At 46.4% G+C, this 180,795-nt stretch carries 138 protein-coding genes, 2 tRNA genes, 1 other RNA gene and 1 riboswitch (1 of these 142 cut by a window edge); of the genes, 85 read left to right on the top strand and 56 right to left on the bottom strand.

The genetic code is table 11. The features are described 5' to 3' along the window. Window positions 1–294: 294 nt before the first annotated feature. Window positions 295–371 (bottom strand) — tRNA-Pro (locus V7Q13_RS15435). Between the two features lie 79 nt (window positions 372–450). On the opposite strand from V7Q13_RS15435, the gene V7Q13_RS15430 reads away from it, so the two are divergent. Together V7Q13_RS15430 and V7Q13_RS15425 are read left to right on the top strand one after the other, a co-directional pair. Then, window positions 451–1,338, top strand: a complete 888-nt coding sequence (locus tag V7Q13_RS15430) for a DUF6089 family protein (protein ID WP_333801567.1) — start codon at window positions 451–453, stop codon at window positions 1,336–1,338. Between the two features lie 187 nt (window positions 1,339–1,525). Beyond that, entirely contained in the window at window positions 1,526–2,443 is a 918-nt protein-coding gene (locus V7Q13_RS15425) for a TraB/GumN family protein (protein ID WP_333801566.1), read from the top strand. Between the two features lie 56 nt (window positions 2,444–2,499). Here the strand turns inward: V7Q13_RS15425 and V7Q13_RS15420 are convergent, their stop codons facing one another. The 6 genes from V7Q13_RS15420 to V7Q13_RS15395 form a co-directional block, all read right to left on the bottom strand. Beyond that, window positions 2,500–2,916, bottom strand: coding sequence for a nucleoside-diphosphate kinase (locus tag V7Q13_RS15420; protein WP_333801565.1), 417 nt, complete (start codon window positions 2,914–2,916; stop codon window positions 2,500–2,502). Between the two features lie 81 nt (window positions 2,917–2,997). Next, entirely contained in the window at window positions 2,998–4,404 is a 1,407-nt protein-coding gene (gene mgtE / locus V7Q13_RS15415) for a magnesium transporter (protein ID WP_333801564.1), read from the bottom strand. Between the two features lie 59 nt (window positions 4,405–4,463). Further along, the gene (ispE, locus tag V7Q13_RS15410; protein WP_333801563.1) at window positions 4,464–5,282 is read right to left on the bottom strand and encodes a 4-(cytidine 5'-diphospho)-2-C-methyl-D-erythritol kinase; all 819 of its coding nucleotides are present in this window, start codon (window positions 5,280–5,282) and stop codon (window positions 4,464–4,466) included. Window positions 5,283–5,311: 29 nt separating this feature from the next. Then, window positions 5,312–5,920, bottom strand: a complete 609-nt coding sequence (locus V7Q13_RS15405) for a bifunctional nuclease family protein (protein WP_333801562.1) — start codon at window positions 5,918–5,920, stop codon at window positions 5,312–5,314. A gap of 125 nt (window positions 5,921–6,045) precedes the next feature. After that, complete coding sequence (locus tag V7Q13_RS15400; protein WP_333801561.1) at window positions 6,046–7,011, bottom strand: electron transfer flavoprotein subunit alpha/FixB family protein; 966 nt, start codon at window positions 7,009–7,011, stop codon at window positions 6,046–6,048. Window positions 7,012–7,232: 221 nt separating this feature from the next. Further along, window positions 7,233–7,976: an electron transfer flavoprotein subunit beta/FixA family protein gene (locus tag V7Q13_RS15395; protein WP_333801560.1), complete on the bottom strand. Its 744-nt coding sequence runs from the start codon at window positions 7,974–7,976 to the stop codon at window positions 7,233–7,235. A gap of 107 nt (window positions 7,977–8,083) precedes the next feature. Here V7Q13_RS15395 and V7Q13_RS15390 point away from each other — a divergent pair, with 107 nt between their 5' ends. Continuing rightward, window positions 8,084–8,398, top strand: coding sequence for a tetratricopeptide repeat protein (locus V7Q13_RS15390; protein ID WP_333801559.1), 315 nt, complete (start codon window positions 8,084–8,086; stop codon window positions 8,396–8,398). A 10-nt stretch (window positions 8,399–8,408) separates the two neighbouring features. Beyond that, window positions 8,409–9,752, top strand: coding sequence for a tRNA lysidine(34) synthetase TilS (gene tilS / locus V7Q13_RS15385; RefSeq protein ID WP_333801558.1), 1,344 nt, complete (start codon window positions 8,409–8,411; stop codon window positions 9,750–9,752). 155 nt (window positions 9,753–9,907) lie between these two features. Here tilS and V7Q13_RS15380 read toward each other — a convergent pair whose 3' ends face one another. Then, the gene (locus V7Q13_RS15380; protein ID WP_333801557.1) at window positions 9,908–10,537 is read right to left on the bottom strand and encodes a rhomboid family intramembrane serine protease; all 630 of its coding nucleotides are present in this window, start codon (window positions 10,535–10,537) and stop codon (window positions 9,908–9,910) included. Next, on the bottom strand, window positions 10,534–11,043 hold the full coding sequence (locus V7Q13_RS15375) for a YkgJ family cysteine cluster protein (protein WP_333801556.1): 510 nt from the start codon (window positions 11,041–11,043) through the stop codon (window positions 10,534–10,536). Before V7Q13_RS15375 ends, V7Q13_RS15380 begins: the two co-directional genes overlap by 4 nt. Window positions 11,044–11,152: 109 nt before the next feature. Between V7Q13_RS15375 and xerD the strand changes: the two genes are divergently transcribed. Both xerD and V7Q13_RS15365 read left to right on the top strand, forming a co-directional pair. After that, a complete protein-coding gene (xerD, locus tag V7Q13_RS15370) occupies window positions 11,153–12,055 on the top strand; it encodes a site-specific tyrosine recombinase XerD (RefSeq protein ID WP_333801555.1) in 903 nt (300 codons plus the stop codon). Window positions 12,056–12,380: 325 nt separating this feature from the next. Beyond that, the gene (locus V7Q13_RS15365) at window positions 12,381–12,860 is read left to right on the top strand and encodes a YcxB family protein (RefSeq protein ID WP_333801554.1); all 480 of its coding nucleotides are present in this window, start codon (window positions 12,381–12,383) and stop codon (window positions 12,858–12,860) included. A 5-nt stretch (window positions 12,861–12,865) separates the two neighbouring features. Here V7Q13_RS15365 and V7Q13_RS15360 read toward each other — a convergent pair whose 3' ends face one another. Next, entirely contained in the window at window positions 12,866–13,297 is a 432-nt protein-coding gene (locus V7Q13_RS15360) for a GNAT family N-acetyltransferase (protein WP_333801553.1), read from the bottom strand. A 177-nt stretch (window positions 13,298–13,474) separates the two neighbouring features. Between V7Q13_RS15360 and glyA the strand changes: the two genes are divergently transcribed. Next, window positions 13,475–14,752 (top strand): serine hydroxymethyltransferase, encoded by a 1,278-nt coding sequence (gene glyA / locus V7Q13_RS15355; RefSeq protein WP_333801552.1) that lies wholly within the window; start codon window positions 13,475–13,477, stop codon window positions 14,750–14,752. 161 nt (window positions 14,753–14,913) lie between these two features. Then, entirely contained in the window at window positions 14,914–15,342 is a 429-nt protein-coding gene (locus V7Q13_RS15350) for a DUF4293 domain-containing protein (RefSeq protein WP_333801551.1), read from the top strand. Window positions 15,343–15,423: 81 nt separating this feature from the next. Here the strand turns inward: V7Q13_RS15350 and V7Q13_RS15345 are convergent, their stop codons facing one another. After that, the gene (locus V7Q13_RS15345) at window positions 15,424–16,620 is read right to left on the bottom strand and encodes an ABC transporter substrate-binding protein (protein ID WP_333801550.1); all 1,197 of its coding nucleotides are present in this window, start codon (window positions 16,618–16,620) and stop codon (window positions 15,424–15,426) included. 331 nt (window positions 16,621–16,951) lie between these two features. Here V7Q13_RS15345 and V7Q13_RS15340 point away from each other — a divergent pair, with 331 nt between their 5' ends. From V7Q13_RS15340 to V7Q13_RS15310, 7 genes are all read left to right on the top strand, one after another. After that, on the top strand, window positions 16,952–17,545 hold the full coding sequence (locus V7Q13_RS15340) for a 50S ribosomal protein L25 (protein ID WP_333801549.1): 594 nt from the start codon (window positions 16,952–16,954) through the stop codon (window positions 17,543–17,545). A 140-nt stretch (window positions 17,546–17,685) separates the two neighbouring features. Further along, complete coding sequence (pth, locus tag V7Q13_RS15335; RefSeq protein WP_333801548.1) at window positions 17,686–18,261, top strand: aminoacyl-tRNA hydrolase; 576 nt, start codon at window positions 17,686–17,688, stop codon at window positions 18,259–18,261. A gap of 130 nt (window positions 18,262–18,391) precedes the next feature. Next, window positions 18,392–19,003, top strand: a complete 612-nt coding sequence (locus V7Q13_RS15330) for a fumarylacetoacetate hydrolase family protein (protein WP_333801547.1) — start codon at window positions 18,392–18,394, stop codon at window positions 19,001–19,003. A 116-nt stretch (window positions 19,004–19,119) separates the two neighbouring features. Further along, the gene (locus V7Q13_RS15325) at window positions 19,120–20,043 is read left to right on the top strand and encodes a hypothetical protein (protein ID WP_333801546.1); all 924 of its coding nucleotides are present in this window, start codon (window positions 19,120–19,122) and stop codon (window positions 20,041–20,043) included. Between the two features lie 119 nt (window positions 20,044–20,162). Continuing rightward, the gene (locus tag V7Q13_RS15320) at window positions 20,163–22,190 is read left to right on the top strand and encodes an alpha-ketoacid dehydrogenase subunit alpha/beta (protein ID WP_333801545.1); all 2,028 of its coding nucleotides are present in this window, start codon (window positions 20,163–20,165) and stop codon (window positions 22,188–22,190) included. 47 nt (window positions 22,191–22,237) lie between these two features. Then, window positions 22,238–23,377: a TlpA disulfide reductase family protein gene (locus V7Q13_RS15315; protein WP_333801544.1), complete on the top strand. Its 1,140-nt coding sequence runs from the start codon at window positions 22,238–22,240 to the stop codon at window positions 23,375–23,377. 186 nt (window positions 23,378–23,563) lie between these two features. Further along, window positions 23,564–24,763, top strand: coding sequence for a pyridoxal phosphate-dependent aminotransferase (locus V7Q13_RS15310; protein WP_333801543.1), 1,200 nt, complete (start codon window positions 23,564–23,566; stop codon window positions 24,761–24,763). Between the two features lie 99 nt (window positions 24,764–24,862). On the opposite strand, the gene V7Q13_RS15305 is transcribed toward V7Q13_RS15310, so the two are convergent. The 3 genes from V7Q13_RS15305 to V7Q13_RS15295 all read right to left on the bottom strand — a co-directional run bounded on the left by V7Q13_RS15305 (window position 24,863) and on the right by V7Q13_RS15295 (window position 25,963). Beyond that, window positions 24,863–24,936: transfer RNA gene (locus V7Q13_RS15305), tRNA-Met, on the bottom strand. 148 nt (window positions 24,937–25,084) lie between these two features. Beyond that, a complete protein-coding gene (locus V7Q13_RS15300; RefSeq protein WP_333801542.1) occupies window positions 25,085–25,471 on the bottom strand; it encodes a DUF1573 domain-containing protein in 387 nt (128 codons plus the stop codon). A 66-nt stretch (window positions 25,472–25,537) separates the two neighbouring features. Continuing rightward, a complete protein-coding gene (locus tag V7Q13_RS15295; protein WP_333801541.1) occupies window positions 25,538–25,963 on the bottom strand; it encodes a DUF1573 domain-containing protein in 426 nt (141 codons plus the stop codon). A gap of 156 nt (window positions 25,964–26,119) precedes the next feature. On the opposite strand from V7Q13_RS15295, the gene V7Q13_RS15290 reads away from it, so the two are divergent. From V7Q13_RS15290 to folE, 4 genes are all read left to right on the top strand, one after another. Next, window positions 26,120–28,507, top strand: a complete 2,388-nt coding sequence (locus V7Q13_RS15290; protein ID WP_333801540.1) for an alpha-ketoacid dehydrogenase subunit alpha/beta — start codon at window positions 26,120–26,122, stop codon at window positions 28,505–28,507. A 76-nt stretch (window positions 28,508–28,583) separates the two neighbouring features. After that, window positions 28,584–29,219 carry a trimeric intracellular cation channel family protein gene (locus V7Q13_RS15285; RefSeq protein ID WP_333801539.1) on the top strand — a complete coding sequence of 212 codons (636 nt, stop codon included), beginning with the start codon at window positions 28,584–28,586 and terminating at the stop codon, window positions 29,217–29,219. Further along, window positions 29,216–30,025: a PhzF family phenazine biosynthesis protein gene (locus V7Q13_RS15280; protein WP_333801538.1), complete on the top strand. Its 810-nt coding sequence runs from the start codon at window positions 29,216–29,218 to the stop codon at window positions 30,023–30,025. Before V7Q13_RS15285 ends, V7Q13_RS15280 begins: the two co-directional genes overlap by 4 nt. Before the next feature lie 9 nt (window positions 30,026–30,034). Continuing rightward, on the top strand, window positions 30,035–30,631 hold the full coding sequence (folE, locus tag V7Q13_RS15275; protein ID WP_333801537.1) for a GTP cyclohydrolase I FolE: 597 nt from the start codon (window positions 30,035–30,037) through the stop codon (window positions 30,629–30,631). Here folE and V7Q13_RS15270 read toward each other — a convergent pair. After that, the gene (locus tag V7Q13_RS15270; protein ID WP_333801536.1) at window positions 30,628–31,218 is read right to left on the bottom strand and encodes a hypothetical protein; all 591 of its coding nucleotides are present in this window, start codon (window positions 31,216–31,218) and stop codon (window positions 30,628–30,630) included. The two genes, folE and V7Q13_RS15270, sit on opposite strands and share 4 nt — an antisense overlap. Window positions 31,219–31,326: 108 nt before the next feature. Here V7Q13_RS15270 and fabD point away from each other — a divergent pair, with 108 nt between their 5' ends. After that, complete coding sequence (gene fabD / locus V7Q13_RS15265) at window positions 31,327–32,208, top strand: ACP S-malonyltransferase (protein WP_333801535.1); 882 nt, start codon at window positions 31,327–31,329, stop codon at window positions 32,206–32,208. A 257-nt stretch (window positions 32,209–32,465) separates the two neighbouring features. Here the strand turns inward: fabD and V7Q13_RS15260 are convergent, their stop codons facing one another. The 4 genes from V7Q13_RS15260 to amaB form a co-directional block, all read right to left on the bottom strand. Then, window positions 32,466–34,847, bottom strand: coding sequence for a sodium-translocating pyrophosphatase (locus V7Q13_RS15260; RefSeq protein ID WP_333801534.1), 2,382 nt, complete (start codon window positions 34,845–34,847; stop codon window positions 32,466–32,468). A 203-nt stretch (window positions 34,848–35,050) separates the two neighbouring features. Next, entirely contained in the window at window positions 35,051–35,566 is a 516-nt protein-coding gene (locus V7Q13_RS15255) for a DinB family protein (protein ID WP_333801533.1), read from the bottom strand. A 2-nt stretch (window positions 35,567–35,568) separates the two neighbouring features. Further along, complete coding sequence (locus V7Q13_RS15250; protein WP_333801532.1) at window positions 35,569–37,239, bottom strand: S8 family serine peptidase; 1,671 nt, start codon at window positions 37,237–37,239, stop codon at window positions 35,569–35,571. Window positions 37,240–37,397: 158 nt separating this feature from the next. After that, the gene (gene amaB, locus V7Q13_RS15245) at window positions 37,398–38,927 is read right to left on the bottom strand and encodes an L-piperidine-6-carboxylate dehydrogenase (protein WP_333801531.1); all 1,530 of its coding nucleotides are present in this window, start codon (window positions 38,925–38,927) and stop codon (window positions 37,398–37,400) included. A gap of 276 nt (window positions 38,928–39,203) precedes the next feature. Here amaB and V7Q13_RS15240 point away from each other — a divergent pair, with 276 nt between their 5' ends. Then, a complete protein-coding gene (locus V7Q13_RS15240; RefSeq protein ID WP_333801530.1) occupies window positions 39,204–39,914 on the top strand; it encodes a hypothetical protein in 711 nt (236 codons plus the stop codon). A gap of 95 nt (window positions 39,915–40,009) precedes the next feature. On the opposite strand, the gene V7Q13_RS15235 is transcribed toward V7Q13_RS15240, so the two are convergent. Further along, window positions 40,010–41,914, bottom strand: a complete 1,905-nt coding sequence (locus V7Q13_RS15235) for a TonB-dependent receptor plug domain-containing protein (protein ID WP_333801529.1) — start codon at window positions 41,912–41,914, stop codon at window positions 40,010–40,012. Window positions 41,915–42,069: 155 nt separating this feature from the next. On the opposite strand from V7Q13_RS15235, the gene V7Q13_RS15230 reads away from it, so the two are divergent. After that, on the top strand, window positions 42,070–42,537 hold the full coding sequence (locus V7Q13_RS15230) for a c-type cytochrome (protein WP_333801528.1): 468 nt from the start codon (window positions 42,070–42,072) through the stop codon (window positions 42,535–42,537). 35 nt (window positions 42,538–42,572) lie between these two features. Here V7Q13_RS15230 and panB read toward each other — a convergent pair whose 3' ends face one another. The 7 genes from panB to panC all read right to left on the bottom strand — a co-directional run bounded on the left by panB (window position 42,573) and on the right by panC (window position 49,571). Next, window positions 42,573–43,388, bottom strand: coding sequence for a 3-methyl-2-oxobutanoate hydroxymethyltransferase (gene panB / locus V7Q13_RS15225; RefSeq protein ID WP_333801527.1), 816 nt, complete (start codon window positions 43,386–43,388; stop codon window positions 42,573–42,575). A 98-nt stretch (window positions 43,389–43,486) separates the two neighbouring features. Beyond that, a complete protein-coding gene (locus V7Q13_RS15220; RefSeq protein WP_333801526.1) occupies window positions 43,487–44,383 on the bottom strand; it encodes a Ppx/GppA phosphatase family protein in 897 nt (298 codons plus the stop codon). Window positions 44,384–44,524: 141 nt separating this feature from the next. Continuing rightward, entirely contained in the window at window positions 44,525–46,660 is a 2,136-nt protein-coding gene (ppk1, locus tag V7Q13_RS15215) for a polyphosphate kinase 1 (RefSeq protein WP_333801525.1), read from the bottom strand. A 78-nt stretch (window positions 46,661–46,738) separates the two neighbouring features. Continuing rightward, on the bottom strand, window positions 46,739–47,233 hold the full coding sequence (gene rfaE2 / locus V7Q13_RS15210) for a D-glycero-beta-D-manno-heptose 1-phosphate adenylyltransferase (RefSeq protein WP_333801524.1): 495 nt from the start codon (window positions 47,231–47,233) through the stop codon (window positions 46,739–46,741). Further along, window positions 47,233–48,237, bottom strand: coding sequence for a lysylphosphatidylglycerol synthase transmembrane domain-containing protein (locus tag V7Q13_RS15205; protein WP_333801523.1), 1,005 nt, complete (start codon window positions 48,235–48,237; stop codon window positions 47,233–47,235). The genes rfaE2 and V7Q13_RS15205 overlap by 1 nt, the downstream gene beginning before the upstream one ends. A gap of 66 nt (window positions 48,238–48,303) precedes the next feature. Then, entirely contained in the window at window positions 48,304–48,660 is a 357-nt protein-coding gene (gene panD / locus V7Q13_RS15200; protein ID WP_333801522.1) for an aspartate 1-decarboxylase, read from the bottom strand. Window positions 48,661–48,719: 59 nt separating this feature from the next. Further along, window positions 48,720–49,571, bottom strand: a complete 852-nt coding sequence (panC, locus tag V7Q13_RS15195; RefSeq protein ID WP_333801521.1) for a pantoate--beta-alanine ligase — start codon at window positions 49,569–49,571, stop codon at window positions 48,720–48,722. 101 nt (window positions 49,572–49,672) lie between these two features. Here panC and V7Q13_RS15190 point away from each other — a divergent pair, with 101 nt between their 5' ends. From V7Q13_RS15190 to V7Q13_RS15160, 7 genes are all read left to right on the top strand, one after another. After that, window positions 49,673–50,497 (top strand): glycogen/starch synthase, encoded by an 825-nt coding sequence (locus V7Q13_RS15190; protein ID WP_333801520.1) that lies wholly within the window; start codon window positions 49,673–49,675, stop codon window positions 50,495–50,497. Between the two features lie 39 nt (window positions 50,498–50,536). Beyond that, window positions 50,537–52,042 (top strand): DUF4270 family protein, encoded by a 1,506-nt coding sequence (locus V7Q13_RS15185; RefSeq protein WP_333801519.1) that lies wholly within the window; start codon window positions 50,537–50,539, stop codon window positions 52,040–52,042. Between the two features lie 47 nt (window positions 52,043–52,089). Then, window positions 52,090–53,343, top strand: coding sequence for a methionine adenosyltransferase (gene metK, locus V7Q13_RS15180; protein WP_333801518.1), 1,254 nt, complete (start codon window positions 52,090–52,092; stop codon window positions 53,341–53,343). Window positions 53,344–53,448: 105 nt separating this feature from the next. Beyond that, the gene (locus tag V7Q13_RS15175) at window positions 53,449–53,973 is read left to right on the top strand and encodes a hypothetical protein (protein WP_333801517.1); all 525 of its coding nucleotides are present in this window, start codon (window positions 53,449–53,451) and stop codon (window positions 53,971–53,973) included. A gap of 2 nt (window positions 53,974–53,975) precedes the next feature. Further along, window positions 53,976–54,722, top strand: a complete 747-nt coding sequence (gene rlmB / locus V7Q13_RS15170; RefSeq protein ID WP_333801516.1) for a 23S rRNA (guanosine(2251)-2'-O)-methyltransferase RlmB — start codon at window positions 53,976–53,978, stop codon at window positions 54,720–54,722. After that, window positions 54,719–55,573 carry a hydroxymethylglutaryl-CoA lyase gene (locus tag V7Q13_RS15165; RefSeq protein WP_333801515.1) on the top strand — a complete coding sequence of 285 codons (855 nt, stop codon included), beginning with the start codon at window positions 54,719–54,721 and terminating at the stop codon, window positions 55,571–55,573. The genes rlmB and V7Q13_RS15165 overlap by 4 nt, the downstream gene beginning before the upstream one ends. An 18-nt stretch (window positions 55,574–55,591) precedes the next feature. Further along, on the top strand, window positions 55,592–56,593 hold the full coding sequence (locus V7Q13_RS15160) for a GSCFA domain-containing protein (protein ID WP_333801514.1): 1,002 nt from the start codon (window positions 55,592–55,594) through the stop codon (window positions 56,591–56,593). Here V7Q13_RS15160 and V7Q13_RS15155 read toward each other — a convergent pair. Next, the gene (locus V7Q13_RS15155; RefSeq protein WP_333801513.1) at window positions 56,590–57,051 is read right to left on the bottom strand and encodes a hypothetical protein; all 462 of its coding nucleotides are present in this window, start codon (window positions 57,049–57,051) and stop codon (window positions 56,590–56,592) included. The genes V7Q13_RS15160 and V7Q13_RS15155 overlap by 4 nt on opposite strands. Window positions 57,052–57,246: 195 nt before the next feature. Between V7Q13_RS15155 and V7Q13_RS15150 the strand changes: the two genes are divergently transcribed. After that, window positions 57,247–57,942: a 2-C-methyl-D-erythritol 4-phosphate cytidylyltransferase gene (locus V7Q13_RS15150; protein ID WP_333801512.1), complete on the top strand. Its 696-nt coding sequence runs from the start codon at window positions 57,247–57,249 to the stop codon at window positions 57,940–57,942. Between the two features lie 2 nt (window positions 57,943–57,944). Here V7Q13_RS15150 and V7Q13_RS15145 read toward each other — a convergent pair whose 3' ends face one another. Beyond that, a complete protein-coding gene (locus V7Q13_RS15145; RefSeq protein ID WP_333801511.1) occupies window positions 57,945–58,880 on the bottom strand; it encodes a hypothetical protein in 936 nt (311 codons plus the stop codon). Then, on the bottom strand, window positions 58,880–61,750 hold the full coding sequence (locus V7Q13_RS15140) for a M1 family metallopeptidase (protein WP_333801510.1): 2,871 nt from the start codon (window positions 61,748–61,750) through the stop codon (window positions 58,880–58,882). The genes V7Q13_RS15145 and V7Q13_RS15140 overlap by 1 nt, the downstream gene beginning before the upstream one ends. Window positions 61,751–61,900: 150 nt before the next feature. On the opposite strand from V7Q13_RS15140, the gene V7Q13_RS15135 reads away from it, so the two are divergent. From V7Q13_RS15135 to V7Q13_RS15125, 3 genes are all read left to right on the top strand, one after another. Continuing rightward, window positions 61,901–62,893, top strand: coding sequence for a 2-hydroxyacid dehydrogenase (locus tag V7Q13_RS15135; protein WP_333801509.1), 993 nt, complete (start codon window positions 61,901–61,903; stop codon window positions 62,891–62,893). Window positions 62,894–63,188: 295 nt separating this feature from the next. Further along, on the top strand, window positions 63,189–63,590 hold the full coding sequence (locus V7Q13_RS15130; protein ID WP_333801508.1) for a hypothetical protein: 402 nt from the start codon (window positions 63,189–63,191) through the stop codon (window positions 63,588–63,590). A 108-nt stretch (window positions 63,591–63,698) separates the two neighbouring features. Then, window positions 63,699–64,565, top strand: a complete 867-nt coding sequence (locus tag V7Q13_RS15125; protein ID WP_333801507.1) for a hypothetical protein — start codon at window positions 63,699–63,701, stop codon at window positions 64,563–64,565. Between the two features lie 42 nt (window positions 64,566–64,607). Here the strand turns inward: V7Q13_RS15125 and V7Q13_RS15120 are convergent, their stop codons facing one another. Continuing rightward, entirely contained in the window at window positions 64,608–65,204 is a 597-nt protein-coding gene (locus V7Q13_RS15120; protein ID WP_333801506.1) for a hypothetical protein, read from the bottom strand. A 102-nt stretch (window positions 65,205–65,306) separates the two neighbouring features. Next, window positions 65,307–68,039 carry a 4-alpha-glucanotransferase gene (locus V7Q13_RS15115; RefSeq protein WP_333801505.1) on the bottom strand — a complete coding sequence of 911 codons (2,733 nt, stop codon included), beginning with the start codon at window positions 68,037–68,039 and terminating at the stop codon, window positions 65,307–65,309. A 176-nt stretch (window positions 68,040–68,215) separates the two neighbouring features. Between V7Q13_RS15115 and lpdA the strand changes: the two genes are divergently transcribed. Next, window positions 68,216–69,601 (top strand): dihydrolipoyl dehydrogenase, encoded by a 1,386-nt coding sequence (gene lpdA, locus V7Q13_RS15110; protein ID WP_333801504.1) that lies wholly within the window; start codon window positions 68,216–68,218, stop codon window positions 69,599–69,601. Window positions 69,602–69,674: 73 nt separating this feature from the next. Here lpdA and V7Q13_RS15105 read toward each other — a convergent pair whose 3' ends face one another. Next, window positions 69,675–70,514 carry a hypothetical protein gene (locus V7Q13_RS15105; RefSeq protein ID WP_333801503.1) on the bottom strand — a complete coding sequence of 280 codons (840 nt, stop codon included), beginning with the start codon at window positions 70,512–70,514 and terminating at the stop codon, window positions 69,675–69,677. A 235-nt stretch (window positions 70,515–70,749) separates the two neighbouring features. On the opposite strand from V7Q13_RS15105, the gene mazG reads away from it, so the two are divergent. Together mazG and V7Q13_RS15095 are read left to right on the top strand one after the other, a co-directional pair. Further along, window positions 70,750–71,511: a nucleoside triphosphate pyrophosphohydrolase gene (gene mazG, locus V7Q13_RS15100; protein ID WP_333801502.1), complete on the top strand. Its 762-nt coding sequence runs from the start codon at window positions 70,750–70,752 to the stop codon at window positions 71,509–71,511. Window positions 71,512–71,520: 9 nt separating this feature from the next. Beyond that, complete coding sequence (locus tag V7Q13_RS15095) at window positions 71,521–75,258, top strand: sensor histidine kinase (RefSeq protein WP_333801501.1); 3,738 nt, start codon at window positions 71,521–71,523, stop codon at window positions 75,256–75,258. Here the strand turns inward: V7Q13_RS15095 and V7Q13_RS15090 are convergent. From V7Q13_RS15090 to rplU, 4 genes are all read right to left on the bottom strand, one after another. Next, entirely contained in the window at window positions 75,247–76,926 is a 1,680-nt protein-coding gene (locus V7Q13_RS15090) for a helix-hairpin-helix domain-containing protein (protein WP_333801500.1), read from the bottom strand. The genes V7Q13_RS15095 and V7Q13_RS15090 overlap by 12 nt on opposite strands. A gap of 90 nt (window positions 76,927–77,016) precedes the next feature. Next, a complete protein-coding gene (locus V7Q13_RS15085; protein WP_333801499.1) occupies window positions 77,017–77,370 on the bottom strand; it encodes a hypothetical protein in 354 nt (117 codons plus the stop codon). A gap of 78 nt (window positions 77,371–77,448) precedes the next feature. After that, the gene (rpmA, locus tag V7Q13_RS15080; protein ID WP_333801498.1) at window positions 77,449–77,703 is read right to left on the bottom strand and encodes a 50S ribosomal protein L27; all 255 of its coding nucleotides are present in this window, start codon (window positions 77,701–77,703) and stop codon (window positions 77,449–77,451) included. 45 nt (window positions 77,704–77,748) lie between these two features. Then, entirely contained in the window at window positions 77,749–78,054 is a 306-nt protein-coding gene (gene rplU, locus V7Q13_RS15075) for a 50S ribosomal protein L21 (protein ID WP_333801497.1), read from the bottom strand. Window positions 78,055–78,241: 187 nt separating this feature from the next. Here rplU and V7Q13_RS15070 point away from each other — a divergent pair, with 187 nt between their 5' ends. The 3 genes from V7Q13_RS15070 to rseP all read left to right on the top strand — a co-directional run bounded on the left by V7Q13_RS15070 (window position 78,242) and on the right by rseP (window position 82,428). Then, window positions 78,242–79,735 carry a GH3 auxin-responsive promoter family protein gene (locus V7Q13_RS15070; protein ID WP_333801496.1) on the top strand — a complete coding sequence of 498 codons (1,494 nt, stop codon included), beginning with the start codon at window positions 78,242–78,244 and terminating at the stop codon, window positions 79,733–79,735. 51 nt (window positions 79,736–79,786) lie between these two features. Continuing rightward, window positions 79,787–80,953 carry a 1-deoxy-D-xylulose-5-phosphate reductoisomerase gene (locus tag V7Q13_RS15065; protein WP_333801495.1) on the top strand — a complete coding sequence of 389 codons (1,167 nt, stop codon included), beginning with the start codon at window positions 79,787–79,789 and terminating at the stop codon, window positions 80,951–80,953. A gap of 104 nt (window positions 80,954–81,057) precedes the next feature. Further along, complete coding sequence (gene rseP, locus V7Q13_RS15060) at window positions 81,058–82,428, top strand: RIP metalloprotease RseP (protein ID WP_333801494.1); 1,371 nt, start codon at window positions 81,058–81,060, stop codon at window positions 82,426–82,428. Between the two features lie 123 nt (window positions 82,429–82,551). Here rseP and ssrA read toward each other — a convergent pair. The 13 genes from ssrA to V7Q13_RS14995 form a co-directional block, all read right to left on the bottom strand. Continuing rightward, window positions 82,552–82,925: a transfer-messenger RNA gene (ssrA, locus tag V7Q13_RS15055) on the bottom strand. A gap of 161 nt (window positions 82,926–83,086) precedes the next feature. Further along, window positions 83,087–83,506 (bottom strand): VOC family protein, encoded by a 420-nt coding sequence (locus V7Q13_RS15050; RefSeq protein ID WP_333801493.1) that lies wholly within the window; start codon window positions 83,504–83,506, stop codon window positions 83,087–83,089. A gap of 122 nt (window positions 83,507–83,628) precedes the next feature. Then, a complete protein-coding gene (gene moaCB, locus V7Q13_RS15045; protein ID WP_333801492.1) occupies window positions 83,629–84,540 on the bottom strand; it encodes a bifunctional molybdenum cofactor biosynthesis protein MoaC/MoaB in 912 nt (303 codons plus the stop codon). Window positions 84,541–84,543: 3 nt separating this feature from the next. Beyond that, on the bottom strand, window positions 84,544–84,984 hold the full coding sequence (locus tag V7Q13_RS15040) for a molybdenum cofactor biosynthesis protein MoaE (protein WP_333801491.1): 441 nt from the start codon (window positions 84,982–84,984) through the stop codon (window positions 84,544–84,546). Further along, window positions 84,981–86,111 carry a HesA/MoeB/ThiF family protein gene (locus tag V7Q13_RS15035; RefSeq protein ID WP_333801490.1) on the bottom strand — a complete coding sequence of 377 codons (1,131 nt, stop codon included), beginning with the start codon at window positions 86,109–86,111 and terminating at the stop codon, window positions 84,981–84,983. Before V7Q13_RS15035 ends, V7Q13_RS15040 begins: the two co-directional genes overlap by 4 nt. Then, window positions 86,111–86,353, bottom strand: coding sequence for a MoaD/ThiS family protein (locus tag V7Q13_RS15030; RefSeq protein WP_333801489.1), 243 nt, complete (start codon window positions 86,351–86,353; stop codon window positions 86,111–86,113). The genes V7Q13_RS15035 and V7Q13_RS15030 overlap by 1 nt, the downstream gene beginning before the upstream one ends. A gap of 14 nt (window positions 86,354–86,367) precedes the next feature. Next, on the bottom strand, window positions 86,368–87,099 hold the full coding sequence (locus V7Q13_RS15025) for a sulfite exporter TauE/SafE family protein (RefSeq protein ID WP_333801488.1): 732 nt from the start codon (window positions 87,097–87,099) through the stop codon (window positions 86,368–86,370). Window positions 87,100–87,103: 4 nt separating this feature from the next. Further along, complete coding sequence (locus tag V7Q13_RS15020) at window positions 87,104–88,282, bottom strand: molybdopterin molybdotransferase MoeA (RefSeq protein ID WP_333801487.1); 1,179 nt, start codon at window positions 88,280–88,282, stop codon at window positions 87,104–87,106. Window positions 88,283–88,332: 50 nt separating this feature from the next. Then, window positions 88,333–89,313, bottom strand: coding sequence for a GTP 3',8-cyclase MoaA (gene moaA, locus V7Q13_RS15015; protein WP_333801486.1), 981 nt, complete (start codon window positions 89,311–89,313; stop codon window positions 88,333–88,335). Between the two features lie 6 nt (window positions 89,314–89,319). Further along, a complete protein-coding gene (locus V7Q13_RS15010) occupies window positions 89,320–89,922 on the bottom strand; it encodes a nucleotidyltransferase family protein (protein WP_333801485.1) in 603 nt (200 codons plus the stop codon). Continuing rightward, window positions 89,919–91,073: an XdhC family protein gene (locus V7Q13_RS15005; protein ID WP_333801484.1), complete on the bottom strand. Its 1,155-nt coding sequence runs from the start codon at window positions 91,071–91,073 to the stop codon at window positions 89,919–89,921. Before V7Q13_RS15005 ends, V7Q13_RS15010 begins: the two co-directional genes overlap by 4 nt. A gap of 282 nt (window positions 91,074–91,355) precedes the next feature. Beyond that, window positions 91,356–93,461, bottom strand: coding sequence for a xanthine dehydrogenase family protein molybdopterin-binding subunit (locus V7Q13_RS15000; RefSeq protein WP_333801483.1), 2,106 nt, complete (start codon window positions 93,459–93,461; stop codon window positions 91,356–91,358). Between the two features lie 2 nt (window positions 93,462–93,463). After that, complete coding sequence (locus tag V7Q13_RS14995; protein WP_333801482.1) at window positions 93,464–93,931, bottom strand: (2Fe-2S)-binding protein; 468 nt, start codon at window positions 93,929–93,931, stop codon at window positions 93,464–93,466. A 298-nt stretch (window positions 93,932–94,229) separates the two neighbouring features. Between V7Q13_RS14995 and V7Q13_RS14990 the strand changes: the two genes are divergently transcribed. Beyond that, window positions 94,230–95,141, top strand: coding sequence for a helix-turn-helix domain-containing protein (locus tag V7Q13_RS14990; protein ID WP_333801481.1), 912 nt, complete (start codon window positions 94,230–94,232; stop codon window positions 95,139–95,141). Between the two features lie 82 nt (window positions 95,142–95,223). Here V7Q13_RS14990 and V7Q13_RS14985 read toward each other — a convergent pair whose 3' ends face one another. The 5 genes from V7Q13_RS14985 to V7Q13_RS14965 all read right to left on the bottom strand — a co-directional run bounded on the left by V7Q13_RS14985 (window position 95,224) and on the right by V7Q13_RS14965 (window position 103,604). Then, window positions 95,224–96,570 (bottom strand): voltage-gated chloride channel family protein, encoded by a 1,347-nt coding sequence (locus tag V7Q13_RS14985; protein WP_333801480.1) that lies wholly within the window; start codon window positions 96,568–96,570, stop codon window positions 95,224–95,226. Window positions 96,571–96,614: 44 nt separating this feature from the next. After that, window positions 96,615–96,692: riboswitch (Fluoride riboswitch) on the bottom strand. 93 nt (window positions 96,693–96,785) lie between these two features. Next, a complete protein-coding gene (locus tag V7Q13_RS14980) occupies window positions 96,786–99,707 on the bottom strand; it encodes a glycosyl hydrolase 115 family protein (protein WP_333801479.1) in 2,922 nt (973 codons plus the stop codon). Between the two features lie 5 nt (window positions 99,708–99,712). Beyond that, window positions 99,713–101,245, bottom strand: coding sequence for a family 43 glycosylhydrolase (locus V7Q13_RS14975; protein ID WP_333801478.1), 1,533 nt, complete (start codon window positions 101,243–101,245; stop codon window positions 99,713–99,715). A 162-nt stretch (window positions 101,246–101,407) separates the two neighbouring features. After that, entirely contained in the window at window positions 101,408–102,118 is a 711-nt protein-coding gene (locus V7Q13_RS14970) for a response regulator transcription factor (protein WP_333801477.1), read from the bottom strand. A gap of 28 nt (window positions 102,119–102,146) precedes the next feature. Then, entirely contained in the window at window positions 102,147–103,604 is a 1,458-nt protein-coding gene (locus V7Q13_RS14965; RefSeq protein ID WP_333801476.1) for a sensor histidine kinase, read from the bottom strand. Between the two features lie 171 nt (window positions 103,605–103,775). Here V7Q13_RS14965 and V7Q13_RS14960 point away from each other — a divergent pair, with 171 nt between their 5' ends. From V7Q13_RS14960 to V7Q13_RS14930, 7 genes are all read left to right on the top strand, one after another. After that, a complete protein-coding gene (locus V7Q13_RS14960; RefSeq protein ID WP_333801475.1) occupies window positions 103,776–106,877 on the top strand; it encodes a SusC/RagA family TonB-linked outer membrane protein in 3,102 nt (1,033 codons plus the stop codon). Window positions 106,878–106,894: 17 nt separating this feature from the next. Further along, window positions 106,895–108,691, top strand: coding sequence for a RagB/SusD family nutrient uptake outer membrane protein (locus tag V7Q13_RS14955; protein ID WP_333801474.1), 1,797 nt, complete (start codon window positions 106,895–106,897; stop codon window positions 108,689–108,691). 32 nt (window positions 108,692–108,723) lie between these two features. Beyond that, window positions 108,724–109,689, top strand: coding sequence for a BT_3987 domain-containing protein (locus V7Q13_RS14950; RefSeq protein ID WP_333801473.1), 966 nt, complete (start codon window positions 108,724–108,726; stop codon window positions 109,687–109,689). A 92-nt stretch (window positions 109,690–109,781) separates the two neighbouring features. Then, the gene (locus tag V7Q13_RS14945; protein WP_333801472.1) at window positions 109,782–110,723 is read left to right on the top strand and encodes a hypothetical protein; all 942 of its coding nucleotides are present in this window, start codon (window positions 109,782–109,784) and stop codon (window positions 110,721–110,723) included. 34 nt (window positions 110,724–110,757) lie between these two features. Beyond that, a complete protein-coding gene (locus tag V7Q13_RS14940; protein ID WP_333801471.1) occupies window positions 110,758–113,727 on the top strand; it encodes a GH92 family glycosyl hydrolase in 2,970 nt (989 codons plus the stop codon). A gap of 11 nt (window positions 113,728–113,738) precedes the next feature. Further along, window positions 113,739–116,045 carry a GH92 family glycosyl hydrolase gene (locus V7Q13_RS14935; protein WP_333801470.1) on the top strand — a complete coding sequence of 769 codons (2,307 nt, stop codon included), beginning with the start codon at window positions 113,739–113,741 and terminating at the stop codon, window positions 116,043–116,045. 254 nt (window positions 116,046–116,299) lie between these two features. Then, a complete protein-coding gene (locus tag V7Q13_RS14930) occupies window positions 116,300–118,750 on the top strand; it encodes a glutaminase family protein (RefSeq protein ID WP_333801469.1) in 2,451 nt (816 codons plus the stop codon). A 78-nt stretch (window positions 118,751–118,828) separates the two neighbouring features. Here V7Q13_RS14930 and uxuA read toward each other — a convergent pair whose 3' ends face one another. Beyond that, on the bottom strand, window positions 118,829–119,980 hold the full coding sequence (gene uxuA, locus V7Q13_RS14925) for a mannonate dehydratase (protein ID WP_333801468.1): 1,152 nt from the start codon (window positions 119,978–119,980) through the stop codon (window positions 118,829–118,831). 439 nt (window positions 119,981–120,419) lie between these two features. Between uxuA and V7Q13_RS14920 the strand changes: the two genes are divergently transcribed. The 38 genes from V7Q13_RS14920 to V7Q13_RS14735 form a co-directional block, all read left to right on the top strand. Beyond that, the gene (locus V7Q13_RS14920) at window positions 120,420–120,686 is read left to right on the top strand and encodes a hypothetical protein (RefSeq protein ID WP_333801467.1); all 267 of its coding nucleotides are present in this window, start codon (window positions 120,420–120,422) and stop codon (window positions 120,684–120,686) included. A 104-nt stretch (window positions 120,687–120,790) separates the two neighbouring features. Then, complete coding sequence (locus V7Q13_RS14915) at window positions 120,791–121,192, top strand: hypothetical protein (RefSeq protein ID WP_333801466.1); 402 nt, start codon at window positions 120,791–120,793, stop codon at window positions 121,190–121,192. A 290-nt stretch (window positions 121,193–121,482) separates the two neighbouring features. Further along, window positions 121,483–122,061 (top strand): RNA polymerase sigma-70 factor, encoded by a 579-nt coding sequence (locus V7Q13_RS14910; RefSeq protein ID WP_333801465.1) that lies wholly within the window; start codon window positions 121,483–121,485, stop codon window positions 122,059–122,061. Between the two features lie 67 nt (window positions 122,062–122,128). Beyond that, window positions 122,129–123,313, top strand: a complete 1,185-nt coding sequence (locus tag V7Q13_RS14905; RefSeq protein ID WP_333801464.1) for a FecR family protein — start codon at window positions 122,129–122,131, stop codon at window positions 123,311–123,313. 9 nt (window positions 123,314–123,322) lie between these two features. Then, window positions 123,323–126,835 (top strand): TonB-dependent receptor, encoded by a 3,513-nt coding sequence (locus tag V7Q13_RS14900; protein WP_442958263.1) that lies wholly within the window; start codon window positions 123,323–123,325, stop codon window positions 126,833–126,835. 19 nt (window positions 126,836–126,854) lie between these two features. Continuing rightward, on the top strand, window positions 126,855–128,402 hold the full coding sequence (locus V7Q13_RS14895) for a RagB/SusD family nutrient uptake outer membrane protein (protein ID WP_157477412.1): 1,548 nt from the start codon (window positions 126,855–126,857) through the stop codon (window positions 128,400–128,402). A gap of 25 nt (window positions 128,403–128,427) precedes the next feature. Then, window positions 128,428–129,318 (top strand): LamG-like jellyroll fold domain-containing protein, encoded by an 891-nt coding sequence (locus tag V7Q13_RS14890; protein ID WP_333801462.1) that lies wholly within the window; start codon window positions 128,428–128,430, stop codon window positions 129,316–129,318. Between the two features lie 94 nt (window positions 129,319–129,412). Beyond that, complete coding sequence (locus V7Q13_RS14885; protein WP_333801461.1) at window positions 129,413–130,774, top strand: glucoamylase family protein; 1,362 nt, start codon at window positions 129,413–129,415, stop codon at window positions 130,772–130,774. 144 nt (window positions 130,775–130,918) lie between these two features. Continuing rightward, window positions 130,919–135,034 (top strand): hybrid sensor histidine kinase/response regulator transcription factor, encoded by a 4,116-nt coding sequence (locus tag V7Q13_RS14880; protein ID WP_333801460.1) that lies wholly within the window; start codon window positions 130,919–130,921, stop codon window positions 135,032–135,034. A 244-nt stretch (window positions 135,035–135,278) separates the two neighbouring features. Beyond that, complete coding sequence (locus V7Q13_RS14875; protein WP_333801459.1) at window positions 135,279–136,592, top strand: BNR repeat-containing protein; 1,314 nt, start codon at window positions 135,279–135,281, stop codon at window positions 136,590–136,592. Window positions 136,593–136,596: 4 nt separating this feature from the next. Next, window positions 136,597–137,757, top strand: a complete 1,161-nt coding sequence (locus V7Q13_RS14870) for a glycoside hydrolase family 88/105 protein (RefSeq protein ID WP_333801458.1) — start codon at window positions 136,597–136,599, stop codon at window positions 137,755–137,757. A 117-nt stretch (window positions 137,758–137,874) separates the two neighbouring features. After that, window positions 137,875–138,915, top strand: coding sequence for a UDP-glucose--hexose-1-phosphate uridylyltransferase (locus V7Q13_RS14865; RefSeq protein ID WP_333801457.1), 1,041 nt, complete (start codon window positions 137,875–137,877; stop codon window positions 138,913–138,915). A gap of 180 nt (window positions 138,916–139,095) precedes the next feature. Then, window positions 139,096–142,200: a glycoside hydrolase family 2 TIM barrel-domain containing protein gene (locus V7Q13_RS14860; RefSeq protein WP_333801456.1), complete on the top strand. Its 3,105-nt coding sequence runs from the start codon at window positions 139,096–139,098 to the stop codon at window positions 142,198–142,200. Between the two features lie 366 nt (window positions 142,201–142,566). Further along, entirely contained in the window at window positions 142,567–145,599 is a 3,033-nt protein-coding gene (locus V7Q13_RS14855; RefSeq protein WP_333801455.1) for a SusC/RagA family TonB-linked outer membrane protein, read from the top strand. Between the two features lie 26 nt (window positions 145,600–145,625). Beyond that, on the top strand, window positions 145,626–147,242 hold the full coding sequence (locus V7Q13_RS14850; protein WP_333801454.1) for a RagB/SusD family nutrient uptake outer membrane protein: 1,617 nt from the start codon (window positions 145,626–145,628) through the stop codon (window positions 147,240–147,242). 100 nt (window positions 147,243–147,342) lie between these two features. Next, a complete protein-coding gene (locus tag V7Q13_RS14845; protein WP_333801453.1) occupies window positions 147,343–150,279 on the top strand; it encodes a family 43 glycosylhydrolase in 2,937 nt (978 codons plus the stop codon). Between the two features lie 86 nt (window positions 150,280–150,365). Continuing rightward, window positions 150,366–152,363 (top strand): DUF2264 domain-containing protein, encoded by a 1,998-nt coding sequence (locus tag V7Q13_RS14840; RefSeq protein WP_333801452.1) that lies wholly within the window; start codon window positions 150,366–150,368, stop codon window positions 152,361–152,363. Window positions 152,364–152,462: 99 nt separating this feature from the next. Beyond that, a complete protein-coding gene (locus V7Q13_RS14835; RefSeq protein ID WP_333801451.1) occupies window positions 152,463–153,656 on the top strand; it encodes a glycoside hydrolase family 88/105 protein in 1,194 nt (397 codons plus the stop codon). A gap of 9 nt (window positions 153,657–153,665) precedes the next feature. Beyond that, complete coding sequence (locus tag V7Q13_RS14830) at window positions 153,666–154,445, top strand: SDR family NAD(P)-dependent oxidoreductase (RefSeq protein WP_333801450.1); 780 nt, start codon at window positions 153,666–153,668, stop codon at window positions 154,443–154,445. 22 nt (window positions 154,446–154,467) lie between these two features. After that, window positions 154,468–155,319, top strand: coding sequence for a fumarylacetoacetate hydrolase family protein (locus tag V7Q13_RS14825; RefSeq protein WP_333801449.1), 852 nt, complete (start codon window positions 154,468–154,470; stop codon window positions 155,317–155,319). A gap of 25 nt (window positions 155,320–155,344) precedes the next feature. Beyond that, complete coding sequence (gene fucP / locus V7Q13_RS14820; RefSeq protein ID WP_333801448.1) at window positions 155,345–156,625, top strand: L-fucose:H+ symporter permease; 1,281 nt, start codon at window positions 155,345–155,347, stop codon at window positions 156,623–156,625. 10 nt (window positions 156,626–156,635) lie between these two features. Beyond that, window positions 156,636–156,977 carry an L-rhamnose mutarotase gene (locus V7Q13_RS14815; protein ID WP_333801447.1) on the top strand — a complete coding sequence of 114 codons (342 nt, stop codon included), beginning with the start codon at window positions 156,636–156,638 and terminating at the stop codon, window positions 156,975–156,977. Beyond that, window positions 156,974–157,810, top strand: a complete 837-nt coding sequence (locus V7Q13_RS14810; protein WP_333801446.1) for an amidohydrolase family protein — start codon at window positions 156,974–156,976, stop codon at window positions 157,808–157,810. The genes V7Q13_RS14815 and V7Q13_RS14810 overlap by 4 nt, the downstream gene beginning before the upstream one ends. 12 nt (window positions 157,811–157,822) lie before the next feature. Continuing rightward, window positions 157,823–158,620: an SDR family oxidoreductase gene (locus V7Q13_RS14805; RefSeq protein WP_333801445.1), complete on the top strand. Its 798-nt coding sequence runs from the start codon at window positions 157,823–157,825 to the stop codon at window positions 158,618–158,620. 278 nt (window positions 158,621–158,898) lie between these two features. Continuing rightward, window positions 158,899–159,342: a MaoC family dehydratase gene (locus tag V7Q13_RS14800; protein WP_333801444.1), complete on the top strand. Its 444-nt coding sequence runs from the start codon at window positions 158,899–158,901 to the stop codon at window positions 159,340–159,342. Between the two features lies 1 nt (window position 159,343). Continuing rightward, complete coding sequence (locus V7Q13_RS14795; protein WP_333801443.1) at window positions 159,344–160,498, top strand: extracellular solute-binding protein; 1,155 nt, start codon at window positions 159,344–159,346, stop codon at window positions 160,496–160,498. Continuing rightward, window positions 160,495–161,643, top strand: a complete 1,149-nt coding sequence (locus V7Q13_RS14790) for a CaiB/BaiF CoA transferase family protein (protein ID WP_333801442.1) — start codon at window positions 160,495–160,497, stop codon at window positions 161,641–161,643. Before V7Q13_RS14795 ends, V7Q13_RS14790 begins: the two co-directional genes overlap by 4 nt. A 7-nt stretch (window positions 161,644–161,650) precedes the next feature. Further along, window positions 161,651–162,817 (top strand): CaiB/BaiF CoA transferase family protein, encoded by a 1,167-nt coding sequence (locus tag V7Q13_RS14785; RefSeq protein ID WP_333801441.1) that lies wholly within the window; start codon window positions 161,651–161,653, stop codon window positions 162,815–162,817. 24 nt (window positions 162,818–162,841) lie between these two features. Next, window positions 162,842–163,687 carry an amidohydrolase family protein gene (locus V7Q13_RS14780; RefSeq protein WP_333801440.1) on the top strand — a complete coding sequence of 282 codons (846 nt, stop codon included), beginning with the start codon at window positions 162,842–162,844 and terminating at the stop codon, window positions 163,685–163,687. Window positions 163,688–163,705: 18 nt separating this feature from the next. Next, window positions 163,706–164,746 carry an L-rhamnose/proton symporter RhaT gene (locus V7Q13_RS14775; RefSeq protein WP_333801439.1) on the top strand — a complete coding sequence of 347 codons (1,041 nt, stop codon included), beginning with the start codon at window positions 163,706–163,708 and terminating at the stop codon, window positions 164,744–164,746. Between the two features lie 9 nt (window positions 164,747–164,755). Beyond that, window positions 164,756–165,826: a Gfo/Idh/MocA family protein gene (locus V7Q13_RS14770; protein ID WP_333801438.1), complete on the top strand. Its 1,071-nt coding sequence runs from the start codon at window positions 164,756–164,758 to the stop codon at window positions 165,824–165,826. 54 nt (window positions 165,827–165,880) lie between these two features. Further along, window positions 165,881–167,239, top strand: a complete 1,359-nt coding sequence (locus tag V7Q13_RS14765; RefSeq protein WP_333801437.1) for a pectate lyase — start codon at window positions 165,881–165,883, stop codon at window positions 167,237–167,239. Then, the gene (locus tag V7Q13_RS14760) at window positions 167,236–169,896 is read left to right on the top strand and encodes an alpha-d-galacturonidase (protein WP_333801436.1); all 2,661 of its coding nucleotides are present in this window, start codon (window positions 167,236–167,238) and stop codon (window positions 169,894–169,896) included. Before V7Q13_RS14765 ends, V7Q13_RS14760 begins: the two co-directional genes overlap by 4 nt. Window positions 169,897–169,929: 33 nt before the next feature. After that, window positions 169,930–171,477, top strand: coding sequence for a glycoside hydrolase family 28 protein (locus tag V7Q13_RS14755; protein WP_333801435.1), 1,548 nt, complete (start codon window positions 169,930–169,932; stop codon window positions 171,475–171,477). A 75-nt stretch (window positions 171,478–171,552) separates the two neighbouring features. Beyond that, window positions 171,553–174,342: a glycoside hydrolase family 95 protein gene (locus tag V7Q13_RS14750; RefSeq protein ID WP_333801434.1), complete on the top strand. Its 2,790-nt coding sequence runs from the start codon at window positions 171,553–171,555 to the stop codon at window positions 174,340–174,342. A gap of 70 nt (window positions 174,343–174,412) precedes the next feature. Next, window positions 174,413–177,874 carry a malectin domain-containing carbohydrate-binding protein gene (locus tag V7Q13_RS14745; RefSeq protein ID WP_333801433.1) on the top strand — a complete coding sequence of 1,154 codons (3,462 nt, stop codon included), beginning with the start codon at window positions 174,413–174,415 and terminating at the stop codon, window positions 177,872–177,874. Window positions 177,875–177,934: 60 nt separating this feature from the next. After that, the gene (locus V7Q13_RS14740; protein ID WP_333801432.1) at window positions 177,935–180,643 is read left to right on the top strand and encodes a family 78 glycoside hydrolase catalytic domain; all 2,709 of its coding nucleotides are present in this window, start codon (window positions 177,935–177,937) and stop codon (window positions 180,641–180,643) included. Window positions 180,644–180,662: 19 nt separating this feature from the next. After that, on the top strand, window positions 180,663–180,795 hold the 5' portion of the coding sequence (locus tag V7Q13_RS14735) for a zinc-binding alcohol dehydrogenase family protein (protein ID WP_333801431.1). The gene runs 884 nt beyond the window's last position; the window shows 133 of its 1,017 coding nt (coding positions 1–133); it begins with the start codon at window positions 180,663–180,665; the stop codon falls past the right edge of the window.

Below are 180,795 nucleotides of genomic sequence, written 5' to 3'. Positions count from 1 at the left end.
CAACACCAAGAATCCTGCAACAATCATGTGAAGGTGATTGTAGAAGATGATTGTAATTGTTTACTTTTCGGTTGTATAACACGGCTATAAGGTGTAAGCCTTTTACGATCTCAGGCATGTTCACTCAACCTAAGTTGCAGTCATCAAGATTGTAAACAGAGTATAGTTCAACATACAACTTGTATCATATTTATTTTGATACCATTTTACTGATGAAAATATTTTAGTGTAATAAAGGTTATTCAACCACGTTTAAAAGAAAAAAGAGACTGTCTATCGACAATCTCTTTTCTTTGGTCGGGACGACTGGATTCGAACCAGCGACCCCTTGCACCCCATGCAAGTGCGCTACCGGGCTGCGCTACGTCCCGAACATTTTCGGGCTGCAAAAATAGCGGTATCAGGTAATGCAGCCAAACTTTAATTGAATAACAATTCGTCTTTATAGTGATGAAAAAAACTTTGATTTTTCTCCATTTTTTGTGGGCATGTTTGTTGCCAATTTCAATAATTGCACAGCGAATTGATATTGACTTTTTTGCAGGCATTTGTAACTATCAGGGAGATTTGCAGCCTGCTGTTGTTACCGGACAGAATGCAAGTTTTGGTGCAGCCGCCATAGTTAAATATGGTGTTACGGACAATATATATCTAAGGGCTGGTTTTTCTTTTGGCAGTGTTGCTGGCGATGATGCGAACAACAAAGAATCGCTACAGTTTCGGAACCTCAACTTCAGAAGTGGCATACAAGAATTTAGTGCTGCTGTTGAATATCGCTTTCTGAGTAGTGAAAAGTCTTCTGTGAGACCATACGTTTTTGCCGGCGTTGGTGTGTTCAAGTTTGATCCCTATACATTTACTGGAGCAACTGGTACAAGAGTGTATTTACAGCCGTTGGGTACAGAAGGGCAAGGTTTAGCAGCCTATCCTGAAAAGGAAATGTATAAGCTCACTCAGTTTTGTATTCCGTATGGCATGGGTATTAAATGGCAACTCAACTGTAATCTGAATGTTGGATTGGAATTCAGGCATACTAAAACTTTCACGGATTATTTAGACGATGTGAGTGGCCGTTATGCAGATCAGAACCTACTACTTAGTGGCAGAGGACCGTTGGCTGTTGATTTGGCCTGGCGTGGTGATGATTACAATGGTGCGCCTTATCCGGCAGCGAACACCTTGAGAGGAAATGCCGGGCAAAAGGATTGGTACTATTTTGCCGGATTAACTTTTGGATTAAAACTAAACGATTGTAATTCAGGAAGATTTAGCCTTGGCGGACTTTTTAACAGAGGTAAATCTGGTGTAAAAGGTATGGATTGCCCGAAGGTGTGGTAGGTAGAAAAAAGAAAAGGAGGCTAGACAGCCCCCATTTTCAAAACCCTAAACCCTTAAACAGTTATGAAAGTACAAAGTCCGTGCCAAAAATTGTATATACTACAAATAATAAATTATTTATTTAAAAGGTCATTTGCCTCATTAATAACTAAATGTATTGATAAGCAATTCAATAGGATCAATCTTCATGAAAAAAAATATTATTTCTCCGCTTGTTTCCTTTTTTAGTTTGCTTTTTTTAGGCTGTACTGCTCAGGCTCCGATAGCAGAAAACAGCACACCGCAAACCCTGCTTTGGCGTATATCCGGCAATCAATTGGCTAAGCCTTCTTATTTATTTGGCACTATGCACATTATGTGTGCCAAGGATGCAATTGTTTCATCTCAATTGCAGCAGGTACTCGATAGCACCAAACAGGTGTATTTTGAAGTTGATCTGGACAATATGGTGGAAATGATTGGTTCTATTAAAGCGATGGCAATGAAAGATGGGAAAGGCATTCGCGATTTTCTAACGCAGGATGAATACGATCGGGTTGCCGCATATTTCCAAGGAAAAAGTCCACTGCCTTTTAAAGTTTTAGAAAGGTACAAGCCACTACTGTTGAGTGCTATGATTGCGGAGCAAGCCATGCAATGTGAAGCCACCAATGGAATGGAAATGATGATTTTAGCAGAAGCGGCTAAACGCAAAAAGGAAATTCTCGGTTTGGAAACCATGTCTTACCAAGCTGGGTTGTTTGATAGCATACCCTATGCTACACAGGCAAAAGAATTACTGAAAGCTATTGATAGTGCAGGCGTTGACAATACAGAAGTACAACAGTTATTAGAGGCATATAAAGCACAAGACCTCGAAAAAATTAATGCACTTACTATTAAAGAAGAAGGATCGCTGGAAGGTAATCTTGATTTACTACTGTATGGCCGAAATAGAAACTGGGTACAAAAAATGCCGGCACTGATGAAAGAATCGAGCAATTTATTTGCCGTAGGCGCCGGGCATTTGCCAGGAGAAAATGGCGTCATTCAACTGCTGCGAAATGCCGGATACACGCTTACTCCTTTGCTCAACGAAATGAAGCCATCGGCTACAGCCAAATAAGAAAAGCCCGGAGGAATTTATCCTGCCGGGCTTTTTATTTTCTATCGTTTTCTATATTAAAAACGTTCGAAAGCAGAGAAGAAGAAGTTGCCTTCGATGGCAGCATTTTCATCGCTGTCGCTACCGTGTACGGCGTTTTCGCCTACGCTGCGGGCAAAACGCTTACGGATGGTACCTTCTTCAGCGTTAGCAGGGTTGGTAGCACCAATGAGTGTACGAAAATCAGCTACTGCATTTTCTTTTTCCAGAATAGCGGCTACAATGGGGCCGCTGCTCATGAACTCAGTCAGTTCGCCAAAGAAAGGACGCTCTTTATGTACGGCATAAAAATCACCAGCCTTTTCGATGCTGAGGCGGGTTTGCTTCATGGCCACGATTTTAAAACCAGCTTTGATAATTTGGTCCAGGATGGCACCTGCATGACCATCGGCCATTGCATCGGGCTTAATCATGGTGAAAGTACGATTACTCATAGTGTTGCATTTTGAGGCGCAAAGGTAAGTGCCGCCAGCACTGCAGCGAAAGGAATCTGGTATTTTCTGCGTTAAAAAAAGCTAGAGCAGAATGCCCTGCAAAAAGAGGTAGGCCACGGAAAAATAAATCACCAATCCTGTTACATCTACCAGTGTGGCTACAAAAGGGGCAGAACTAACCGCTGGGTCAGCGCCTAATTTTTTCAATGCCAATGGCAACATGGAGCCGCTGAGTGTACCCCACAGTACAATACCCAATAGGGTGATGCCAACAGTTAAACCAACCAAATGGTAATGATCGCCGTACACATTGGGGAAAATGGCATGCCACACCAATATGCGGAAATAGCCAACTACACCCAATACCGTACCCAACATCAGCCCACTTAAAATCTCTCTTTTAAATACCCGCCACCAATCTGTTATGGCCACATCACCGGTGGCCAATGCCTGAATAATAAGCGTACTTGCCTGGCTACCGGTATTACCACCACTACTGATGATAAGAGGAATGAATAGTGCTAATACAACAGCCTTCGCTATTTCTTCTTCAAAGTATTGCATCACCGAGGCGGTGAGCATTTCGCCCAAAAACAAAATCACCAGCCAGCCCACCCGCTTTCGAAACAGATTCCATACAGATGTGTCGAGATAGGGTTCATCTAAGGCCTCGGTACCACCAATTTTTTGCATGTCTTCGCTGTACTCTTCGGTAGCTACCCAAAGGATATCATCGATGGTAACAATGCCGAGCAGCTTTTCCGTTTTGCTCACAACCGGCAGGGCTACGCGGTTATTCATTTTAAACACATCCGACGCCACTTCCTGGTCATCATCGGCATGCAATACAATCACACGGCCATCTATGAGCTCATTAATTTTTTTATCGGGAGAAGATAAAATGATGTCCCTGATTTTGATGTCGTCGACGAGGTTGCCGTCTTCATCAATTACATAAATCACATCAATGGTTTCAGAGTCTTTGCCGAAACGACGAATAAGCTCAATAGATTCTGCAACAGTATTGTGTTCGTACACCCACACATAGTCGGGCGTCATCAATCGGCCCACGCTGTTTTCGGGATAGCCGAGCAAACTGAGGGTGGTTTTGCGTTCCTCAGGATTCAGCAATTTGATGAGCTCCCGTACCACGCTGCTGGGTAGTTCTTCCAAAAAGTCGGTACGGTCATCCGCACTGAGTTCGTTCAGCAGCTCGGCTGTTTTAAAAGGAGGAAGTTCTGTGATAATGCGTTTCTGCTCGGCGAGGTCAAGAATTTTGAACACACTGGCCGCCCGGTGAATAGAAAGGCTGGCAATAATTTGTGCTTCATATTCTTCATAGGCATACACCAGGTTGGCCACGTCGCTGATGTTCTGATCATTCAGAAATTCGGCGATGGCCAGCTTGTCCGCTTCGGCTATCAACGCTTCAAATTGTTCGTTGATAGTGAGGGCTTGTTCCAGTTCCTGCTGCAGCTCTTCCGACATGCGATAAAGTTAACTGTTGGGTGGGCAAACTAAGTCAAAAAATGGCAGTGCCAACCGAATCACGACAATTTAATCTTGCGTATCCAGCAGTGGGGAAACGGTGAAAAATCAGGCAAGGTTTGATGCCCTTCAAACAACGCAAAACAAGTGCTGCCGCTGCCACTCATGGAGGCATACACTGCTTGGTTCGTGTAGGCGTAATGCACAATTTCGGCAACGGTAGGATGCGCCATTCCCACAACTTTTTCAAAATCATTTTTCACTACATGCTGCCATTCTTTTACGGGAAGCGTGGCTATTTCTTGCAAAGAAAAAGCCGGAGGTTGTGGCGTAATTTGTTTGAAAGCCCAGCCCGTATTTACATGAATACCCGGATTGATGAGTACCAACTGATAACCACTTAATGGCAACGACAATGGCTCCATCATTTCGCCACGGCTCCAGGCAAAACAGGGTTGATTCAAAATAAAAAAAGGACAATCGCTACCCAATTGGAGCGCCATATCAATAAGCTGTGATTGGCTGAACCCGAGCCCGAATTTTTTATTGAGCAACAGGAGTGTATGAGCTCCATCGCTGCTGCCACCACCCAGCCCGGCACCCATGGGAATGGTTTTGTGTAAATGCATTTTTACAGTGGGCAAATCCGGTTGAATGGACCTCACCAATTGCAAAGCTTTTACACAAAGATTGTTGCTGCTGTTGCCATCAATGCTGAGGCCGGTTTGCACAAATGCATCTTCGTGGTGTGGCACTACTTCCAGTACATCATGCACCGGTACGGGGTAAAACACCGTTTCCAAATCATGATAACCATCTTCCCGCTTTCGCACAATATTGAGGCCAATATTGATTTTGCAATTGGGAAAAATGACCATGCGGTATTGCTATAAAATAAGGTTGAAAATTAGCGACCGGTTTTCCGGTTGTTGATTTCGTTACGAATGGCAGCCGCTTTGATGTAATCTTCAATGGCTACCATTTCATCGAGCAACTCTTGCAACTGTAATAGAGACATGCGGCTGTAATCATCGCCTTCTACCGGCACAGGTTCTTCTTCCTTGGCCGTTTTTTTCTTTTTGCTTCCACTGGCACTGGAGGAAGTGCCTTCCACATGCAAGCTTGCCTCTTCGATAATGTGGTTGTAAGTATAAATAGGACAACCATAACGAACCGCCAAGGCCAATGCATCGCTGGTTCTACTGTCTATTTCAATAGTATCGTTGGCTGCATTGCATACCAGTTTCGAATAAAAAATACCCTCCTGCAAATCAGAAATCACAATTTCTTGTAGCTCGATATTAAAAGCCAGCATGAAATTTTTCATCAGGTCATGCGTCAAAGGCCGGCTGGGTTGAATATGTTCCAGTACCACGGCAATGGCCTGAGCTTCAAAGGCCCCAATCACAATAGGAATGCGACGGGTACCATTCACTTCTCCCAACACCACGGCATAGGAATTCGTATTGGTAATACTGTGGGAAAGTGCTACTATTTCCAGTTCTATCTTGTGCATGATCGGGGCAAAAATACATGAAATGCCTGTTAGAAAGCGCCAATGCCAGCGAGTGCCGGCACACTTTTCCCAACAAAAAAGCCACACCCGCAGGTGTGACTTTTCTAACCAAAATCCGAAAGGCTTTATGCAATACCCTTCAGCTTCTTCACGGCTTCTGTGAGTTTGGGTACCACATCAAAGGCGTCGCCTACAATTCCGTAATCCGCTGCTTTGAAGAAAGGCGCTTCCGGATCTTTATTGATAACTACAATGGTTTTGCTACGGTTTACACCAGCCAGGTGCTGAATGGCACCACTAATGCCAATGGCTACGTACAGGTTAGGTGCGATGGCACCACCGGTTTGGCCCACATGCTCGTGGTGCGGACGCCAATGCGCATCAGCTACAGGGCGGCTACAAGCTGTTGAGGCACCCATGGCTTTGGCCAGGTCTTCTACCAGTCCCCAGTTTTCGGGGCCTTTGAGGCCACGGCCACCACTTACTACCAGCTCGGCTTCGCCCAAGGGCACGGTGCCGGTTACTTTTTCTACAGCCGTTACTTTTATTTTTCCGCCATCAGCTGGCAGGCTTACAGCAGTTACTGCTGCAGCACCACCTGTGGCATGAACGCCAAAAGCATTGGGGCTGAGGGCAATGATTTTTACATCGGTCAGTAGTTGCACATTGGCGTAAGCCTTGGCGCTGAACACGTTTTTCTTTACCACAAAACCATTGCTGGTATCGGGCAGGGCAATGGCACCGCTTACCAAACCTGCTTTGAGGTTGGCACTGAGGCGGGGTGCTACGGCTTTACCGCTGGTGTTGCTGCTGAATACAATCACTTTGGCGCCGGCCTGCGTCGCCAATGCTGCAATAGCCTTGGTGTACACCTGTGCATCAAACTGGTTGAATGCGGCGTTAGCATCGTGGTGTACTTTGCTGACACCATAGTTGCCCAATGCTTCGAGGGAAGCATTGTCTACAGCGCCTAGTACAACTGCTTCGGCAGTGGTACCAAGTTGGGCAGCCAGTTTGCTGCCATAGCTCAGCGCTTCGAAAGTGGATTTTTTTATTTGACCATCGGCCTGATCGGCGAATATGAGTACCATAGGATAATTTGAAAATTTGAGAATTTGGAAATTTGAAAATGCAGTGTGATGAAATTGAATATTGTGTTGAGTACGGTTGAAATAGTTGAAGGGAGTGACACAACTTGGTTCAATAGAGCTTCAGAAGCTGGCTAACCCTTGTATTTATATTTCATTTTTGTGTGATGAAAAGAGTTTCTCAAAAGCCCCTTTAGGTCCCGATAGCAATCGGGATGGGGTTTTTATATCACTTTCGCTTCTTCGTGCAGCAAGCGGATGAGCTCTTCGGGGGTATCGGCAGATACAAGCTTCACACCACTTTTAGCCGGAGGCATTTCGAAAGACACTACGGTGGTGAGGGCTTCTACTGCTACCGGTTCTTTTACCGCCAAAGGCTTGGTGCGGGCACCCATAATGCCTTTCATGTTGGGAATGCGCTGTTCGGCCATTCCTTTCTGGCAGCTTACCACCAGCGGCAATGAGGTTTCCAATTTTTCTTCGCCACCTTCAATTTCGCGGCTCAGGCTTGCGGTACCACCAGCAATGTCGAGTTTGGTGGCCAGGCTTACAAAAGGCTGGTTGAGCAGTTCGGCTACCATGCCGCCAATGCTGCTGCCGTTGTAATCAATGGTTTCTTTACCGGTGAGTACGAGGTCGTAACTACCTTCGGTTGCTACCGCAGCTATTTGGCTGGCAATATAAAAGCTGTCGCTGCTTTCGGCGTTCACCCGAATGGCATCGTCGCCGCCAATGGCCAGGGCCTTGCGCATGATGGGCTCGGCATCGGCCGCACCAACTGTGAGCAGGGTAACATGGCTGGCTACACCAGCTTCTTTCAATTCGAGGGCACGCACCAAGGCATACCATTCGTCGTAAGGATTCACAATAAACTGCACGCCGGCATCAGCAAACTTCGTGTTGTTGTCTGTGAAGGCTATTTTTGCCGTGGTGTCAGGTGTTTTACTGATACAAACCAGAATTTTCATATGGCTAATGATTGATTAGAAAAAATGGTTGTTTATGCAACTATTTACAAATATAGCGGAGCAAGGTTGACATGTTCTGCAATTTTGGAGAAATTTTTACCAGCAACATGCAAAGAATTGACAAATTAAAAGAATACCTGCAGGCGCAACCCAACGATAGTTTTTTGCAGCATGCGCTGGCACTGGAATACATCAAACTGGGCGATGATGCCGCCGCACAACCACTATTTGAAAATGTGCTGGCTCACGACCCGACTTACATTGGCACTTATTATCATTTGGCCAAACTGCTGGAGCGTACCGGAGAAAAAGACAAGGCCATTGCTACCTACGAAAAAGGCATGCAACATGCCAAAGCGGCCCGTGACATGCATGCATACAACGAGCTGCAGGCCGCCTGGGAAGACCTGACTGATTATTAAAACTCACCGATTGGTACATCCATTGTTTGCTACATTTCAACAAGAGCTGCAAGCCCTGCTGCCAGCTGGCCATAGCGTATTGCTGGCCATTAGCGGCGGGGTAGATAGTGTGGTGTTGGCGCATTTGCTCAAAACAGCCAATGTGCCTGTTACGCTGGCGCATGTCAACTTTCAACTGCGGGGGAAAGAAAGCATTCGGGATGAACAATTTGTTTGCCAACTGGCGCAGGATTGGAACATGCCTGTAGAAGTGATTCGGGTAGATACCCATGCCTATGCAGTGGCACACAAATGCTCGGTACAAGTTGCAGCAAGGCAAATACGTTACCATTGGTTTGATGAACTGCTGGCAGCTAAACAACAAGCGGGTGAACGTTGCTTTTTGGCTACTGCACACCATGCCGATGATTCGGTGGAAACCTTTTTCATCAACCTGCTGAGAGGCACAGGTTTGGACGGATTGCAAGGCATTGCTGCGAAAAGAAATCACATCATCCGGCCGTTGCTTTTTGCAACCCGCCAAATGATAGAAGCCTATGCCACAGCACAACAACTCAGTTGGGTAGAAGACAGCAGCAACAGCCGCAATGATTATGCCCGCAACTTCATTCGCAACGAATGGTTGCCTGCCGCCAATGCATATTTTCCGCAGGTAGCAAAAAACATTGTCCATACCATCGGTCATTTACAAGAAGCCAAACAATTGTACCAGCAAGCATTGCAACTACACAAAAAGAAATTGCTACATCAGCAGGGCAGCGAATGGCATATACCTGTACTGGCTTTATTGAAAGCCACGCCACTGCGCAGCATTGTACACGAACTCATTCAGCCTTTTGGTTTTGGCGAAGCACAAATAGATGAAGTACTGAAACTCTGCAACGCCAATAGCGGCAGCTATCTGCAGGGTAATCAGTGGCGCATTATCAGGCATCGCAAATGGTTGATTATTGCACCGCTGCAAGCCGCAGATCCGATTCATTATTTAATGGATGAGCCAGCCGGAACTTTGGAGACGCCGCAAGGGAAACTAACCTGGCAAACCAAAGCATGGCAGCAGGAAAATGTGCCTCAACTACCAGCCAATGAAGTATTGCTCGATGCAAGCATAGCAACATTTCCAATGGTATTCCGCCCATGGACGGCGGGTGATTATTGCTACCCCTTGAGCATGGCCAAAAAGAAAAAAGTAGCCCGCATGTTGATTGATCAAAAGCTGTCGAAAACGGCGAAAGAAAAACTGTTTGTGCTGGAATCGAAACAACGCATTGCATGGGTGGCGGGCGTTCGAATGGACGACCGATTTAAAATTACGACTAAAACGAAGCAGGTGATTTGGTTACGGTTGGATTGATAGGACGCGGATATATGGGACGCGGATGTTGCGGAAAGAAACGGATTTTCGCGGATTAGTTTTTTGCCGTTGATTCACTGGTTTTTCAGATAAATAAAATGGGAGTCAAGTTTACGTTGACTCCCATTTTGTATGTGCTAAAATGATTCGCTTCGCTAAAAATCGAACCGGGGGTGTTGAATGGCTTCGAGAAAGCGGGGGATGGTATCACGATCGATAACGAGTAATGCTACAATACCAAACATGGCACCCCAGAAATGCGCATCATGATTAATGTTGTCGCCGCCTTTTTTGCTCATGTACTGTGAGTACACCAGGTACAACACACCAAACACAATGGCGGGAACTGGTATCACAAATACATAGATGGTGGCCCAGGGCACCAACAAAATAAAAGCAAACAACACGGCCGATACGCCGCCTGATGCACCCAAGCTGGCATAACTGTTGTTGTTGCGATGTTTGATATATGTAGGCAAATCACTCACCACTATGCCCAGCAGGTAAAAGATGAGAAACATATACTTGCTTATACTTCCAAATTGGGCGAATTGAACGGCAAAATATTGTTCTTCGAGCAGTCTTCCGAAAAACCATAACGTAAGCATATTGAAGCCAAGGTGCATGACATCGGCATGAATGAAACCAGAAGTGAGCAAACGATACCATTGGCCCCGGTTAATAGCCGGCGGATACATGATTAAATCGTTGTACACTTTGCTGCTGTTGAAAGCAGAAAAAGACACTAAGGCTGTAACGATTATAATAATAAGTGTATGTGTCATTTCTTGGTTTTAGTGATTTCTACCCGCTCCATCATTTTTTCTACCCACAAAAAAGTAGCGGGGCAATACTTGATGTTTTGCTTGTGGATGTAGGCATAGCTTTCCATCGGCAGTTTTACCAAGTGCGGAAAGCCGCGACAATCATCGGGGCGTACTTCGTAAATATTGCATTTGTTGGTATTGAGGTCGAGAAAAACGCAGGGCTGTTGCTGCATGCGCCAGTCTTTTTCTTCCTCATCATACATCAGGTACTTGGCTTTAAAATCTTTTACCGACATGCCCAGGTGTTCGGCAATGCGCTGCTTGTCTTTCTTCTCCAGTGTAGGCGTCATTTTTTTGCAGCAGTTGGCACACTGCAGGCAATCTACTTCCTGCCATACTTCTTTTTCGGTGGCATGGGCTATATCAATGATGTCGCTCACATCGCTTTCTTCCAAATGCTTGATGAATTTGCGCATCGGTTTCTTGTTCTTCTCAAACTTCTTTTCCAGCGACGATAGTTTCATAACGGCTCAGGTTAATGACGCTTCCTATTTTTTATTTTGAAGCAAGAGCAGCAAATTGCAGCATCGGTCATGCAATTCCAAATAATCAGTCAAAATATTAGCAGCAACCATGTGGCAGCCTTACAAAAAAGGGTTTAAAGCCTACCTGCAACTGGAGCGGTCGCTGAGTGAAAACTCAGTGGATGCTTACCTGCACGATGTGGAGCTGCTAACGCAATGGATGTTGCTGCAAGGCCTGCAAAAAAATCCGGCTGCCGTAGTGCAAGAAGACCTGCAGCAATTTTTGAAAGCCATTGCAGAAATGGGTATGGGCGCCAATAGCCAGGCCCGCATCATCAGCGGGTTGCGGGCATTTTTCAAGTATGCCATGCTGGAGCAAATAGTGCAGCAAAACCCCACCGAATTGCTGGAAGCACCCAAGCTCAAAAGAGCCTTGCCCGAAGTATTGTCGTTTGGAGAAATTGAAGCCATCATTGGTGGCATTGACCAAAGCACCCCTGAAGGTGTGCGTAACAAGGCCATGCTCGAAACGCTGTACAGCTGCGGTCTTCGGGTGAGTGAGCTGGTAAATTTGCAACTGAGCCAGTTGTACATGGATGTAGGTTTTGTAAGGGTGTTTGGCAAGGGTAGCAAAGAACGGTTGGTGCCCATTGGTCGTGATGCCATCAAATACATTCAACTGTACCGCGACAATGTGCGGGTACATGTGCCGGTACAAAAAGGCGAAGAAGACATGGTGTTTCTCAACAACCGTGGCCGAAGGCTGAGCCGCGTCATGGTGTTCCTCATCATCAAAGCCATGGCCGCCAAAGCAGGCATTACCAAAAACATTTCGCCACACACATTTCGCCACAGTTTTGCCACGCATTTGGTGGAAGGTGGTGCCGACCTTCGTGCCGTGCAGGAAATGCTGGGGCACGAAAGCATTACCACTACAGAAATCTATACACACCTCGACCGTGAATACCTCCGCGAAACCCTGCACCGTTTTCATCCGGCTTTCAAATCTTGATGTTTATTCGACACAATTCACTTAGCAACCGTTTTGAATTTCATAGAAGCTAAGTAGTGATGAAACAAGTTAAACAGGGGGAGGCGTTGGCCCGGCAAAACGGGCGGAGCCTTCGGGTTTGCCTTGAATTTTCTTTGGTTACTTTCTTTTTTTCAAGAAAAAGAAAGTAACAATGCTGCAACAGGAATGGACTTGATAGATGAAACACGCAATACAGTTCAGTAACAACAATCTTCTCAATAGCCATTCTGAACCACTGGTAAAGTAGCATCCGTCTCCTCAATACTGCGACCAGTTCCTTTACTTTGCTGCCACAATCAGTAGCATGAAAATTGCCATCACCTACGAACGGGCCAAAGTACTGCAAGCACTGCGCTATCATTTCATTTCACGGAATGAAGTAAAGCTGTTGCTCATTCTTGTAAATGTGTTTGCGTTTCTGTCGGCGGGCCTTTTTTTCTTCAAACTCATTCGCCCTTTTCCTTTTCTTATCAGCTCCGTTTTGTGGTTTGTACTGATGCTTACCTTTTGGTTTTGGCTACCACGTATTATTTACAGTCGTACCCGTACGTTTCAAGAAGACATAGACCTCACCCTACGCAGCGACGACATTTTGATAGAAACTGAAAAGGGGTACACCACCTGGGGCTATCAGCGGTTTAGTTATTTCATGGAAAGCCCGTATTTCTTTCACTTGTACATCAACGATAAATCGTTTTTTCTGATACCCAAAGATGCCTGCACCGGCGATGCCGATACCGTGTTGGTTCGTCAGAAGTTGAAGGAGAAGATGGCGTTTAAATAAGTTGGTTACCGCAATTGTTTTTCCATTTTATGGTGTGGCACCGTTACTTCTTCAAAAGGTTCGCCCACTATTTTGTAGCCCAGTTTTTGGTAAAAGCCCAAGGCCGTATCCCGTGCATGCATGGTGAGTTTGCGGTAGCCTCTGTCTCGGGCCAGGTTTTCGGCAAATTGCATAATAGAAAAGCCGATGCCTTTGTGTTGCAAGCGGCTGTTCACCGCCATTTGGCGCAGCTTTACGGTGTCGTGGTCGAGTTGTGTCAAAATACAGCAGCCCAATATGCGGCCATCATCGAAGGCGCAAATCAGGATGTCGTCTTTTTCTTCCTCTAATTGTGCTGGTGTAAAACTGAGTCCCAACGGCCGCCGCAGCACTTCCTCCCGCAGTTTCACCATTTGCTCATATTGTGCTGAGCCATGTTCTATTTGCATGAGTGCCATGTGCTCAAAATAAGGTTGTATTGTACAACTACCAAATTTTCATGCCCTTTTGCTGCGGTATCCTGGGGTTCTTTGCACACGATGGCGTAGATTCTTGCACAATCTTTTCACCCCACAGGCTTTCGGCACAGGGCTCCCAAGTGATGCGCCTATATTTGCGGCAAAATCACATCAATCATGTCCGCCGATCCAATATTTCAACTCCTCCAAAAAGAATTACATCGTCAGCGCACCGGCATTGAGCTCATTGCCAGCGAAAACTTTACCAGTCTTGCCGTGATGCAGGCTATGGGTAGTGTAGCTACCAACAAGTATGCCGAAGGTTATCCTGGCAAGCGTTACTACGGTGGTTGCGAAGTGGTAGACGAAATTGAAACACTGGCCATCGAACGCATCAAGCAGGTGTTTAAAGCCAGCTGGGCCAATGTGCAGCCGCACAGTGGTGCCCAGGCCAATGCGGCCGTTTTTCTGGCCTGCCTCAAGCCCGGCGATAAAATTCTCGGCCTCGACCTGAGCATGGGTGGCCACCTTACTCATGGTAGCCCCGCCAACTTTAGTGGCAAAACCTACGAAGCACATTTCTACGGTGTAAAGAAAGATACCGGCCTTATCGATTACGAAATGCTGGAAGAAAAAGCACTGAGTGTAAAGCCCAAAATGATTATTGTGGGTGCCAGTGCGTACAGCCGCGACTGGGATTATGCCCGTGTTCGTAAAGTAGCCGATGAAATCGGTGCCATCATTTTGGCCGACATCAGCCACCCAGCAGGTTTGGTAGCCACAGGCTTTTTGAACGACCCATTTGATTATTGCCATATTGTAACCAGCACTACCCACAAAACGTTGCGGGGGCCTCGTGGTGGTGTTATTATGCTGCGCCACGATTTTGATAACCCGCTCGGTGTAAAAGACCCCAAAGGAAACATCCGCTCTATGAGTGCCATGCTCGATTTAGCGGTGTTCCCCGGTACACAGGGCGGCCCGCTGGAGCATGTCATTGCTGCCAAAGCGGTAGCCTTCGGCGAAATACTGACCGATGAGTTTACGGCCTATCAAAAGCAAGTGCAGTTGAATGCACAGGCATTGGCCAAATGTTTTGTGGCAAAAGATTATCAGCTCATCAGCAATGGTACCGACAACCATCTGATGCTGATAGACCTGCGCAACAAAAACATCACCGGTAAAAAAGCACAGGAAACATTAGATCTGGCACATATCACCCTCAACAAAAACAGTGTGCCCTTCGATGATAAGAGCCCGTTTGTAACCAGCGGTATTCGCATTGGTGTGCCTGCTGTTACTACCCGTGGTATGAAGGAAGCCGACATGCAGTTTATTGCCAACGTGATTGACAATGTGCTGATGAATGCAGACGATGCCAATGTAATTGCTACGGTAAAAGCGGAGGTAGCCGGATTTATGCAACAGTTTCCGCTGTACCCAGAGTTGGGGTAGTGGTTAGTTGATTGGTTAATTAGGTGATTAGTTGAGTAGTAAATTAGTAATTTGTTGATTGCCATCTTCTATTCCCAATCCCAAATTGCATTATTGCCTTTAGCTTTATGCATTAAGCTCAGCCTGTTTTTATTAGTAAGTTTTTAGAACAAACACATCTTATGATACAACGAATTCAATCTGTTTGGTTATTGCTGGCAGCTTTGGCAGTGGCGCTGTTGTTTAAGTTTCCCGTGTATGGCGGAATACTGGCAACCGGCGAAGCCAAAGATTTGCTGGTGGGTCAAAATTACCTGCTGTTTATTGTGGCTGCTGTATTGGTACTGTTTCCGGCCATTGCCATTGCGCTTTTCAAAAACAGAAGCAATCAGAAAAAGCTCATATGGGTGAGTTTATTGCTCAATATTGTTTTCATCGGTCTTATCTGGATGGAAGTAGGTGATTTTAAATTGGCCAATCCCAACTTTACTTCTAGTGTTTACAAAGTAGGAGCTATCCTGCCCATTGTGAGCATTGTTTTGCTTGTACTGGCAAACGCCGGTATTCGCAAAGATGAAAAGCTGATTGCCAGTGCTGACAGGTTGCGTTAATACATTTACGTTATTTTTCTTGCAGTAATAAAAAAGGGTAGCATTTTGGAGTGCTACCCTTTTTCTGTAATGTATTTAACCCTAATAAATGCCTTTCACCACTCCATCCATTTTTCGGACGAAGTATAATTTCCTGTTTTCAAAATAATGAATCCGGCTATTGTCGGCGGCGTCGGTTACGGGCACAAAGTCAAAGTCGTTGAAGATTTTATATGTCCTGTCGTTGGCATGGTCGGCAAAGGTTTCCAACGCCGGATTGGCTAAAAGATTTTGCACAAACCGATATGTAATTTCAAACCCTTTTATAGCCATGTCGCTGGGCTTGCTGTTTTGTTTTCGTGCGTAGGTTTTACTCAGGCTATTGTACACATCTACATTACCCGATGAAGAAATGAATGGTGAGCTGAAAGTAATTTCCACGCCTTTGTATTCAGCCCGTTTAAAATCTACATCGTCCCAGTTGGGCATTCCTACCACATGGCTTTTATACTTGGGTTGCAGGCTGCTCAGTTGTTTCACAAGCCGTTGGCCAAATGCACCATCCATAGTGGCAGTAATGAGGGTGTTGTTTTTATTGCTATCCAGCAGGGCCTTCACCTGTGCCACCTGAAATGAATCGCTGAGTAGTACGGTTTTCCAGCGCAACCTGTTTCCGTTGGCAGAGGTTGCGGCTTCTTCCAACCAGCTTTTCAGGTAGGGTTCCACCGTTCCTTTGCGGGTTACAAACACCAGGTTGTCGCTACTGTGGTTGCGTTGCAGGTATTGGTAAATGCCGGCGCAATGTGTTTTGAGGGTGGTATTGAGCAGGTACAATTCCGGTGTATTTTTTATGCCCGCATCATTGGGGTAAGTGGCCGAAATCAAAGGAATATGCATGCTGTTGGCAAAGGCGGCCATCTGCTTCAGCTCATTGCTGTTTTGTGCAACGGCTATTAGCAGTTTCGATTGCTTTACCGTTGGACTGTACAACGTGGTGCTCAGGCTGGAAAAGCGACGGGTATCCACCACTTCTATGTGTACCTGCGCTCTTTCTTTACTCAGGCTGTCTGCCGCCATGAGTACGCCATTGTAAAACTCCAAATAAGGCAGGGCAAACCGGGGGATGCTGTTGCCAAACTTGTATTTGTCGGCATTGTATATAGAGTCGAGATGGAGCGGTAGTAATACAGAAACCACGGGTTTATCTACGGGTTGCTGCTGCGCAAAAGCTGCAGTAGCTGATAGCAGTAGGGCTACCAGCCAGCTGGCAAAAAGTGGAAGGAGTATGCGATGTTTCAAAAGGGTCATTTTTTTCATAAAGCGACAAATTCCGGGCCGGAAAATAGGCGTTTGTTGCGGAGCAGTTCGTTGCCAAACCGCTAAAAAAGCGAAACACCTGTTTCTGTTTACCCAAAACTCCGGCTTTTGGGCTCATAAAAGGGATAGCCTTTGCCGTAATGGGCTGGGGGCAAAGTTGATAAATAGCCCTGACAATCAGCAGATTCATTTGCCGGAGGCGCTACAAACACCCGAAATTCGGCGCAAAGCCAGTGGCGATAAGCAGGGCGCTTGATTTTTTTGCTGGTGTAGCGGTCATTTTCCCCTACTTTTGCGCCTCAATTTTTTAAACATGAAAACAATTACAATCGAAGGACAACTGAGGACCGACATTGGCAAAAAAGCCACCCGCCAATACCGCTCTCAGGACCTGGTGCCTGGTGTAATTTACGGGGGTGCGCAAGAAGTTAACTTCGTTGCTCCGGCTTCAGCTTTTAAAGCTCTCGTGTACACATCAGAATTCCAGTTGGCAAAAGTTACCGTAGACGGCAAGTCTTACACCTGCATCATGAAAGACCTGCAGTTTGACAAAGTGTACGACAAGCTGACGCACATTGACCTGTTGGAACTGGTAGACGACAAAGCCGTAGTAGCCAACCTGCCTGTAAAGTACGTAGGTAGCGCTGCTGGTGTAAAAGCCGGTGGCCGACTGATTACAAAAATGAAAACGCTGAAGGTGAAAACCCTGCCTAAGTTTTTGAAATCAGCTATCGAAGTAGATGTAACCAACCTCGAACTGAACAGCAACATTCGTGTAGAAGACGTAAAACTGGAAAACATGGAAGTAATCAACTCTCCCCGTATTCCAATGGCTTCTATCGTAATGACCCGTCAGTTAAAGCAGGAAGAAGCAGCTGCTGCAAAAGAAGACAAGAAGAAGAAGTAATCCTTCACCGGATGATTTCCTTATGGCTCCCCGCTGCGCTGGCAGTGGGGAGTTTTTTTATGTAAAAAAAATATCAGTTTCAACTCCAACGGAGGCCCATTGCCCTGCAAGCCACGGCACAACCGTAATTTCGCAGCCGTATGAACAGTTATCTCATTGTTGGCCTGGGCAATATTGGCGCCGAGTATGCGCAAACCCGCCACAACATTGGTTTCGACGTAGCAGACGCTTTTGTAAAACAACACGATGGCGGCTGGCATATCGACCGCCTGGCCGAAGTAAGCCAGTTTAAAATAAAAGGCCGGGCTATAACCGTAATAAAGCCCACAACCTACATGAACCTGAGTGGCAAAGCCATGAAGTTTTGGCTCGATAAAGAGAAAATTGCCCTCGAACATTCGCTGACCATTGTAGATGAACTGGCCCTGCCCTTGGAAAAAATACGCCTCCGCCCCTCGGGTAGTGACGCCGGCCACAACGGGCTCAAAAGTATTCAGGATTATACCGGCACCAATGAGTTTCCGAAGCTGCGGTTTGGTATCGGCAACAATTTTCCCAAAGGCCGGCAGGTGGATTTTGTATTGGGAAAATGGAAGCCTGATGAGCAGCCGCTGGTAGCGCAAAAAATTGACACCTGTGTATCGGTGATTACCAGCTTCATTCTCGAAGGCATTCAGCCCGCTATGAACAGGTATAATAACCTGACTTTTAAATGATTGTGGGTAAACTCAACTATGCGGTGATAATGGCTGTATTATATTTACGTTGGCTGTAAACCTATCCTGGCAACAGGCGATTTTTTAAAACGAACCCCTTACTAACCGGTTTTTTAAAATCCCTCCGCGTATGAAAATCATTTGCATAGGCCGCAACTACGTAGCACATGCCCAAGAATTGGGCAATGCCGTGCCCGATGAGCCGGTCATTTTCATGAAACCCAAAAACGCTTTGCTCACACCGGGCAATCCGTTTTATTATCCGGCTTTTACCAACGAGCTCCACTACGAATGCGAAATAGTGATTCGGATTTGTAAAAACGGCAAGTTTATTCACCCCTCACAGGCGCATCATTACTTTGAAGAAGTAACGCTGGGTATTGATTTTACTGCCCGTGATGTGCAGGACAAACTCAAGAAAAAAGGCCTGCCCTGGGAAAAGGCCAAGGCTTTTGACCAATCGGCTGCGATTGGCGAATTTGTACGCTGGGAAAGCCTGCACGATCCCAACAATATTCATTTCACTTTCCTTCGCAATGGCGAGCAGGTGCAGGAAGGATTCAGCAATTTGATGCTGTATCCCATTCACCAAATCATTGCCCATGTAAGCGAATATTTTACCCTGAACATTGGCGACCTCATTTTTACCGGCACCCCAGCTGGTGTGGGCGAATGCGTGGTGGCCGATCGCTTCGAAGGATTTTTGGAAGACCGCAAGTTGCTGGAAGTAGAAATTAAATAAGCGTTTGGGTATGTAGCATTTGTTGGTAAAAGGCATGTGTGGCAGGCAAAAGGATTTCCCTAAAAGATTGTAAACGCCAATTATTGATGATACATTAGGACATCAATCATTGGCTCATGAAAACAATCAATGTGTTTTTTTTCTGTTGCATTTCCTCTTTTGGTGTGGCACAAAATGTAGGCATTGGTACCAATGCTCCACTAGCCAGACTGGCTGTAGACAGTAGTGTCATGATAGACCAGTCGAATAGCAATCAGGGATTTTTGGATAATGGCTCACTGTTTTTCGGGAGCGACAAAAGGGTGGGTATTGTTCGTAGCTTTTTGGCTGGCTCTTCGGGTAGAAACGGAATCGGATTTTTTACCAACAACGCCCGCCGCATGACCATTGACAGTACGGGACAGGTAGGTATTGGTACTATCAATCCGCTGCAAACACTACATGTAAATGGCTCCGCTTACATTGCTGGTTATTTGGGTATTGGCACATCTGCTCCCGATTATGCTTTTCAAAACCTGTATGGTTATAATCACATGGCCTACGGTTTGGGCCTGGGTACTGTGCCCAACAGCACTTACCTGCTCGATGTGGGGAGTGGACCAGCCCGCTTTCAAAGTGACGTTCGCATCAACGGTATTTTAAATCCCAATAATGCACTGGCCATTGGCAATAATACCAGCATTGAAGGCTCATTAACTGTGAACGCAGGAAAGGGTGTTGCATTCAATGCCAACAGTGGCACCAATCTCCGCATCTATCAGTTTACCACCGCTACTTTTAACGCTGTACTGGCAGGTCACGCCATCTCGGCAGAAGGAAGCATCGCTTTTAATGGAGGCTTCACCGGAGTGCCAAGGGTATTTGTAGGCGATATTGATGTAACTGGTGGCACAGTTGGCCAATTGTACATGGTGCAACTACAGCTATATGGTTGTAGTACCACCAGCGGTGTTACCTCTTGCAAAGCAAGGCTAATCAACAACAGCGAAAATCCAGTGAATTACAGCATCACCTGGAATTGTATAGCCATTGGTTATTGATTTACTACGAACATTTTTCTACTGTTGTTACTAGCAAGTTGGTAGTAGTTTTTTATGTCTTCGACAATTGTGGTCATCCCTACTTTTGCCCTGCTTAACAAAAGCAGCTTGCCTATTTTATGATTGAACAGCAATTGTTGCACAAGGCCTACCGGCTAATGTATGCCAGCGTATGCATGGCAAACAAGTACGAGGAAAACCGCAGTGTTTGTAAATATGTGCACAGCACCAGCCTGGGCCACCAAGCCATTCAACTGGCCGTGGCTTTTCAGCTTCGCCCCGAAGATTGGGTAAGTCCTTACTATCGCGATGAAAGTATTTTATTGGGCATTGGCATGGAACCAGTCGACCTGATGCGGCAATTGCTAGCCAAAGCCAACGATCCGTTTAGCGGTGGCCGCAGTTACTACAGCCATCCCAGCCTGAATGATGCCGATAAGCCCCGCATTATGCACCAGAGTAGTGCCACAGGTATGCAGGTAATTCCAGCTACCGGTGCAGCACATGGTTTGCAAATGCTGAACAAGCCTGGCTTGGTGGTTTGCTCTCTCGGCGATGCCAGCATGACTGAAGGGGAAGTAGCAGAAGCATTGCAGGTGGCCGTGCTGCACAAGCTGCCCATTTTGTATTTGGTGCAAGACAACGGTTGGGGTATTAGTGCCACTGCTACCGAAAGCAGGGTGATGAGTGCCGTGCAATATGCGCAGGGTTTTCCGGGCCTTACGGCAATAGAAATGGATGGCACAGAATTTACTCAGTGTTATAATACTGTAACTGATTTGCTGCAACATTTGCGCAGCGGTGCCGGGCCGGTGTTGCTGCAGGCCAACGTGCCTTTGCTTGGTCATCATACCAGTGGTGTACGAAAAGAGTTTTATCGAAACGAGACCGAATTGCAGCAGGAAGCTGAAAGAGACCCGGTGCACAAGCTGAAGGCATTTTTGCTGGCTAAAGGATGGACAGAGGAACAGTTGCATGCCATAGAAACCGAAGCGCAGCATTGGGTGAATGATGCCTTCGAAGCAGCACAAGCTTCGCCCGACCCCGATGCAGCTACAGTAACGCAACATGTGTTTGCGCCAACAACAGTATTGGAAGAAAAAGGCAACCGACAACCCGCCAACGCTGGTGCTATACCCATGGTAGATGCGGCGTTGTTTGCCATTCGGGAAATCATGCAGCAACATCCCGAAGCGGTGTTGTACGGGCAAGATGTGGGCCGCCGCCTGGGTGGTGTTTTCCGCGAAGCCGCTACACTCGCCGATCAGTTTGGCGACAACCGGGTGTTCAATACCGCTATTCAGGAAGCGTACATTATTGGCAGCACGGCGGGCATGAGTGCTGTAGGCGTAAAGCCAATTGTAGAGATTCAATTTGCCGATTATATCTATCCCGGTTTTAATCAGCTGGTGACGGAGCTCAGCAAAAGCTGCTACCTCAGCATGGGTAAGTTTCCAGTGTCGGCGGTAATACGGGTGCCTACAGGGGCGTATGGTGGTGGTGGCCCGTACCACAGCGGCAGCATCGAAAGCACCTTGCTCAGCATCAAGGGCATCAAAGTAGTTTATCCTTCCAATGCCGCAGATATGAAGGGCTTGATGAAAGCCGCTTTCCTCGACCCGAATCCGGTGGTAATGCTGGAGCACAAAGGATTGTACTGGAGCAAAGTGCCCGGTACAGATGCCGCCAAAACTCCAGAACCAGATGCAGATTATATCATTCCGCTGGGCAAGGGTCGCATAGTGCAGGCCGCCAGTGAAGCCGCTATTGCAGCAGGTGAATCCTGCTGTGTGATTACGTATGGCATGGGTGTGCATTGGGCAATCGGCGCCGCGAAAGCGTTTGCGCAGCAAGTGGAAATCATTGACCTGCGGAGTTTGTATCCTTTGGATGAAGCCATGATGTATGCAGCAGTGCAAAAACATGGCAAATGCCTGGTGCTGACGGAAGAACAACAAGGCCACAGTTATGCAGAAAGTTTGGCAGGGCGTATACAGCAGCATTGTTTTCACTACTTAGATGCGCCGGTGCAGGTAATGGGTTCATTGGATCTGCCAGCTGTACCCATTCATGTACAGCTGGAAGCGGCTATGCTGCCAACCGTAGCCAAAGTACAGGAGCGGTTGCATCACTTGTTGAAATCTTAAATAGCTTGTCAGGGCTTGCTTATATTCGTTACCTCTAAAGCAACCACATGACTAAAGCATTTTATTTTTTGGCAGCCGTATTGCTGGGCAATGCAGTAGCTGCTCAACAACCCTTCACACTCACTGGCAACGTGAGTAAGGTAAAAGATCCGGTAAGCAAAGTGTACTTGTCGTACTATGCCGATGGCGAAAGCCACCGCGATAGTGCCGAAGTAAAAAACGGAACATTTACGTTTAAGGGTACACTCAATGAAGCCATATTGGGCAACTTGATGGTACGCATCAAAGACAGTGCCGGCACCGGTTTGCGACCATACAACATGCGGAGAGATGGGTACGGCATTTTCTTGCAACCCGGCAAACTCAGCATCAGCAGTGTCGATTCTTTTTCGAACGCAACTGTAAAAGGTTCTGCTGCGCATACTGCTTATCTGAAGCTGAAAGCCATAAACAAAGAGCTGGATGACAAAGGTGCGGAGCTCAACAAAAAATATGGTGAATACAGCCGTGCAAAAGATGAAGCTGGCATGAAGCAAATAGAAAAAGAATTTGATGCCTTAGAAGCACAAATGAATGCCAATTACAGAAAGTACATTACGGAGAATACACAGTCGCCTATTGCGTTGTATGCACTCAACCGCTACGCCGGATACGACATCAATGCTGCCGATGTAGAGCCCATTTTTTTATTGTTGCCCGAGGCAATCCGCAATAGCTCGGGTGGTAAAGACATGGCAGAAAAAATAGACAAGGCGAAGAAAACCGGCATCGGTGTTATTGCCATGGATTTTACGCAGAATGATACACTCGGCAATCCTGTGTCATTGTCCTCTTTCCGTGGTAAATATTTACTCATCGATTTTTGGGCCAGCTGGTGTGGTCCTTGCCGTCGTGAAAACCCGAATGTTGTGGCAGCCTATCAAAAGTATCATGCCAAAGGTTTTGATATTTTGGGTGTATCACTCGACCAGCCCAATGCCAAAGAAAAATGGATGAAAGCCATTCATGATGACAACCTTACGTGGACACAGGTTTCTGATTTGAAATACTGGAAAAATGAAGTAGCCGTACAGTACGGCATACAGGCTATTCCGCAAAACTTCCTGCTCGATCCGGAAGGAAAGATCATTGGCAAAAACCTGCGGGGCGAAGAACTGCAGCAAAAGCTGGCCGAAATTTTCAAATAGACAAATGCAGTTTTTTTACAGAACGCTGTGCGGTGAATGGCTTTCACTGCACAGCGTTTTTTATTGATGAATACCTGCTAAACATCATCAACCGTTCAACAATGCTAAAATCTGCGGGCATTATAGTAAAGGCAAAAAGCAAGCGGCTTTACAACTTACTTTTGTGCCCTCAAAAATAGCCTGATCATGAACCTGCGAGTAAGTAACCGTGGCGAAGCAATGCCCGCCAGTCCCATTCGGAAACTGGTGCCCTACGCCGAAGCTGCCAAGAAAAGAGGAACAAAAGTGTATCACCTCAATATTGGTCAGCCCGATATTGAAACCCCTGCTGCCGTGCTGGATGCTGTACGCCACAGCGATTTCAAAGTATTGGAGTACAGCCACAGTGCTGGCAACGAAAGCTATCGCCGCAAATTGGTAGGCTACTACGAAAGCGTAGGCGTACATGTCAATCATCAGCAAATCATCATCACCACCGGTGGTAGCGAAGCTATTCTGTTTGGCTTCATGGCCTGCCTCGATCCGGGCGATGAAGTAATTATACCTGAACCCTTTTACGCCAACTATAATGGCTTTGCAGTAGCTGCTGGTGTAAAAGTGGTGCCCGTTACCTCGCATATCGAAAGCGGATTTGCGCTGCCGCCCATTGCCGATTTTGAGAAAGTAATTACACCCAAAACCAAGGCCATCGTTATTTGCAACCCCAATAATCCTACGGGGTATTTGTACAGCAAAGCCGAACTGGAAAGCCTGAAAGAAATAGTACTCAAGCACAACCTGTATTTGTTTAGCGATGAAGCGTACCGTGAGTTTAGCTATACCGGTGAACTCATGAGTGTGATGCATTTGCAAGGTGCCGACGATCATTTAGTGGTGATGGATACCATCAGCAAACGCTACAGTGCTTGTGGTGCCCGACTGGGTGCATTGGTGACTAAAAACCAGGCTGTGCTGGATGCAGTGATGAAGTTTGCACAGGCCCGCCTGAGCCCGCCATCTTTTGCACAAATTGCCGGCGAAGCAGCCATCGAATTACCTGCCGATTATTTCACCGGTGCCAAAGAAGAATACCAGCGCCGTCGCGATTTGCTGGTGCGCCGCCTCAATGCCATGGAAGGCGTGTATTGCCCCAATCCGGGGGGTGCGTTTTATGCCATGGCCAAATTGCCCATTGATGACAGCGACAAATTTTGTCAGTGGTTGTTGGAATCATTTGAGCATAACGGACAGACAGTGATGCTGGCACCTGCCACCGGCTTTTACGGCACTGCAGGTTTGGGTAAGCAAGAAGTTCGGCTGGCGTATGTGCTCAATCTCGAAGCCATCGACAAAGCCATGGATTGCCTGGAAGCAGCACTGAAAGTGTATCCGGGAAAAACAAACTAATTATTTCAATAATTCTTGGAACAAAGCTCCTTCGGGAGCTTTTTTTATGGAAAAAAGTGGCACAAAAAAAGCGACAAAGAATGTCGCTTTTTAGAAGAGTAGCGAGGAGCAGACTTGAACTGCCGACCTTCGGGTTATGAATCCGATGCTCTAACCAGCTGAGCTACCTCGCCAAATTTTTTGCATTTGGCTTTCGGGTTATGAATCCGATGTGCTAACCATCCCGATTGCTATCGGGAGAGCTACCTCGCCAAATGGGTTGCAAATGTAGGGGGAAAATCAGTTTTCTGCCAAACACAAGTTTGATTTTCTGCCGGGCCTTTATTTTATCACCACGCCGCTGATGGTCAGCACCTTGGTTTCGGCCACATTCACCAGCTTCACCGTAATTTTTTTGGTAAAAGCCCCGGGTTCTTTGGCATCGTAGGTTACGGTAATGGTACCCTTGCCGCCAGCCATCACCGGCCGCTTCGGAAATTCAGGCTTGGTACAGCCGCATTCGGCGGTGGCGTCTTCAATTATCAGGGGCTTGGTGCCGGGGTTGGTAAAGCTGAACTCGTAGGTCACAGGCTTTTCCTTGGGTATTTTACCAAAGTTGTGGCTGCTAGTTTCAAAGCGAATCAAGCTATCTACCTTGGCTTGAGCCCACAGTAAACCGGTGAGACTGAGTAACAGGGCAATAGCCGAAAATCGAAGTGTTTTGTTCATTTTCATGGTAATTGGGTATGAAAAAAGCGCTGTGGTGGCAGCGCTTTTATATATGGTAAAACTCAATTATTGTTTGATTTTGCCCACAGCACCATTGGTTGGGGCTGGTGTGGCAGGGGTAGCTTCTACAGTACCGGTAATCATAATTACTTTTTGCTGGCCACCGTTGTAGGTAATGGTAATGGGCTTGTCGAAACGACCAGCGGCAGCAGCATTAAAGCCAACTTTAATTTTTACAGATTCGCCGGGGGCGTAAGCGCCAGCTTTAAATTCGGGGGTAGTGCAACCGCAACCGGCTTGTACCATTTCCAGCTTCAGCGAGTCGCCCAAACCTTTCAGTTCAAAAAAAGTATACACGGGCTTGCCTTGGGCAATTTTGCCAAAATCGTGTGAGGTTTCATTCAGCCACAGGCTTTCCTTTTTTTCCTGAGCAAAGGTGGTGGTAGCTACCAGCATCAGGCAGGCTACAAAAGCGAGGAGTTGTTTCTTCATAAAATCCGGTTTTTAAGCGTGGTGCTAAATTATTGCAATTGCGTTGAATGGCCGCCGCCCGTTCCTGTTAAAATTCCTGTTGTCATGGTTTGGTAAACTATCCACAGCGGCGGCCGGTGGCTATGCCAATGCAGCCCGATGCGCTACATTTGCGGCATGGAAAATCAGATTGCTGCAGCCCAACATGCTGAAATCCTATCATTTGAGAGTTTTCGGCAGGAGGTATTAAAAGATTTTCGGGTGGCTGTAACCAGCAGGCAGGTAAGCCTGATGGGCCGCCGCGAAGTGCTCACCGGAAAAGCCAAGTTTGGCATTTTTGGTGATGGCAAAGAATTGCCACAGGTGGCACTCGCCAAGTTTTTTAAACCCGGCGACTGGCGCAGCGGCTATTACCGCGACCAAACCTGGATGTTTGCCCTTGGGCAGGCAACCGTGCAGCAGTTTTTTGCGCAGCTCTATGCCGACCCTACCAACGAGCACGACCCTTGGAGTGCCGGCCGCCAAATGAATGCCCACTTTACCAGCAAAAATGTAAGTGCTGATGGTGAGTGGTACAACCTTACCGAGCAATACAATACAGCTACCGATATGGCTCCTACGGCCGGGCAATTGCCCCGCTCTGTAGGCTTGGCTTTGGCTTCCAAAACTTTCCGTCATTTACCTGAATTACAAGAGCTGAAACACCTCAGCCAGCAAGGCAACGAAGTGTGCTTTTGCTCCATCGGCGATGCCAGCACCAGTGAAGGCCATTTTTGGGAAACGGTGAATGCGGCATGTGTACAGCAAATTCCGCTGGCCCTGTTTGTATGGGATGATGGTTATGGTATTTCAGTACCCAAATCCATTCAAACAACCAAGGGCAGTATTTCTGATGCATTGAAAGGTTTTGAAATAACCACCGGCACCAACGGCATGCACATTTACAAGGTAAAAGCATGGGATTATGCCGGCATGTGCGAAGCCTTTGAACATGGCATTACCATTTGCCGGGAGCAACACATTCCTGTGCTTTTTCATGTAGAAGAAGTAACACAGCCACAGGGCCACAGCACCAGCGGCAGCCACGAACGTTACAAATCGGCAGAGCGGCTGGAGTGGGAGCGGGAGTGGGATTGCAACAAGAAATTTAAAGAGTGGATCATTGCCAACGAGCTGGCTACAGAAGAAGAACTCGACGATATAGAAATAGAAGTCAAGCAACATATTGTTGATAGCAAAAACAAGGCCTGGGCCGATTATCTGGCACCAATTAAAGATCAGGCAGCACAAGTGCTGAGCTTAATGCAGCAAGCTATTGATACTGGTGCCGGCGATGCTGAAAAAATAGCTGCAGCACTCAATGAACTGCGGCAAAACAAAGAGCCGATGCGCCGCAATGTGCTGAAGGCTTTGGGCACTGGCATCGACTTTAGTAACGGATATGTATTGCAGCAAATGATGCAATACCGACAAGAGCTGGAGCAACTCAATGAAGGGCTCTACAACTCACATTTGTATGCTACTGGTAGTGCAAGTGCTCTACGGGTAAATGTTGTAGCACCTTATTATCACGAAGAGTCGCCTACCATTAATGGTTATGAAGTACTCAACCGGTATTTCGATGAGCTGTTTACCAACAACAAACGGGTGGTGGCTTTTGGTGAAGACCTCGGCAATATTGGCGACGTAAATCAGGGCTTTGCAGGCTTGCAACAAAAGCATGGCATCGGCCGCATATTTGATACCGGCATTCGTGAAGCCACCATTATGGGTCAGGGCATTGGCATGGCACTGCGTGGCTTGCGCCCCATTGCCGAAATTCAGTACCTCGACTATTTGCTGTACGGCTTGCAACAACTGAGTGACGATGTAGCCACCCTGCAATACCGTACCAATGGCCAGCAGAGTTGCCCCATCATTGTGCGTACCCGTGGCCATCGGCTGGAAGGTATTTGGCACAGCGGCAGCCCCATGGGTATGATTATAAACAGCCTGCGTGGCATGCACATTTGTGTGCCCCGCAACATGGTGCAGGCAGCCGGCATGTACAATACCTTGCTCGATAGTATCGATCCTGCACTGGTGATTGAATGCCTGAATGGCTACCGGCTGAAAGAACAACTGCCTGCCAACCTGATGGACATGCGTGTGCCGCTGGGTGTGCCCGAAGTATTGCGGGAAGGTGCTGATATCAGCATTGTTTCTTACGGCTCTACACTGCGCATTGTTGCAGATGCTGCTGAAAGACTGGCGCAGTTAGGCATTGATGTAGAAATCATAGATGTGCAAACGTTACTGCCTTTCGATATTCACCACAACATAGTGGCTTCATTGAAAAAAACAAACCGCATATTGTTTGTAGATGAAGATGTGCCCGGCGGTGCGGCAGCCTTTATGTACAACCATGTAATGGAAGTACAGGGTGGCTACAAATGGCTGGATGCTACGCCTCGTACACTCACTGCAAAAGCACATCGCCCTGCGTATGGCAGCGATGGCGACTACTTTAGCAAACCCAATGCTGAAGATGTAGTACGTGTGGTGAAAGAGATGATGGCAGAATAAATGTATTGGCAACAGTATTTTGTAACAGCTGTGTGGCCTTTGCTGCACAGCTGTTGTATTAACAAGCAAACACCACATGCCCGAAATCAATTTTCTCTTGCTCATTGATGTACTGGGCACAGCCAGTTTCGCCATCAGCGGTGCCCGTATGGCATTGCAAAAACAACTCGATGTATTTGGTGTCATTATCATTTCGTTTGTTACCTCTATTGGTGGTGGTACCATTCGGGATGTACTGATGGGCAATTTTCCTGTAAACTGGATGCGCAATGAACTCATTATTGCGGTGATACTGGTAGCATGCATTGGTACCATGCTGGTGCGTGGCTTGCATCAAAAATTATCAACCACTTTATTTCTCTTTGATTCACTCGGGCTTGGCTTGTTTACCATTGCCGGTATGAGCATTGCATTGTCTGCGGGTTATTCGCCGGGCATGAGTATTGCCATGGGTACCATCAGTGCCTGCTTTGGCGGTGTCATCAGAGATGTATTGCTCAATCAGGTGCCGCTTATTTTTCACAAAGAAATTTATGCATCTGCCTGCATTGCCGGAGGGCTTTTGTATTATGGCCTTACACAAATGAATGTATCGCAGCATCTTGCTGAAATAGTAAGTATTATTACCATCGTTTTGATTCGGGTAGTAGCCGTGAGGTTCAACCTCTCTTTACCCGCTATTCATCAATCATCAACTTCCACAGAAAAATGAACTTAACCATATACCAGGTCGATGCATTTACCAACGAATTGTTCAAAGGCAATCCTGCTGCCATAGTGCCGCTGAAGCAATGGTTGCCCGATGATGTAATGCAACGCATTGCCATGGAAAACAACCTGGCCGAAACGGCTTTCTTTGTACCACTGTATCCGGCGGCTCATGGCGGTGCCGATTATCATATTCGTTGGTTTACGCCTACGCTTGAAATTGATTTGTGCGGCCATGCCACTGTTGCCACAGCCTTCGTGATTGATAAAATGATGAAGACCGGAGAGAAGCATATCACTTTTAGTACCCAAACTGCCGGGCATTTGGAAGTGAACATTCAAGATGATTGGTATCTACTCGATTTTCCGGCCCGTATGCCCGAGCCGGTGGTGGCTCCATCCTTGTTATACAAGGCCTTGGGCGTGAGTAATGTGGTAGAGATACTGAAGTCGAGAGATTATTTTGTGGTGCTGGAAAATGAAGATGCGGTGCGGGAAGTGAAGCCAGACATGACCTTGCTGAAACAATTGGATACCTCAGGTGTAATAGTAACAGCAAAAGGCTACAAGGCCGATGCTGTAAGCCGCTGCTTTTACCCCAAAGCAGGTGTAGATGAAGATCCGGTAACGGGTAGTGCTCACTGTAATGTAGTACCATACTGGAGCCAGCAACTCAATAAGGCGCAGTTGGTATGCCGGCAAATTTCGGCAAGGGGAGGTGAGTTGGTTTGCGAACATCGCGGCGACAGAGTGATACTCGGTGGCAAAGCGGTGTTGTACATGAAAGGAGAGATTTATTTACAGCAATAAAAGAGCGTTATGGCGTACAAAAAAACAGAACAGTATGACGAACAAGTGACTGCAGACCTCGCAGCGGCCTATCGCCAAACCTTGGCATTGCTGGGCGAAGATGTGCAACGGGAAGGTTTGGAGAAAACACCGGAGCGTGTAGCTAAAGCCATGCAATACCTTACACAAGGGTATCAGCAAAATGCCATCGACATTCTCAACTCTGCCAAGTTTAATGAAGATGTGAGTGAAATGGTGATTGTGAAAGACATTGAACTGTACAGCCTTTGCGAACACCACATGCTGCCCTTTGTGGGCAAGGCGCATGTTGCATACATACCCAATGGTTATATTACCGGCCTTAGCAAAATAGCCCGTGTGGTAGATGTATTTGCCCGCCGCCTGCAAGTGCAGGAAAGACTGACAACTCAAATTTTGGAATCGATAGATGAGGCACTCAACCCAATGGGTGTAGCGGTGGTGATTGAAGCCAGCCATTTTTGCATGATGATGCGGGGCGTCAGCAAGCAGAACTCCGTTACAACTACATCGGCGTTCAGCGGTGCTTTTACCAAAGAGCCAACACGCAGCGAATTTTTGCGGTTGATTGGTGCGAAGCTGAGTTAGTGTTTGACTTCAAAGCCCCACGGTGCTGGCGGCGTCGCCACAGGTTTTGATAAATCAAAACGAATGCTGTATTGTCTGTCGCTGCCTATGCGGCGCAGGTTGTAGCTGAAGTATTGGTTCATCCGCAATTCCATCCACCACACGTTAGCGGCAGCATTGGGCAATAGATTTACAGTAAACTGATCGGCTGGAAAATATTGTACAGTTGGCAAACCGGTACTGGTTGCCAATCCACCATATTGTGTCACTTTATCAGGATGGCCATCTTCATGCCGGTGATCGTGGCGCAATTCAATCAAAGAATCTTTGAGTGTAAGCACCCATGTACGTGACCGGTTGTTACCTACATGAAAAGGAATGCGGATTTCATGGCTACTGCATTGTATCACATGCATCAGCAATGTCTTGTTGGCAAAGTTTGTATCATTGGCAGGTGCCTGAGTAACGGTGCCCGCAAATGCTTTACCACAAAGGCTTTGCAGGTTTTTCCAAAACTGTAATGAAGCAGCGCCTGATGATGAACTGCTTTGTGCATGAACCGAAACCGAGAAACAAACACTCATTAAAAACAGATACATCAATTTCATACGCAACATTTTAATGCAAGAACCTCTTGCTGTATCCGGGCAAGATAGCGGATGGAAATCAGTTGTGAAACTTGAATATTCAGCATCTTTGCGGCTCATCTTTTATTTATGAGTAAACACGCCTTTGTATTTCCCGGTCAGGGTGCCCAGTTCAGCGGAATGGGCAAGCAACTGTATGAAACCAGCGAAGCGGCCAAAGCATTGTTTGAGCAGGCCAACGACATTCTCGGCTTTCGCATTTCCGACATCATGTTTGCCGGTACCGATGAAGAACTGCGCCAAACCAAAGTAACACAGCCGGCTGTTTTTTTGCATGCATATGTAGCTTTTAAGATGCAGGCTACCGAGCAACCAGCCATGGTGGCTGGTCACTCGTTGGGCGAATTCACGGCATTGGTGGCCAATGGCTGCCTGAGTTTTGAAGATGGCCTGCGGTTGGTAAAAGCCCGTGCCTTTGCCATGCAGCATGCCTGCGAAGCAGAGCCCGGAACCATGGCCGCCATTCTTGGTTTGGAGGATAGCAAAGTAGAAGAAATATGCGCTGGCATTGATGAAGTAGTAGTAGCGGCGAATTACAACTGCCCCGGTCAGTTGGTGATTAGTGGTTCTACCAAAGGCATTGAAATTGCTTGTGAGCAAATGAAAGCTGCCGGTGCAAAACGGGCATTGCCCCTGCCTGTCGGTGGTGCTTTCCACAGCCCTTTGATGCGCCACGCCGAAACAGAATTGATAGCAGCTATTGAAGCAGCACAATTCAACGAACCTTCTTGCCCCGTGTACCAAAACGTAGTGGCCAAAGCAGTAACGAATCCTGCTGAAATAAAAGCCAACCTCATTGCACAACTCACCGGCCCCGTAAAATGGACGCAGTGTGTGCAGGCCATGGTGGCCGATGGTGCTACTCAGTTTACAGAGTGCGGCCCCGGCAAAGTATTGCAGGGATTGGTGCAAAAAATAAACAAAGAAGTAGCGGTGAGTGGCCTGAGCTAACTACACAAATACAAACTTGTGAAGGCTACCTGTTTCGGGTAGTCTTTTTTATGTATGATAGCCAAATAAAAAGCCCCGGCGTGGTTACTCAGGAACTTATGGAATGGTTGGATGAAGAGTAGCAAAGCATGGTGTTTTTTGTACATACAAAAAAAACAGGTGAAAGTTTTTTTTATTTGGAAAAAGGGATTTGCGGAAAAATAAAAGGCCGGATGCTGATAAACGCATCCGGCCTTTTCTATATTGTAAGCAGCGGTTTATGGCTTTTGCTTAATCTCAATTTTCAGGTTTTGCTCACCATCTTTCAGCAAACCCTTGTACTTGCTGAAAGTGGCGGAATCCTGTGCAGTACCATTGATAAATAACTGACCGTCTTTTACTTCAATGGTAAAATTGCTACTGTCTACCAAACCATCAGCCTTAAGCGCTGATACGATGGGTGCTTCGGTTGCTTCGCCAGCAGTTTTTTCTACGGTTACTTCAATGGTTTCATGTTTGGCCGCACCATGTGCTTTGGCCGTACCGTGTACCTGTGCCAAAGTTGGGGCAATCACCAATGATACAATCGACATCAGCTTGATGAGGATGTTCATCGAAGGACCAGAAGTATCTTTAAACGGATCACCTACGGTATCACCAGTTACAGAGGCTTTGTGTGGATCGCTTTTCTTGTAATAGATTTCTCCGTTGATTTCTACACCTTTTTCAAAGCTCTTCTTGGCATTGTCCCAGGCGCCACCGGCATTGTTTTGGAACATACCCATGAGCACACCACTTACGGTAGCACCAGCCAGGAAACCACCCAACGCTTCGGGGCCCATAATAAAACCAATGATGATGGGCGACAAAATAGCAATGGCACCGGGCATCATCATTTTCTTGATGGAAGCTTCAGTAGAAATGGCCACACATTTGTCGTATTCTGGTTTGCCTTTACCTTCCATAATACCGGGGATGGTGCGGAACTGACGGCGAACTTCTTCCACCATGGCCATAGCAGCTTCACCTACAGCACGAATGGCGAGAGAAGAGAAGATGAACGGAATCATACCACCCACAAACAAGCAGGCCAGTACATCGGCTTTGTAAATGTCGATGCCTTCAATGCCGGCCACACCTACGAAAGCGGCAAACAATGCGAGGGCAGTCAGCGCTGCAGAAGCAATGGCAAAACCTTTACCAGTGGCAGCGGTGGTGTTACCTACGGCATCGAGGATATCGGTTTTTTCACGAACTTCTTTGGGCAGTTCACTCATTTCTGCAATACCACCAGCGTTGTCGGCAATAGGGCCGAAAGCGTCAATGGCGAGTTGCATGGCAGTGGTAGCCATCATACCGGCGGCAGCAATAGCCACGCCGTACAAACCGGCACATTCGTAAGAACCCCAGATGCCGGCAGCCAGTACCAGAATAGGGAGCATGGTACTTTCCATACCTACTGCCAAACCACCAATTACGTTGGTTGCATGGCCGGTGGCACTCTGGCGGATGATGCTCATCACTGGGCGTTTACCCATAGCGGTAAAGTATTCGGTAATGATGCTCATGAGCGTACCAACGGCCAAACCTACCATGATAGCACCCATTACACCGTGGCGGGTAAATTCCAAACCACGCAGTTCCATGGTTTCGGGCAGCAACCAGTACACCAAACCTGCAGAAGCAGCAGCGGTGAGGATGATAGAACCCCAGTTACCCATGTTGAGGGCTTTCTGAACAGTATCAGTATTGAGGCCTGCATTCTCGCTGATGCGAACGAAGAAGGTACCAATGATAGAGAAGATGATGCCGATACCAGCAATAAGCATGGGCAGCAAAATGGGCGACAAACCGCCAAAAGCATCAACCGAAGTGGTTTCCTGACCAAGTACCATGGTAGCCAACACGGTAGCTACGTAAGAACCGAACAGGTCAGCACCCATACCGGCTACGTCACCTACGTTATCACCTACGTTGTCGGCAATAGTGGCGGGGTTGCGGGGGTCATCTTCAGGAATACCGGCTTCTACCTTACCTACGAGGTCAGCACCTACGTCGGCAGCCTTGGTATAAATACCGCCGCCCACACGGGCAAACAACGCAATCGATTCCGCTCCGAGAGAAAAACCAGTGAGCACCTCGATGGTTCTCAGCATCTCCGGACCGGTAACCGCAGCATCGGCGGGTACAAAAATCATTTTCAAAACAATAAACAGGGCACCCAGACCGAGCACTGCCAAACCGGCAACACCCAAGCCCATAACAGCACCACCTGTAAATGATACATTGAGGGCTTTGCTCAAACTTGTTTGTGCAGCTTGTGCTGTACGAACGTTGGCTTTGGTGGCAATACGCATACCAATGTAACCGGCTGTAGCACTAAACACGGCACCAATCACAAACGCAATGGCGATAGACCAGTGGCTGTTTTCGTTGCTCATGCTCATTACGCCGAGCAAAATGGCTACCAGCACCACGAAATAGCCCAGTATTTTCCATTCAGCCTTCAAAAACGCCATGGCGCCTTCGGCAATGTATTTACTGATTTCTTGCATCCGTGGGTTGCCAGCGTCTTGCTTGCTTACCCATTTAAACTTGAGGAACGTGTACAGCAGGCCGACAATACCCATGGCCGGTACAGCGTAGATCAAATTCTCCATAATAGTAGTTGGTTAATGATTCAATTTTTGAAAAGGTGGGCAAAGATAGGGGTTGCCCCCCAAGGTTACGCCGAAGCCCCGGGTTGGAGCAAGAGTATATTTGGCCAATGTCCGGTCTGGGCAGGCCTTTTACCTGAAAAAGCAACAAATACAACCAGCTTTTGATGAAAACTGGCGGGTAAATGAACGAAGCGGCATAGCGATTAGCAGTAGCGTTCGCTATAAATGCGCTGATGATGCCGCACATGCCCCACCATAATGAAGGCCAGGGCATTCACAGTAATTGGTTGTCCCGATGCCACGCCTTTGTTCAGCAGTTGTGCCGGTGTAATGGATTGAAACAGCGTAATGGTCAGCTGCCGCAATTGCAATAGTTCTTCTACCAAACTTGAAATGCTGCGATGGATAGCCGGTGCTTCATTGGCCCATGCATTTTCATCGAAGCCGGGCAGGGGTTGCTGCTCACCACGGGCAATGGCCAAGGCCCGGTAGGCAAATACCCGTTCTGTATCGGCCATGTGCTGCAACAGTTGGGCTACGGTCCATTTGCCAGGGGCATAGGCAAAGTCTTTTTTCGTTTCCGGAATCTGGCGCAGCCATTGCTCCATTTCTGCCAATGAACCTTTCAATGTGTCGAGAGCATCCGTTTCATGGGCGGCACAGTAGCTTACATAGGTTTGGTAAAAAGGGGCGTAGTCGCCGGTTACAGGTAGTGGCATGGCTATTGTTTTGAAGAGGTAACGGATTTGGAGTTATGCTTGCTCTCTATAAGTTGTGCGGCTAACTGCACGGCATTGTACGCATTCACCACACCGCCGGTTTTGCAGGCCTCCCGAAGGGTCATTTTTTCCTTTTTTTCGCCGCCGGGTTTTGGGTAAGGTCTGTCGCTATATCGGGTATCTACCGATTGCTCAATTACTTGTTTTATTTCTACCGCCGTAAGCTGCGGAAAATAACTCCGCAACATAGCGGCAATGCCACTCACCACCGGCGCCGCCATGCTGGTGCCCTGCAAAAATGCGTACTTGTTGCCTGTGGGTACGGTAGCATAAATTTTTACACCCGGTGCCATTACATCCACGGTTTGCCGGCCATAGTTGGTAAAGTCTGCAATGAGGCCGCCTTTGATGCTGTTGTCGCTGCTGGCACCAACCGTAATGAAGTTGGGAGCGATGGTTCCATTGTTTAAAAACGGTGTAGGGTATTGCGGAACCGTATCAAGAAAAGCTGCATCATTTCCCGCTGCATGCACCAGCAATACATTTTTACTGGCTGCATAGGCAATGGCTTCATCCACCCAATTTTTTTGCGGGCTAAGGCCCTTGCCAAAACTCATGTTGATAATGCTGGCACCTTGGTCTACCGCATAGCGAATGGCAAGGGCTACATCCTTATCGTGTTCATCGCCGTTGGGTACCGCCCGCAGCGGCAATATGCGTACGTTATCTGCTATGCCATCAATACCAAGTCCGTTATTTCTTACAGCAGCTATAATGCCGGCCACATGTGTGCCATGCATGGCCGTGCCTGCCATTACATCTGCATTGCCGTAGTTGCGGCTTTGCCAGTTGTTTTCATCATCGCCGGTTATTTGCAATCGGTAGTTGGTCGTTGGTTTTTCTCGCAGGTAAATGATGTCTTCTTTTTGCTGAATGAATTCCCGCATGCCTTCCATAAACTCCACATTGGTTTGCTCGGGCTCTACTTGCAAAAGGGTATAGATGCGCAGCAAATTCAGTTTGGCTTTTCTGGCTTCCGGGCTTTGTGGTATAAATGTTTCCAGTTCAATGGGCGTAAATTCATTTTTGCCCCACTGTGCTGCAATAATGGAATCGTATTGCAACATGGTGCGACTGGTGGCATTCAATATCTTGAGTATGAAGCGGTCTTCTTCGGTTACGGTTACTGCTTTTTGCACTTGCAACCACAAACGAAAATCTGCTTTTGCTTGTGGTGACAACAAGTTGCTGTCTATTTGCCGGTTGTCGAATTGCGGTGCCAATGCATGAAACAGACGTGCAGCTTCTGCGGCTTCTTTTTCTACATTTTCGCCGTTGCGGTTACCCAAAAAATTCCAGCCCAGTGCATCGTCGGGGTAGCCGTTGTTATCGTCGTCAATACCATTGGCGTTATTGTCTTTGGTATTGCGCCAGAGTATGGGTTTCAGGTCTTCATGCGTGGTGTCGATGCCGCTGTCTATCACCGCTACCACAATGGGCTGGCTCTTGCGGCCTTTGAGAAAATCGTAGGCTTTTTGCAGCGAAATGCCGTAATAACCGTCTTGTTCTTCATCAAGCAGGTGCCAGCCTTTTTGAATAGGTTGTTGGGCCATGGCCACTTGCGCCGTACTAAACACTGCTACGAAAAAGCAAACTATCCACCGTTGAAGCATACTACAAATTTGACAAGCAACGCCGCTTGCATCCTGTTAAAAATAGTGGGCAGCAATATAGGCGATATCTGCGGCCACATGAGAGATGGTCGTTTCCGATTATATAAAAAGTGCTGCCCGGAGACAGCACTTTGATGAGGGGGTATAGAAAAAATAGCTTATCCCAAATTGAATTGGATGCCTTGCGCCAGTGGCAACTTGTTGGTGTAGTTGATGGTGTTGGTTTGGCGTCGCATGTAATTTTTCCAGGCGTCGCTGCCACTTTCGCGGCCGCCACCGGTTTCTTTTTCGCCACCAAAAGCCCCGCCAATTTCTGCACCGCTGGTACCAATGTTCACATTGGCAATACCGCAGTCGCTGCCGGCAGCACTCAAAAACTGCTCGGCTTCCCGCAGGTTCAGCGTCATGATGGCGCTGCTCAAACCCTGCGGCACATTATTTTGCATGGCAATGGCTTCGTCAAGCGTATCATATTTCATGATGTACAAAATCGGCGCAAAAGTTTCTGTTTGTACAATGGGCATATCGGGCGTTACCTCAGCAATACAGGGCTTTACATAACAACCGCTTTCGTAGCCGGCGCCTTGCAGCACACCGCCTTCTACCAAAAACTTGCCACCCTGCTGTTTACAGGCTTCAATAGCATTCAGGTAGTTCTTCACGGCATCAGTATCAATCAACGGACCTACGTGGTTGTTGCTATCCAGCGGATCGCCAATGCTGAGTTGCGCATAGGCATTAGCCAGTTTTTTGCTGAATGTATCGTACACAGATTGATGAATGATAAGGCGACGGGTAGATGTACAACGCTGACCGGCCGTACCTACCGCACCAAACACACAACCAATCAGGCTCATATCCAGGTCGGCATCTTTGCTGATGATGATGGCATTGTTGCCACCCAGCTCCAACAGGCTACGGCCCATACGGCCGGCTACGGCTTTGCCTACTTCCTTGCCCATGCGGGTGCTGCCGGTTGCACTAATCAGCGGCAGGCGATGGTCGTTGCTCATCCATTCGCCCACTTCGCGGCCACCGTTTACAATACAACTTACGCCTTCGGGTACGCCGTTTTTAGCAAATACATCTTGTACAATCAGCTGACAAGCTACTGAGCACAGCGGCGCTTTTTCAGAAGCCTTCCAAATGCAGGTATCGCCGCAAACCCAAGCCAGCATGCTGTTCCAGCTCCATACGGCTACCGGAAAGTTGAAGGCACTGATGATGCCTACTACACCCAGCGGATGCCACTGCTCGTACATGCGGTGGCCGGGGCGTTCGCTATGCATGCTCAGGCCATACAACTGGCGGCTGAGGCCAACGGCAAAATCGCAGATGTCAATCATTTCCTGCACTTCACCCAGGCCTTCCTGCAGGCTTTTGCCCATTTCATAACTCACCAGTTTGCCCAGTGCGTCTTTGTGCTGGCGGAGGGCTTCACCAATTTGGCGTACCACTTCGCCACGGCGGGGTGCGGGCCACTGGCGCCATGCTACAAAGGCTTCTTGTGCCTTTGCCACAACGGCTTCGTAGCCGGCTTTATCTGTGGCCGTTACCTGGCCAATGAGGCTGGCATCAACGGGAGAGTAAGATTGAAGTTGGCTGCCAGTACTGCTGAGCCATTGGGCACCGGTAGAAGTGCCGGCATTGGTGGCCTCCAAACGGAGGGCCTGCAAAAAATCTTTCATGTTGTAAGCTGTCTTGTTAAGCAATCGATAGCCCCGCTCGATTGCGGCGGGAGCGGCGCAAAGGTCGGATTTTATCCGCAGGAAAAAGTCCGGAAGTCGGGAGACCGAAAGTCCGGAGTCCGGAGACCGGAACCGAGAGTTTTCTCCCCTCTTTGGAGGGTTCCCTTTAGGACGGGGTGGGTTTCTTCGCTCAAGTTGGTCACCTGATTAAGAAGGAACAACTAGCAAATGACGCCTTATTATTAACTTGCTAAGTCTAACTGCAATTACCTTCGAATGTCAATGTGGAAACAAAATTTGTCAGCAATTATTTTTCTCATTACTTGTATGAACCTAATATCAGATAGAATTTGTGGACAAAATGATGCCAGAGTAAACAAGCAAAAACTTGTTGAATTAATTGACTCCGGCTTTGTTGCTAAAAAGGAGAAATTGATATATCGTCATGGATATTCTGATCCTAATTTGGACTTATATATTTTAAAGGATAAGTCTAATTTACTTTTTTCTAAGGTACTTAATGAAGGCTTCTTCGTAGATTTTGATACAAATAGTAAATCATTTTTAAGGTTTATTGATATCAACGTTCCTCTAAATGAAGCGATAGCAGATTTTCTTCATTTAAATGAGTGCATCAATAAGTATGAAAATTCATTTAAAGCTTTTTTTAATAGTGAGAAGATTTCCTTTCTTAATGGGGACAGCACACTTCTAAAGCTTCTTTCAGAAAGAGCGGCAGATGTTAGAAAAAACTCTGCACTACGCCTCCCATTATTTGTTTATATCGGCGAAAAAATTCGGTCGTTGAATAACTGGCAATGGGAAGTTGATTTTGGTTTGAATATTGCTCATACAGTCTTTGTAAGGAAAAGTGATGGTGAAATTTTCAATCCAAAGAGGCTGGTAGATGGATATTTTTCAGAAGGGGTTGATGACGTTTGTTTTTTGATAAACTTTTACTTGAATGTCAGTGGAAATGTGAAATAGGCGACATATCTCGCCTTAACAACTGGATTAGTAGTCATTGTCGAAATAGTAACCATTAACTCACAGGCCGGGAGGCCTGCGAGAGCACAGTTGTATTAACGGTTCCATTTCACCCCACCCATCAGCCAGCGGCGGGGCATCACAGCGCCCAGCAGGTCGCTGTAGCTCACATCGCCTACATTATCTGCCTGCACAAATACACTCAGGTGACTGCTGATGCGGCCATCAATTCGAACATTGGTAAGCCAGTAGTTGGGGGTAATGCTGGCATTGATGGCATTGGCTTTTTGTTCGCGGCGTTGCTTGTACAAACCATTCACCGCAATGGTGATGCGGTGGTATTGATACACGATGCCATAGTTGAACAAGAAACGTGCATGAGAGCTGATATAGAAACCAGGGGTAGCGCCATTGCTGTTGCTGTTGAGCCACACCAATCCGGCATTGCCCTGCAGCCAATGCTGCGGCTTCCATTGTTTGCGGTAGGTAATGTCTGTTTCAAAACCATTCGTTTGCACACTGGCAATGTTTTTAGCCAAGGCATAGGTACCCGTCGGTACAAGGTTTACCTGACGGGGCATTTGCGCATATGGTGTAGTTACAAAATCTATCAGGTTGCGTTGTTCGCGGCTAAACCATCCCGCTGCAATTTTGATGGATTCGGCCAGCCATACATCGGCGCCGGCTTCGTAGCTCCAAGATGTTTCTGGTTCCAGATCGGGATTGCCAATGCTGCCGCTGGCAACGAGTGTCCGGTTGTAATTGTTGAAGCGTTCGGTAAAGTCAGCATCACGTATGGTTCGTCCAACACTCCCCCGCAATTGATAAAAACTACGTTTGTAGGAGAGATTCAATTGGGGCAATAATTCTACGCCACTGCGTTGGTGAATGTCCAGTCGCAGTGCTGGTTCTGCCTGAATGTATTGACCTATTTGCTGATGCAAAACAGCGAATACACCTGTTTGCGAAACGCTGTGATTACCGCGGTCGTTACTCTTGATTTGCTTTTGCACAAATTGAAGTCCGGTAGTAATGCTGCTCTTTGCAGATAACTCAATATCGGCCACACTCAACGCTTGCCAAACCGATGAATTGTTTTGATTGGGTGTACTGCGTTTGTTGAAGCTGTATCGGTCGTCGGTGGTTTTGTAACCAGCATCCAGCCGCCATTTCAGGTGCTTTCCGGTATAGCCGGTTTGCACATGATTCCATTGTGTAATCACCCGTTCACGGGCGGTGTCGCTGGCAAACGTGGTGTAAAAATTTTGCGCTGCAAAGTCGCGGTAATCGTACGCTACTCTTGCAGCGGTGTACCATTTTTCATTCCACTGGTGGCGGTACGATGCAGAGATGGTGCTGGCATCTAAAAAGCCTTTGGTGCCCCGCTGTTGCTGACCTGTGGCATGGTTGCTTTGTATGCCTGCACTTACAATACCTTTTTTCGTAGTAAATGTGCCGCCTACACTGGCATTGAATAATCCATATTCACCCATGGCTATTTGTGCAGTGGTTCGTTGCTTACGTTGGTTGGCAAAGCTTTTTGTAATGATGTGAATGACACCACCCACAGCTTCTGTACCATAGAGGGCAGATGAGGCGCCTTTCAATACTTCGATGCGGTCTATTTCCGAAGGGGCAATGGGAATGTAGCTGCTGAAATGCCCGGTCAGCGGGTCGTTCAACCGGATGCCATCGAGAATCACCAGCACTTGCTGAAAGGTGCCGCCCCGAATGACCAAATCGCTTTGGCTGCCCATGGGTCCTCGGGCCTGCATTTCTACACCCGGTATGTAGCGCAGCAATTCATCAATGGAGTGTACGGGTAGTTGGTAAAATTGCTCACCGCGGAGTACCACAATATTGCGACCAGTTTTGGAGGCTTGCAAAGGCGTGATGCTTGCGGTAACCGTCACGGGGTCGAGGCCTGTGCCTGTACTGTCTTGTGCCATTAACGATTGTGTTAGCATAGCGCTAACAATAAGCAGTGCGGAAATACGCATGTATCTGTCTTTGGTTGGGCGGCAAATATAGGTGGCCTGTAAAAAGCCGGTTTGTCGAAGGCGGGAACAATCCAGCTACTTTCCTTGTTTATAGCCCGTAAAACTTTTTTAAGCGATACCAACCATTAGTTTTGCTGCTGTCTAATCCATCCATCATGAAGAAACTTGTTGCTACAGGCATCCTGGTCATTTTGTGTACTGCAGCTTTTTTGCAAACCGGCAAACCTGCCAATTATGAAGCGGGCAAAAAAGTGTACACGCAGGTATGCATGTCGTGCCACATGGCCGATGGCAAAGGCATCAGTGGCATGAATCCGCCACTGATAAAAACCGAATGGGTGTTGGGCGATAAAAAACGCCTCATAAATATTGTGCTCAAAGGCATTGAAGAACCACTGACCGTTGATGGTGAAGAATACGTGATACCCATGCCTGCTCAACCACAATTGACCAATCAGCAAATTGCAGATGTGCTCACGTACATCCGTAATAGTTTTGGCAATAAAGCATCAGTGGTAACTGTGGCGGAGGTGAAGAAGGTGAGGGGGGAAACCCCCAACCCGATAGCAATCGGGACACTAAAGGGGGCTTTGAATTACCTATTTGTTTTTTGTGGGCGATGAAAAATCAGACATCGTACATCAGACATCAGAAATCATCAGTACGATTCTGCTTCACTCGGAAAATCTTTTGCTTTTACATCGGACACGTATTGCTGCACAGCACCTGTGATTTGTTCGTGCAGGTTGAGGTACTGCCGTAAAAAGCGGGGCTTAAATTCCGTATTGATGCCGAGCATATCATGCATTACCAGCACTTGACCATCGCAGTTCACACCAGCGCCAATGCCAATGGTAGGAATGTGTAAACTTTCCGATACTTCTTTAGCAAGGCTGGCAGGAATTTTTTCGAGCACAATGGCAAAGCAACCTGCTTCTTGCAGCGTTAATGCATCTTCCCGTAGTTTTTGTGCTTCAGCTTCTTCTTTGGCCCGTACCGTATAAGTGCCAAATTTGTAAATGCTTTGTGGTGTCAATCCCAAGTGACCCATCACCGGTATGCCGGCATCCACCACTTTTTTTATGCTATCTAATACCTCACGACCTCCTTCCAGTTTCAGGCTGTGACCACCTGTTTCTTTCATAATTCGAATGGCAGAAGCTACGGCAATATCGCTGTTGCTTTGGTAGGTGCCAAAGGGCATATCAATCACCACCAAACAACGTTGCACACCACGCACTACACTTTGTGCATGGTATATCATTTGATCGAGTGTAAGTGGTAATGTGGTTTCATGTCCGGCCATTACATTGCTGGCACTGTCGCCCACCAAAATCACATCAATACCGGCTTGGTCAAACAACCGGGCAAACGAAAAATCGTAGGCCGTTATCATGGCAATTTTGCTGCCATCGGTTTTCATTTTCAGCAAGGTATTGGTCGTTACTTTTTTTACTGCAGAATAGGTGCTCATAAAAATATTTTTGGGGCAAGAAGAACAATTGCCATAGGTGAAAAAACAGTACAAGCAAGTTTTGTATTGTTCATCTAAGCTACTTTAACCATTCGATATCAAAGTTGTTTTTCAGCGTCGGATAGCTGCATGTACAGGTGTTGAATCAAGCCGTCGGCCAATCCAATTTTGGGTACATAAATAAGATCGGCATCTGCCCATCGCATGGCATTGATGTAAATTTGCAGGGCGGGCAAAATTACATCGGCACGGTCTTCCCGCAGGTTGTAATGCAGCATTCTTTCTTCTAAGGAAAAACTGCTGAACTCTTTGTAATAATCCCGCAAGGTTTCCAGCGATAGCGGCTTTCCATCTTTCTTTTTCGACATGGAAAAAACTTTGTTGATATTGCCGCCACTGCCAATGGCAACCATATTGCTCAGCCCTTTTACATTTCGCTTGATGGTATCTTTCATCACATCCCACTGGTATTCGGCTATCATGCCTTTGAGTAAGCGGATGGTGCCAATATTGAAGGATTGTTTGAAGACCAGTTTGCCTTTGGAAAAGCAGGTTGTTTCGGTGCTACCGCCGCCTACATCAATGTACAGGTAGTTGTGGTCGGTGTCCATGTTTTCGGCAATGTGGTTTTCGTAAATCATGGCGGCTTCATCCGAGCCGCTGATTACTTCAATATCAATGCCGGTTTCCATTTTTATTTTGCGCAGAATGTCGGGGGCATTGCTGGCATCACGCATGGCGCTGGTGGCGCAGGCTTTCATGTGTTTTACATCGTAGGCATTCATGAGGTGTTTGTAAGCCTTCATGGTTTGCAAAATCATGCCCGTTCTGTGCGGTGAAATTTTTCCTTCTGCAAATACATCCATACCCAGCCGGAGGGGTACCCGCACCAGATTTATTTTACTGAAAACAGGCTTGCCTTTTTCATCGTGCAGCACATCTGAAATGAGCAGACGGGCTGCGTTGCTACCAATATCTATTGCTGCCAAACGCATGCCCAAATAAAGGCTATTTTATCCATTTGAAGGGGAGCTCACGGAGCTGAGTTTTTCGCACAGATTGCACAGCGTTTTTTATTTTCTGCGAAAATCCGTTTTCATCTGCGTTAATCCGAGTCCAATCTAAACCGCATACCATTATGACAACCTGCTCACTTTATCGCTTTCATCAAAACGGGGATGAGCAGGGGATGCCAGTTTTTTGGCAGCGAGGTATTTGTACACTTCAATCTGCGATTTGATTTTGCGTTGACCTTTGGTGGGCACGTATTCGTTTTTCAGTTTGCCTTCCAGTTTGCGGGCCTTCACGTTATCGCTGAGCTGAATGTCCAATATGTCGAGCAGTTCTTGCTTGATGTCGGGGTCGGTGATGGGTACGGCAGCTTCCACCCGATGGTCGAGGTTGCGGACCATAAAATCGGCAGAAGAAATGTACAGCTGCGGTTTGCCATTGTTGTGAAAAGCCAGTACCCGTGCATGTTCCAGGTATTCATCTACAATGCTGATGCACACCGGTTTGATGGCTGGCTTGGGCTTCAGGTCATCAAATACAGCACAGAAAATACCCCGCACAATTAAGCGGACAGCTACACCTGCTTGCGCTGCTTTGTACAAATGTTCAATGAGCAATTGATCACTCAGCGAATTGATTTTGATGGTAATGGCTGCAGGCTTGCCGGCTTTGGCGTTGGCGATCTCTTTGTTGATGCAGGCCTGTATGTTTTTGCGCATGCCCGTGGGGCAAACCCACAGCGTTTTGCAAGCCCGCAATGGCGCCATGCCAGCTGTTGGTTTTTCTAAATAATTGAACAACCGGTTGGCATCAGCCATGATGAGGCGATTGCTGGTGAGAAGGCAATGATCACCATAAATGCGGGCTGTTTTTTCGTTGAGATTGCCCGTGCTAATGAAGCCATAATGCATGAGGCGGTTGCCCGATTTGCGGGTGATCACACAAGCTTTGGCATGCACTTTCATGTTGGGTACACCCGTTAACACTTTCACGCCTTCCTGCTCCAATACTTCCTTCCAGTAGAGGTTGGCCTCTTCATCAAAACGGGCTTTCAATTCCAGCACCACCGTTACTTTTTTGCCATTGCGTACCGCATTGATGAGGGCATTGATAATTTTGCTATTGCTAGCCAAACGGTATGCTGTGAGCTTTATGCTTTGCACGTCGGCATCCATGGCAGCTTCCCGCAGCAGGTGTATGAGTGAGGTAAATGAATGATATGGAAAAGAGAGCAACACATCTTGCTGCTTCAATACATCAAACATTTTTTTGCCATCATCCAATGCCGGGTGTATGAAAGATGGCTTACGTGGATTGCGGGTGTTGAACACATCCGGAAAATCCATGAAGTGACGAAAGTTGTGGATGCGGCCACCGGGAATCAGGTTGTCTTTGCGGCTCAGATTGAGGCGGCGCATGAGGTATTCGAGCAAGCCGGCATCCATGTCTTTGTCGTACACAAAACGTACGGGCTTGCCTTCGCGGCGCCGCTTGATGCCCTTCTCAATTTTTTGCGCAATATCGGTGCTGATATCGTTGTCGATGTCGAGCTCAGCATCTTTGGTTACTTTAAAAAGATGGGCATTAAAACTGTCGAAATCGAAGTAGGCAAAAATGTGTTTGAGGTTATACCTAATTACATCTTCCAACAGCATAATGTGTTGCTCACCTGCTTTGGAAGGCAACAACACAAAACGGCCGTTTGCTTTGGCCGGTATTTCTATCAGTGCATATTTCTGTTGGTACGACTTGCTTTTTTTGCGCATTACCACCCCGAGGTAAATAGACTTATCCCGCAGGTAAGGCATCTTCGGAATGTCTTCTATCATCAGCGGAATGAGGTTGGGGCTCACTTCATCATCGTAGTATTTTTCTACAAAAAGCTCTTGCTCTTTGCTCAGTTGTTTTTCGTTGATGAAATGAATTTTTTGCTTGCGGAGTTCGCCCAAAATATTCTCCCAAATACGGGCAAATTCATGCTGTTGTTGCAGCACCACTTTGTGTATTTCTTCCAGTATGTGATCTGGCGATTTTTCGAGGTGCATGGCGGCTTTTACGCCTTTCTTCATCACCAGTTGCATACGCTTTAGCGTAGCTACCCGTACCCGGAAAAATTCATCCTGATTATTGGAGTGAATGCCTAAAAAACGAATGCGTTCTTTGAGGGGTACAGTAGGATCGTTGGCCTCCTGCAATACCCGGGCGTTAAAACTCAGCCAGCTAATATCTCTCGGAATAATGGAACGTTTCTTCTCAGCCATACAAATGCATCTTCTACAGTCGTTTCAAATGTAGCGAAGGCCGCAAATGGGCAATGTTAAGTTTCTGAAAGTAAATGACTAGGCAGGTTGCTGCATGCGTTGGATTAGCCCCGTGGTGGATATGCCATCGATGAGTGGATTGATGACCACCCGGCCACCATTGGCCAGTACTTCTTTGGCACCGGCAATTTGCTCCACAGTATAGTCGCCGCCTTTTACCAGCACATCGGGCAGCAGGGTTGTAATCACATGTAATGGGGTGTCTTCTTCAAAAATGACTACGGCATCTACCATTACCAAACTCGCCAATACCAATGCACGGGCCTGCTCATTGTTGAGCGGTCGGGTAGGGCCTTTCAGTCTTTTTACAGAAGCATCGCTGTTCACCGCTACAATTAATCTTTTGCCTTCGGCTGCAGCCTGGCTCAGCGAAAAAATATGGCCTTCGTGCAGCAGGTCAAATACGCCATTGGTGAAGCTGATGGTATCGCCTTTTACCCGCCAGGCAGCTACCATTTTGGCCAGCGTGGGCAGGTCGAAAATTTTGGATGGGATGGCGTCGGCTTTGCGCATTATTCTTTGTTGCGGTTTACAATCGGCATTACAATAAGGGCAAACAAACCACTCACCAACGTGATGGCCGTTTGGGCAGCCCAGTTGAGGCGGCCAAAAGCCAAACCTACCACATTGGGTATGTCAAAACGCACCAGTGTTTTTTCTACCATGAACTCGTAGGCACCGATGCCGCCGGGTGTGGCTATTAAACCAATGCTGCCAAAAATGAGCACACTCAAAGCGGCAGGAAAGCCCAAATGTTCTACCGGCGGGAAGGCCATGAAACCTATCCAGATGCCAAATAAATACAGGCTCCAGATGAATACAGAATGGAAAATGAAGAGGGGCAGATTTTCCACTTTGCGAATGGATTTAAATCCTTCCCACACTCCACGGGCAATGCGTTTGATGTTTTGCACCAGCTTGCTGTCGGCTTTTTTTACAAACAAATAACGCAGGCCAATAATCAGCACCAGCAAAATGCCAAGTATTACAAACAGTTTTGTGTAGGAAGTAGCCCCTTCTTTATTGCGAACCATATCAGCAAAGGCATCAAATGCAAAACCCCCAATGCGATCGAACTGAATGGCCACCATAATGATAGCCACAATGCCCATGCTAATCATGTCGACGGCTCTCTCTACGAGTATAGTGCCTACCAGTTTATCTGGTGCAACTTTTTCATATTTCGCCAGCACGGTACACTTCATTACTTCGCCCAGGCGGGGCATCAGCATATTAAAAAAATAACCGAGCAATACGGCAAAGTAGGTATTGATTTTAGATGGTGTGTAGCCCAATGGTTTCATGAGCATCATCCAGCGCAGGGCACGGCTGTAGTGCGATAAAAGCAGGGCACCCAATACCGGAATAAGGTACTCGTAGCGGGCCAGCGACCAGGCAGACTTGAGATACTCCAGCTGTTGCGGTGGCAGGCGGGTGCTATTGTACCAAATGAGGCCAAGACCGAGGCCCAATACAATTACATATTGAATAACCGCCTTATAGTTAATCTTACGCATGGGCGCTAATTTACAAGAGTGAAACGGGTTGGGTGGGGCGGGTTTATTCGATGCCTGTGTGTAAACTCAGGCAGACAGTTGATTGCCTTCTAACGGAAAAACGACTTTCGGCTGAAACGATTTTGCTGCTTCAAATTCCATTTGTGCATAGCTCATAATAATAATAATGTCGCCGGGCTGCACCAGTCGGGCCGCAGCGCCGTTCATGCTAATGATGCCTGAGCCACGCTTGCCTTTAATGACGTAAGTATCGAGGCGGTTACCATTGTTTACATCTACAATGGTAATTTTTTCATGGGCTATCAGGTTGGCAGCATCCATCAGGTCTTCGTCGATGGTGCAGCTGCCTACATAATGCAGGTTGGCTTCTGTAACCACCGCCCGGTGAATTTTCGATTTCAGCACTTCAGTCATCATCATCATCGTTGCAGCAAATAAGGGGGCAAAATAAGGGAGAAATCAGTACTCACATTGTTAACGCATTATGGCTGTGCCACGGGCAGGTTGTCGATAAGGCGAACGGCCCCCAAAAATGCGGCGGCAATAGCCAGCATGGGTTCTGTAGCCGGCTCGCTTACCGGCAGCAGTGTGTCTGCATGTACCAGGCTGATGTAATCTATTTTATGAAAGCCTGCAGCCAATAGTTGGCTGGCCGCTTTTGCTTCCAGTTCTGCTATGGGTAAATGCCTGGCATTGGTTGCCATTTGTTGTAGCGCCAGGTACATGGCTACTGCAGCCATTCTTTCTGCCGGGCTGAGGCGGCGGTTGCGGCTGCTCATGGCCAGCCCGTCGGACTCTCTTTTGGTAGGTACCCGCAGCATTTGTACCGACAGTTGCAGGTAATCGATCATAGCCTGCACCACCATGCATTGCTGGTAATCTTTTTGGCCCATCACCAACAGGCCGGGCTGCACTTGCTGCAGCAGCCTGCTTACCACCTGGCATACCCCTTGAAAATGCCCTGGCCTGAATTTTCCTTCCAGTACATTTTCCAGTGGCCCCAGCGGGTACTGCTCCAAATTAGCTGTACCTGCTGGATACATTTCGGCTACTGATGGCAGGTATAGAATATCGGTACCCGCAGCTTCCAGCAGTTGTATGTCTTGCTCTATACTTACAGGATAGTGTACAAAATCGGCGGCATCATTAAACTGTGTGGGGTTCACAAAAATGCTGACCACTACCAGCCGGGCTTGCTGCCGTGCGGCATGTACCAGTTGCAAATGGCCATCATGCAAGGCACCCATGGTGGGCACAAAAGCGGTTTGTACATGATAGGGCTGCTGCATGGCCATGGCCTTTTGCAAAGCGCTGTTGGTACGTACTATTAACATGGATGTGGAATGATTTGGCGGAGCTTCGGCTTTGTCAACCTGTCTGAAACACTATTTTCAGTACCTTTGCCCACCTTTTGAAAGGAAAAAACTGTGGTTGAATGAGCACAAAGAAAAGAATTTTATTCATCGCCAACGAGATGTCGCCCTACCTGGAGCTGACGGAATTTGCGGAGACAATGAATCGCCTGGCGATATTGTCGAACAATAATAATCTGGAGGTTAGATGCATCATGCCCCGGTTTGGCACCATCAACGAAAGGCGCCACCGCTTGCACGAAGTGGTAAGGTTGAGTGGCATCAATGTGAGTGTGGACGATGATGATTTTCCTTTACAAATTAAGGTAGCCAGCCTGCCTAATGCCCGCTTGCAGGTATATTTCCTCGACAATGAAGACCTTTTCAAACGCAAGTTTGTGTTTCATGACGAGGAAGAAAAGTGGTTTGAAGACAACAACCTCCGCACCGTATTTTTTTGCAAAGGTGCCCTTGAAACAGTGAAGAAATTTGGCTGGCCTCCGGATGTGATCCATTGCAGCGGCTGGATGACCGGATTGATTCCCCTGTATTTGAAAACGGTATATAAAAAAGAACCAGTATTTGCTCACAGCAAGTGTGTGTACACTGTTGGCCCGGAAACATTTACCGACAACCTGGGCGAAAACTTTGTAAAAGTGGCTCAGATAAGTGATGTACTCAAGGAAAAAGACCTGGCAGCCTTTGCCGATGGCTCTAACCTGGCTATGATACGGGGTGGCGCTACCTGGGCCGATGCCATCACATTTGGCGAACCCGATGAGCAGATGCATCCTTCTATCATCAAAGATTTTGGTAAGGTAAAAGGCAAGAAAGTATTGCGCCACATGGGGCGCGACGCTGATTTAACAGACTATTTGAACCTCTATAACGACCTTGCCGACAACTGATTTTTTGGCATTTCCTCCATTCAATAAAAGACTGACCTGGTGAATAGATTTCTGAAGCCCGGAGCTTCCGCCTTGCTCCTTGTACTGTTAGCAGCAGCCTGTACCAAAATTGAAAACACCACCTTGGGTAGCGATCTTATCCCTTCCGTGGATAATATCAACACCTTTGATACTGTACTGGAAGTGAATGCCTTCAATGTCATTCCGCCAGATTCTACCCGCATGTTCATTAGCGAAGCACATGTGGCTGGCGCCATTGACAATGACCCGCTGTTTGGTAGCTCACGGTCGACGCTTTTTTTTGAATTGAAGCCCAACCTCTTTCCCTACACCATTTCTTTGGATAGCATTACCGCCTTCGACTCAGCTGTGTTGGTGCTGGACTATGCCGGCTATTACGGCGATAGTGTAAGCCCCGTAAGGTTGAGGTTGTACGAGGCCGACAGAAAAATGTATGCTGACAGCAACGTTCGCCCTAATTATACTTTACAACCCGATTTGGCTGCCAATACCAGCCGTTTTTGGGGTGAAAAAACAATGATGCCCCGTCAGTTTCGGGATACGATAGAAATTAAGCGTGGCGATTCGTTGTACAAAAAGGTAAACCGTCAGCTGCGTATACCACTAAACCGTTCATTAGCCGAAGCGCTGTTTCGTCAGGATTCTTCCGGAACGGGAGCTTTTAAAAGCGATAGTTTATTTAAAGAATACTTCAAGGGCTTTGCGCTGCAATGCGAAGGACCGGCCAATGCCTTGTTGTATTTTCAATTGAACGGTGCTAACACAGGTATAGAGTTTTACTACAGAGCCAAGGTATTGTCCACAGGAAGAATAGATACTACTTCCACCCGCATGCCGTTTTCTTCTTTGTGCGGCCACGCTATGAAGTTTGACCGCAACAGAAGCGGAGCCGAAATCATGAGTTTCATGAATCCGGATCCCAACAAAGGCAGTACACAGCTGTACATCCAAAACGCTCCGGGCACCGAGGTGAAAATTAAAATCCCCGGTTTGCAAAGCCTCACGAACCGCATTATTCACCGGGCAGAGCTCAGGGTTACGGAAATGAGTCCCAACGGATCAACCCCATATTCGCAGCTGCTGCCGCCAACATTACTGTATCTTGATGTGGCTGATACTGGTAATATTTACAAGGGCATACCTTATGATATGGCGCCACTCACCAACTATTTCTGCTTCCCAAGCTCGGGCATCGAGTACTTCTATTTTGGCGGCCCAAGCCGACTGGAAATGGTGAATGGTGAACCGCTTGCCCGGTATTACATGAACATGACCCGTTACATTCAGGGTGTAGTTACCCGAAAAGAACCTGTGTATGAGTTCCGGTTGTCATCTCCTTACTACCTGTGGTACCAAAATTGCAACAGCAACAATTTTTCTTATCCTTCCAATGTGTTCCGACTGGTAACATCCGGCAATCAGATAGCCAACCTCCCCGGTAATGGTCGTATCAGACTGGCCGGTAGCAACCATCCCGATCCCAATAAGAAAATGCAATTGCGCATCATTTATTCCAAACTCTAATACATAAAGAGCCTGCGCCTATATTTGCGGGCGAAAAAAACAATTTTATGCCATACCTATTCACTTCTGAAAGCGTAAGCGAAGGCCATCCCGACAAAGTAGCCGACCAAATTTCAGATGCACTCATCGACAATTTTCTGGCCATCGACCCTAATAGCAAAGTGGCTTGCGAAACATTGGTAACTACAGGTCAGGTAGTATTGGCCGGCGAAGTAAAAAGCAAGGCTTATCTCGATGTACAAGACATTGCCCGTGATGTAATTCGCAAAATTGGATATACCAAAAGCGAGTACATGTTCGAAGCCAATAGCTGCGGTATTCTCTCTGCTATTCACGAACAATCTTCTGACATCAACCAGGGTGTTGATCGCAAAAAGAAAGAAGAACAAGGCGCCGGCGACCAGGGCATGATGTTTGGCTACGCCAGCAATGAAACAGATGACTACATGCCTTTGGCTCTCGATCTGGCGCATAAAATTTTGATTGAACTGGCTGCATTGCGTCGCGAAAACAAGCAAATCAAATACCTGCGTCCTGACGCTAAAAGCCAGGTAACACTTGAATACGACGATAACAACAAACCAGTTCGTATCGATGCTATTGTAGTTTCTACCCAGCACGATGATTTTGATACAGAAGCTAAAATGCTGGAAAAAATTAAGAAGGACATTGTAAGCATCCTCATTCCAAGAGTGAAGGCGAAGTACAAAAAATACGCCAGCCTGTTCAACGATAAAATCAAGTATCACATTAACCCCACCGGCAAGTTTGTAATTGGTGGCCCCCATGGCGATACCGGTTTGACTGGCCGTAAAATTATTGTAGATACTTATGGTGGTAAAGGTGCACACGGTGGTGGTGCCTTCAGCGGCAAAGACCCCAGCAAGGTAGACCGTAGCGCTGCTTACGCTACCCGCCATATTGCCAAAAACCTGGTAGCCGCCGGCGTTTGCGACGAAGTACTGGTACAGGTTTCTTACGCTATTGGTGTGGCTCAGCCCACATCTATCAACGTGAATACTTACGGTACTGCTAAGGTGAAACTCAGCGATGGTGAAATTGCTAAGATTGTAGAAGGCCTGTTCGACATGCGTCCTTACTTCATTGAGCAGCGCCTCAAATTGCGCAATCCCATCTATAGCGAAACTGCTGCATACGGACACATGGGCCGCAAAAACGAAATCGTTGAGAAAACTTTCAAAGGAACAGACGGTAAAACGTTCAAAAAGAAAGTAGAACTCTTTACCTGGGAAAAACTCGACTACGTACCCAAGGTGAAGAAAGCATTCAAATTGAAATAAGCATTGAACGCTATAAACCAAAGCCCTGGCCAAAAGCCGGGGCTTTGTTGTCCGCACCATTATCCTTCGTACATTTCTTTATTAAATCAAATGGCTATACCTCACATGAAACGCATGGGGAGTCCAACATTTCGCATCGCCGGCTTTCCGGCACTCATCATGCTTATTGTGATGGCCATACAAGGTGCTGCGCTGAAAACAGCTACCACACCCATGGGTATTCTTGACCTTGAATTTGCCGGCACGGTAGCCAGGGTGGATGAAATATTGCAGGCATGGCAATACCTCAACAATACAGCCCTTTGGAATAACCTGATTGACTACGGTTTTCTTACTGCTTACAGTTTCTTTTTTGCCAAAGGCATACAATTCTTATTGAACCAATGGCCAATCGAACGCTTGCAAAAACTAAGCGGAATTTTGCTCTTGCTGCCCTGGGTGCCGGGCATACTCGATGCTATCGAAAATGCTTTTATGCTGGGCTGGCTGCTCAACTTTGTGCCAGCATACTCTCCGGCATTGGTGTATTGGATGGTATGTGTGAAATTTGCACTGGCTGCATTGTTGTTCATTATTTGTTTTCCGGCATGGCTGTACAATTTTTACCTGCTGATGCGGCCTAAATCATAACTATGTTCATCAAGAAAAAAAACATCATTGCGGGTAGAAATCCGGTGATAGAAGCCCTGCAGCAAGGCAGTGGCGTCGATAAAATTCTGTTGTTTAAAAACGCTTCCGGCGATAATGTGGCGCAGATAAAAGAACTGGCCAAACAGTGCAATGTGCCCATTCAATATGTACCCATTGAAAAGCTCAATCAACTGACCAATGTGCAGCATCAGGGTGTGATTGCTTTTCGTGCTTCTGTGCAATACCTCGACTTGCAACAGGTGATTGATTTTGTAACGGAACAAGGCGAAGCACCTTTGTTTTTCATCCTCGATGGCGTGACCGATGTAAGAAACATTGGTGCCATTGCACGGTCGGCTGTTTGCTGTGGGGTGCATGCACTCATCATACCCGACAAAGGCGTAGCCGCTTTGGGTGAGGATGCCATGAAATCGAGTGCCGGCGCATTGGAGCAACTGCACATTTGCCGGGTCAATAGTTTGATGAAAGCCGTGGACACCTTGCACCTCAACGGCATCAAAGTTTTTTCCAGTGAAATGACTGCAAGCACTATGTTACATGAACTCAACCTCACCGAGCCTTGCGCTGTGGTAATGGGTAGCGAAGACAAAGGCGTGTTTGGCGGTTTGCAAAAGCAAAGCGATGCGGTATTCAAAATTCCGATGGCTGGTACATTCGAATCACTCAATGTATCTGTTGCAGCTGGTATGATAATGTATGAAGCAATGAAACAACGATTGTTTGCATGACCGATAAAGTGTACATCACCGAATGCCCGAGAGATGCCATGCAGGGATGGCCGCATTTTATAGCTACTGAAAGCAAAGTGCGTTACATTCAGCAACTGCTGCAGGTAGGTTTTGATACACTCGATTGTGTGAGTTTCGTGTCACCCAAAGCCATACCACAAATGGCCGACAGTCACGACGTGATGCGGCAGCTTGATAAAGGCAACAGCCATACAAAGCTTCTCGCCATTGTGCTCAATGAACGTGGCGCTGCCGATGCCTTGCAATATGATGCCATTGATGTGTTGGGATTTCCCTTTAGTATTTCTGCTAGCTTTCAGCAGCGCAATGGCAACAGCAGCATTGACGAAAACTGGGAGCGACTGCAACGCATTCAGGAGTTGACAATAGCAAAGCATCAATCGTTATTGGTGTACATCAGCATGGGTTTTGGCAATCCCTATGGAGATGCTTACAATCCGGAAATTGTGCAAGAGTGGATTAGCCGCATAAAAACAATCGGCATTCAACAGATTGCACTGGCGGATACTGTTGGCGTAGCTGATGGCGCATTGGTACAAACGGTCACTGCTGCTACAATCGAAGCTTTTCCTGACATGCAAATAGGCGTACACTTGCACAGCAGTACGCACAACATGCAGCCCAAATTGGAGGCTGCGTGGCAAGCTGGTTGTCGTCGTTTTGATGGAGCACTAAAAGGGTTTGGCGGTTGCCCCATGGCCAACGATGATTTGGTGGGCAACATGCCTACAGAAGCCATCGTGGCATTTGCACAACAGCATTCTCGTTATCCTATCGATGAAGAGGTCCTGCAAGAAGCCCTGGCCATGTCAGCATCCATTTTTGTATAAAGGTCAAACGTCACGTACATGGATTTCAGATTGGAACTGTCCGTAAAGCCGTTGCCGCAGCGCATCAACATCCGGCAGAAAGTGGCGCTGGTGGGCAGTTGCTTTACCGACCACATGGGCAGTCGTTTGCGCAGTATGAAAATGCCAGTGCTCGAAAATCCGAATGGCATTTTGTTCAACCCGGTAAGCATACAGCAAGCAGTACAATCATGGATCGAGCAGCGGACATATACGGCAGATGATTTATTTTTTGCCAATGATTGCTGGACGTCGTGGGATTTTCATGGGCAATTTTCACATCCCAATCAAAAACAATGCCTGCAAGGCATCAACGCATCCATTGAGCAGGCACATCAATTTTTACAACAAGCTGATTGGCTCATTTTGACACTGGGCTCTGCGTTTTTATACGAATTGAATAGTAATGCTTTGGGCGGCTCTGTTGGTCAGGTGGCTGCTAACTGCCACAAAGTACCGGCCAATCATTTTGTACACCGGTTGGCTACACTTCAAGAAATAAACGCTGCATTAGAAAAACTGATTACACAGGTTCGGGCTTTCAGTCCATCCATTCGAATACTGTTTACCATTAGCCCTGTGCGGCATTACCGGGAAGGCTTGGTAGAAAACAATCGTAGCAAGGGAACCTTGCATTTGGCTGTCGCACAAATGCAACATCAGTTTGATGATGTTTTTTATTTTCCTGCTTATGAATTAATCATCGACGATTTACGGGATTATCGCTTTTATGCAGAAGACATGGTGCACCCCAACTACGCTGCCACCCGCTACGTGTGGGAGAAATTTTCTGCCTCCACTTTTGATGAAGAAACACTGTTGCTCATGCAGCCACTGGAGCAGTTACGTACCGCCATGCAGCATCGGCCTTTGCATCCGGATACTGCGGCACACCAGCAATTTTTGAAAAGCATGTTGGCCAAAACGCAACAACTCTCCACCCGTTATCCTTTTCTGGATGTGAGCGAAGAGTTGCAGTACTTCGGTGGAAAAAATGCTTAGCGGATGATGGCTGCAGCGCTATCCAACGAAATGAAAATATTGTCACGCATTACTTTGGCTTTTTCATACTGGTCTTTGAAGTAAGCGCCACGTTCTTCGGTAGTAGGTTGCTTGGGGTCGGGCTCAAATTGTGCCATCCAATCGTCCATGCCTTTTTCGGCAGCTGCCAGTTGCAGCTTTACTTTTTCCAACCGAATCATCAGCATTTCGTTGGCTTTATTTTTAGTGGCTTTCAGCGAATCAATTTGTTGCTGTGCCGTTTTTTGCAAGCCTTTCAGCTGGTTCATTTTGGGCATCGCTTCATCGTGCATGGCAATGACTAACTTGTACATGCTGTCTTCTAACGTAGCAGGAATGGCAGCGGCAGTGCTTGTTTCGGTGCTGCTGTTTTCTTGCGGAGTGGTTTTGCAGGCAGCCAGCGATAGTAGTGCCAGCAAAGCCCAAACGGTTGTCTTCATACAATAGATTTGAGGAGCAAAGTTGCCGATTATTTTGCACTGCTTCGTGACTAAACTCATAAAGATGCTGTTGCTCACAGGTTAAGCCAACATTATTTTTTTGCATGTTTTTTATGAACATTGACAACTGGCAATACATTGGGGCCGCATTTTTGTGTCAGATCTTCCATAGCAGGTATTTGTAAACCATCAGCCATGAAAAAATATGCCATAGTAGTAGCCGGCGGTGCCGGAAAACGTATGAACAGCGATTTGCCCAAACAGTTTTTGCCCCTGTTGGGCAAGCCTGTGTTGTACTATACGCTGAAAGCTTTTTTAGACGCTTATGAAGACCTGACTGTGGTGCTGGTACTGCCAGAAGAACACATTGAGAAGGGCCGTGAAATTGTTGATGCCTACTTTAATCCGGATCGTTTTGTTTTTACAGCAGGCGGCGAAACACGATTTCATTCTGTAAGAAATGGAGCTACTATGGCAGCCAACGACAGCATCATATTTGTGCATGATGGCGTACGCTGTTTGGTAACACCACAACTCATTCGCTACTGCTACGATTCGGCGATGCTCAATGGCTCGGCTATACCCACCATTGGCGCTAAAGACAGCATTCGCCAGCTTACTGCTTCGGGTAGCATGGCTGTAGATAGAACTCAGTTTAGAGTGGTGCAAACGCCGCAAACCTTTCACAGTAAGATTTTGCTGCCTGCCATCAATCAAATTGAGTATAAAGAAAAATTTACCGATGAAGCTACGGTAGTAGAAGCTTTTGGTATAGATGTGCACTTGATGGAAGGAGAAGAAACGAATATAAAAATTACCACACCGGTTGACATGACGATAGCGGAGCAAATTTTGCTGAAGCGCATGAGTGCCGCCGCCATTGGTTTATAATGCTATGATTTCAACTTGTTGATTGGCCACGGTAGCCGGTTGATATGCACACAAGGATATGGCTTGTTTATACTGCCAAACTTGCTGTAAAACGAAGCGACATTCGGAATATCTGAACCTTCAAAATCAAACAGGCTGGCCTTTGTTGCGTATGCTGCAATAACGCTATCCAGCATTAAATACACCGATTGATGGTTGCGGCCATCCGTGGTTGGAGCACCCAATATGTAGTAAATTCTGCTTCGGTACAGGCCAAACAATCCGGCACATAATAAGCTGTTGGTATTGGTGTCTCGTACCGCTTGTACAAAGCCGAGGCCTTGATACTGTAACCATTTTCCGGCAGCTATCAACCTTTGCATTTGTGCAGAGTTGGCTTCAGAATTCAACTGGCCATATTGTGCTGTATATAATGCTGCTACTTCTTCAACAGTTACATTGTTACAAACAAACTGCTGATACCGATTTGCACGGCGAATATTTTTCTGTGCATCCTTGTCGTATTGATTGTACAAGGTTTCGTATGGCCTGGAAAGCGGCAATACAAAATTATTACGCCAAGTGATCTTTGTTTTTGGGGTATTCCTGAGACAATGCGTTTCATTTCCATCGAATGTGCCGTACCTGAAATGCTGTGTGGCTGCATTGTAAAAAGCAGCTTCTATTTCGGCAGTAAGTAAGTGCCGGCTAAATATGCCGCCTTGTGCCAGCCCCCACGGCTGGTAGAGGTATGCAATGCCCCATTTCTTTTTTTGTGGCAAAGGCATAACGGCTTCGTAGTCACCCATCACTAAGGCATCCCATTGTGGGCAAATGCAATGTAGATAGCCGCTAAGTGCATACACCAATCCGTTATTTGCCGAATGGATACAGTAATCCCATTTCGCAAAATCTATATCTGCATACTTCAGGAATTGTATGTGATGAACCATTGCCATCACAACAACTTAATGCCAGACACTTTGGGTGATAACGCTTGTATGTCGATGCTAAACGTGAGTCGTTTTTGCCACCAGCTGGGGCCACCCGCTTTAAAAGGATCGTTTACACTGTTGGGCTCTTTGAATGCCGCACTCTGCAACACAGGATAATACACATGAATAGCATTGAGCAGTGGGAGATGAACACCAATACTGTACAAAAACTTTTGCTGAGTGCTACCAGCCATCCATGGCGAAGCAGAAGTGCCTACATCAGCAAAAATTTTGAATGAAGTAGGGAAGGGCAGCACACTCAATGGATTGAATTTATTGGGTATATCGATGTCGGCATTCAATGCTATCAGCCAGTTGTCGAAATAGTCTACACCATTGGTTTTGAGGCCCGGCACTACGGCGCTAAAATCGCTACGGTATTTAAAGCCACCATCCCGCATAGTTATTTGCCTGCCCGCTACACCCACCGATTGGTTGCGGTCCATAAAAGGTGAACTGTACGTGTAATCTTGTGCACCATTGGGGGCATGCATGGTAAAATGATAGCGGCTGTTGTTATTGCGTACAGTGGTTGTTTTTTCTGTGAGGTAGAAAATTTTTCCTGCAAACAAACGGATGTCAATGCCCTTACCGGTTTTGTCGTAGTGCAGAAAATATTTTGCAGTAATGCTACTGCGTACAATGTCTTTTACCTGCTGCACTTGTAAGGCTACACTCCATGGATAAAGTTTACGTTGTTGAGCCCAGGTAAATGTCAACTGCGGAATGATGGTAGTGATGGAGCCGTTTTTGCGACTGTAAAAAAGGGTATCTCCCGGCGGAGGCGGGCTGCCAATACTCAACTGTTGTTCGCTGATGATGAAGGTTCTGAAATCTATAGTACGTTGTAAAGTACTTAAGCTATTGCGTGGCTTTAGTTGCAGTTGTATGCCCGGTGCAATTTTGCTGAAGCCGCTGTAAATAGAACCACCTACACTATCAATGCCATCGTTTGTATTGAACCTGGCAAGGCCTGTGTACAATTCAAACCGCTTGATGGTGCCCTTGCCAAACCAATGATAACCAATGCGGCCATACCCCGTAATGGTTTTGCTACCCGTGGCAAACATGGGCGTTAGCACAAACTGCAATTTGTTGTTGGGAATATTGTAGTTGTTGATAGTGAGCCCTACCTGAAATTTATCATACATGTTATAGCCCAGCGCCGGTGCCAGATTGATGTATCGAACACTGTCGTTGTAAGCAAAGCTGAAAAAGCCTGTTGGTTTGGTCGTTTTTTTTGCTGGTTGTGTAAGTGGTCCTGTTTTGTGCAGCAATGAAAAAACATCTTGTAATGAAGACTGCGTTACACTTTCTGCCATTTGCTGAAAGGCCTGTGGCGACGGATGTTTGAATTGCCATTGCTGAAAATATTGCTGCATCAATACCTGCATGTTGTTTTTGCCAATGCGTTTTTCTAATAGCTCCATCCAGTCTGCAGCCTTGTTGTACACGGCCGGATAGTGTGTCAATGGAAACACCGTATCCGGTGTATTGATGATGGGTACGTCTTCATGGCGGGATACATACAATTGTTGCAACACTTGCATAAAATCAGCAGGCACTTTTGCGCCTTTATTGGTATGCTGATAGTATGTCTGCATGTACTTCCGTTCAACAAACGTATTCATCCCTTCATCCATCCATGCATGGTTTCTTTCATTGCTGGCCAGTATTCCTTGCAACCAGTTGTGGCCTACTTCGTGGGCAATAATCTGGTCGAGCATGGCTTCGTTTTTCAGTTTTACATTCAGCAATGTAATCATGGGATATTCCATGCCATCGGCTTCGCTACCCGGTGATGCCACTACCGACACCTGCGGGTAGGGGTATGCACCTAATTGCTGGCTGTAAAAACGCAAAGCTCGTTTGGTAAAAGAGATGGTTTGCTGCCAGCGTTCTGCATCTTCCGGCAATACATAATTCCACACATCTATGGTACGGTTGGCAATGTTGCAGGTGTCGTGTTTTACAATAAAACGCTTGTCAGCACTCCAGGCAAAGTCTACCACGTTGTTGGCTGCAAAATGCAACGTCTTCATTTTTCTGCTGGAAGCCGGCACAGGAAATGGCTCAGGCTGCTTACCGGTTTTAAACAATTCTTTTTTGACTGGGGCACTAACTACTGGCGCCGATTTCTTTTTTAGCATCCATGCTTTTTCTGCAGCACTTTGCAAGTCGCCGGTAGCAGCTACTACATAGTTGTCGGGCAGTGTAATGTGCACATCGTAGTTGCCAAAGTTGCTGTAGTATTCGCCTACAGAAAGGTAGGGCATGGGGTGCCAGCCATCGGCATCGTACATCGCAATTTTGGGAAACCATTGGGCTACTGCATAAAACTGCTTGCGTTGTCCGGAGCGGCTAAACAAAGCCGGCAAATGCACATGAAATGGTGTTCGCAATTGCAGCTGCTGTCCGGGCAATAATGGTATCGGTAGTTGCAGTTGTGCAATGTCGATATGCGTAGGATGATCTTTCAGCGCAGCGGGCAAACCATTGGCTGTAAACTGCAACCGGTTGATGTAGCCTTTTTCATCGGCTTTGGAAAAATAAAAGTCGAGATTGCCTTCCAGCAATGTTTGTTCGCCAAATGCGGTGCTTTCATTTTTGTAGGCATTGGGCCACAAATGAATCCACAAAAAATGCAGGGTGTCCGGCGAGTTGTTGATGTACTGAATGGATACAGTACCATCCAAACTATGGGTGGTATCATTCAGCCGAACCTGTATTTGATAATTGGCTTGCTGTTGCCAGTAGGATGCAGCAGGCTGCGCCCAACCAATACCCATACCGGCTACCACAAATAAGGCTATAAAGAGGAGACATTTTTTCACGCTGAAAAAATACAATAAATAGCGGTACGTCCTTCTGTAGCTATAGTAGATGTCAGTAGTTTTTGTAGTCAATTTCTAGGGCCATCAAATTACAAACGGCTGATTTTTTGTGCCGCTATTTGAAGTATTTTGCTGCATTAATTTATATGCATGCAAAAGATTGTTTTTTATAGTGCTCAACCTTATGATATCCGTTTTTTTGAAAAAGAAAATGCCGCTTTTGGTTATGATCTCGAATTCTTTGATGTACAACTGCGCAGCCATACCGTGCAGCTGGCAGAAGGTGCCGACGTAGTATGCATTTTTGTAAACGACCATTGTCATGCAGGCATTATTGAAAAACTGGCTGCCCTTGGTGTAAAGTTAATCGCCTTGCGCTGTGCGGGTTTCAACAATGTAGATGTAGCAGCTGCAGCTGCACATGGCATTGGTGTGGTACGTGTGCCAGCCTATTCGCCACAGGCCGTGGCCGAGCATGCCTTGGCCTTGATGATGACGCTCAACCGCAAAACGCACAAGGCTTACAACCGGGTACGGGAGCAAAACTTTGCATTGAATGGCTTGTTGGGTTTTGATGTGTTTGGCAAAACCGTAGGCGTAGTAGGCACCGGCAATATTGGTCAGGCATTTGCCAAAATTATGCTGGGCTTTGGCTGCAACGTGCTGGCTTTTGATGTGGTAGCCAACAAAGATTTGGAAGCCATGGGCGTTACCTATACCAACCTGCCCGACATGTTTGCATCGGCTGACATAATCTCCTTGCATTGCCCGCTGATGGACAGCACCCGCCACATGATTAATGAATCGAGTTTGGCTACAATGAAAAAAGGCGTGATGCTCATCAACACTAGCCGGGGTGGTTTGGTAGATACAAAAGCCGCCATTCATGCACTCAAGAATGGCCAGCTGGGTAGCCTCGGTATTGATGTGTACGAGCAAGAAGAAAAATTATTTTTCCGCGACCTCAGCGGCGATATTATTCAGGATGATACCATTCAGCGACTGATGAGTTTTCCCAATGTTATCATCACGGCGCATCAGGCATTTTTTACACAAGAAGCATTGACACAAATCTCCAATGTTACGCTGGGCAATGTGCAGGCTTTCTTCAATGGCGAGTTGCGCAATCAAGTAAAAATCTAACACACGATCCAATTAAGCCCGAAGGGCTGACATGATTATAGTAAAGGGAAAATTTATTTGTACAAAACCCCGAAGGGGTGGTATAAACAAAGCATTTTTTGAGGTATTGTTTCACCCCTTCGGGGTTTGGCTGATTAATAATGAATGCTGTTTCTACAATCATATCATCCCTTCGGGATTGTGAAAGTTTAAATAGAGGATAGTATCTGTTTTGATTTTCAAACACTGAAAATCTAAACAGCTATTGCCTGCTTCATAAAGCTGTAGTACAATAGAAAAACAAACGGACATTGTTATGAAAAATTTCTTGCTGCTGATGGCTGTAGGTTGCTTTTGCCAAGTGGCTTTTGCACAAACTGCTCCGATACCAGAAGTGAACCTTGACCGTTACAACAAACTGCGGCACCAACAGCAGCTGGCACCATTGGTGCAGAAAAGAAACCAACATCAACTGCCGCAAGGTTTTCCGGCAAACATCAAGCAGCCAAATTCAGTGCAATTGGCACTTTCGCATACCAATGCTTTGGGCGAAGTGTACGTATTACCACAAGACAAAATGCCGATGCTCAAACCATGTTTTCAAGATAATACGATGTCGGCAAAAACGGATACTACCAATAGTCAAGTAAATTTGATTTGGAAAATATCTAATGCAGCACAAAATCAGTCGTCTGCATTTTGGCAAGTAAAAAAGTAATGAAAATATATGATATAACTGCCACTTTTAAAATCCCAATTTACTGATAGCATAAACTGTCATGGTTCATAAAGAAATAAATATCCATCTATAAATTTTGAAATAATCATGAATGTCTCGAGATTTTGTTTTTTTCCTATTTTATTTTTGCTGGGGGTTACTATTTTTTCATGTTCTAGTATTGAAGAAAGGGCAATTGAAATCAATCAAAAGAATGTACTAGATAGTTTATATGACCTTCCAATTTCAGAAAAAATAACAGGAACAGGTATTGAAAATCTAAACTTGATAAGAGGGTTAAAGGGAATTCAATTAGGGCTTCATTATAATGAATTCGATTATTTAAGACTAAATGTTCCCAGTAAACGATTTAAAATGGTTCAGGCTGATGAAAATGAATCTGGATTAAAAAGAATTTTTAGTACAACTAATGAAGACGGAAGAGAATATGGGCTTGAGCTTGTCTTCGCTAATAATAGATTAGGCCTAATAAAAATAAAGGATTTGGATTCCATTGAAATAACAAGAGAATCATCAATTTTTAATATTCCAGAATATGAAGATTATGTTGAAGTTTTTGGTGAGCCAAGAATGAAGAATAATGATGATGAAAGGCGTTATTCTTATTTAAAAAAGGTAAAGCAAGTTGGATGGAATTCATATTTACAGCCAGGGAAGTATTCAAATTTCTCTGAATATGCTAAATGGGTAACTAACGAAGTCGAATTTTTGTATAAATCACTCTATTTAAGATATTATTTTGATGAAAGTGACACCGGAGGACAGCTAGTCTACAAATCAAAAAGTTTAGAGTTCAAGACAAAAAGTATTGGTCTACGTGCTACATTAGACAGTGCATTAAAGGTTGAAGCTCTCAATTATGAGAAATTTGTTAAAAAAATTGTAGACGGTATTGAAGGAAAGAATCTTAGTACAAAAGAGAAGTTCAATCGGGCAATTGAAAAGTTTAAATAACAGGACAAATGAAAAGTCTTTGATTTTTAAGCTTTAAAACACTCAGGGAATTTTGATCACAAACCGGATATCCGATACCCGTACTAATTTTCCATCTGCAGTTTGCGCCTCGCCAAAGGCGTAACCTTTTGCAATGCCTGTACTATGTGAGTATTCTTCAATCACTATCGTCATTACTTGCCCGGTTTTCCGCTCCAGCACAAATGTGTTTCCGATTCTGTCGTAGTAATAAAATGCGGTACGTTGCGTACTCACATTTTTAAGGTCGCGGTCAAATACCAGCGGCGACCAAAATGAGTTGAGGATAAGCCCCGAATCTATAGAGCAAGCCGATGGGCCAAAAAAAGTAAACGCATCACGGGTTGGGGTAATCACGGTACGGGTAAAATTGCCACAGGCTTTTGACTTAGGCAGTTGAATGCGCCAGGTATCCACTGCTTTTCCGAAACTATCTGCCACACATAAAGCGCAGGGCAAAAATTGAAGGCTGTCTTGACGGGTGGTATCTGGCGCTGGAACAAAGTTGCTGCTGTCGGGTAGTGATCCGCCTTCATAACTGTATTCTTTGGTACAGCCGGCTATGCTCCACCAGCTAAGGCTAAGTATAGCAGCAATAAACAAGAAAGAGGAAAGGCGCATGGCAGCAAGCTTCTGCTTTAAAAGTAATTGTTACAACAACGCCACTATTACAAAAAAATCTCCGAAGCGTTCACTTCGGAGATGGTTCATATTGTTGCCAGCTTATCTGTCGCAGCGGCCACTGCTTTGCAGCAAGCCGTGAATGTCGGTATTGAAGGTATCGGCAGATTGCAGCTCACTGAGTGTAAGATGCATACGGTAGCGCCAGTAATGCTTGGGATTGGCCGGTACATTAATGCGTTCTGCATTGGGGTCGGTGCGTCGCAGTTCGGCACTGCTGCCCAGCAAATCCTGCAGTTGGAAAATGCTCCACATGGCCGGACTGTACACGTGTTGGGTAATGATGGCCCGGTTAATCCATGGTTCACAATAGAATGGTGCTTCGCCCCACTGGCCCAGTTGCTCGTTGTAAAAACGCTGGGTGGTGTCGCGGCTTTCTTCCCACCAGCCACGAATGGTGCTCATGTCGTGGGTGCTTGGGGTTACTACGCTCAAATAAGGGGCATCGCCGGGATGGAAAAATTCTTTCGTGGGATCCTTCGGCATGCGTTGAATTTCCAGGCTTAAAAAGCCAAGGTCTTTCATTACACCGGGTACACAATCGGGCACCATGCCCAGGTCTTCACCACAAATCAGCATGTTGGTGCTGGCTTTGAGAGCCGGCAGTTTTTGCATGGCTTGCTGGCGCCAAAAATCATTTTGCCTGCGGAAAAAATAATTCACGTACAACTCACTCAGCTGGCGGCGTACATGCTCATTCAACCACTGATAGCTGCTGGTGCCTTCCATGCCAATACGGAAATGATACTGGGTACCATTGCTGCCGGGTTCTTCAATCAATATCACGTTGCTGATGCAATCGTACAGCTTCAGCTTTATCCATTCTTCTACTTCAAAATGCTCTGTAAACCAGGCTTCCACTTTTCGTTGCGTTGCAAATGCATCCTTCATGCGCAAGCTGCCCCAGCCCATGTCTTCGAGGAAGGTTGCTTTTACCCAATCGGCTTTTTCACCAAACCATTCGTTTACCAACTGTTCGTTGATGAAGGGCTGGCAGTAGCGGTTGTAATCAAACCAAATGCCTTTTTGTGCAAACTCGTCGATATGCACGGGCAGGCAGGGCACAAAGCGGCCGAGAATGCCTTCCACTGCATCCATAGGAATGCTCCAGATGCGGAAGAAACCTAAAATATGGTCAATGCGGAACGCATCGAAATACAAACTCATTTGCTCAAAGCGCTGCTTCCACCAGGCAAAACCATCGGCTTGCATGCGTTGCCAGTTGTAAGTGGGAAAGCCCCAGTTCTGACCCTTCACCGCAAAGTCGTCGGGTGGTGCACCAGCTTGTGCATCCATATTGTAGAGTTCTGGCTGTGTCCATGCATCGCAGCTGTGGCGGTATATGCCAATGGGAATATCACCTTTTACCACCAAGCCTTGTGTATGTGCATAGTCAACGGCTGCTTTCAGTTGCAGGTGCAAATGCCATTGTACAAACAAATGGATGGCCACGGCATCGTACGACTTGGCTTTGGGGCTCAGCAGCTTGGCTACATTTTTAGCATCGTAGCTGCTGTGGGTTTTCCAGGTATGAAATTCGGTGGTATTGTATTTATCCCTCAGGTAGCAAAAAGCCGCGTAGGGCTCCAGCCAGTGCTTGTTTTGTTCAAAGTATTCCTGATAGGCTGCGTCTTTTTGCCAGCTGTCTTTCTGTGCTTCGTACAGTGCTTTCAGGTATTGCCATTTCAGCTGCATTAACGCTTCGTAGTCTACATCTTCCAGTGCATTCAGGCGGGCTTTGGCTTCGTCCAATCCTTTCAGCAAAGCAGCGTGTTTTTTACCCGCAACTTTTTCCAGATTGATGTATTGCGGATGCAAGGCAAAGGCTGAAATAGCTGCGTATGGGTAGCTATCTGTCCAAGTGCCCGTGGCCGATGTATCGTTGAGGGGCAGCAGCTGAACAAGCTTCATACCCACCTGCTTACACCAGTCGGCCAACTGTGGTATGTCGGTAAATTCGCCCACACCCAAGCCGTTTTCACTCCGCAGGCTAAATACGGGAATGGCTACTCCGGCACCTTTAAATGTATTGTTGGGCAAAGCAGCAAAGCCATCGTGTAAAATCACCAATTGCTTTTTAACCATGCCATACAGCATGCGGTTGCTGCCGTCTTCGTAGCGTACAAGCTGCTTGCTGGCCGTGTTGTACACGCCGTATTTGTAAGCAATGGGAAACTGTGCTTTGCTCAGGTTGAGGCCGGCGGTGTACCAGTTACCTTCTTTGCGCATTACGATGCAATCCGCTTCGTTCCAGCTGCCCAGTGCGGCATCGCTGCCCAGCAAGCAAAGGGTTTCGTTGCTACCCAGCAGCGGTGCTTTTACTTTAAAAATATGGTTCACACCTTTGCTGCTACCTGCTTTTACTTTTTCGCCGGCATACTCAAACAGGGTTTGGGTAAAGGGCTGGGTGTAAAAGGCATTTTCAAATTCACCGGCATAGTTCCATTGGTCTATCACCTGTATTTCGGGCGATTTAAGTTTGGCCACATCAATGCTGCGGTCGGTAGGCCACTCAATGCTTTCGTAACCATCGCTATTGCGCAACATATATTTATAGGTAAATGCCGGTGTATCGTCGGCCACATCTATGCTATGGTGCCACAAATCATCGTTGAGGTAATGAATGGGCATGGCCTGCTGCGGGTCGCCATTACCGAGTTCAGGAATATTTCCCGACACAAAAAAGGTTTGGCCATAAGTGCTACGGAACCGCAGGTAAAAATGAATGGTAGTCATGCTGGCAAGGTTGAAAGAATCGTCAGCAAATGTAAGCACTGGTCTGGTAATGTGTAGTATTTACGCAAAGTATTCTTGTAAATGCTGCGTAAAGGGTGGATAAGGCTAAACAATTCGCCAATACCGGAAGGGGCAGGGGGTGTAATCCGTTGGTTTGCCTTAGCTTCGCAGCGTTTTCAAATAATCCATCATTCTAATCAAAATATCTTCCGATCATGTCGTACGACGTAATTGTATTGGGCAGTGGCCCCGGCGGTTATCCTGCTGCTATCCGTGCTTCGCAGCTGGGTAAAAAAGTAGCCATTATCGAAAAGGAAAGCCTGGGTGGCATTTGCCTCAACTGGGGTTGTATTCCTACCAAGGCGCTGCTGAAGAGTGCTCAGGTGTATGAGTACCTGAAGCATGCTCAAACCTATGGCATCAATGCCAGCGGTACCCACGACTTTGGTGCTGTGGTAAAGCGCAGCCGCGGCGTTGCTGATAAAATGAGCAAGGGTGTTACCTTTTTGATGAAGAAGAACAAGATCGACGTGATCATGGGCTTTGGCAAACTGGTAGCCGCCAATAAAATTGAAGTAACTGCAGCCGATGGCAGCAAGCAGGTGGTAGAAGCTAAGAATATTGTGATTGCTACCGGCGGCCGTGCCCGTCAGCTGCCCAGCATGCCCATCGACGGCAAAAAAATTATTGGTTACCGCGAAGCCATGGTACTGCCTGAGCAACCCAAGAGCATGATTGTAGTAGGTAGCGGCGCTATTGGTGTTGAATTTGCTTATTTCTACAACAGCATGGGCACCAAGGTGACCATCGTAGAATTTTTGCCCCGCATTGTACCGGTAGAAGACGAAGACATTTCGAAAGAACTGGAAAAGCAATACAAGAAGAGTGGCATCGACATTATGACCAACGCCGAAGTAACCAAGGTAGATACCACTGGTGCCGGTGTAAAAGCCACGGTAAAAACCAAGGATGGCGAAATCACCCTCGAAGCCGACATTATGCTGAGTGCTGTTGGTGTGGTAGCCAATATTGAAGGCATTGGCCTCGAAACCATTGGTGTAAAAACTGATAAGGGTAAAATCATTGTGGACCAGTATCAGCAAACTTCTGTGCCCGGTGTATACGCCATTGGCGACTGTACTCCCGGACAAGCACTGGCACACGTGGCCAGCAAAGAAGGCATCAACGCTGCCGAGCACCTGGCCGGTCACAAGCCCGAAGCCATCGATTACAACAACATTCCTGGTTGTACTTATTGCACTCCCGAAATTGCTTCGGTAGGTTACACCGAAGCCAAGGCCAAAGAAGCCGGTTACGAAGTGAAAGTGGGTAAGTTTCCTTTTATGGCCAGCGGTAAAGCCAGCGCAGCCGGTGCTACCGAAGGTTTTGTAAAAGTGATTTACGATGCCAAGTATGGTGAGTTTTTGGGTTGCCACATGATTGGTGCCAACGTAACAGAAATGATTGCAGAGGCAGTAACTGCCCGTAAGTTGGAAACAACGGCGCATGAAATTCTGAATGCTGTGCACCCGCACCCCACCATGAGCGAAGCACTGAAAGAAGCGACTGCTGTGGCTTATGGCGAAGCCATCGATATTTAATTCAAAGGATTAGACAGAATAAAAAAGAGGTTAGTGTTGAGCTAACCTCTTTTTATTTATGCAGTATTTTTTTTTACTGATAGCTATACTCAATCCTTCCTTCCGGCTCTTTGTATTTGTTGAATACGCCTTCTTTCAACTTAAGACCACGGGCATCGTACACATAGCGCCAAATGCGGTACATGTTGCTGCCGGCTTGTACACTGGTTTGCTGGCTGATTCGGCCTGCAGCATCGTATTCAAATATGAGATCAGGCAATATTCTGCCGGCTTTTTTATTGGGTCGTGCAATGTCGGTAAGCTGTTGTTGCTCGTTGTAATAGTAGAACCAGGTTTCAATTTTTCGATTGCCTTTCCACCATTGCTCCTCGCCGGGTTTGCCGGTTGTTTCGTCGGCTATAAAAATCACTTTGGTCGTGTCGCTATTGTTTTTAATCCGGAGCATGGTCGTTGGCATTCCTTTACTATCGTAGCTGTACAGATGTGTTTCGGTTACGCTGAACTGCTGCAATGAATCGTTGGTAAGAATGCTCATGAGCAGCAGTTGCCCTTTCTCGTTGTACTGATATTGCGTTTCACTACGCAGCGTACCCGATTCATCCACCGTTTTTATCAGCCTGTTGGAGGCGTCATAATAACTGGTAAGTACGGAGCTGTTGGTGTAATCCGATTTGGAAGTGGTGGTGAGGGTTTGCTGTGTAGCATTTACTTGCTGATACAATACAAAGTTGGCAGAAGGGCTGCCATCAGCATCAAAGCTGCTGGCCGTAATTTGGCGAACGTTGTGCTGCTTGAGCAGGGCAAACTGTGCCGATGTTTTGGCTACCTGCAATACATCTTGATAATAAAACTGTGCCCCTGCTTGTGTAGCCAGTATGGTACCCAGCAGCAGCAGGCTTTTCCTAATCCACATGTGTTTCATTGTTTCGCCAAAATTAGCGGGCTTCAGCCGCAGTAGCAGTGTTAATTAATCCACCGTGGCTGTGCAGCCTTTTGTAGTATTTTACGGCGTTCAAAACAACCAATGTGCCCCACTCGAAATATGATTCAAGTTTTCCATTCTATTCATCTGCATGTTGCTGTTAATCGCAATGCAAAGCATTTTATTTACAATTAATTCTCTTCTTCAAGCATAACTATTTTTTAGCATGACAACCGGCGAACGATTTGAACGACTCTTGCACATTATGGACGAACTACGGGAGCAATGCCCTTGGGATAAAAAGCAAACCATTGAAACCCTGCGGCCACTCACCATTGAAGAAATGTATGAACTGGCCGATGCTGTGGTGGAGCAAGACTGGAAAGGCATTCGGGAAGAAATTGGCGACCTGTTGCTACACATGGCTTTTTATGCCCGCATTGGCCGGGAGGAGCAGCAGTTTACTATGGATGAAGTGATTGATCAGATTTGCGAAAAGCTCATCAGCCGTCATCCGCATATTTATGGAGATGTACAAGTGGCCGATGAAGAAGAGGTAAAAGCCAATTGGGAAAAATTGAAATTGAAAGAAGGTAAAACTTCTGTGCTGGCGGGTGTGCCCAATGGATTGCCTGCCATGGTTAAGGCATGGCGCATGCAGGAGAAAGCCCGCAAGATTGGGTTTGAGTGGGAGCACAAAGCCGATGTGTGGAAAAAAGTAGAAGAAGAAACTGCTGAGCTGAAAGAGGCAGAAATATTGGGGGTGCAGGAAAAAGTGGAAGAAGAATTTGGCGACCTGCTGTTTAGTCTGGTAAATTATGCAAGGTTTTTGCAGGTAGATCCGGAGCTGGCACTGGAGCGTACCAACCGCAAATTCAAATCACGTTTTATGCAAATGGAAGTACTCGCCAAGGAGCGAAACTTGTCATTGGAAAACATGAGTTTGCAGGAAATGGATACCCTGTGGAATGAAATCAAAAAGCAGTAACCCAACACCTTGAAAAACAGACTTCAAACCGTATTTCCTTATTTACTGGTATTGCTGGCGGCCTGCTGGCTTTACTCGTTGTCTGTTATCATCGACCGGTATTGGTTGAAGTATGCCAGCTACGAATCGCTGACAGAAAACTTTCAGGAAAAGCTAAAAGACAAGGAAAAATCTTTCTTTGATTTTGTAAACGAAGAGCAGCAATTGCTGCAACAAATCAGTAGCGGAAAATATGCACTGTCGCAAACAAGCGTAATTGAAGAGCAGCCATTTTACTTGTTTTTATACAGAAGCAACCAGCTGAATGCAAGGCCGTTTTATTGGAGTACCAATCAGGTAGAGCCACCGCAATGGGTACCGCAGGTGGCAGAAACGGGCAAACTGCTGCGCTATGGCAACGGCTATTACGAAGTACTGCGCAAACGAGTGCAACTCGGCAATGAAGACATTGAAGTTATTGGCCTCATTTTATTGTATAGGGAATACTTTATTGACAATGCCCGCTTGCACAAAGGTTTTCCGGGTTTTAAACCGATGGATGGTCGCTTGTTGTTTAGCACCACACCTACCAATTATGTAATTGAGAATGTAAAGAACGAAGCACTATTTTATTTACAACCAGCCCTCAATGAACCACTGAAATATTTTTCGGTTGCCACTTTGTTGGTGCAGTTACTCACCATGGCTATTTTGATTATGATGGTGAGTCGAATTGCATCTGCCATCATTCAAAAAGGCCATGCACTGTGGGGCTTTTTATTTTTTGTGAGTTGTTTTGTGGGCTTGTGGTTTAGCATCCGGTTTGCAGGGGTGCCTATCAATCTTGATCAGTTTTCGTGGCTCGAAAAAAGTGAAACACTGTCGCTTCCGCCTGCTGGTCTGCTCGATTTGTTGCAGAACTCCTTGTTCGTTTTTTGGCTGGGCGTTTTTCTCACGTTGCAATCACAAAAAGTGGGGCAGTTGCTCACCGGGTTGAATTACAAACTGAAAGCACTCATTGCAGTAATATTGGTAGCAGCAACAATTGCCATTCATTTTGCTGTGGTAGAAAAACTATGCTCATTGTATTTGAGCAGTGCGGTTGCGTTTGATTTCAACAACTTCTTCAGCCTCGATTATACCACAGTGCTGGCGTTTCTGGTGTTGTTTCTGATGTTGTTGGCACACCTCATGCTGGCCCGTTTTTTTGCACGTTCCTTACTCTTTATTACAGCGGGCAATATTCGTTTTGTATTGTTGGCGTTGCTTGCAGGCGGCTTACTCACTTTATCGGTAGGTTGGTTTTTACAGTTTAAAATCCAACTGTTGTTTTCCATGCTGTGGCTCATTGTGTTTGCATGGTTTATTTGCCGCTATCCAAAGCCTGCGTTTCCACTATCAACAGTGCGTATCGTTTCGTGGTTATTTATTTACTCGTTATCAGTAGGAGGCCTGCTGAGCAACTTATCGGCTGAGCGGTTGCGCAACCGGTTGGGAGATATTGGCAAAACATTACTCATGCAAAACGACGAAACGAGTGACTATCTGGTTCGTTTTGCATCGGGTGGTATTCGGCGCCTCGATTGGAATGCAATCATTGAACAGTGTAAAGATTCCGCTAGTAGTGCCAGCATCCGCGATTCGCTGACGAAGAAATATTTCAGCGGGTATCTGCAAAAATTTGATACCCGTTTTTACTTTTTTGATGCGGCGCGGCAGCCGGTCAATAATCCAGGCAAGGAGTCTTATGAGTCGTTGCTTACATTGTTTCAAAACAATAAGAAAGAAGAAGGCTACCCATGGGTGGCTTCCTTTGAAGAAGCTTTCGACAGGTTTGGTTATATCATGACGTTTGAAGTAACCTCGGCCAACAGTACCGAAAATACCGGACATGTATTTGTGGTAACCCGTTCGGAAGTGATGCGCAATGCCATGCTGGCACCTGAGCTTTTTCGGCAGATACAAGATTTTGCGGTGGATTTGCCACCGGGCTTCAGTTATGCATGGTACAAAAACAATCAGCTGATTGATCAGTATCGTAATTATCCTTTTCCATCTGTATTGCCTGCAAAAGGGCCGCAACATCAATCGGTTTGGTTGCAGGAAAAAACAGATGCCTACGAAACATGGATGAATGCAGGCACCAATTCAATACTTGCAGTAGCCGGTCAGCGCAATGTATGGATTGGTTTGGTATCGCTGGTGGCGTACATGTTTGGTGCTTTTCTTGTTCTCTTTATGTTGCTACGGGCTGTAGGAGGTTTTTTGCAAAACAAAGTTTTTTTTGTGCAGGTGTTTCGGCCGGTTGTGCTCACCATACAAGCACAAATCCGCTTAACAATTATTGCTATTCTTGGTTTGTCATTCATCATCGTTGCCTATATCACTATTAGTTTTTTCATTAACCAGTATACCAAAACAAACGAAGAACGATTGGCCAAAAGTGCAGCCTCTGTGTCGGCAGAGTTGGCACAGCAATTGCCCGGCGATATGCTGAATTATGATCCTGCAGGTCAGCAAAACGTAGTAGCCGCACCGTTGCAGCAAATAAGTGAAAACCTTGATGTAGATGTGAGTTTGTACAATGCGGCAGGAGTGCTCATTGCCAGCACACAAAATGTATTGTTTGTAAAAGAGGTAATTAGTGAACGAATGAATCCAAGGGTGTATTATCAGCTTACCCGTGGGCAAGTGCACCGGCATTTGGAAAATGAAACCATTGGTAATCTTGAGTATAGCAGTATTTATCAACCGGTACGTAATTCGTTTGGTGGGTTGATGGGCTATTTGCAAATACCATATTTCGCTACGCAAAATGAATTGAAACAAGAGATATCCAACTTCGTTGTTATCCTCATCAACATCATTGCATTTGTGTTTTTAATATCTGGTGGTTTGGCATTGTTAATTAGTGGTAGCATCACCCGTTCGTTTGCCATTATTGCCGACAGAATGAATCAGATCAGGCTCTCAGAAAAAAACGAACGCATTGAATGGAGTGGTAAAAATGAAATTGGTACACTGGTAGAGCAGTACAATAAAATGGTGGATCAGCTGGAGTCGAGTGCTGCCAGGCTTGCGCAAAATGAAAGGGAACTGGCCTGGCGGGAAATGGCCCGGCAGGTGGCGCATGAAATCAAGAATCCACTAACACCCATGAAGCTGAGCCTGCAGTTTTTGCAAAAAGCCATCAAAGAAAAAAGCGCCGATGTACCACAGATTTCTGAACGGGTGGCTACCAACCTGGTGAGCCAGATTGATCATCTTGCGAAAATTGCCTTCGAGTTTTCGCAGTTTGCCAATATTGGTCAGGTAAAAGCTACCGAGTTTGATTTGCATGCTGTGCTGAAGGATTTGGTGATGCTTTACGAAATTCAGGATAACCTTTCTATTACCTGGGAGCCTATTGAATTGCCTGTGGTAATTAATGCCGATAAAACACAAATGAACCGCTTGTTTACCAACTTGCTGCAAAATGCATCTGAGTCGGCGGGTGGTAATTATGCCGTACATGTGAGCATTACAGAATCACTACGCGGAGATAAAATATTACTGGAGGTAGCTGATAATGGTCCGGGTATTGCAGCTGAAGTACAGGCCCGTATGTTTATGCCCAACTTTACTACCAAAAGTAGCGGCACAGGTTTGGGGCTGGCCATTTGCAAAGCCATTGTAGAAAAAGCCGGTGGCAATATTTGGTTCAAAACCAAATACCAACCTGATGGTACAGGAACGGCATTTTATGTTGAACTTCCTTTAGCCGGCTAATGTTTTCGCTGCTTTATTTTGCTCCAAAAATTCTTCAAATGCCTGCAGAGAGAAGCTGCTCAGGTTTTGCTGTTTGCGCAGCATCCCTTTTTGCGCAGCCAATACGCCATACCGTGTGTCGGCAAAGCCTTCTACGGCATGCGCATCGGGGTTGATGGAAATGAGTATGCCTTTGTTGACAGCCTTTGGAATCCAGCGCCAGTCAATATCCAGCCGGCGGGGGTGGGCGTTCAGTTCGATGCACACATGGTGTTTGGCACAGGCTTCTATGAGGGCGTCGTAGTTTACAGGATAGCCTGCCCGGCTGAGCAACAATCGGCCCGTCATATGTCCGAGAACGGTAACTGCAGGATGTGCAATGGCCGTTAGTAACCGCTGCATGGCCTTTTCTTCAGTCATCTTCAGGTTGCTGTGTACAGATGCAATTACCAAATCGAAACTGTTGAGCACTGCGTCGCTGTAATCAAGAGAGCCATCGTTGAGGATGTCGCATTCAATGCTCTTGAAAATTTTGAACGGTGCCAGTTGCTTATTAAGTAAGTCAATTTCTGCATGCTGTTGAAGAATACGTTCTTCACTCAAACCGTTGGCATAACCGGCCGATTTGCTGTGATCGCTGATCACCAGGTATTCGAGGCCTTGTGCTTTAGCGGATTCAGCCATCTCCCGAATGCTGTTGCTGCCATCGCTCCACACACTATGCGAGTGAATGATGCCTTTAATGTCCTGTGGTTGTATGAGTTCAGCACTTATATTTCCTGCAGCATCTATTACATCTTGAGGTAAATCACGAAAGGCTGGCAATATGTAGGGCTGTTGAGCCGCAGTAAACAAATCTTCTTCTGAGGCAAAGGCTGTTGTTGTGAGTGATGCTATAATGCTGTTGCAAAATGCATCAGGCCCTGTGGTAGTTAATAGTGCATGTCCCCAAGTTTCGGAGCTGGTGGTATGAATAAACAGTTGAGGCCCGTTGTTGATTTGATAGCACAAGCCGTTGGGTAGTTCTTCTGTCAAGGTTAATGCATCTAGTGGTTGTAACAATGGCATTACAGCTGTTGCATCGGCAGTAGTAAGCAGGTCAATGCTATCGACTGTTTCCATTTGTCTGCGAATACTTCCTGTAATTACAGTCTTATGAGTTGGCAGCTGTATCTGTAGCAATTGCAAAAACTGTTGCGCTATTTCTTCTGCTTGTTGAAATAAAAACCATCCTTGTTGATTGAGGTAAAAACGAATGGCGTCTGCAACATTGTTTTGCGTTTTTTCGCCAAATCCTTTATACAGCGTTAATCTGTTTTCGTTGCAGGCATATTCCAATTCACCAATTGTTTCGATGCCCATTTCTTTCCATACAGTATGAATTTTTTTGGGACCTAAACCTTTTATGCTGAGCATTTCAATCACACCTGGCGGTGTGTTGGCAATGTATTCGTTGAGGATACTCAGAGAGCCTGTTTGTAATAGCTCTGCAATTTTTTGAGCAGTAGCCGCACCAATTCCTTTTTGTGCAGCGATGCTTGCCGCATCCATATCGGCCAGTTGTAGGGGCAGCTTTTCTATCTGAAAAGCCGCATTGGCGTAGGTTTTCGTTTTAAAACTATTCTCGCCGTGTATGTCCATTATTTTGGCTAGCAGTGCAAATGCGTCGGCTATCTGATAATTATCCATGGCGTAAAGATGAAGAATGATGACGGATAGCAAATAAAAAAAAGTCCTGCAGGTGTTGCAGGACTTTGTACGTACAATAACGTAGAAGAATTACTTCTTAGCGGCTTTTTTAGGAGCGGCTTTCTTAGCAGCTTTTTTAGGAGCAGCTTTCTTAGCAGCTTTCTTTGGAGCAGCAGCTTTTTTAGCAGCAGCCTTCTTTGGAGCAGCGGCTTTCTTTGCAGCGGCTTTTTTAGGAGCAGCTTTCTTAGCAGCTTTTTTAGGAGCGGCTTTTTTAGCGGCAGCCTTTTTAGGAGCAGCTTTCTTTACGGCTTTCTTAGCAGCTTTTTTTGGAGCAGCTTTCTTTACAGCTTTTTTAGCAGTTGCCATGTTTTTCAATTTAATGGTTAGTAAATAATGCTTAGTAAAAATAACGACATTTTTTTTTCTCCAAATGTTTTTATTCACTCGATATCCACCAAATAAAAAAGATGGTGCATAACACCATCTTTTTTTATCAAAAACCTATAAGGTAAAATGATAATCTTAGGCTGTAAGAACAGAAATGAATGTTCTGTTTTCTTTTCCTTTCTTGAATTCTACAATACCATCAGCAATTGCATAAATGGTAAAGTCTTTACCAACGCTTACGTTTTTACCGGGATGGTAAACAGTGCCACGTTGACGAACAATGATGTTGCCAGAGATTGCAGGCTGACCACCATATATTTTTACACCGAGGCGTTTGCTTTGTGAGTCGCGGCCGTTTTTTACTGAGCCTTCCCCTTTCTTATGTGCCATATCAGGTTGTGTTTTTAAAGTTGATACAAAAGAGATTGCCTGCTATTAAGCAATGCTTTCAATTTTAATTTGAGTGTAATGAGTACGGTGACCGTGCTTTTTACGGAAGCCCTTTCTGCGTTTCATCTTAAAGGCAATCACTTTGTCACCCTGTACCAAAGCGTTTACAATTTCAGCTTTCACAGTTGATTTAACTGATGCACCAGCTTCAATTGTTCCATCGCGGTCTACCAGCAATACTTCACTCAGCTCCACCTTGTCTCCGGCGTTTCCTTCCAGATGGGGAACGTACAGGTTTTGACCTTCCTGCACCTTAAATTGCTGACCGGCTATTTTTACAACTGCGAACATAATCACTCAAAATTTAGGGACGCAAAAGTAGGGTTTTTGCTTACAACTACAACAAAAATTTTATAAAAAACCCAGAAATTCTACCTGCTATGTGCCGTAATTTGCCCGGATTATTACTTCCAAGCGGGTAGTAGAGCTAGCGTTGCTGCAAATGTAACGCCGCTGTAGCACCCAAAAATGAGCATACATGAACCTGAAGTCGCTGCTTGCCCGGCCCTTTGCTGGCTATATTAATAAACAAATTGCCCGTTCCAGAGAGAATGCCGTTGCAGATCAGGAACGAATTTTGAAAGAACTGCTGGCCGTGCTGCGCAATACCGAATTTGGCAAGGAGCACCATGCCGCTGACATTGCACAAATACAGGAGTTTCGACAGGCTGTTCCCATTCGTGATTACGAGGCACTCAAGCCTTACATCCAACGCATTAAAGACGGCAAACACAATGTTCTTTGGAAAGGCCGACCCATTTATTTTGCCAAAACGAGTGGCACCACCAGCGGCACCAAGTACATTCCCATCACCAAAGATTCTATTCCCAACCACATAAATACCGCTCGAAATGCACTCTTGAGCTACATGTCCGAAACCGGCAATTATGCATTTGCCGGCGGCAAAATGATTTTTTTGAGCGGCAGCCCCGTATTGGAAAGGGTGGGCGATGTGCCAACCGGCCGCTTAAGTGGCATTGTAAACCACCATGTACCTAAGTACCTGCGTACCAACCAACTGCCCAGCTACGAAACTAATTGCATAGAAGACTGGGAAACCAAACTCGATAAGATAGTAGCGGAAACCATACTGCAAAACATGACCCTCATTAGCGGAATACCACCGTGGATGCAGATGTACTTCGACAGGTTGATTGAAAAAAGCGGCAAACCAGTTGGCGAATTGTTTCCGAACCTGAGCGTATTGGTGCAGGGTGGTGTAAATTTTGAACCTTACAAGTCTAAACTCTTTGCCTCTGTAGGTCGCCCTGTTGATACTATCGAACTTTTTCCGGCAAGTGAAGGTTTTTTTGCTTATCAGGATAGCCAGCAGCACGAAGGCCTGTTGCTCAATACCAATAGTGGCATCTATTTTGAATTTGTGCCCGCTGCAGAAATATTCAACGAGCATCCTACCCGTTTATCCTTGTCGGAAGTGAAGCTGGGAGAGCAGTATGCCCTCATCATCAACAGCAACGCAGGTTTGTGGAGCTACAACATTGGCGATACCATTCGTTTTGTGTCGCTCAATCCATACCGCATTGTGGTTACGGGCCGTACCAAACATTTTATCAGTGCCTTTGGCGAACACGTAATAGGCGAAGAAGTAGAAGCTGCAATGCTGCAAGCCTGCCAGCGGCACAATGCCAGTGTGGTGGAGTTTACCGTGGCGCCGTACATTGCCACCGGCGAAGGCAAAAGCTACCACGAATGGTTTGTAGAGTTTGAAAAACACCCCGACAACAAGGCCGCATTTGTGCAGGATTTGGACAATGCCCTCCGGCAAAAAAACGTTTACTATGACGACCTGATTGCAGGCAATATTTTGCAACCCCTCCAATTGCAACAACTGCAACCACAGGGTTTTGTACAATACATGAAATCAATAGGAAAGCTTGGCGGACAAAACAAAGTGCCCCGGTTGAGCAACGACCGGAAACTGGCCGATGGGCTGATGACTTTTGTACAATAATTTTACCAGACAAGGGCAATGCGTTTGCCCGAATTGAATACAACAAACAACATGACTGACAGTACTCAAAAAAGGATTGCAATTTTCGGTTCAACCGGCTCCATTGGCACTCAGGCACTGGATGTAATCAAAGCAAATCCGGATAAATTTTCTGCAGAAATACTAACGGCACAAACCAATGCCGAACTGCTCATAGCACAAGCAAAAGCATTTGACCCCAATGTGGTGGTGATTGGTGATGATACCAAATATGCCATGGTGAAAGAAGCGCTGGCCGATACACAGGTGAAGGTATTTGCTGGTGAGCAGGCTTTGGTAGAAGCCGCCGCAATGGATTGCTACGACATGATGCTGGCCAGCATTGTTGGTTACGCAGGGCTGAAACCAACATTAAAAGCGGTGGAAATGGGCAAAGCCATTGGCCTGGCCAACAAAGAAACCCTGGTGGTGGCCGGAGACATTGTGATGCAAAAAGCTGCGCAAAACAAAACACCCATTTTACCGGTAGATAGCGAACATTCGGCTATTTTTCAATGCCTGGTGGGCGAAATGCGCAATCCTATTGAACGCATTATTCTTACTGCCAGCGGTGGTCCTTTCAGGGGAAAGAAGCCCAACTTTTTGGTGAATGTAAAACGTGACCATGCACTGCAACACCCCAACTGGAGCATGGGAGCTAAAATTACCATCGACAGCGCTACTCTTATGAACAAAGGGCTGGAGATGATTGAAGCCAAATGGCTTTTTGGATTGAAACCATCGCAGATAGAAGTCGTGATTCATCCGCAAAGCATCATACACAGCATGGTGCAGTTTGAAGATGGCAGCATGAAAGCACAAATGGGCCTTCCCGATATGAAGTTGCCCATTCAATACGCCATGGCCTTTCCGGAACGGATTAAAAATGACTTTCCCCGGCTCGACTTCAGGCGTTGTGAGCAACTCACATTTGAGGAACCCGACTTACGTACCTTCCGCAATCTGGCTCTGGCTATAGAAGCCCTGCAAAAGGGCGGCAACCTGCCCTGCATTATGAATGCAGCCAATGAAATAGCCGTGTGGGCGTTTCTCCGCAATCGTATCGGCTTTTTGGACATGATGGCGGTGGTGGAGCAAGCCATGCAAAAAGTAAGCTTCATAGAGAAACCAACCCTGGACGATTACTTCGAATCGGATGCCGCTGCCAGAGAGTTTGCTGCATCACTCATTCATTTGTAAAACCATCCCGGCCAATTTCTGTTTTCCTTATGGTGAAATATGTATTTGTTTGCACCTTAAAAGAGAACTGTATCCTTTTTCCATTTTATTAAGATCATCATTACATGAGTTTACTGGCTATATCGTGGGACGTGGTAGGCGTAAAAGTGGGGCAACTATTGTTGTCGCTTTCCATACTGGTTATCCTGCACGAATTCGGGCATTACATTACTGCCCGTTGGTTTGGCTGCCGGGTCGAACGTTTCTTTCTGTTTTTCGATCCGTGGTTTTCTTTATTTAAAAAGAAAGTAGGCGACACCGTGTACGGTATTGGCTGGCTTCCCTTGGGTGGTTATGTAAAAATATCGGGCATGATAGATGAAAGCATGGATAAAGAGCAGCTTGCCCTGCCACCAGAGCCATGGGAGTTTCGCAGCAAACCCGCCTGGCAGCGACTTATCATTATGATTGGCGGTGTAACGGTCAACATATTGCTGGCGTTTATCATTTACGCCGGTATACTTATGGTGTGGGGCGAAAAAAAGATTGTAAACGCCTCGTTGAAATACGGCATTGAAGTACAAGACAGCCTGATGCTGGAGCTTGGTTTTAAAGATGGCGATAAGGTTGTAGCACTCGATGGCAAGCCAGTCGAAAACTACTACGATGTAATACCTACACTCATTTTGAGCAGCACAGCCACCATAGAACGGAATGGCCAACAGCAAACGCTGACCATGCCCCGCAACCTCATTGGTAAACTGGTGGAAAAGAAGCGAAGAGATGTGCCACTCATCGGCATTCGTTATCCTATGATGATTGGCGCTGATACTGGTGTTTCTGCCCGTTATGGCTGGAAGCGTTTCGACAAAGTGATTGCCATAAATGGAAAACCAACAGCCTTTTTTACAGATGCGGTTGCCGTGATGGAGCAGCATAAAAACAAGCAGGTGAATTTTACTTTGCTGCGCAATGCCGATACCCTGCAAAGCACTGTACAGTTGGATAGCACCGGTTATGTAGCTGATTTGCGCATCATTGGCAAACCAGAGTCGTTGGAGGAAGCAGGTGTTGTTGATTATGAAGTCATCAAATATGGTTTTTTTGCTGCTATACCTGCGGGTATTCGTATGGCGGGTGATAAACTCAGCTGGTATATCGATCAATTTAAAATGATACTGAGTCCCGAAACGGAGGCCTACAAAGGCGTTGGTGGCTTTAAAGCTATGGGCAATGTTTTTCCCGGCAGCTGGGATTGGGAATCGTTCTGGACTATCACCGCTTTCTTTAGTATCGTGCTGGCATTTATGAACCTGCTACCCATACCTGCACTCGATGGTGGCCATGTATTATTTACTTTGGTAGAAATGATTACAGGTCGCAAACCCAACCAGAAGTTTTTGGAGTATGCGCAGGTGGTAGGCATGGTACTGCTGCTGGGGCTGATGCTCTATGCCAACGGCAACGACTGGCTGGGCTGGGGCAGAGGTAAATAATAGATGCCGGTTGGCAGAAACGCTGCTTTGGCAATCGAACTAGTACATCACGGATTCGCAATTAGTAAAAGACATTCGGAAGTAATAAAAAAGGCAATCCACTAAGGATTGCCTTTTATTTTTTTGTGGAGCTGCAGGGAGTCGAACCCTGGTCCAAACAAAATCGCCAAACGCTTTCTACATGCTTATTTCATGATTCATTGTCGGGAATAAACAGGACCTGAACCTACCAATCTATTCCTTAGCTGTATGAGTCTTAAGCCATCGTCACAGCCTTCGATGGCAGCAACCTGTGTTTGTTTTTGAGTCGGCGGCGGCGCATGGTAACAGGTCAACCTGCACGGCGGCCCTAATGACTGGCTAATCTCCGATTAGGCAGCCATGGCATACTGTGTATTGCCATTTGAATTTTGAATATTCAGATTATCGAGCTAATTATCCAACGCTCGGCATGCTTACACGTTCAAAGATCTTTGCTGTCAAAACCGGTCAGCCCCGTAGCACATTGAAAAAGAAATCTTTTCACTTCCATTTCAAGTGTCTTCCAGTTGCAAATATATCTGAACAAAAGTTCTGGTGCAGTAGATTAACTATTTCTGTTGAGAGCATAGGACTTGCCACTTTCAAAAAAGATAGTGGTTGGGCCATATTGACAGTTTTAATTGTCGTTTGCTGCTACAGGTATTTTCGACATGTCCATATAGAAAAACTCCCACGTGTGGCCATCGAAATCAACGAGTGTCCGCTGCAGCATGAAACCATAGTTACGTGGTTCATGTGGCTCTGTACCGCCTGCCAGCAGCCCTTTACCCATCAGTGCATGTACTTCTTCTTCGCTGCTCAGCGATAGTGAATACAAGCCTGCGACGGTAGCTTTTGTGTCGGCAATAGGTTTGGTTGCAAAGGAGGCAAACTTTTGATGCGATAAAAGCATCAGGTAAATGGTATCGCTCCACACCATGCATTTTCCCTGGTCGTCAGAAAATTGTGGATTGTTGGTAAAGCCCAATGCGGCGTACAACGCCATCGATTGTTCAGGATCTTGAACGGGTAAGTTAATGAAAACCTGTTTGGTCATAATATCGGATAGTTGATGGAAAGAGGAAAGTGTCTTACGCTCAATTGTTTGATTCGGATTGTAAAGAAAAGAAACACGCAAATACTTTGAATGCGTATTGTGGTGAACGAACGATTTCACCATCAATCGTGCCGCATGCCTGCTGCCACCTTAAACAGGTGCAGGACGTAAGGAAACAATGCATCCATGGTTTCTGCTGCGCCTTTGGGAGAGCCAGGCAGGGTGAGTACCAAGGTTTGTTGAATAAAGCCTGCTACGCCCCGGGAAAACATGGCATAGGGTGTTCGTTGTTGGCCATAATTGCGGGCTGCTTCCATAATGCCGGGAATAGTGCGGTCGAGCAGTGGTGCCACAGCATCGGGTGTTACGTCCCGGGGAGAGAGCCCAGTGCCACCGGTAAAAAGTATGAGGTGATATCCTTCATTGCTGTATTGTTTTGCTTTTGCCTGAATGCTTGCTACATCATCAGGAATGATATCGAAAGCTGCTGCCTGTAGTTGGTGCTGTTCCAGTTTTTGCAAAATCGTTTGGCCACTGGCATCTGCATTGTTGCCTGCCGCAATAGAATCTGAACACACTATTACAGCAATGCGTAAGTCCTCTCTTCCTTCTTTGCTAATGCCCGATTTGCCGCCTTTTTTACTCTCCAGTTTTACTGCAGCAATCTCTACACCGCTATCCAATGGTTTGAGCATATCGTACATGGTGAGTGCTGTAATGGCAGCGCCGTGCATCGCTTCTACTTCTACACCAGTTTTATAAATTGTATGCACTTCTACTGTTATGAGAATGCTCAGTCCATCAATCGAATGTTTGATAGATGCAAACTCAACCGGTAGTGGATGGCAATCAGGAATAACATCACTTGTTTTTTTGACTGCCAGCAAACCTGCAGCTCTCGAAAATTCAAATACATCTCCCTTCGGAACGCTTTTGTTTTGAATAGCGTCAATGGTTGCTTGTTTGGATACGGTGAGCCTGGCAGTTGCAATGGCTTCCCGTAGCGTAGAAGATTTATGTGTAATGTTGACCATAATTTATTGATTGACTTTCCATTGGTGAGATGCATCTTCTAATATTTCTTTCCCCCAAATGGGCAACTCGTTTTTGATGCGTTCTACTATTTCGTTGCAGGCATCAATAGCAGCACGGCGGTGTGCCGATGATGTAAAAACAAACAAGCAAATTTCGCCAACGGCTACCCGGCCGAGGCTATGATGAATGTGCATACAGGTAAGTGGGTATTTGGAGAATATAGCTTCCCGTATCTGGTGCATTTTTTCCAGTGCCAGCTCGTTGTACGCCGTGTATTCTATAGCTATCACTTGCTTATCATCAATCACATCAGCCCTTACCTGACCGAGGAAAATACTGTGTCCGCCAATGGAAGTGTTGCTGCTGTGTTTAGCAATACTATCCGAAATAAAGGCTGGAGCTATTGGCCCTTCTGTAAAGATATTTTTGGGAGTCTTTTTCATGATGTTGCTTGTGTTTGCAATTGCATCCATGCTTGTATACCACCTTTTACACTCAGTATTTTTTTAGCGCTGCCAAAATGGTTTGTCAACTGCATGGCAGCCTGAGCACTGCGGATGCCGGATAAACAAAAGATGACGATGGTTGGTGCTGTGAGCCATGCTGTGTGTTGCATTAGTTGCGCCAATGGAATGTGTAGATGACTAAACTGAGTTACCAACGGCCATTCATCTTTTTCCCGCACATCTACAATGCTGATGGCGTCATTATGCAGCAAGTCATTAAACTGAGCAGCATCAATTTCTTCAATCGCAAAAGTTGCATTACAAAAACTGTCATAGTCTGTTTGCATCAATGCATGAAGCGTGGCAGGAATGAGCTGCCGTGTTGCGGATTGCGGACTGATGTTGATTTCGTAAGTCTGACTGTTCAGTGCATTGTACGTTAGCAATTGATTGCTTAATGTTTGACCGATACCTGCAATGAGCTTAATGGCTTCGTTGGCCATGAAACCACCAATGATGGCGGGCAATACACCGAGTACGCCTGCTTCCGCACAGTTGAGTACTTCGCCCGGTTTGGGTGGCAGCGGAAATAAGTCGCGGTAATTGGTTGCCGGAGTATTGTTGAGTGATACATTGAACACAGCCACCTGTCCTTCGTATTGTGCAATGGCACCAAAGATGAGTGGCTTTTCCAGTAGCACACAAGCATCATTGATGAGGTACCTGCTGGCAAAATTATCGGTGCCGTCTATCACTATATCGTAGCCGGAAATAATGTTGGCGGCGTTGTGGTTAGTCAAACGTTCGTGGTGAATGGTGCAGGTAATGTTAGGATTGAGTTGCTGCAACACCTTGGCTGCACAAATAGCTTTTGGTTGTCCAATCATTTGTACGTTGTACAATACCTGCCGGTGCAAATTGTTGAGCGAAACAACATCGTCGTCTACAATACCAATGTGGCCAACGCCTGCTGCGGCAAGGTATTGCAGCACCGGGCATCCCAAGCCGCCAGCTCCTACAACCAATACGTTGGCGGCCAACAGTCGTTGCTGTGCAGCATCTCCAAATCCTTTCAGAATGAGTTGGCGATGGTAGCGTTCCTGATATAGTTCTTGTTCTTTCATTAGCCGCCAGAAAATGGTGGAAGTAAAGCTACTGTACAATTATCAGGTAGTTCTGTGTTTGTGTGAATGGTTTGTTTGTTTACCGCTACCGCAAATTTTTCATTTGCCAATGCAGGAAATTGGGTGTGTAAATGCTGAATGAGTTCGTCGGTATTGTGCAGGTTGCTGAGCGTTGTAGCAGCTCCTGCAATTTCACTCAGCTTGCCAAAAAAAAACACCTGTATTCGTTTGCCGTTTTCCATAATCAACATTGAAGTTAGGTAACCAAAAGTTTTACTGCTGCAATACACAATACCAGTGCCAGTAAATATTTCAACAGCTGCTGATTGAATTTTACAGCACCATAATATGCACCTGCTAAACCACCAGCAAAGGCCACCAGTACATAGCCATACATGGCGGTTGTGAAATGAATACCGTTGGTGAATTGCCCGGCAAGGCCTGCCGCAGAATTGACGAAAATAAACAGGGCACTGACGGCCGCGGTTTGTTTCATGTTGGCCCAATGAAGCATCAATAATACTGGCGATAAAAGAATGCCGCCGCCAATGCCGATGAGCCCCGATAAAAAACCGATGGCAGCACCAATGAGCAACGCCAATGGCACAGATTCTTTGCGCTGTTCTGTATATGCCGAATCTTTGGCCAGCAACAATCGTACAACAGGTAGTAGTAAAAACCAGCCAAGTATTTGTTTGTACACAGCTGCATCGATTGCAATGGCACCACCAATGAAGGCCATTGGAATAGAAACAATGGCAAGAGGAAGAAAGAGCCTGAGGCGAAAATGACCACCCCTATAAAAATGGATGAACGATGTGAGTGATACAAACAAATTGAGCAACAGCGCTGTGGGTTTCATTACAGCTGGAGCAATGCTGAACAGTACCATTAATGCGAGGTAGCCACTGGCACCACCATGACCTACCGCTGCATATAAAAACGCAACAATAAATAAGAGGACATAAAATAGTGCAATATAATCCATGTGCTTACTGGGGTAAAAGATGAATGCGAACGGTATCGCCTTTTAGGCCGCCGGTACTTTCTTCCGGCAGTTCTAACAGGCAATTGGCAACAGCAAACGTCTGTAGCTTGTACGATTCTTGTGCCGCTAATGGCTGCACTTTTCCATCGGCATATGTTGCTTTTTGAAAGTGTGTAAGGCCAGCTGCTTTTTTACAGTCTGCAGCAAGTGTGCAGTTGATATGTGGTACAGCCAATGGCCGCAGTGTAAGTTGCGCCAAAGCATTGCAGACATAGATATAAAAACAGGTGAGCACAGAAGATGGATTGCCCGGCAAACCAAAGACAAGCTGTTGCTCCTTTGTACCGAAATACAACGGCTTGCCAGGTTTTTGTTTCACTTTATGAAACTGTGTGCTGATACCGCAAGCCTGTGCAGCTTGTAGTACAAAATCATAATCTCCAACACTTACACCGCCGGTGAGTAATACTACATCACTGTCGTGCAATGCTTGTGCCAATGTGTTGGTTAGAGAATCAAGGTTGTCTGTTACTGTGTAAGTGCGGAACACAGGCAAATGCAAGGCTTCGAGTGCTGCTGTAAGGCTATACGAGTTAGACTCATACACTTGCCCGTATTGCAATGCGTTGCCGGGTGTTTGCAATTCGTTACCTGTGAGTATGATACTGATTATTGGATTCGGAATAACCGACACATGAGTGATGCCAATACCTGCCAAAAAGCCAATGGCTGCAGGCTTAAGTAGGCTTCCTTTGGGCAATGCTAAAGCGCCGGCCTGAATTTCGCTACCTGCTGATCTTACATTGGCACCGCGTTGTAGTTGAGAATCTTCAATCAGCAGCTGTCCGTTTTCTACACGTACTTTTTCCTGCATCACCACGGTGTCGGCACCTGCAGGTACGGGGGCGCCGGTAAATATGCGCATTGCATTTCCTGTTGCCAACGTTATGTTTGCTGCAGCACCAGCGGCCATTTCTCCGGTTATATGCAGTGGCTGATGCACATCATCAAATACAAACGCATATCCATCCATGCTGGATTGCGGATATGCAGGAATATCAATGCTTGCAAATACATCTTCGGCCAATACTTTGCCTGCTGCCAGTTGCAACGGCATTGTTGCTGCTGGCAGTGGCGTTATATTTTCTTTGATGTATTGTAATGCTGCTGATACGGAAATCATAGCGTCCGTTTTATTTGTGCATGTGGTTGAAATAATACTGCTGAAATTTCTTACCCTCCAATACCAATCATACTTCGGTTGTGCAGGTCTTGAGCATTCAGGTGTTCAAAGTCGGTGGTAAACTGGCCGCCGAGTGCTGCAGCTTTTGCTGCCACATTTTGTTGAATCAGTTTTGTCACGTCTTCGCCTTTACGCAGTGCTGAAAGCAAATCTGTTTCATTGGCGGCAAACAAGCAGTTTTTCATTTTGCCATCGGCAGTTAAGCGAAGCCGGTTGCAGCTGTTGCAAAAAGGTGCACTCATGGTACTGATGACAGCAAATGTACCTGCATGGCCTTCCACCTGATACGCTTTGGCAGTGTCGTGTGCTGCATTGTGCAGTGGTTCAAATGCAAATTGCTGTTGAGCTACGGCTAGTATTTCTTGCCATGTAAATACTTTGTTACTCGTCCAGCGGTTGCCTTCAAAAGGCATGAATTCGATAAAGCGGACATGTACAGGACTATCTTTTGTCCAAGCAATAAAGTCATTGATTTCACCATCGTTGATGCCCTTCATTACTACCATGTTCACTTTTACATGAAACTGTTTTTGCAACATCAACTGAATATTATTATACACCTGTTGAAATGCATTTCTCCTGGTTAAATGCAGAAAGGTGTCGGGCTGCAATGTGTCTAAACTGATATTGAGTGAACGTACACCAGCGTCGGTTAATACATCTATAAATTCATGTATTCTGGTGCCATTGCTGGTGAGGGTAAGTTGTACCGGCAGTTTACTCAATTGCATGATGATATCAGCTGCATCTTTTCGTACCAAAGGTTCACCGCCGGTGAGCCGTATTTTAGTAACGCCCATTTGAACGAATGTGGCAGCGAGGGATGCTATTTCATTGGCTTGCATGCGAGATGCCGCAGGCATAAAGTCATATTCTTCTTCGGGCATGCAATAAAAGCATCGCAAATTACAATTGTCTGTAAGCGAAATTCTCAGGTATTGGTGCTCTCTGCCAAAGCTGTCTGTCAGCATATTCAATCAGGCTCCTTCTTTAAGTTTACGATAGTCTGCTTCGGTGTCAATATCTATATCGCCATTCGTAAAATGAATATAAGCAGCACTGTTTTCGTTTTGCAGAATTAATTGTTTGGCGCCCTTGTCTCCGGTGAGTTGCAGTAGTTGCGGAAAGAATGTTTTAGAAAACAGGACAGGTGTACCAAAGCCTTTGCTGTAGCGGCTGTACTCGATAGGTTGTTGGCTTTGCTGATGTGTATTAATGAGTTGTTGAATGCACATGGTATTAAGATGCGGCTGATCTGCCACCACAAAAATGAGGGTGGATGTTTCAGGTTGCTTTGCCAGTGCAGCCTGCATGCCGCAGCAAATGGAAGAAGCCATGCCACTTTCCCAATCGGGGTTGGTACACACCGCAGCTGTGGTTCGTAATTGTGGTAAAATTGCTGATGCGTAAGCGCCAACAACCAGTTGCACAAAATCAACTTTCGCCGTTTTGCATACATCCAACGTATGTTGTAATAAAGTGGAACCTGCATATGGTAGCAATTGCTTTGCCGTACCCATCCGCGAAGCCTTGCCAGCAGCAAGTATGATGATGCCTGTATGTGTTGCCTTTTGCATCATGAATGTTCAGTGGCTTCGGTTGTGCTGTTGCTCCTTGGATGAATGGCTTCCTGCCTGTAGCGAAGGGAATATCCGTTTCGGTAGGAGAGCACCGCTTTGATTTCGGCTAATACAGAGAGGGCAATTTCTTCCGAAGTTTCTGCACCAATGTCCAGCCCAACAGGGCCATACAAGTGTTGCTGCTGAGCTGCGGTGATGGTACAACCTTGCTGTACCAATTCATTCAACAACCGCTCCATGCGCCGCTTGGGGCCAAGCATGCCAATGTAGCGCAGTGAATGCTTCAATAGCAATGGCAGCAACGCCAGATCGTAGTTATAGTTGTGCGTCATCATCACTACAACGCTCCATTCATCTTTCGAAATATCATGGATGATTTGTTCGGGCTTGCCCACAACTAAATGATCGGCCAAGGGAAAACGGGTTTGAGTTACAAGATGATTTCTGCCATCCATTACACTCACCTGCCAGCCGAGTTGTTTGGCCATGTGTACCAGCGGCATGGCATCGTTGCCTGCGCCAATAATGTGCAATGCAACAGCAGGAGATACAAACTCAATGAATGCCGATAACGCTTGCTGATTGATGTTGTCAGCAAACAAAGATGTTTTTGTTAGCAATACTTGTAGAGCTTTTGCTGCAACCACAGTTTCAAGTGTGGTGGGCAATGCGCTGCTTACCGTATTTTCTTTTGTAAGCAGGTAGCAGGTGCCGGGTTGCTGGTTATGGGTTGCTTGCAAAGAAAACAGCGTTACCAGTACCGCTTCTTTTCTTTCCTGAATGGCTTGTTGCAAACAGGCCACAGGATTGTTGGCATCCTGAGGATGGATGGGTTCAAACAAAATATGAACAATGCCATTGCAGCCAAGTTGTATACCAAACGTTGCATCATCCTCTTCCATACTGTTGTAGGATACGAGTTTGTTTTGCTGTTGATGCAGCGCCATCAGTGCTTTGCGTAGCGCATCGCCTTCGAGGCAGCCTCCACTAATGGCACCCGTTATTTTTCCCGTTTCATCCACCAGCATCCGGGCTCCGGGCCTGCGGTACGAGGAGCCTTCTACATGTACAACCGTAGCCAGTACCATACCCGTACCAGTGCGAATGTTTTGCTCATAGGCGGCAACAATATCTGTGAGTTCTTTCTTCATTTTTGTTGCAGTGTACACTGCGTCAATCAATAAGCGTTATAGGTTATATTTCTGATAGCACCCATGAAGGTCACGTTCTGACTATATACTGACAGAACGAATAAGCATTAATGAGGATAGCAATACCAATAAGTGCAGAGTGAAGATATAGCAGCAATACCGGCTAAAAATTAAACCTATCATGAACGTAATGAAGTACATGATAGGCTTTTAAGCTGATGGTATTTTTACCGGTTTTTAGTGCAGTATTCACTAATCAACCACTGCAGTGAAAAGCCGCATTTAACCCATTTGCTCTGCAAAAGGCATTTTACGAATGCGCTTACCAGTAGCTGCAAACAAGGCATTGGCCAAGGCTGCAGCAATGGGTGGCAATGCAGGTTCGCCCAATCCTGTTGGTGGTTCCTCTGATGGTACAAAGCCTACTTCAATATCCATGGGTGCATCTTTCATCCGTAGCATTTTGTAAGCATGAAAATTGGTTTCCTGCACCGCACCATTTACAAAAGTTACTTTAGGATACATGGCGTGGCCAATGCCATCAACAATGGAGCCCTGCACCTGATTTTCTGCACCGCTCAGGTTGATCACCCTGCCGCAGTTGACAGCACAATACACTTTCACTATTTTGGGCTGGCCTTTTACCAGTTGCACTTCTACCACCTGCGCTACATATGAGCCAAATGAATACCAGGTAGAAAAGCCTTTGAAAATCCCGGGCTTTTTACTGTTCCAGTTGCTCATATTCACTACGAGGTCTATTACACTTTTGTACTTGTCGGGGTCGTAACTGAGTTTGCCTACGGGCTGCTGTTTGGCTTGCTGTAAAATGGCCAACCGAAATGCTACGGGATCTTTTTTCAGCGCCACGCATATTTCGTCCATAAAACTTTCGGCGGCAAATGCAAGTGTATTGGCACCCGGTGCCCGCCACCAACCGGTGGGGGTATTGCTGGCAAATCCTTGTCCTTCGGCACGGTAGTTGGCAATGCTGCCGGCAATGTAACTATCGCCACGTACACCGCGGCCAATGCCAATGCCCGACTGGTGCCACGACAACAACTCTGTAGCCGAAAGTGCCGCCCGGTAGCGCCACATTTCTGCAGGCCGGTAAAAGTCGTTTTGCATGTCGTCTTCTCTTGTCCACTGCACCTGCACGGGGCATTTTGCCGCTGCCGAAATTAAGGCAGCTTCTACACCGTTATCGGTCATGAGTTTGCGGCCAAAGCCACCGCCCTGGCGGGGAGATGCAATGGTGATGTCTGCTTCGGCAATGCCTAATTTCTTGGCTACTTCACTTCGTACCGAAGCCGGCACCTGCGTAGGGCCGTACAATGCTGCTTTGTCATTTTGCACGTTGGCATAAAAATTCAGAGGCTCCATTTGCCCATGCGACAAAGCAGGCATTTCATAATACACATCCAACACTTTTACCGCTTGTTGCGCAGCGGCCTCTACATTACCATCGTTGCGGGCAGGTGGTGTAGCCGATGGCTTGTCCAACAGTTTTTTAAAGCTGTCGAAATGGGCTGCCGTATTCTCCAGTTTTTCTTTATCGTTCCATTGTACTACCAATGCATCCCGTCCTTTTTTGGCAGCCCAGGTAGAGGTAGCCAGCACGGCCACCGCATTTTCTATTTGTACTACTTTTTTTACGCCCTGCACTTTCAGGGCAGCGGTATCATCTACTTTGCCCAGTGTTTTGCCATAGGCCGGTGGTCGGCTCACCATGGCAAACAGCATGCCTTCTTTTCGGGTGTCTATCCCAAACAGGGGCTGGCCGGTCACTATTTTTTTTGCATCCACATCGGTAATGCGGGTGCCAATGAGTTTGAATGTTGTAGGGTCTTTCAATGCAGGCTTTGCAGGCACGGGCATGGTAGCTGCCGTAGCAGCCAAAGCACCGTAGCTCAGTTTTTTACCCGTAGGTGTGTGCGTTACTTCGCCGTTGGCGGCAGCGCATTCTGTTACAGGTACACTCCATGTTTGTGCAGCTGCGGCTACCAGCATTTCACGGGCAGTGGCTCCAATGGTACGCAGCTCAGTGTAGCGGCCCCTTACCGATCCGCTGCCACCTGCAGTTTGCCTGCCCATGGCGCTGTGCAATGGTGCCAGCTCTACCTGTATGGTTTGCCAGTTTACTTCCAGCTCTTCGGCTATGATGAGTGGCAGCGATGTTTTTACACCCTGTCCAATTTCAGGATTGGGGGCCATGAGCACAATGCTGCCATCGGCCGAAATTTTGATGTAAGCATTGGGTGCAAACGGTTCACTATCGGCGGGCTGTGCACCGGCAGATAATTGCAGCAGGTTAAAGCTGATGAGCATGCCGCCTCCTGATAGTGCAGACACTTTCAGGAAATTTCTTCTGGAATAACTTTTTGCCATAATCAGATGGTGCGTTGTTTTTTAGCTGCTGTATGAATGGCTTTGCGAATGCGCAGGTAGGTGCCACACCTGCAAATATTGCCGCTCATGGCAGCATCAATTTGTGCATCGGTTGGGTTGGGGGTGCGGCGTAGCAATGCCACAGCACTCATCATTTGTCCGGTTTGGCAGTAGCCGCACTGGGCCACATCCTGCTCTACCCAGGCTTCTTGCACGGGGTGGTCGCCATTGGCCGACAGGCCTTCAATGCTGGTGATGGCCCGCTGGCCTACGGCCGAAACCGGCAGCATGCAGGAGCGAACAGCTACATTGTCGAGCAGTATAGTGCAGGCACCACATTGTGCCATACCGCAACCAAACTTGGTGCCTACCAAATTCAAATGATCTCTCAACACCCACAACACAGGTGTGGATGGGTCCACGTCAATTTGTATTTTTTTTCCGTTGACGGTCAGGCTAAGCTCAGGCATTGGAGAATTCTTTGTGGGAAGTTAATCGTTTTTGCATACCAAAGGATAGCTGCCTTGGCGCTTACTCTACAACAGGCGCAGTTTTCAATTGGTTGTCAATATTTATTATCCAAAAAAATGCGGGTGTGTTTGTTGTGATGAATTGTAATTCAGCCATGGCATTTAAAAATGAACACTTTTACAGCAGGCCTTGTATATGCATTCCTGATTCATCTACCATTTTTACTGATTGTGTTGTTGTAGTACCTTGTTACACATGGCAACAAGTACTTTTATCTATCGTTAAATTGTACTGGCCATGACACCGGTTTTTAAGTTTGATTCAGTATCTGATTACAATGCCTTGAATAACCATGAAACGCTGCACCCACTGGTGAGTGTGATTGATTTTTCGAAAGCGGCACCACGGTCGTGGGGCAATGAGCAAACCATTAAAATCAACTACGGGTTGTATTGTGTTTTTTTGAAAGAGATTAAATGTGGCGATATTAAATACGGCTGTAACTACTACGATTATCAGGAAGGAACGCTGGTATTTGTAGCACCGGGTCAGGTACTGGATATTGAAACCGATGGACAGGTGTATCAACCCAAAGGATATGCATTGGTTTTTCATCCTGATTTACTGCATGGCACATCGCTGAGTAAGCACATTAAGGATTATACTTTTTTTGGGTATCAATCGCATGAAGCCCTGCATTTATCTGAAAAAGAGAGACAGCTGGTGATGGATTGTTTTGCAAAAATTGTGTATGAATTACAGCAATCAATAGACAAACACAGCAAGAAGCTCATCGTGTCAAATATTGAATTGTTCTTAAACTATTGTACCCGTTTTTACGACCGGCAGTTTATTACCCGAGAGAACGCTAACAGAGGCATTCTGGAAAGGTTCGAAGTATTACTCAACGATTATTACCAAAGCGAAAAGCCACAAACCATTGGCCTGCCTTCTGTGGCATGGTGTGCCGGCGAGTTGCATTTGTCGGCCAATTATTTTGGCGACCTCATTAAAAAAGAAACGGGCAAAACCGCACAGGAATACATACAGGCCAAAGTGATAGACCTGGCAAAAGATAAGATGGCAAATCTGGAAAAGTCGGTAAATGAAATTGCGTTTGAACTAGGCTTTAAATATCCGCAGCATTTCACCCGTTTGTTTAAGCAGCGGGTTGGGCAATCGCCCAGCCATTATCGAATATTGAATTAGCAGTAGTTGCTGAACTATCATTCATCAGCGCAACATTTGTAGCGAAGCATTGCTTGTATTTTACTTGCTGACTATAAAACCGTCAATCCTTTTTATGGATGCGTTTATTACGTGCCTGCCTTACAGTGGTGTCAGTTATTGCTTGCTGCGGGTGCGTTTTTGATACACCTATTTTTTGCGATAAATAAATGCCGGAATGTCCGCTGAAATAGTATGCGGTAAAAGTGGCAATGGCATAGTAGAGCAGGTACTCTCCGCCAAAGAGTTCTACACCCATGATAGCGCAGGCAATGGGTGTATTGGTAGCGGCTGCAAATACGGCTATAAAGCCTAGCCCGGCCATTAAATCAACAGGTGCGCCGGTGAGCACGGCAATGCTGTTGCCTAAGGCGGCGCCAATAAAAAACAGCGGCGTTACTTCGCCACCTTTAAAACCCATACCAATGGTAATGGCAGTAAATAACAGTTTCCAGGCCCAACTGAAAGTGGACACACCATCGGCTTCGAAAGCTGACACAATAGAGGCGCCGCCTGTGGGGTTGGTTACACCCAGCCCCAGATAATCCCTTGTACCCAGTAGCCATGTAAGTGCTATAATCATGAGGCCGCCGATGAAAGGCATCAACCATTTGATTTTTATCCAACGGTTGCTATAGTTTTTGATGGTATGAGAGAGCTCCGCAAAAATAAATCCGGTGATACCAAAGGCGATGCCAGCGGCTACTACCGTAAGCAATAAAGCAGCATCCAAGTGCAGGTAAGGCATGCTGCTTTGCATTACATTGCTGAATGTGATGTGGTAGTGTGTATGCGTAATGCCATACGCACTACAGGTAATATCTGCCAGTACCGCCGATATAAAGCAAGGCATCAATGCATGATGACTGATGCGCCCAACCGCCAGTACTTCCAGTGCAAATATGGCACCGGTAACAGGGGTGCCAAATACAGCGCCAAAGCCTGCAGCAATGCCACACATAAGCAAAGTGCTGGTATCTTGTTTGCTGAGTGTAAACCACCGGGCAAGCAGGCTGGCTATACTGCCGCCCATTTGTACAGCAGTGCCTTCGCGGCCGGCAGAGCCACCAAACAAGTGGGTAATGATGGTGGTAAACAATACTAACGGCGTCATGCGTAATGGAACACCGCCGCCCGGCTCATGAATTTCATCCATGATAAGGTTGTTGCCTGCTTCGGCTTTTTTGCCCCAGTATTGGTACAAAAAATAAATGAGCACTCCTGCCAATGGCAATGCATACAATAGCCAGGTATACCGCCATTGCAACTTGGTGGCCTCATCCAGTAGCCATAAAAAAAGGGCTACCAATGAGCCTACCACTAGTGCTAACGGCACCGACAGTAAAGTCCAGCGAAAGAGTTGCTGCGCAATAGTGAATTGTTCAAATTGTTTCCTGAAAGTGTTGATCATCCTACAAATATTTTATCCGGCAACATTTCGTTGCCCATGTTCGATTATTTGTAGGCGCCATTAGTCGTTGCATGTATTGCACGACGGTTTGTGCATAGGAAGACACCATTTCCCGTGATCACAAATGTAGGGCTGTTTTGTATAGGAAGAATTGCGAATTAGTGTACGGTAATGTTCAACCAAACGATGAGTGTGTAGCTAATTGATGAAGGCTGTCATTCGGCCACTTTGGTTTGCGGCAACAGGCTGTATGCTGAAGGCAAACCACCCCAGTTGATGCGAATTTCATCGAGGATTACACCGGGGTCAATGGCATATATATGCAGCATATGCACACCGGCAGATAGTTGCCCCAGTGGCCATTGGCGTATCGTTCTGTTGGCCAGTACATTTTGTTTCCATTCTTCACTTCTGCCTACCGTTTTGGTATCAGTTATTTGTAAAGGCCCGTCATCGATTTGTATAGCATAGCGTAAGCTGTGCAGATTACTAACAGGATGTGTAGGCAGCGTAAATACATGGAGCGTTGCCGGTCGATTCTCAGTTTGGTAAAACGTATAACTCAATCGGGCTGCGGCAGTAGGAGGAATGCTGTCGATGTTATTGGATGTGAGCACTTGCATGCCTTTGCCCGAATAGCCTAAGCCATGCACGGGCTGCCATTGTTGCTGCTCATGTTTTTTTTCTTGAGTAAACCCTGCTGCATGCATTACCAGCAATCCATTGTTGGGTACAAAGCCATGAAAACCTTTTGGCAATGACTTTCGGAGTCTTCGTGCTTCGAGATGTATGGTTTGGGTAATACCATTGGCAGCAATGCGAATGCTACCAGCGTTGCTGTTTTGTAACGGCGCTTTTGCCCAATTGATGTTGACTACAATCCTTTGTTCATTATGACCACTATTTGCATTGAGTGTTCCATTAGCATGGCTGAGTTGTATCCAATCGGCAGATGCAGTTGCCTGCCATAGGATGGTTTGTGGCTGGCACAAATACACATCTATAAAATATTGCTGTTGGAACATATCATCGAATGCTGGTAATTGATTGCGGTGAATGCTGTCGGCCGCTTCTATTGCCAGTTGCCATGCTTGACTTGGCTTTGCAATTTCAGGCAATACCGGTGTTGGCAAAAACACAGGCAGGTTGCGTGTCTGCATCGACATCATGTGGTGCCATTTGCCGCCACTCATGGTTGTGTTGTAATGCCTTGTTAGTAGTGCAATGCTGTCGTAAGCAGCGTTTGCTTTTGCTGCATAATGAGTAGCACTCAATCGCTGCTGTTGTTGGTACAAACTGGCTTTGTGTTGGTACAACCATTTTTTGTTCATGAGTGCTGCACCCATCACCGGGTAATACATCAATTGGTAAAATGCATCGGCTCTGTGCAACGAAAAGTTTGGCTGCAATTGTTGAACTGCTTTTTGCAATTGCTCATACATGTGGATGCGTTTGGCAGCCTCGTCGCCGTAGTAAAAATGATTGTATGCGGTTGCACTTGTTTTGGTGGTGGGTTCTGTTTGGCTCCAGCCCATGAATTCTGGTTTGCGTTCAAAAGCAAGCTGGTAATACTGCCACATGATGCGGCTCATTTGCGCAGCGTATTGATGGCTCAGGTTGCTGGCCAGCCATTGCTGCAGGTGTTGCTGCACATAGCTGCTTTGGGTAAATGGTTTCGTTTGATAGGCCATATCCAGAAACATTTCGATGTTGTACTCCAGCGGTTTTATATCTCCTACATTGAGTATCCACAGTTTGGTGGCCCCCTGCTGGTATGCCTTCATCATTTCTTCTCGAATGAGTGCAGGATGCTGTGTAGACAGCCATAAATAATCGTGTGGCCGGCCCCAGTAAGAAGCGTGGTAATACACACCAGATCCGCCGCTGCGTTGTTGTTCTGCTGCATTGCTCAGGCGTTGTATATACCCATAGTTATCATCGGGCCATACAATGGTAATGTCGTCAGGAAGCTGAAGACCGTTGTCATAAATTTCCAGCACCTCTTTGTAAGCTGTAAATACCTGCGGAATACTTGTTACATTTTTATGGATATATGTGCCCAGCAACTGGCGTTGATCTTGTACAATTTGTTGTAGCAATGGCACTGCTTCTTTGGCATCTTTTACGCCTTCCATCTTGCTGTCGTGTACGCCCCGCATGCCCATACTGTACATGGCATTCAGTCCCTTACTTTCTTGTACCCTTTCTTTCCAGTATTGGTACACGCCAGGTTTGTTGGTTACATAATTAAACGGCCCCATGGTATTGCTGTGCCACTCACGGGTATTGGTGCGGAGCATAGGCTCGGCATGCGAGGTACCAATGACGATGCTATAGTCTTCAGCCATTTGTACATTGCCGGGTATAGTGAAAAACGGTTTGGTTACTTCATGCATGGCAGGCCAAATCAGGTTGGCTTTCAGGCGCAGTAGCAGTTCAAAAACTTTTGCATAGGTTTTCGGGCCAATATCGCCGGTTTCGGGTTCGAAAGTGTTGGCCGCCCAAGGTTGCAGGCCCCAGTCTTCATCGTTAATAAAAATGCCGCGGTATTGTACAGCAGGTGGAGAGGAAGTGTAACTGCCTTCGCTGATGTACAATGCTTTTTTTCTGGTGGGGCTTACATCGGCCCACCAGTAAAATGGTTGTACTCCCAATTGTTTCGATAATTCAAAAATACCATAGGCTGTACCACGGGCATCGCTACCGGCAATGATGAGTGCCCGGGCTGTACCGGGAAATGGATGCTCTAGGGTAGTGATGGTAAAGCATTCCCATTTGCCTTGTATGGCTGTTACATTCAATCGCTTTGATGCTACAAGAGCATCAATCCATTTATTGTGCCCGATAGTGCCGGCAATCACCGTGTATTTACCCGTTGGTTGATGTTGCAGGGGCAGCTGTTTGCCCGTCAGCAATGCAATGTCGTTACAAAAAGCTTTAGCGGCTATTTGCACCACACTGGCGTCAGTACTGTCTGTAAGCAAGTTGGCCAATCTACCCGATGCTACCAGTGGAAAACTGTTGGCTGCAGGTTGTTCGGAAATGCGCAGTCTAATTTGCTGTGCTGCAGCTGGCAGCAATAAAAAGATGCTGGCAGCCATGGTTAGCAAATGCATCCTGAATGCAAGCTGTTTCATAGTTATTACTTTTCTTGTGCAAACGCTACATCATCGATGTGGCAATAGGCAAGAGCATTGGCTTTTATGTAAAAACCAATATCTGCCTGTCCATTTTTTACCAGTACATTATTTAGGGTTACCTTGTGCCATGTTTCGGTGTGGCTGTGCAGGGGCAGGCGATAGGTTTGCTGATTGCTTGTGGCAAACAGTTCCAGTTTTTCTATACCGGCGCTGTATTTTACCATTGCAGAAAAAGTGTAACGTCCATTGGGTAGGGGCACATGATATGTGCTGCTGATTGTTTGGTACACTTTTCTTTCAAAAGCCGTTTTATCACTCATGCACAAGCTTCGTTCCCCTGTTACCATGTGTCTTTCTGCCGTTGTATTGGCATGATTCAGTATTGGTGAAATTGATGTATCAAGACTGATGTTGTTGCCTTGCAATACTTCGCTATGCCAGCCGGTGAGCTGTTGCTGCACTGGTTTTACCAAACTGGGTATTGCTTTTCTGTCAGCTTCAAAACTGGGATTGAGTGCATAATTGTTGAGCGGATTTACTTTCCAAACTCCGGTTGATGCATTCAGGTCCCATGCATGCAATGAATTAAAAATGGGCAAACTGTCTTCGAAGGAAAGCGGTACCCATTGGTTATAGCCAAGACCATTGCCGGCAAAGTTGGCCCAGCGATCGCCGCAATACAAAATGCTGGTTTGCTTACTGCCATGGATGCTTACAAAAAAGCCCGTTTGCGACACGTGTGCATAGTCGAATTCGCAACCTTTCATTACCTGCATGTTGTTGACGGGTGTGTAGGGCCCACGAATATCATTCGCCACCAGATAGTAGGCATACGAAGCATCCCAGCCATAAATATTGGAGGCAGCCATGTAGTAACGACCGTTGTATTGAAACATGCAATTGCCTTCACGGCTTTCACCTTCAAACACCTTGGTGCAATCGAGTAAACCAACCTGACCATTGACTACTCCAATTTCAGAAACATAGATTTTGTTTCTGCCTTTACCATAAGAATATACGAGAAATGATTTGCCTGTTGTTTCGTCGGTAAATACAGTTTGGTCGCCAGTATTGCTGGTACCAATCATAGATTGCATGTTGATTTTGCGATGCCATGTAAACGGTCCTGTTGGTTGTTTGCTTACAGCAATCAATACTTCATAACCATGCTGCACCAGCATGGCATATTGTTGTGTTTCGGGCAGGTAAGCGACGCCCAATCGGCCCACCCAGGTATTACGGCCATCCTTTAGTACTTCACTTTTGCTAAGTACATTGGCTTCAAAAGTCCAGTGCACTAAGTCGGTTGACGAATAGCATGTGACAGCTTCAAATGTGCATTGATTAAAAGTCTTGGTAGGATTATTTCGAAAACTGTCTGCTTCTGCATAGTGTACGCCGTACCAATAATATTTTTCTTCACCAGTTGCGTTGGCAAAACGGAAAATACCCCCACCTTGACTATTGATGGGTTTGCCATCATTGGTGTACCAAAACCGGTCGTTTTTGATAGTTGCAAATTGAGCATGTATCAAGCTGCTACGCAGCAGGAATGTACAAGCTAACAAAACTGCAAACCTTGCTGAATAAAAGTGCGAATGAAGTATAGGCAAATACTGCATACAATCGTTGTTGTGCTGTGGAAAGTACAACGATTGTCAGGCGGGGCTGTCCTGCTGCATCATGCGAAGCGTTGCTTACGCTTCCTCTTCTTTGATATTGAAAATGTAACCTGCACCGTACACGTTGCTCAGTGTTATTTTTTCTGACTTAGACACAATTTTGCGTAGCCGGGAAATAAATACATCGAGGCTGCGGCCCAGGAAATAATCGTTTTCGCCCCAAATGCGCACCAGTATTTCTTCTTTGCGAATGCGTTTGTTTTTGTGCTGGTAAAAGTATTCCAGCAACTCCGCTTCGCGGTTGGTGAGCTTTGTTATTTTTTTGTCTGGTGGCGTTACGGTGAGTTGTTCGCGGTTGTACAGCAAATCGCCAATCATGAACACTGATGTTTGTGGCTTGGTGGCCACATGGCCCGAAGTCATTTTCATGATGTTCTTGAGCTTGAGGGCCAACTCATCTATGTCAAACGGCTTGCAGATATAATCGGCGGCTCCGATTTTTAAACCGGCAAGGCGATCCTTCTTTTCGGTACGGGCCGTCAAGAAAACAAAAGGCAAATGTTCATTGATGGTTTGAATATTTTCTGCCAGTTCAAAACCACTTTTTTGTGGCATTTGTACATCAAGCAGGCAAATGCCATAATGATCGTAGTTGTCGCGAAAAGCTTTCAGCGCATTTTTTGGATTGTCGTGCCAATCAATATCGAAGCCCTTGGTTTCGAGGTATTGTTTCACCAAACTGCCCAGGTCTTGTTCGTCCTCCACAAATAATACTTTCTCTGGCATAGTGTGCTTTTTTTGGGAATGGTTTGCGTTAGCTATCGCTGTTGGAGTGTTTTGTTGCGATGGGTATGTAAATAATAAACTCTGTACCAATGTCTTTTTTGCTGTGTACTTCTACACTCCACTGGTGCGCATCAATACACTTTTTGGTATGGTACAATCCAAGGCCAATGCCAGGTTTGTTGCTGGATACCAACGATGGATTGCGGTAAAATTTTTGAAACATTCTTTTTTTCACTTTGCTGCTCATGCCGTCACCATTGTCTTTGATGCTGAGGGCAATGGTACTTGCATTTTTCAGGTAGGTGCTCACCAAAATTTCTTTTTCAGTCTTGTGATTGTATTTGACGCTGTTGTCGAGCATATTCAGCACGATGGACGTAAAATGTAGTTTGTCCAACAGTACCCGCTGCTCACCACTGTGTGGCGAAAAAACGATGTGGGTGTTTTCTTCATCCACATTGATGCGGTAATCAGAAATGATTTCTTCCAGTTCATCGTTGAGCACATGCTCTTCCAGCTCTAAGCGAATGGGTTTTTCGCCACTGGTTTCTATTACTTGTTTTACCAGTACGGTCAAGCGTTCACTTTGCCGTTTAATAATGCTGCTGAGTGCATCAAGCTGCGGACTGCGGATTTGCTGGTTTTCGTTTTCGATGGTTTTGTTGGCAATAATGATGGTAGTGAGTGGTGTTTGAAATTCGTGGCTGATGGTGTTGATGAAATCTGATTTCATTTCACTTTCCTTTTTCTGCCGTACCCAGTTGGCAAACGTGAGAAAGTAAATGCTGAGCATGGCTACAATAGAAAACACTGACAGCGAGGTTTGCGGCAATGTTTTTTTAAGGATATACGTAAGCCTGTCTGGCCGGTCGCAGTACAGTGAAAACTCCATGCGGTAGCTGTGTGCAATGGTAGAACTCACTTTAATATTGGACACCAGCGACTGTGGCGGATAGCTGCTGAGTGTACCACCAATTTTGGCGCCATAGTGTGCCAGATAAGGCACGGTGCTGTGCACATTGTCTGCGGTGTTGGTAAACAAGGGTACATACACATTGGCTTCCGGCGCTATAGACAAATGATTTACAAACAATGCATACTGCAGGTCCGGATTCATTTTATGTTGCGCTATCACTGCATCCAGCAGGGGTTGTATGTTGTTGGCTGCCGACAGGCGGATAAACATAGAATCGGTAATGCGCTTCGATAAATCGGCAAAGGCAGCTTTGTTTTGCCGGGACAAATATTCCAACGTGTCCAAATGCCGGTAAATAAAGCTATCGATGATGTGTACTGCACCAGGAAAAAGTTTATCGTTTACAATGCTTTCTTCATATGCCTTTTTAATGATTTTGGCTTCTTCTACATTGTATACTTTTTCTTCAAGCTTGTAAATGTTTTGGATGTGTATGAGCTGCACCAAACACAAAATGCTGGTGCATACAATAGCAATGATTTTGTATAAAAAAATGCGGTCTCTTTTCATGTTGTGGATGCTGCTGCACAGCCTTACAAATTGGAAAGTAGAGAAATTATACTACCAGCCATAAAATCAAGCGGCGTTAAGTATTCATTAACCATCCGTTCGTATTGTGTTGACCACAGCCGCTTGCAATAGCAATTAGTATTGCTCATACAAACCAACTACTATCTACTTATGAACAAACTATCAGTAAGTAGGTCTTTCCTCAGCTTGCTTCTTGGTTGTTGTCTGCTGGCTTTTTCAGCAGCGGCACAAACTACCGTAAAAGTAAGCGGCGTAGTAAAAGACCGACTGGACAAAGCAATGTCTGGTGTAAGTGTAACCGTGCAAGGCAATGCCAAACTGGGTACACAAACCAACGACAAGGGTGAATTTTCCATCACCGTTTCTACCACCGATGCCCTCGTGTTTTCGTATGTGGGCTATCAATCTGTAACCCGGCCTGTAAGCAACACCATTTACTTTGAAGTAGTACTCGATGCCGCACAAGGCAGCCAGGAAGAAGTAGTAGTGGTGGGTTTTGGTAAGGCCAAAAAAGTAAGCCTTGTAGGGGCACAGTCGTCTGTAAATGTGCAAGACCTGAAACAACCCGTTGCCAATTTGAGTACTGTATTGGCTGGTCGAATTTCGGGTATTGTGGGTGTGCAGCGTACGGGCTTGCCCGGCGAAAATGCCGGTGATCTCTGGATTCGCGGCATTTCTACTTTTGGCCCCAACTCAACCGGCGCATTGGTGATTATTGATGGTGTGCAGGGTCGTGACCTCAACTCTCTCGATCCGGAAGACATTGCCTCTTTCACCATTTTGAAAGATGCCTCGGCCACAGCAGTGTATGGGGTAGCAGGTGCCAATGGTGTTATTCTCATCAATACCAAGCGGGGCAAAACTGCTAAGCCAGTATTGAAGTTCAACTACAATCAAGGGGTAACTGCATTTACAAAATTGCCTGAGCTTACCGGTGCTGCATCGTACATGAATTTACGCAATGAAGCCCGCCTGGCTTCCGGACTTGGCGCTGAGTATGCACAAGCATACATCGATTCTACCATGGCCGGCAATCAGCCTTATCTCTATCCAAATGTTGATTGGATGAAAGAGATATTTAAAGAAGCCGGTGGTACTCGTCGCTTCAACTTTAGCGCCAGCGGTGGCAGCGAAAATGCCAACTACTATGTGGCATTGGCATACTACGATGAGCAGAGCCTGCTGCGCAACGATGGGTCACAAGGGTACGAATCAAATCAGCGTTTTAAGCGTTACAATTTTACCAGCAACATTAGTATGAACTGGACGAAGACGACCAAGTTCGACCTCGGTATTCAGGGCTACATTACCAACCTGAACACACCGGGGGTAAATGCACAAGCTGCTTTTCGTGATGTGATGGTGACCACGCCTATTTTGTATCCGAAAATGTATCCGGGCAATTTGGTGCCGGGTATCAACGCGGCCAATGCACAGCGCAACCCGTACGAAGAAATTACTCAAACCGGCTATGTAAACACAGCCAGCAATCAGGTGTATTCCAATGCCCGCATTACGCAGGATTTGGCGGCTATTACGCCCGGTCTTACGGTATACGGTTTATTTTCTTTTGATGCTTACAACACACAGGTCATCAGCCGTACCCGTCAGCGCAATACCTATAAAATCGATCCAGTTAATCCGTACAATGCAGATGGTTCTGTAAACCTGCTGCCCGTTATTACCAATGGATCCGACAACCTGAACTATGGTCGTGCCAACGGTGGCAACCGTTCGTATTATCTGGAAACAGCCCTCAATTACGACCGTGCTTTTGGCAAAAATCATCGGGTTACAGGGTTAATGCTCTTTAACCAACGCTCATATATTGATGCATTTGCTGCAGACCTTACTGCTTCGCTGCCATACCGCAGTATGGGCCTGGCCGGCAGGGGCACCTATGCATACAAAGAGAAATATTTTGCAGAGCTCAACTTCGGGTACAATGGTTCTGAAAACTTTGCACCAGAAAAACGTTTTGGTTTCTTCCCTTCAATAGGTGTGGGCTGGGTGCTCTCTAAAGAAAAATTCTTTGAGCCCATCAGCAATGTGTTTCAGTTTTTCAAACTCCGCTACTCCGATGGTTTAGTAGGTTCTGGTGCTGGTGGCCGTCGTTTCGGTTATCTCACCATTGTGTCCGATGCGTCTACTGTGCCCGGTTTTAACTGGGGCAATGGCCAAAGCAACCAGGGAAGCGGCGGCGGTGTACAGGTGCAGGATTTTGGTGCAGCTGTGCAGTGGTCTAAATCCCGCAAGCAAGATTTGGGTATTGAATTCAAAACATTCAATTCAAAATTGTCTGTCATTGTCGACTTCTTTAAAGAACACAGAACAGGTGTGTTTTTGCAAAGGGCCAGTCTTCCTTCATACGTAGGATTGGTAAACAATCCTTATGGCAACCTGGGTGTGATAGACAATGCAGGTTTTGATGCCACCATTGAAACATCGCAGTTTCACTGGGGCAATACCAAGTGGGATTTCCGTGGTACAATCACTTACAACCGCGACAAGATTATTGAAAATGATCAGCCGGTACAGCCCTTCCCTTACATGGAACGCAGAGGCTTCAATAGCTTGTCTACATACGGCTACACCGCTATGGGTTTGTTTGCCGATCAAAAAGAAATTGACAATGCGCCAGACCAAACACCACTTGGCGGACGTCCTCGTCCCGGTGATATCCGCTACAAAGACTTGAACAGCGATGGTCTCATCAACAACCTCGACATCAGCCGCATTGGCAATGGTGATGTGCCCAATTTGATTTATGGTTTGGGCGCCAACGTAGAATGGAAACGCTTTTACATTGGTGTTTTCTTCCAGGGCTCTGATGGTGCACAGCGATTGCTGACTGGTGATGGTATTATTCCTTTCAACAACAGCACCGGCCCTGAGCGGAGCAACCTGCTTACCATTGCAGAAGATCGTTGGACAGAAGCCAACCCCAATCCGAATGCGTTTTATCCTCGCCTGGCATACGGCAATGCGGCCAACCGCAACAACGCAGTGGCAAGCAGCTGGTGGATCAAAGACATTTCATTTGTTCGCTTGAAAACATTGGCCATGGGTTACAACCTGCCCGATAAGTGGGTGAAACGTGCTGGCTTCAAAAGTGCACAAGTGTATGCACAAGGTTTCAACCTCATTTATTGGAGTCCCTTCAAACTCTGGGATCCTGAGCTCAACACCGGCAATGGTGCGATTTATCCAAACATCCGCACTTTCTCTGTTGGTCTCGAATTCACCTTATAATCCATCAACGCATTTTCATGAAAAAAATATTTTCCATAGCCATGCTTGCCTCCCTGCTATTGCTGGGTAGTTGCAGCAAGTTTCTGGATACTGTTCCCGACAATATCCTCACCATCGACGATGTATTTAAAACACGGACCAATGTGATTAAATACCTCGGCAATATTTATCAGGCCATGCCCAATGAGTTCAACCAGCGTTTTGCCGGCAATGAAAACTCAGGTAACTGGACCGGTGCTGCCGATGAAGGCAAGTATACCTGGGACTTTAACTACAGCACCAACATGAACAAAAGTGCATGGGCCAATACCGATGGTACTGTATCTGCCTATTGGGACAACTACTACCGGGCCATCCGCAAGGCTACAGATTTCATTCAGCGCATCGACGGTGCTACACCCGAAATCAGTGCTGCAGAAAAAACCATTCTAAAAGGTGAAGCCCGTGCCCTCCGTGCCTTTTACTACTATCAGCTCATGCGTTTGTATGGTCCCGTAGTTATTTTGGGCGAAGAGCAAATTCCTGTTGATGCCACGAATGATGTAGTGATGAAAGAACGTTCTTCTTTCGATGACTGCGTAGCATTTGTAGTAGACCAACTGGATAAAGCATACACCGAATTGCCAGTTACTTCTGCAGTGGCTGGTAAGTTTACCAAGCCAGTAGTAAAAGCATATAAAGTACAGGTATTGATGCTGGCGGCCAGCCCGTTGTTCAATGGCAATACCGATTATGCCGAACTGAAAAATGATGATGGTAAAAATCTTATCAGTCAAACAGCTGATGCCACAAAGTGGACAAAAGCTGCTGCTGCTGCCAAAGAGTTCATTACAGAGTTCGTACCCACCACTTACGATTTGTACCGTGCTACAGATGCCGATCCTTTCAAAGCAGCGTACCTCTCTTGCCGCGATGTGATTTTGCAAAACTGGAATAAGGAATGGATTTTTGGTCGTTCTAATTCTGGCTACTCTTTCATTCGCTACGATCGTACACCGTTTCATGCAGGCTATGCCAACCAGCGTGGTGCCGGTGCCAACGGTGCTACACAAGCACAAGTGGATGCCTATTTTATGGCCAATGGTAAAGCCATTACCGATCCTACTTCGGGTTACAATGCTACAGGCTTCAGCAACTATCGTGCTCCGTTCGACAATACGGCCCGTTCTACCTTCAACCAATGGGTAAACCGTGAGCCTCGTTTTTATGTAGGCATTACTTACAACAACAGTGTATGGTTGTACCCCGACCAAAACACCGGCAATCTTATCATTACCAACATGGAGTTCAATGGCAACTCTGGTTTGGCACAAAGCACTTCTGATGTAACGCCAACCGGCTACATCATTCGCAAGGGCGTGGCCAATACCGATGATAGTCGTGGTTGTTTGTATCTCCGCTTAGGTCAGATTTATCTGGACTATGCAGAAGCCTTGAACGAATCCAATCCTGCTGATCCGGATGTACTCAAATACCTCAACCTGATTCGTGAACGTGCCGGTGTGCCATTGTATGGCTCTACAGATATTGCTGTGCCTGCTACAAAAGAAGACATGCGCAATGCTATCCGTGCAGAAAGAAGGGTAGAGCTGGCATTCGAAAATGTTCGCTACTTCGAAACCAGAAGATGGAAAATAGCCGAGCAAACAGATGCAGGTCCTTTTTATGGGCTCGACCGCACCAAATCGGGCACTGCTTTTTACAACAAAGTATTGCTGGAAACACGGGTGTTTCGCAAACGTGATTATCTGTTCCCCATTCCCGCCAACGAAGTGCTGCGTAATCCAAAGCTGAAACAAAACACAGGCTGGTAATTCATTTGTTCACCTTATTATTCTACATCCATATGTTCAACAATAAATTATACGGGGCCTTGGCCGTGCTGCTGCTGGCAATGGCAGCCTGCAATAAACCGGCAGATATAACGCTGACCAACGAAGGCTCAGTGTATATGCCGCAGGCTAGCGGCACCCGAGCTAAAGTTGATTTGCTCTACACCACTACCAATACCCGTACCGACCTGGTATTTGGTGCTGCCTACGGTGGCATGGAATACGCCGGCAGTGATATCGCAGTTACATTTGTGATAGACAGTGCCAAAGTGGCCAACTACAATTTAGCCAATGGTACCAATTACAAACTACTGCCCGCCGGCAGTTACGAATACACTGGTTTGAGCAGCGTAATTGCTGCAGGCAAAACCAGTTCTGACCCACTCACCCTCACGGTAAAAACAAATACCATTGCGCAAGGAGTAAAGTACATGCTGCCTATCACACTGAGTTCAGCATCGAAGGGTACCATAATCGACAACATGCAAACCACGTATTTCCGGTTTGATACTTTGCTGCGCAAATCAACAGACGTGACAGGTTTGGCCAGCATTACCGTAAGTGATGAAAACACTGGTGGAGCTACGGCCAACGAAGGTTCGCTGAAGCTGATAGATGGTGATGTAAACACCAAATACCTTTTCTTTAACTGGCCGACGGCGTTTGCCAACAATGGCGGATCCTGGTTTCAGTTAAAGTTTGCAGCGCCAATAGCCATCGGTGCGTACACATTCACTTCGGCCAACGATGCTGCAACCCGTGATCCTAAAGATTGGAAGTTGCAGGCCTCCAACGATGGTACCACCTGGACCACCATTGACACACGTGCCGGCGAAAGTTTTGCCAGTCGTTTCCAAACCCGTCGTTTTGAAGTTAGTGCTGCACCACAGCCTTATACCTACTATCGTATATTTATGACAGCTAACGGTGGTAGCTCACTGTTTCAAATGGCTGAGTGGCGGGTAATACGCTACGATTAATGCAATCATTGTGGCAGTGCAACTTCTGGTTGTACTGCCACTATTTTTCTTTTCTACATCATTATTTCATTCACACTCCACAACACCGTTGTATGGACAAGCATTTTATTACCCTTACAATTTCAGCAACCATGTCGGCGGGGTTGCTCTTGATGCCCGGTTGCAAAAAAGACAATACCAGCAGTGGCAGTACGCCTCCGCCGGTAGTCAATTACAACGTACCGCCTTCTACCTGGCAAGAGCATTGGTTCGATCACAAACAGTTGGTGTCACGTGTTTATTATGATACTTCACTGGTGGTGTATTACGATGCCGATGTAAAAAAAGACATTGCATGGCCTTTCAGTTTTGTAAAAGATGTATGGCTCTATTCCCGCAAAGTATACGGCGCCGAATTTGGTACTGACAAACGCTTGTATGCGGTTTTTCATACAGGCAAATACAGCGGCGGTCATCCGGGCTATTACTATAGCGACAATCACGACAATCGAAATGTGATTGACTGCGGATCGAACAGCAGCAATGCCTGGGAAAGTGGTGCCGGCAACGATTTGGATTTGGTGACACACGAAATTGGGCACATTGTAGAAAGTGCGGCCAACAACACAAAAGGCTCTCCCGCATTTGCCATCTGGAAAGACAGCAAGTGGATGGAAATTTATATTTATGATGTGTACCGTGGCCTTGGCCGTACTGCCGATGCCGAACGCTGGTACAATCTGATGATGAACACCACGGATAATTTTCCAAGAACCAATACGCAATGGTTTAAGAACTGGTTTTATCCCATTTACACCCAATACGGTGGCAGTGCGGTATTGAATAAATTTTTTAAAATGGTTGCCCTGCATTTTCCGAAGGATGGAAGTCAGAAATTTACACGGGATATGAACTGGGGCGAGTTTGTGCACTTTTGGAGCGGTGCTGCCGGTGCCGATTTGAAAGCCATGGCATCGAACGCATTTGGCTGGTCAAATGAATGGGAACAACAACTTACAAAAGCAAAAACCGATTTTCCTTCGGTGAAATATTAGGAAAGATTTTTTCGAACTTTTAAGTACAACAGGCATGATGAAGCGTAACGTGATGATGGGGCTATGCACACTCTGCATGGCAATGCTGGCACAAGCACAGGTAAGCAATCCGGTGCAGTATGTCAATCCGCTGATGGGCACTCTGTCGAGGCCCGATATTTCGAATGGCAATACGTACCCCGCTATTGGTACGCCTTGGCCCATGAACATGTGGACGCCTCAAACCGGCGACAATGGCAATGGCTGGCAGTATGTGTACACTGCCGATAAAATCAAAGGCTTCAAGCAAACGCATCAGCCTTCGCCATGGATGAATGACTATGGCGTTTTTTCCATCATGCCCGTATCGAAGAAAAGTGTATTTAAACCTGATGAAAGAGCCAGCTGGTTTTCGCACAAGGCCGAAGTAGCACAGCCGCATTACTATAGCGTGTATCTCGCAGATCATCACATTACCACAGAAATTACACCCACCGAAAGGGCAGCAATATTTCGTATCACCTACCACAGCAAAGACAGTGCTTTCCTCGTAGTGGATGGCTTTCGCAAGGGCAGTTATATCAAAATTATTCCTGAAGAAAATAAGATAGTGGGTTATAGTACTTACTACTCTCGTGGCCGGCTCAAAAACTTCGCCAACTATTTTGTGTTGCAATTCAACACGCCTTTTGCCAGCAACAAAGTATGGAGCGGCACTGCACTGGCAGAAGGTTTGGAAAACAAAAGTGATAATGCCGGCGCTATTGTAGGCTTCAATATTACACAACCTAACCAGCAGGTATTGGTGAAAGTGGCTTCTTCATTTATTAGTCTGGAGCAGGCAGCGTATAACCTCAACACCGAAATTGGAAATAAGGATTTTGAAACGGTGAAGCGTCAAACCCAACAGCAATGGAACAATGTGCTGGGTCGCATTCAAATGGAAGGCGCTACAACCGAACAGATGCAAACTTTTTACTCTTGCTTTTATCGTGCCGTTATGTTTCCCAACAAACTCTATGAACGAAACGCTGCCGGACAAACCGTGCATTACAGCCCTTACACAGGGCAGGTGTTGCCCGGCTACATGTATGGCGGCACTGGCTTTTGGGATACTTTCAGGGCCCTGTACCCATTCCTCAATTTTCTTTTTCCTTCCATCAATACCGAAATGCAGGAAGGCTTGCTGAATGCTTACAAAGAAGGCGGCTTTTTACCGGAGTGGAGCAGCCCCGGTTTTGCAGATATCATGGTGGGTAACAACTCTGCATCGGTGGTTGCAGATGCGTATTTGAAAAGCGCCAAAATTGCCGACATCAACAAGTTGTATGAAGGCTTATTGAATGGTGCTAATAACGAAGGACCCATGCATGCTGTAGGCCGTTATGGTGTAAAATATTACAACGCTTTGGGCTATGTGCCATACGATGTAAAAATCAATGAAAACGTGGCACGTACCCTTGAGTATGCGTTTGATGATTTTTCAATTTTCAAACTGGCACAACAACTCAAACGTCCTGCTGCTGAAATTGAGTTATATGCGCAGCGGTCGCTCAACTACCGCTTTGTATTTGATGCAGCTGCTAAACTTATGCGGGGCAAAAATGCGGATGGCCGTTTTCAATCGCCCTTCAAGCCATTGAAATGGGGCGATGCATTTACGGAAGGCAACAGCTGGCATTATACATGGAGCGTGTTTCACGACATTGACAACCTCGCCAATCTGATGGGAGGCAAGCACCAGTTTGCACAAATGCTGGACTCTGTTTTCCATCAATCACCTGCATTTGATGATTCTTACTATGGTGGTACCATTCATGAAATTCGGGAAATGCAAATTGCGAATATGGGCCAGTATGCACACGGCAATCAGCCCATTCAGCACATGATTTATTTATACAACCATGCGGGCCAGCCTCACAAAACACAATACTGGGTGCGGGAAGTAATGAACCGTATGTATAAGCCCACACCCGATGGTTATTGTGGCGATGAAGACAATGGTCAAACCTCTGCATGGTACCTGTTTTCTGCCATGGGTTTTTATCCTGTTTGCCCCGGAAGTGATGAGTATGTGTTAGGAGCCCCTTTGTTCAAAAAATTGACCATCAATTTGGAAAACGGAAAGCGATTGATGATACAGGCGCCAGCCAATAGTGATGTTAACCATTATGTGCAATCACAAAGCTTCAACGGAATGCCGTATAGCAAAACCTACCTGCGCTATGCCGATGTAATGAAAGGCGGCACATTGCAATTGCAGATGGCGGCTACACCGAATACAAAACGGGTGGTAAAAGAAGCGGACCTCCCGTACTCTTTTTCGAAAGATGAAAAAGCGTTGTACGAAAAAGTGAAAGACCGCATGCCGCCGGGCCTGGGTGATATTAAACTGCCGGCCAAGCCCGATACCATTTCTAAAAATGGCCTGACGCTGTACATGATAGACGAAGAAAGCAGCCTTACACCAGCATTCAAACAGCGACTGATTGATGCCTATTTTGAGCAGTATCCAAAATTGATTGCCCGTTATAATCCCAATGCTAAAAAGGCCATCAGGTTTGTGATAGATGCGAAGTATGATGGCGTGGCTGTAACCACTGCCGACGATCGCATTGTGTACAATCCGGCATGGTTTCATCGCAATCCAGAAGACATAGATGTAGTAACTCACGAACTAATGCATGTAACACAAGCGTACAAGTTTGGCAATGTGCCCGGATGGGTAACAGAAGGCATTGCAGATTATGTACGGGCTACTATTGGTATCAACAATGTGAAAGCCAAATGGTCGATGCCCGATGTACAGACTACACACCATTACAAAAATGCATACCGCATTACAGCCCGCTTTTTCTTGTGGCTTACCCAGCATTACGATAAAGACTTTATTGTGAAGCTGGATAATGCAGCCAGAACCAATCAATACAATGCCGATATCTGGAAACAAAACGGCAATAAAACAGTAGATGAGTTGTGGGCTGAATACACGGCCAATCCATCCGTAAATATCACTTACCAATAAGCCTGCTACTCATGAAAAGTTTAAAGTGGATGGTGATGCTGATGCTGGTAAGCGTTGCTGCTGCAGCACAGCAAGAACGTTATGTGCAATATGTAAATCCGTTGATTGGTACGGCCAAAATGGGCCACACATTTCCCGGTGCTACAGTACCGTTTGGGATGGTGCAGCTGAGCCCCGATACAGATACCATTCAGTACATCGACAAAGGAAAGTACAACCCCGACGTATATAAATATTGCGCCGGATATCAGTACGCCGATAAAAGCATTGTGGGCTTTAGTCATACCCACTTTAGTGGTACCGGCCATTCAGATTTGGGCGATTTTTTAGTGATGCCTACTACAGGTGAGTTGAAGCTGAATCCTGGTGTGGCAACTGTTGCCCGTAGTGGTTACCGCTCAGCATACCGGCATGAATCTGAAACAGCCCGCCCCGGTTATTACAGCGTACTGCTCGACGATTATCAGGTGAAGGCCGAGTTGACCGCAACTGAAAGAACAGGTTTTCATCGCTACACTTTTCCAGCCAGCAATGAAGCACATATTCTGCTCGATTTGGTGCATGGCATATATAACTATCCCGAAAAGAACGTATGGACATTTGTGCGGGTTGAAAATGATACGCTCATTACAGGTTACAGACAAACGCTGGGTTGGGCCAGAACGAGAACCGTGTATTTCGCCATGACGTTTTCAAAGCCATTCAAGAGCTATGGCAGTGTAAATGAAAAGCAGGAAATGTATGGAGGCTTTTGGCGCAAGTTCAATCAAAAGCAAAATTTTCCTGAATTGGCGGGCCGCCAGCTGAAGTTGTATTTCAATTTTGATACAAAGGCCAATGAAGCAGTGCAGGTAAAAATGGCTTTGTCTGCAGTGAGTACTGCCGGCGCTTTGCACAATATGCAGGCCGAAATTCCGCATTGGAATTTTGATGCTGTTGCACAAGCTGCTTCCGACAAATGGGAGCAAGAATTGCAACGCATTCAAATAGAAGCAGACCTTACCACAAAGCAGAATTTTTACACAGCCATGTATCATGCATTCATTGCACCCAATTTGTTTATGGATGTGGATGGCAGCTATCGGGGCCTCGATCAGCAGGTGCACAAGGCACAGGGCTTTACCAATTATACCACGTTTTCCTTGTGGGATACTTATCGGGCTTTGCATCCGCTGTACAACCTTGTGCAGCAGCAACGCAACAACGATATGGTACAATCGATGCTGGCACACTATGATCAAAGTGCTGTAAAGATGTTGCCCATTTGGAGCCACTATGCCAATGATAACTGGTGCATGAGTGGCTACCACAGTGTTGCTGTGTTGGCAGATGCTTTTGTAAAAGGCGTAAGCACTACAGGCATTGACAAAGCATTGGCTGCATGTGTGGCTACAGCTAATAAATCAAGCTACGAGGGCATTGGTGAATACATAGCCCGGGGATATATTCCTGCAGAAAGATCGGGCACATCAGTGTCAAATACATTGGAATACGCCTATGATGATTGGGCCATTGCGCAGCTGGCTAAAAAAGCAGGCGACAATGCTGTGTATGAAACGTTCATGCAGCGGGCAGCGCAGTATAAAAATGTGTTCGACAAAGATGGATTCGTGAAACGCAAAAATGCTCTGGGTCAATTTTTACCCAATGCTGATTTGCTGAGCACACATGGGCAAGGTTTGATTGAAGGCAACTCGTGGAATTATAGCTTTTTTGTGCCGCATGATCCGGCTGCACTCATTCAGCTGATGGGTGGCAAAAAAGCCTTTGTGGCACGAATGGATTCCTTATTTACTATGTACCTGCCGGACCATTATTTTGCTGAAACGGAAGACATCACCAGGGAAGGAATCATTGGTACGTATGTGCATGGCAATGAGCCAGCGCACCATGTGCCTTACCTGTACAACTTCGCAGGTGCGCCATGGAAAACACAGGAACTCATTCGCCGCATTTTGCCATTGCAGTACAAACCTACACCAGATGGTTTGGGTGGTAATGATGATTGTGGTCAGATGAGTGCCTGGTATATTTTTAGTGCCCTTGGTTTTTATCCGGTGGCACCGGGTAGTGGTTCGTATGAAATTGGCAGCCCCATTATCCATCATGCTGTATTGCCGTTGGAAAATGGCCGCCAGTTACGCATTACCGTGCAACATCAGAGTGAGAAAAATATCTATGTGAAGCAGGTATTGGTAAATGGGAAACCCATTGCCGGAACGAGCATTGCACACGACGATTTGATGCAAGGTGGTGAAATTGTGTTTGTGATGACCGATAAGAAAACAGCGCAGCGGCTGGCAGAAAAATTAAACTAGTTCATTGACCTTATTTCAGTTGTTGTTGATTGCCTGATATGATGCACAGTCTTTGCCTGGCAAGGGTTGGCGTACATATTGGTTGGGTCCACTGGTGCAGCCGGTGGACCTTTTGTACAGAAAAAATAATTTGGTTATACAATTAGCAAGCAGCAATCATTTAGATGCAATACCGGCGGTAATGTCTATTACTGCTGGTTTATTTTTCTGTATCCTTCAGTGGTAGAATTGTACCTTAAATAAAATTCATGCGTATGCAAACTGTTCGTTTTTTGTTGTGTTGTTTGCTCAGCTTGCCTGCGTTGGCACAGCAGCAGGCGCCGGCATATCCGCTCATTACACACGACCCGTATTTCAGCATCTGGTCTTTTACTGATACATTGAATGCATCGCCTACCAAACACTGGACAGGCACTACGCATGCACTGAATGCGATAGTGCAGGTAGATGATGTTTTTTACCGCATTATGGGTGCCGCAGAAGATGTGTATGAAACGGTATTGCCTACCGGCGATGAAAACGATTTTTCTTTTCGCTATGTGCTGCAAGAACCTGGAGCTGCGTGGACGGAAACAACTTTTCAAGACGATAAATGGTTGGCAGGCGTTACGCCTGTTACACATCGCAAAGAAGGAAACGGTACGGAATGGAGCACCCGTCATATTTGGTTGCGCCGGAGTTTTGAGCTCTCGCAGCTACCAGTGCATCCGATGTATTTGCTCACCGGCTTTGATGATAATGCAGAAATTTATTTGAATGGCACCCGCATTCACAGTGCCAAAGGCGTAGCCAGAAAATTTCAATACCTCGCATTGGATGCACAGCTTCGTGCATTATTAAAACAAGGGAAAAATGTATTGGCTGTGCATGTAGAAAATACCGGCGGCGATGCTTTTGTAGATGTTGGTATTGCGGCCAAAATGCCACGCCTGCATGAGCAAAAAATAAAAAATGCCCTGCAGCAATCCGTGAAGATGACGGCTACACAAACCAGCTATCAATATGCTTGTGGTCCTGTACAGATTTCATTGCGTTTTGTTTCGCCATTGCTCCTGCAAGATCTGGAACTGATGTCGCGGCCGGTGTCGTACATCACGTATGAAGCAGTAGCTACAGATGGCGATACACACCAGGTAAAAGTGCTGATGACTGCCGCAGGTGCCATTGCCAGCAATCATGCTTTGCAAACGCTTACAGCACAACAATATCAGCATGCTGGGCTTAGCATACTCAAGGCAGGTACGCTGGAGCAACCCATTTTGCAAAAGAAAGGCGATGACCTGCGGATTGACTGGGGTTATGTATATGTAGCTGCCAACATTGCTCCGGGTTTGCAGCAAAGCGTTGGTACAACTGCAACGGCCATTGCAGATTTTATCACGCATCAATCATCAGGCAAGGTAATGCGCCAAGGGAAAGCGTTGAGCCTGAATACACAGTTTGATTTAGGCCGGGTGGGCAGCAAAACTGCAACGCAGCAATTGCTGATAGGTTATGATGATATTTTTTCTGTTCAGTACTTTGGCAGCAATCTGCGTCCGTGGTGGAACAGGAGTGGAAAGGAAACGATAGAGCAACAATTGCAAAAAGCTGCAGCTGGTAGTGCAACAGTGCTCCAGGCTTGTGCTGATTTTGACGCTGCATTACAACAGCAATTGACAAAGACAGGTGGAGATGCCTATGCACATTTGGGCATATTGGCCTACAGGCAAAGCATTGCTGCACACAAGCTGGTGCAAAGTCCGCAAGGTGAGTTGCTGTTTTTATCAAAAGAAAATTTCAGCAATGGTTCTATTAATACAGTAGATGTTACCTATCCGTCGGCGCCTTTGTATTTGTTGTACAATCCATTGCTGATGCAGGGTATGCTCAATGGAATTTTTTATTACAGTGAAAGTGGCCAATGGAAGAAACCTTTTGCAGCACACGACCTCGGGACATATCCCATTGCCAATGGTCAAACTTATGGCGAAGACATGCCAGTGGAAGAATCTGGCAACATGATTATTCTTACCGCAGCCATTTGCAAAACGCAGAAAAATTATGCCTATGCCAAACAACATTGGGCAACGCTGACGCAGTGGGTAAATTTTTTGGTAACAGATGGATTTGATCCTGCCAATCAATTGTGTATTGATGATTTTGCCGGGCATTTGGCCCGCAATACCAACCTGTCGGTAAAAGCCATTGTAGGCATTGGTTGCTATAGTCAAATGGCAGAAGCATTGGGTGAAAAAGCCATTGCCCAACGATACCGTGACACAGCCTCCGCCATGGTGCAGCGTTGGATGCAAATGGCCGATGATGGTGATCATTACAAACTGACTTTTGATAAAAGCGCTACCTGGAGCCAGAAGTATAATTTGGTGTGGGATAAAGTACTGGGGCTGAATTTGTTTCCTGCAGCGGTGTACAACAAGGAAATCAACTATTACCTCAGCAAGCAACAAGCATTTGGTTTGCCACTTGATAGCCGGCGTACGTACACCAAAAGCGATTGGATATTGTGGACTGCAGCACTCACTGAAAACCGAGCACAGTTTGATGCCTTGTTATTGCCTGTGTATCGATTTGCTACCAGCACAGCCAGCAGAGTGCCGCTCAGCGATTGGCACGAAACAACCAATGGCCGGCAGGTTGGCTTTCAGGCAAGAAGTGTGGTAGGCGGCTACTACATGCCATTGCTGAAAGCTGTATTGCGTTAGCAAATGTATTCTATAGCAATAGGCGTTCTGCAACAGAACGCCTATTGCTGTTTGTAAATATTGAATCAGCGGAACTGACTAATAGTTGCTGCGCAAAATGCCCAGTTCCAAACCACGCAATTCAGCAAGGCCCCGCAGCCGACCAATAGCGGTGTAGCCGGGGTAGGTTTTCTTTTTTAAATCATCCAGCATTTGATGGCCGTGATCGGGTCGCATAGGCAGGTTTATTTGCCGCTGCTGCATTACGCCCGAAAGGGCTTTTACCACGGCATACATATCTACATCACCATCCAAATGGTCTGCTTCAAAAAAGTTGCCTTCTGCATCTCTTTTGGTGGTACGCAAGTGTACAAAATGAATGCGGTCGCCAAATTGCTCAATCATTTCTGCCAAAGGATTATCGGCACGTACACCCAGTGATCCTGTACAAAAGCAAAGACCATTTGCTTTTACCGGCACTGCTTGCAATAACGCTTCCAAATCGGCCCTGGTGCTTACAATACGGGGCAGGCCCAGTAATGGATAAGGCGGATCGTCGGGGTGAATGGCAAGGGTTACACCACAGGCTTCTGCCACTGGTGCTACCTCCGATAAAAAGTAGTAAAGGTGCTGTTTGAGTTTGGCTGCATCAATATGTGCATAGTTGTCCAGTGCAGACAGTATTTCTTCTGGAGTAAAAGGCACTTCGCTGCCGGGCAGGCCCAGCAGACAGTTGTGAAAAATGCGGTCTTTTTCTTCCTGACTGGCGCTGTCAAAAAAGGCTTTGGCGCCTGCTATTTCGGCTTCACTGTAATCCTTCTCTGCATTGGGTCGCTTGAGCATAAACAGGTCGAAAGCCATGAATGCTTTTTTGTTGAAATACAGCGCCCTGCTTCTGTCGGGCAGTTCGTACGATACATCTGTCCGCATCCAGTCGAGTATAGGCATGAAGTTGTAGGTAATTACCTGCAAACCACAGTCAGCAATATTGCGGATGCTTTGTTTGTAGTTGTCTATATGTAGCAGGTAGTTGCCGGTTTGGCGTTTTATGTCTTCGCTTACGGGCAGGCTTTCAATCACCGTCCAGGTAAGACCAGCTTCCGCTACTGCTGCTTTTCTTTTTTCAATTTCTGCTACTGTCCACACTTCGCCCACGGGTATGTGGTGCAGCGCAGTTACCACACCGGTGCAGCCCGCCTGGCGTATGTCCCAAAGGCTTACCACATCGTTGCCCGGCCCATACCACCTCATGGTTTGTTCAAATTTGTAGGCATTTTTCATTGGCTTTTACTTGTTGTTGTGTATTGCGAAAAAATATGACATACAGCGGTGAAGATATTTCATCCCATACTTGCTTCGCTTTCTCCGGTGCTTCTGTTTTCAACAATTCACGGAAACGTTTTCGAAGCGGCTATACATGGTTTGTTTAGCCAATCTGCAGGATAGAAGGCCAGGTGATCAACAACCTTCGGCAGCGTTCGCTCAACAGCATGGAAGGCATCGAAGGCTACTAGTACATAGGGGGTGAATAATGCAGTTTTTGGGTGTGTAACATTCAATTTGGTTTTGGCCGATTAATCGAAGAATGTCCCCTGTCTATCTTCATGTGGTGTATCAAACTTATCTGGAATTTGGCCATGGATACGCAAGGATTTTCCCTTTCAACTAAAAAATTAAAGGATTGCTGATTATGAAAAAACTCTACGCTGATTGTTTGTCTTTATTGAGTACTTTTTCTTTTGCGCAGGCACAAACGCTCATCCCCGTTACTGATGAATTGGTGCTGCCTCAGTATGCCTACTACGGAGGAACTTCAATATCCAACACCAACAGGTTGCCGTTTGTGGTTCGCTTGAAGCTTTCCGGTCTTACTGCCAATACCACTTACCGCTACCTGGCGGGTATCAGTAGCAATCCATCGCTAACCACCACTCAGGCGCCGGGGGCCGTGCCGTAAAAAACAATGTAGAACTTACCTGGACTACCGCTCAGGAAAAAGACAATAAGCATTTTGAGATTCTTCGTGCCGGTACCGATGGCCGGTTCTTCAATATTGGTACCGTGGCTGCAACTACCTCCACTGCTGCTACACATCAGTACAGCTTTGTGGATGCAGAGCCTTTATCAGGGAAAAATTTGTACCGACTCAGGCAGGTAGACAAAGACGGAAAAAGTACTACCTACAAAACCATAGTGGTACAGGCTGCACAGCAGGCACAAGCCATTCGCATCGTTTCGGTAAGTAATGCAGAACTGGTGTTGTCGGTAACTGCTGCCGCTCAAGGGAATGGCGCCATCAGTTTTACCGATATGCGTGGCAGCGTGTTGCACAGCAGAACAGTTCAGTTGCAGCAGGGCGATAACCTGATACGCATTCCCATGAATGGTATGCCTAAGCAAATGGGCATTGTGCAGGTAAAAGGTGCACAGGCAGAACGCATGCACCTGAAGGTGATCTTATAAAACGTTTCAAAAAAGTCGCTGTGTGTCTATGCAACTACAGCGGCTTTTTTGGTGTATGCATAGTAAGGTGGATAGCATAACGGTTTCTGACTGTTGTGCTATTTTTTTGCACAGGAATTTTTCGGAAAGATTGCGTGTATCAAATCGTTGAGTGCCTTGGCTTTGCCCGGTAACCTGTAGCACTGTTCAAATGGTTTGTGCACATTCAATTTGGTGATTTCGACCAAAGCCTGCCTAATTTTGACAGCCCTAACAGGATGTTCTGCTAAATTTATGGTCACTATTTGACGATGCCTGCCTCTTACCGCACATATGCCAACGATGAACTGGTTCGCCTGCTACAGCAGGATGATGCGGAGGCTTTTTCAGAATTGTACCGCAGGTATTGGCAAAAGATGTTTGCCATTGCTATCAACCGCCTGCACGACAGTGCTTTGGCCGAAGATGTGGTGCACGATGTGTTTGCCAGCCTATGGGCCAACCGCACAGAAGCGGCCATTCAAACCATTGAAAATTACCTGGCTGTAGCCACCAAATACATGGTGCTCACCCGTCTGAAACAGCAGGCCCGCCAGCAGCAGTTGCTGCAACAGGCACCGGCAACGCTAGCCATCAACGATGAGGTTGAACTGCGGATGCAGCAGCGCCAGCTACTGGCCCGCATTGCCGAAGAGGTAGAAAAACTGCCCGAAAAGTGCCGCCTCATTTTTAAGTACAGCCGCGAAGCAGGCATGCCGGTAAAAGAGATTGCCCGGTTATTGCAGCTATCGCCCAAAACGGTGGAAAACCAACTCACCAAAGCCCTGCGCCAGTTGCGTGTGGCTACCCGCAGCCTCTTTATGATGCTGGTTTTGTTCCTCTTTTTCTAATCACTTACTTTTTTTTCATGCGCCGTGGGGGATATCCTTTCTGCGGCATACTTATTCTATTACAACGATGCCAACGCCTGCTCACATAGAAGCTTTAATTGAGAAATATCTCCAGGGAACTACCAGCCCCGAAGAGGTTGCGGAACTGAATAACTGGTACCGCTCCTTCGATGACAGCGAGGCGGAAATTCCGCTGGCTTCTGCAGCCGATTTGGCCGGATTAGAAGCCCGGTTACAACAAAGAATTTTACAGACAACAGGTCATCATACCACAAGCAATCGAAAGCGCAGCCGCCCTTGGGTGGCTGCCGCTGCTGCGGTGCTGCTCATGGGGTTGATGGGCACGGCCTATTATCTGTTTTTTGCCCAACAACAACCTGTGGACTCACCATCAGTAGCCGTACAGCCCAAGCCGGCGCCGGTGCAAATTGTACCCGGCGGCAACAGAGCTATTTTGACACTGGCCGATGGCAGCACCATCGTATTGGATAGTGCATCGAACGGGGTGTTGAGCCAGCAGGGCAATATTGCCGTAGAAAAGTTAGACAACGGTTTGCTGGCCTATCACATCAATGGCAAAATCATTACTGAAAACGACGAAGCTTTTTACAATACCATCAGCACACCCAAGGGCGGTCAGTATCAGGTAACGCTGTCTGATGGCACCAAAGTGTGGCTCAATGCAGCGTCTTCTATCCGTTTTCCGGTGGTATTTACTGGTGCCATGCGGGAAGTAACCATTACTGGTGAAACCTATTTCGAAGTCACCAAAAATGAACATCAGCCCTTTATTGTGCAGGCCGGTAATAGCAGGGTAGAAGTGTTGGGAACGCATTTCAACATCAATGCGTATGATGATGAAGCGAGTGTAAAAACCACGCTGCTGGAAGGTAAAGTAAAAGTGAGTGTGGCGGGGCAAACTGCAGAGCAGGCCAGCCGCTACCTGAGCCCGGGCCAGCAATCGAATGTGGGCAAAAACGGCCAGCTGCGCATAGTAGACAATGCCGATACCGAAGAAGCAGTAGCATGGAAAAATGGCCGTTTCCATTTTAAAAGCGCCGACCTCAAAACCATACTGCGGCAAATGGCCCGCTGGTATAATATAGAGGTAGAATACCGGGGTAATGTGGATTTGCATTTTACAGGACAGCTCACCCGCAACGAAGAAGTGGAGCGGGTTTTCCAACTGTTGGAGCTGACCGGCGAAGTGCATTTCCGTACAGAAGGAAGAAAAATAATCGTAACCCGCTAAGCGGAACCGATGAAAATAAAACAGCAGCAATACCTGTACGTGGTGTACAGTATGGTTGCTTCAACGATGATTAAAACAACGAAGCTAAAAGCTATGGAAAAACCATATGAAGGCAGCCTGTCTGCCAATTCCGTTTCGGATTGTATAACCCAACAAATAAATTGTATGCATCAAGCTGTAACTCAGCAATCTGGCTTTGCAGAAAGTCGTATTGCCAAGCAAACCCTTCGGCTGGTGAAGCTTACTTCGGTATTGCTGCTGGCACTTTGCCTGCAGGTAAGTGCCAGTGGATTGTCGCAAACAGTCACCATCCGCGAAAACAACGTAAGCCTCCAGAAAGTATTTGAACAAATCAGAAAGCAAACCGGCTATCAGTTTTTTTATGCCGATGAAGTACTGAAAATGGCAAAGCCCGTTTCACTGTCGGTACAAAATGAACGACTGGTAAATGTGCTGAACCTCTGTTTTGCCGACCAGGTGCTTACGTACACCATTGAAGAAAAAACGATAGTGGTAAAACGCAAACCTGCTGAGCCAGAAGTGGAAATACCCAACACGGGTGTGGTGGTAGAGCAGCCTCAAATAGTGGTAACCGGTCGTGTGTCCGACATAAAAGGGCAGCCGCTGGTGGGTGCCAGTGTAACAGTAAAAGGTACCAACAACGGCACCACTACCGATAACAATGGAGAGTACACTCTTTCAGTTGACGACAATGCTACCTTGGTGTTTTCCTTTGTAGGCTACACCAGCACCGAGCAAGCGGTAGGTAATCGTAAATCTATCAGCGTTAGCCTCAAGCTCATTGAGCGTTCTATGGAAGATGTGGTAGTGGTGGGTTACGGTACCCAAAAGAAAAGAGACCTCACAGGTTCTGTTTCTTCCATCAAAGGCGAAGAAGTAGCCAGCATGCCTGCTACCAACCCCATTGCTTCTTTGCAGGGTAAAGTAGCGGGTTTAACGGTATCAAACAGTGGCCGTGCAGGTGCCAGCCCGGTGGTACGCATTCGTGGTGTAAACAGCACCAACAGTGCCAGCCCCGTGTATGTGGTGGATGGTATTTTGCACGACAATATCGACTTCCTCAATCCTGCAGACATCGAAACCATCGACATTCTTCGTGATCCTTCTTCTATTGCCATTTATGGTGTACGTGGTGCAAACGGTGTTATTGCAATTACCTCTAAAAAAGCAGCTCGTGGCCAAACCCGTATCAACCTGCAAAGCAATGTAGGTGTGCAGGTAGTGCAGGATAAAATCAAAATAACCGATGCTGATGGTTTCAAGAAATTGTACAACGCACAGTTGGCCAACCTGAATGCTACACCGTTTGATTATACCAACTATACGGCCAATACCAACTGGCAAAATGAAGTGTTGCAAAAAGCTGTGATGTCATCAACCAACCTCAGCATTTCTAACAACAGCGAAAAATCAACCACCTATGTAAACATTGGTTATACCGATCAGGAAGGTGTGTTGAAGTTTGACCGCTACAAGCGTTACCTCGTTCGTTTGAATGAAGAAATTCGTTTCAACAAAAACATTAAAGTGGGTGGTGATATCACCGGCTATCATTTTGTAAACACGCCTCCCGGTGCTTCTATTTCCAATGCACTGTGGGCTGCACCCATTGTGCCCATTCAGGCCGATGCCAACACGTATTACAGCATGCCTTCTTTTCAGCGGGCACAGGTGGGCAACCCCATTGCTGCGCTGAATCGCAACCAGGGCAATGAGGTAGATAAAGGTTTCCGGGTGATTGGTAGTTTGTTTGCCGAAGTGAAGTTTTTACAAAACTTCACCTGGCGCAGTACCGTGTACACCGACCTTGGTTTCAATACCAACCGTAGCTACTCACGGCTGCCATTTTCGTTCATCAATTTGGGCGAAGGCGGTACACCTACCACCACTACATTCGACCAACTGGCCCGCACCACTGTGTCGCAACAGCAAAGCGAATCCCGCCGCTTCCAGCAAGATCATACATTGGCCTTCGATAAGAAGTTTGGCAATGGCCACAGCATTAATGCACTGGCTGGTTTTACAACCATTTACAGCGCCAGTTCTTTTGTAGGTGGTAGCCGCAGAGATACTGCGGTAAACATTCCGGATGATCCTGATTTCTGGTACCTTAGTATTTCTAACCCCAACAATCCTATTACAAACACTGGTGGTGGTAGCGAAAGTTCTATTGTGGGTGCGTTTGCCCGTGTGGGTTATCAGTTTAAAAACAAGTATTTGCTCAATGCCACTATCCGCCGCGATGGTAGCTCCAAGTTTGCACCAGAAAATCGCTGGGGTACCTTTGGAAGCATCGGCGCCGGTTGGGTACTGAGCGATGAAAAATTTTTTGATAAAGTAAAAGGCATCAACTTCCTGAAACTTCGTGCAGCCTGGGGCCGTACGGGTAATGCCAACGGTATTGCCGACAACATCTTCAGACCCGGTGTGCAAAATGCGTCAACCGCCATTTTTGCCGACAACATTTACACTTCTATTCAGGCCGCTTACATTCCCGATCCTAACCTGCATTGGGAAACCGTACAAGGGCTGGATTTGGGTGTAGACATTCGTGCATTCGACAATCGCCTGAATGCAGAACTGACTTACTACGATCGTACCACTACCGACATTCTTACTGCCGTAACCCTGCCCAACGAATCCCGCAGTTACTTCACCAACCTGGGTAAAATTACCAACCGTGGTGTGGAAGTAAACCTGGGCTGGAGCGACAACATTGGTAAGAAATTTGGCTACCGTGTTGGTGCTAATTTCAGCTACAACTACAACGTGGTAAATTCAATCGGCAACAATTTCAACTTTACCATTTTGGGTAATGGCGGCAACAACCTGACCAAAACCGGTGAATCCATTGGTCACTTCTTTGGGTATCGTCAAACAGGTATTTATCAGTCTACTGCCGACATCTCTAAGCAGGCTGCCTTCATCAACACACTGCCTGGTGATATTGCCTATGCCGATTTGGATGGCGATGGTGTAATTACACCAGCCGACCGTACCAATATTGGTACACCTTTCCCACCATATTCTTATGGTGCCAATATCGAACTGAACTATAACGGATTCGACTTTGTGCTCGAAGGTCAGGGTGCTGCAGGTCACAGTATTTACACACAACGCCGCACTTCTACTTTTGCAGTGCTCAACTACGAAGCCAACCGCCTGAATGCATGGACTGCACCTGGTACCAGCAACGTAGAACCTATTTTGGACAACACCCGTGGCAACAACTTCCTGATGAGCACTTACTTCCTGGAGCCCGGCGATTACTTCCGCATTCGTACGTTGCAAGTGGGGTACACTTTCCAGCAAAATGCGCTGCGCAAAGTGGGTATTCAAAAAGCAAGAGTGTTCCTGAGCGGACAGAATATCAAAACATGGAGCCTCGTTACCGGTTACTCACCCGAGCCACTCATTGGCAGCATTTTGGGTGGTGGTGCTGATAATGGCGCTTATCCTGTTCCTGCCATTTACTCTTGTGGCATCAACCTTACTTTCTAACAGACAAAAACATTTCCAAATGAAAACAATCAATCAACTTACCTGGAAAGCTTGCCTGTTGGTATTGTCCGCAGGACTGCTCTTTACGAGCACAGGCTGCAATAAGTTTTTAGATACCGAACGTCAAGGGGCATATGACGAAGAGAACTATCCGTACCCCGGTGGCAGCGGCCCGTACGACCAATTTATTTTTGGTGCCTACAACGATTTGCGCAGTTTCAACCTGCACAGCCAATCATTCATTACTGCCGTAAGTATTCGCAGCGATGATGCAGACAAAGGAAGTACGCCAGCCGATGGTGGTGCCAATGCTTTGACCATGGATAATTTTCCTGTGTTGCCAAGCAATGGTTTCCTCAATACCATTTGGTTGGGCAATTATTCGTTGGTAACAAAATGTAACAGCACCATTAAAGAAGTAAACACCAATGCTACCATTGTAGCGCCTGAGCAAATCAAGCAGCAAACATTGGGAGAAGCACGTTTCCTACGGGCCTATGCCTACTTCAATCTGGTGCGTTATTTTGGTAGTGTGCCCCTCATCGATTCATTGTTCTCCGATCCTGCGGCGCAGAATAACGTACCACAGAGTTCAGCAGCTCAGTTGTACGCCTTCATCGAAAGCGACCTGACATTTGCAGCGGCTAACTTGCCACTTACATGGGATGCAAAATTTGCCGGCCGTGTAACCCGTGGTGCTGCCAATGGTTTGCTGGCCAAAGTGTACCTCACCCAAAAGAAATGGGCTGCTGCACAAGCTGCTGCACAAGCGGTAATGGCTTCGGGTGTATATGATTTGTCTACTCCGTACGACAAAATTTTCCGTGAAGAAGGTGAGAATAGCAGAGAGTCGATTTTTGAAGTGCAGGCTACTGCTTCTGCTGCTATTCCATCGGCCAACGGTGTGCAGTATGCACAAATACAAGGTACCCGTGGCGCCGGCGATTGGGACCGTGGCTGGGGTTGGAACACACCGAGTGTACAACTCGAAGCTGCTTACGAAGCTGGCGACCCACGCAAGAACCGCACTATTATGTACACCAGCACAGCTACCACTACTTACCAAACCATTTATGGCGAAACCATTCCTGTAGGTTTGCCTAACCCTCGTTATAATGGTAAAGTGGCCACCAATCCTTCTATCCGTTCAGCTATTGGCAACCGCTTTGGTTACTGGATGAATGTGCGTTTGCTTCGTTATGCCGATGTAGTGCTCATGTTTGCAGAAGCGGCCAACGAAGTAGGCGGCACGGCTAATATTGAAGCAGCCCGTGTAGCCCTCAACAGTGTTCGTGCCCGTGCCCGTGCTGGCAACAACAGTGTGCTGCCTGATGTAACCACTACCGATCAGGAATTGCTGCGCCAGGCCATCCGCCAGGAGCGTAGGGTAGAGCTGGCCATGGAGCACGACCGTTTCTGGGATATCGTTCGCTGGGGCATTGCACAAGATGTATTGCAGGCTGCGGGTAAAACCAATTTCTCCAACAGTCGTGATGTGTTGCTGCCCATTCCGCAAACACAAATTGACCTGAGTGCCGGTGTGCTCAAGCAAAATCCTGGCTATTAATTGTTGATGTTTTAAAACACGAATTATGAAAACAACATTTGCATATATGAAACAGGGCGCTGCTGCATTGCTGGCTTTTTCGCTGCTGGCTACGGCTTGCAAAAAGGATGGTAATCCCAACAACCTGCCCGGCGTTAATCCTGCCGATTATCAAGGTAAGATTGATGGCTTCAATAGTTCCGACGAAGTATATCCGGAAAACGTGATTGCGTACTGGAGCTTCGACGATACCAAGAATGAATTGAAATCAAATACTGCACCCGGACAAACCGCCAACGATGTGTTTGTAACGGGTGGCGTAAGGGGCAAAGCCTTGAGCCTTGCTGCCGGCTATTTGTATTACCCCACACAGTTTGCCAAGTTCAAAACCGATTCGCTCAAAAACTGGAGCATTAGTGTTTGGGTTAAAATTTTGAACAACGGCAGCAAGCGTACCATGCTGTTTCAACTCACCCGTCCCGGTCAGTTTAATGGCAGTATCAACTTTGCGTTGAATACCCAGTCTTTCCCCGCCAGCAATACAAGCACGTTGCGCATTCAGCCTACTTTCCTTACTATGACTGGTGGCACACAAGACAATATCAACAACACGTTGTCGCCCACCATTGGTGCTGATAAATGGACGCACATTGTGCTTACCTATGAGTACCTCACGGGTATCTTCAACATTTGGGCCGATGGCTTAAAGATTGGTGGCTTCCCCAACCGTGGCACCGGCAACAACTCTTTCAAAGCCTATGAGCCCAGCGAAGTCATCATTGGTTCTAACTACAATGGCATACCTGGCAAGTCTGTGAGTTCAGATGTAAGTTTTGCGCCCATGACCGGACAAGTTGATGAGCTGCGGGTGTACAATCGTTTGCTGCCCGATGCACATATTAAAGCCTTATTCAATTTGGGTAAAGCCAATAAGTAATAGCAGTAGTTGTTAGTATAGTTTTATAAAGGGGCACATGGGTTAGGTCTTTTACCTGTGTGCCCCTATTTTGTGAACAAGAAATGAGTGTGATATGAAAAAAATACTTCTTGCCGCAGCCAGTGTGCTGTTTGTAATAGCACCAGTAGCTGCGCAAAAAAAAGCGTTGCAAACCACGTCCGTTCCTTTTGCTTCTGCAAAAGATGCCGCCATATTTAATGAAGTACAGCGGGCAGCCTTTCAATATTTCTGGAAAGGTGCGGAGCCTACGAGTGGCCTGGCAAGGGAGCGTTTTCATGCCGATAATGTGTATCCGCAAAACGATAAGCATGTAGTAACCAGCGGTGGTGGCGGCTTTGGTGTGATGGCTATTCTGGTAGGCATCGAAAGAAAATTTATAACCCGTGAAGAAGGATTGAAACGGTTGGAAAAAATCGTAGGCTTTTTAGAAACAGCTGACCGTTTTCATGGCGCATGGCCACACTGGTGGAATGGTGAAACAGGTAAGGTGAAACCATTCAGCAAAAAAGATGATGGCGGCGATTTGGTAGAAAGTTCTTTTATGCTGCAAGGCTTGCTTTGTGTACGCCAGTATTTTCAGCAAGGCAATACTGAAGAAAAAGCGTTGGCAGCCCGCATTGATAAACTGTGGCGGGAAGTAGAGTTTGATTGGTACACCAATAACAAAAATGTATTGTACTGGCATTGGAGCCCCAACTACGGTTGGGAAATGAACTTTCCGGTAAAGGGCTACAACGAATGTTTGATTATGTATGTGCTGGCTGCATCTTCACCCACACACGGCGTTGCTCCTGCTGTGTATCACGAAGGCTGGGCACAAAATGGCAAGATTAATGAACAGCCCGATGGCTACGATGGCATTCAGTTGCAACTGCATTATCAGGGCGATAATAAAACCAGTGGTCCCTTGTTTTGGTCGCACTATTCTTACCTCGGCCTCGACCCTCGTGGATTGAAAGACAAATACGCTGATTATTGGAAAGAAACAACCGGTCATGCACAAATACATTATCGTTGGGCGGTCAACAATCCAAAGAAATACAATGGCTATGGCCCCGATAGCTGGGGGCTTACTTCCAGCTATTCTATCAAAGGATATGCTGGCCATGCACCTTCTATGGAAAGAGATTTAGGCGTGATTTCTCCCACTGCGGCCTTGTCATCTTTTCCGTACACACCCAAAGAGTCGATGGCGGCGATGAAAAACTGGTACCACAACAAAAAGGATAAACTCTGGGGTGAGTTTGGCTTCTATGATGCCTTCAGCGAAACGGCCAATTGGTACAAGCCGCATTACCTCGCCATTGACCAAGGGCCAATTGTAGTAATGATGGAAAACTACCGTAGCGGGTTGCTCTGGAACCTGTTTATGAGTTGCCCCGAAGTGCAGGCGGGTTTAACCAAACTGGGTTTTACCAGTCCGCATATTAAATAATGATGCTGTTGATGAATGCGGTTTACGTAACCGTTTTCGTTTAGCCATTTTCGAAAAAGTAGGGTGCATGTCAGTGCATAATGGTCAATAACCTTTCTTTATATGCGCATTGCCAAGCGGTATTGCCCGAAAGAAAGCTGCTGTATGAACGCCCGAAAGAAATTGCTTCACTATTGGCATTGGCTGTTGGTACTTGTTCCACTGGTATCAACAGCCAATAATTTTTCACCCATTACCCGCATTGGTATTGAAAAAGGATTGTCGAACAATTCGGTAAGATGCATTTTGCAAGACCGCCAGGGATTTATCTGGATTGGTACTTACGATGGATTGAACCGTTACGATGGCAGTGAGTTCAAAGTGTTTCGCAACCGGCCCGATGACAGCACTTCGTTGCCGCACAATTATATTTATTCCATTCACGAAGATGGCCGGCAACAGTTTTGGGTAGGCACTGGTCAGGGCATTGCCCAGCTCGACAGAACCACCGGTATATTTTCCCCCATGTACTATATACAACAGCCGGGGCGGCAGCGGGAACGCTTGTCTATCAATGCCAATTTTATCAGCTCCGACAGTCAAGGTAATGTTTGGTTTGGAACCAACGGTTGGGGATTGATGCAGAAGCGTTCTGCAGACAAAGATCCTGTGCAGATACTTTGCCAAACCAATACAGGCTGGTCCAATGGATACATAGCCAAAGCCATGGCGCAGGTAGGGCAGCAGCTGTATGTGTTTGTAACCGATATCGGACTATGCCTATACGATGCGGCCAGCAAACGCTTGCTATTGGCCGATGCCAGCGTAGCCAACGCCAACAGCATGGTAGCCGATGCTGCAGGCAATATATGGGTAGGTAGCGAAAATGGCTTGCATCAATACAATACCACGCTGCGCAAATACACGGCTCATTTTACACAAGCATCTGGTGTGTTGCCTTTTGATAATGTAAGTAGTTTGTTTATTGCCAATCATGAATTGTGGATTGCAACAGAAGGAGGCGGTATTGCCATTCGCAACATGCAGCAAGGCAAAGTCCGTTATCTGACTGCGGGCAAAGGCCAACACGACCTGAGCAGCGATGCTGTGTATGCACTGGCCACCGACAATGAAGGTCGTATGTGGATTGGCACTCACAAAGGCGGTTGCAATGTTATATCTTCTTCCGACGGCCGATTTGTAACCATTGCCAATGATCCGTTCAACGGCAATTCTCTCATCGGCAACTTTGTGTATTCATTTGCAGAAAGCAAAACCGACGAAGATATTTTTATTGGTACCGATGGCAACGGACTCAGCATCTGGAACCGGCGTAGCAATCGCTTTACCAACTTTGTGCATCATGCAGGCGATGCCAGCAGCATCAGCCATAATTCGGTGACCAATATTTTTACTGATTACACCGGTAAAATTTGGATGACTACACTGGGAGGCGGTGTCAATCAGTTTAGCAAAGCCACCGGAAAATTCAAGCATTACAAACTGCTGAACACGGCCAACGGCACTGAGAATAAAAATGCATTAAGCCTGTATGAAGACAAGGATAAAACCTTGTGGGCTACCACTTTCGGAAAGATGTATCGCTACAACCGGGCTGACGATCGCTTTGATATTTTTTCTCAAAACATCAACGATATCATCAGCATTACAGAAGACAAACAGGGGCAATTGTGGGGTGGTACTACCAATCAGTTGGTACAAATAGACCGGCAAGACAAGCTGCATCATTTTTACGACATTGGTGGCAAACCAGTGCGGGCCATACTGGCAGATGCAAACAGCAACCGCTTGTGGTTGGGCACCGAAGGCAACGGGCTATTGCTGTTTGACATACCTACGGGAAAAGTGATGGAACGCTACACCGATGCCAATGGCTTGTGCAACAATGCGGTGCACACCATAGTAAAAGATGGCAAGGGCATGCTGTGGCTGAGCACTTTTAATGGGTTGGCCCGCTTCGATCCGAAGCGCAAATCATTCAGCAACTTTTATCAAAGCGATGGTTTGCAAAGCAATCAGTTTAACTATCGTTCTGCATACAAGCTGCGCAGTGGCGAACTGATGTTTGGTGGTATCAAGGGCTTCAATCTGTTTCATCCGGATAGCATTGTGGTGCGGAGTTTTATGCCGCCACTGTACATCACCAGTATCATGATCAACAGCAAGTATGTTGCCGTGGCTGGCAATGATTACATCAGCAAACGCAATGCTGCGACCATTGAAGAGTTGCGCATTCCTTACGATGAAGCCATTCTGTCTATCCGCTTCAATGCACTGGAGTATGCTTCGCCGGAAAAAATAAGCTATGCATATTTTTTGGAAGGATGGGACAGAGGATGGACTTATGCCGGCAACACCCGCAACATCAATTACAACAACCTTACTGAAGGCAGTTATGTGCTGCACATTAAAAGCACCAATGCGGCAGGCACCTGGCAAGAAAAGGAAACCCTGCTTCGGATAATTGTGTTGCCGCCATGGTACCGCAGCTGGTGGGCTTACAGCTTGTATCTGCTGCTGGCAGCGGGTTTGGGCTATGTTATTTACAACTATCGCATACAGCAAGAGCGGCTGCGCTACAAAATAAAACTGGCCCAATTACAAGCCGATCAGGAGCAGGAAGTAAACGAAAGGCGACAATCTTTTTTTACCAATATTGCCCATGAGTTCAGAACACCATTGACCCTCATCATCAATCCGCTGAAAGACATTGTACAAAAAGAGGACAGCAGCGATAGCAAGGAAGAACTCGGGCTGGTGTACCGCAATGCCCGACGGTTACTGAGCCTGGTAGATCAGTTTTTATTGTTTAGAAAAACGGACACAGATACGGGGCAGTTGGTTGAGCAAGTGTTTCACTTCGATCAATTGTGCCAAGAAACCTATCTCTATTTTGTGCAGCAGGCCCGGTCGAAACAAATAAACTACCAGCTGCAGGTAAATGCGCAGCCAATTGTGGTGAAAGGCGACCGCGAAAAACTGGATATCATTTTATACAACCTGATGTCGAATGCGCTGAAATATACGCCGGAGCAGGGTGAGGTATTGGTAAATGTACAAGCCGATGCTACGCAGGTAACGGTAGAAGTATGCGACAGCGGCCCGGGTATACCGCCGCAAGTGGGCAACCGTTTGTTCGAAAAATATTATCAGGTAAAAGAGCCGGGACATGCCGGCAAACCTGGTTTTGGAATTGGTTTGTACCTGGCCAAAAAATTGGCCGAAATGCATGGCGGCAGTATTGGTTTTGCCAACCGAAGCCAAACGGGAACTTGTTTTACCCTTTCGCTGCCCATTGTAAGCAGCGCTGCTCAGGTAGTAGAAAATGCGCCGGTGGCAGCGGCTACGAGTACCGCATTGCTCGAAGAAATAGCTGCGGGCAGCGAACCGCTGGTTGCTGCAAAACCTGCCATTACCAATGGCCTCGAATCGATAGTGAGTGAATTGCGCAGCATACTCATTGTAGATGATAACGATCAAATGCGCAGCTACCTGCGGCAAGTATTCAGCAAAAACTTTACCGTGTACGATGCGGCAAACGGGCGTAAAGGTTTGGCCATTGCCCACGAAGTAATGCCCGACATCATCATCAGCGATGTGATGATGGAAGACATGACAGGCATCGATTTTTGCAAAGCCATCAAAGAAACAGCAGCACTGAACCATATTCCCTTCATTTTAATCACCGGCAGTATTTCGCCAGAGCTGAAAATGAAAGGCATTGAATACGGTGCGGATGATTACATCAGCAAACCCTTCGAAAAAGATTTGCTGGTAGCCAGGGTGCAAAGTCTGCTGCGCAATCAGCAAAACCTGCAGCAGTATTTCTACAACGAAATCACCCATCAGAAAAACTATTTCAATGTGTCGGGTGAATACAAGGCATTTTTAGAAGCCTGTATCGACATTGTGGAACGCCACCTCGACGACGATGAGTTTAACATACAAGTGCTGGCTACAGAAATTGGGATGAGCCACAGCAAATTGTACAAAACCATCAAAACCATTTCGGGGCAAAGTGCCAGTGCCTTTATCCGGTTTATCCGGTTGCGCAAGGCGGCCGAAATGTTTATCAACAGCAATTACAACATCAACCAAACTGCCTTTTATGTGGGCATAAAAGACATCAAATATTTCCGGGAGCAGTTTGCCAAAACCTTTGGCATGAAGCCATCGGAATACATTGAAAAATACCGAAAGACATTGGGCAAAAATTATCGCCTCAACGATAAGGTATCTGGCGACAGGCTTAAGGAATAAAGCCTGTTATGATGCGTAGAGAGAGGGGTAAATTGATGAATTTACCCCCTTTTTTTCCGAGTTGCCCCCCCGTGGGGCTACCACATCTCCAATATTTTTACCCTCATACAGCCGTAGTAAGCTGGTTGCTCATTGGCCATATGAAACACAAAGTGATGTGTTCCCGGGTTGCTGTTTTTGCACCCGTAAAATATTCGTCAGTGGATGCAGCTACCTTTCGGTTTTACTTATAATGATGAAATTGATGCTGCGTCTTTTTTTCTTCCTACTGGGTTGTCATTGTGCGGTGTTTTTGCCGGCACAAAAACTATCGCCGGTAGTGAGTGGCATCACTACGGTGGGCGATGGTTGGGCTGGCAATTCTGTCAACACCGTCATCTTTCGCAAGCATGCACTTACTTCTGTTGCCGATACGCAATTCATTGCCTACTACAATCAGGCAGGAAACGTAGTGCTGGGCAAACGCCATGTTGCCGATACTGTATGGCAAACAGTTGTCACAGCTTTTACAGGCAATATTCATGATGCCCATAACAGCATCAGCATTGTGGCCGATGCGGCGGGCTACCTGCACATGGCATGGGATCATCACGGGCATCCGTTGCATTATGCCAAAAGTGAGGCACCGGGTTCGCTCCGGTTGCATAGCATGGAAATGATAGGCACTCAGGAGCAAAAAGTAACCTACCCGGAATTTCATGCCTTGCCCAACGGGCAGCTCATTTTTTTGTACCGCGATGGCAGTTCGGGCAATGGCAATCTTGTCATCAACAGCTATAATCCCGCCACCCGGCGCTGGAAACGGATGCACAACAATTTGATTGATGGCGAAGGATTGCGCAATGCATACTGGCAGGCATGTGTAGATGCGAAAGGAAGATTGCATGTATCGTGGGTGTGGCGGGAGAGCCCCGATGTAGCCAGCAATCATGACATGTGCTATGCAGTATCGGCCGATGGCGGCGATACCTGGCAACAATCGAATGGTAAAAAATATGATTTGCCTATTACTGCTGCCACTGCAGAAATAGCGTGGCGCATTCCGCAACGCAGCGAACTGATGAACCAAACGTCCATGGCGGCCAACGATAAAGGAGAACCTTTTATCATCAGCTATTGGCGAGGCGCTGGCAATGTGCCGCAATACCAGTTGTTGTACAGGCAAAAAGGTGAGTGGCAACACAGCGATTTGGGATTCAGGAAAATGAATTTTACACTCAGCGGAATGGGCACCAAGAGCATTCCTATATCGAGACCGCAATTGGTGATTGGGCAAAAAGGACGGCACAGTACCGTGCACGTTATTTTCAGAGATGCAGACCGAAACAGTGTTATCAGTATTGCGAGTGCTGCTGTAAAAAGCCGTAAGCGTTTGCAATGGCAGCTGGCAGATGTGTACGAACAATCCGTTGCAGCATGGGAGCCCAACTATGATGTGGCACAATGGACAAATAATAAGCAGCTGTATTTGTTTGTACAACAAGTGGTACAGGCCGATGCGGAAGGACTGATTAAAACAAAGCCAACACCGGTGCAGGTGTTGCAGGTAAAATGGTAGTGGTATGATAACGAGATGGACAAACACACAAGCCTACGTTGTAGCAACGATGATTGCAGTTGTGCTATCGATGGCCTGTGGACATACGCAAAAATCAACGCAGACTGCTGCTGCGCAGCAACAAGTATTGCAGCTCATTCATTTGGTCAATAATAACTGGCAGCAAACACATCAACCCACCGTGAATGCATTTTGGGACAATGCTGCATACCATACAGGCAATATGGAAGTGTATGCACTCACGAAGCACGAACCTTACCGGGAATATTCTACTCAATGGGCTACCCACAACCAGTGGAAAGGTGCCAAATCGGATGACATCAGCAAATGGAAACTGACCTATGGCGAAACAGATGAGTATGTGTTATTTGGCGATTGGCAAATCTGTTTTCAGACCTACATAGATCTGTATAAGTTACAACCCGACGAATCCAAAATAGCCCGTGCAAAGCAAGTGATGCAATACCAGATACAATCTCCGAGAAATGATTACTGGTGGTGGAGCGACGGCTTGTACATGGTAATGCCGGTGATGACGAAAATGTATAGCATCACGAAGGAGCCTTTGTATTTAGAAAAGCTCTACAGCTATTTGCAGTTTGCAGACAGCATTATGTACGATGATTCAGAAGGCTTGTATTTCAGGGATGCGAGGTATGTTTTTCCCAAACACAAAACGGCAAGTGGCGGAAAAGATTTTTGGTCGAGGGGTAATGGTTGGGTAGTAGCCGGGCTGGCCAAACTGTTGCAGGATTTGCCAGCACAGGATGCACACCGGTTATTTTATGAAAACAAGTTGAAAAGCATGGCCGCTGCTTTAAAAAAATGTCAGCATGCCGATGGCTACTGGACCCGCAGCCTTACCGATGAAAAACAATCGCCTGGCTTTGAAACCAGTGGTACTGCATTTTTTACCTACGGCATTTTGTGGGGCATCAATCATGGTTTGCTCAGTAAGGCAGAGTATGGCCCCGTAGTGGAAAAAGCATGGCAGGCTTTAACGACAACGGCGGTACAACCCAATGGCACCATTGGTTATGTACAGCCCATTGGCGAAAGAGCTATTCCGGGACAAATCGTTGATAAAAACTCAACGGCCAACTTTGGTGTAGGTGCATGGCTGCTGGCTGCCTGCGAAATGTATCGCTATCTGGGTAAGAAATAATCAAAGAAGAACATCGGGTTTTTCTTTCAACAACCTACAAACGCAAACAACATCTTACACACAACAAAACAGTAATAAAAGAACGCAAACAAACAGCGAAAACAGAAGGAGCACAAGATGTTTAGCATTCACGAACATGCACATACAAGATTGAATTTACTTACCGGCGATTGGGTGTTGGTATCGCCACACCGTACCAAACGACCATGGCAGGGCAAAGTAGAAATACTGCCTGCCGACGATCGGCCGGCATACGATGCTACCTGCTACTTATGCCCCGGCAATAAACGGGCCGATGGTGCTACCAATCCTGACTATACCGATTCATTTGTATTTGTCAATGATTTTTCGGCATTGCTGACCGATACGCCCGATGGAGATGTAAACATTAATGGATTGCTGCAGGCCAAAAGCGCCAAAGGCATTTGCAAAGTCATCAGCTTTTCGCCCGATCATAGCAAAACTTTGCCAACGCTGCCAGTAAGTACCATTGCCAAAGTGATTGATTTGTGGTGTGCTGAAATGACGAGCATTGCGCAGGACAAAGACATTCAGTACATCCAGATTTTTGAAAACAAGGGTGATATTATGGGCTGCTCCAACCCGCACCCACACGGACAAATTTGGGCACAAAACAGTGTGCCGCTTGAAGTAAGTAAAGAGACGAAGCAGCAGCAGCAATACTATGAACGTTACTGGCGCACTTTGCTCAGCGATTATGTAAACACCGAGCTACAACAGCAGGAGCGGATAGTGCTGGAGCATGAGCATTTTGTAGCATTGGTACCCTTTTGGGCGGTATGGCCATTCGAAACGATGATTGTGCCCAAACGCCCCATGGCGCATATCAATGAGATGACGCAAGATGAACGCCAAGCATTTGCCATCATGCTCAAAGAACTCACTGCCAAGTATGATAATCTCTTTCATGTTTCCTTTCCTTATTCTGCCGGTATCCATCAGGCGCCGGTGAATAGCGGGCAACATCCGGCGTGGCACTGGCACATGCATTTTTACCCGCCATTGCTTCGCTCTGCTACTGTGAAAAAATTTATGGTTGGCTACGAAATGCTGGCCAATCCACAACGGGATGTAACGCCAGAGTGGGCCGCAGAAAGATTGCGTAGCTTGCCGGTAAAGCATTATAAAGAAATGTAGTACCAGTAGGCCAAAAGCCTATAGTATAGGTAAGTAAAGAATGACTAGATCTTTTTCATAAGCAAGTAATCGTACCGGCTGTGTCTACGGCTGGTGGTTTTTTGTTTGTATGATGTATATCAAAGTTCCGGTGACGGAAAAATGGAAACTTGCCGCAAGGCAATCAAAATGAAATGTTGTATGAAAAAATGGTTTGTAATGTTGATGGGTTGTGTAAGCATGCTGCAGTTGGCTGCACAAAACATTTGGGAAAACCCCACAGTGTATGAGGAAAACAAAGAAAAGCCGCATACCAGTTTTATGCTGTATCAGCAGGCAGCAGATGTGAAAGCAGATGATTTTGCAGCATCAGCCTGGTATCAATCACTCAATGGTACCTGGAAGTTTGTGTACGCTGCCAATGTAGAATCTTCGCTCAAAGATTTTTACAGCGATGCAGTGAACACGCAATCGTGGAAGAACATTCCAGTGCCTTCCAATTGGGAACTGCAAGGGTTTGGTACGCCTATTTATACCAACATTACGTATCCGTTTCCTAAAAATCCTCCGTATGTAGGCAAAGACAATCCGGTAGGTACCTACCGCAAAACATTTACCGTGCCCGATACCTGGAGCGATAAAGAAGTGATACTGCATTTTGGTTCCATATCGGGCTGTGCATTTGTGTATGTAAACGGACAAAAAGTAGGTATGTCGAAAGTGGCTAAAACAGCTGCTGAATTCAACATTACCAAACTGCTGCGCAAAGGCGAAAACCAATTGGCGGTGCAGGTATACCGCTGGCACGATGGCAGCTATCTGGAAGACCAGGACTTTTGGCGTTTGAGTGGTATTGAAAGAGATGTTTTTTTGATGGCCATGCCCAAACAAACCATTTGGGATTATTTTTTGAAAGCAGATTTGGATGCACAATACAAAATCGGCAGGTTTTCGGCAACCGTTGATATCAGAGACTTTACAGATCGTACTCCTACGAAAGGAAGCATCGTAGTAAGTGTTGTTAGCAAGGCAGGTTTTGTAGCTTTTACGCAAACTCAAGCGTACACAACCAATGCTGCAGTTACATCAGTACAATTTAGCGGGGCTATTAAAAATGTAGCCAAGTGGACTGCAGAAACGCCGAATTTGTATCAGGTAATCATTGAGCAAAAAGACGCCAGTGGTGCAACGGTAGCGTATACGGGTAGCCGCATTGGTTTCCGGAAAGTGGAGATTAAAAATGCGCAACTAATGGTAAATGGTATGCCGCTAAATGTGCATGGTGTAAACCGCCACGAGCATGATGATGTGCTGGGTCACGTGCCTACCAAAGAGCTTATGCTGAAAGACATTCAACTCATGAAGTTGAACAACATCAATGCTGTTCGAACCTGTCATTATCCCAACGATCCGCTGTGGTATAAACTCTGCGATGAATATGGTTTGTATCTGGTAGATGAAGCCAATATCGAAAGCCACGGCATGGGTGCAGAAGGACAAAGCTGGTTTGATAAAGAACAACATGTAGCGTACCGTCCGGAGTGGGCTGCGGCACACCTCGACCGCCATCGTCGTATGGTAGAAAGAGATAAGAACCATGCTTCCGTTATTATCTGGAGTCTTGGCAATGAATGTGGTAACGGACCAGTTTTCTTTGATGCCTATAAGTGGATAAAAGAAAGAGACAACACCAGACCTGTACAATTTGAACAATCAAAAGAAGCAGCCAATACTGATATTGTTTGCCCCATGTATCCTCGCATTGAGCACATGCGACAGTATGCCAATGACAGCACAAAGACAAGACCGTATATCATGTGTGAATACTCTCATGCCATGGGTAACAGCAACGGCAACTTCAGAGAGTATTTCAATATTATCCGCAGCAGCAAGCACATGCAAGGCGGCTTTATTTGGGACTGGGTAGATCAGGGTTTTAAACAGCAAACAGCAGATGGCCGCACCTACTGGGGTTACGGAGGCGATTTGGGCAGCTACCTCTACCTCAACGATGAAAACTTTTGCAGCAATGGTTTGATTGCTGCCGACCGTACACCTCACCCCGGTTTGTACGAAGTAAAAAATGTATACGCACCCATTCAGTTTACAGCTGTGGATGCCTCCAAAGGCATTATTGCGGTTGAAAACCTTTTTGAATTTACGGCTTTAAACAACCATGCTTTTCAATGGGAAGTGCTGCGCAACGGTCTTTCTTATGCTAAAGGTTCGTTTACTGTTACGGCGGCGCCACACACTAAGCAAACAGTGCAGCTCTCATTGCCCGCAACCGATGCTACCGCAGAATGGATGCTCAACGTATTTGCATTTACGACAACGGCCAATGCCACGGCCTTGGTGCCTGCCGGTCATGAAGTAGCCCGTGCACAGTTTGCCATTGCCGGCACGTATGCAGTTACGGCCAACAAGGGTGCGGGATTGACGATAGAAAAAGATGCTAAGTTGCTCAAGTTTACTGCCGGTGATGTATCGGGAGAGTTTGACCTCAACCGTGGCCAGTTTAAAAAGTACAGCAAGAAAGATGCATTGGAGTTGAACCAATTGCCAACGCCTTATTTCTGGCGGGCACCTACCGACAATGACTTTGGCAACAGCATGCCACAGCAGTTGGGCATTTGGCGTTCGGCACATCAGCAGGCACAGGTAAAAAAAGTAACCGTGGGCGAACAAACAGCTGCCGGATTGCCCATTGAAGTACAAATGGAACTGACCGGTATCAATGTGCCGTACAGCATTCAGTATGTCATTTTAAACAATGGTAGCATACAGGTAACCGCCAGCATGGATATGACCAACCGGTCATTGCCCGAAATGCCCCGATACGGTATGCGGATGCAACTGCCTCCGGCTTTCGATAGCCTGCGCTACTACGGCCGCGGTCCTTGGGAAAATTATACCGACCGAAATGAGTCGGCACTGCTGGGCGTATATGCCGACAAAGTGGCCAATCAGTTTACAGCCAATTACATTCGGCCACAAGAAAATGGTTACAAAACCGATGTGCGTTGGGTACAACTAACCAATACAAAAGGCCATGGCCTGCGGGTAGAAGGAGTACAACCAATTTGCTTTAGTGCGTTGCACCACAGTGCCGAAAGCATGGACCCCGGCATGACCAAAAAACAACAGCATCCGACCGACCTTCGTCCCGATAAAAATGTATACCTCCACATTGATTTGAAACAACGTGGGGTAGGTGGCGATGACAGCTGGGGTGCCTTGCCACATGCACAGTACAGGCTTACCCAAAAGCAATACAGCTACAGCTACATTTTGCAGTTGCAATAGCATCGCTTACTTCAATTGATCAATACAAATACCCGTCGGGAAATGCGTACAGCACCGGCGGGTATTTTTTTATGCATTGCTGTGGCTGCCAATGAAGTTGCGGTATACAGAGCCGCTGCATTCGAAAGGGGGGGATTTAGCGAAAGCCTTGCCCGCATTGAATTTCAAGAAATGGGGGAGTGAATTTTACCCCCAAAGGCTGCAGTCAGAAAAAAGCTGCAAATACTGAAAATACCCCCCTTTTTTTACTATTCACCCCCCCAGGTAAGCGTATACAATTGCTCACTTTCAACCTATGAAAATGTGCAAGGCAGTATAACGAGCTGTTCTCCTCATTTTCTATTCATCAACTTCAATTGCTGTCCTATGACGAAAAAATCCCGATTGTTTGGGAGGATGAACGCTGCTGTCAGCTTCGCCCCCTACGGAAAAAGCGTAGCTGCTTTTCTCTTGTTTGTTTCGATGCTGTTGGCATCGCTGAGTTCGCAAGTATTTGCTCAATCAACCAAAGTAACCGGCACCATTAAGGATGCTGAAACGGGTGACCCCATTGTTTCGGCAACGGTGATGCTGAAATCAAAAAAAGCGGCCACTACTACAGATGCTTTAGGCCTGTTTAGTATTTCGGCTGTGGCCGGCGATGTGCTGGTCATTTCCAACGTGGGTTTTCAAACACTTGAAGTACCTGTAGATCTTACAGCACCCATGACCATTCAATTAAAAGCAACCAACCGCCAGTTGGGCGAAGTGGTAGTGGTAGGTTATGGTACCCGCAAACGTTCCGACATTACCGGTGCGGTAGCTTCAGTTCCTAAAACCCGTTTATCGCAGTTGCCGGTCACCAATGTGCTGCATGCCATTGAAGGTTCGGTAGCAGGGGTAAACATCACCCAAAACTCCAATGTGCCGGGTAGCTCAGCTTCGGTATTGGTGCGGGGGCAAAATACCATTACCGCCGGCACAGGTCCGTTTATTGTGGTAGATGGTGTGCCCTTCAGCAAAACCGGTAGTGTAACCAATGACATCAACCCCAACGATATTGCTTCCATCGAGATATTGAAAGACGCCAGTGCCACGGCTATATATGGTGTAAATGGTGCGAATGGTGTTATTCTCATTACTACCAAAAGAGGCACCACAGGCAAGCCGGTGATTAAATACAATGCCTACATGGGTTTGGACAATCTGGCACATATCCTCGATCCATCGAGCCCGGAAGCGTATGTGCAGAAATATGCCGATTGGTGGAAACAGGTCAACCCGACTTCTACCCAAACCAATGTGCTGCCCACACAATTTGAAAGAGCCAACTATGCCGCCGGCAAAAAAGTAGACTGGCTGGATGAAGTGCTGCAGCAAGGCATTATGCAAGACCATAACCTGAGCATTTCTGGTGGGTCAAAGGATTTTCGCTATTACGTAAGCGGCGACTTTATGAAACAACAGGGCGCTGTAAAAGGGTATCAATACAAACGGGCGAACCTGCGTGCCAATCTCGATGCTACCATCACCGATTATCTGACCATTGGTACCACCATTTCTTACACCAACAACAACTACGATGGTGGCCGTGCCAACTTCTACCTGGCAACTGCTATGAGTCCGTATGGCTTTTTGTACGATGCCAATGGCAACTATGCCATTTACCCCATGTACGAAGAATTGTTGTACAAAAATCCACTGAGTGGTTTGAACAACGACCGCACTGACCGCAGCAATAATTTGATTGGAAACGGATATGCCGAAATCAAATTTGGCGGTGCCTTGCAAGGGTTGAAATACCGCTTCAATGCGGGCTACACATTTGTAACCACACGGTATGGCTACTATGAAGGCCGCAGTTTCGACAACCAATTGGGCACTGCTAATGTGAGCAGTTCTGAAACCAACAACTGGGTAGCAGAAAACATTCTCACCTATACAAAAGACTTCGGTATGCATCACCTCGATTTTACCGGATTGTATAGTGCTCAACAACGTAACTACTTTACCTACGGGGCAAACGCTACCGGCTTCATCAACGATGAACTTTCATACAACCGTTTGGAAGCAGGCGCCACACAAACATCGAGCTCTTACCGCGATAAGTACAGCCTCAACTCTATGATGGCAAGGGTAAACTATACCTATGATGGTCGCTATTTGCTCACCGCCACCATTCGTCGTGATGGCTCAAGTGTAATGGGTGGCAACACCAGCAAGTATGGCAATTTTCCATCGGTTGCTGTGGGCTGGAACATCACCCGCGAAAAATTCATGCAAAGCCAAAAGGTAGTAGACAACCTGAAACTGCGTAGCTCTTATGGTATGGCGGGCAATGAAGCCATTTCTGTATATGGCACCATTACCACTGCCGGTACTGTTCGTTTTCCATTTGGCGGCAACTCTACCATTGGTGTGTTGGCCAGCAATTTGGGTAATGGCAACCTGCATTGGGAAAGTGCAAAAACACTCAACGTTGGGCTCGACTTTGCTGTGTTGAAAAACAGAATCAATGGTACGTTGGATTACTACAGCACTCAAACTTCAGATTTGTTGCTGCGCAGAAACCTGCCCATTATTACTGGTTATGGCAGCATTCTCGACAACCTGGGTAAAACAGCCAACAGGGGTATTGAGCTAATGCTGAATGCAGATGTTATATCGAAGAAAGATTTTAAATGGCAGGCCACTGTAAACTTTGCTACCAACAAAAACAAGATTGTTGATTTGTATGGCGATGGTAAAGATGACATTGGCAACCGCTGGTTTATTGGTAAGCCCATCGGCATCATCTGGGATTACAAAATGGTGGGTGTATGGCAAGAAGGCGAAGATGCTTCACAGTGGGACCCTGGTGCCAAGCCCGGCGATCTGAAATTTGCCGACATCAATGGCGATAAAAAAATTACAGCAGATGACCGCACCGTGTTGGGACAAACTGCACCCAAGTGGACAGGTGGTATCACCAATACTTTCCACTACAAAAATTTCCACCTCAATATTTTTATTCAAACATTCCAGGGTGCATTGCGCAATAACGTAACACTGACTTATGCCGACGAAGCAGGCCGAATGAATATTCCTGCAGAAACCGGCTACTGGACAGCAGAAAACAAGAGCAATACACGTCCATCATTGCGCTATACCAATCCTCGTGGTTATGGCTATGCTTCCGACAACAGCTACACCCGTTTGAAAGATGTAACACTGAGCTACGTATTTCCACAAAGTGCACTCGACAGAATGAAACTTGCTGCCATGACGTTGTATGTGAGTGGTCGTAACCTCTACACATTTACCAACTGGGTTGGTTGGGATCCTGAATTCAACTATTCTTTCCGCGGTTCCGGCGATTGGACCAACAACTACCCACAAACAAGAACCATTGTGTTTGGTGTAAACGTTTCGCTCCGTTGATTGCTCACCTCAAAATTCTGTTTCACATGAAGAAGCATATAAAATACCTGCTATATACTGCCACAGCTTTGCTGAGTTTGTCGGCATGCAAAAAAGATTTTCTGGATGAAGAAGTGTATTCATCCTATGCCCCTGCCACCTTGTCCGATTCATTGGGTTTTGAAGCCTCTGTAGTGGGCTTGCACAACCTCATGAGCACTTTTTTTAGCTATAGCGATCCGCAAGGCTGGCCCAGTGTGTGGCACAGCGGTACCGACGTGGCTTGGGTGCCACCTACACAGCGTCAGGGCATCGAAATTCCTTACTACGATTACAACCAACTCATCACTACCGATGGTGCGGCTTCGTATACCTGGAGCTGGTGCTATCGCATGATTAACAACGCCAATATTCTTATTAAAAATGCCGAGAATCCAAACCTCACCGGCATGACCCAAAAGAACAAAGACCAGATAGCCGGCGAAGCAAAATTCTTCCGTGCTTATGCGTACAATATTTTGGCAACGTTGTTTGGAAAAGTACCATTGGTAACAGATCCATTGTCATCGCCTAAAACAGATTTCACCCGCACTTCTCTCGATTCGGTAAATGCGCAAATAGAAAAAGACTTGTTGTTTGCCGCAGACAAACTGCCCGACATCGACAATGTGAAATCGAATTCAAAAGGTAAAATGTATGGCCGCATCAACAAGGCCATGGCCAGCCAGTTGTTGGCAGAAGCATACCTGCGCATGGGCAAGCCTGCACTGGCCGAAGCACAATGCGATTTGGTCATCAACAGTGGTAAGTTTAGTCTTACTACTGCCCGCTATGGCAAAAACCTGAACCTGCCCGGCGATCCATTCAGCGACATGTTTGTTTATGGCAACCAGCGTCGTTCGCAGGGCAACCGCGAAGCCATTTGGGTGTTGGAGCAAGAGAACCCCAGCACAGTGGTAGGTGGTATTACCAATAGCCCGCAGCAGCGACGCAACTGGGGTGCAGCCTACTATCAAATTGCCGGCATGACCATTTGTGATTCACTGGGAGGCCGCGGTATTGCCCGTCTTCGCCTTACCAACTGGGTGATTTATGATTTGTATGAAAAAACAGACATGCGCAACTCTGAAAACAACCTGCGCCATCGTTTTTATTACAACACGCCGGGCAATGCCAACTTCGGCAAAGAAGTGCCATATACCGGTGCAGATACCGTGTTTAAAATTGCACCGCACACTACCAAGTGGTACCAGTTTGATCCGAATGATGTATTTGGGTTTGCCATGATTAAAGATTTTATGTTGATGCGTTTGGGTGAAACCTATTTGCTGAAAGCAGAAGCACAATTCCGTCAGGGAAAATTGGGCGATGCTGCTACCACCATCAATGTTATTCGTGGCAGGGCAGGTGCCAGCCCCGTGAGTGCCGCCGATATTACACTTGACTTCATACTGGATGAAAGAGCCCGTGAGTTGCTGGCCGAAGAAAACCGCCGCATGACGCTGATGCGTACCGGCACGTTGGTGACCCGTACCGTGAAGTACAACACACAACAACACAATCCTGTGCTGGGACTTGCGGCCAAACATTTGTTGCTGCCCATTCCGCAGTCAGAAATCAACCTGAACAAGGACGCCGTACTGGAACAGAACCCCGGTTATTAATTCATGTCTTTTTCTCATAACAAGTTGTAGTTTGCCTGGCTGGTTGATGCATACATGATGCTGCATCAACCAGCCTTTTTTCAATTTTAGATGAATTGTTATGCAAAGAGTTGCCAGCTGTTTTTTTCTGTTGTTGTTGCTGCAAGGTTCAGGTGTGTTTGCACAAACGCAAAAGCGTGATGCAGGTACAAAAGCCAGGCCTGCTATGGCGGGATATCTGTTCGCCTACTTTACGGGCAATGCAAAAGCAGAAGAGCAAATACATTTTGCATTGAGTAGCGATGGGTTGTCATTCCGGGCTTTGAATCACAACAAACCAGTACTCTCCAGTGCTGCCATCAGCAGTACAGGCGGCGTCAGAGATCCGCATATTTTGCGGGGTGAGGATGGCAAAACATTTTACATGGTAGCTACCGATATGGTGTCGGCCAACGGGTGGAGTTCTAACCGGGCTATGGTGTTGCTGAAATCCGCCGACTTAATCAACTGGACATCTAGTGTGGTAAATATTCAACAGCGGTTTGCAGGGCAAGACAGCCTGCTTCGGGTGTGGGCCCCACAAACCATTTACGACAAACACAGCGGCCGCTACATGTTGTATTGGTCGATGAAATATGGCAACGAACCTGATAAGATTTATTACGCTTTCGCCAACAAAGAATTTACCGATTTGGCTACTGAGCCGAAACAACTCTTTTACAGCCCGGATAACGCAGCTTGTATTGATGGTGACATTGTAGTGAAAGATGGTAAGTATTATTTGTTTTTTAAAACGGAAGACCGCCACCCCGGCATAAAAGTAGCCGTGTCGGAAAAGCTTACGTGCGGGTATACCATGCAAACCGCAGACTACGTACAGCAAACCAATAAACCGGTTGAAGGTGCAGGTACTTTTAAGCTGAATGATGGCAGTGGTTTTGTGTTGATGTATGATATGTACACCAGCAGCCGGTATCAATTTACCAAAACAACCGACCTAAAGAATTTCACCATTATCGATGCAGAAATTTCGATGAACTTTCACCCACGGCATGGTACTGTAATGTCTGTAACGGAAGAAGAATGCCAACGCTTGCTGAGTAAGTGGGGAACGGTGGAAGATGCGTTTGCGTTTCCGGCAAATGCAGCCATTAAACCCATCAACACTGTGGTGGATAGTTCCCAAAAGAGCATCACTATTTCACTACAACCTGGCACAAGTTTCAATCAGTTCAATCCGCAATGGCGCACATTGCCCGGTGCCCGTGTGCAGCTGCTGCAGCCTGGTTTTGTAAATGGTAAAGCCGGCTATCAGGTGTCGCTGGGCAATCAGCCAACCGAAGTGTGGACTGTGCAGCTCACTACGCCGCATAACCCTGTATTGGCGGGCTATTACGCCGATCCGGATATTTTGTACGCAAAGCAAACAGGTAAGTATTACATCTATCCCACCAGCGATGGATTCAATGGTTGGTCGGGTACCTATTTCAAAGCTTTTTCGAGTACTGATTTGGTAAGCTGGCAAGATGAAGGCGTGATACTTGATTTGGATAAAGATGTGAGTTGGGCCAAACGCAATGCATGGGCGCCTTGCCTTATCGAAAAGAAAATCAATGGCCGCTATAAATACTTTTACTACTTCACTGCTGCGCAAAAAATTGGTGTGGCAGTAGCCGATCATCCAACAGGTCCGTTTACCGATATTGGCAAACCATTGATTGCAGAAAGACCTGCCGGTGTAAAAGGCGGACAAGAAATTGACCCCGAAGTATTTGAAGATCCGAAAACCGGAAAAACGTACTTGTATTGGGGCAATGGACACATGGCCGTGGTAGAGCTGAATGAAGACATGATTTCTTACAAGCCGGAAAGCTTGCAAATTATTACACCCACCGACAATACATTTCGGGAAGGCACCACCGTATTTTACAGAAATGGCTTGTATTATTTTTTGTGGAGTGAAGACGATACAAGAAGCGTAAACTACCGGGTGCGGTATGGTACAGCTGCATCGCCATTGGGCCCCATACAAATACCCGCCAACAATTTGGTGCTTGCCAAAGATGAATCGAAAGGCATTTACGGTACGGGGCACAACTCGGTATTGAATGTGCCCGGTACCAATGATTGGTACATTGTTTACCATCGGTTTAATTATCCCAATGGAATAGGCATGGGAAGTGCCGCCGGCTTTCACCGCGAAGTATGTATCGATAAAATGGAATTTTTACCAGATGGCAGTATTGCTTTTGTAAAGCCTACGCATGAAGGCGTTGCAGCACTGCCTGCTGCTAACACTGGTCAATACAAACTGGTTTGGGCCGATGAGTTTAACGAAGCTGGAAAACCGGATACTGCCAAGTGGGGTTACGAGCATGGATTTGTGCGCAATGAAGAAGCGCAATGGTACCAACCGGAGAATGCATTTTGTACCAATGGTAAGCTCATTATTGAAACCAGAAAAGAAGCAAAACCTAATCCAAGCTTTGTGGCAGGAAGTAGTAACTGGCGCACCAATCGGGACAGCATTCGCTTCACTTCTGCCTGCCTTATTACCAAAGGCAAACACACATGGCAGTATGGTCGCTTTGAGATGCGGGCAAAGATTGACATTCGTGCAGGCATGTGGCCTGCGTGGTGGACTTTGGGCATCAGCAAGCCTTGGCCCGCCAATGGAGAAATAGACATCATGGAATATTATCGGGGAAAGCTGCTGGCCAATATTGCCAGCCTTGGTGCAGATAAAAAAGCGGCTTGGTTCAGCAATACATTCAGTACGGATTCTTTGGGTGGAGCCGCATGGGCCAGCAAGTTTCATGTGTGGCGCATGGATTGGACAAAAGATGAGATTGCTTTATACGTGGATGATGTGTTGTTGAATAAAACTCCTGTTACATTGCTGACAAATAAAGATGGATCGGGTTTCAATCCGTTTCTGCAACCGCACTACATGCTGCTGAATGTTGCGGTTGGCGGCATGAATGGCGGCGATCCTTCGGGTACTACTTTCCCTACAAGAATGGAAGTGGATTATGTACGGGTGTATCAATATGAATAAGCCTTGATTGGAAATGAGGATTGAATAAAGAATGCGATATGAAAACTGGTATTAAAAATAAATATGTAACTCTTGCTGTCACTCTGATGGCAGGTATACTCTTGGTGAATGTGGCTGTGGCGCAGTCAAATGTATTTACAGTGACCAATCCCGATTTTACATTGAGTCCTCATACAGGCATGACAAAGAAGCACTGGAAAGATGCAGCCATGTACTTGTTGAAAGGTGCTTTCAGTTATGTTCATTCGCTGGATGATCCGATGCAGTTCCCTAAGCAGCCCGGTAAGAGTTATCCTCGTACACCTGCACAAGTGCCAACAGAAAAATTGGAAGGCTTGTGCCGCACTTTGTTTATTGCTGCGCCATTGCTCAAAGACAATCCTTCACTGTCGTTAAATGGCATTGCAGTTGCTGATTATTACCGCCATCAAATTGCATTGCTGGTCGATTCGAATGCCGCAACATTCATTAAGCACAGGGCGATCAACGGTGGTCCACATCAAAATTTGGTAGAGTTTGGTGCATTGTCTATGTCGCTGGTTGTAGCGCCGGAAGTGTTGTGGGAGCCACTTACGCCTGCTACCAAAAATGCTTTGGCCGCCACCATGCTTAGCTATGCCGATGGCCCTACAGTGCCCAGCAACTGGAAGTTCTTCAACATTTTTGTGTTGAGTTTTTTCAAAGACAAAGGCTATGCTGTCAATGAAAAATTACTGATGGAATACCTCGATAAATCATTGGCACATTATCGTGGCGATGGCTGGTACAATGATAATCCGGCTTATGATTATTATAGCATGTGGGCATTTCAGATGTACGGTATGCTGTGGTCGGAATATTTGGGCAGGAAATACTATCCTGCTTATGCAAAGCAATTCATTGCTCACTTCTCCGATTTAAAAAACACATACCCCAACATGTTTAGCCGCAATGGCGAAATGATTATGTGGGGGAGAAGTATCAGCTATCGTATTGCTTCCATGATACCCATGCCATTGATGGGCTTTCTGAAAGATCCATCCATCAATTATGGTTGGATGCGCAGAATAAGCTCCGGTGTGATGTTGCAGTTTTTGCAGCATCCCGAATTTCTAAAAGATGAAGTACCAACGCTTGGTTTTTATGGAGTATTTGAACCAGCAGTGCAGTCGTACAGTTGCCGCGGAAGTGTGTATTGGATGGGCAAAGCTTTTTTTGCATTGCTCATTCCTGATGACAACCCTTTTTGGACGGCAAAAGAAAATGAAGGTGCATGGGAAAATACTTTCAAGCCCAATCAGGTGTACAACCAGTTGCAGGATACCGCTCATATATTGGTGACGAACTATACCAATATTGGCGCATCTGAAGTAAGGGCCTGGTGCCATGTAAAAGCCATTGGCGCCAATGAACCATTCCGGGCCAGCGAAAACTATAACCGTTTGTCGTACAACAGCGCTTTTCCGTGGCAGGCAGATAGCAGCAATGGAACTGTGGCCATGAACTATGTAATCAGAAATGCCAAAGAGGAATGGGAGCCATTGCGATTGTTTACCTATCAGCAGTTTAAAGAAGGCATGTATTACCGCACTGCAGTACAGGAAACACATAACCGTACCCGTTTTCAACTTACAGATATGCCATTGCCCAATGGTATTTTACGGGCTGATTATATCAGTAGCGACACCATTGCCAACATAAGGTTGGGGCATTATGCACTGCCACAGGTTGCCGGAAAAACAATTTCTGAAACCCGCAGAAAAGTAAAAGGGTATGAAGTGCTCATCATTGATAATGGTGTGTATCAGTTGGCATTGGTAAATGTGCAAGGTTGGGCTAACATGGAAGTACGAAAAGCCGTGGGAATGCATCCGCAGGCAAGCAACAGTTCGGTCATTAATGCTGCTACACAAATACCTGCTGCTGAAGATGGTCGCTGGTTGGTATCGCTGATGCTGTGGAAGAAAAGCGGAGATGTATTTTCAAACGACGAACTTTTTCCATTTAAAAATCTTTCGATTACGGGTGTGCGTTTGTCGGCTATGCTAAAGCAGGGACAGGATGGGGAAAAAGCGATGCTTCAAGTTGTTGCAGACCGGCAATAGCAAAGTCTTTACGTCAACGATTGCATGAATTTACCTTCATGCCTCAGGGTGGTTCCGCTGGCGGAATGCGCTATATTTCGGGCCGAAAAGCTTTTGCCAATGAAAAAATGGATGAAATGGAGCTTCCTGCTGGTAATGTTGTGGGCTTCCACTGCCAATGCCCAACAGCAACAACAACAGTGGAATGTGGTAATGGCCAATACCGTGTTGGATATCTGGAAGGATTCGATTCCGGTGGGCAGTCAAACCAAGTGGTCGTACGATATGGGCGTTGTGCTCAAAGGTTTTGAAGGCCTGTGGCGCCAAACAGGCGATGCCAAATACCTGCAAGCCATCAAGGCAAAAATGGATTGGTTTATTCAACCCGACGGTAGCATTAAAGGCTACGAACTCACTGAATACAATATTGATCATGTAAACAATGGCAAGCTGGTGCTGCTGTTGTACAAGGAAACCAAAGAGGAAAAATATCGCATTGCGGCGCATCATTTGCGGGACCAATTGCGAACCCATCCACGCACTAACGAAGGGGGCTTTTGGCATAAAAAAGTGTACCCCTATCAAATGTGGCTCGATGGTTTGTACATGGGTGCTCCGTTTTATGCAGAATACATTTCCATGTTTGGCGATGCCAAAGATTATGATGACGTAGTGAACCAGTTTGTATGGATGGAAAACCATGCACGGGATTCAGCTACGGGCTTGCTATACCATGCTTGGGACGAAAGCAAGCAACAACGCTGGGCCAATAAAGAAACTGGGAAGTCGCCGCATTTTTGGGCCCGTGCAATGGGCTGGTATGCGGATGCTATTGTTGATGCTTTGGACTTTATTCCCGCAAAACATCCCGGTCGTGCTAAGCTCATAGCTATTCTCAACCGTTTGATAAATGCCATCGAAAAAGAGCAAGATGCAACCACGGGTTTGTGGTACGATGTACTGCACTACAATGGCCCGGGAAAAGAACGCAACTATTTTGAAGCATCCGCTTCTTCTCAATTTGTGTATGCCATTGCCAAAGGCGTTCGCAAAGGATATTTACCAAAAAGTAAAATGGCGATGGCCGAAAAAGGGTATCAGGGATTGGTGACACAGTTTATCAAATTGGAGAACGGTCGATACAATTTGCATGGCACTGTAAAAGTGTCGGGACTGGGCGGTAGTGGCAACTATCGCGATGGTAGTTTTGAGTATTACATGAGTGAACCAGTGATTGTAAATGATCCCAAAGGATTGGGCGCATTTTTACTGGCCGCTAACGAAATGGAAGGAAGAAAATTAAAGCATAAATAAAGAGTCGTTATGTTTCAGCTGAACAATAAAGTTGGCATTGTTACCGGGGGTGGCAGTGGTATTGGTAAAGCCATTGCAGGTTTGTTTGCCCGCCAGGGAGCAAGGGTGTTCATTTTCGATATTGATGCGCAGGGCGCCGCTCTGGCAGTGGCGGAGATTCAGGCAGCCGGTGGACAAGCCGATGCAGTGATACTCAACATTAGTAATCAACAAGAAGTAAAAGCAGCCGTAGCACAAGTGCAAGCCACTGCAGGCAGTATCGATATTTTGGTCAACAACGCTGGTGTAGCTCATGTGGGCACAGCGGATAGTACCAGCGAACAAGACTTTGACCGTGTATATTCCATCAACGTAAAAGGCGTGTACAACTGTTTGCACGAAGTACTGCCGGTGATGAAAGCACAACCGCAAGGAGGAGTCATTCTCAACATGTGCTCTATTGCAGCATGGGTGGGCATTACCGATCGGTTTGCTTACAGCATGAGCAAGGGTGCAGTGCTTGGCATGACACTCAGTACAGCCCGTGATTATCTGGCACACAACATCCGCTGCAATTGTATTTCTCCTGCCAGAGTACATACACCATTTGTGGATGGTTTCATTGCTAAAAACTATCCTGGCCGAGAAGCTGAAATGTTCGATAAATTATCAAAGAGTCAACCCATTGGCCGTATGGGCACTACCGATGAAGTAGCACATCTGGCTTTGTATTTATGTAGTCAGGAAGCTGGTTTTATTACAGGCTGCGATTACCCCATCGACGGTGGCTTTATCAATTTGAATAACTAATCAATCACAACCAAGCATCAATATGAAACTTATCAGATACGGCCAAGCCGGACAAGAAAAACCCGGTGTACTCATTGGCGAAACTTATTACGACGCATCATCCATTACTGCTGATTATGATGAGGTCTTTTTTGCCAATGATGGCTTAGCAAAACTTGCAGCTGCAGTAGCTGGCAATGCGCTGCCTGCAACTCCTGTAGAGCGTTTGGGCTGCCCGGTGCAGCGTCCTTCTAAAATTGTATGCATTGGTCTCAACTACAGCGACCATGCCAAAGAAACCGGTGCCACACCACCAGCCGAACCGGTGATTTTCTTTAAATCAACCACGGCTATTGTAGGCCCCAACGATGCGGTGATGATACCACGCAATTCGGTTAAAACGGATTGGGAAGTGGAACTCGCTATTGTCATTGGTAAGAAAGCATCTTATGTGGAAGAAAGCGAAGCGATGGATTATGTAGCCGGTTATTGCCTGCACAACGATATCAGTGAACGAGCGTTTCAGCTGGAGCGGAGCGGTACCTGGGATAAGGGAAAGGGCTGCGATACTTTCGCACCACTTGGCCCATGGTTGGTTACCAAAGATGAAGTAGCTGATGTACACAACCTGCGCCTGTGGTTGAAGCTGAATGGCAAGACGATGCAAGATGGAACAACAGCCAATCTCATTTTCAACGTGCCTTTTTTGATTAGTTACGTCAGCCAATTTATGACGCTGTTGCCCGGCGATATTATTTCCACCGGTACTCCGGCTGGTGTGGGATTGGGCATGAATCCGCAAGTGTACCTGAAGCCCGGTGATGTGATGGAGTTAGGTATTGATGGTCTCGGCACTTCCACGCAAACAGTCGTGGCTTTCAGTAAACCCGCTTAATTTCAGCTCACAACGATTGCACAATATGACAACCAACAACAAGCAACAGTACCTCGTCGCTTTTATCATGGTAACGAGCCTGTTTTTTCTGTGGGCTTTTCTGCACAACATCAATCCCATATTGATACCGCACCTCAAAAAGGCCTGTACCCTTACTGATACAGAGAGTGCCTTTATTGATTCGTCTGTTTCGTTGGGTTATTTTTTAATAGCCCTGCCAGCGGGTTGGTACATGCATAAAAAGGGCTACAAAAAAGGCATACAGTTGGGCCTGGCTTTGTATTGTGCCGGTGCCTTTTTATTTGTGCCTGCAGCAAGTACCCGCAGCTATGGGTTCTTTTTGGCAGCGTTGTTTGTCATGGCCAGTGGTGCTACTTTTTTAGAAACTGTCGCCAATCCTTACATCACCAAATTGGGTGATGCTGCTACCGCAGCCAGCCGATTGAATTTGGCGCAATCATTCAATGGTGTGGGTGCGTTTATTGCGCCACTCATTGGTGGTAAATTTATCCTGAGTGGCATTGAGCACAGCGAAACTGAACTGCAACAAATGACACCAGATCAGTTGCAGCAATACCTCAGTTTTGAAGCTGGCACTATCAAGCTTCCTTACATCGTAATCGGAGCTGTTGTGCTATTGATTTTATTGTTGTTTGCCTTTGTAAAACTGCCTGAAATAAAAGAAACGCACAGTGCTGATGCCGGCTCCGAATTTTCTACAAGAGTATTTCGCCACATGCATTTTCGCAATGCAGTAATAGCGCAGTTTTTTTATGTAGGTGCTCAGGTGTGCGTTGGTAGTTTTTTTATCCGCTTTTCCAAATACACTATGAACCTGGGTGAAAAAGAAGCAGCATTTATGTGGGGCAGTATTGCAATGGTGGGTTTTATGGCGGGCCGTTTTGTAGGTACTTTTTTAATGCGGTTTATTCGCCCTGCGCAATTATTGGCAGCCTATGCAGCTATCAGCATAGCCTTGCTGGCGGTGGCTATCGTTACCAAAGGAAATGCTGCCGTTTATGCTATGGTAGCGGTGCCTTTCTTTATGTCCATCATGTTCCCTACCATTTTTGCTTTGGGCATCGATGGCTTGGGTGAGGAAAGTAAAATTGCTTCTTCGTTTATTGTAATGGCCATCATTGGCGGCGCTATATTTCCGGTGCTCATGGGGCAGGTAAGCGACGCCAACAATGGTAATATTCAATTGGCGTATATCGTGCCGCTTATCTGTTTTGTTGTGGTGGGTTGGTTTGCCTTTACGCAGTTTAAAAACAAAGCTGTCGCGGTATCGGCAGCGGGTCATTAAAGCCATGTGTATGAAACGCTATTGCCTTGCTGTCGATTTAAAAAATGATCCGGTGTTGATTGCTGAATACGAGCAATATCATCAGCGCATTTGGCCCGAAATACAAGCTTCCATTGTATCGGCTGGTATAGTATCTATGGAAATTTACCGCATAGAAAACCGGTTGTTTATGATTATGGAGACCAACGATGATTTTTCGTTTGCAGCAAAAGCAGCCGCAGATGCAGCCAACGAAAAAGTACAGGAGTGGGAAACGCTGATGTGGCAATATCAACAGGCATTGCCTACTGCAAAGCCCGGCGAAAAGTGGTTGCTCATGCACAAAATATTTGACCTCAACACCGCCTTATGACCATCATAGATACACACCAGCATTATTGGAAATACGATCCGGTAAACTATGCGTGGATCAACGACGATATGGCGGTGATTCGACAAGATTTTTTGCCTGCCGATTTGCAACCTGTTTTGGCAGCCAATGGTGTTGCTGCCAGCATAGCGGTGCAGGCCGACCAAACAGAACAAGAAACTGACTGGTTGTTACAACTGGCTGATGAGAATCCTTTTATTGCAGGCGTTGTTGGCTGGGTTGATTTACGCAGTCCGCAGTTGGCTGAACGCTTGCAGCATTATGCACAATTTTCAAAGCTCAAAGGGTTCCGGCATGTACTGCAGGGCGAAGAACCATCTTTCATGTTGCAGCCCTCATTTGTAAATGGTATAGCGCAGTTGCAAGCTCATGGCTTTGCTTATGATATCCTCATTTTTCCGCAACATTTGCCTGCCGCACTGCAGTTGGTGCAGCAGTTTCCTGAACAGCGTTTTGTTATCGATCATTTGGCTAAGCCTTACATAAAGCAAGGTTTGATAGGCGAATGGGCATCTGGTATGAAAGCGTTGGCGGCACATACCAATGTGTATTGCAAAATCAGCGGCATGGTAACGGAAGCAGATTGGCGAAAATGGTCTGCTGCTGATTTACATCCTTACATCGACACCGTGGTGCGGGCATTTGGCACCAGCCGTTGCATGTTTGGCAGCGATTGGCCCGTGTGTTTGGTAGCAGCTGCTTACGATAAGTGGTTACAAACCGTGCAAGATTATTTCGCAGGATTTTCAACTGAAGAACAAGCCATGGTGTTTGCTGGCAATGCAAAACATTTTTATCAAATTGACACACTATAAAATTGGAAGAACATGAATACACAACTCAACAATAAAGTAGTAATTGTAACAGGTGGCGCCAAGGGCATTGGCAAGGGTATTGTAGAAGTGCTGGCACGTGAAGGTGCTATCCCTGTTATTGTTGGTCGCAATGCGCAAGACAATGAAGTGGTGGTGCAAGAAATTATTGCCGCAGGCGGACAATGCTGGCAGGTTGCCGCCGAATTGTCGCAACCAGAAGAATGTGAGAAAGCCGTGCAAGCTGTAGTGCAGCAATTCAATCGCATCGACGGACTCATCAATAATGCGGGGGTAAATGATGGTGTTGGATTGGAGCATGGTGATTACAAACGTTTCATGGAAAGCCTGCACAAAAACGTAGTGCATTACTACCTGATGGCGCATTATGCATTGCCCGAATTGAAAAAGTCGAAGGGAAGTATTGTCAACATTACTTCTAAAACTGCAGAGACCGGACAGGGGAATACTTCGGCCTATGCAGCCAGCAATGGTGGCCGCAATGCACTCACCCGTGAGTGGGCGGTAGAATTAGCAAAATATTCCATTCGGGTAAATGCGGTGGTGGTAGCAGAGTGCTATACGCCCTTGTACGATAAATGGATAAAGTCGATGCCAAACGGCGATGAAAAGCTGAAAGAAATTACTTCCAAAATACCTTTTGAGCAGCGCTTTACCACCGCAGAAGAAATCGCTAACATGACGGTATTCCTGCTTTCCCCGCTATCCAGCCATACTACAGGTCAGTTGATTTATGTGGATGGCGGCTATGTACATCTCGACCGGGCCTACAATGTTGGCATTGGTGATTGATGGCCATTTTTGAACAATACAGACAAGGCTACCGGTAAAAGGGCAGCCTTTTTTTATGCTCCTCATGCTGGTAAAATAATCCATCATTATAGTAAAACCTGCCATTTGGGCGGCGGAGTGCTGCTGCTACTTTTAATATTCGAAAAGCACTGGCTTTCATAGCCACTCGGCTTTGCCGGAATTGTTGCACGTAGTGTTGATTGACACTTTTCATTACAAGGAACAATTTCCGGTACGGCGGCTTTCAACATCTATTTTTTCAGACGATAGCGCCTGCCATGTTCATAACGAAATACTTTGAGGAGTTTGCCATTGGTGATGTACGACATACCTATGGCAGAACCATTACCGAAACAGACATCGTGGTACATGCAGGGCAGTCTGGCGATTTCTTTCCGCACCACATGGATGAAGAGTGGTGCAAAACTCAACCGTTCAAAAAACGCATTGCTCACGGCACTTTGATTTTTACTGTGGCCGTAGGTCTTACAGCCGATCATATCAATGATGTATCCATGACATACGGCTATGAAAAACTGCGTTTCATCAAGCCCGTCTTCATTAATGATACAATTAAAGTGACTGTCACCATTCAGGATAAGAAAGACCATAAACGCCCCGATCAAGGATTGGTAACGGAGCTGGTGGAATGTTTCAACCAACACAACGAACTGGTGATGCGCTGCGAACATATTTTACTCGTAAAAAAACAAGCAGCGTAGCATGGCTTCCATCATTCTCAATGGCATCACCTGGGGGCATAGCAGAGGCATTACGCCCTTGCTGGCTATCAGTCAGCGCTACAGCGAATTGCATCCTGAAGTTGAAATACGCTGGAAGAAACGCAGCCTGCAAGAGTTTGCAGATTTTCCGATTGAGAAACTTACCGAAGCCTACGATTTACTCATCATCGATCATCCTTGGGTAGGTTGTGCCGCAGCTACACTTTGTGTGCTGCCGCTCAATGAATACCTGCCATCGGATTATTTGCAAGACCAGGCCAACAACAGCGTTGGCGCTTCCTACGAAAGTTATGTGTACAATGGCAGTCTTTGGGCTTTGCCCATAGATGCGGCTACGCCTGCGGCCAGCTATCGCAAAGATTTGCTGCCACAACCGCCGCAAACCTGGGATGAACTACTCCAGTTGGCAAAAGCCGGAAAAGTAGCTGTGCCGGGCATTCCCATTGATATACTCATGCATTTTTACAGCTTTTGTATTGCATTTGGCGCCACGCCTTTTGCCAATGAATACGAAGTGATTGATGCCGCAACTGGTGTACAAGCAATTGAATGTATGCAGCAATTGTACAGTCTTGTTGATAGGCGGATGTTTGATTGCAACCCCATTGCAGTGGCTGAACTCATAAGTAGTACAAACGATTTTTGGTACTGCCCTTTTGCATATGCTTACAGCAATTACAGCAGAGCTGGATTTGCAAAATACCTGTTGCATTATACCGATGTAGTGGCGCTGAATGGCAAGCAATTACAAACCACCATTGGTGGCACAGGCTTATCTGTATCAGCATTTAGTAAGCATAAATCTGTAGCCGTGGATGTGGCCAAGATGATGGTTGATGGCGAAATGCAACGGACGATGTATATGCAGCATGGCGGGCAGCCCGGCCATCGTAGTGCATGGACGGATGGTACCGCCAACGAACTGACCAATGGCTTTTTCAATGCGGTGCTTCCGGTGATGGACAACGGATACATGCGGCCACGCTACAATGGCTATCTGAATTTTCAGGATCATGCCGGCACACCCTTGCGCACCTGCCTCATGGAAAATGGCGACCCTGCAAAAGCCTTACAGTTGATGAACGAATTATACAGGCAAAGTATTCATCAAAACAGCACTACTCTAAGCGTATGACAGCACAACCATTGCAAGGCATAGTGGTGCTGGAGTTTAGCCAGTATTTATCGGGGCCAAGTGCCGGCCTGCGATTGGCAGACTTGGGCGCAAGAGTTATCAAAATAGAACGCCCGGGAACAGGGGAAGCCGGCCGTAAGCTGGCCATTAAAGATTTGTGGGTAGATGAAAACTCTTTGTTGTTTCATACCATCAACCGTAACAAAGAAAGCTTTACCGCAAACCTGAAAGATGCCGATGATTTGTATGGCATCAAGCAACTGATTGCAAAAGCAGATGTACTCATCCATAATTTTCGCCCAGAAGTAATGGGTAAAAATGGCTTGGATTATGCATCGGTACAACACATCAATCCACGGTTGATTTATGCCGAAATTTCTGGCTATGGAAAGAAAGGCCCATGGAAGGATAAACCCGGGCAAGACTTACTGCTGCAAGCAATGTCTGGCCTGACCTATACTACCGGCAATAGCGGACAAGCACCCGTACCCTTTGGTATTTCCATTGGCGATATCATTGCCGGAGCACACGTTGTTCAAGGTATTTTAGCTGCATTGATTCGCCGTCAGAAAAACGGAAAAGGTGCTTTGATTGAAGTGAGTATGCTTGAATCACTGCTCGATTTTCAGTTTGAATTACTCACTACTTATTATACCACACAGCAACAGCCGCTGCGAAGTGCGGTGGCCAACGGGCAACCGTTGCTCAGTGCACCCTATGGTATTTATGCAACGGCCGACGGGCACATGGCCATTGCCATGATGGATATACATGTGCTGGCTGATACCATTGGTTGTTTTGCCTTGCAAGCGTTTCACAAAGAAGATGCTTTTGTGCAGCGGGATGCCATTAAAACGGCATTGGCCGTGCATTTACAGCAGCATTCCAGCGCTGTTTGGCTGCGTATGTTGCACGATGCAGGCCTGTGGGCAATGGAAGTGCTCAATTGGCAGCAACTTACTACAACAGCTGCATATCAAACCCTGCAAATGGAACAGGTTGTATTGGCTGCGGATAAACAAATCGTCACCACCCGTTGTCCCATTCGTATCAATGGAAAGCGATTGATGTTTGACAGACCTGCTCCACAACTGGGCGCACACAATGAAAGTATTCGGCAGGAGCTTAGTGCCGCCATGAAATAAACGATACATGAAACTGTTGCAAGACATATTAGTGATTGATTTTAGCCAGTTTTTGTCGGGGCCATCAGCTTCGCTGCGCCTGGCCGATATAGGTGCACAGGTTATCAAAATTGAGCGGCCCGGTATTGGCGATATCTGCCGCGAATTGTATGTATCGGATGTGGTGATTGAAGGTGAGTCAACTATTTTTCATGCCATCAACCGCAACAAGCAGAGCTATGCTGCTGATTTGAAAAATGCAGATGATCTCGAAAAAATAAAACAACTCATTGCCAGAGCAGATGTGGTGATGCACAACTTCAGACCGGGCGTGATGGAACGAATCGGGTTGGATTATGCAACTGTAAAATCGCTGAATCCTACGGTGGTGTATGCCGAAATAAATGGCTACGGTGAAACAGGTGAATGGGCTGCATTGCCCGGTCAGGATTTGTTGCTGCAATCAGTATCGGGACTTACCTGGTTGAGCAACAACAGTGATGCCGGACCTACACCCATGGGTGTAGCCGTGGTAGATATACTTGCGGGTACCCATGTAGCTCAAGGAATTTTAGCGGCATTGTATGGCAGAGCTGTACACGGAGAAGGTGCTTTGATACAGGTAAGTATGCTCGAAAGCATCCTCGATTTTCAGTTTGAAGTACTCACTTGTTTTTACAACGATGGACAACAACTGCCGCAGCGTGGTGCTGTCAATAGTGCCCATGCATACATAGCGGCTCCCTATGGTATTTATACAACAAATGATGGTTACATTGCGCTGGCAATGACCAACATTTCTGCATTGGCTACGCTGCTGCAATGCCCGCCATTGCTGCAATACAGCAACAGTGAGGATTGGTTTAGCAAGCGTGATGAAATCAAACAAGTGCTGGCCAGTCATTTGCTTACACAACCAACAGCTGTGTGGTTGCAGATACTGGAGCAAGCCGATGTTTGGTGTGCACCGGTATTCAACTACGATGCATTGGTGCAGCAGGAAGGTTACCGGTTGTTGGAAATGGAATTGACAGTACATACCAGCAGTGGTTTGGCTGTAAAAACAACCCGCTGCCCCATTCGGGTAGACGGTCAAATACTCACCTCTGCAAAAGGGGCGCCGGCATTGGGCGAACACAATGCAGAAATTGATCATCAGTTTGGATTGAATGAGGCACTGGTGCCTGCCAATTAAACTGCTGACAAAAACGAATTAGCCATGCTTGCTGATACACATATACATATCTGGGATTTCAGCAAAGCCAGTTATAGCTGGCTGGATGGCAATACGTCTATTCTCAACCGAACTTACAGCATTGATGAAATAGCCGCTGACCGACAAGCTGCTACTGTAACGCATGGCGTGTTGGTGCAAGCCGCCAACAATACACAGGATACAGATTGGATGTTGCATGTAGCCGCACAAACCAATTGGATTGCTGCCGTCGTTGGTTGGGTACCACTCACCAATCCGGATGCAACAGCAAATGCACTGGAGCATTACCAAAGCAATCCTTATTTCAAAGGGGTACGGCATTTGATACACGACGAGCCAGATGCGCAATGGTTGCTGCAGCCAACCGTGTTGGAAAGCCTTCAACTATTGGCCGATGCTGGCATACCCTATGATGTAGTAGGTATCTTGCCGGTACACATACGCACTGCTTTGCAGGTGGCCGAAAAAGTGCCACAGCTGAAAATGATTTTTGATCATCTGAATCAACCGCCCATTGCTACAGCTGACCGTTTTGGTGAGTGGGGAGAATTGATGCAGGAAGCTGCACAGCATCCTAACTTCTACGCTAAAATTTCTGGTTTGGGCACCACTGCACAAGTAGGAAATGCTTGGACAAATGCGACCGTTGAACCATATGTAAGCTTTGCCCTGCAACAGTTTGGCGTACAACGCTGCATGCTCGGTTGCGATTGGCCGGTGAGTTTGCTGGCTGGCAGTTATACATACAGCTGGCAGCAATATCACAAGCTGCTGCAAACATTACTCACACCCGAAGAACAGCACATGGTGAAGTATGCCAATGCTGCCGATTTTTATCAATTTCAATAAGCAGGCAAAAGAAAAACTATGGAAGTTGTAAACGGAGTGTTGTTTCATGCCATTGGTGCTTCCAGCGCTTCGCTTTGCTATACGCCAGAGAAAAAAGTAAAAGGCTGGAGCTGGCAAACCTATTGGCTGGCGCAGGCTTTTGTTTGCTGGTTGTTGCTGCCCCTGTTGGTGGCCGTTATCACCATTCCCGATTTGATGTTAGTGTTGAAAGAAGCACCCACTGCACCCATGTGGCAATCGTATTTGCTGGGTATGGGTTATGGTGTGGGCGGTACTGCTTTTGGCATGGCCATCCGATATGTTGGGTTCTCTTTAACCTATGCCATTGCAGTAGGTATTAGTTGTGTGTTAGGTACATTGCTGCCGCCATTTATCAGTGGTGAACTCGGTCATATTTTAAGTGGCAACGGTGCAGGCTATCTGATGTCGGGTGTAGGACTTGGTGCGGCAGGTATTGCTGTGTGCGGCCTCGCTGGCAGAAGTAAAGAAAAAGACATTGAAAAAGCGGTACAGCAAAGCAGTTCTTCTTTTTCATTTTCCAAAGGGTTGCCCTTGTGTTTGTTGGCTGGTGTTTTGTCAGCATTGTACGGGTATTCCTTGAGTGTGGGCCAGCCCATTGCAGATGTAGCAGCATTGCATGGTGCCGGCAATTTGCAAGGCAACGTGATTTACATTTTTGCCAATAGCGGCGCCTTTGTTACCACAGCTTTGTATTGTATTTACCTGCACCGCAAGCACAAGACAATCGGAGAGTACTCGTCTAATCAAGGACATTCTTTAACAACCAATTATCTCATGGCGGCCATTACTGGTTTGCTGTGGTATGGTCAGTTTTTCTTTTACGGACTAGGCCATACCCGCATGGGAAAATTCGCTTTCAGCAGCTGGGCTATCCACATGATTTTGCTGGTGCTGCTGAGCACCGTTACCGGCTTGCTGCTGAAAGAATGGAAACAGAGCAGTGGCAAAACCATCCGCTTGTTGGGTGTGGCCATCATGATATTAATTGTTGCGGTGCTGCTGCTTACAGAGGGCAACAGAATTGGCGCAACAGGATAAAGTATAAACATGTCGATGCATCAGCGAAATATTGCCAACGCACAACTACCCGTGTACATCATTGGAGCCGGCGGCATAGTCAATACTGCGCATTTGCCGGCGTATCGATTGGCAGGTTTCAACGTACAAGGCATTTGTGATATTGATTTGACAAAAGCACAAACTACAGCTGCGGCCTTTGGCATACCGCATGTGTTTGAGTGTCCCGAAGAAATGCTGCAACAACTGCCAACCAATGCGGTGGTGGATATTGCAGTACCCGGTCCTGCATTGATACCCTTGCTGCAGCAAATTCCGGACGGAACACCCGTATTGTTGCAAAAGCCAATGGGTGAAAACATGCAGGAAGCGCAACAGATTTTGGAAATCTGCCGCAGAAAAAAACTCAATGCGGCTGTGAATTTTCAACTGCGCTATGCGCCGTTTATTCTCGAGGTGAAGAAGATGCTGCAGTCTGGTCAGTTGGGCGAAATCAACGATATTGAAATCAATGTGAGTGTGTACACGCCCTGGCATTTATGGGATTTTTTAATGCAGTCGCCACGGGTAGAAATTTTGTACCACAGCATTCATTATATCGATCTCATCCGGCACATGCTGGGCAATCCGCAAACCATTTACGCAAAATCCACCCGGCATCCGTCTATGCCAAAACTGGCATCTGTGCGCAGCAATATCATCATGGATTTTGGTGATATGATTCGTGGAAATATTTTCACCAATCACTGTCACAATTATGGCAAACCCAAGCAGCATTCATACATCAAGTTTGAAGGCAGTAAGGGAGCGGTGCTGATCAATTTCGGAGCACTCATCAACTATCCTCGGGGCGAAGCAGACAGTTTTGAATATGTGTTTTTGCAAGAAGGGCAAGAGCCTGTTTGGCAAGAACGAAAAATAGAAGGTAGTTGGTTTCCGCATGCATTTATTGGCAGCATGGAGCAATTGATGTTGTCGGTAGTAAGTGGTATAAATGCACCTGATAATTCAGTAGAAGACTGCATTCATACGATGGCTTGTGTAGAAGCCGCTTATGCTTCCAGTGAGCAAGGTGGTATTCAGCCACGTCAGTTTTTGTAACGCATAAATACAAGTGAGATGTTCAGAAAGATGTTGATGTGCTGTTGGGTCTGTGTGGTAGCTGCAACGTCTGTGGCACAGGTGCCGGCATTTCCCGGCGCTGAAGGTTTTGGTAAATATGCCAGTGGTGGCCGCGGTGGTGAGGTTGTATTTGTAACGAATACACAAGACAGCGGCGAAGGCAGTTTTAGATGGGCACTGGAGCAATTTCCCGGTAAGCCTCTCACCATTTTGTTTCGGGTATCTGGCATCATTGAGCTGCAAAGCAAAATTCAAATCAAACGTTCTAATCTTACCATTGCCGGGCAATCTGCTCCGGGCGATGGCATTTGTTTCAAAGACCAATCTTTGATTTTGAATGGCGCATCTGCCAAAGGCAATCATGGCAATATCATCATTCGCTATATCCGTTCGAGACCGGGTGGCACACTCAAAACCGGCTTGTATGGTTTTGATATGGAAAACTGTCATGATGTAATCATTGACCATTGCAGTTTTAGTTGGGCCAATGAAGAATGTGCGGCCATGTACGATACCAAAAACACAACGGTACAGTGGTGTGTGGTAAGCGAAGGTTTGTACCATGCGGGTCACATGAAAGGCAACCGTTCGTTTGGCGGCGTATGGGGTGGTCAGTTCGCCAGTTTTCACCACAACCTGTTTGCACACCTCAACAACAGGGCCATTCGTTTTAATGGTGCCCGTGCCCACGATACGTTAGCCATTATCGATTACAGAAACAACGTAGTGTACAACTGGGGTAATGCCAATGCCTGCTATGGCGGCGAAGTAAATATTGCTGGCGGCGTTTCGCAGGTCAACATTGTCAATAATTATTACAAACCCGGACCAGCCACGCCAGAGGATAGAAAGTTTATTCATGCTTCTTTTCAGGCAGAAAACAGTAAAGGCACCAGCGAATGGTTTGTGGCCGGCAACATGATGCTGGGCGATAAATACCTGACCAAAAAAAATGAACGGGGTATTGATTTGAAAGAAGCGGGTTATCCCAAAGGCGCCATTGCTGACAAGCCTTTTGCAATTCAAATTCCGTTGCCTGAAGAATCGGCTGAACTGGCTTATGAACGGGTGTTGAAATATGCCGGCGCCAATTTCCCAAAAAGAGATGCAGTTGATGCAAGAGTGATTCAAGAAACAGCCATGGGCACAGCTATGGGCAAAGGTGTGTTTGGTAAACCGGGCATCATCGATCATCCGTTGGTGGTGGGTGGATGGCCTGTGTATGCCAGTACAGCGGCACCGGCAGATACAGATAATGACGGCATGCCCGATGCATGGGAAATAGCTCACGGATTAAATGCCAACAATGCCGCAGACCGAAATCAATTGCATTCAAGTGGCTACACTATGCTCGAAATGTATTTGAATGAATTAGTGAAAGAAGGAAAATGAAAATACTATCTACAATAACGCTTTTGATATTGTGCCAATTTACGCAGGCACAGGTGAAAGTATTGGATCAGGTGAATACGAGCCGCAGCAGTTATGCTTCCGCAACACTCATGCAAACGGTTCGTGCATTGAAACTGCAGCAAAAAAATGTTGAAATTGTTTTATCCATTCAGCAAAATGGTAAAAAAGAAAGTTTTCAAATTGAGGGTAATGCACAGCGCATCAGCATCACTGGAAATGATGCCTCTGGCGTGTTGTATGGTTGTTTGGCTTTAGCAGATACACTCAAACATCGCCAGCAGTTTCCTGTTCGTATGGTTGTACAAGATGCTCCCGAAATGGTGTTGCGTGGGGCTTGCATCGGCATTCAAAAACCGTATTACCTGCCCGGTAGAAATGTGTATGAATATCCATACACGCCCGAGGTTTTTCCGTGGTTGTACAATAAGCAATTGTGGATTCAGTACCTCGACTCAATGGTAAGCAATCGCATGAATTCGTTGTACCTGTGGAACGGACATCCCTTTGCTTCGCTGGTAAAATTGAAAGATTATCCGTATGCAGTAGAAGTAGATGAAGCCACTTTTGCAAAGAATGAAGAGCTCTATCGTTTCTTAACTACTGAGGCTGATAAGCGGGGCATTTGGGTGATACAAATGTTTTACAACATCATTGTATCAAAGCCTTTTGCGGAGCATCATGGAATTAAAACACAAGAACGGGAGCGGGGCATTACGCCGCTCATTGCAGATTACACCCGAAAATCTATTGCTGCATTTGTAGAAAAATATCCCAACGTGGGGCTCATGGTTTGTTTGGGTGAAGCCATGGAAGGTGTGGGCAATGATGACATTGAATGGTTTACCAAAACCATTATACCAGGGGTACAGGATGGCTTGCATGCCATTGGCAAAACAGATGAGCCGCCCATAGTATTGCGGGCACACGATACAGATGCCCCGGCAGTAATGAAAGCTGCTTTGCCCCTCTACAAAAATTTATATACCGAAGCAAAGTTTAATGGCGAAGCTCTTACCTATGCAAGACCACGTGGCAGCTGGGCTGAGTTGCACCAAACACTGAGTAAACTCGGCAGTGTGCAAATTGAAAACGTGCACATTCTTGCCAATCTTGAACCCTTTCGATATGGGTCGCCAGATTTTATTCAGCAGAGTGTTATTGGCATGCACGAAGTAATGGGTGGCAATGGATTGCATTTGTATCCACAGGCATCGTATTGGGATTGGCCCTACAGCGCCGATAGTGTAGCTGCTGGCAAACGATTGCTGCAAATAGAACGTGATTGGATTTGGTACAATGCTTGGAGCAGGTATGCATGGAAAGCCAATCGCAACAGGCAAGACGAGGTACGCTACTGGAGCCGCATGTTGGCACATCACTTTGGTTGTAATGAAGCGGATGGCAGAAAAATTTTGACTGCTTATGAAGAGAGTGGAGAGATTGCCCCCAAGTTGTTGCGCCGCTTTGGCATTACCGATGGCAACCGCCAAACCCTGACACTCGGTATGCTCATGACACAGTTGATAAATCCTTACCGCTATGGGTTGTTCACGTTGCTGTATGATGCAGAAGCTCCCGAAGGTGAAATGATTTTGGATTACGTAGACAAAGTGCAAAAGGGTTTGCCTCATGTGGGTGAAACACCAACACAAATTGCAGGAGAAGTAATGTTGCATGGCAATAAAGCCGTGGCAGCTTTGCAGTCTATTGTCAACAATATCCGTAGCAATAAAGCTGAGTTCAATCGGTTATACAACGACATGTTGTGCTACCAGGCTATGGCCAATCACTTCAGCCATAAAGTGCAGGCTGCAGTACAATTGCTGCAATACAAGTACAGCAAGCAAGTGCCTGATTTGGAAAAAGCGGTGCCATTGTTGCAGCAAAGTGTAAAAGATTACGCACAACTTGCCCGCCTCACCAAGGGCAGTTATTTGTATGCCAACAGCATGCAAACACAACAACGAAAAATTCCGATGCGGGGTGTGAATGGCACCTACAAACACTGGACAGAAATGCTGCCCGTTTTTGAAAATGAGCTGGCTGTTTTTCAACGCAAAATCGATTCGTTGAAAAATCAAAAGGATGTAATGATTCATGCACGGCTGCCGTTACCTGCAGTAAACGTTCAAACAGCTGTAGCCGGCAAAACTTTACAGCCTGGTATTTCTTTGTTTGCAGATACTACGGTCATCATCCGACAGTTGGCCCCGGAGCTTAACGGTCTTGCATTGCAGCCGCAATCTTTCAAACGGCAATTAGCTGCTGCTACTGAGTGGACTTTTACTGCAGACAAGCCGGTGAAAATATTGGTTGGGTACTTTAAAACACAACGTGCAGCATTTACCACCGATACCACTTACGCCAAGGCACCAGAATTGGAAACGAATGCGAGTGCAGATGATTATGGTCAGGCTGACATCAAAATCAGCAACGCCATGGCCATTGATGGATTGCCTGCTGTGCAAGTGCATGCATACACGTTTACTGCTGGTACGCATACATTAAAACTGCCCAAAGGATTGTGCATCATTTTGGGAGCCATTGATGCCAAATCGCATGTGCCTGTGTATGATGCAGGATTGATGAGCGACAAACGACAACAAAATATTGACTGGTTGTTTGAAGCACCTTAAGAAAATACGAATTGACAGCTCTAAAATATTGACATGAAAAAACTGATGATCTTCACGGTTATTGCTGCTATTAGTATTGCTGCAAATGCACAGCAGTACTATGATGTAACAAAGTACGGCGCCAAAAAAGACAGCAGCACGTTGGCGACCAAATCTATTGCGGCAGCTATTGCGGCGGCCAGTAAGGCAGGTGGCGGCACCGTGTATTTTCCTGCGGGCAAATACCTAACTGGTCCCATACATCTCAAAAGCAATATCACCATTTTAATTGATGCTGGTGCTGAGTTACATTTCTCCGACAACTTCGATCATTATTTGCCCATGGTAGAAAGCCGCTACGAGGGGGTGGATGTGTTTAGTTTCTCTCCATTGTTTTATGCATACAAGGCCGAAAACATTGCCATAAAAGGGCGGGGCCTGATAAATGGCCATGGGAAAAAATGGTGGGACTATGCACTTGCTTTTTATAAAAACCAAACAGCAAGAAACAAGTATCAATTGCTGTTTGACAGTGTCAATAAAAATATTGTATTGCCCGATGATGCTACACAAATGCAAAGAGGTTTTCTTCGCCCGCCGTTTATACAACCACTGTATTGCAAAAATGTGTTGATTGAAGGCATCACCATTACAAACTCGCCTTTCTGGACAGTGAATCCGGAGTTTTGTGAAAACGTAACCGTCACAGGCGTTACCATCAACAATCCAAAATCACCCAATACAGATGGTATCAATCCTTCTTCTTGCCGCTATGTGCACATCAGCGATTGCCACATAAGTGTGGGCGATGATTGCATTACCATCAAATCAGGAAAAGATGTGCCGGGGCGAACCAAGGCTTTTCCTGCGGAAAATATCACCATCACCAACTGTACCATGCTGAGCGGTCATGGTGGAGTTGTGATTGGCAGTGAAATGAGTGGCGATGTAAAAAAAGTAACCATCAGCAATTGTGTGTTTGATGGTACAGACCGGGGTATTCGCATTAAAACCACCCGAGGCCGCGGCGGTGTGGTAGAAGATATTCGGGTAGACAATATTGTGATGAAAAACATACGTGACCAGGCCATTGTGCTGGACATGGAATACTCCAAAACAAAGCCCGAACCAGTGAGTGAACGTACACCAAAGTTTCGCAACATTCGGTTCAGCAACATAACTGCATACACGAAGAAAGCCATGTACATCAACGGGCTTGATGAAATGCCCGTGTCGGAAATTAGTTTGCATGATGTAGTGTTTGAAGCAGAAACAGGTATTGTGATCCGCAATGCACAAGACATCGAATTGCGTCACGTTCGTGTGAATACAAAAATGGGCCCGGCAGTAAGTGCAGAAAAGTCAAGCCGTATTTTAATTGATGCATTATCGACTGCGAAACCATTGATGGATGCACCGCTTATTCGCCTGACGGATGTAAAGGAAGCGCTGCTCACCAATCATTGGTTGTTTGATGGCAGCCATAAGTTTGCTGAAATTAAAGGCGCTGCTACGAGCAATATTTTATTGCACAACAATATTTTGAAAGGTGCTACTGTAACCACTGCTGCAGATGTGCCAACCGGTACCGTGCAGCTTTGATGAATAGGAGTACAGGAGTTGAAGTGTCCCGATAGTTATCGGGAGACACAACGTAGCTAAATAGTAGTTCAAAAGATGACCAATAAAAAAATACTTGCAGGTGTATGGTTGCTGCTTTGTTGCAGCACAATGCTGCATGCACAAGATTTGCAATTGTGGTATAAGCAACCCGCTACCAAATGGACAGAAGCATTGCCCATTGGCAACGGGCGGTTGGGCGCCATGATTTTTGGCGATGTGCAAACAGAACACTTGCAGTTTAATGAAGAAACATTGTGGACAGGAGAGCCGCGGCCATACAACCGGAATGGTGCTTATACATATCTCGACAGTATACGAGCCTTATTGTTTGCCGGTAAGCAAAAGGAAGCAGAAGCCTTGGCAGAAGCACAGTTCATGGGATTGAAAAGTTTTGATGCTGATAAATCTGCATGGATAGCTAAATGGGGTGCTGCTACACAGATGGCTGCAACGGATGTACAAGATGCTGCGTGGCCAACGATGACTGTACCGCATTGGGATGGTTGGGAAACATTAGGCCACGGTGGATTGGATGGCGCCGTTTGGTTGCGCACCAACTTTGAATTGCCAGCCAATTGGTCGCCGGTTGCAATGACGCTTGATCTGGGGCGCATCAGAGACCACGACTTTACATTTGTGAATGGGCAATTGGTAGGAAAGCAACAAGATACCGAGCCAAGAAAATATACTGTAGCCAAAGAGTTACTGCATGCAGGCAAAAATAGTATTGCCATTTTGGTGCTCAACTTTGCTGATAAAGGGGGTATGTATGGTTTTAAAGATACCGCTAAGCATGTGGCTATTTTTTCCGTTAACAATGAGCAGGCCCGCATTTCTTTGAACGGGCAATGGAAATATTTTGTGGCCGATGATAATCCGCCGCCGGTTGGTGTGTATCAGGCTTCCTATCAGCCTTTTGGCGATTTGCAGCTACAGTTTGCACATACAGGAAAGGCAACAGCATACCGTCGTTCATTGGATTTGCGCAATGCTGTTGCCAGTACCAGCTACACTATCAATGGCATTCAATACAAGCGGGAATATTTTGCCAGTACACCTCATCAGGTCATTGTAGTGCAACTGACAGCTTCACAAAAAGCGGCTATTAGTTTTGCGGCTACACTCAGCAGTGCTCACAAAAACTATGTAGTGACCAGGCTCAACAATGACTTGCTGTTGCAGGTAAAAGTGAGAACTGGTGCCTTGCGTGGCGAAAGCCTTTTGCGTATCGTTGCAAAAGGGGGTAAGCTAGAAATAAAGGATGGCAAAGTGATACTCAGCAATGCAGATGAAGCAACGCTCTACCTCACAGCCGGTACCAATTTTGTCAACTATCAAAACATTAGTGCGGACCCACGGCAAGCTTGCATCAAGGCGTTGACATCTGTACAGGGCAAAACATTTGCACAGGTAAAAGCAGCACACATCAAAGAGTATCAACAATACTTCAATCGGTTTGCGTTATCGTTTGGTGCTTCACCCCATGATAGTTTGCCCACCGATGAAAGATTGAATCGATTTGCACAATCCAACGATGCTGCATTTGTAGCCTTGTATGCTCAATATGGTCGCTATTTGCTCATAGCCGCTTCACGGCCCGGCACACGTCCGGCAAATTTGCAAGGCCTTTGGAATGATTTGGTAAATCCGCCGTGGGGCAGCAAGTACACGACCAATATCAATGCCGAAATGAATTACTGGCCTGCAGAGTTGCTCAATCTGTCGCCCTTGCATCAGCCACTTTTTTCTATGATAAAAGAGCTGGCGCAAACAGGTAAAGAAACGGCCCGTGAGTATTATAATGCGCCGGGTTGGGTGCTGCATCACAACACCGATTTGTGGCGGGGAACGGCGCCTATTAATGCATCCAATCATGGCATTTGGGTGACAGGCGGTGCTTGGCTGTGCCAGCATTTGTGGGAGCATTATTTATACACGCAAGACAAAACCTTTTTGCGCAACGAAGCATATCCCATCATGCGTGATGCCGCCCGTTTCTTCCATCATTTTTTGGTAAAAGATCCTGTAACTGGTTACTTCATTTCTTCCCCTTCCAATTCGCCGGAGCAAGGTGGTTTAGTAGCGGGCCCTACTATGGACCATCAAATCATTCGGGCATTGTTTGCCAATGTTATTGAAGCCAGTAAGTTGTTGCAAACGGATGCAGATTTACGACAGCAGTTGCAGCAAAAGTTGTCTCGCATTGCCCCCAATCAAATTGGCCGGTACGGGCAATTGCAAGAGTGGATGCAAGACAAAGACGATCCTAACAACAAGCATCGGCATGTATCGCATTTGTGGGGGCTTTATCCCGGTAGCGAAATCAACTGGGATGCTACGCCGCAGTTGGCGCAGGCCGCTAAGCAATCGCTTATTTTTCGTGGCGATGAAGCCACTGGCTGGAGCCTTGGCTGGAAAATAAATTTCTGGGCAAGACTGCGAGATGGTAATCATACTTTCAAAATGATTCAAATGCTCATGAGTCCTGCAAAAGGTGGCGCTGGCAGTTACCCTAATTTGTTTGATGCACATCCGCCATTTCAAATTGATGGCAATTTTGGTGGTGCCGCCGGCATTGGCGAAATGTTGTTGCAAAGTCATACCAACTTTATCGATGTGTTGCCCGCATTGCCTGCAGCTCTGCACAACGGCGAAGTGAAAGGCCTCTGTGCCCGTGGCGGTTTTGTGGTAGACATGCAATGGAAAAATGCAGCACTCAGCAGCATACGTATCCGCTCCCTCGCTGGCCGTTCTTTGCAGCTTCGCTACAACGGTATTACAAAAACATTCGCTACTTCTATCAACCAGGTGATTCAATTGAATGGCAGCTTACAACTACAATAATATTTTTTCTTTGGTAGCCAGCAGCTGTGCTACTATGAGGCTTTGGTTGCGTCGCACACTTCAACTGCCGATGCAAACTTCAGCATATCGTACATTACAGTTGTGTAGTTTGATGCTGTGCGTTGGTTTATCTACCCATGCACAACGCAACACTATTTCACTTGAGCAAAACTGGTACAGCATTGCTACCAGCAACGATACCATTCTGCCAGCCAATACTTTCGCTGTACCAATTGATCAACGCTGGCAGCGGGTGAGCATTCCGCACAATTGGGACCAATACGAAGGTTACAGAAGGATGCTGCATGGCAACCGCCACGGCGACTCTTGGTATCGCAAAACATTTACCATCAAACAGGCAAAACAGGGCAAGCGTTTTTTTCTGCAGTTTGAAGGCGTGGGCTCCTATGCTACCGTGTATGTAAATAAGCAACAAGTGGGTGAGCATGCAGGTGGCAGAACCACATTCAGCATCGATATTACACACGTCATCAAAACAGATGGTACCCCCAATGAGTTGGCCGTTCGGGCATGGCATCCATCGGGCATAGCCAACCTGCCTTGGGTATGTGGTGGTTGTAGCGATGAACGTGGTTTTTCAGAAGGTTCGCAACCCATGGGCATTTTCCGGCCGGTGCAATTGCTCGTTACCAGCGATGTTCGCATTGTGCCCTTTGGTATTCATGCATGGGCCGATGTGCAATCGACTCAATCTTTGCTCAACATCAATACAACTGTCCAGAATTTTACAGGCAGGCAGCGCCGCATTACCATTGTGCATGCCCTTAAAGATGCCACAGGTAAAACAGTGCAAACTGTTTCGCTGCAACACACTCTGCAACCACATGATTCGGTGTCGGTACTCAAAGAGAAAATAACAGTAACGAACCCCGTATTGTGGTCTACGAAGCGACCGTACTTATATAGCATTGTTACCAGCATACAAGAAGCCAATCAGCTCATTGATCAGGAAACAACCCGCTTTGGTTTTCGCACTGTTGCCTGGAATACAGCAAGTCATCAGTTTGCCCTCAACGGGCAGCCAGTGTTTATAAACGGAGTAGCAGAGTACGAACATTTGCTGGGGCAAAGCCATGCTTTTTCCGCAGCGCAAATACGGGCACGTTTTAAATGGATTCAGTCAGCTGGGTTCAATGCTTTTCGGGATGGGCATCAGCCACACAATCTGTTATACGGCCAGCTTTGCGATAGCCAGGGCATTTTGTGGTGGACGCAGTTGTCGGCCCATGTGTGGTACGATACACCGGAGTTTCGCCATCACTTTAAGCAACTGCTGAGAGAGTGGGTGATAGAACGGCGCAACAATCCATCGGTGGTTATGTGGGGTTTGCAAAACGAGAGCAAACTGCCCGAAGATTTTGCACTGGAATGCACAGAGCTCATTCGTTCGCTTGACCCAACGGCTAGTGTTCAACGGCCAGTAACTACCTGCAATGGTGGTACCGGTACCGATTGGGATGTGCCCCAAAACTGGACTGGTACTTACGGCGGCAATCCTGCCGAGTACGGGCAAGATTTGAAACGCCAGATTTTGGTAGGTGAGTATGGTGCGTGGCGTACACTCGACCTGCATACCGAAGGCGGATTTATGCAAAACGGTCCCTATAGTGAAGACCGGTTCACTGAATTGATGGAGCAAAAAGTTCGATTGGCAGAATCGGTTAAAGACAGTGTGGCGGGCCACTTTTTTTGGTTGCTTACTTCACACGATAATCCCGGGCGTGTGCAGGGTGGTGAAGGTCTGCGGGAACTGGATCGTATTGGTCCGGTTAATTACAAAGGCATGCTTACGCCATGGGAAGAACCTACGGATGTGTACTACATGTTTCGCAGCAATTATGCCTCCAACACAACTGACCCCATGGTGTACATTGCCTCGCATACTTGGCCCAACAGATGGATGACGCCCGGTATCAAAAATGGGATCAAAGTGTATAGCAATTGCGATGAAGTTGAGCTGTTTAATGATGACGGCAAAACTTCGTTGGGCCGTAAAAAGAAGGGACCAATAGGTACACACTTTCAATGGGACAGTGTGTTGATTGAATACAATAATTTGTATGCCGTTGGTTATGTAAATGGGAAAGTGGTTGCCAGAGATGCTATTGTTCTGTTTCATCTGCTCAAAGCTCCTGTTGCTGCGCAGAAAGAAGATGATTTGATGACAAAGCCAATTACCGGCAATGATTATTTGTATCGCATCAACTGCGGCGGACCCAATTACACAGATGTGCATGGAAATACATGGCTTTCTGATAAAAGGTTGGCTACCTCGTGGTCAATTGATTTTCCTGAAGTGCCTGCAGTGTATGCCAGTCAGCGCAGAGTTTTTACGGCCATACGCAACACCAATGATGACAAGCTGTTTCAGACGTTTCGCTATGGGAAAAACAAACTGCAGTATGAGCTGGAAGTTCCTGCAGGTGAGTACACGATAGAGCTGTTTTTTACTGAACCATGGTTGGGTGTTGGCGGCGGCATCAATGCAACCGGTATGCGTTTGTTTGATGTGGCCATTAACGGAAAAACCGTAGCAGATGATTTGGATATCTGGAAAGCTGCTGGTACCAACGCTGCGTATAAAAAAATGGTACAAGCCAAGGCTGTGAATGGTAAGTTGATCATCAGTTTTCCTGAGAGTAAAGCAGGGCAGGCATTGATTACTGCTTTTACTATTTCCAAAAAAGCTGTTCGGAAAACGCCGCCGCAGCGCATTCCATGGCAAATTGCAGATCCTGCTCAGGGTGAATGGAGCAAACAAACCTGGTTGGATATTGGCGATCAACAATTCGTTCAGTCGGACATTGTTTTTCATGCGTTGCCTTCGCAATTGTTTGGCGCCGATTGGATACAATTTCAATCACCCAATTCATCAGCTACTGCTTTTTATGATGCAATAGAAGATGTTGATTTTTTTGTGGGTATTGACAGCACAACTTCTTTGCCAGCAGATTGGAAAGGCTTTGAAGACCTGCACAGTTTTGTAGTATCAGATGAGCAAGGAGGAAAGTATTACAAACTCTATCGGAAAAAATTGGCCGCAAATGAGCAGGTGAAAAATATTCCATCCCATTATTTCATCGCCAGCCAGCCTGCCAATAAAATGCAACCAGCGTACGACTTAAAACCGGTTACACAATACAAAACCAACGTTGCCATTACTGATGCAAATAGCCAGAAACAAATGGTCAATGGCAGAGAATGTGTGGTGCCTTCAAGCGATGCGCCAGTAAGTATTGCATGGCCCGTTCAAACCGGTGTGGGCGATAGATATTCTTTTACCATGAAATATTTTTGGGATAAAGCACCTGTGCAAGGACGCTTGTTGCTATTGGATGCAGGTGGCAACAGGATGATGGACGAACCGGTGTCTTTTACATTTACCCGTACCGGAAAATGGAACCAGTTTACCGTGAATACGCCTTCTCAAATCAATGCTGGTAACTATAAAGTAGTGCTGTACATTGAAGCGGCAAAAGGATTGGCCATTTCCGGGATTGACGTTCAATAATTGCTGTTATACACAACGAAGATGATACAACGCAGCTTGCTTTTAATCACAACTATTTTAATGACTGTGCTCACTTCTGCACAATCATTACGGGTGGGTTATCTGCGTTGCGAAGCAAGAGAAAATCCATTGGGTGTAGTTGCAAAACGACCAATGCTCAGCTGGGAATTATACAGTGCTCAACTGTCTGTGGTGCAAACGGCTTTTCAAATTTTAGTGGCCGATGATTCGCTGCTGTTGAAAAGAAATGTAGGCAATGTGTGGGATTCAAAAAAGCGGTTGTCTGCAGCTTCTATTCAGGTGCCATACAACGGCAAGGCATTGCAGGCTGCCAAAAAATATTATTGGAAAATTAGAGCTTGGGATAATAAAGGCAATGTGTCTGCATGGAGTGAAATCGCTTTGTGGCAAATGGGTTTGATGGAACCTAAAGATTGGGCAGGTGCCAAATGGATTGCTTATGAGAATCTGCCAGATTCTTTGCGCATTGTGCCTGCTGCTCATGGCAACGGCGACAAGGCCTGGGGTAAAAGAGCCAATGTGTTGCCTTTGTTGCGCACCCAATTTGCAGCATCCAAAAAAGTGAAGCAAGCAACTGCTTTCATCTGTGGACTGGGTCAGTTTGAGCTGTACATCAACGGGCAAAAAACCGGCGATCATTTTTTAGATCCAGGTTGGACCAAATACAACAAGCAGGCTCAGTATGTCACTTTTGATGTTACTAAACAATTGCTTGTTGGGAATAACGCCATTGGAGTTATGCTGGGTAATGGGTTCTATTATATACCCGGCGAACGATACCGTAAAATGACCGGTGCCTACGGTTATCCAAAAATGATTTTCCGATTATTGATTGAATATACTGATGGCAGCATACAGCAGGTTGTGAGTGATGAACAATGGAAAACGGCACCGTCGCCCATTACATACAGCAGCTTGTATGGCGGCGAAAATTATGATGCCCGTTTAGAGCAGAAGGGCTGGCATACGCCGGCTTTCAACGATGCACAATGGAGGCCTGCCGTTGTAGCTACGCCGCACCATTTACAATCGCAGCTGGCCAAACCCGTGAAAGTGATGCAGTCTTTTGAAGCAATGACTGTACAGCAATTGAAGGACAATGTTTGGCTCTATGATTTCGGGCAAAACATGTCGGGCATACCTGCAATAAAAGTGAGTGGCAACAGGGGCGATACCATCAAACTGACGCCGGCAGAACTGCTGACAGAAGATGGTCGTGCCAATCAAAAAGCCACAGGTGCTTCTAGTTATTATTTGTATGTATTAAGTGGTGATGGCGTTGAACAATGGCAGCCAAAATTTACCTACTACGGATTTAGGTATGTGCAACTGGAATTGTTGCCTGCTTCAACTTCAAACAAAACAACCCAATTGTTGGCGGTACAAGCCTTACATACCCGCAACAGTGCAGCAGCTGTAGGTGCATTTCAAAATTCCGATACATTGTTCAACCTAACCAATCACTTGATACAATGGGCCATCAACAGCAACATGCAAAGTGTGTTTACCGATTGTCCGCACAGGGAAAGATTGGGTTGGCAAGAGCAGTTGCACCTGATGGGCAATGCACTGCAATACAACTATGAAATTCATGCATTGGGCAAAAAAATCACTGCTGATATACGGGCGGAGCAAAATGCCAATGGCCTTGTTCCCTCTACCATTCCTGAGTACACCGAAATGCATTTTGCCAACGGCTATTTCCGCGACTCACCAGAGTGGGGCAGCAATGCCATTCTGATGCCGTGGAATCTTTATCAGTGGTATGGCGATAAACAAGAGCTGCTAACGAACTATACCACTATGCAGCGGTACATGCAATACCTGCGCAGCAAGGATAGCAGTCATTTACTCATGTACGGCTTGAGCGATTGGTATGATTTGGGGCCTGAGCGACCGGGTTTTTGTCAGCTTACCCCCATGGGGCTTACGGCCACTGCTTATTACTATTACAATCTTCGGGTGATGCAACAAACTGCTACACTGCTGGGTAAAAAAGCAGATGCATTACACTACAGCAAATGGGCAGATTCAGTAAGTGTTGCGTTCAATCGTCAGTATTTCAACGACACAGTAAAGCAATACGGTACAGGTAGCCAAACATCCAATGCAGTGGCATTAAGTATGGGATTGGTGGCAGAGAAAAATACAACCGCGGTATTGGCAAATCTTATTCAATCCATTGAACAAAATGATTACCGCTTGACTGCAGGAGATATCGGATTTCATCACCTGCTAAAAGTGTTGAGCCAAGCTGGACGAAGTGATGTTATTTTTCGGATGAACAACCGCAGCGATGTGCCAGGTTATGGTTACCAACTGGCAAAAGGTGCAACGGCTTTAACCGAATCATGGCAAGGTTCGCCCATAGTGAGCAACAATCATTTTATGCTCGGGCATCTCATGGAATGGTTCTATGCATCGCTGGCAGGTATTCAGGCTTCCCACGGTGCAGTTGCGTTTAGGCAGCTGCGTATTCAGCCACAAGTGGTAGGCGATGTAACTGAAGCTGAAGCCCGTTTTCGTTCGCCTTATGGATGGGTTGCTTCATCATGGAAAAAGAATGATACAAAATTTACCTTGCAGGTGCACATACCCGTCAACAGTACTGCTACTGTGTATTTGCCGGCAGGTAGCAATAGCATCATACACATGAATCAGCAACCAGTAAAAGCCCCTGTTCAGAAAGGTTTGGCACGAATGGCCATTGGTTCCGGGGAATATGTTTTTACTGTTGTCAATCAATAATCTGTTTCAATCATTACACATGAATATTTTAATATGCCAACAACCCGGACAGTTTGAATACGTACAGCAAAACAAACCTGTATTACAACGGGGGCATGCTATTTTGCAAGTAAAACGCATAGGTATTTGTGGTACTGATTTGCATGCTTTTG

Source organism: Phnomibacter sp., from assembly GCF_036803085.1.
GTDB lineage: Bacteria > Bacteroidota > Bacteroidia > Chitinophagales > Chitinophagaceae > Phnomibacter.
This window is presented reverse-complemented; position numbering and strand designations above follow the sequence as displayed.

What these genes read in the sequence shown, in the direction of transcription:
- V7Q13_RS15430 (WP_333801567.1), top strand. Translation starts at nt 451, where the DNA reads ATGAAAAAAACTTTGATTTTTCTCCATTTTTTGTGGGCATGTTTGTTG.
- V7Q13_RS15425 (WP_333801566.1), top strand. Translation starts at nt 1,526, where the DNA reads ATGAAAAAAAATATTATTTCTCCGCTTGTTTCCTTTTTTAGTTTGCTT.
- V7Q13_RS15420 (WP_333801565.1), bottom strand. Translation starts at nt 2,916, where the DNA reads ATGAGTAATCGTACTTTCACCATGATTAAGCCCGATGCAATGGCCGAT.
- mgtE (WP_333801564.1), bottom strand. Translation starts at nt 4,404, where the DNA reads ATGTCGGAAGAGCTGCAGCAGGAACTGGAACAAGCCCTCACTATCAAC.
- ispE (WP_333801563.1), bottom strand. Translation starts at nt 5,282, where the DNA reads ATGGTCATTTTTCCCAATTGCAAAATCAATATTGGCCTCAATATTGTG.
- V7Q13_RS15405 (WP_333801562.1), bottom strand. Translation starts at nt 5,920, where the DNA reads ATGCACAAGATAGAACTGGAAATAGTAGCACTTTCCCACAGTATTACC.
- V7Q13_RS15400 (WP_333801561.1), bottom strand. Translation starts at nt 7,011, where the DNA reads ATGGTACTCATATTCGCCGATCAGGCCGATGGTCAAATAAAAAAATCC.
- V7Q13_RS15395 (WP_333801560.1), bottom strand. Translation starts at nt 7,976, where the DNA reads ATGAAAATTCTGGTTTGTATCAGTAAAACACCTGACACCACGGCAAAA.
- V7Q13_RS15390 (WP_333801559.1), top strand. Translation starts at nt 8,084, where the DNA reads ATGCAAAGAATTGACAAATTAAAAGAATACCTGCAGGCGCAACCCAAC.
- V7Q13_RS15380 (WP_333801557.1), bottom strand. Translation starts at nt 10,537, where the DNA reads ATGACACATACACTTATTATTATAATCGTTACAGCCTTAGTGTCTTTT.
- V7Q13_RS15375 (WP_333801556.1), bottom strand. Translation starts at nt 11,043, where the DNA reads ATGAAACTATCGTCGCTGGAAAAGAAGTTTGAGAAGAACAAGAAACCG.
- xerD (WP_333801555.1), top strand. Translation starts at nt 11,153, where the DNA reads ATGTGGCAGCCTTACAAAAAAGGGTTTAAAGCCTACCTGCAACTGGAG.
- V7Q13_RS15365 (WP_333801554.1), top strand. Translation starts at nt 12,381, where the DNA reads ATGAAAATTGCCATCACCTACGAACGGGCCAAAGTACTGCAAGCACTG.
- V7Q13_RS15360 (WP_333801553.1), bottom strand. Translation starts at nt 13,297, where the DNA reads ATGGCACTCATGCAAATAGAACATGGCTCAGCACAATATGAGCAAATG.
- glyA (WP_333801552.1), top strand. Translation starts at nt 13,475, where the DNA reads ATGTCCGCCGATCCAATATTTCAACTCCTCCAAAAAGAATTACATCGT.
- V7Q13_RS15350 (WP_333801551.1), top strand. Translation starts at nt 14,914, where the DNA reads ATGATACAACGAATTCAATCTGTTTGGTTATTGCTGGCAGCTTTGGCA.
- V7Q13_RS15340 (WP_333801549.1), top strand. Translation starts at nt 16,952, where the DNA reads ATGAAAACAATTACAATCGAAGGACAACTGAGGACCGACATTGGCAAA.
- pth (WP_333801548.1), top strand. Translation starts at nt 17,686, where the DNA reads ATGAACAGTTATCTCATTGTTGGCCTGGGCAATATTGGCGCCGAGTAT.
- V7Q13_RS15330 (WP_333801547.1), top strand. Translation starts at nt 18,392, where the DNA reads ATGAAAATCATTTGCATAGGCCGCAACTACGTAGCACATGCCCAAGAA.
- V7Q13_RS15325 (WP_333801546.1), top strand. Translation starts at nt 19,120, where the DNA reads ATGAAAACAATCAATGTGTTTTTTTTCTGTTGCATTTCCTCTTTTGGT.
- V7Q13_RS15320 (WP_333801545.1), top strand. Translation starts at nt 20,163, where the DNA reads ATGATTGAACAGCAATTGTTGCACAAGGCCTACCGGCTAATGTATGCC.
- V7Q13_RS15315 (WP_333801544.1), top strand. Translation starts at nt 22,238, where the DNA reads ATGACTAAAGCATTTTATTTTTTGGCAGCCGTATTGCTGGGCAATGCA.
- V7Q13_RS15310 (WP_333801543.1), top strand. Translation starts at nt 23,564, where the DNA reads ATGAACCTGCGAGTAAGTAACCGTGGCGAAGCAATGCCCGCCAGTCCC.
- V7Q13_RS15300 (WP_333801542.1), bottom strand. Translation starts at nt 25,471, where the DNA reads ATGAACAAAACACTTCGATTTTCGGCTATTGCCCTGTTACTCAGTCTC.
- V7Q13_RS15295 (WP_333801541.1), bottom strand. Translation starts at nt 25,963, where the DNA reads ATGAAGAAACAACTCCTCGCTTTTGTAGCCTGCCTGATGCTGGTAGCT.
- V7Q13_RS15290 (WP_333801540.1), top strand. Translation starts at nt 26,120, where the DNA reads ATGGAAAATCAGATTGCTGCAGCCCAACATGCTGAAATCCTATCATTT.
- V7Q13_RS15285 (WP_333801539.1), top strand. Translation starts at nt 28,584, where the DNA reads ATGCCCGAAATCAATTTTCTCTTGCTCATTGATGTACTGGGCACAGCC.
- V7Q13_RS15280 (WP_333801538.1), top strand. Translation starts at nt 29,216, where the DNA reads ATGAACTTAACCATATACCAGGTCGATGCATTTACCAACGAATTGTTC.
- folE (WP_333801537.1), top strand. Translation starts at nt 30,035, where the DNA reads ATGGCGTACAAAAAAACAGAACAGTATGACGAACAAGTGACTGCAGAC.
- V7Q13_RS15270 (WP_333801536.1), bottom strand. Translation starts at nt 31,218, where the DNA reads ATGAAATTGATGTATCTGTTTTTAATGAGTGTTTGTTTCTCGGTTTCG.
- fabD (WP_333801535.1), top strand. Translation starts at nt 31,327, where the DNA reads ATGAGTAAACACGCCTTTGTATTTCCCGGTCAGGGTGCCCAGTTCAGC.
- V7Q13_RS15260 (WP_333801534.1), bottom strand. Translation starts at nt 34,847, where the DNA reads ATGGAGAATTTGATCTACGCTGTACCGGCCATGGGTATTGTCGGCCTG.
- V7Q13_RS15255 (WP_333801533.1), bottom strand. Translation starts at nt 35,566, where the DNA reads ATGCCACTACCTGTAACCGGCGACTACGCCCCTTTTTACCAAACCTAT.
- V7Q13_RS15250 (WP_333801532.1), bottom strand. Translation starts at nt 37,239, where the DNA reads ATGCTTCAACGGTGGATAGTTTGCTTTTTCGTAGCAGTGTTTAGTACG.
- amaB (WP_333801531.1), bottom strand. Translation starts at nt 38,927, where the DNA reads ATGAAAGATTTTTTGCAGGCCCTCCGTTTGGAGGCCACCAATGCCGGC.
- V7Q13_RS15240 (WP_333801530.1), top strand. Translation starts at nt 39,204, where the DNA reads ATGTCAATGTGGAAACAAAATTTGTCAGCAATTATTTTTCTCATTACT.
- V7Q13_RS15235 (WP_333801529.1), bottom strand. Translation starts at nt 41,914, where the DNA reads ATGCGTATTTCCGCACTGCTTATTGTTAGCGCTATGCTAACACAATCG.
- V7Q13_RS15230 (WP_333801528.1), top strand. Translation starts at nt 42,070, where the DNA reads ATGAAGAAACTTGTTGCTACAGGCATCCTGGTCATTTTGTGTACTGCA.
- panB (WP_333801527.1), bottom strand. Translation starts at nt 43,388, where the DNA reads ATGAGCACCTATTCTGCAGTAAAAAAAGTAACGACCAATACCTTGCTG.
- V7Q13_RS15220 (WP_333801526.1), bottom strand. Translation starts at nt 44,383, where the DNA reads ATGCGTTTGGCAGCAATAGATATTGGTAGCAACGCAGCCCGTCTGCTC.
- ppk1 (WP_333801525.1), bottom strand. Translation starts at nt 46,660, where the DNA reads ATGGCTGAGAAGAAACGTTCCATTATTCCGAGAGATATTAGCTGGCTG.
- rfaE2 (WP_333801524.1), bottom strand. Translation starts at nt 47,233, where the DNA reads ATGCGCAAAGCCGACGCCATCCCATCCAAAATTTTCGACCTGCCCACG.
- V7Q13_RS15205 (WP_333801523.1), bottom strand. Translation starts at nt 48,237, where the DNA reads ATGCGTAAGATTAACTATAAGGCGGTTATTCAATATGTAATTGTATTG.
- panD (WP_333801522.1), bottom strand. Translation starts at nt 48,660, where the DNA reads ATGATGATGATGACTGAAGTGCTGAAATCGAAAATTCACCGGGCGGTG.
- panC (WP_333801521.1), bottom strand. Translation starts at nt 49,571, where the DNA reads ATGTTAATAGTACGTACCAACAGCGCTTTGCAAAAGGCCATGGCCATG.
- V7Q13_RS15190 (WP_333801520.1), top strand. Translation starts at nt 49,673, where the DNA reads ATGAGCACAAAGAAAAGAATTTTATTCATCGCCAACGAGATGTCGCCC.
- metK (WP_333801518.1), top strand. Translation starts at nt 52,090, where the DNA reads ATGCCATACCTATTCACTTCTGAAAGCGTAAGCGAAGGCCATCCCGAC.
- V7Q13_RS15175 (WP_333801517.1), top strand. Translation starts at nt 53,449, where the DNA reads ATGAAACGCATGGGGAGTCCAACATTTCGCATCGCCGGCTTTCCGGCA.
- rlmB (WP_333801516.1), top strand. Translation starts at nt 53,976, where the DNA reads ATGTTCATCAAGAAAAAAAACATCATTGCGGGTAGAAATCCGGTGATA.
- V7Q13_RS15165 (WP_333801515.1), top strand. Translation starts at nt 54,719, where the DNA reads ATGACCGATAAAGTGTACATCACCGAATGCCCGAGAGATGCCATGCAG.
- V7Q13_RS15160 (WP_333801514.1), top strand. Translation starts at nt 55,592, where the DNA reads ATGGATTTCAGATTGGAACTGTCCGTAAAGCCGTTGCCGCAGCGCATC.
- V7Q13_RS15155 (WP_333801513.1), bottom strand. Translation starts at nt 57,051, where the DNA reads ATGAAGACAACCGTTTGGGCTTTGCTGGCACTACTATCGCTGGCTGCC.
- V7Q13_RS15150 (WP_333801512.1), top strand. Translation starts at nt 57,247, where the DNA reads ATGAAAAAATATGCCATAGTAGTAGCCGGCGGTGCCGGAAAACGTATG.
- V7Q13_RS15145 (WP_333801511.1), bottom strand. Translation starts at nt 58,880, where the DNA reads ATGGCAATGGTTCATCACATACAATTCCTGAAGTATGCAGATATAGAT.
- V7Q13_RS15135 (WP_333801509.1), top strand. Translation starts at nt 61,901, where the DNA reads ATGCAAAAGATTGTTTTTTATAGTGCTCAACCTTATGATATCCGTTTT.
- V7Q13_RS15130 (WP_333801508.1), top strand. Translation starts at nt 63,189, where the DNA reads ATGAAAAATTTCTTGCTGCTGATGGCTGTAGGTTGCTTTTGCCAAGTG.
- V7Q13_RS15125 (WP_333801507.1), top strand. Translation starts at nt 63,699, where the DNA reads ATGAATGTCTCGAGATTTTGTTTTTTTCCTATTTTATTTTTGCTGGGG.
- V7Q13_RS15120 (WP_333801506.1), bottom strand. Translation starts at nt 65,204, where the DNA reads ATGCGCCTTTCCTCTTTCTTGTTTATTGCTGCTATACTTAGCCTTAGC.
- lpdA (WP_333801504.1), top strand. Translation starts at nt 68,216, where the DNA reads ATGTCGTACGACGTAATTGTATTGGGCAGTGGCCCCGGCGGTTATCCT.
- V7Q13_RS15105 (WP_333801503.1), bottom strand. Translation starts at nt 70,514, where the DNA reads ATGTGGATTAGGAAAAGCCTGCTGCTGCTGGGTACCATACTGGCTACA.
- mazG (WP_333801502.1), top strand. Translation starts at nt 70,750, where the DNA reads ATGACAACCGGCGAACGATTTGAACGACTCTTGCACATTATGGACGAA.
- V7Q13_RS15090 (WP_333801500.1), bottom strand. Translation starts at nt 76,926, where the DNA reads ATGGATAATTATCAGATAGCCGACGCATTTGCACTGCTAGCCAAAATA.
- rpmA (WP_333801498.1), bottom strand. Translation starts at nt 77,703, where the DNA reads ATGGCACATAAGAAAGGGGAAGGCTCAGTAAAAAACGGCCGCGACTCA.
- rplU (WP_333801497.1), bottom strand. Translation starts at nt 78,054, where the DNA reads ATGTTCGCAGTTGTAAAAATAGCCGGTCAGCAATTTAAGGTGCAGGAA.
- V7Q13_RS15070 (WP_333801496.1), top strand. Translation starts at nt 78,242, where the DNA reads ATGAACCTGAAGTCGCTGCTTGCCCGGCCCTTTGCTGGCTATATTAAT.
- V7Q13_RS15065 (WP_333801495.1), top strand. Translation starts at nt 79,787, where the DNA reads ATGACTGACAGTACTCAAAAAAGGATTGCAATTTTCGGTTCAACCGGC.
- rseP (WP_333801494.1), top strand. Translation starts at nt 81,058, where the DNA reads ATGAGTTTACTGGCTATATCGTGGGACGTGGTAGGCGTAAAAGTGGGG.
- V7Q13_RS15050 (WP_333801493.1), bottom strand. Translation starts at nt 83,506, where the DNA reads ATGACCAAACAGGTTTTCATTAACTTACCCGTTCAAGATCCTGAACAA.
- moaCB (WP_333801492.1), bottom strand. Translation starts at nt 84,540, where the DNA reads ATGGTCAACATTACACATAAATCTTCTACGCTACGGGAAGCCATTGCA.
- V7Q13_RS15040 (WP_333801491.1), bottom strand. Translation starts at nt 84,984, where the DNA reads ATGAAAAAGACTCCCAAAAATATCTTTACAGAAGGGCCAATAGCTCCA.
- V7Q13_RS15035 (WP_333801490.1), bottom strand. Translation starts at nt 86,111, where the DNA reads ATGAAAGAACAAGAACTATATCAGGAACGCTACCATCGCCAACTCATT.
- V7Q13_RS15030 (WP_333801489.1), bottom strand. Translation starts at nt 86,353, where the DNA reads ATGGAAAACGGCAAACGAATACAGGTGTTTTTTTTTGGCAAGCTGAGT.
- V7Q13_RS15025 (WP_333801488.1), bottom strand. Translation starts at nt 87,099, where the DNA reads ATGGATTATATTGCACTATTTTATGTCCTCTTATTTATTGTTGCGTTT.
- V7Q13_RS15020 (WP_333801487.1), bottom strand. Translation starts at nt 88,282, where the DNA reads ATGATTTCCGTATCAGCAGCATTACAATACATCAAAGAAAATATAACG.
- moaA (WP_333801486.1), bottom strand. Translation starts at nt 89,313, where the DNA reads ATGCTGACAGACAGCTTTGGCAGAGAGCACCAATACCTGAGAATTTCG.
- V7Q13_RS15010 (WP_333801485.1), bottom strand. Translation starts at nt 89,922, where the DNA reads ATGATGCAAAAGGCAACACATACAGGCATCATCATACTTGCTGCTGGC.
- V7Q13_RS15005 (WP_333801484.1), bottom strand. Translation starts at nt 91,073, where the DNA reads ATGAAGAAAGAACTCACAGATATTGTTGCCGCCTATGAGCAAAACATT.
- V7Q13_RS15000 (WP_333801483.1), bottom strand. Translation starts at nt 93,461, where the DNA reads ATGGCAAAAAGTTATTCCAGAAGAAATTTCCTGAAAGTGTCTGCACTA.
- V7Q13_RS14995 (WP_333801482.1), bottom strand. Translation starts at nt 93,931, where the DNA reads ATGCCTGAGCTTAGCCTGACCGTCAACGGAAAAAAAATACAAATTGAC.
- V7Q13_RS14990 (WP_333801481.1), top strand. Translation starts at nt 94,230, where the DNA reads ATGACACCGGTTTTTAAGTTTGATTCAGTATCTGATTACAATGCCTTG.
- V7Q13_RS14985 (WP_333801480.1), bottom strand. Translation starts at nt 96,570, where the DNA reads ATGATCAACACTTTCAGGAAACAATTTGAACAATTCACTATTGCGCAG.
- V7Q13_RS14980 (WP_333801479.1), bottom strand. Translation starts at nt 99,707, where the DNA reads ATGAAACAGCTTGCATTCAGGATGCATTTGCTAACCATGGCTGCCAGC.
- V7Q13_RS14970 (WP_333801477.1), bottom strand. Translation starts at nt 102,118, where the DNA reads ATGCCAGAGAAAGTATTATTTGTGGAGGACGAACAAGACCTGGGCAGT.
- V7Q13_RS14965 (WP_333801476.1), bottom strand. Translation starts at nt 103,604, where the DNA reads ATGAAAAGAGACCGCATTTTTTTATACAAAATCATTGCTATTGTATGC.
- V7Q13_RS14960 (WP_333801475.1), top strand. Translation starts at nt 103,776, where the DNA reads ATGAACAAACTATCAGTAAGTAGGTCTTTCCTCAGCTTGCTTCTTGGT.
- V7Q13_RS14955 (WP_333801474.1), top strand. Translation starts at nt 106,895, where the DNA reads ATGAAAAAAATATTTTCCATAGCCATGCTTGCCTCCCTGCTATTGCTG.
- V7Q13_RS14950 (WP_333801473.1), top strand. Translation starts at nt 108,724, where the DNA reads ATGTTCAACAATAAATTATACGGGGCCTTGGCCGTGCTGCTGCTGGCA.
- V7Q13_RS14945 (WP_333801472.1), top strand. Translation starts at nt 109,782, where the DNA reads ATGGACAAGCATTTTATTACCCTTACAATTTCAGCAACCATGTCGGCG.
- V7Q13_RS14940 (WP_333801471.1), top strand. Translation starts at nt 110,758, where the DNA reads ATGATGAAGCGTAACGTGATGATGGGGCTATGCACACTCTGCATGGCA.
- V7Q13_RS14935 (WP_333801470.1), top strand. Translation starts at nt 113,739, where the DNA reads ATGAAAAGTTTAAAGTGGATGGTGATGCTGATGCTGGTAAGCGTTGCT.
- V7Q13_RS14930 (WP_333801469.1), top strand. Translation starts at nt 116,300, where the DNA reads ATGCAAACTGTTCGTTTTTTGTTGTGTTGTTTGCTCAGCTTGCCTGCG.
- uxuA (WP_333801468.1), bottom strand. Translation starts at nt 119,980, where the DNA reads ATGAGGTGGTATGGGCCGGGCAACGATGTGGTAAGCCTTTGGGACATA.
- V7Q13_RS14920 (WP_333801467.1), top strand. Translation starts at nt 120,420, where the DNA reads ATGAAAAAACTCTACGCTGATTGTTTGTCTTTATTGAGTACTTTTTCT.
- V7Q13_RS14910 (WP_333801465.1), top strand. Translation starts at nt 121,483, where the DNA reads ATGCCTGCCTCTTACCGCACATATGCCAACGATGAACTGGTTCGCCTG.
- V7Q13_RS14905 (WP_333801464.1), top strand. Translation starts at nt 122,129, where the DNA reads ATGCCAACGCCTGCTCACATAGAAGCTTTAATTGAGAAATATCTCCAG.
- V7Q13_RS14900 (WP_442958263.1), top strand. Translation starts at nt 123,323, where the DNA reads ATGAAAATAAAACAGCAGCAATACCTGTACGTGGTGTACAGTATGGTT.
- V7Q13_RS14895 (WP_157477412.1), top strand. Translation starts at nt 126,855, where the DNA reads ATGAAAACAATCAATCAACTTACCTGGAAAGCTTGCCTGTTGGTATTG.
- V7Q13_RS14890 (WP_333801462.1), top strand. Translation starts at nt 128,428, where the DNA reads ATGAAAACAACATTTGCATATATGAAACAGGGCGCTGCTGCATTGCTG.
- V7Q13_RS14885 (WP_333801461.1), top strand. Translation starts at nt 129,413, where the DNA reads ATGAAAAAAATACTTCTTGCCGCAGCCAGTGTGCTGTTTGTAATAGCA.
- V7Q13_RS14880 (WP_333801460.1), top strand. Translation starts at nt 130,919, where the DNA reads ATGAACGCCCGAAAGAAATTGCTTCACTATTGGCATTGGCTGTTGGTA.
- V7Q13_RS14875 (WP_333801459.1), top strand. Translation starts at nt 135,279, where the DNA reads ATGCTGCGTCTTTTTTTCTTCCTACTGGGTTGTCATTGTGCGGTGTTT.
- V7Q13_RS14870 (WP_333801458.1), top strand. Translation starts at nt 136,597, where the DNA reads ATGATAACGAGATGGACAAACACACAAGCCTACGTTGTAGCAACGATG.
- V7Q13_RS14865 (WP_333801457.1), top strand. Translation starts at nt 137,875, where the DNA reads ATGTTTAGCATTCACGAACATGCACATACAAGATTGAATTTACTTACC.
- V7Q13_RS14860 (WP_333801456.1), top strand. Translation starts at nt 139,096, where the DNA reads ATGAAAAAATGGTTTGTAATGTTGATGGGTTGTGTAAGCATGCTGCAG.
- V7Q13_RS14855 (WP_333801455.1), top strand. Translation starts at nt 142,567, where the DNA reads ATGACGAAAAAATCCCGATTGTTTGGGAGGATGAACGCTGCTGTCAGC.
- V7Q13_RS14850 (WP_333801454.1), top strand. Translation starts at nt 145,626, where the DNA reads ATGAAGAAGCATATAAAATACCTGCTATATACTGCCACAGCTTTGCTG.
- V7Q13_RS14845 (WP_333801453.1), top strand. Translation starts at nt 147,343, where the DNA reads ATGCAAAGAGTTGCCAGCTGTTTTTTTCTGTTGTTGTTGCTGCAAGGT.
- V7Q13_RS14840 (WP_333801452.1), top strand. Translation starts at nt 150,366, where the DNA reads ATGGCAGGTATACTCTTGGTGAATGTGGCTGTGGCGCAGTCAAATGTA.
- V7Q13_RS14835 (WP_333801451.1), top strand. Translation starts at nt 152,463, where the DNA reads ATGAAAAAATGGATGAAATGGAGCTTCCTGCTGGTAATGTTGTGGGCT.
- V7Q13_RS14830 (WP_333801450.1), top strand. Translation starts at nt 153,666, where the DNA reads ATGTTTCAGCTGAACAATAAAGTTGGCATTGTTACCGGGGGTGGCAGT.
- V7Q13_RS14825 (WP_333801449.1), top strand. Translation starts at nt 154,468, where the DNA reads ATGAAACTTATCAGATACGGCCAAGCCGGACAAGAAAAACCCGGTGTA.
- fucP (WP_333801448.1), top strand. Translation starts at nt 155,345, where the DNA reads ATGACAACCAACAACAAGCAACAGTACCTCGTCGCTTTTATCATGGTA.
- V7Q13_RS14815 (WP_333801447.1), top strand. Translation starts at nt 156,636, where the DNA reads ATGAAACGCTATTGCCTTGCTGTCGATTTAAAAAATGATCCGGTGTTG.
- V7Q13_RS14810 (WP_333801446.1), top strand. Translation starts at nt 156,974, where the DNA reads ATGACCATCATAGATACACACCAGCATTATTGGAAATACGATCCGGTA.
- V7Q13_RS14805 (WP_333801445.1), top strand. Translation starts at nt 157,823, where the DNA reads ATGAATACACAACTCAACAATAAAGTAGTAATTGTAACAGGTGGCGCC.
- V7Q13_RS14800 (WP_333801444.1), top strand. Translation starts at nt 158,899, where the DNA reads ATGTTCATAACGAAATACTTTGAGGAGTTTGCCATTGGTGATGTACGA.
- V7Q13_RS14795 (WP_333801443.1), top strand. Translation starts at nt 159,344, where the DNA reads ATGGCTTCCATCATTCTCAATGGCATCACCTGGGGGCATAGCAGAGGC.
- V7Q13_RS14790 (WP_333801442.1), top strand. Translation starts at nt 160,495, where the DNA reads ATGACAGCACAACCATTGCAAGGCATAGTGGTGCTGGAGTTTAGCCAG.
- V7Q13_RS14785 (WP_333801441.1), top strand. Translation starts at nt 161,651, where the DNA reads ATGAAACTGTTGCAAGACATATTAGTGATTGATTTTAGCCAGTTTTTG.
- V7Q13_RS14780 (WP_333801440.1), top strand. Translation starts at nt 162,842, where the DNA reads ATGCTTGCTGATACACATATACATATCTGGGATTTCAGCAAAGCCAGT.
- V7Q13_RS14775 (WP_333801439.1), top strand. Translation starts at nt 163,706, where the DNA reads ATGGAAGTTGTAAACGGAGTGTTGTTTCATGCCATTGGTGCTTCCAGC.
- V7Q13_RS14770 (WP_333801438.1), top strand. Translation starts at nt 164,756, where the DNA reads ATGTCGATGCATCAGCGAAATATTGCCAACGCACAACTACCCGTGTAC.
- V7Q13_RS14760 (WP_333801436.1), top strand. Translation starts at nt 167,236, where the DNA reads ATGAAAATACTATCTACAATAACGCTTTTGATATTGTGCCAATTTACG.
- V7Q13_RS14755 (WP_333801435.1), top strand. Translation starts at nt 169,930, where the DNA reads ATGAAAAAACTGATGATCTTCACGGTTATTGCTGCTATTAGTATTGCT.
- V7Q13_RS14750 (WP_333801434.1), top strand. Translation starts at nt 171,553, where the DNA reads ATGACCAATAAAAAAATACTTGCAGGTGTATGGTTGCTGCTTTGTTGC.
- V7Q13_RS14745 (WP_333801433.1), top strand. Translation starts at nt 174,413, where the DNA reads ATGCAAACTTCAGCATATCGTACATTACAGTTGTGTAGTTTGATGCTG.
- V7Q13_RS14740 (WP_333801432.1), top strand. Translation starts at nt 177,935, where the DNA reads ATGACTGTGCTCACTTCTGCACAATCATTACGGGTGGGTTATCTGCGT.